General features: G+C 36.0%; 207 protein-coding genes, 2 pseudogenes and 3 riboswitches (1 of these 212 cut by a window edge). Of the genes and pseudogenes, 90 read left to right on the forward strand and 119 right to left on the reverse strand.

The window, feature by feature from the left end:
• The 9 genes from H6W53_RS14085 to H6W53_RS14125 all read right to left on the reverse strand — a co-directional run.
• The coding region (locus H6W53_RS14085) for a tyrosine-type recombinase/integrase (RefSeq protein ID WP_194304474.1) at positions 1–764 on the reverse strand (764 nt) is incomplete at its 3' end.
• A 254-nt stretch (positions 765–1018) separates the two neighbouring features.
• Positions 1019–1117, reverse strand: coding sequence for a single-stranded DNA-binding protein (locus tag H6W53_RS14090; RefSeq protein ID WP_228460372.1), 99 nt, complete (start codon positions 1115–1117; stop codon positions 1019–1021).
• A gap of 534 nt (positions 1118–1651) precedes the next feature.
• A complete protein-coding gene (locus H6W53_RS14095; protein ID WP_024564046.1) occupies positions 1652–2491 on the reverse strand; it encodes a toprim domain-containing protein in 840 nt (279 codons plus the stop codon).
• A gap of 115 nt (positions 2492–2606) precedes the next feature.
• Positions 2607–2843 (reverse strand): hypothetical protein, encoded by a 237-nt coding sequence (locus H6W53_RS14100; RefSeq protein ID WP_123903502.1) that lies wholly within the window; start codon positions 2841–2843, stop codon positions 2607–2609.
• 63 nt (positions 2844–2906) lie between these two features.
• A complete protein-coding gene (locus H6W53_RS14105; RefSeq protein ID WP_024564044.1) occupies positions 2907–4031 on the reverse strand; it encodes a hypothetical protein in 1125 nt (374 codons plus the stop codon).
• Positions 4032–4081: 50 nt separating this feature from the next.
• Complete coding sequence (locus tag H6W53_RS14110) at positions 4082–4309, reverse strand: hypothetical protein (protein ID WP_024564043.1); 228 nt, start codon at positions 4307–4309, stop codon at positions 4082–4084.
• 51 nt (positions 4310–4360) lie between these two features.
• Positions 4361–5071: a hypothetical protein gene (locus H6W53_RS14115; protein ID WP_024564042.1), complete on the reverse strand. Its 711-nt coding sequence runs from the start codon at positions 5069–5071 to the stop codon at positions 4361–4363.
• A 2-nt stretch (positions 5072–5073) separates the two neighbouring features.
• Positions 5074–5325 carry a DUF3853 family protein gene (locus tag H6W53_RS14120; RefSeq protein ID WP_024564041.1) on the reverse strand — a complete coding sequence of 84 codons (252 nt, stop codon included), beginning with the start codon at positions 5323–5325 and terminating at the stop codon, positions 5074–5076.
• Positions 5325–5609, reverse strand: coding sequence for a DUF3853 family protein (locus H6W53_RS14125; RefSeq protein ID WP_024564040.1), 285 nt, complete (start codon positions 5607–5609; stop codon positions 5325–5327). Before H6W53_RS14125 ends, H6W53_RS14120 begins: the two co-directional genes overlap by 1 nt.
• Before the next feature lie 134 nt (positions 5610–5743).
• Between H6W53_RS14125 and H6W53_RS14130 the strand changes: the two genes are divergently transcribed.
• The 5 genes from H6W53_RS14130 to H6W53_RS14150 all read left to right on the forward strand — a co-directional run bounded on the left by H6W53_RS14130 (position 5744) and on the right by H6W53_RS14150 (position 12031).
• Complete coding sequence (locus H6W53_RS14130; protein ID WP_133159943.1) at positions 5744–6193, forward strand: hypothetical protein; 450 nt, start codon at positions 5744–5746, stop codon at positions 6191–6193.
• Between the two features lie 2 nt (positions 6194–6195).
• Complete coding sequence (locus H6W53_RS14135) at positions 6196–6885, forward strand: hypothetical protein (RefSeq protein ID WP_024564038.1); 690 nt, start codon at positions 6196–6198, stop codon at positions 6883–6885.
• A gap of 14 nt (positions 6886–6899) precedes the next feature.
• A complete protein-coding gene (locus tag H6W53_RS14140) occupies positions 6900–8168 on the forward strand; it encodes a site-specific integrase (protein ID WP_024564037.1) in 1269 nt (422 codons plus the stop codon).
• Positions 8169–8283: 115 nt separating this feature from the next.
• Positions 8284–11307 (forward strand): Eco57I restriction-modification methylase domain-containing protein, encoded by a 3024-nt coding sequence (locus H6W53_RS14145; protein WP_228457803.1) that lies wholly within the window; start codon positions 8284–8286, stop codon positions 11305–11307.
• 61 nt (positions 11308–11368) lie between these two features.
• On the forward strand, positions 11369–12031 hold the full coding sequence (locus H6W53_RS14150) for a hypothetical protein (protein WP_139351752.1): 663 nt from the start codon (positions 11369–11371) through the stop codon (positions 12029–12031).
• A gap of 395 nt (positions 12032–12426) precedes the next feature.
• Here H6W53_RS14150 and H6W53_RS14155 read toward each other — a convergent pair whose 3' ends face one another.
• The 12 genes and pseudogenes from H6W53_RS14155 to H6W53_RS14210 form a co-directional block, all read right to left on the reverse strand.
• Entirely contained in the window at positions 12427–13368 is a 942-nt protein-coding gene (locus H6W53_RS14155) for a transporter (RefSeq protein WP_185207713.1), read from the reverse strand.
• Between the two features lie 7 nt (positions 13369–13375).
• A complete protein-coding gene (locus H6W53_RS14160; RefSeq protein ID WP_185207715.1) occupies positions 13376–14452 on the reverse strand; it encodes a cytochrome-c peroxidase in 1077 nt (358 codons plus the stop codon).
• Complete coding sequence (locus H6W53_RS14165) at positions 14445–15272, reverse strand: MbnP family protein (RefSeq protein ID WP_185207717.1); 828 nt, start codon at positions 15270–15272, stop codon at positions 14445–14447. Before H6W53_RS14165 ends, H6W53_RS14160 begins: the two co-directional genes overlap by 8 nt.
• Positions 15273–15313: 41 nt before the next feature.
• Positions 15314–16552, reverse strand: coding sequence for a T9SS type A sorting domain-containing protein (locus H6W53_RS14170; protein WP_185207719.1), 1239 nt, complete (start codon positions 16550–16552; stop codon positions 15314–15316).
• Between the two features lie 429 nt (positions 16553–16981).
• Positions 16982–17347 carry a hypothetical protein gene (locus H6W53_RS14175; RefSeq protein WP_123956515.1) on the reverse strand — a complete coding sequence of 122 codons (366 nt, stop codon included), beginning with the start codon at positions 17345–17347 and terminating at the stop codon, positions 16982–16984.
• Between the two features lie 444 nt (positions 17348–17791).
• Positions 17792–18451 (reverse strand): annotated as a pseudogene (locus H6W53_RS14180) (superoxide dismutase); the annotation flags it as partial.
• A 112-nt stretch (positions 18452–18563) separates the two neighbouring features.
• Complete coding sequence (locus H6W53_RS14185; RefSeq protein WP_185207721.1) at positions 18564–19244, reverse strand: SCO family protein; 681 nt, start codon at positions 19242–19244, stop codon at positions 18564–18566.
• Positions 19231–19506, reverse strand: coding sequence for a YHS domain-containing protein (locus H6W53_RS14190; RefSeq protein WP_185207723.1), 276 nt, complete (start codon positions 19504–19506; stop codon positions 19231–19233). The genes H6W53_RS14185 and H6W53_RS14190 overlap by 14 nt, the downstream gene beginning before the upstream one ends.
• A gap of 293 nt (positions 19507–19799) precedes the next feature.
• Positions 19800–20162 (reverse strand): hypothetical protein, encoded by a 363-nt coding sequence (locus H6W53_RS14195; RefSeq protein ID WP_185207725.1) that lies wholly within the window; start codon positions 20160–20162, stop codon positions 19800–19802.
• Positions 20163–20597: 435 nt separating this feature from the next.
• Complete coding sequence (locus H6W53_RS14200) at positions 20598–22550, reverse strand: heavy metal translocating P-type ATPase (RefSeq protein ID WP_185207727.1); 1953 nt, start codon at positions 22548–22550, stop codon at positions 20598–20600.
• 44 nt (positions 22551–22594) lie between these two features.
• Positions 22595–23014 carry a Fur family transcriptional regulator gene (locus H6W53_RS14205; RefSeq protein ID WP_087706550.1) on the reverse strand — a complete coding sequence of 140 codons (420 nt, stop codon included), beginning with the start codon at positions 23012–23014 and terminating at the stop codon, positions 22595–22597.
• A gap of 154 nt (positions 23015–23168) precedes the next feature.
• A complete protein-coding gene (locus H6W53_RS14210) occupies positions 23169–24461 on the reverse strand; it encodes a hypothetical protein (protein WP_185207729.1) in 1293 nt (430 codons plus the stop codon).
• Positions 24462–24940: 479 nt separating this feature from the next.
• Here H6W53_RS14210 and H6W53_RS14215 point away from each other — a divergent pair, with 479 nt between their 5' ends.
• Positions 24941–25924: a helix-turn-helix domain-containing protein gene (locus tag H6W53_RS14215; protein WP_185207731.1), complete on the forward strand. Its 984-nt coding sequence runs from the start codon at positions 24941–24943 to the stop codon at positions 25922–25924.
• Between the two features lie 42 nt (positions 25925–25966).
• Positions 25967–26374, forward strand: coding sequence for a type II 3-dehydroquinate dehydratase (locus tag H6W53_RS14220; protein WP_185207733.1), 408 nt, complete (start codon positions 25967–25969; stop codon positions 26372–26374).
• Between the two features lie 64 nt (positions 26375–26438).
• Here H6W53_RS14220 and pckA read toward each other — a convergent pair whose 3' ends face one another.
• The 11 genes from pckA to tnpA form a co-directional block, all read right to left on the reverse strand.
• On the reverse strand, positions 26439–28058 hold the full coding sequence (gene pckA, locus H6W53_RS14225) for a phosphoenolpyruvate carboxykinase (ATP) (RefSeq protein ID WP_185207735.1): 1620 nt from the start codon (positions 28056–28058) through the stop codon (positions 26439–26441).
• 130 nt (positions 28059–28188) lie between these two features.
• Positions 28189–29091, reverse strand: a complete 903-nt coding sequence (locus H6W53_RS14230; RefSeq protein WP_185207737.1) for a GYDIA family GHMP kinase — start codon at positions 29089–29091, stop codon at positions 28189–28191.
• A 14-nt stretch (positions 29092–29105) separates the two neighbouring features.
• The gene (gene fabD, locus H6W53_RS14235; RefSeq protein WP_185207739.1) at positions 29106–29981 is read right to left on the reverse strand and encodes an ACP S-malonyltransferase; all 876 of its coding nucleotides are present in this window, start codon (positions 29979–29981) and stop codon (positions 29106–29108) included.
• A 70-nt stretch (positions 29982–30051) separates the two neighbouring features.
• A complete protein-coding gene (locus tag H6W53_RS14240) occupies positions 30052–31992 on the reverse strand; it encodes a LysM peptidoglycan-binding domain-containing protein (protein ID WP_228457804.1) in 1941 nt (646 codons plus the stop codon).
• A 259-nt stretch (positions 31993–32251) separates the two neighbouring features.
• Positions 32252–33838, reverse strand: coding sequence for a bacillithiol biosynthesis cysteine-adding enzyme BshC (gene bshC / locus H6W53_RS14245; protein ID WP_185207741.1), 1587 nt, complete (start codon positions 33836–33838; stop codon positions 32252–32254).
• 13 nt (positions 33839–33851) lie between these two features.
• Positions 33852–35786, reverse strand: coding sequence for a putative porin (locus tag H6W53_RS14250; RefSeq protein ID WP_185207744.1), 1935 nt, complete (start codon positions 35784–35786; stop codon positions 33852–33854).
• Between the two features lie 98 nt (positions 35787–35884).
• The gene (locus tag H6W53_RS14255) at positions 35885–37357 is read right to left on the reverse strand and encodes a RagB/SusD family nutrient uptake outer membrane protein (RefSeq protein WP_185207746.1); all 1473 of its coding nucleotides are present in this window, start codon (positions 37355–37357) and stop codon (positions 35885–35887) included.
• 15 nt (positions 37358–37372) lie between these two features.
• Positions 37373–40174 carry a SusC/RagA family TonB-linked outer membrane protein gene (locus H6W53_RS14260; RefSeq protein WP_185207749.1) on the reverse strand — a complete coding sequence of 934 codons (2802 nt, stop codon included), beginning with the start codon at positions 40172–40174 and terminating at the stop codon, positions 37373–37375.
• Between the two features lie 475 nt (positions 40175–40649).
• Positions 40650–40922 (reverse strand): transposase, encoded by a 273-nt coding sequence (locus H6W53_RS14265; protein WP_317169754.1) that lies wholly within the window; start codon positions 40920–40922, stop codon positions 40650–40652.
• 10 nt (positions 40923–40932) lie between these two features.
• A complete protein-coding gene (locus H6W53_RS14270; protein WP_185207750.1) occupies positions 40933–41184 on the reverse strand; it encodes a hypothetical protein in 252 nt (83 codons plus the stop codon).
• A 66-nt stretch (positions 41185–41250) separates the two neighbouring features.
• A complete protein-coding gene (gene tnpA, locus H6W53_RS14275; protein ID WP_185207751.1) occupies positions 41251–41700 on the reverse strand; it encodes an IS200/IS605 family transposase in 450 nt (149 codons plus the stop codon).
• A 389-nt stretch (positions 41701–42089) separates the two neighbouring features.
• On the opposite strand from tnpA, the gene H6W53_RS14280 reads away from it, so the two are divergent.
• The 15 genes from H6W53_RS14280 to H6W53_RS14350 all read left to right on the forward strand — a co-directional run bounded on the left by H6W53_RS14280 (position 42090) and on the right by H6W53_RS14350 (position 52651).
• The gene (locus H6W53_RS14280) at positions 42090–42515 is read left to right on the forward strand and encodes an acyl-CoA thioesterase (RefSeq protein WP_185207752.1); all 426 of its coding nucleotides are present in this window, start codon (positions 42090–42092) and stop codon (positions 42513–42515) included.
• The gene (locus tag H6W53_RS14285) at positions 42515–43687 is read left to right on the forward strand and encodes a beta-ketoacyl synthase N-terminal-like domain-containing protein (protein ID WP_185207753.1); all 1173 of its coding nucleotides are present in this window, start codon (positions 42515–42517) and stop codon (positions 43685–43687) included. The genes H6W53_RS14280 and H6W53_RS14285 overlap by 1 nt, the downstream gene beginning before the upstream one ends.
• A 39-nt stretch (positions 43688–43726) precedes the next feature.
• On the forward strand, positions 43727–43963 hold the full coding sequence (locus tag H6W53_RS14290; RefSeq protein WP_072884292.1) for a hypothetical protein: 237 nt from the start codon (positions 43727–43729) through the stop codon (positions 43961–43963).
• Positions 43960–44244, forward strand: coding sequence for a type II toxin-antitoxin system RelE/ParE family toxin (locus tag H6W53_RS14295; RefSeq protein WP_185207754.1), 285 nt, complete (start codon positions 43960–43962; stop codon positions 44242–44244). Before H6W53_RS14290 ends, H6W53_RS14295 begins: the two co-directional genes overlap by 4 nt.
• Before the next feature lie 9 nt (positions 44245–44253).
• Positions 44254–44793, forward strand: coding sequence for a 3-oxoacyl-ACP synthase (locus tag H6W53_RS14300; RefSeq protein WP_185207755.1), 540 nt, complete (start codon positions 44254–44256; stop codon positions 44791–44793).
• 110 nt (positions 44794–44903) lie between these two features.
• Positions 44904–45161, forward strand: coding sequence for a phosphopantetheine-binding protein (locus H6W53_RS14305; protein WP_116099687.1), 258 nt, complete (start codon positions 44904–44906; stop codon positions 45159–45161).
• An 81-nt stretch (positions 45162–45242) separates the two neighbouring features.
• On the forward strand, positions 45243–46442 hold the full coding sequence (locus H6W53_RS14310) for a beta-ketoacyl-[acyl-carrier-protein] synthase family protein (RefSeq protein ID WP_185207756.1): 1200 nt from the start codon (positions 45243–45245) through the stop codon (positions 46440–46442).
• Complete coding sequence (locus tag H6W53_RS14315) at positions 46439–47500, forward strand: beta-ketoacyl synthase N-terminal-like domain-containing protein (protein ID WP_185207757.1); 1062 nt, start codon at positions 46439–46441, stop codon at positions 47498–47500. The genes H6W53_RS14310 and H6W53_RS14315 overlap by 4 nt, the downstream gene beginning before the upstream one ends.
• Before the next feature lie 270 nt (positions 47501–47770).
• Positions 47771–48514 (forward strand): polysaccharide deacetylase family protein, encoded by a 744-nt coding sequence (locus H6W53_RS14320; protein ID WP_185207758.1) that lies wholly within the window; start codon positions 47771–47773, stop codon positions 48512–48514.
• Positions 48515–48623: 109 nt separating this feature from the next.
• Positions 48624–49250, forward strand: a complete 627-nt coding sequence (locus H6W53_RS14325; RefSeq protein WP_185207759.1) for a LolA family protein — start codon at positions 48624–48626, stop codon at positions 49248–49250.
• A complete protein-coding gene (locus H6W53_RS14330; RefSeq protein WP_185207760.1) occupies positions 49216–49851 on the forward strand; it encodes a hypothetical protein in 636 nt (211 codons plus the stop codon). Before H6W53_RS14325 ends, H6W53_RS14330 begins: the two co-directional genes overlap by 35 nt.
• A gap of 6 nt (positions 49852–49857) precedes the next feature.
• The gene (locus H6W53_RS14335; RefSeq protein ID WP_185207761.1) at positions 49858–50469 is read left to right on the forward strand and encodes a porin family protein; all 612 of its coding nucleotides are present in this window, start codon (positions 49858–49860) and stop codon (positions 50467–50469) included.
• 132 nt (positions 50470–50601) lie between these two features.
• Entirely contained in the window at positions 50602–50982 is a 381-nt protein-coding gene (locus H6W53_RS14340; RefSeq protein WP_185207762.1) for a 3-hydroxyacyl-ACP dehydratase, read from the forward strand.
• Complete coding sequence (locus H6W53_RS14345) at positions 50979–51455, forward strand: hypothetical protein (protein WP_185207763.1); 477 nt, start codon at positions 50979–50981, stop codon at positions 51453–51455. Before H6W53_RS14340 ends, H6W53_RS14345 begins: the two co-directional genes overlap by 4 nt.
• A 23-nt stretch (positions 51456–51478) precedes the next feature.
• The gene (locus H6W53_RS14350; protein WP_185207764.1) at positions 51479–52651 is read left to right on the forward strand and encodes a DUF2062 domain-containing protein; all 1173 of its coding nucleotides are present in this window, start codon (positions 51479–51481) and stop codon (positions 52649–52651) included.
• 5 nt (positions 52652–52656) lie between these two features.
• Here the strand turns inward: H6W53_RS14350 and H6W53_RS14355 are convergent, their stop codons facing one another.
• The 7 genes from H6W53_RS14355 to hutH form a co-directional block, all read right to left on the reverse strand.
• A complete protein-coding gene (locus tag H6W53_RS14355; RefSeq protein ID WP_185208083.1) occupies positions 52657–54312 on the reverse strand; it encodes a C45 family autoproteolytic acyltransferase/hydolase in 1656 nt (551 codons plus the stop codon).
• A 106-nt stretch (positions 54313–54418) separates the two neighbouring features.
• On the reverse strand, positions 54419–55957 hold the full coding sequence (locus H6W53_RS14360) for a phytoene desaturase family protein (protein WP_185207766.1): 1539 nt from the start codon (positions 55955–55957) through the stop codon (positions 54419–54421).
• A 195-nt stretch (positions 55958–56152) separates the two neighbouring features.
• Entirely contained in the window at positions 56153–57037 is an 885-nt protein-coding gene (locus H6W53_RS14365; protein WP_185207768.1) for a lipid A biosynthesis acyltransferase, read from the reverse strand.
• 98 nt (positions 57038–57135) lie between these two features.
• Positions 57136–57390 (reverse strand): acyl carrier protein, encoded by a 255-nt coding sequence (locus tag H6W53_RS14370; RefSeq protein ID WP_108410540.1) that lies wholly within the window; start codon positions 57388–57390, stop codon positions 57136–57138.
• A 4-nt stretch (positions 57391–57394) separates the two neighbouring features.
• Positions 57395–58615 (reverse strand): beta-ketoacyl-[acyl-carrier-protein] synthase family protein, encoded by a 1221-nt coding sequence (locus tag H6W53_RS14375; protein WP_185207770.1) that lies wholly within the window; start codon positions 58613–58615, stop codon positions 57395–57397.
• Between the two features lie 74 nt (positions 58616–58689).
• Positions 58690–59421, reverse strand: a complete 732-nt coding sequence (gene fabG, locus H6W53_RS14380; RefSeq protein WP_076396267.1) for a 3-oxoacyl-ACP reductase FabG — start codon at positions 59419–59421, stop codon at positions 58690–58692.
• A gap of 75 nt (positions 59422–59496) precedes the next feature.
• Positions 59497–61017, reverse strand: a complete 1521-nt coding sequence (hutH, locus tag H6W53_RS14385; RefSeq protein ID WP_185207772.1) for a histidine ammonia-lyase — start codon at positions 61015–61017, stop codon at positions 59497–59499.
• Positions 61018–61113: 96 nt separating this feature from the next.
• Here hutH and H6W53_RS14390 point away from each other — a divergent pair, with 96 nt between their 5' ends.
• Positions 61114–62358, forward strand: a complete 1245-nt coding sequence (locus H6W53_RS14390) for an NAD(P)/FAD-dependent oxidoreductase (RefSeq protein ID WP_185207774.1) — start codon at positions 61114–61116, stop codon at positions 62356–62358.
• A 304-nt stretch (positions 62359–62662) separates the two neighbouring features.
• On the opposite strand, the gene H6W53_RS14395 is transcribed toward H6W53_RS14390, so the two are convergent.
• Genes H6W53_RS14395 through H6W53_RS14405 form a run of 3 tightly spaced genes read right to left on the reverse strand, consistent with a single transcriptional unit; the run spans position 62663 to position 65198 of the window.
• Complete coding sequence (locus H6W53_RS14395) at positions 62663–63262, reverse strand: hypothetical protein (protein WP_185207776.1); 600 nt, start codon at positions 63260–63262, stop codon at positions 62663–62665.
• A gap of 21 nt (positions 63263–63283) precedes the next feature.
• Positions 63284–63886 (reverse strand): hypothetical protein, encoded by a 603-nt coding sequence (locus H6W53_RS14400; protein WP_185207778.1) that lies wholly within the window; start codon positions 63884–63886, stop codon positions 63284–63286.
• A 19-nt stretch (positions 63887–63905) separates the two neighbouring features.
• Positions 63906–65198 carry a phenylacetate--CoA ligase family protein gene (locus H6W53_RS14405; protein ID WP_185207780.1) on the reverse strand — a complete coding sequence of 431 codons (1293 nt, stop codon included), beginning with the start codon at positions 65196–65198 and terminating at the stop codon, positions 63906–63908.
• 620 nt (positions 65199–65818) lie between these two features.
• On the opposite strand from H6W53_RS14405, the gene ileS reads away from it, so the two are divergent.
• From ileS to trpS, 7 genes are all read left to right on the forward strand, one after another.
• Complete coding sequence (ileS, locus tag H6W53_RS14410) at positions 65819–69208, forward strand: isoleucine--tRNA ligase (RefSeq protein WP_185207783.1); 3390 nt, start codon at positions 65819–65821, stop codon at positions 69206–69208.
• Positions 69209–69267: 59 nt separating this feature from the next.
• The gene (locus H6W53_RS14415; protein WP_002983772.1) at positions 69268–69648 is read left to right on the forward strand and encodes a TraR/DksA family transcriptional regulator; all 381 of its coding nucleotides are present in this window, start codon (positions 69268–69270) and stop codon (positions 69646–69648) included.
• Positions 69649–69729: 81 nt separating this feature from the next.
• On the forward strand, positions 69730–69975 hold the full coding sequence (locus H6W53_RS14420) for a DUF6576 domain-containing protein (RefSeq protein WP_087708319.1): 246 nt from the start codon (positions 69730–69732) through the stop codon (positions 69973–69975).
• Positions 69976–69992: 17 nt separating this feature from the next.
• Entirely contained in the window at positions 69993–70184 is a 192-nt protein-coding gene (locus H6W53_RS14425; RefSeq protein ID WP_076396253.1) for a DUF2683 family protein, read from the forward strand.
• Entirely contained in the window at positions 70184–70822 is a 639-nt protein-coding gene (locus H6W53_RS14430; RefSeq protein ID WP_185207784.1) for a lipoprotein signal peptidase, read from the forward strand. Before H6W53_RS14425 ends, H6W53_RS14430 begins: the two co-directional genes overlap by 1 nt.
• Positions 70823–70837: 15 nt before the next feature.
• On the forward strand, positions 70838–71482 hold the full coding sequence (locus H6W53_RS14435) for a vancomycin high temperature exclusion protein (protein WP_185207785.1): 645 nt from the start codon (positions 70838–70840) through the stop codon (positions 71480–71482).
• 323 nt (positions 71483–71805) lie between these two features.
• Positions 71806–72774: a tryptophan--tRNA ligase gene (gene trpS / locus H6W53_RS14440; RefSeq protein ID WP_185207786.1), complete on the forward strand. Its 969-nt coding sequence runs from the start codon at positions 71806–71808 to the stop codon at positions 72772–72774.
• Positions 72775–72827: 53 nt separating this feature from the next.
• On the opposite strand, the gene H6W53_RS14445 is transcribed toward trpS, so the two are convergent.
• The 5 genes from H6W53_RS14445 to H6W53_RS14465 all read right to left on the reverse strand — a co-directional run bounded on the left by H6W53_RS14445 (position 72828) and on the right by H6W53_RS14465 (position 77560).
• Complete coding sequence (locus H6W53_RS14445; RefSeq protein WP_185207787.1) at positions 72828–73523, reverse strand: YjjG family noncanonical pyrimidine nucleotidase; 696 nt, start codon at positions 73521–73523, stop codon at positions 72828–72830.
• A 202-nt stretch (positions 73524–73725) separates the two neighbouring features.
• The gene (locus H6W53_RS14450; protein WP_185207788.1) at positions 73726–74316 is read right to left on the reverse strand and encodes an RNA polymerase sigma factor; all 591 of its coding nucleotides are present in this window, start codon (positions 74314–74316) and stop codon (positions 73726–73728) included.
• Between the two features lie 195 nt (positions 74317–74511).
• A complete protein-coding gene (locus tag H6W53_RS14455) occupies positions 74512–75003 on the reverse strand; it encodes a hypothetical protein (RefSeq protein WP_185207789.1) in 492 nt (163 codons plus the stop codon).
• A gap of 85 nt (positions 75004–75088) precedes the next feature.
• Positions 75089–76369: a methionine adenosyltransferase gene (gene metK / locus H6W53_RS14460; protein ID WP_108408705.1), complete on the reverse strand. Its 1281-nt coding sequence runs from the start codon at positions 76367–76369 to the stop codon at positions 75089–75091.
• Positions 76370–76609: 240 nt separating this feature from the next.
• Complete coding sequence (locus H6W53_RS14465) at positions 76610–77560, reverse strand: LysR substrate-binding domain-containing protein (protein ID WP_076396233.1); 951 nt, start codon at positions 77558–77560, stop codon at positions 76610–76612.
• Positions 77561–77692: 132 nt separating this feature from the next.
• Between H6W53_RS14465 and H6W53_RS14470 the strand changes: the two genes are divergently transcribed.
• The 5 genes from H6W53_RS14470 (at position 77693) to H6W53_RS14490 (ending at position 81959) form a co-directional block, all read left to right on the forward strand.
• On the forward strand, positions 77693–79180 hold the full coding sequence (locus H6W53_RS14470) for a catalase (protein ID WP_185207790.1): 1488 nt from the start codon (positions 77693–77695) through the stop codon (positions 79178–79180).
• A 105-nt stretch (positions 79181–79285) separates the two neighbouring features.
• The gene (locus tag H6W53_RS14475; RefSeq protein WP_185207791.1) at positions 79286–80053 is read left to right on the forward strand and encodes an enoyl-CoA hydratase/isomerase family protein; all 768 of its coding nucleotides are present in this window, start codon (positions 79286–79288) and stop codon (positions 80051–80053) included.
• Between the two features lie 50 nt (positions 80054–80103).
• The gene (locus tag H6W53_RS14480) at positions 80104–80526 is read left to right on the forward strand and encodes a deoxycytidylate deaminase (RefSeq protein WP_108410954.1); all 423 of its coding nucleotides are present in this window, start codon (positions 80104–80106) and stop codon (positions 80524–80526) included.
• 6 nt (positions 80527–80532) lie between these two features.
• Positions 80533–81447: a site-specific tyrosine recombinase XerD gene (xerD, locus tag H6W53_RS14485; RefSeq protein WP_185207793.1), complete on the forward strand. Its 915-nt coding sequence runs from the start codon at positions 80533–80535 to the stop codon at positions 81445–81447.
• Positions 81444–81959, forward strand: a complete 516-nt coding sequence (locus H6W53_RS14490; protein ID WP_087708295.1) for an NUDIX hydrolase — start codon at positions 81444–81446, stop codon at positions 81957–81959. Before xerD ends, H6W53_RS14490 begins: the two co-directional genes overlap by 4 nt.
• Positions 81960–82536: 577 nt before the next feature.
• Here H6W53_RS14490 and H6W53_RS14495 read toward each other — a convergent pair.
• From H6W53_RS14495 to H6W53_RS14510, 4 genes are all read right to left on the reverse strand, one after another.
• The gene (locus H6W53_RS14495) at positions 82537–82995 is read right to left on the reverse strand and encodes a heme-binding domain-containing protein (RefSeq protein ID WP_185207795.1); all 459 of its coding nucleotides are present in this window, start codon (positions 82993–82995) and stop codon (positions 82537–82539) included.
• A 2-nt stretch (positions 82996–82997) separates the two neighbouring features.
• Positions 82998–84743, reverse strand: coding sequence for an Ig-like domain-containing domain (locus H6W53_RS14500; RefSeq protein ID WP_185207797.1), 1746 nt, complete (start codon positions 84741–84743; stop codon positions 82998–83000).
• A gap of 25 nt (positions 84744–84768) precedes the next feature.
• Positions 84769–86031 (reverse strand): serine hydrolase domain-containing protein, encoded by a 1263-nt coding sequence (locus H6W53_RS14505; protein ID WP_185207799.1) that lies wholly within the window; start codon positions 86029–86031, stop codon positions 84769–84771.
• Between the two features lie 152 nt (positions 86032–86183).
• Positions 86184–87113, reverse strand: a complete 930-nt coding sequence (locus H6W53_RS14510; RefSeq protein WP_185207801.1) for a 2-hydroxyacid dehydrogenase — start codon at positions 87111–87113, stop codon at positions 86184–86186.
• Positions 87114–87210: 97 nt separating this feature from the next.
• Here H6W53_RS14510 and H6W53_RS14515 point away from each other — a divergent pair, with 97 nt between their 5' ends.
• Positions 87211–87570 (forward strand): hypothetical protein, encoded by a 360-nt coding sequence (locus H6W53_RS14515; RefSeq protein WP_185207803.1) that lies wholly within the window; start codon positions 87211–87213, stop codon positions 87568–87570.
• Here the strand turns inward: H6W53_RS14515 and H6W53_RS14520 are convergent.
• The 7 genes from H6W53_RS14520 to H6W53_RS14550 all read right to left on the reverse strand — a co-directional run bounded on the left by H6W53_RS14520 (position 87560) and on the right by H6W53_RS14550 (position 95368).
• Complete coding sequence (locus H6W53_RS14520; protein ID WP_185207805.1) at positions 87560–88087, reverse strand: acyl-CoA thioesterase; 528 nt, start codon at positions 88085–88087, stop codon at positions 87560–87562. The two genes, H6W53_RS14515 and H6W53_RS14520, sit on opposite strands and share 11 nt — an antisense overlap.
• Complete coding sequence (locus H6W53_RS14525; protein ID WP_185207807.1) at positions 88075–88851, reverse strand: hypothetical protein; 777 nt, start codon at positions 88849–88851, stop codon at positions 88075–88077. The genes H6W53_RS14520 and H6W53_RS14525 overlap by 13 nt, the downstream gene beginning before the upstream one ends.
• Positions 88852–89037: 186 nt before the next feature.
• The gene (locus H6W53_RS14530; RefSeq protein WP_185207808.1) at positions 89038–89775 is read right to left on the reverse strand and encodes a hypothetical protein; all 738 of its coding nucleotides are present in this window, start codon (positions 89773–89775) and stop codon (positions 89038–89040) included.
• A complete protein-coding gene (locus H6W53_RS14535; protein WP_185207809.1) occupies positions 89765–90439 on the reverse strand; it encodes a hypothetical protein in 675 nt (224 codons plus the stop codon). Before H6W53_RS14535 ends, H6W53_RS14530 begins: the two co-directional genes overlap by 11 nt.
• Positions 90440–90445: 6 nt before the next feature.
• Positions 90446–91966: a hypothetical protein gene (locus tag H6W53_RS14540; protein WP_185207810.1), complete on the reverse strand. Its 1521-nt coding sequence runs from the start codon at positions 91964–91966 to the stop codon at positions 90446–90448.
• 194 nt (positions 91967–92160) lie between these two features.
• Positions 92161–94278 (reverse strand): TonB-dependent receptor, encoded by a 2118-nt coding sequence (locus H6W53_RS14545; protein WP_185207811.1) that lies wholly within the window; start codon positions 94276–94278, stop codon positions 92161–92163.
• Between the two features lie 104 nt (positions 94279–94382).
• A riboswitch (TPP riboswitch) is annotated at positions 94383–94471 on the reverse strand.
• Between the two features lie 126 nt (positions 94472–94597).
• The gene (locus tag H6W53_RS14550; protein ID WP_185207812.1) at positions 94598–95368 is read right to left on the reverse strand and encodes a WG repeat-containing protein; all 771 of its coding nucleotides are present in this window, start codon (positions 95366–95368) and stop codon (positions 94598–94600) included.
• A gap of 305 nt (positions 95369–95673) precedes the next feature.
• Between H6W53_RS14550 and H6W53_RS14555 the strand changes: the two genes are divergently transcribed.
• The 4 genes from H6W53_RS14555 to H6W53_RS14570 all read left to right on the forward strand — a co-directional run bounded on the left by H6W53_RS14555 (position 95674) and on the right by H6W53_RS14570 (position 103932).
• Positions 95674–98457 (forward strand): bifunctional aconitate hydratase 2/2-methylisocitrate dehydratase, encoded by a 2784-nt coding sequence (locus H6W53_RS14555; protein WP_185207813.1) that lies wholly within the window; start codon positions 95674–95676, stop codon positions 98455–98457.
• A gap of 312 nt (positions 98458–98769) precedes the next feature.
• The gene (locus H6W53_RS14560; protein WP_185207815.1) at positions 98770–101040 is read left to right on the forward strand and encodes an aconitate hydratase; all 2271 of its coding nucleotides are present in this window, start codon (positions 98770–98772) and stop codon (positions 101038–101040) included.
• Positions 101041–101150: 110 nt separating this feature from the next.
• Positions 101151–101645, forward strand: coding sequence for a hypothetical protein (locus tag H6W53_RS14565; RefSeq protein ID WP_185207817.1), 495 nt, complete (start codon positions 101151–101153; stop codon positions 101643–101645).
• A gap of 67 nt (positions 101646–101712) precedes the next feature.
• Positions 101713–103932 (forward strand): outer membrane beta-barrel protein, encoded by a 2220-nt coding sequence (locus H6W53_RS14570; RefSeq protein ID WP_185207818.1) that lies wholly within the window; start codon positions 101713–101715, stop codon positions 103930–103932.
• A gap of 327 nt (positions 103933–104259) precedes the next feature.
• Here H6W53_RS14570 and H6W53_RS14575 read toward each other — a convergent pair whose 3' ends face one another.
• The 14 genes from H6W53_RS14575 to H6W53_RS14640 all read right to left on the reverse strand — a co-directional run bounded on the left by H6W53_RS14575 (position 104260) and on the right by H6W53_RS14640 (position 115538).
• On the reverse strand, positions 104260–104970 hold the full coding sequence (locus tag H6W53_RS14575) for a HesA/MoeB/ThiF family protein (protein WP_185207819.1): 711 nt from the start codon (positions 104968–104970) through the stop codon (positions 104260–104262).
• Between the two features lie 156 nt (positions 104971–105126).
• Positions 105127–106245, reverse strand: a complete 1119-nt coding sequence (gene thiH / locus H6W53_RS14580; RefSeq protein ID WP_185207820.1) for a 2-iminoacetate synthase ThiH — start codon at positions 106243–106245, stop codon at positions 105127–105129.
• 11 nt (positions 106246–106256) lie between these two features.
• Positions 106257–107033: a thiazole synthase gene (locus H6W53_RS14585; RefSeq protein ID WP_185207821.1), complete on the reverse strand. Its 777-nt coding sequence runs from the start codon at positions 107031–107033 to the stop codon at positions 106257–106259.
• Positions 107034–107065: 32 nt separating this feature from the next.
• A complete protein-coding gene (locus H6W53_RS14590) occupies positions 107066–107686 on the reverse strand; it encodes a thiamine phosphate synthase (RefSeq protein ID WP_185207822.1) in 621 nt (206 codons plus the stop codon).
• A 125-nt stretch (positions 107687–107811) separates the two neighbouring features.
• On the reverse strand, positions 107812–108555 hold the full coding sequence (locus H6W53_RS14595; RefSeq protein WP_185207824.1) for a hydroxymethylpyrimidine/phosphomethylpyrimidine kinase: 744 nt from the start codon (positions 108553–108555) through the stop codon (positions 107812–107814).
• Positions 108531–109115 (reverse strand): thiamine phosphate synthase, encoded by a 585-nt coding sequence (locus tag H6W53_RS14600; protein WP_185207826.1) that lies wholly within the window; start codon positions 109113–109115, stop codon positions 108531–108533. The genes H6W53_RS14595 and H6W53_RS14600 overlap by 25 nt, the downstream gene beginning before the upstream one ends.
• The gene (gene thiC / locus H6W53_RS14605; RefSeq protein ID WP_185207828.1) at positions 109112–110923 is read right to left on the reverse strand and encodes a phosphomethylpyrimidine synthase ThiC; all 1812 of its coding nucleotides are present in this window, start codon (positions 110921–110923) and stop codon (positions 109112–109114) included. The genes H6W53_RS14600 and thiC overlap by 4 nt, the downstream gene beginning before the upstream one ends.
• Positions 110924–110935: 12 nt before the next feature.
• Entirely contained in the window at positions 110936–111142 is a 207-nt protein-coding gene (gene thiS / locus H6W53_RS14610; RefSeq protein WP_076394110.1) for a sulfur carrier protein ThiS, read from the reverse strand.
• 57 nt (positions 111143–111199) lie between these two features.
• Positions 111200–111300: riboswitch (TPP riboswitch) on the reverse strand.
• Between the two features lie 557 nt (positions 111301–111857).
• A complete protein-coding gene (locus tag H6W53_RS14615; RefSeq protein WP_185207830.1) occupies positions 111858–112235 on the reverse strand; it encodes a hypothetical protein in 378 nt (125 codons plus the stop codon).
• 16 nt (positions 112236–112251) lie between these two features.
• On the reverse strand, positions 112252–112839 hold the full coding sequence (locus H6W53_RS14620) for a glycoside hydrolase family 19 protein (RefSeq protein ID WP_185207832.1): 588 nt from the start codon (positions 112837–112839) through the stop codon (positions 112252–112254).
• 98 nt (positions 112840–112937) lie between these two features.
• Positions 112938–113615 carry an RluA family pseudouridine synthase gene (locus H6W53_RS14625; protein ID WP_185207834.1) on the reverse strand — a complete coding sequence of 226 codons (678 nt, stop codon included), beginning with the start codon at positions 113613–113615 and terminating at the stop codon, positions 112938–112940.
• 4 nt (positions 113616–113619) lie between these two features.
• The gene (locus H6W53_RS14630; protein WP_185207836.1) at positions 113620–113949 is read right to left on the reverse strand and encodes a hypothetical protein; all 330 of its coding nucleotides are present in this window, start codon (positions 113947–113949) and stop codon (positions 113620–113622) included.
• Positions 113949–114764: a 3-methyl-2-oxobutanoate hydroxymethyltransferase gene (gene panB, locus H6W53_RS14635; RefSeq protein ID WP_076393737.1), complete on the reverse strand. Its 816-nt coding sequence runs from the start codon at positions 114762–114764 to the stop codon at positions 113949–113951. The genes H6W53_RS14630 and panB overlap by 1 nt, the downstream gene beginning before the upstream one ends.
• 60 nt (positions 114765–114824) lie before the next feature.
• The gene (locus H6W53_RS14640) at positions 114825–115538 is read right to left on the reverse strand and encodes a Crp/Fnr family transcriptional regulator (protein ID WP_116096718.1); all 714 of its coding nucleotides are present in this window, start codon (positions 115536–115538) and stop codon (positions 114825–114827) included.
• Positions 115539–115627: 89 nt separating this feature from the next.
• Between H6W53_RS14640 and H6W53_RS14645 the strand changes: the two genes are divergently transcribed.
• The 9 genes from H6W53_RS14645 (at position 115628) to H6W53_RS14685 (ending at position 125663) form a co-directional block, all read left to right on the forward strand.
• Positions 115628–118003, forward strand: coding sequence for a heavy metal translocating P-type ATPase (locus tag H6W53_RS14645; protein WP_185207838.1), 2376 nt, complete (start codon positions 115628–115630; stop codon positions 118001–118003).
• 109 nt (positions 118004–118112) lie between these two features.
• Positions 118113–118337 (forward strand): cbb3-type cytochrome oxidase assembly protein CcoS, encoded by a 225-nt coding sequence (ccoS, locus tag H6W53_RS14650; RefSeq protein ID WP_087708245.1) that lies wholly within the window; start codon positions 118113–118115, stop codon positions 118335–118337.
• A gap of 5 nt (positions 118338–118342) precedes the next feature.
• Positions 118343–120601 (forward strand): cytochrome-c oxidase, cbb3-type subunit I, encoded by a 2259-nt coding sequence (gene ccoN, locus H6W53_RS14655; protein WP_087708243.1) that lies wholly within the window; start codon positions 118343–118345, stop codon positions 120599–120601.
• 20 nt (positions 120602–120621) lie between these two features.
• A complete protein-coding gene (locus H6W53_RS14660; protein WP_087708242.1) occupies positions 120622–120822 on the forward strand; it encodes a cbb3-type cytochrome oxidase subunit 3 in 201 nt (66 codons plus the stop codon).
• Between the two features lie 10 nt (positions 120823–120832).
• The gene (locus H6W53_RS14665; RefSeq protein WP_087708241.1) at positions 120833–121714 is read left to right on the forward strand and encodes a cbb3-type cytochrome c oxidase N-terminal domain-containing protein; all 882 of its coding nucleotides are present in this window, start codon (positions 120833–120835) and stop codon (positions 121712–121714) included.
• Between the two features lie 99 nt (positions 121715–121813).
• Complete coding sequence (ccoG, locus tag H6W53_RS14670; protein WP_185207840.1) at positions 121814–123268, forward strand: cytochrome c oxidase accessory protein CcoG; 1455 nt, start codon at positions 121814–121816, stop codon at positions 123266–123268.
• Between the two features lie 9 nt (positions 123269–123277).
• Positions 123278–123730 (forward strand): FixH family protein, encoded by a 453-nt coding sequence (locus tag H6W53_RS14675; protein ID WP_185207842.1) that lies wholly within the window; start codon positions 123278–123280, stop codon positions 123728–123730.
• The gene (locus tag H6W53_RS14680) at positions 123721–124488 is read left to right on the forward strand and encodes a sulfite exporter TauE/SafE family protein (RefSeq protein WP_185207844.1); all 768 of its coding nucleotides are present in this window, start codon (positions 123721–123723) and stop codon (positions 124486–124488) included. The genes H6W53_RS14675 and H6W53_RS14680 overlap by 10 nt, the downstream gene beginning before the upstream one ends.
• A 230-nt stretch (positions 124489–124718) precedes the next feature.
• On the forward strand, positions 124719–125663 hold the full coding sequence (locus H6W53_RS14685) for a T9SS type A sorting domain-containing protein (protein ID WP_185207846.1): 945 nt from the start codon (positions 124719–124721) through the stop codon (positions 125661–125663).
• Between the two features lie 92 nt (positions 125664–125755).
• Here H6W53_RS14685 and serS read toward each other — a convergent pair whose 3' ends face one another.
• The 11 genes from serS to H6W53_RS14740 form a co-directional block, all read right to left on the reverse strand.
• On the reverse strand, positions 125756–127024 hold the full coding sequence (gene serS, locus H6W53_RS14690) for a serine--tRNA ligase (protein ID WP_185207848.1): 1269 nt from the start codon (positions 127022–127024) through the stop codon (positions 125756–125758).
• 67 nt (positions 127025–127091) lie between these two features.
• Positions 127092–127595 (reverse strand): hypothetical protein, encoded by a 504-nt coding sequence (locus H6W53_RS14695; RefSeq protein ID WP_116096704.1) that lies wholly within the window; start codon positions 127593–127595, stop codon positions 127092–127094.
• A 38-nt stretch (positions 127596–127633) separates the two neighbouring features.
• The gene (locus tag H6W53_RS14700; protein ID WP_185207850.1) at positions 127634–128887 is read right to left on the reverse strand and encodes a polysaccharide biosynthesis C-terminal domain-containing protein; all 1254 of its coding nucleotides are present in this window, start codon (positions 128885–128887) and stop codon (positions 127634–127636) included.
• A 1-nt stretch (position 128888) separates the two neighbouring features.
• A complete protein-coding gene (locus H6W53_RS14705) occupies positions 128889–130019 on the reverse strand; it encodes a glycosyltransferase (RefSeq protein ID WP_185207852.1) in 1131 nt (376 codons plus the stop codon).
• 95 nt (positions 130020–130114) lie between these two features.
• Positions 130115–130603, reverse strand: a complete 489-nt coding sequence (locus H6W53_RS14710) for a hypothetical protein (RefSeq protein WP_185207854.1) — start codon at positions 130601–130603, stop codon at positions 130115–130117.
• A 121-nt stretch (positions 130604–130724) separates the two neighbouring features.
• Positions 130725–131510, reverse strand: a complete 786-nt coding sequence (locus H6W53_RS14715) for a (Fe-S)-binding protein (protein ID WP_185207856.1) — start codon at positions 131508–131510, stop codon at positions 130725–130727.
• 2 nt (positions 131511–131512) lie between these two features.
• The gene (locus tag H6W53_RS14720) at positions 131513–132043 is read right to left on the reverse strand and encodes a hypothetical protein (RefSeq protein ID WP_185207858.1); all 531 of its coding nucleotides are present in this window, start codon (positions 132041–132043) and stop codon (positions 131513–131515) included.
• 1 nt (position 132044) lies between these two features.
• Positions 132045–133433 carry an AAA family ATPase gene (locus H6W53_RS14725; RefSeq protein ID WP_185207860.1) on the reverse strand — a complete coding sequence of 463 codons (1389 nt, stop codon included), beginning with the start codon at positions 133431–133433 and terminating at the stop codon, positions 132045–132047.
• 58 nt (positions 133434–133491) lie between these two features.
• Complete coding sequence (locus tag H6W53_RS14730; RefSeq protein WP_185207862.1) at positions 133492–134829, reverse strand: 4Fe-4S dicluster domain-containing protein; 1338 nt, start codon at positions 134827–134829, stop codon at positions 133492–133494.
• Between the two features lie 11 nt (positions 134830–134840).
• On the reverse strand, positions 134841–135791 hold the full coding sequence (locus tag H6W53_RS14735; RefSeq protein WP_185207865.1) for an MlaD family protein: 951 nt from the start codon (positions 135789–135791) through the stop codon (positions 134841–134843).
• Positions 135792–135917: 126 nt separating this feature from the next.
• The gene (locus H6W53_RS14740; protein ID WP_185207867.1) at positions 135918–138065 is read right to left on the reverse strand and encodes a peptidylprolyl isomerase; all 2148 of its coding nucleotides are present in this window, start codon (positions 138063–138065) and stop codon (positions 135918–135920) included.
• Positions 138066–138324: 259 nt separating this feature from the next.
• Here H6W53_RS14740 and lon point away from each other — a divergent pair, with 259 nt between their 5' ends.
• The 3 genes from lon to H6W53_RS14755 all read left to right on the forward strand — a co-directional run bounded on the left by lon (position 138325) and on the right by H6W53_RS14755 (position 142817).
• Positions 138325–140730, forward strand: a complete 2406-nt coding sequence (lon, locus tag H6W53_RS14745) for an endopeptidase La (RefSeq protein ID WP_185207870.1) — start codon at positions 138325–138327, stop codon at positions 140728–140730.
• A 186-nt stretch (positions 140731–140916) separates the two neighbouring features.
• On the forward strand, positions 140917–142029 hold the full coding sequence (locus H6W53_RS14750) for an AI-2E family transporter (protein WP_185207872.1): 1113 nt from the start codon (positions 140917–140919) through the stop codon (positions 142027–142029).
• Between the two features lie 410 nt (positions 142030–142439).
• The gene (locus H6W53_RS14755; RefSeq protein WP_185207874.1) at positions 142440–142817 is read left to right on the forward strand and encodes a DoxX family protein; all 378 of its coding nucleotides are present in this window, start codon (positions 142440–142442) and stop codon (positions 142815–142817) included.
• 98 nt (positions 142818–142915) lie between these two features.
• Here H6W53_RS14755 and H6W53_RS14760 read toward each other — a convergent pair whose 3' ends face one another.
• The gene (locus H6W53_RS14760) at positions 142916–144274 is read right to left on the reverse strand and encodes an acyl-CoA dehydrogenase family protein (protein WP_185207876.1); all 1359 of its coding nucleotides are present in this window, start codon (positions 144272–144274) and stop codon (positions 142916–142918) included.
• Positions 144275–144480: 206 nt separating this feature from the next.
• Between H6W53_RS14760 and H6W53_RS14765 the strand changes: the two genes are divergently transcribed.
• Entirely contained in the window at positions 144481–145392 is a 912-nt protein-coding gene (locus tag H6W53_RS14765) for a DUF4349 domain-containing protein (protein WP_185207879.1), read from the forward strand.
• Positions 145393–145465: 73 nt separating this feature from the next.
• On the opposite strand, the gene H6W53_RS14770 is transcribed toward H6W53_RS14765, so the two are convergent.
• On the reverse strand, positions 145466–146896 hold the full coding sequence (locus H6W53_RS14770) for a glycoside hydrolase family 125 protein (protein WP_185207881.1): 1431 nt from the start codon (positions 146894–146896) through the stop codon (positions 145466–145468).
• A 202-nt stretch (positions 146897–147098) separates the two neighbouring features.
• On the opposite strand from H6W53_RS14770, the gene pgi reads away from it, so the two are divergent.
• From pgi to H6W53_RS14815, 9 genes are all read left to right on the forward strand, one after another.
• Positions 147099–148739: a glucose-6-phosphate isomerase gene (gene pgi, locus H6W53_RS14775; protein WP_185207883.1), complete on the forward strand. Its 1641-nt coding sequence runs from the start codon at positions 147099–147101 to the stop codon at positions 148737–148739.
• Positions 148740–148782: 43 nt separating this feature from the next.
• On the forward strand, positions 148783–149001 hold the full coding sequence (locus H6W53_RS14780) for a hypothetical protein (protein WP_087708215.1): 219 nt from the start codon (positions 148783–148785) through the stop codon (positions 148999–149001).
• Positions 148991–149281, forward strand: a complete 291-nt coding sequence (locus H6W53_RS14785) for a type II toxin-antitoxin system RelE/ParE family toxin (protein ID WP_116096680.1) — start codon at positions 148991–148993, stop codon at positions 149279–149281. The genes H6W53_RS14780 and H6W53_RS14785 overlap by 11 nt, the downstream gene beginning before the upstream one ends.
• A 29-nt stretch (positions 149282–149310) precedes the next feature.
• Positions 149311–150195 (forward strand): bifunctional 5,10-methylenetetrahydrofolate dehydrogenase/5,10-methenyltetrahydrofolate cyclohydrolase, encoded by an 885-nt coding sequence (locus tag H6W53_RS14790; RefSeq protein WP_087708212.1) that lies wholly within the window; start codon positions 149311–149313, stop codon positions 150193–150195.
• Positions 150196–150201: 6 nt separating this feature from the next.
• Entirely contained in the window at positions 150202–150831 is a 630-nt protein-coding gene (locus tag H6W53_RS14795; protein ID WP_185207885.1) for a 7-carboxy-7-deazaguanine synthase QueE, read from the forward strand.
• A gap of 42 nt (positions 150832–150873) precedes the next feature.
• Positions 150874–152244: an exopolysaccharide biosynthesis polyprenyl glycosylphosphotransferase gene (locus H6W53_RS14800; protein WP_185207886.1), complete on the forward strand. Its 1371-nt coding sequence runs from the start codon at positions 150874–150876 to the stop codon at positions 152242–152244.
• Positions 152245–152350: 106 nt separating this feature from the next.
• Positions 152351–153103, forward strand: coding sequence for an MlaE family ABC transporter permease (locus H6W53_RS14805; protein WP_087708206.1), 753 nt, complete (start codon positions 152351–152353; stop codon positions 153101–153103).
• The gene (locus tag H6W53_RS14810) at positions 153103–153918 is read left to right on the forward strand and encodes an ABC transporter ATP-binding protein (protein ID WP_185207887.1); all 816 of its coding nucleotides are present in this window, start codon (positions 153103–153105) and stop codon (positions 153916–153918) included. The genes H6W53_RS14805 and H6W53_RS14810 overlap by 1 nt, the downstream gene beginning before the upstream one ends.
• Positions 153902–154519: an outer membrane beta-barrel protein gene (locus H6W53_RS14815; protein ID WP_076393814.1), complete on the forward strand. Its 618-nt coding sequence runs from the start codon at positions 153902–153904 to the stop codon at positions 154517–154519. The genes H6W53_RS14810 and H6W53_RS14815 overlap by 17 nt, the downstream gene beginning before the upstream one ends.
• A 39-nt stretch (positions 154520–154558) precedes the next feature.
• Here the strand turns inward: H6W53_RS14815 and H6W53_RS14820 are convergent, their stop codons facing one another.
• Positions 154559–154876: a hypothetical protein gene (locus H6W53_RS14820; RefSeq protein WP_076393815.1), complete on the reverse strand. Its 318-nt coding sequence runs from the start codon at positions 154874–154876 to the stop codon at positions 154559–154561.
• 89 nt (positions 154877–154965) lie between these two features.
• Positions 154966–155772 (reverse strand): M48 family metallopeptidase, encoded by an 807-nt coding sequence (locus H6W53_RS14825; RefSeq protein ID WP_087708200.1) that lies wholly within the window; start codon positions 155770–155772, stop codon positions 154966–154968.
• A 106-nt stretch (positions 155773–155878) separates the two neighbouring features.
• On the opposite strand from H6W53_RS14825, the gene H6W53_RS14830 reads away from it, so the two are divergent.
• Complete coding sequence (locus tag H6W53_RS14830; protein ID WP_185207888.1) at positions 155879–156424, forward strand: DUF4251 domain-containing protein; 546 nt, start codon at positions 155879–155881, stop codon at positions 156422–156424.
• Between the two features lie 182 nt (positions 156425–156606).
• Here the strand turns inward: H6W53_RS14830 and meaB are convergent, their stop codons facing one another.
• Positions 156607–157638, reverse strand: coding sequence for a methylmalonyl Co-A mutase-associated GTPase MeaB (gene meaB / locus H6W53_RS14835; protein WP_410500769.1), 1032 nt, complete (start codon positions 157636–157638; stop codon positions 156607–156609).
• Positions 157639–158024: 386 nt separating this feature from the next.
• Between meaB and H6W53_RS14840 the strand changes: the two genes are divergently transcribed.
• Positions 158025–158315: a c-type cytochrome gene (locus H6W53_RS14840; RefSeq protein WP_116096806.1), complete on the forward strand. Its 291-nt coding sequence runs from the start codon at positions 158025–158027 to the stop codon at positions 158313–158315.
• A 21-nt stretch (positions 158316–158336) separates the two neighbouring features.
• Positions 158337–158627 (forward strand): cytochrome C, encoded by a 291-nt coding sequence (locus H6W53_RS14845; protein ID WP_087708196.1) that lies wholly within the window; start codon positions 158337–158339, stop codon positions 158625–158627.
• A 178-nt stretch (positions 158628–158805) separates the two neighbouring features.
• Here H6W53_RS14845 and H6W53_RS14850 read toward each other — a convergent pair whose 3' ends face one another.
• The 9 genes from H6W53_RS14850 to H6W53_RS14890 form a co-directional block, all read right to left on the reverse strand.
• On the reverse strand, positions 158806–159798 hold the full coding sequence (locus H6W53_RS14850) for an enolase C-terminal domain-like protein (protein WP_185207889.1): 993 nt from the start codon (positions 159796–159798) through the stop codon (positions 158806–158808).
• A gap of 63 nt (positions 159799–159861) precedes the next feature.
• On the reverse strand, positions 159862–162438 hold the full coding sequence (locus H6W53_RS14855; protein WP_185207890.1) for a T9SS-dependent M36 family metallopeptidase: 2577 nt from the start codon (positions 162436–162438) through the stop codon (positions 159862–159864).
• A 74-nt stretch (positions 162439–162512) separates the two neighbouring features.
• Positions 162513–163028, reverse strand: coding sequence for a tetratricopeptide repeat protein (locus H6W53_RS14860; protein WP_185207891.1), 516 nt, complete (start codon positions 163026–163028; stop codon positions 162513–162515).
• Positions 163015–163713 carry a peptide chain release factor H gene (prfH, locus tag H6W53_RS14865; RefSeq protein WP_185207893.1) on the reverse strand — a complete coding sequence of 233 codons (699 nt, stop codon included), beginning with the start codon at positions 163711–163713 and terminating at the stop codon, positions 163015–163017. The genes H6W53_RS14860 and prfH overlap by 14 nt, the downstream gene beginning before the upstream one ends.
• On the reverse strand, positions 163692–164279 hold the full coding sequence (locus H6W53_RS14870; protein WP_185207894.1) for a hypothetical protein: 588 nt from the start codon (positions 164277–164279) through the stop codon (positions 163692–163694). Before H6W53_RS14870 ends, prfH begins: the two co-directional genes overlap by 22 nt.
• A 6-nt stretch (positions 164280–164285) precedes the next feature.
• On the reverse strand, positions 164286–164831 hold the full coding sequence (locus H6W53_RS14875; RefSeq protein WP_185207895.1) for a hypothetical protein: 546 nt from the start codon (positions 164829–164831) through the stop codon (positions 164286–164288).
• Between the two features lie 87 nt (positions 164832–164918).
• Positions 164919–166310 (reverse strand): RtcB family protein, encoded by a 1392-nt coding sequence (locus H6W53_RS14880; protein WP_185207896.1) that lies wholly within the window; start codon positions 166308–166310, stop codon positions 164919–164921.
• A gap of 10 nt (positions 166311–166320) precedes the next feature.
• Entirely contained in the window at positions 166321–166809 is a 489-nt protein-coding gene (locus H6W53_RS14885) for a hypothetical protein (RefSeq protein ID WP_185207897.1), read from the reverse strand.
• A 35-nt stretch (positions 166810–166844) separates the two neighbouring features.
• Positions 166845–167582 (reverse strand): hypothetical protein, encoded by a 738-nt coding sequence (locus tag H6W53_RS14890; RefSeq protein ID WP_185207898.1) that lies wholly within the window; start codon positions 167580–167582, stop codon positions 166845–166847.
• A 710-nt stretch (positions 167583–168292) separates the two neighbouring features.
• Here H6W53_RS14890 and H6W53_RS14895 point away from each other — a divergent pair.
• Positions 168293–169243: a fasciclin domain-containing protein gene (locus H6W53_RS14895; RefSeq protein ID WP_185207899.1), complete on the forward strand. Its 951-nt coding sequence runs from the start codon at positions 168293–168295 to the stop codon at positions 169241–169243.
• Between the two features lie 79 nt (positions 169244–169322).
• Here the strand turns inward: H6W53_RS14895 and H6W53_RS14900 are convergent, their stop codons facing one another.
• Together H6W53_RS14900 and scpA are read right to left on the reverse strand one after the other, a co-directional pair.
• Positions 169323–169823 (reverse strand): hypothetical protein, encoded by a 501-nt coding sequence (locus H6W53_RS14900; RefSeq protein WP_185207900.1) that lies wholly within the window; start codon positions 169821–169823, stop codon positions 169323–169325.
• Between the two features lie 68 nt (positions 169824–169891).
• Positions 169892–172009, reverse strand: coding sequence for a methylmalonyl-CoA mutase (scpA, locus tag H6W53_RS14905; RefSeq protein ID WP_185207902.1), 2118 nt, complete (start codon positions 172007–172009; stop codon positions 169892–169894).
• A 213-nt stretch (positions 172010–172222) separates the two neighbouring features.
• Here scpA and H6W53_RS14910 point away from each other — a divergent pair, with 213 nt between their 5' ends.
• A complete protein-coding gene (locus H6W53_RS14910; protein WP_185207904.1) occupies positions 172223–172486 on the forward strand; it encodes a hypothetical protein in 264 nt (87 codons plus the stop codon).
• An 88-nt stretch (positions 172487–172574) separates the two neighbouring features.
• Here H6W53_RS14910 and H6W53_RS14915 read toward each other — a convergent pair whose 3' ends face one another.
• From H6W53_RS14915 to H6W53_RS14960, 10 genes are all read right to left on the reverse strand, one after another.
• Positions 172575–175541, reverse strand: a complete 2967-nt coding sequence (locus H6W53_RS14915; RefSeq protein WP_185207906.1) for a reprolysin-like metallopeptidase — start codon at positions 175539–175541, stop codon at positions 172575–172577.
• 106 nt (positions 175542–175647) lie between these two features.
• The gene (locus H6W53_RS14920; RefSeq protein ID WP_228457810.1) at positions 175648–177693 is read right to left on the reverse strand and encodes a prolyl oligopeptidase family serine peptidase; all 2046 of its coding nucleotides are present in this window, start codon (positions 177691–177693) and stop codon (positions 175648–175650) included.
• A gap of 137 nt (positions 177694–177830) precedes the next feature.
• Positions 177831–178496 (reverse strand): hypothetical protein, encoded by a 666-nt coding sequence (locus tag H6W53_RS14925; protein WP_185207910.1) that lies wholly within the window; start codon positions 178494–178496, stop codon positions 177831–177833.
• A 251-nt stretch (positions 178497–178747) separates the two neighbouring features.
• Positions 178748–179833, reverse strand: coding sequence for a peptide chain release factor 1 (gene prfA / locus H6W53_RS14930; protein ID WP_087708166.1), 1086 nt, complete (start codon positions 179831–179833; stop codon positions 178748–178750).
• Between the two features lie 1216 nt (positions 179834–181049).
• Positions 181050–182342, reverse strand: coding sequence for an APC family permease (locus tag H6W53_RS14935; RefSeq protein ID WP_185207912.1), 1293 nt, complete (start codon positions 182340–182342; stop codon positions 181050–181052).
• A 3-nt stretch (positions 182343–182345) separates the two neighbouring features.
• Positions 182346–184769, reverse strand: coding sequence for a TonB-dependent receptor plug domain-containing protein (locus tag H6W53_RS14940; protein WP_185207914.1), 2424 nt, complete (start codon positions 184767–184769; stop codon positions 182346–182348).
• A 94-nt stretch (positions 184770–184863) separates the two neighbouring features.
• Positions 184864–184967, reverse strand: a riboswitch (SAM riboswitch).
• Between the two features lie 384 nt (positions 184968–185351).
• Positions 185352–188189: an alpha-amylase family glycosyl hydrolase gene (locus H6W53_RS14945; RefSeq protein ID WP_185207916.1), complete on the reverse strand. Its 2838-nt coding sequence runs from the start codon at positions 188187–188189 to the stop codon at positions 185352–185354.
• A 235-nt stretch (positions 188190–188424) separates the two neighbouring features.
• Positions 188425–188715, reverse strand: a complete 291-nt coding sequence (locus H6W53_RS14950) for a hypothetical protein (RefSeq protein WP_185117444.1) — start codon at positions 188713–188715, stop codon at positions 188425–188427.
• Between the two features lie 100 nt (positions 188716–188815).
• Complete coding sequence (locus H6W53_RS14955) at positions 188816–189892, reverse strand: serine hydrolase domain-containing protein (protein WP_185207918.1); 1077 nt, start codon at positions 189890–189892, stop codon at positions 188816–188818.
• Positions 189893–189970: 78 nt separating this feature from the next.
• Positions 189971–191578 carry a fumarate hydratase gene (locus H6W53_RS14960; protein WP_185207920.1) on the reverse strand — a complete coding sequence of 536 codons (1608 nt, stop codon included), beginning with the start codon at positions 191576–191578 and terminating at the stop codon, positions 189971–189973.
• Between the two features lie 320 nt (positions 191579–191898).
• On the opposite strand from H6W53_RS14960, the gene fumC reads away from it, so the two are divergent.
• Positions 191899–193293, forward strand: coding sequence for a class II fumarate hydratase (gene fumC, locus H6W53_RS14965; protein ID WP_185207923.1), 1395 nt, complete (start codon positions 191899–191901; stop codon positions 193291–193293).
• Positions 193294–193380: 87 nt separating this feature from the next.
• On the opposite strand, the gene H6W53_RS14970 is transcribed toward fumC, so the two are convergent.
• Genes H6W53_RS14970 through H6W53_RS14980 form a run of 3 tightly spaced genes read right to left on the reverse strand, consistent with a single transcriptional unit; the run spans position 193381 to position 195615 of the window.
• Entirely contained in the window at positions 193381–194418 is a 1038-nt protein-coding gene (locus tag H6W53_RS14970; RefSeq protein WP_185207925.1) for an outer membrane beta-barrel protein, read from the reverse strand.
• A gap of 35 nt (positions 194419–194453) precedes the next feature.
• On the reverse strand, positions 194454–195068 hold the full coding sequence (locus H6W53_RS14975) for a hypothetical protein (protein WP_185207928.1): 615 nt from the start codon (positions 195066–195068) through the stop codon (positions 194454–194456).
• Entirely contained in the window at positions 195055–195615 is a 561-nt protein-coding gene (locus tag H6W53_RS14980) for an RNA polymerase sigma factor (RefSeq protein ID WP_185207930.1), read from the reverse strand. Before H6W53_RS14980 ends, H6W53_RS14975 begins: the two co-directional genes overlap by 14 nt.
• A 146-nt stretch (positions 195616–195761) precedes the next feature.
• Between H6W53_RS14980 and H6W53_RS14985 the strand changes: the two genes are divergently transcribed.
• The gene (locus H6W53_RS14985; protein WP_087708149.1) at positions 195762–195953 is read left to right on the forward strand and encodes a bacteriocin-like protein; all 192 of its coding nucleotides are present in this window, start codon (positions 195762–195764) and stop codon (positions 195951–195953) included.
• A gap of 67 nt (positions 195954–196020) precedes the next feature.
• On the opposite strand, the gene H6W53_RS14990 is transcribed toward H6W53_RS14985, so the two are convergent.
• The 5 genes from H6W53_RS14990 to H6W53_RS15010 all read right to left on the reverse strand — a co-directional run bounded on the left by H6W53_RS14990 (position 196021) and on the right by H6W53_RS15010 (position 202133).
• Positions 196021–197241 carry an aminotransferase class V-fold PLP-dependent enzyme gene (locus H6W53_RS14990; RefSeq protein ID WP_185207932.1) on the reverse strand — a complete coding sequence of 407 codons (1221 nt, stop codon included), beginning with the start codon at positions 197239–197241 and terminating at the stop codon, positions 196021–196023.
• A 390-nt stretch (positions 197242–197631) separates the two neighbouring features.
• On the reverse strand, positions 197632–198276 hold the full coding sequence (locus H6W53_RS14995) for a 50S ribosomal protein L25/general stress protein Ctc (RefSeq protein ID WP_087711722.1): 645 nt from the start codon (positions 198274–198276) through the stop codon (positions 197632–197634).
• 55 nt (positions 198277–198331) lie between these two features.
• Positions 198332–199270 (reverse strand): ribose-phosphate pyrophosphokinase, encoded by a 939-nt coding sequence (locus H6W53_RS15000; RefSeq protein WP_087711724.1) that lies wholly within the window; start codon positions 199268–199270, stop codon positions 198332–198334.
• 84 nt (positions 199271–199354) lie between these two features.
• Positions 199355–200881 carry a G-D-S-L family lipolytic protein gene (locus H6W53_RS15005; protein WP_185207935.1) on the reverse strand — a complete coding sequence of 509 codons (1527 nt, stop codon included), beginning with the start codon at positions 200879–200881 and terminating at the stop codon, positions 199355–199357.
• Positions 200882–200897: 16 nt separating this feature from the next.
• Positions 200898–202133: an OmpP1/FadL family transporter gene (locus tag H6W53_RS15010; protein ID WP_185207937.1), complete on the reverse strand. Its 1236-nt coding sequence runs from the start codon at positions 202131–202133 to the stop codon at positions 200898–200900.
• A gap of 273 nt (positions 202134–202406) precedes the next feature.
• On the opposite strand from H6W53_RS15010, the gene H6W53_RS15015 reads away from it, so the two are divergent.
• From H6W53_RS15015 to H6W53_RS15050, 7 genes and pseudogenes are all read left to right on the forward strand, one after another.
• Complete coding sequence (locus H6W53_RS15015) at positions 202407–203837, forward strand: stage 0 sporulation family protein (protein WP_185207939.1); 1431 nt, start codon at positions 202407–202409, stop codon at positions 203835–203837.
• Complete coding sequence (locus tag H6W53_RS15020; protein WP_116096617.1) at positions 203830–204294, forward strand: gliding motility lipoprotein GldH; 465 nt, start codon at positions 203830–203832, stop codon at positions 204292–204294. Before H6W53_RS15015 ends, H6W53_RS15020 begins: the two co-directional genes overlap by 8 nt.
• Before the next feature lie 6 nt (positions 204295–204300).
• Positions 204301–206679, forward strand: coding sequence for a penicillin-binding protein 1A (locus H6W53_RS15025; RefSeq protein ID WP_185207941.1), 2379 nt, complete (start codon positions 204301–204303; stop codon positions 206677–206679).
• A gap of 74 nt (positions 206680–206753) precedes the next feature.
• Positions 206754–208295: a protein adenylyltransferase SelO gene (locus H6W53_RS15030; protein WP_185207944.1), complete on the forward strand. Its 1542-nt coding sequence runs from the start codon at positions 206754–206756 to the stop codon at positions 208293–208295.
• 81 nt (positions 208296–208376) lie between these two features.
• Positions 208377–209216 (forward strand): T9SS type A sorting domain-containing protein, encoded by an 840-nt coding sequence (locus H6W53_RS15035; RefSeq protein WP_185207945.1) that lies wholly within the window; start codon positions 208377–208379, stop codon positions 209214–209216.
• Between the two features lie 1146 nt (positions 209217–210362).
• A pseudogene (locus tag H6W53_RS21725) lies at positions 210363–211104 on the forward strand (IS982 family transposase).
• A 169-nt stretch (positions 211105–211273) separates the two neighbouring features.
• Positions 211274–212548 carry a DUF6080 domain-containing protein gene (locus tag H6W53_RS15050; protein ID WP_185207948.1) on the forward strand — a complete coding sequence of 425 codons (1275 nt, stop codon included), beginning with the start codon at positions 211274–211276 and terminating at the stop codon, positions 212546–212548.
• Between the two features lie 100 nt (positions 212549–212648).
• Here the strand turns inward: H6W53_RS15050 and H6W53_RS15055 are convergent, their stop codons facing one another.
• Positions 212649–213188 (reverse strand): SPOR domain-containing protein, encoded by a 540-nt coding sequence (locus tag H6W53_RS15055; RefSeq protein WP_185207949.1) that lies wholly within the window; start codon positions 213186–213188, stop codon positions 212649–212651.
• A gap of 184 nt (positions 213189–213372) precedes the next feature.
• On the opposite strand from H6W53_RS15055, the gene H6W53_RS15060 reads away from it, so the two are divergent.
• The 13 genes from H6W53_RS15060 (at position 213373) to H6W53_RS15120 (ending at position 229454) form a co-directional block, all read left to right on the forward strand.
• Positions 213373–214737 (forward strand): c-type cytochrome, encoded by a 1365-nt coding sequence (locus H6W53_RS15060; protein WP_116096607.1) that lies wholly within the window; start codon positions 213373–213375, stop codon positions 214735–214737.
• Positions 214738–214760: 23 nt separating this feature from the next.
• Complete coding sequence (locus tag H6W53_RS15065) at positions 214761–217823, forward strand: TAT-variant-translocated molybdopterin oxidoreductase (protein ID WP_185207950.1); 3063 nt, start codon at positions 214761–214763, stop codon at positions 217821–217823.
• Positions 217824–217848: 25 nt separating this feature from the next.
• Entirely contained in the window at positions 217849–219246 is a 1398-nt protein-coding gene (gene nrfD / locus H6W53_RS15070; protein ID WP_027381049.1) for an NrfD/PsrC family molybdoenzyme membrane anchor subunit, read from the forward strand.
• A complete protein-coding gene (locus H6W53_RS15075) occupies positions 219233–219754 on the forward strand; it encodes a DUF3341 domain-containing protein (RefSeq protein ID WP_076393898.1) in 522 nt (173 codons plus the stop codon). Before nrfD ends, H6W53_RS15075 begins: the two co-directional genes overlap by 14 nt.
• On the forward strand, positions 219747–220463 hold the full coding sequence (locus tag H6W53_RS15080) for a c-type cytochrome (protein ID WP_185207951.1): 717 nt from the start codon (positions 219747–219749) through the stop codon (positions 220461–220463). Before H6W53_RS15075 ends, H6W53_RS15080 begins: the two co-directional genes overlap by 8 nt.
• 8 nt (positions 220464–220471) lie before the next feature.
• Positions 220472–221803 (forward strand): quinol:cytochrome C oxidoreductase, encoded by a 1332-nt coding sequence (locus H6W53_RS15085; protein ID WP_116096603.1) that lies wholly within the window; start codon positions 220472–220474, stop codon positions 221801–221803.
• 160 nt (positions 221804–221963) lie between these two features.
• A complete protein-coding gene (locus tag H6W53_RS15090; protein WP_185207953.1) occupies positions 221964–222977 on the forward strand; it encodes a hypothetical protein in 1014 nt (337 codons plus the stop codon).
• 50 nt (positions 222978–223027) lie between these two features.
• Entirely contained in the window at positions 223028–224236 is a 1209-nt protein-coding gene (locus tag H6W53_RS15095; RefSeq protein WP_185207955.1) for a hypothetical protein, read from the forward strand.
• 3 nt (positions 224237–224239) lie between these two features.
• On the forward strand, positions 224240–224776 hold the full coding sequence (locus H6W53_RS15100) for an adenine phosphoribosyltransferase (protein ID WP_076393908.1): 537 nt from the start codon (positions 224240–224242) through the stop codon (positions 224774–224776).
• A 240-nt stretch (positions 224777–225016) separates the two neighbouring features.
• The gene (locus tag H6W53_RS15105) at positions 225017–225712 is read left to right on the forward strand and encodes a tetratricopeptide repeat protein (protein WP_185207957.1); all 696 of its coding nucleotides are present in this window, start codon (positions 225017–225019) and stop codon (positions 225710–225712) included.
• A 3-nt stretch (positions 225713–225715) separates the two neighbouring features.
• A complete protein-coding gene (gene ribH, locus H6W53_RS15110) occupies positions 225716–226234 on the forward strand; it encodes a 6,7-dimethyl-8-ribityllumazine synthase (RefSeq protein ID WP_108411667.1) in 519 nt (172 codons plus the stop codon).
• Positions 226235–226436: 202 nt separating this feature from the next.
• Entirely contained in the window at positions 226437–228521 is a 2085-nt protein-coding gene (locus H6W53_RS15115) for an LTA synthase family protein (protein WP_185207959.1), read from the forward strand.
• 81 nt (positions 228522–228602) lie between these two features.
• Positions 228603–229454 carry a neutral zinc metallopeptidase gene (locus H6W53_RS15120; protein ID WP_076393916.1) on the forward strand — a complete coding sequence of 284 codons (852 nt, stop codon included), beginning with the start codon at positions 228603–228605 and terminating at the stop codon, positions 229452–229454.
• 58 nt (positions 229455–229512) lie between these two features.
• Here the strand turns inward: H6W53_RS15120 and H6W53_RS15125 are convergent, their stop codons facing one another.
• Positions 229513–230367, reverse strand: coding sequence for a GLPGLI family protein (locus H6W53_RS15125; protein ID WP_185207961.1), 855 nt, complete (start codon positions 230365–230367; stop codon positions 229513–229515).
• 273 nt (positions 230368–230640) lie between these two features.
• On the opposite strand from H6W53_RS15125, the gene H6W53_RS15130 reads away from it, so the two are divergent.
• Positions 230641–230686, forward strand: the start of a protein-coding gene (locus H6W53_RS15130) for a HesB/IscA family protein (RefSeq protein WP_076393920.1). It continues 284 nt past the right edge of the window; only the first 46 of its 330 coding nucleotides appear in the window; it begins with the start codon at positions 230641–230643; the stop codon falls past the right edge of the window.

Raw genomic sequence — 230686 nt, forward strand, 5'->3', positions numbered from 1 at the left:
ATACTTTCGTGACCGAGAAGATTTTTGATGCTCAAAATATCCATCCCATCTTCCAGAAGATGCGTCGCAAAACTGTGCCGAAGCGTATGGACACTCACTTCTTTCAGGATATTTGCCGTTTTTGATGCCTGCTTTACCGCCCACTGAACGCCGCGCTGGGAGTAACGGGAATCGAAATCGCCACCAGCACGCCCTCCACGAGGTTCTCCAAAGAGATAATCTTCCGGTTTTTCCGCTTCGATATACTTTTTGAGCCCACGAATCAGATGTTCGGAAAGTGGTAAATAGCGGTCTTTTTTGCCTTTTCCCTGAACCACTTTGAGTTGTTTTCGACCAAAATCTAAGTCGCACAAACGGAGATTTCGAACTTCCATACAGCGCAATCCGCAGCCGTAAAGAATGCCGATCAAAATTTTATGTTTTAAAAGTTTACAGCCGGACAACATCTGCCAAACCTCCTGTTTACTAAGCACTACAGGCAGTTTTTTCTCTCTTTTAATTTCCGGAAGACTCAAATAATCATAGCTCAAACCTTCCGATTTAAGCAGAAATCGAAGTCCGTAAACGGTGTGTTTAAAATACGACTGTGAAGGTGATTTTGATTTTTTCTGAAGGTAAAAAAGGTAATCGTGAATTTGCTCGGGATCCAATTCTGTAGGAATTTTTCCGAAATGTAGCGACACCGCAGCGACGTGTCTGGAGTAATTTTGAAAGGTACTTTGGCTTCTTCCCAATACAGAAACCGTACGTTCAAACCTATGCAAAAGCTCCGCAAATCCCGGAACTTCGCGCTTTGCCTGATTGATGATCTTGTTTTCTCTAAGCTCTTCTACACTCTTTTTTTTGTTGCCATTTTACTGATTTTTAATTAGTTTTACAAAGTAACTAAATATAGCGCTGAGAAAGCTACCGAATGTTTAGTTCAACATTGTATTGGCAAAATGCGGGATGAAGTCTTGAATTGAAAAGCCTAAATATTTAGCCGCATATGCTTTTCAATTCCACTTTTTTTAGTAATTTAGTCATTGGGTGCTACCGAAAAGTTTACGACCTGTTTATCGTTTTTCAAGGTGTTGATTTCTGCATTTTTGGTAATTCTACCTACGATTGTGTTCATAATCTTAAATTTTAAAATGTTAATATTTTGTTAATTTTTGTTTTGTCAAAGGTCAAATGTTGGGAGTGAATTGATTTGGTATCGAGGACACTCGGCATTTTTCTTTTTTTATATTAAGTTAGAAAACAGTATTTTTTGCTGGATTTTTATTGTTTTTCCGTTGATTTCAAAGAACGTCTATGGTTGATTTGATTCGTACAACTGAGGTTCCGGCTTTTTCTTTGCCCATGAACATAGGACGGCACCATCCATACAAAACCCGATTCGGTTCCGCTGGATAAAGGCAGAAAATTCCGAATCGGGCTTGAAATCTTTTTGTCCGAAGGATTTAGGAGTGTCTGGAAAAATTGTTGGAGCTTGTGGAAAGAATTTTTTTAGAAACCCAAAAAGATTTTTTTGTGTGGGTGGTGCCGTCCTACATTTGCAAACGTAAAAGCCCAACCGCAGTTGGGAAACTTAATCAATGGACGTGGTTGTTAATGGAAAACTAAAGGAAATTCATTGGAAAATGGTTTCTCCAATGATTTAAACTGATCAAATATTACAAAACCACTCGTTCAAGTCCTTAAAATTATGATAAATTAAAGAGCAATCCTCTACATTTTTGTATTGACTTTTAATTTTTAATTTAACCGATTTCCCATTCTTATCATTGTCTAGAAAAAGTGAAATTTTCTCATATTGTTTCAGTTTTTCTTCCACCTTGAAAAACATTGCAGTTGAATTTAAAGTCAAGTAATCACAGTTTGAATTATCTGATTTGTCTAAATTTCGGTAGGTCAGATAATCGAAAAAGCCCTCAAATATGAGAATCTCGTTCTTGAGATTGTTATCATTAACAATCAACGTCACATCCTTTTTTCCCAAACATATTTTTGACTGTGGATTGCGAATCTCAAAACCTCCGGACTTATTCTGAAATCCAATTCCGAAATATTTTCTTCCTTTCAATTCGTAGTGAATTTCCTTAACCCTATGCTTTTGCTCAAAAACTCTTCGGGACTTCAGATACTGAATTAATGCAGGATGCTGGATTTCTTTGATTTCTAAAATCTGATTGCATGTTTGACCAGTAGTTTCGTGATATTTTATTTCATTTTGAACTCTAAAATCCAATGTTGAAAGGCATTTCAATGCTTCTGAAACGGAACATTTCTTTATCTGTTGGACAATTGAAATCACATCGTAACTTTTTCCATTTCCAAAATCGAACGCCTTGTTTTTGACAAAATCGACCGCCAGACTTGGAATTTTTTCCTCCCGGTCCAACGCAAAATAAAACGCAGTTTTCGGATTTTCTTTGACCGGAAACAGCCCGAACGACTCCAAAACCGCCCGAATTCCGACGTTTTGCTTGACTTTTTCGCAATTCATTTTTTTTCTTTTAATGCAAATTACTTATCCACATTTCCCTTTTAAATAAAAAAGACTTTTAATTTATTTTTATATTACTTTTAGCAAACGGCATTCTTCTTTTGCCACAAAGGATTTAATGGTGTTTTTCGGTGAGTTCAATTCCGAAAACTAGTGAGTTCAATTCCGAAATTTGGGTGAGTGCAATTCCGAAATAAAGCCTGTTTTGGGGTGAGTGCAATTCCGAATCGATTTTTCCATTTATTCTGATAACCGTAGTTATCCACAAAACAGCTAGGTTATCCACAATTTTTGTGTTTTCTAAATCTTCGGGTGAGTGCAATTCCGAATTCGATGCTGTTATTTTGTTCATTTTTAACATTTCTTTAACTTTAGTGAGTGCAATTCCGAATTGGTGGTGAGTGCAATTCCGAAATCAGACAATCATCGGATAGCCATTAGGGAATATTTCTCCCATTTTTGTATTTCTATACAAATGCTTGATGTGTGCCTGAATTTCAATAAGAAATTTTTGACCTTTAAAGTCGGTCGATGCTATCTTTCTCATTCTGCAGTTCCTAATAAATTCCTTGAAGGCTCTTTCAATCAGTTCCCTTGTCTGCGGTATATTTTCGTATTGATGGAAAAACTGGACTGTTTCGGCTTCGTCTAATCTATATCGTTTTTTGAAATAGAGCAATCTTCGGTTAATTTTATGACTTTGGTTAAAATTCTCTTGGTTTGATTCTATAAGTTTTTTTGCTTCTTCAAATGGATGAGAAAATCCTTTGGTTAAGATAGGAACAATAAATATGGAATCCTTTTCATACCTGTATTGGAAAGAAAAACTATTGTATCTGTCGAGATTGATTTTGATGGGCTTTAGAAATTTGAAGCAGAAATCTTTGGTATTTTTATAATTTAACCCAAACTTTTTATTGAAATTACCCAGCTTCAGCATTGTTCCCGATTCGGGAATTTTTGAAAGCCAGATGGAGAAAATAATGTGTTTGTTGTTTCTGATATTATACACCAGATGATAGAGTACATAATTATATTCGGGAATAACCAATAATTTTTTCAGCCAGTAACTGCTAATTAGAAATGTGGTAAAACCTCTTTGGTCATAGGTTGGCGTAGAAATAAGTCCGCCAAATGTTTTGATTTCTTTCCCTTTTGAATTAAGCGATTTGTACCATCCCATCTTAAATTTGGCGAGAAACTCATAGGCATCCACAACCTGCTTTGTGGAACCACTCGGAGAAATTTTACTGTTCCGGATTTTGATGGAGGCGAAAATGTTATTTTCTGTTTCAAATTCTTCATCAAATAGGGAAAGTTGCTTCGGACGGTCTTCGGGACGAAACTGTTCATTGCCGATAATTGCAACGATATTGAAAATGACTCGAAGCGCATTGATTGGGATGTCCGCCGCTTGTTGGTCATCAAAAATAAAGTCGTCCACGAAATGGTTTCCCAGCCGAATCTTGTCGGGAACTTTTTCTCCCTTGTCCTCAAACTTCTTTCGGACATGGCGCAAATCTTTTTCAGATAAAGACATTTTCTATTCTTAATGTTCCTGATTTCTTATTTCCTGATTTCAGATGGTAATTATTTGGTTCGAACAGTTTTCTTTACTAGTTTTATTTTCTCACTTTTCAGTGTTTTGTCTCCATCAATGAGATTGTAGTGTTTGTAGGAATCAACACCAGTTGCTTTGAACACCCTTTTTTCGGCTTCTCCTATATTGGGGATCCTCACTTTCTGGATACCCAGATATTCGTAAGATATTTTATTGATGGTTACTTTTTGACCAGGTTTTAAGTCAGATATTTTCATTGTTTTAAGTTTTTACGATTTGTTAGAAATGAAATCGACTTTTTATTGATTTCATGATGTTTTCGGTCGTTTGATATTTGGAATGGAATCGACGGAAACTGTATCATCATTTTGACTATTCTTCAAATAGGGCAGGATACTTTTTAATGAGGATTTCCAGTTGGAAATGGGTCTTCCAGAACTATTCCGCCAGTCGTTTTCTAACCACGAATGATATTTTTCTTCAATTACAGAGTCCAAAAGAGGCTGATAATCCTCTAAAGTTGTTGCAAACTGAATAAATTCTTCCAATTCGGGAATAATTTTTGACTTGCTGCTTTTGGAAGTATCAGTAATGGAAACTTTATCACTAGATTTACTGATTTTGGGAACAACTTCCTTGGACGAATCGCTTCTCTTTAAAGTTTCATGTTTTTCAACAATTTCCAAACTTGGTACTTTTTCGATTTTTTCCTTCTCTATTTTCTCCAGTATGGGAATATCAGATAAGTAATTTAACAGAATTCTGTAATTACAAGGAAATCCACTTTTGGACTCAAATTCAACAAGACCCAACTCGCGAAGTTTATCTTTGGTCGGTTTTACGGTTTTTCTAGTTATTCCCAATGCATTACCGAGTGCAACATCGGAAATAACGACCTTATAACTATCGTTGTCCTTTCCTAATTTCAAAAGGTACAGATAGAGCGAAATTGCCGAAGAGCCAAGTCTTGCCTTGTGATTGAAGTCCCAAAATCGGTCGATAAGTTCCAAGTAATACATTTCTAACTGCTTGCAAAAAGTTCTATAGCCTTTTTCTTGTCGATGATGATGATGTTTCCTTTCTGAATGATGGCTTCATCCAAAATTCCTGAAGATTTAATCTTGGATGCTTTTGAAATGGAACAGCCCAGAATTTTTGCCAAACCTTTTAAACCGTATTCATACATATTTTCAGAATTTAAATTTTTAGATATCTCTAAAAATTCTTTTACGGTCAGATTGCAAAGAGGTGTTTGTGGGGTTATGTTTTCCATCAGCTGTTATCTTTAAAAAGTTCTAATGCTTTTTCCGAATCAATGATAATTTTTCTCCCATTTTGAATGATGGCTTCATCAAAAATTCCCTTACTTTTCAATTTTCCTGCATGATTTTTAGAGCATCCCAATATTCTTGCTAATCCAGAAAGACCGTAAACATACTTTTCATTAAATACCTTTTCTTGTGTGGGGTTTTCTGATGATTCTTGTTTTCTGGCATCTAAAATTTCCACAAATTCACCTATGGTCAATTGCCAAATTGGTCTATTATAATCTTCCATTTTGAAATTTTTATTGTAATTTGTTCTAAAAAAATACTTATTTGTATATATTTTACTATATTTGTATTGCAAATATAAAATAAATATTGAAATATATCTATATTTTAATCTCAAAAACAAAAAAAAAATTAAAGATGACTATAACTGAAAGATTGCAAAGTTACATGACCTACAAAGGGTTAAACCCCAATAAAATCACTGTTGAAGCTGGTTTGTCTGTTGGTTTAATTGGCAGAGCTATAAAAAACAACTCGGGACTCAACTCAGATACTATTGAAAAAATACTATACACTTATACCGATTTGAATCCAGAGTGGTTTATTTCGGAATCAGGTGAAATGCTAAAAACCAACAACCAAAACATTAATAATAATGGCTCAGGAAATAATGTAAACAGCAACATTAATGGAAATATTAGTGGAAATGTTACTATTTCGCATAGCGAGTTTTCTAATATGATAGAACTTCAAAAAGGCTATCAAGAAATACAAAAAGAACTAACAGAAAGATTGAAAACCAGTCAAGAGCAACTATCGGATAGCATGAGACAGGTTACTATACTTCTTGAAATTTTAAAAAAATAACTATGAAAAGGATTTTGATAATTAGTGCTATTTTATTTGGGGGAATCGTGATTGCTCAGCAGAAGAAAAATGCTTTGAATAATTGGAAAAGTAGAGATGCGGAAATCGCACAAAAGGTTTTTTCAAAATATCAGGAAAAAGAAAATAAGAAATTAGAAGATGAAAAAGCAGATTTAATAAAAATTCAAAAAAAGTTGAAAATTGAGATAATAAACGAAGGGGACATTGAGAAATACAATCAAAATATATGGCTTCGTATTGTAAAAGTGAATAATGGAAATTTAGAACAGATTGTTGATACGAGAGATAAGGATATTTCAGTTGTTACAAATACAATGGGAACGAACAATTGGAAAGATGAAGCAGGAGGGTTTAATTATACATCTTTCACTGACTTAATGAAGATTTCCCAGGAGCTTACAAGTAATAGAAATGAAACAGGAATATTAGCAAACTCATTAAAGCCCATTGAATCTTTTGAAACCCGCGAACCTGTTTTATATTTTTCTTTAAAAATCTACACACATAAAAACAGTTCAGAACAAACAACTTTACCAACCTTGTCCAAAACAATAAATATTTATGCTGACAACCAACTGATAAAGACTTTAAAATACTCTTTAGATGACTTTATAAAAGCAGAAGGAGTGTCAATACGGGACTTTAAATTGGGTTCTATTGAAAATCGATAATCAATTTTTCTAATATGAATATAAAGTATCACGCTCAATTTCTTCTTGACAGGGAAAAAGACAATCCTACTGCAAAACTGCGATATCGCATTAAGTGGGATGGCAATATTGTGGCTTTCAATTTGGGATATAGAGTAGAAATACAAAAATGGAGCAAGGAAACACAACGCTGTAAGGCCAATACAACTCACGGCGATAAGAAAATTTTCGCAAGCATTATCAACAGGAAAATTCAAGAATTTGAATCGGCTTGTCAAAGAACTTTTCAAAAATTTGAAGTTGATGTAATGTCTCCATGCTCAAAACAATTCCGTGAATCTTTTAATTGCGAAGTTGGGAGAACTTCGAAAACTGAAATTGTAGAAGAAAAGTCTTTTTTTGATGTTTTTGACCTATTTACTCAAGAAGAATCAAGAAACTCATATTGGAAAGATAAAACCTTGATGAAGATGAATACGCTAAAAAACAAGTTAACAGAATTTAATCCCAATTTAAAATTTGACAACTTGGATGAGGAGGGCTATAACAAGTTCCAACATTTTTTGGAATCAAAAAATCATAAAAACTCTACTATTCTGAAAGAGTTTAAGTCTTTAAAGTGGTTTTTAAAATGGGCAAAAAGAAAAGGATATCAAACAAATTCCTATTTCGAACTATTTCAACCAAAACTAAAGAACATTCCGAAAAAAGTTATTTTTCTTTCACAGGATGAATTGAAGAGATTTCGTGAATATGTAATTCCCGAAAACAAAAAACATCTTGAAAAAATTCGGGACGTTTTCTTATTTCAATGCTTTACCGGTCTGCGATATTCTGATGTTTTTAATTTACGGAAATCGGACGTCAAAGAAAAACACATTGAAATAAATTCTATAAAAACATCTGATAATCTCACAATCGACCTTAATGCGCATAGTCGTGAAATTTTGTTAAAATACAAAGATGAAGATTTTGTGCAAAATAGAGCTTTACCCGTTATTAGCAATCAAAAAATGAATGACTACCTAAAGGAGTTGGCAGAGTTAGTAGAAATTGATGAACCTATTACGCAGACTTATTATATGGGAAAAAAAAGAATTGACGAAGTGTTACCGAAATATTCTTTACTTGGAACTCACTGCGGTAGAAGAACATTTATTTGCAATGCATTATCACTTGGGATTCCTCCGCAAGTAGTAATGAAGTGGACTGGACATAGTGATTACAGCGCCATGAAACCCTATATAGATATTGCTGATGAAATAAAAGCAACCGCAATGGAGAAATTTGATTTAATAATTTAAATATTGGGACAAGGGGATTTGGTAATGTTTTTTAATCGGCAAGAATTATATTTTATTGTAACTTTGCAATAAGGTGAAAAATTCTGAACTACATAAACTTCTGATTAAGTTAAACTTGGAAAATACTGTTTTTTATAAAAATGAACAGGATGGCTCTTATGATTTTGATTTTCATCCGGATATCCTAAATAAAATTAAAAGAATTTCTCCCGATGCAGTCTATGTATTCAATAACCAACCTTTATTACTGTTTTTTGATTTAACCAATTCTGATGATTTAAATAAAGAATCTGAGATACATAAAAAAGTTTGGTCTTTTGATAATTCCCCAATCGTTTTTATATTAAAAGACAAAGATATTTCTATCTATAATGCTTTAAATTATATCAAAAATAAAGATGGTAGAGGCGGTTATCTCCAAGAGGTTGAAATATCTGATGAAGAAAGAGACGAGAAATTTTCTTTTTGGAGTTTGCAGTCGGGGGAAACTTGGGCTTGGTTTCAAGATGAATACTTGTCTAAAAAAAACGAAAACCAAACACGGGTTAATCAGAGACTATTTCAAAACATTAAAGATGTACGAAATTATTTAACTGATAAAACAAAATCAAATTTTCTTGATGAGAAATCTGCCAATTCTTTGATTCTAAGATTAATTTTTATTCGATATTTAATTGATAGAGGTATCAAGATTGATGAGGCGTATATTTCAGGCGAATCACTTAATGAAAAAAGAAAAAACTTTATTCTTTTAATTTCAGAACCTGAAAAACTCAATCAATTATTTGAAAGACTTAATGATAATTTCAATGGTGTTCTTTTCAAAGAGACAGATATAAAGTTAAATCAAATTCAAGCAAATTATTTAGCTGATGTTTTTAAAGGAGAGCTTGAGCAACAAGGCTCTTTATTTGAAGGCTCTTTCTTTGAGATTTTTGATTTTTCAATTATTCCTGTTGAAGTAATATCGGGTATTTATGAATCTTTGATTGATGATGAGACTAAAGATTTAGATTCAGCAGTTTATACTCCGTCTTTTTTAGTTGATTATATTTTATCAGATACTGTTGATAAATATCTGAATCAAAATAATGTTTCAGAATGTAAAATTTTTGAGGTTGCAGTTGGCTCGGGAATATTCTTAGTTCAATCTTTGAGAAGAATGATTGAAAAAGAAATTGAACTTAATGGAGATTCAAATAAAAATGAATTTAGTAACAAAATTAGAGAAATTGCTAAAAATAATCTGTTTGGAATTGATATAAATGAAGAGGCTCTAAAAGTTACTTGTTTCTCAATTTATATAGCATTATTGGATTATCAACAGCCAAAAGACATTGATAAGTATCCATTCCCTAATCTTTTAGGGACTAATCTTTTCAAAGCTAATTTCTTTGATAAGTCACATGATTTTACTAAAGTAATAAAAAATAATCCACCAAAATTTATATTGGGGAATCCACCATGGAAAAGCAAAAAAGAAGATGTAGTTCATGTTAAATGGTTAAAGGACAATAAAAAAACAGTTGGCAGATTTGAAATTGCTCAGTCATTTCTTTTGAGAGCTAAAGATTTTATGAGTGATGAAACACAATCGGCACTCATTGTTACTAGTACAATTTTCTATAATGTTTCACAAAAAACTAAAGGATTTAAAAAGGATTTCTTAACTACATTTTGTGTAGAAAAGTTTTTTGATTTATCCCCAGTAAGAAGATTAATTTTTGAGAAGAAAAATAGTCCTGCTAGTATCGTTTATTTTAGACTATCAAAAGATAATGATTGCCAAAAGAATATAATTAATCATCAATCAGTTAAATTTAATCGTTTTATCAAATATTTCAAAATGTTAGTTATTGAAAGGTTTGATCAAAAAGCGTTACCACAGAAATATTTTTTAGAAAATGATTGGATGTTTAAGGTTGCCTTATATGGAAGTTATTTGGATTTTAATTTCTTGAAAGTATTACCTCAAAAAAATATTGGGTCAATTATCAATAATAACACTATCTATAAAGGGGCTGGTATAGAAAGAGGGAAAGATCCGAATTTTTTTCCAGAATTAATTGGAATGAAAATTTTAGAAAACTCTCAGATTGAACAGGGCTACACTAATACCAAAAATTACAAATCTCTAAATAAAGAAGACGTTTATTTGTCGAGGGGGAGAGATAAAAATATTTTTTTGGGCAATAAAGTTTTATTTAAAGAACAGGCTCTTAATGAATCAGAACCACTAATTTCTTTTTCAAGTGAGGATTTTGTTTTTAGAAAAGGGGTGTTTTCTATCTCTTCAAAAACTGAAAATATTATATTATTATTATATTCTTTACTTAAATCTGATTTAAGTCAATACTTTCTTTTTCTAATTTCTGGTGCCTGGGGAGTAGCAACTAGACCCGCTATAAGATTTGATGAAGAATTACTAAGGATGCCATTGCTTGATTTTGATAAATCAGTATTAGAAAAATTGGTTAATAATGCTAAATCAATTATTGAATATTATGCCACTTTTTATGACAAATTTAATCTTGGAAAGCCTTCTGTAAATCATTTTTTGCTCCAAAAAAATAATCAAATAATTAATGACTCTTATGGTGTCAAAGACTACGAGAAGGATTTAATTGATTATGCTTTAAATGTCTCTCGTTATCAGTTTCAACAAAGCAAACAGCATCTTGTTACTAATTTTAATGATTCTGACCACCGTAACCAAAAACAAGTTTTAGAGAAATATGCCGATGTTTACATAAAAGAATTTGAGGAAATATATTATGATGAGTTTGTAAAAGTTGAGATTTTTACAATGAGACATTTCATTGCAATGAATTTCATTATTACAGACAAAAAGCCAAAAGAAAAAATATCATATCCTAAAAATACTGATGAAAAAGATGTTTTGGAGAAACTGGCAAATAATTTGACTATTGAAAGAATAACAGATACCAGCGACCCATCAAAAAATCTATATATTCAAAAGGATATAAAAGGATTTGAAAGTGATTCTTTTTATATTATAAAGCCAAATGAATATAAATGTTGGCATCGTGCAATGGCATGGTATGATGTTGCAGAATTTAAGCAGGCTATTCAAGAAGCAGAATTAAAACGTCTTAATAACATTTCTGCCAATGATTAGTAACGCCGATAATTTTAAAAAGAATAGAAATCGGGTTATAGAATCTCATGTTAGGAAAATAATGAGATATGTAATTGACTGCTATCATCTTATTTTAAAGGATGGAAAGAAATATGATTATGCTACAAGGGGGAAAATAAAGCAAGAAGATTTTTTAAGAAATGGACTTGTTGATGATTATATGAGGGAAAATATCAATCTTTTAAATGACAGCCCCATTAATGAATATTCAATAGAGAATTTTATCAATAAGGAATCTGCTGAATCATATTATGATGCTAAGGATGGTTTAATGCATGACGATAAAATAGATATTAAAATTGATTATCCTTATTTGAAATTAGATTTAGAAGATAAGTTGACTTATTTTGCAATAGAATGTAAAAGAATTAAAACTAATACAGATTCTATTGCTTACATAGGTGATACTATAAAGTTTTCACAGAGAAGCTATGTAAAAGGACGAATACCTTATGAAGGGCAAATCGGATTTATTGAAAACCCCAAAATATCCCATTCTTCAATTTTTCCAATAATAAATAAAAAGTTAAAATCTAATAAAAATTTGACTACTATTAAAGATTTGCAGTCTGAGATTCTTGCACCAAACTTTGAAGGTTCTTACAGGTCTCTACACCAAAAATCAAATGAAACAAAAGACAAGTTTTCAGTCTTTCACTTATTGTTCGATTACTCCAAAATCGTTCTAAATAATTATGACTAAATTAAGAAGGTTGAACTGAATTGATTTTGGTCCCTACTTCAAAAATCAGGGACAAATTCAAGGGATGTTCAATATTGTTTATAACGCTTTAATGTTTCTTAAATATTTGTAAATTATTTAAAATCAACGAAATGAATATTTATTGTGTTTTATTGAAGTATATTAATATTCCCCTACGGGCTACAAAAGAGATTCATTATTGAATCTCTTTTTTGCTTTCCATATTCATATCTTTACATAAAACTTTTGCAGGATATTGTTACTCTTACTTCAGGATAATTGGTAACAGCTTTGTAATGATTTATCATCTCATCCGTCATTGATATTCCAAATCTAAAAAAAGAAAAACCTCCATTATACAATGAAGGTTTTTAAGAAGAATGAATATCTTAAATCTAAATCCCAAAATTCACGAAAATGCTGAACCGGGATTTGGCTTCAATATCTCCTCCGGCAAGATTTGTGTAAGCAGGAAGCATTACTTCACTTCCCAAACTGAATTTTTTGTAGGAGGCTTCAAAACCTAATTTTCCGTACAAAGCACTTCCGGCGGTTTTAGGCATTACTTCTCCGAACTGTCTGTTCCAGTCGTAGACTTCCCCCTGCATTCCGAATTTCCCAGAAAGAATACTGTTTTCATTTTTCCAGAGTCTATAAAATCCTGTTGCCGCATAATTCCACTGGTTTCCGAAACGGTAATGTTTTTTATTTTCTGTTTTTAAAGTATAATCAGTGTTCAGCAATACCGCCAGTTTATCTTTCTGAAATTTATAGTTTAAAACCATCTGATAATCCCAGCTTCCTGTTCCGAGCTGAAAACTGGGATTTACTCCGGTGATTCCTTTTTCATCAAATTTTCCGATCGGAATTTTCACGCCGAAACCTCCATTCAGTTGATGGGAAGAATCTTTGGAATCGATGATCTGATAGATTCCCATTACATTCGCATCTCCGATTCCTTCAATTTTGATATCTCCCTGCAACGTTTTTTTGGTGTGAAACTGAAACGGAATACTTGCATATACACTTACATTTTTGGCAACCGGAATTTTTCCCCAAAGCTGAACCGTATTGAAATACTGATCCTGCGTAAGATCATTGACGAATAAATTTTCTTTGGCTCTGTAATGCTGTGCAAAATATTTAACGCCGATAAACTGAGGATTCAGTAAAGATTCAAATCCGGAAGAACCGTTTCCTGCGGCGCAGCCACATGCATCGCAATCATCAAAGACCATCGGACTAAATTCTTTACGAATAAATAAACTGTCATTGATTTCTTTTGCCTGACTAAAAAAGCATCCGGCTAAACCCAATGTTAAAAATATCTTCTTCATGATTTTATTATTCTGCAAATTTTGGATTCGTTATAAAAGTTTTATCGCTTAACGTTTTCAGAAATGCGATGATGTTCTGTTTTTCAGAAGCGGTCATAGGAATTCCGGTGTGTCCGTTTTGTTTCAGCAACGGATCGAGATTAGGCTGGTTTTCTACATTATCAGAATAAAAATTCATAACTGCTTCCAAACTATAAAGCCTTCCGTCGTGCATATAAGGTGCTGTATATTCTACATTTCTGAGGCTTGGAACCCGAAATTTCATATTGTCATTCCAGTCCAGCGTTACACGATATCTTCCTCTGTCGTCAAACTGCGGATTATAATACATTCCAGTATTCCGATAGCTTTCATCGGTAAATAAGTCTCCCGAATGACAAGATGCACATTTATTCTGAAACAGAGCCATTCCCTGATTTTCTTCTGCTGAAAATACTTCTGTTCCTTTTTTCATCCTGTCGTACTTTGAATCCGCGGAAATCATGGTTGCCATAAACTGCGAAATGGCTTTGAGAATTTTTTCACCGGTAATGTTTTCGTCACCGAATGCTGCTTTAAACATTTTCTTGTAATTTGCATCAGCATTTAATTTTCCTACCGCTTCAGGAAGCGAGCTGTCCATCTCAAAATCTGTGGTAATGGGAACCAGAGATCTTTCGTCCAGATTGTGACTGACTCCGTCCCAAGTGTAATTTTTCAGAAAAGCCATGTTCTGTATTGGTGGTGCATTTCGGATGCCTAATCGGTCATCAATTCCATGACTTACGGTGTGACCGTGATGGGTAAAAGCATATTCCTGAATATGGCAGAATCCGCATGAGATGGTATTATTTCTGGATAATTTTCCTTCGTAAAAAAGTTTTTTCCCCAATGCTACTCCATTCACCGTGACCGGATTTCCTGTAATATCAAAAGTGATGTCCGGAAAACCCGCAGGTTTGTCGAGACGATAAGCTTCATCTTTTGGCAAAGGCTCCAAAACCTCATCTTCCGTGCAGGAAGTCAGGGGAAATACCACAATAAAGAGAAAAATCCAAAGAGAGCAGAATTGCCCTCTTTTGGATTGTATGAAAAAATTAATCATTGTGAACGTGATCTACTTTAAACATTTTAGAAATATTATTGGTAACATTCACCAAATGCTGGTTTGATCCCATTGCCATGTCGTTAGAAGTATCCAATGTTAAAGCAGTCTGTCCGCTCAGATATTGGTTAAGATCCGCTAAAATGTGAACTGATGGTGTAATCTGTTTTGATACTCTTGCCGTTGAAGGAAAATCAAGGGTAATTTCACGGTAAAGATCTGCAGTGTTGTTTGCTGAAGTGTTCCCCATATTTCCACAGTGGTTCATGAATTCTGTAGTGGCTGAAGAAGTTCCGTATTTACCTTCCAGTTTTGTGAAGATGTATCCTGCCGCCCAAGACCAAGCCATTCCTGCGGTTTTTGCTTTCTGCCAGAAAACGCCCTGTCCGCTTTGTCCCAAAAGGTAAGCGGACTGACTGATTCCTAAACCGATTCTTACTTTTTTATAATTGTTTTTAGGAACTTCTTTCAGGTTGATGTAATTAATTCCGGCAACCGCTTCTGCCTGATCTACGATAAAGGCTCCGTTATCCGGATCATTATAATGGTATTTGAATTCTCCTCCGTTTTCATCAATTAAAGTGATGTTGCTGATTACATATTTCAAAGTAGAAAACTGGTGTTTTTGTCCGTTAACGGAAGTTTGTGTAGTCTGGTTTAAAACGATGTCTCCAAGATTATTGAATCCGTTTTCGAATTTTAGCTGTAAACTTCCCGGAGTCGTGTCCAGAACTTCTTCATCGTCATTATTGCTGCAAGATGAAACGGTAAGTAATGTAATTGCTACGAAGAGTAATGATAAGAATTTGTAAATTTTCATTTTGATTAAATTTAATTGTAAAAATTATTGTTGTTTAGTATTTATTTTTTGATAAATTTTAAAGTTTCATGTTCTTTTTTCCCAAAAAGATGAAGGAAGTATACTCCCGGTTCTAAACTCTGAACCGTAAGTACAGAATTGTTTTGAACGGAATTGTTTCCTGTAACATCTCTCCCTGAACCATCAAAAATTTTGATGCTTTCAATCTGATATTTCGCAGTTATATGAATGACCTCATCTGCCGGATTAGGATATATGGAACTGGAAACGGTATGCTTAATCTCATCCTGAGTAGAAAGTGTTCCGTTGAAGATAAATTTCTGGATGCGGTGGTTTCCCATGTCTGTAACATAAAGATCTCCGTTTGGCGCCACAAAAACTCCTCTTGGACTTTTGAACTGATCTGCTCCACTTCCATTGCCGTTTCCTCCTGCAATCACATTTCCACTGGTCTGTCCTTCTTTCCAGGAAAGGATTCTTCTTCCTGTGTATTCAGCAATAATCATTGTTCCGTCGTTCATCATAAAAATACCGTTGGGTGCTTTCATTTGATTATTAGCGGTTCCGGAGCCATTGCCTCCCGCAACTGTTACTGCATTTGTACTGCCTGAAGAAAATTTCTGTACCCTGTTGTTAATATAATCTGTTACATAAAGATTCTCATTGTTGTCTACATAGATGGTTCCGTTAACAGAAGGATTGGCTAACTGATCTGCATTTGCGCCATAAGTACCCGCAGCAGCCAAAGTTCCGGAAGAATCTCCTATTGCCCATTTCACAATTCTGCTGTTTCCTGCATCAACAATATAGAAGGTGTTTCCTCTGAGATAAAATCCACCGGGCTTGTTTAGTTGATTAAGTGCTGCTCCTTCTCCATTTCCTCCGGCAACAGTAATTCCTGTTACGGCATTGGGTTCCCACTTTTGAATTCTTGCATTAAACGAATCCAGAACATAGATATTCTTATTATCGTCTACCCAAACACAAGTAGGAGTATTAAGCTGATTGGAATTGCCTCCCGAACCATTTCCTCCGGCAACAGTAACTCCCTGATTTAATGCCGAATCCCATTTTACAATTCTATGGTTTTGGGTGTCTGTAATATATAGATTGCTGCTGCTATCAATAAAAACAGAGTAAGGAAAATTAAGCTGACTATTTGCACCGCCCGCTCCGTTTCCTCCGGCAACGGTAATCCCCTGAGTATTCCACGAATATTGCTGGGAGAAAATAAGATTGAAAAAAGAGAAAACTATTACAGATAATATTTTTTGAAACATATCTTTATAAAATTTCGATCCGGGATATTTTTGCTCCGGATATATATTAAACAAATAAGAGAATCGGCAAAATGCTCTAATGAACTGATCTGTAAAAATCAATTATGGAAACGAAACGATTTCTTAAACCCATTCTGTTATGAGCAGATCCCGATTCTCTTGAAGAAAAAAGTTTTGTTGATATTTTTGAGGAATTTTCTGAACACTATTTTACAGGATTTTATAAAAAACACAGTTTTTATTTTCAGCATTGCGTATCCTCTGAGATATAAGGAGACCAAAGCCCAACGATTACAGCCGTGGCATTACAGCTAAACGTTTAATTTATGCAATTGCTGAACATTGACATTGTAAAACAATATCAGAAAAACCTTTATAGATTGTCCGGAAAATTATTCTTCTGCATTTTCAGAAACAGAAGAGATTATGCTACACTAATGGAGGATGAAAAACCTGAAAATAGTGTAAATGATGATAAGAATCGGCTTTGAATGTACCGACAGTATTTTTCAGAATATTTGATTTAAGGATGAAGCTGTCGTCTAAACTTTCATTTACGATAAAGATATCTATGGAATTCAGACTTATTTTCTGACTGCTTTTATTTCCCTGCTCCTGAGTTTTTGAGAGTTCTTTTGAAAGGTAACATTTACCGTTACACATTAACTCTGGTTTCATTCTGTTCTCACAAAGTTCTTTAGTTATATAGTCGTAATTAACTGTATAATCTATAAATGGCAATATCGGACGTATTGTCATCTGAATAATCATGAAAATAGAAATGATATATTTCACGGAGCAAATTTAATAATACTTTTTGTTTTGTTATATGATATTAAACATAAAAAGGCAACTTACAAAAATTAATAAGCTGCCTTTTATGTAAATCAATTAATGTTCATCCTCAGCAGAACACAATCCTACAATTGTATGGAAAGTATCGTGCAGAGCAGTAAGAGATTTTGTAATATTTGCATCAGAATCTTTTTTCTTGATTTGTTTTTCAAGATCCTGACTGTCCTTAGAAAGTTTTGCAATGGCTTCCTTCACGCCTTTTTTGTTAAATTCAGCAGGAACAGCCGAAGTTTGCAATGCTTTTGCTTTTGCCGCCATTTCTGCTGCTCTTGTTTTGATAGGCTGAAGATTGCCTTCTTCCGCAGGATGGAAAGTCTGAGACATCACGGTATGAAAATCTTTCATAGCCTGCCAATCATCGAATTTCCCTTTTTTTGCTTTCGTTGCCTCTTCGTATCTTCTGCTGATTTCTTTCCAGTTGGTTACGTTCCAGATCGCGGTTAAATAATCTGCTCTTTTGTTCTGATATTTCAGGTAATATGCGTGTTCCCAAACATCGATCCCGAAAATAGGGGTTCCTTTTTCTTCTACAACGTCCATTAAAGGGTTATCCTGATTGGGTGTTGAGGAAACAAATAATTTTCCGCTCTTATCCACAGAAAGCCATGCCCATCCTGATCCGAAACGGTCGGCTCCTGCTTTTGCCATCTTTGCTTTAAAAGCATCCATGCTTCCGAATGCTTCATTGATTGCTTTTGCCAGTTTTTCAGAAGGTTGTGTATTTTTTTCAGGGGTTAAGACGGTCCAGAACAACTCGTGATTGTAATGTCCTCCTGCGTTATTTCTTACGGCAGCCGGTAATTTTGAAGCATTGGACATGATCTCGAACAGGGTCTGTTTTTCCTGCGGCGTTCCTGCGATTGCTTTATTCAGGTTCGCAACATACGCTGCTGCGTGTTTGGAATAATGAATTTCCATTGTCTGTGCGTCGATATTTCCTTCCAACGCATTGTAAGCATACGGCAACGGTGTCTGCTTAAACTGTGCAAACGCAAACTGCGCTGCAAAAACTGCACTCAGAGCAGCTACTTTCAAAATCTTCATACTATTTTATTTTTATGTGATTTATTTTGGCTGGGAGACAGATGATGGAAGCCTGAAGTTCTTTTACATACTCCATAAAACTTCCAGCCTCTAACTTCCATTTTCCAAACCTCTATTTCAATAATTTTTTAATATCCTCTATCAATATTTCTCTGTCGGGATGGTATTTTCCTGTCAGTTTCGGAGTTTTTCCTTCCGTATCTTCATAATTTAATCCCGAATAATACAAAATCGGCATATTGTCTTTATTGTATCGGCAACGGATGTTTCCTTCTTTATCTACAAGGGCAATCATTCCGCTATGATTAAGACTTTCGCTTTCATCTTCCTTATCTCCGACATAAATATTGAACTGATCTGCTAATTTACCAATATAATCTCTGTTTCCGGTTAAAAAATGCCAGTTCGGAGATTTTACGCCAATTCTTTGTGCGTGTTCTTTTAATGTCTGCGGAGTATCATTTTCCGGATCAATGCTTATAGAGATGATTCCGAAATCCGGATTGTTGATTTCATCTTCAATGGCTCTCATGTTGGTATTCATAACCGGACAAATCGTGGGACATTTGCTGAAGAAAAATTCGACCAGATAGACTTTTCCGAGCATATCTTTATTGGTAACCGTTTTGTTGTTCTGATCGGTCAATTTGAAATCGGGAACTTTCATTACAGTGTACAAATTCTTTTTGAAATACCCCATTCCGACACCTATTCCCAGAAAAAGCAAAGCGATAATCACAATCGGAACGATTACTTTGCTTTTGGAATTGCTGGTCTTTTTATTTTTTGGCATATTTCTCAGGATTCTTTTTGAATTCGTCTTTACAGTAAGCACTGCAAAAACCGTACGTTTTATTTTTATAGATTGCCGTATCTTTCATATCGGCTTCGGTGGGCATATTGCAGATGGGATCTACCGCATTGGCAAATTTCACTGTTTTTGTTCCGGAATTTGCAGTTGTTTTTGCTTTTTTATGCTTTACTTTAGGGGTTTCCTGTGCACATGCCATTAATGAAAAAGACAATAATGCTGTTAAAATAAGTTTTGATTTCATTTTTATTTACATTGAAATTATTAATGTTTGAATGGATTGATTTTTTAACTAAGCTTACTGATGAATTTCTTGCTTTATCCTTAATTAATCATAATGTCTTGTAACGCTAAGATCACAAAGATTTTTATGACGACAAATTACAGATAACTACAATAAATCTAATTTAACGCTAAGCTCGCAAGTTTTTTGTAAACTTAATTTTTATGGGTTCGCAAAGGCGTTAACACTCAGCAAGTGATAGCTATACTTTATTTTTAGTATCAATTCAGTTAAAGAATTAGCTGAAAATAATATTAAGCTAAAGGAGGATGGAATATTCTGGAAAAATATTCTGAAGTATGGAAATTGATGTAACGCAAGTCTGAGTTTTTGTTTAAAACACTCAACTGACTATTATCTGAAAAGGAAAGTATTTCATGGGAGATAAAAACATCAAGTCCTGAAATTTTTACTGTCTGGTTGGTATTGGACTGTTTTTCTGTTTTTGCCAGTTCTTTGGCAACGTAGCATTTTCCTTTGCAGGTGGATTGCGGAATGTTTCTGTTTTCACAAAGGTTTTTTACGATGTAGTCATAATTAACGGCATAATTAATCAAAGGCAAAACGGGACGTAATGCAATCGTAAAAATGATAAATATGGAAACGAAAAACTTCAATGCGATATTCTACTTTACAAATATACTAATGAAATTTTGTTTTTAAGATAGATTATGATGAAAGTCAGTTTTGGTAATGGTTTAATTGTACGCTTTATTTTCGTAGAGATTTTTTAGATCCCAAAGCTTCGGATAATAATTTAAAGCATTAAAATCTGCGGAAACTTTATATTTTCTCCCGCAGATTTTGCAGATAAAGCTGATTAATATTCTACCGCGAAAACCACCGATTTTCACAGATGAATACAAATACTTTATGATGAAACTAAAGAATCTGCGAAATCTGTAGGAGAAAATAAATTTTGGCTAAAGCCGGATTGAAAATTTATCCTTGCAAACGGGCTAAAGCCCGTTCCTATTGATGAGTAAACATATTTTAACAATATGTGCGCGATATAATAAAATTCTATCATCCTACTTCCCTCTTCCGGCTTATTAAAACTTCATCCGTTGAATTCTTACCGCATTTAAAATGGCAAGTAAAGCGACTCCGACGTCGGCGAAAACAGCTTCCCACATGGTTGCCAAACCTCCTGCCCCGAGAATAAGAACAACGGCTTTGATGGAAAATGCCAGAATGATATTTTGCCACACAATTTTTTTTGTCTGTTTTCCAATGTTGATTGCCATCGGGATTTTACTCGGCATATCATCCTGAATGACAACATCTGCTGTTTCAATTGTCGCATCACTTCCCAATCCGCCCATCGCAATTCCGACATCGCTTAACGCTACAACAGGAGCATCATTCACTCCGTCGCCTACAAAAGCAACGGTTTGATTTTTTGCTTTTATTTCCTTTACTTTATTCACTTTGTCTTCGGGAAGCAGATCTCCGTAAGCATTCTGAATGCCTAAAATATCGGCGACGTGTTTCACCACAGAGGATTTATCTCCGCTGAGCATTGTGGTTTTTACTCCTAAAGATTTTAATTTATTGATGGTTAATTGTGCATCAGTTTTAACAGAATCTGCAATTGTTAAATACCCTACAAATTTGTTGTCATATGCAACAGCGATTAAAGTGTACACGATATTTTCAGTCTGAATATCGTATTTGATGTCGAATTTATCCATCAGTTTGAAGTTTCCGACCAAAAGTTCTTTTCCGTCGATGGATGCTTTTAAACCATAACCTGCGATTTCTTCAACATTTTCCAACAGAATCGAATGATCGACTTCTCCCACATATTCATGAATAGCCGTTGCTACGGGATGTGAGCTTTTACTTTCCAGAGCATTAACGAGTTTTAAAATATCATCTGTATTACATTCATCATTAAAATTAACTTCCTGAACTTTGAATACGCCTTCCGTCATCGTTCCGGTTTTATCCATCACTACATTCTGAACGTTTGCCAAAATATCTAAGAAATTGCTTCCTTTAAATAAAATTCCGTTTCGGCTTCCTGCTCCGATTCCTCCGAAATATCCCAAAGGAATAGAAATCACTAACGCACACGGACAGGAGATCACAAGGAAAACCAAGGCTCTGTACAGCCACGCTCTGAACTGATACTCTTCTATAAAAAGATATGGTAGAAACGTGATTCCGATTGCAAGAAATACGACAATCGGGGTGTAGATTTTCGCAAATTTCCTGATGAATAATTCAGTAGGAGCTTTTTGAGCGGTTGCGTTCTGAACGAGTTCTAAAATTTTGCTCAGTTTGCTGTCTTTGTAAGCGGTTGTCACTTTTACTTCGCTTACTGTATTGAGATTGATCATTCCGGCTAAAACAGTTTCACCTTTTGTTTTGGTATCGGGTTTACTTTCTCCGGTTAAAGCAGAAGTGTTAAATGAGGCGGTTTCAGATAATAATTCTCCGTCTAATCCTAATTTCTCTCCAGATTTTAACTGAATAATAGCTCCGATATTTACTTTTTCAGCTTTTACAATTTGTGGTTTTCCGTCTTTTAAAACGGTCACCTCGTCGGGACGCTGATCGAGTAAAGATTTGATATTGCTTTTGGCTTTGGTTACTGCCATTGCCTGAAAAACTTCTCCAACGGAATAAAAAAGCATGACCGCAACTCCTTCCGGATATTCTCCGATGGCAAAAGCGCCCACGGTTGCGATTCCCATCAAGAAAAACTCGGAAAATATATCTCCGTTTTTTATGCTTTCAAACGCTTCTTTCAAAACCGGAATACCAACCGGAATATAGGCGATGAAGTACCAAACCAGACGAATCCAGCCGGAAAACCATTCAGCTTTGATGAAATGATCCAAAGCGATTCCTATTAATAACAATCCAAAAGAGATGATTGCAGGAAGAAACATCCTGAAAACAGACTGATCTCCCGTCTCATGAGAATGATCGTGGTCGTGACCTTCATGATGATGTTGGTGATCTTTTTTCGGTTTTGTGCTGCAGCATTCTTCCATAACTTAAATTTTTATTCAAAATTACAGTCAAAATGCGTGCAATGCTATTGCAAACTTTCCAGACAGTTTTCGCAGATTCCTTTAGCAAAAAGCCTTATTTCGTCGATCCTGAATTGGGTCTGAATGTTTTCGGGAAACGAAATATCTTCTTTACAGGTGGTCTGTTTGCAGATTTTACAGTAGAAATGAAGATGCCAGTCTTTGTGGGTATGTTCATCGCATCCATCGTGGCAGAGTTTGTATTTTGTTGTCGTATTTTCCTGAATGCTGTGTACGATTCCTTTTTCTTCAAATGTTTTCAGAGTGCGGTAAATGGTTGTCCGGTCTGCATTTTCAAAATGATTTTCAATTTCTGAAAGAGAAAGGGCGGCTTCCTGAGAACTCAAAAAATCGTACACCAAAATCCTCATGCTTGTAGGTTTGGTATTTTTATTTATTAATTTATTCTCAATGTCCTTTTTCATACGATTTTATTTAGCATATCCATTTCAAAGTTAGTGGTTTTAAAATTTGTTTCTGTGAATGTTCATTCGATTTTAATAAAAAAGCTAAACAGCAAAAAGAGCGGTTCATTACAAACCACTCTTGAAAAACACACTGCTTCAAAATACTGAAGTGTTAGTATAATCTTTGGATCGACAGATAAATTACTCTCATATTATCTGCTGTACTTGTTGTATTCATATTATCAACTGTTGGGAAATAATAGACTCTGTACCATTTATCATCTAAAGAAAGATCCATTGTAAGTACTTCCTGATGTCCTCCTTGCCCGCTTCCTTCTGTTCTTGGTATTGTAGATCCTAAAATATCATTATATCCTACTCCATAGTAAATTCCGTTATCCAGTTCCATGTACGCAGAAGGAGCAAGGGTAGCTCCTGAACCTGTAGGTGTGCTTGGAGCCAAAAGATAATTTGAGGCATTAAAACGGTCTACGTTGGTTAAGGCACTAAACCACAGTTTCACCGGAGATGAAGATGTATTTACCAGTCTTGGCCACATCGTTACGCTTCCGTTTCCTCCGTTGGAAGCTCCGTTAAACCATGCATCAAGTCTTATTTTTCCTCCGATAATCGGCAAATCTGTAACAAAAGCACTCATCCAGCCAGAGACATTTGCGGAAAATCCGGCTTTGTAAAATACGAGATCTCCGGGAGCCAGTCCGTCTCCTGCTCCAATTACGGCATTACATGTTTTGCCTCCGATATTTAAAGAAAATGTGGTTGTAATGGGACTTGTTACGGTAGGTGTTCCGGAAACGGTATAACTCAGCGTTCCTGAGCCGGAGTTAAAATTTCCTGCGGATAAAGTTGCGGTAAGTCCGTTTACAGGACCTATTGTCTGTGCAGCATAAATTCCTCCGTTTCCTCCGGTATAAGCGACATTCATTGTGCCGGTATAAGGAACTCCTGTTGTGTATGTACTTGGAGAGAGGGTAATTCCGTTACAGGTAATTGTTCCTACTGTTCCGGGGGCTAAAGATCCGTTGTTGAAGGTTCTCCATTCTGTTCCGTTCCAAAAAACATATCCGTTATAGACTAATCCTCCGGTTCCTAGATTGTAAACCAAAAGTCCTGTTGCCGGAGAAGGGATGGTTGTCTGGTCTGTCTGTGAAGTTAGTGCTGCTTTCGGACCCAAAAAGCCTTTCTTGCTTCCTGAAGCCAGTCCGTCCACATTCACGTCCAAAAGTGCAGAAGAATTTGGCGAGTTGGTTCCAATCCCAACATTACCGGAAGAGGTTACCACAAAATCATTTGCCTGTTGTGCAGCCGTAGGATTTCCTGTTGACGGATTGTCTTTTGCTCCGTCTACATGAAAAATACCTTTTGGATTGGATGTATTAATCCCCACTTGGGAATAAAAAAGATTAAAGGCCACGATGGTCATCGATAAAATAATTTTTCTCATAAGAATGTTTTTTTAAGGGATTTTGAAAAAGACTTTTTAAAAACTCATTTTCAGTTTTGCTTCATTTGTTGTTTTTAGAATTTATAGACTCTGATTGATCTGCTTATTTTTTATGCAGATTAAATATTCTTTATATACTGACTTTATGAAAATTCGGAATGACGTGTTTAATTAATATTCATTATCAATTTATTTTCTCTAATTTTGAACTCTATTGTTCTTTTTGTTTGTAATAAATAAAAAGATCTTCATCACCTTGTCACAAAAATGCCCTATTCTTAGAAGCATTGATCTTGTACATTTTTTAGTTAAAAATTGTTTTGCAAAGTTATTTCCTCTGATAAATCAAAAAAAGAGCTATGCAAATCATAATTCTGAAAATGATTTACAATGATTATATTTGCTTACATATCAATACTTTAAAAAAGTCATTTATTGAAAATGCCTGCTTAAACTTGTAAAAATGAAGTAAAATACAAATGAGTACAAAATTTGAACAAATTGAAAAACTGAAACAGGAACTCATGGACAGGTATGTGATTCTCATGCTTGCCATTTTAGCTTTTTATATTTTTATCTTTACATTTTATACTTATGATAATTTTCTTATCTGGTATTTGGGATCGGCATTATTTTTTCTGGGATACACTTATTTTCTGATGAGAGGAAGATTTAAACAATCTACAATTGTTCATCTTCATCTTTTAATTGCGCCTCTTTTCAATATTTATATTGTACTGGCATTTTGGGATTATTCTGTGGTAAGTTTTTGCTGGTATCTGCCAATTCCTATCGGAGCCTACATTTTCTTTACAAAAAAAGAGGTTTTTCTTTACACGCTTTATACCGTACTTATTATTTTAGCCTGTTATTTTATTACCGCAAATTTCAATCTGGAATTTCCTGAACGTACCCAGAAAACGGTTTTGTTCACAGATATTATCATCATTATTTCTAATATTTTAGTGGTTACGCTGCTTATTTATTATAAAGACAAAATAAGAAGGCTGGAAATTCTTTCGGAATTTGAGAAAACAGAAAAGATAATAATTGCAGAGGATAAAAAAACAGCGGATATCTCTGCCGAAAGTACTGCCGAAAACATAGAGAGTATGGAAAAACTTTTTTCCAGAATTGAAATTTCCATGAGCGAAAAAATGTTGTTTAAGGATATGAAATTCAATCTTTCTGCGTTGAGTGTTGCATTGGAAGTTAACAGCAGTTATATTTCAAAAGCAATCCGTTACAAAGGATATCCTAATTTTAACAGTTATCTGAATACGTGCAGGGTAAATTATGTGAAAAAACTATTCACCGAAATCGATTTTCAGAAAGCAACGTTAATGTATTTGTACACGGAAGCCGGTTTTTCGAACCAGTCGACTTTCAACCGTGCTTTTAAACAGATTGAAGGGATAACGCCTTCGGAATATTTCCAGAAACATCTTAAAAATACCATTTAATTGTGTTTTTAAAATGTGCTATCTTTGGATAAATTATTTTCAATGAAAATTCTTATCGTGAATGGTCCCAATCTAAATTTATTAGGAACCCGAGAGCCCGAAATTTACGGAACAGTTTCCATGGAGGATTATCTGGATCGTCTAAGAACCGATTTTCCTTCCCATCAACTGGAATATTATCAGTCTAATATCGAGGGTGAAATTATCAATCAGCTTCAGAAAGATGAATTTGATGCTCTAATTATTAATCCGGGAGCTTTTACGCATTATTCTTATGCTATTGCCGACTGTTTAAAGAATATCCGTAAACCAAAAGTTGAGGTTCACATCAGCAATATTTACAAAAGAGAAGAATTCCGCCAGAAATCTGTAACAGCAGCAAATACAGATGCTGTTTTATCCGGTTTCGGAATGGATGGTTACAGACTGGCTATTCTGAGCCTGAAATAAATTTCCGAGAAATTTTCAGGAATACAAATAAAAAATCCTCATCATGCGATGAGGATTTCTATTTTTAGTTGGTTGTCTGCTCTTGTAACTGAGGACCGGAAGGAATTAATTTTTTACCTTCTTCGGTGTTGCAATACTGCTCAAAGTTCTTAATATATCTTGAAGCTAAGTCTTTTGCTTTTTCTTCCCACTCAGAAGCATCATTATACGTATTTCTAGGATCTAAGATTCCTTCTGAAACATTTGGCAATGCGGTAGGAACTTCAAGATTCATGATCGGAATTCTTGTTTTCGGAGCATTTTCGATAGATCCGTCGATGATGGCATCGATAATGGCTCTTGTATCTTTCAGAGAAATTCTTTTTCCTGTTCCGTTCCATCCTGTGTTTACCAGATATGCTTTTGCGCCGTGTTCTTTCATTTTCCCGATTAATGTTTTAGAGTACATTGTTGGGTGCAATGTTAAGAAAGCTTCCCCGAATGCAGGAGAGAAAGACGGTTCCGGAGAGGTAATTCCTCTTTCAGTTCCCGCTAATTTCGATGTATACCCGCAAAGAAAGTGGTATTGTGCCTGATCTTCATCCAGAATAGAAACCGGAGGCAATACTCCGAAAGCATCTGCTGAAAGATAAACAATCTTTTTTGCGTGTCCTGCTTTGGAAGGCAGAACAATTTTATTGATATGATAAATAGGATAAGAAACTCTTGTGTTTTCTGTGATCGATCCGTCTGTATAATCTGAAACTCCGTTGTTTACCACCACGTTTTCCAAAAGCGCATCTCTTTTAATGGCTCTGAAAATATCCGGTTCTTTTTCTTCCGAAAGATCAATTACTTTTGCGTAGCAACCTCCTTCATAGTTGAAAACTCCGTTGTTATCCCAACCGTGTTCGTCGTCTCCGATCAGATATCTTTTCGGGTCTGCAGACAAAGTTGTTTTTCCCGTTCCTGAAAGTCCGAAGAAAAGAGCTACGTCTCCTTCTTCTCCTACGTTTGCAGAACAGTGCATTGAAGCCATTCCTTTCAGCGGAAGGTAATAGTTCATCATTGCGAACATTCCTTTTTTCATTTCTCCGCCGTACCATGTTCCTCCGATAATCTGAAGTTTTTCAGTAAGGTTAAACATCACGAAGTTTTCAGAATTCAGTTCCTGTGCTTCCCAGTTTGGATTCGTTGTTTTAGAACCATTGATTACTGTAAAATCCGGCTCACCAAAGTTTTCCAGCTCATAATGAGAAGGACGGATGAACATATTGGTAACGAAATGTGCCTGCCACGCTACTTCAACGATGAACCTCACTTTTAGTCTCGTATCTGCATTGGTTCCGCAGAAAGCATCTACTACATAAATTTTCTTTGCAGCAGCAAGTTGGTTCAGCACTAAATCTTTACAAGACGCAAAAATTTCCGGAGTAGTCGGCAAGTTTACTTTCCCGTCCCAGAAAATCGTTTCTCTTGTAACATCATCCTGAACTATGTACCTGTCTTTAGGAGAACGACCTGTGAAAATTCCTGTTTTTACTGATACTGCACCAGATTCCGTAAGCTCAGCTTTCTCAAAGCCCTGATTTTCAGGAGAAACTTCAGCCTGATACAATTCTTCGTAAGACGGATTGTACACTACTTCGTAATTTCCTTTAATCCCTAATTTTTCTAAATCTTGGATGATTTTAGCGTGTTTCATTTTACTTATATTTTCTATTTCTTTTTTGGGTATAACAAAATTAAATATTAATTAATTGTTAAAGGTGGTTAAATATAATGATATAAGTCAGAATGACAAATAAAAAATAAACCTTGTAAAAAATTGAAAATCAAGCAATTATTTCAGACCATTCGAAAATTGTGTGAAAACCTTTTCCCCAAAAATAGTCCTTAAAGCCGTCAAATTTTGAGCTCATTACAAAATCTCCTCCCCAAGCTCCCAAACTTTTAACAAAAACAGGGCAATCTGGAAAAAATTTAGCCTTAACTGTAGGAATTTCAAGAAAATCTGATATTTTTTGCTCATGAATCAACATTAGCTCAGAAAAATTTTCCAATTCGTTGCATAGTAAAATATTTCTTGTAATATCCGAAAATTCATCAACCCTTTTTTGGGACTTGGTTTTAGACTTGTAAAAACTGATTCCTTCACGGCTGTCCTGTTTCTGATTTAAGTGAATAAAAATCAATTCATCTTTAAAAGAAGGATTAAAATTTATCTTTTTATATTTAATTTCAGGAACACTTTGATACAGCACTGCCGATTTCTCTTTTGCCACAGCAATATCGTATCCGCTTCCGCCCAGACTTATCTTATTTAAATAAAACGGATCGATCTCCGCCCACTCCGCAAGATTAGTCATTAAAGTAGAGCTGCTTCCTAAACCGTAATCTGCCGGAAACTGAAGGTTCGTTTTTAAATGGTAAGTAAAGTTATTTTTGAATGTAATCGTAGAAAGTGACTGAACATTTTTTAATGTCTTTAAAATAAATGCAGCACTTGCCGGAATATTGGTTTCTAAAATCTGCCAGTTCTGATAATCGATGACAGCTTTCAGCCATAATTTGTTCTGATGATAGGCTTCCCAGAAAATGAGAGATTTTTCATCGTGAATTTCTTCAAAAGAAAACTCTTGTCCCAGCTTGGTAGGTACCGCTAAGACAAGAGCTCCGTCCATTGCGAAATATTCTGAAGTAAGCATCAGCTTTCCCGGTGAAAATATCTCGCCCATGATTTTTTTATTAATTAGATTGCTGAAGCTACATCTACAGAAGAATCAATTTTTTTGATGAGTCCCTGTAATGTTTTTCCCGGTCCTACTTCCACGAAGTTATTGGCACCGTCTTTAATCATATTCTGAACAGACTGCGTCCATTTTACAGGACCTGTAAGCTGTGCAATTAGGTTTTTCTTAATTTCTTCAGGATCAGAAACTGCGGTGGTGGTAATATTCTGGTATACCGGAATGGTTGCTTTTCTGAATTTTGTTTTTTCTATTGCCGCAGCCAATCTTTCCTGCGCCGGCTGCATCAATGGAGAGTGGAATGCTCCGTTTACCGGCAACAGTAAAGCTCTTTTTGCTCCTGCTTCTTTCAGCTTTGCACAAGCTTCTTCTACAGATGCTGTTTCGCCGGAAATAACCAACTGTCCGGGACAGTTATAATTTGCGGGAACAACAACTCCGCTGATTGCTGCACAGATTTCTTCCACTTTAGCATCTTCCAGTCCTAAAATAGCTGCCATAGAACTTGGATTGGCATCACAGGCTTCCTGCATTGCTTTTGCTCTTTCGGAAACCAGCTTCAGACCGTCGTCAAAAGATAAAACTCCATTGGCAACCAATGCTGAAAATTCCCCTAAAGAATGTCCTGCAACCATTTCAGCTCCAAGACCGTTTACTGCTTTCAGGGCAGCAACCGAGTGGATAAAAATTGAAGGCTGGGTAACCTCCGTTTTTTTAAGATCTTCATCCGTTCCTCTGAACATTATCGAAAGGATATCAAACCCTAAAATTTCGTTGGCAGATTCCATCAGATCTTTGATGTCTTTTCTAGAATCGTACAATTCTTTTCCCATTCCTACGAACTGAGAACCCTGCCCTGGAAATACAAGTGCTTTCATGTATTAATTTAAAATATTATGCAAATATAATTATAATGTTAACAATATTCTTTAAAACACAATCAAATGATTATGGAACCAATCTGATAACGCGGTACCCTGTGTTTACATAGGCTCCGTTTGCTTTGGACTTTACAAACTCAAATTTTGTGGCAAGCTGAGTCTGTACCCTATTCATCTGTTTGAAGATTTCTCCTTTTTTGTTTTCTCTGGTCAGCATATCATTCACAATATCAAAACCTACGATGGCAAATTTCGGAGGTGTTTTACAGTATTTATTTTTATAAGCGGCAAGAATTTCTTTTTCAAAACTTCCTTCTGTATTGATCTTTCTGTCCATTAAATAGACAAGATTTGCCTGACTAAGATCATCTACTTTTTTCTCGAAAACCGGAGCATAATGCATACTGAAAGCTTTTACTCCCTGAACTTCTTTGGATAAAGCGATTACTCTGTTGGCGAAAGCTTCACCTGCCGTATCACTATCACTTGCTAAAATCGCGATCACCGGAGCAGACTGTCCTGTCATCATATTTTTATCAAGCTGAATATCCGCTGATGAATTTACGATGGTGATATTTGGATTTCTGAGTGTTTTCTCAAGACCGGCTTTAATGTAATTGGCATTTTCTTTTTTAGAATCTGCAACTATATAGATTTTCTGATCCGAGAACGCAGATTTCACTTCTTCTACAATTTTATCGGCATAGGTCTGATCGTTGGTTTCCACAATAATCAGGTTGCTGTAGTTGTACAATTCCGGAGAGTTGGCAAATGGTGCAACAATCGGAATTTTCTGGTTTTTCGTGAAGTCCAGAACATCTACAACGTTCGACTTGAAGAAGGGACCGATAATTAAGTCTGTATTATCCGGATTTATCTGGGTTAATGAATTTCGGAACGAAGCTTCGTTTCCGGAATCCACAATTTTTATATCTAATTTCTGTCCATTTCTGGCATTTCTTTCAATGGCGAGTTTTGCTCCAGTAAGGAAATCTAAAGCCATTGTACGGTACTGTGTTTCTCCGGTACTGTAGCCAAAAGGAAGCATCATTACAACGCTTAACGCATCACCGTTTTTCTTTACATAGGCAGGATCCAGTTTTTTAATTTTTAAAACCATTCCTGTTTTTAGTCCTTTGGAAAGTTCAGGATTCAGCGCAATCAGTTCATCTATTGTAACTCCAAATTTATTCACAATCGAGAAAACGGTATCTCCCTGCTGAACGGTATACGTTACATAATCGTCTTCCGAAGAAACCGTGTTTGATGAAGATTTTTCATTCCCTGAATCTACTTTGGTTTTCGGATTTGAATTTTCTTCAAAAATATCAGCTCCGGAATTTTTTATTCCTGCTTTTTTTATTTTAATTGTTTCCCCCGGTTTTAATCCTTTTTCTTCCAATCCGGGATTAAGGGCAAACAATTCTTCTTTTGTAATATTGAACTGTCTTGAAATTCTGTAATAATTGTCTTTCTGTTGTACAATATATTCGTCTTCCGAAGCTTTTATAGTGTGAGTTTCGGCAACAGTTTCAACAGTTTTTTCTACCGGAGAAGTATGTACGGCAATACTCTGTTCTCCGCCATATTTTTTAATGCTTTCAAGAGGCAGGGTAACTTCATCTCCGATCTTCATGTGAGCATCCAATTCAGGATTCAGTTTTCTGAGGTCTGTTTCGGATATTCTGTATTGTTTTGTGATTCCGTAGATGGTTTGTTTTGGCTGAAGAATAATTTTTCCAAGCTGAGAATTATTTACAGGCTTTGAAGCAGCAGGTGTTTTTGATGAAGCAGGAGCTGCTTTATCATTTTTTACTGTAAGAACATCTCCAAGTGCCAATTTACCGTCCTTCACTTTAGGATTTAGTTTTAGCAATTCTTCTACAGTAAGTCCGTATTTTTTAGCAATGTTATAAGGAGTATCTCCTTTTACAACGGTGTGCGATTTCTGGGCAGACATACCCAAAACCATACATAAACTGGATAGAATAAAAAACCTCTTTATCATATTCGGTGATTATAAATGCAAAAATACTTCTTTAAAATTAAATGGCAATAATTATTGGTTTTGAAAAGACTTTCTGTTAACATTCAGAGTGTTACTTTGGGATAGAATTGAATTTCTTCGTTATGCTCCGAATAATAGATCTTTCGGTTTAAGAATTATTATCCTAAGAATTTCAGAACATCTTTTTTGTAGACGAAAGAGAAGAATTTTTCTGCATCATTTCATTTATTTTTAAAACGCAATAATAGATTCTTTATTCTTAATAAGCAATAATTATAAATTCTGATTTTTCTATTTCTATTTTTTCTAAACAAAAATCTAACCACTGATATCCATGATCTGCAAAAAATACGCTAAAATTATAAACTCTTTCCTGCCAATTCTTAGAAGGATTTACATCTAAAAACAGATTTTCCAGTCTTTCCAGCAATTCGCTTTTTTTAATCTTTTCTGCATGAAGAAGACGTTTTTTCATTCTTTTGAAGGATTTCAACTGTCTTACTTCTTCGGCTTTCACCATATTTCCGAAAGATTTTTCGGTGGTTTCGGCGATATTTTTAAGTTCGGCAAACTGACTGATGAGTGTATTTTCCTTTTGTTCCAACATTTCCAAAATGGAATTATCTTCCAGCATTTTATTGTTGATAACCGTCGTAAAGTTCTGGAAGAAATCTTCTACTTTCAGATTCAGTTTTTCTATTTTCCCCAATGTTTTTTCTTTTAAAAACAGTATAGAATTTCGGGGAATCAGGATCGGAAAAGGAACATTTATGTTTGAAAAGTAATCTTTGAGTTCCAGCCAATACATGATTTCTGCATTTCCTCCAATGTAAGCAAGGTTAGGAAGAATGGTTTCCTGATAAACTGGACGCATCAGAGCATTCGGGCTAAATTTTTCCGGAGAATTTTCAAGTTCATTTAAAATTTCTTCTTTGGTGAACTGAATATTTTTATCTACCACAAAGTATTTCTGACCGTCAAAATCTATTCTGTCTCTCGTGTCCGAAAGGTAGAATAAATTAATTTCTCGCGGATTTACCTGAACTTTCCCATATTTTCCGGTTAAGAAATCCACTTTTTCTTTTGAATTTTTATATAAGCTGAAATTCAGCAGTTCATCTTTGAAGGTTTCTTTGATCTGATTTTTAAGAGCTTTGGAATCACCATCCAAAATCAGTAAGCCAAAATCTGAAAACAGTCTGTTGACTAAGATCTGGATTGCCTGAGTTAATGTATGTCCGGTTTTATAAGCTTCTTTCAGCATTAAAATCAGTTCCGTCCCAAAAACATAGTCTTTGAATTCTCTTTCAAATTCAGATATGAAAAATGTATCGTTAATTTCTATTCTTCCAACCGGACCGCCTGATTTTTCGTTGATTTCGTAGAAATTGTTCTCGGTTTTAAAATGATTGATTTCCGCAAAGTCATGATCTTCGGAAGCCATCCAGTATACAGGAACAAAATTAAATTCAGGAAAATTTTCTTTTAAATAAGTACAGGTTTTAATGGTCTGTAAAATCTTGTATACAAAAAATACAGGTCCTGAAAAGAGATTTAACTGATGACCGGTTGTAATGGTGAAGGTATTGGAAAGTCTTAAATGATCTATATTTTCGTTCTGTTTAGAAGAAAGTTCAAGATGGGCAAGCTGCCTTTCTAAATTACCGGCTAAAATATTTCTCTGATCCGCCGTGAAAGAATTCTGTTTCTGCGCGATCTGTTTTTTAAAATGGTCTAAAGAAAATGTTTTTTCTTCAAATCCCTCAATTTCATGATTTAAAAAATCTTTGATTAACTGAGGAATGCTTTGGATATCCTGAAAAGATATTTTTTTTATAGTTTTCAACTTGATATATATTTTAGTTGAACAAATACCATACGATTCCCAGATTCAGCCTAAAATCGTAGACCGGATAACTTGGAAATGCATATGCTTTGTTGTTAGAAAGGAAAGTTCCGACCTGTTGTCCTTCAATAAAAAAGAACATTTTTTTAACTTTCAGATTGAAATAAACATCGGCAATCGGCTGTCCTCCGATAGAAAATGAATTGGAACCCGGCAAAATATATTCGTTAAGAATAGGGAAAAATTCCCGTGATGCAAATTTCGAAAAATAATACACTTTAATTCCGGTCTGAATTTCCGCCGCATTTTTAAAGGCTTTGGATTGGAAGAAGAAATTGGCACGACCTATAAAACTTGGTAACGGAAGCAAATCTTTATTGGTTAAAACATTCTGAAAGTGCAGTCTTGTATTTAAATGAAATTTACCGTAGCTAAAAGTCGCATCACCTCCGATCTGCGAAATATTAACGGGACTTCCGCTTTGCTGAGGCATGGCAATAGCATCAAAGTATGTATAATTATCTATTCTGAAATAGTTCGCGAACAATTCTGTTTTGAACCACTTTAAGCCAACACTTCCTCCGATTTCTGAAATGGTCTGGTTCTGGGCGTTCTGAAAATAATAGTTGTAATTATTATACACGGAAGTATTCAACAGATAATTGAAGGACGGATAAGCGCTTTGAAAGTTTACTTTTGCATTCACAAAGTAATCTTTTACCGGCTCAAATTTCAGATTGTTGGTTGTTTTTAAATAAGTTCCAAACTGACTTCCGTTAGAAAATTCCAAAAATGAATTTAACTGGATTTTATCAAAAAGTTTAATCTGTAGGTTTCCGACTGCCCCGATTCGGCTTTCTTTAATTTCTGTAGGAATCACTAAAATCGGAAGGGTAATTTCATTGGAGCCAAATTTCAGCATCTGGTAACGAAGACCGGCATCAAGTTTAAATTTCTCATTGTCCCAAACCAGACTTACCGTATTGCTGAAGTTATCTGAATATTTTTTTGAAGTAAGCGGAGCTCCTGTCACCAGTTCGTCCGAAGCGTCGTACCAGTAAGTTTCAGCGGCACTTTGGGCATAGTAGTATTTGTTTCCCTGATGAGAAATGGTATGTCTTATTTTAAAAGGAATTTTTTCTGATTTAAAAGGGGCAAACTGATGGGTTAAATAATATCTTCTATAGGAGTACTGGGAACTTGAAGAGGTAAGATTCACCTGCATATTCTGCCTGTTTCTTGAATTGCTGTCGCCGTTTTGAAATAAACTGTCGACTGCAATTCCACCATTTTCCTGATTGTTCACATTCTGATGGAGATAATGTGCAAACAATTCATAATTTCCGCTTTTTGAGACATAATGTCCTGTAAACAAAGTATTGTTATTGGATGCCAATGAATTTCTGTACATTCCCTGAGAACGCAATCCGCTGTATTCCAAAGAAAAATTAAATCTTTTCCCAATGTTTTGCGTGTAAGAAGATCGTAAAGCCGCTCCGTTTTTCATTGCATTATGATAAATGAAGGTTGCGGTCGGCGTTTTTACGTCATAGTAATTGATGTCATTAACGCCTAAAATCCAATATGATTTGTTGGTTGGTAATAGTGCTAAATTTTGTTCGGCATTCACTTCGTACGTAAGCGGATTAAATCCTGCACCTATGTTTGCGACCTGCGCTCTTCCAAAGTTATCTTTATTGTTATACTGAGAAAAAATATACGTTTTATCGAAAGTCATTACGGTATCAAAGACTTTCTTTTCAGAAAACTGCTTCTGATAGAGATAATCATTAATAGTCGGTTTAAATATTTTTAAAGAGTCTTTTTTCCCGGAATCGATAACGAGCGTGTCTTTATCTTTGGGAAGTTTATTGAAGTCTGTTTTGTTGACGACCTGAGCTTGAGCTGCCACGCTCAGGAAAAATATGATGGAAAATAGGTATTTCATTTATTTTTATTGTAAAGCAAAAATAAGAAATAATAGGGAATAAAAAACCCCGCTTGAATTGCGGGGTTGATAAAAAATATTCAATTTAGTTTTTGAAATTAGTAACCAGGGTTTTGCTGGAAAGATGGAGTAACATTAATAGTTGATTGTGGAATCGGCCATTGCCATCTTGTATCTGCTGGCTGAATTGTTTGAACAACTGAAGCAGTACCGGTACCATCGACATTTGGTCCTTCACCAGTCCTCTGCATAGGAAGCCCCAATCTTTTGAAGGTATAGTATCTGTCATTTTCAAATGCAAGTTCAAGTCTTCTTTGAAGCATTATTTCATTAAATAAAGCTGTTCCAGTTAAAGTTGCAGGAGTGTACGGACTATATCTCTGTGCTTTCAAATTGTTAAGCAAGGAATTAGCAAGAGTCTCATTTCCTAATCTATATGCAGCTTCTGCAACATTTAAATATACCTCTGCAGTTCTTAAATATTTAACTTCTACAACATTTAGAGGAGTAGCTCCACCAGTATTAAATGCCCATTTAATAACATGGTTTCTTTGAACTCCTTGATATGCACTAGTTCTAATATAAGCTGTCTTTCTGATATCAGTTGATGTATATAAATCATTTAAAGATTTTGGAACAACGTATTCAGATCTAACACTTCCACCTGTAGAAGTCGCTCCCTGCTGATAAGCTACACCAACGGTTACGTTTTCCTGTGTAGAATTCAAGACTTTAAAAAGAACCCCATCAACATTGTTTGAAGCCCAAATATTCGTAAAAGTTGATCTGGTTCCAACACTAGATGATAATGAAATACTTTGATTTCCAGCAGAAACAGCATTATTATAATCTCCTTTGTATAAATAAACTCTTGACAAAAGGCCATAAATTGCAGCTTTAGAAAACTTTGACTTATCAGACGGCGAGTCAGTTATATTATTAGCAGCAAAATTTAAGTCACTAATAATATTATCATAAACCTGAGCAACAGTTAGATTTCTAATGGTTGAGTTTTCAAGAGGGTTAAATTCTGTGATGTAAGGAATTCCCAATGAAGCATTAGCATCTGCAGATTGAGTAGGTATCTTACAATAAGCCCTAACCAAATCGAAGTGCGCTGCTGCTCTGATCGCTCTGGCGTTTGCTTCAATATTATTTCTAAAAGCACCCGCCGGAAGATTATTAATATAATATAGTGGCATATTTGCTCTTGAAATAACAAAATAAGCCTGAGTAAATAACCCAGTAACAGAGCCATTATTTGCTGAGAAACTCCAGTTATAAGCAGTAAAGTTTGACCCTCTACCTTGAGGGTTGTAAATTAAATTATCAGTTGTTAAATCAGGAACGATAATCTGGTTTCCAGTATCTACTGAAAAATATCCACTCCCCTTAATTGCTGAATAGGCACCGTTAATAGCCTGAGTGAAGTTGGCCTGACTACTTCCATCCATAGCTTTATCCAATGGAATCTGGCTAAATGATGTTTGATCTAATTCTCTTTCACATGAAGATAAAACACCTAGTGTGAAAACACTTAATATTGCTATTTTAATTAATTTATTTTTCATAATCTTTAACCAATTTTAAAATTGTAATTCAACACCGAAAGTTACAGTTTTTTGAGTAGGATAAGTGTATAATGTATACGATCCCGGAACATCAGTATTACCTTCACCCGAACCTATGGCAACCTCAGGATCTCCTTGGAATTTAGTCCATAGAACAAGATTTTGAGCCTGTGCGTAAACTCTAATTGAGTTTAAAGGAATTTTCTCTCCTAAGAAATTTTTATCAAAAGTATATCCTACATTTAAACTTCTAAATCTAATATAATCTGTTTTCTGCAAGAAATAATCTGTCATCCAAATACCATCTGGATTAGGTGCAGGAAGAACATTTGTATCTCCAGGATTTCTCCAATAATTTACAGCATCTACAGATTTGTTAGTGTTAAATTGTGATGGGTCTAATCTATTTAGAGCCTCATTATTTACAGCATAGCCACCAAATTTATAGGTGAAATCAGCAACAATACTGAAATTCTTGTATGAGAATGTAGCTCCAAATCCCCCAAAAAATTTAGGATAAGGCGACTTATCTTTAATATCCTGAATATCTGCCGTTGAATAAAAATTTGTCACCCTTCCTTCTGGCAAATCATAGAATGTCTCTCCCGCATTAGCAGTAGTTCTATTTGTAAAATATAAAGCTTCTCCATTATTAGGATTTACACCTGCATATCTTACCATTCTGAAATAATAAGGCATCTCTCCAACCTCCAGTTTATTATTGTTTCCAATATTCCTAGATGTTTCACCTTCTCTCAAAGCTAAGATTTTATTTTTGATATTAGAATAATTTCCTCTCAGCTGAATATTCCAATCTTGCTTTCTGATAATATCAGCAGAAAGATCAACTTCAATACCTTTATTTTCTAACTCTCCAGCATTTGAATAAGCTGTATAACTCCCTTGAACAGTAGCATTAGGAATTAGCTGTAAGAAATCGCTTCGCTTGTTAATAAAGTATTCAACTGATCCTCTAAATCTATCAAAATAATTAAAATCTAAACCAACGTTTGTGATTTTAACCTTCTCCCATTCCAATTGTCTACTTCCAATAGTTGTTGGAACAACCGTAGTTGCACTCGGCCCGTATAATCCAAATCCTACATAAGGTTGGTTTACATAGTCAGGAATAGCAGCATCATTACCCGCAATACCATAAGAACCTCTTAACTTTAACGCTCTTAAGTTTGGAATATCAATAAATGATTCTTTTGCGATGTTCCAAGCAGCACTTGCACTCCAAAATACGCCATATTGGTTATCCAAACCAAATCTCGAACTACCATCTCTTCTAATTGATCCACTTACCAAATATCTAGAATCATAATTGTAATCAGCTAATAACGCTAAGGCTGTTCTTCTGGTCTGTGTTCTTCCACCCGCAGTAGCAAATGGAGTAACCATATTACTTAAAATATCTAATCCCGGTGTTCTGTAATTTCTTCCAGTAGCAGTCATCGTATTAGTATCCTCTGTACTATATTCAAAAAATGCTGTTGCACTAACTTTATGTAAGCCAAACTTTTTATCAAAGTCTAGCCTTTGATTGGCTGTAAGATAGTATAAATCGTTATTTGACTGACTAACCTGACCATTTAATCCAAGAATAACATCAAGATATGAACCCGGTTCCAAAATAGATTTACCTTTTAGTTGCGCAAAAGTATTGAAAAGAGATGATCTGAATTTTAACCAATTGGTGAATTTATATTCTCCAAAAATATTAGCATTTATTCTAAGATTGCTATTATTTGATCTATTTCTCTGTAATGCCTCTAATACAGGGAAACCTGCACTTGTTGGATTATATGAACCATCCGGTAAAAATACAGCCTCATAAGGGTTTGCAGAATACATAAATCTAAATGGATTCTGAGCATTATTTAAATCTCTCTGATTTTGGGTCTGTTGATATTGTAAAGATGTATTGATTCCAATTCTTATTTTATCATTTAATTGGTTTTCAAAATTAAATCTTGCACTATATCTTTTTAAAGCATTTAGATATTGAATAATACCTGAATTACTATCATATCCTAAAGAATAGTAAAATAAACTTTTGTCGGTACCTCCATTTGCAGTAAAAAAATATGATTCTTCTGTAGAGTTTTTCAAAACATCTTTTTGCCAGTCGTGATTTTGAGCTGTTAATGTAGCAACCTCAGCATCTGTCCATGGAGTATTACCCACAAGAGGAGCTATTGCATTTTCATAAGCTAATTTCTGCCCAGCATCCATCATTTGGAAATTCATCTCCTTATCTGAAACCTTCCAAGAAGTTCCAAATCTAGACTCAAAGCTGTAGTTAGTTTTTCCTTTAGCTCCTCTTTTAGTTGTAACAACAATAACCCCCGCAGAAGCTCTTGATCCATATTGCGCAGTTGCAGCAGCATCTTTCAGAATTACTTGAGATTCTACATCACTTGGATTTAAAGCATTTAATTGAGCGAAAGTTGAATATTGACCATCAATAACAACTAAAGCACCAGTGTTAGAGAAGTTAGAAAAACCTCTAATTGTAATAGAGCCTGAACTACCAGGCTGTCCGCTAAGGGTTTGAGCAAAAACTCCAGGCGCTTTACCTTGCAACATATTTGTTAAAGATAAAGTATTTGACTGTTGTTTTAGCTCTTCACTACCAATAACAGACTGTGCTTGAGTAATCTCATCAGCTTTTTTTGTACGATAACCAGTCACTACTACTTCTTCAATATTTTTTTCTTTTGGAAGTGTATCTGATTTTGTTTTTTGTGCATAAGCAGTTTGGCCTAAAAAAAATAGTACTCCTGCACTTAAGACACGTAATTTCACATTCATATTAACAAATTTTAATATTTAAGAAAAACAAAAATGTTAATAAATTTTAACATTAACAACTTTTTAATGTTAAAAATTTAAAAAAAATAAAATCATTTATGTTAACCTTCATAGTTATTTCATTTTAAAAAATAAAAAAAACAAATAACAACTAAATAAACTAAAAAAAATATCACAAAATTATAAAAATCATTAAAAATAATTTAAACTACTTAAAGTTATTTAAATTCAATACAAATTTAAATCACAAATAAAGTAAATAAGTAAATATTCACAATCTCAATATATTATAGATTTTTTTATAATTCCTAAATCTTTTTCTTTTAAAAATTGATAATTGACTATAACGCATTAGGAAATTAGAGTCTGTTTAAATTTTGTTCAATAAAAGTTTTATAGCAGATAATTTGACCATGTTTTCCGATGTTTCCATTAATAACTCGTAATTTCTAGACAATCTCCTGTCATTATCAAACTATGCAAATGTACGTTCTACAATCCATCTTTTATGAACAGGCTTAAAGCCTGACTTTCTCCCGTCTGAACGCATGACAACCTTAATAAGATACCCAAATTTTTTCTTTACAGCCTCTATAATCTCTCCTCTGTAACCGCCATCAGCGAGAATAACTTTTACAGGACTTAAAAAGTAAGACAGGGTTCTCATTAATAATTCCACCGCTTTACCATCATAAACGTTGGCTACAGTTACCATTATTGCTAATAGAAATCCGTTTTTGTCTACCACTATATGCCGCTTAATTGACTTCGTCGAATCTTCGATTTCCTTTTACTTTTTTGTTCCCGTCAAATCCGTTTAATGAACGGTTATTTCCCCATTTTACATTTTGGCTGTCCATAACCCCTAAGCTTGGGGCTCTGTTTTGACCTTTGTTTAAACGTACTTTTTCTCGTAGTTGGGCTAGCAATAAATCAAAATCTTCAGCATCAGACCATTTATTATAATAGTAGTAAACCAACTGCCATTTGGGAAAATCATTAGGCATCATACGCCATTGGCAGCCTGTTTCTATGACATATAATAAACTACCCCGAGGCAAGCCTCGAGGTATTGGTCAATCCCATAGTTTGAGTTGTTCGCCGTGGATTTTTTTATATTCTTTTTCTTTTCCTTGATTTTCAATATACTTCCGTATAACATCTTTATTTCCATATTGACCAACAGTATTAACATAATAACCGCTCGTCCATAAATTCCCTCCCCATAAAATCCTTTTTATTTCTGGATGCTTTTTAAATAACTCTCGTGCGCTCAAACTTTTTATAATCGTTACTAAATTGGAAACTGACATGCTTGGAACACTTTGAACTAAAAAATGAACATGATCCGACTCATATCCAATCTCTACAAATTGAACTTCGTAACATTCTGAAATTCCAACACAAATGAATTGAAGACTCTCTCCTATCTCTTTTGTTAAAACTTCTCTCCTATATTTCATTGGAAAAACCAAATGGTATAAAAGCAAGCTCTTATTGTGTCTTTTGTAAATATGCTCATCCACAGATCAAATTTACACTTTTTCAAAATGTTATGAAAAACCCTGCGTTTTTCAAACTTTTCCGCTTTGACCCCGAGGCAAGCCTCGAAGTATTCTCTTCGAATAAAGCATTCCAAATCACCATAAGAGAATATTTTCTTTTTCGCTCTTTCAGATTCATCGTTTTCTTTATATATTGCCATTGGCTTTCTGTTAAATCTGTTGGGTACATTTTATTTTTTTTTCAAATATCCAACCTCGGAAAACCTTTAACAAAATTTTTTATTAAAATTTAAACAGGCTCTAAGAATTTAAACTATAATTAAGAAATCAATAGATTGATTTTATTTAAGAACGTGAAGCTTAAATCGCTTAACTTCTTAAAATAAAATCTTAATGTTTCAAATAGAAAAATGGCTAAAAGTCAAAATATATTAAGCTGTACAGAACAAGTCCGCGTAAGATTCAACGAAACAGATCCGTTGGGAATTGTGTGGCACGGACATTACATCGTGTATTTCGAGGACGGAAGAGAAGCTTTTGGAAGACAGCACGGTTTAACGTATCTTGATATTCAGAAAGCGGGATTTGTAACGCCCATTGTAAAAAGCACCTGCGAACATTTTCTGCCTTTAAAATATGGCGAAACCTTCAGAATTGTAACGACTTTCGTCAATTCAAATTCTGCGAAATTGATCTATAAATATGAGCTTTTTAACGAAGAAGATAAATTGGTCTGTTCAGGGGAAACCATTCAGGTTTTTCTGGATTCCGACAATAACTTATGCTTGTATAATCCTGAATTTTTTCAGGAATGGAAAGATAAAATGGGACTCTGATGAAGAAAGAAGTTTATATTACGGATTATAACTGCGTCACACCTTTGGGGTTTGATGTTTCTTCAAACTGGAATGCTCTTGTTGAAGGAAAATCCGGCGTAGGTTTACATAAAATCATCGAAAATCAGGAGCCTTTTTATGCTTCGATGATTGATTCTGAGAAATTAGATAACGAATTCAATAGATTCTTCGACTCCCCTCAGAAATCGGAGATTCGGCGTTTAGCCAATGACAACGTGAGCTTCACAAGACTTGAAAAAATGCTTTTGCTGAGTTTAAAGCCTTTGGTTGAAAGACACTCAATCTCAGAAGAAACCGCTTTTATTTTATCTACCACAAAAGGAAACATCAGCTTATTAAAAAATCAGGAAACATTACCCGAAAGCGTTTTTCTTTCCAATCTAGCACAAAAAATAGCTGATTTTTTCGGATTTCAAACAAACCCGATTGTGGTTTCTAATGCCTGTGTTTCGGGAGTAATGGCAATAAGTGTTGTCAAAAATATGATTCAGGCAGGAAAATATAAAAATGCTTTTGTTATTGCCGGAGACGAAATCTCAGAATTTGTGATTTCAGGTTTCAATTCTTTTCAGGCAATCGGAACCGAGATTTGTAAACCTTACGATAAAAATCGTGACGGAATCAATATCGGCGAAGCGGCAGCGGCAGTTTACATCACTTCAAAACAAGATGAAAACGAAAACTTTAGTTTTAAAATTCTGGGAGACTCTGCTATTAACGATGCAAACCATATTTCCGGACCTTCGAGAACAGGAGACGGATTGTTTGCAAGCATCAACAACGCCATGACAGAAGCCCAGGTTTCAGCAGAAAAAATCGATTTTATCTCTGCACATGGAACGGCAACCATTTATAATGACGAAATGGAAGCCATCGCTTTCAACAGAATGAATTTACAAAATACCCCTCTAAACAGTTTAAAAGCGTATTACGGGCACTGTTTGGGCGCATCGGGATTGCTGGAAAGTATTATTTCCATGGAAAGTGCCTTGAATAAAACTTTAATTCCGTCTAAAAACTTTAAAGTAACAGGAACTTCCCAACCTTTGAACATTATCAGAGAAAACCAATCCGCAGAAATTAAATATATTCTGAAAACAGCTTCCGGTTTTGGGGGATGTAATGCCGCGATTGTTTTGAAAAAATGCTGAAAATAATTTTGTAATTTTATAAAATTAAAGTTTTAGGAAATGGAATCCACAGTAGACATCAGAAAAAGAATTCACGAATTCATTGATATTGCCGATGAAAGAATTTTACGCATTTTCAAAGGAATTATTGATGCTGAAGAAGAGGAAAATAATTATTCTGTTCCAGACTCACACTACGATGTAATAAATGAAAGAAGAGAAAAATATATAAAAGGGGAAAGCAAATCTTACACTTGGGAGGAAGTTCAGGAAAAAGCTAAATCTGCTTTAAAATGATTTATGAATTAATTATACAGGAAGAAGCAGGTTTAGAAATTCTTGAAGCCTATATTTATTACGAAAATGCACAAAAAGGCTTGGGCGAAAAATTCATGAAGCAATTAAACAAATACTTTGTTAGAATTCAAAACTACCCAAAACATTTCGAGATTAAAAAAAATTACAGGGAAGCATTTGTACAGAAATTTCCTTATCTCATAATTTTTGATATTATTGATAACAAAATCATTATACTATCTGTTTTCAACACCCATCAAAATCCAACAAAAAAGCCTTAAACTTTATTCATGAAGAAAACAGACATCTGCACCATAGAACATTCAAAAATTACTCTCAACAACGAGGTTATTTTTGAAACCCCAACTGAAAATTTTTCAGACTTTGTGAAAGAAGCTTATAAAAGTTTAGCGCTGAATTATCCGAAATTTCATAAAATGGATCATTTAAGCAAACTCGCTTTTCTTGCTTCTGAAATAATTTTAAAAGATGAAGATCACAGCAGAACCGCATTGGTTTTCGCAAACAGATCATCAAGTTTAGACACGGATTTCAAATATCAGGAAAGCATCAATTCTCAGGAAAACTACTTTCCGAGTCCCGCGATTTTTGTGTATACTTTACCGAATATCTGCGTGGGCGAAATCAGCATCAGACACAAAATGCAGACCGAAAATGCGTTTTTTGTTTTGGATGAATTGGATGAAGAATTTTTAAACAATTATTCAGCACAGCTTTTACAGTCCGGAAAGGCAGATAAAGTATTGTGTGGCTGGGTAGAACTATATCAGGAAAGTTACAAAGCTTTTGTATATTTGCTGACATTATAAATTTGATAATTTGAAAATGTGCTGATTTGAACATGTAAAATCATATCAATAAGGCATAACATTTAATACATTTTCAAATTGTCTCATTAACATATTTTCAAATTAATTTTATGGAAAACTTAAGAGAAGAATTAAAACACAAAATCGTAGAAGTTCTTAATTTAGAAGACGTTGCAGTAGAAGAAATCAAAGATACAGATCCTCTTTTTGGCGGTGGTCTTGGTTTGGATTCTATTGATGCGTTAGAACTTATCGTTCTTTTGGATAAAGAATACGGAATAAAATTAGCCGATCCGAAAAAAGGAAAGGAGATTTTTACGTCCATCGAAACCATGGCAAAATTCATCGAAGAAAACAGAACAAAATAATTCAATCTAACAATGTATCAATTTAGCAATGTACCAATATTGTTATGCTGTTAAACTGATACATTGGTACATTACTAAAAGATGGGTCAAAAAATTGCCATAACAGGAATGGGCATCATTTCCGCCATTGGAAACAATGTGGAGGAAAATCTGAGTTCGCTGACTTCCGGAAAGCACGGGATTTCGGACATTACTTTGTTTGAAACACGCCATAAAGGAAATATCAAAACTGGCGAAATCAAATTGTCTAATGAAGAACTTGCCGCAAAACTTCAGCTTAAAGAAGATCATCATGCAACAAGAACCGCTCTGTTAGGAATGATGGCGGCAAAAGAAGCTGTGGAAAGTGCCGGAATTTCGGATATCAATGAATATAAAACGGGACTGATTTCTTCGACCAGCGTTGGCGGAATGGATGTTACCGAAAAATATTTCTACTCCTATGAAGACTTTCCTGAAAAGCAAAAATACATTGACTCTCACGATGCGGGAAATTCGTCTTTGTTAATCGCTGATTGTCTCGGATTAAAAGGTATGGTTTCCACCATCAGTACAGCGTGTTCATCGGCGGCAAACGCTATTATGATGGGCGCAAAACTCATTAAAAACGGTGTTTTAGACCGTATAGTTGTCGGCGGAACAGATTCTCTTTCAAAATTTACTTTGAACGGTTTCAATACGTTGATGATTCTTACGGATTCTTACAACACGCCTTTCGATAACGACAGAAAAGGTCTGAATCTGGGTGAAGCTGCCGCTTTCATCGTTTTGGAATCTGATGAAGTCGTAAAAAAAGAAAATAAAAAAGTTCTGGGTTATCTTTCAGGATACGGAAATGCCAATGATGCGCATCACCAAACTGCTTCTTCGGAAAACGGACAGGGAGCTTATTTAGCGATGGAAAAAGCATTAAAAGTTTCGGGCTTAGATAAAGAAAATATCGATTACATCAACGTTCACGGAACGGCAACGCCAAATAATGACTTATCGGAAGGAATTGCAATGATCCGGATTTTCGGTGAAAACAACGTTCCGGAATTCAGTTCTACAAAAGCGTTTACCGGTCATACACTCGCTGCGGCGGCGGGAATTGAAGCCGTGTATTCTCTTTTGGCGATTCAAAATAATATCATTTTCCCGAATCTGAACTTTAAAACAAAAATGGCAGAATTTGATTTAACGCCGGTAACGGAGCTTAAAGAGAAAAACATCAACCACGTTCTTTCCAATTCATTTGGTTTTGGAGGAAATTGTTCAACTTTAATTTTCTCAAAATCATGAGTGCCGTTTACATCAACAGTGCAGCCTGTATTTCAGCTCAGGACACTTTAAATGAAGATTTTTTCCGTAATCTCAAACCTGAAAATTCAGTTCAGGTTTTAAAAGCTATTGAACCTGTTTACAAAGAATTCATTCCTCCTGCAATGATCCGAAGAATGTCTAAAACGGTAAAAATGAGTTCCGTAGCTTCTCAATACGCTTTAAAAGAAGCAGGAATTGAAAATCCAGATGCGATTATCACAGGAACCGGAATGGGCTGTTCTCAGGATTCGGAAAAGTTTCTGAAAAATGTGCTGGATAATCATGAAGAGTTTCTGACTCCGACCTATTTTATTCAGTCTACTCACAATACGGTTGCAGGACAAATCGCTTTAGGTTTGCAATGTCACGCGTACAATTTCACGTATGTAAGCACTTCGTCGTCTCTGGAATTTTCGTTTTTAGATGGAAAATTACAGATCAATGACGGTGAAGCTGAAAACGTTCTGGTCGGTTCCACCGATGAACAGACCGAAAGAGTAATGGAACTGTACCAATTAAATAAAACCATTAAAAAAGAAGAAAATCTTCCGGTTGATTTTCTGAATTCTAAAACAGAAGGTGTTATTTGGGGAGAAGGTGCCAGTTTTTTTGTTTTAGGAAAAGATAAAACAGAAAGCTCTTATGCTCAATTAACAGATATTCAGATTACTAACAAATTAGATTTAGAAGAAACTCAGCAGTTTATTGAAGATTTTTTAGCTAAAAATAATTTGACGAATAAAGATATCGATGCGGTTATTTTAGGTTTCAGTGGAGATGTAAAATCGGATGTTTATTACAAAAATGCAATGGATCTGTTTGAAAATTCGGCTTTGCTGTATTATAAACATTTGAGTGGTGAATATAATACGGCAAGTGGTTTTTCGACGTTTATGGCTTGTCATATTCTTAAAAATCAAGAGATTCCGGAAGTGATGATGATTAATGATCTGAAGAAAGGAGAGATTAAAAATGTTCTGCTTTACAATCATTTAGGAGGAAATGATCACAGTCTGGTTTTGTTGGGGAAAGCTTAAAATTAAAATCTCATAGGTTTTTAAAACCTGTGAGGTTTGATTGAAAATAGGCTCCGTTCACAGGAGCATTTTATTTAGGCATAATTGTAATTTCGACGAAGAAGAAATCTCTTAATAATTTTAACTTCTAAACTAAAACTTAATGGTTAATTTTAGCGTAAACATTAAGAATATTAATTTGAGATTCTTCATTCCGCTTAGCTCCAATCAGAATGACAGCATTGATACAGATTGTGAATATTTTAAACCCAAAATTTAAAGACAATAAAGATGAAACACTATCTATTTATCTTATTTTATCTTTTCTGCAACGTTATTATTTTCGCGTTTCACGGAAGTTTTTGGGTGTATCTGTTCTGTTTTTTGCTGTTTTCTGCGCTTGTAATCTGGGGTTCTTTCGATATTGAACTGGGATATTTTGTCAACAGCATTACGCATAAAAGAACGAAAATCAGAGAAGTGGCACTGACTTTTGATGACGGTCCGACTGAATTCACTCCAAAATTTTTAGATCTTTTAAAAGAAAACGAGGTAAAAGCAACCTTTTTCTGTATCGGAAAACAGATTGAAAAATATCCTGAAACTTTTCAACGGATCATTGCGGAAGGTCATACCGTTGGAAATCATACTCTTTCACATTCTAACAATACCGGATTTTTATCGACTTCAAAAATGGTCGAGGAAATTGAGAAATGTGATGAAGTGATGCTTAAAATTGGAAATTTAACAACCAATTTGTACAGACCGCCTTTCGGAGTTACCAATCCGAATATTGCCAAAGCGATCAAAAAAACTGGGAAAAAAAGCATCGGATGGAACGTCCGTTCTCTTGATACGATGACAGAAGATGAGAAAAAAATCTACCAGAAAGTAACGAAAAATTTAAAAAAAGGAAGCATTGTACTTCTTCATGATACTTCACAAAAAACGTACAATGTTTTGGAGGATTTATTAGTATTTTTGAAGCAGAAAAATTATTCAACTTTTACAATTGATAAATTTGAAAGCCACTAAGTCCACAATGATTTTACCAGGAAGACAAGAATTATTAATAAATATTCTTTAATAGTGTCCTTTGTGAAACCCTTGTCATCCATGTGGTTAAATTTAAAGACGTTAAACAATGATTAAAAATATAGCTTTAAGCACTCTTTTATTAATTTCGACTTTTGTCTTTGCTCAAAACACGGCGATGTCGGGAGCGGAAGCGAAAGCGTTTGTAGCTAAAGTTTCATCTGAAACCAAAGAAATTAAAACATTACAGGCAGATTTTATCCAGACCAAAAAGATGGATTTTTTGGATAAAAACATTGTCACCTACGGAAGAATGTCTCTGAAAACGCCGAATATACTGAGCTGGAAGTACACAAAACCCTATCAATACAGTATTGTTTTTAAAGACAACAAAATATTGATTAATGATCAGGGTAAAAAATCTTCGGTGGATGCAAAAAGCAAAACATTTGAAAAAATCAACAAACTTATTGTAGGAAGTTCAAACGGACAGATGTTCAATGATCCTGAATTCTCTGTTTCTTACCTAAAGAACGCGACTTCAAACATTGCTAAATTTACTCCGAAATCGGCTCAGCTTTTAAAGTACATCAAGCAGATCGAGCTGCATTTTCCTAAAAATCAATCTACGGTTTCACAGGTTAATATGACGGAAGCTTCGGGAGACACCACGAATATTGTTTTCAAAAACACCAAGATCAATGCGCCTATTGCAGCTTCGGAATTTAGCTTATAGTCTGATTTTCATTCTGTTTACATCGTGTAAAACGTACACGCTAACTGATGTAAAACCGATTCCGTCTTCTGAAAAAGCGGTGGAAAATTTATATTTTTCATCCAAGGAAGATTATGTGTATAAATGTCAGATGGATATTTATAAAAATCATGTAAGCGGAATTTTAATTATCAAAAAAATCAGCGAAACGACCCATCGTGTGGTTCTGACTTCTGATTTTGGGAATAAACTGATTGATTTTGAGATTTCTGAGGATGATTTCAAGCTGAATTATGTTCTTCCTGATCTGGATAAAAAGATTGTGATTAATTTTTTAAGGAATGATTTTCAGCAGCTTCTGAAGCAGAAATATCCTGTAACAGAAAGTTTTGAAAACAAAAATTCTAAGATTTACCTTTCTAAAATGGATAAGAAGGGGTATTATTTGTTCTTCAACAAAGAAAATAATCTGTTAAAACAAATCGTTTACACGAAAAACAAAAAGGAAAAGATCGATTTTACATTTGATGCAAAGAAAAGTACGTTTGCAGACAGTCTTAATTTACAACATAAAGATTTTAAAATCAATATAAAATTATTCCAGATCACCGAAAACCAATAACCTTACATGAAAACAAAGATTTTTGCCTTGCTGATTCTGATCTCCGGATTTTTATCAGCTCAGGTTACTTTCAATCCCGGAATAAGAGTGGGAGTAAATTTTGCCAATCTTACGAACCGAAGCAATGAAACCTTTTATCTTCATGAAGATGAAAACCCGGAAAAAGTAATCCATACAAGTCTGAAAACGGTAACCGATTTCTACTTTGGATTACAGGGAAACATTAGATTTACAGAACGTTATGCTTTGCAACCGGAAGTAAACTATTCCAGACAGGGAACCAATTTACAGTACACTACAGAAAACGGAGTTCTTCCGGAAAAAAGACTGCATTATAATTTTATCGGGGTTCAGCTTACAAATAAAATTTATATTAAAAATTTCAGTGTTTTTGCCGGTCCGTTTCTGGATTTGGCTGTCGGCGAAAACAATTCCGGACTTGATCTTGGTTTTTCGGGAGGTCTTGGTTATGATATTTTTAAAAATCTGGGGGTTGAAGTAAGAATTAAAAAAGGTTTTGCATCGATGCTAGATCACGAAAATTCTTCTTTCCTGTTTTCCAATTCAAATATGGTTTTTCAGATTGGCGGTTATTACACGTTCCATTTTAAGAAATAGAATTGATGTTGATGACCAAAACCATTTTCTTTTCCTTTCAAAAAAACATATCTTCGCGAAGGTTTAAATATTAAATTTTTTGAAATTTTAAAATTCAGAAAAAGATTTCAAATAACTGAAACAGAATACATCATGCAGACAATACTTACAGACTTTTATACGTTACAATCCTCCGAAAAAACGGAAAACGGAAGTTTCACCGCTCAGATTTCCCTGAATAAAGATCACGATATTTTTAAGGGACATTTTCCGGGAAATCCTGTAACACCGGGAGTTTGTATGATGCAGATCGTGAAGGAACTTACGGAAGAATTTACCGGCTCTTCATTATTTTTAAAAACGGCATCGAATGTAAAGTTTATGGCAATCATCAATCCTTTTGAAACTCCGGATCTGAAAATTCAGCTTGATATTACTGAAAATGAAGGAGATGTAAAAGTAAAGAACACGACTTCTTTTGGCGAGACTATTGCATTAAAAATGTCGGTAAATTATCAAAAATTGACAAAATGAAATTAATTTTTTCGTTCATCACCGCTTTTATGCTTTTTTTTCAGTCGGGTCTTGAATCTCTGAGAGAAAGTTATGCCAAAGCAAGCAGCTCTAATGCTAATACAGAAGCGTTCATCAGTTTAGCCGAAAAAACTTCGGGATCGGATGCGGCAATTCAGGGATATAAAGCGGCAGCGCAGATTATGGAGGCAAAAATTTCCAAAAACAACAGAAAAGCTTTGGTAAAATCGGGAGCAACCAATCTTGAAGCGCTTATTAAAAGCAATCCGAATAATGCTGAATTAAGACTGATCCGCATGAGTGTTCAGGAAAACATTCCGAAAATTGTAGGTTACAGAGGAAGTCTTAAAGATGATAAGGTATTTCTCATTAATAATTACAGCAAACAGAATTCTGCTTTAAAAAGTTATATTAAAAAATTTGCAGCACAGTCTAAAACCATGACGGAGACTGAAAAGGCAAATTTTAAATAAAAAACTATTAATCAACCATTTACATGAATCTTTCTGAAGTACGAAATGCAATCTCTGAAAAGAAAATTTGTGTTTTAATTCCTAGTTATAATAATGAAAAAACTCTGAAAAGAGTAATCGACGGTGTTCTGGATTATACGGAAGACATTATTGTTGTAAATGACGGTTCTACGGATTCTACGAGAGAAATTTTAAGAAGTTATTCGCAGATCGAAGTTATTGATTTACCGGAGAATAAAGGAAAAGGAAATGGTTTAAAAATTGGCTTTAGAAAGACTAAAGAACTCGGTTATCATTACGCCATTACGATTGATTCCGACGGACAGCATTATCCGGATGATATTCCTGTTTTTGTGGAGGCTTTGCTGAATGAAAAGGAAGATGTTTTATTGATTGGGAACCGAAATATGTCTCAGGACGGAATTCCGAAGAAAAGCAGTTTCGGAAACCGTTTCTCTAATTTCTGGTTCTGGTTTGAAACGGGAATCAAGCTTGAAGACACACAATCCGGTTACCGATTATATCCTTTACACAAAATTCCCAAGAAATATTTTACGCCAAAGTTTGAATTTGAAATTGAAATCATTGTAAGGACAGCTTGGAGACACATTCCGGTTAAAAATGTTCCGGTGAAGGTTCTTTATGATCCTGCGGAAAGAGTTTCTCACTTCAGACCTTTTAAAGATTTTACGAGGATCAGTATTCTGAATACAATTCTGGTAACCATTACTTTGCTTTATATTATTCCGCGAAACTTCGTGAATAATTTCAAAAAAAAAAGCATTAAAAGATTCATAAAAGAAGATGTTCTGGAAAGTGACGGAAGCAACAGAATTAAAGCTTTTTCGATTGCTCTGGGCGTTTTTGTGGGCTTTTCTCCGTTCTGGGGATTTCATACGCTGATTGTTATTTCTCTTTCTGTACTATTCAAGCTGAATAAAGTGCTTGCTTTTTTTGCCTCCAATGTAAGTTTACCGCCTTTTATTCCCTTCATTATTGCCGCTTCGCTTTTTTTGGGTTCTCCTTTTGTACATGGAGACAGCAATATTTTCAGTCAGGAACTGAATTTCGATCTGGTAAAAAATAATCTGTTGCAGTATGTTATCGGAAGTTTCATTCTGGCGACTTCTGCCTCTGCGATTTTAGGTGTTGCAACTTTTCTTTTTCTGAATAAGGTGAGCCCTGATAAAAATTAAACCCGCTATTTCAGTTTTTTCACTGTTTTTCTCAGATATTTCTCCACATTTTCTTTATCCGGAACGGTGGTAATTTCTTTGGTTAAAGCCTTTTCAAATTCTGTTTTTGCTTTTGCATATTCTTTCTGACTATAATAATATTTTCCTGCCTGAAAATAAACGAGCCAGAAATCAGGATTTAAAGATTGATAATGATTAATAAATTCCTCTGAAAATACTTTCTCTTTATCATCAGTTGAATATTCAATTTGAGAGCTTAATTTTTTATATTCTTCGTAATTTTTAAATTCCTGAGAATCAATGAAAGGATCTTTTGGAATATTCAATTCAGACTTAGCAAACCCACTACTTTTCAATCTTTTATCTGAAAAAATTTCATTCAGATCATAACAGACAAATTCTCCCAACTGATAAGGATTTGCAGAAACCCACGCCAATTTTTTCTGAGGCGAAAAGATCACGGCGTGATGCGCCAAAAGCTGATTGATTGCTTTTTCGTTTCCAAATCCTATCTTCTCTCCTTTCAAGCCGGATTTGTCTCTTAAAATTGCTGCCATTTTTTCGGGATTGAGCTTTTTATTTTCAGCTAAAAGCTCCTGCAGTTTTTCATAACGGTACTCTGAATGACTTTCCGCAATATGTTTCAGATTTCTTTTATCATTTTTATAAGCCTCCGACTGGAAATGATTGGTGCAAAAAACACGGCTTGTATTTTTCACTTCATACACCCCAAAATTATCCGGAGAAACTTCAATAATCACTGCATTTTTATCATTCGCACTTCCCACTAAAATCGATTCCGAAACGAAGACTTTCCTCTTTTTCGCAATGGCAATTGCCTCATCAATGGTTGCAGCATATTGTAAAATTTCTCTTGTCACCAAAGAAATCGGTGTTTTTGCAGTCAGTGGAATTTTAGATTTTCCGGCGTTAATCGTAACGGTAATTCCTTCTTTGTTCATCCCTGAAACTACGCCGATCATTCCCGCCCATGTTACAGAAAGATAAGGGATTCCGTCTTCCGGCTGAACGAATTCTATGACCTTATTTTTAGCAAAATCATCTCCCACGTAAAAGTCGAAATTTCTTCCGATCAATAAATCTCCGTCCTCCGTATTTTCGTTCCAGACCGCAAGAGAAGTACAGCCCACCATCATTAAATCCTGCATGGCATGACCAATGTCGTGTGCTCCGTGGAGATACATACTTCGCAGAAACTTTGGCGCGATGAAATTGTATTTGTCCGAAGAATATTGAGACATTCCGTAGATTTCTGCCTGAAAATCTTCCATTACATTAAGATACATTTTCCGGTTGTACCATTTCAGGAAACCTCGCAGTAAATTTTGTTTAAACTTAGACGGAACAAATCCTTCAATTTTGGAAAAGAAAATTTCTTCCTGTTTCTGCATCAGATTTTGGGTTAAAGCTCCGTTATTATAACCTAATTGCAGAGGATTTCCTTTGATATACAATTCCCAGATCTGCTGCTTATTTTTTGTTAAATAATTCTGATTAAAACTGAAGGTAGAATCGTTTATTTTATTAACCTTCGGAACATCAAGCGAATATTGCTTTATATCGGGAATATGTTTAATGGATTTTCTTATTCCGCAAGATTTGAGGAAAAGGATAAGGTTTAGACTGAGAAAAATTAAGATTAGAGTTTTGTCATTTCGACGAAAGGAGAAATCTATTTTTTTACGTTTAGATTCTTCATTCCACTTCGTTTCGTTCCGGATGACAACAAACGGCACATCATTTTCACTATTTTTCACCTTTATTTTTATTAATCAATTGTGTTAATCTTTCATCAATCAGCTCTTTTCCGAGAATTTCTGCGCAGGTATTAAATGCGCCGATCGTACAGCCCAAAATTCCGTGCATATTGACGGACTGTCCCGTAAGAAAAAGATTTTCGATTTTCGTGCGTGGAGAAACCATAGTTTTCAGAGGATTTTCGGAACTTTTCATGTAACCGTACATATTTCCGTTAAAACTTCCGATATAATCGCGATAAGACAACGGTGAAGAAGTGTAAAAACACTTAATCGATTTTCTTAAATCAGGAAACTTCTTTTCTAAAGCATCGATCATTTTTTCAGCTTTTTCCAGCTTGAATTTTTCATACAATGCTCCTCTTTCATGTTTGTCTGCAACGGTATTGACGGTTTCCTTCCACTCCTCCACTTCCTGAAAATCCATGTAGGAAATGGCGGTAAGACTTTCTGCAAAACCAGGATTGTGTTTGGATTCTGTTGAAGAAAGCATATACGTTTCAGGCCATTTTTCTTTTTTATAACGGTGGGCATTCCAGACCATTTCTTCATTGGCAAAATGGTAGATATTATAATTAAAATTCTGAAAAGACTGCGGCTTCATCACCAGATAAACACTGAAACATGACGGAAGGGGTTCCCAGCTTAAAATTCTGTTGACAAATGATTTTTTAAGCCTTTCTTCGCCAAGAAGTTTCAGGGTTGTGCGAATTTCAATATTTGAGATGAATTTTTTCGCAAAATATTCTTTTCCTTTTGAGGTTTTTACTCCAGATAAAATATTGTTATCATTAAAAATAAATTCGGAAACTTCAGCGTGTTTGTGTACTTCTGCCCCATATTCACGAAGCCTGCGAATCAGCAGTTTTGAAATCTGGCTTCCTCCTTTTATGCATTTGTAAGCACTTTGAATATAAGAATTTACAGTGAGCGCATGAACGTAAAACGGAACGTTTTCAGAATCTCCTGCATATAAAAAATTAGAGCCCAATAAAACGGACTGGAGCTTTTTATTCGAGGTTAAAGATTCAATAAATCTTTTGGTATTTAAGTGAAGAATTTCCTCGTTATAATTGTCTTTTCCCACCAGATTGTATCTGGGAAACTGGCTGCAAACCCTCTGAATTTCTTCACAATAGTCTTCTAAATTGTCTTTTTCTTCGGGAAAGTATTCTGATAACTGTTCAACAAAATTTCTGTAGCCTTGTGCGTGAGGATATTCGGTTTCATCGTCTCCGAAAGTGATTTTGTCGTAGCCGTTCTCGTCCATCTTATGAAGCTGAAGTTCATCCATAATTCCCAGATAGGAAAAATACTGATGAAGGTTCTGCCCTTCGGAAAGCCCGCCTAAATAGTGAACTCCGGTATCAAAAATGAGTTTGTCGCGGGAAAAGGTCTGTAAATTTCCGCCGTACTGGTTGTTTTTCTCCAGAACGCATACCTTCAAGCCTTCCTTCGCCAGAACAAGCGCCGAAACAAGACCGCCCAATCCGCTGCCGATGACGAGTATGTCAAATTCTTTTTTCAAGGAGGAAAGTGTCTTTAATGATTTTGAATTTTAAAACGCAACGTCCACAAAGATTTTTCTTAATCGCTTCCTGTTTTTAAGTTCGCAAAGGCGTACTCAGCAAAGATAAAAGGAAACTTAGGACTTTATTTTAAATCTCTAAATCATTTAATGTTTGAGTTAAATATTAGTTTTCTGAAGGTAAAAGTAGGAAATTTAATTAATATCGTCCCAAAAATCAAAATAATTGAACCATTGGAGCGGATATTTTTTGATCATGGATTCGAGATTTTGGGTATAAGAGTTCAAAAGTCCCTGTGCATCGCGTTTTTTGATGTTTTGGGCAACTCTTGCGTACAAATGATAATGCAGATTTTTTTCTTTCATCACATATACATACACGACCGGAACGCCTAATCTGGAAGCAATGAGAAAAGGTCCTGCAGGAAATTTCGCTGTTTTACCCAGCAATTCGCCCTCTAAAAACTTAGATCCTTCGAAATATCGGTCTCCGGTAAAGCAAATGAGCTCATTTTTAGACAAGGCTTCATTGATGTCGAAAATATGGGACATATCGTCTTTCACGTAAATAAATTTTATGCTGCTCGCTTTTACGGAAACACTTTCAAGGTATTCTTTAATGACTGTAACTTCCTGATCTGTTGTTACTAAGTTGATCTGACAGTCGAAATCGATATCAGCAAAAAAATGTTCAGCAATTTCAAAATTTCCGATGTGCGCACTGATGAGAACGCCGCCTTTTTTTTCGGCTAAAAGATTTCTGAGGTTTTCGATGCCATCAAATTCGTAGGTATATTTATCGCGCAATCCTGCTGAAATAGCAGTTTTATCAATAAGCACGGTTCCGAAAGTGAAATAGCTTTTGAATAAAGAAATTTTTGTTTTCCAGAAATCATACTTCAGTCTTTCTGAAAAATAATAACGGTAGTATCTGTTGCTGTTTTTTTCGAATAAAAAATAATAGAATGCAACAAAGTAAAGCACTACATATGAACTTCTGATCCCGATATTTCTAATGCACCAGACGAAAATTTTGTAGCCCAGAATCGTCCCTTTAGATTTACCTTTCCATTTGTTCATATTTTTTGTTCTTAACGCAAAGTTCGCAAGAAATTTTTAACTACTACCTGTTTTTTAAGTTCGCAAGGGCGTTTTACTCAGCAAAGAAGCAAAATCGATTATACGCTTTTTTCAGTAATCTTGTTTTCGATCACGGTATAAAAGTCGTCAAAAGTCACTATATTTTTGAAGTCTGCTTCGCCTAATTTCACTCCGAAATTAGATTCGATAACTACCACAAGATCAATATAATCTAAGCTGTCCAAACCCAGCGTTTTTTTAAAGTTTGCATCATTGCTGATTTCATCGCCGTCTACTTCAAATTCGTTGACTAAAAAGTCATTGGCAATCGCAATAATCTTTTCCCTTTCCATGTTTTTAATTAAATTTTTTAACAATTAATGCGGAGTTGGTTCCCCCAAATCCGAAAGAATTCGACAAAAATACATCAATTTTTTGACTTTTTGTTTCAGCGATCAAATTTATCCTTTTCGCCTCATCATCAGGATTTTCCAGATTGATATTCGGGGCTACGAAATCGTTCTGCATCATAAGGATCGAGTAAATGACTTCACTCGCACCTGCCATCCAGCATTCATGACCGGTCATGGATTTCGTGGAACTTACCGGAACTTCACTTCCGAAAATTTCGTAAATGGCTTTTGCTTCATTGGCATCACCAATTGGTGTGGATGTCGCATGAGCATTAATATAATCGATATCTTTTGCCGATAATCCTGATTGTTTTAAAGCGCGATCCATTGCTAAAGCGGGTCCGTCTACATTTGGGGTGGAAATGTGTCCTCCATTGGAAGAAAATCCATACCCGACGATTTCTGCAATGATATTGGCTCCTCTTTTTTGGGCAGATTCTAAACTTTCAACAATTAAAGTTGCTGCTCCTCCACTCGGAATTAATCCGTCTCTGTCTTTATCAAAAGGTCTTGATGCTTTCGTGGGTTCATTTTCGCGTACTGAGAAAACGCCCAAACCGTCAAAGCTCGCCATTGAATATTTATTGGTTTCCTGTGCTCCTCCACAAATGATCATCTCCTGAAAACCGTTTTTAATCATCATATAAGCCAGTCCCAAAGAATGAGATCCGCTTGCACAGGCTGCACTGATGGTTAAATTGATTCCTCTCAGTTTAAAAATAGTCGAAAGGTTCATGGTAACGGTAGAGTTCATGGATTTAAAGATAGCTCCTGAACCCATTAACGTTGTATCTTTTTTCTCTCTCGCAATATCGATCGATTCTACCACCGCCTTGGAAACACTGTCGTTTCCATATAAAATTCCGACTTCGTTATTGTCTAAAAAATCCTGGTCTATATTTGCCTGTTGTAAAGCATCTAGCGTTGCGATATAGGCATATTCGCTTTCTTCGCCCATGCTTACGCGCTGTCTGCGGCTGAGAAGATTTTTGAGATCCGGCTTCGGAACCACGCCCGTTAATCCCGATCTGAAACCAAATTCTTTTCTTTCGTCTACTAAATGAATTCCGGATTTTCCCTGAAATAAAGATTCTTTCACCTCTTCCAAAGAAGTTCCGATGCAGGAATAAATTCCCATTCCGGTAATGACAACCCTATTTTCCATGTAATGTTCAAGGTTTTAGGTTTTAGGTTTTGGGTTGCAGCTCACAACTGCTCCCTTTTATCTGCCACCTGATTTTATGAGTAGATTCCTCCGTTAATATTGATGACTTCGCCAGTAATGTATGATGACTTTTTAGACGCTAAAAATGCGACTAAATCTGCCACTTCTTCTGCTTCTCCGAATCGGTTTGCAGGGATCATTGCTTTTAATTCGTCTTCATTGAATTCCTGCGTCATGTCTGTTTTTATGAATCCCGGTGCAACCGCGTTTACGGTGATGTTTCTTTTCGCCACTTCCTGAGCCAGCGCTTTTGTAGCTCCTACCAAAGCTCCTTTCGCCGCAGAATAATTGGTCTGTCCTGCCGTTCCTTTCACTCCGGAAACAGAAACCATATTGATGATTCTGCCGTATTTATTGCGTAGCAGTTTCTGGATAAAGAAATTCGTCACGTTGAAAAAGCCATTTAAACTGGTGTTAATCACCGCGTTCCAGTCTTCACTCGGCATCCACATGAACAATCCGTCTCTTGTAATTCCGGCATTATTTACGATCACCTCAACAACGGATTTAGGATTATTTTCCTGCCATTCTGTTAAAACTTTTTGGGTTTCTTCGGCATTTCCTACATCAAATTTCAAAATTTCTCCGGTAGATCCCAATTCTTCAACTTTAGCCAGCGTTTCTTTAGCTGCCGCTTCGTTTGAAGTGTAGTTGATTAAGATATGGTAGTTTTTTTCTTCAGCCAGTTTTATACAGATTGCTCTTCCAATTCCTCTTGAGCCTCCTGTGACGATTGCACATTTCATGTGTTGCTTATGTAGTTTTAGTTTTTTGTGTATATTTTCCTTTCCTTAAGTATGACAATTAATTTCCTTAAAAAATTACATTGCCTTTAAATATTTCTTCACTTCTTCCAGATAAGGATACATTACCATATCATCTGAAAATGCAGGAATAATCTTTCTTATTTCATCGTACAATTCTTTGGTTGCTGATGAAATTTTATCCTGAAAACCAAGATATTCTATTGCCTGAACAATGGTAATCGCTTCAATTGTCAAAACTTCAAAAGCATTTTCGATAACTTTTCTGCAGATCACCGCTGCATTGGTTCCCATACTAACAATATCCTGATTATCATTATTGTTAGGTATACTGTGAACATACATCGGGTTTGATAACATCTGGCTTTCTGCCGTTGTAGAAGTTGCTGTAAACTGAACACCCTGCATTCCGAAATTAAATCCTAATTTACCTAAATTAACAAACGGAGGCAAAATTTCGTTGATTTTAGAATTCAGTAAATAATTCAATTGTCTTTCTGCCAACATTGTTAATTTGGTGACCACAATTTTCAGCTTGTCCATTTCAAGGGAAATGTAATCGCCGTGGAAATTTCCGCCGTGGTAAACGTGCTGATCTTCCACATTGATGATCGGATTATCGTTCGCCGAATTGATCTCGTTTTCCAATACTTTTTCCGTATATTCCAACGTATCCAGAACAGGTCCCAAAATCTGAGGAACACATCGTAAAGAATAGTATTCCTGAACTTTTTCCTTGAAAACTTTTTCCTGCTCTTCAAAGTGAGTATATAAATGATCGGCTCTTTTTCTGATCAATTGACTGTCAGACAAATGAGCACGCATTTTTTCTGCAATTTTCTGCTGTCCTTCGTGAAGTTTGGTTCCGTTCAGCACTTCTGATAAATGATCGTCGTACGCCTGAACAATTTCGTTAATCGCACAAGATAATTTGATTGAAATATCAGTTAACTGATTCACTTTATGCGCATTAACGACTCCAATTCCGGACATCACGGATGTTCCGTTCATCAAAGCTAATCCTTCACGGATTTCTACCTGGATCGGCTGTAAGTTTTCAATTTCAAAAACTTCTTTTGTTGATTTTCTTTCTCCTTTATAGAAAACTTCTCCTTCCCCGATCAATACCAACGCAAGATGTGCCAACTGAACCAGATCTCCGCTTGCGCCAACTCCTCCATGTTCAAAAATAAGCGGCGTAATATCTCTGTTTATTAATTCTTTAAGTAAATTTACTACAGAATAATGAACGCCCGATTTTCCTAATGATAAGGTATTCAATCTTGCCAACATACAGGCTTTTGCTTCGTCTGCCGGAAGCGGATTCCCGATCCCCGAAGAATGGCTTCTGATTAAGTTATACTGAAGTTGATGGGTATCTTCATCGCTGATTTTGAACTGCGCCATGGGTCCGAAACCTGTGTTCACCCCATAAATTACTTTATTTTTTGAAAATTCTTTTAAAAACTGAAAACTTTCATCCACTCTGGCAAGAAGTGTTTCATCCAGTTCTATTTTCTCATTGTTGATGATGACTTTCTTAAAGTCGCTCAGTTCTAAAAAGTTATTTATTTTCATCAATCAAAAAGTAATAAGATAATTTTGTAATTATTAATTAATTGTCATTAATTTTGCGGCAAAGATAGAAGTTATTATTAAAATAAAAAATCAAAGATGAGTAAAGAATTTGTTGACGTTCTTGTAATCGGCGCCGGACCGTCCGGCTGCGTATCTTCTTCATATTTAAAGAAGAACAACGTCAACGTGAAAGTTGTTGAAAAAACAAAATTTCCGAGACTGGTTGTTGGAGAAAGCTTAATTCCGCGTGTGATGGATCATTTTGATGAAGCCGGACTGTTTCCTGCTCTTGATAAAATGGGCTTTGAGAAGAAACTGGGAGCACGTTTTTTAAGAGGCAACGAGGTCTGTATTTTTGATTTCAGCAATAAATTCGGGGAAGGATGGGACTGGACATGGCAGGTTCCGAGAGCGGATTTTGATAATGTTTTGGCTAAGGAAGTCATTAATAAAGGAATTGACCTTGAATTCGAAACGGAAGTAATCGGCATTGAATTCAACGGAACAGATTCTGTAACGACTGTAAAAAATAAGAACGGCGAAATAAAAGAAATTCATGCCAAATTTGTGATCGATTCCAGCGGGTACGGTAGGGTTTTACCGAGACTTTTAGATTTAGAAAAACCTTCAAAGCTTTCTCCCCATTCTGCAATTTTCTCTCATGTAAAAGATATTAACCGGGAAGAAGGTACGGAAGGAACGCTTATTTCTTTTGATGTTATCGAAACGGAAGTCTGGCTTTGGGTAATTCCTTTTTCCAACGGAAACACGAGCGTAGGAATTGTAGGACCAACTGATTTTATTGATAAACTCTCTGAAAACGGCGATACAACAGAGGCTTTGAGGAAAGCAATTTCCCTTTCGGATTATTATGTAAAACGTTTCGGGGATGTAGATTTTCTTTTTGAACCTCAACATCTGAAAGATTATTCGTGCTCGGTAAAAAAATTGTACGGTGACGGTTTTGCGCTTACAGGAAATGCTTCGGAATTCTTAGATCCGGTTTTCTCTTCAGGAATGGCTTTTGCCACAGAAGGCGGAATGACCGCTGCAAAATTAGCCTTAAGACAACTGAACGGCGAACAGGTAGACTGGCAAAAGGAATTTGCAGACTATATTTTATACGGAGTTGATGTTTTCACAACGTATGTAAAAGAATGGTACACCGGAAATCTTCAGGAATTATTTTTCCACCAGCCGGAAAATCCTGATGTGAAAAGGAAAATCTGTGCAGTTTTGGCGGGTTATGTCTGGAACAAGAAGAATACTTTTGTGAGAATTCATGATACGGCGATTAAAAATCTGGCGGAATTCATTAAGACAGAAAAGCAACAAGCATAAAAAAACCGCTTCTGAAATATGAAGCGGTTTTGTATTATTTTTATTTTACCTGAGTTCGGGATAAGAAATAAATTTAAATAATTGATTTATAGCATTAGATTAATTTATCGCAAAGAAAAACAAAAAATTTTTCTACTTATTTAAAGTTTGCAAGCTAAACAAAGGCACTTCGTTTATTTAAAAAACACAAAAAAGGTATTACTTTGATAAGTTTTACGCCTTTGTATATCTTAAAAGCTGAATCCTTGATAATTGAATCTCTTTGTTTATAATTGCGGTTAAGAAGACTTATCCTGAACTCAGATTATTTAATCTTTTTTTCAATCATATGAGCCAAAGTCTTTGCTGTTTTGGCGTATCCTTCCGAAATTCTGTCATTATTATTTGGAAGTCCCACAAAATTATCGCCGGGAGCATTCTTACTTTCGATTTCCAGTAAAACATGAGAAGGATTTTCTGTTTCTACAAATTTTAAAAGTGTACTCAGTTTTGAAGGCTGGTTCATAATTCCTCCGAACCATCCCGGATAAATCCAGACAGTTTCTACAATGAGAGTATATTTTGCAGATGAATTGTTCACAGAAGTTTTAATATCCGTATTTTTATTCATGGAAGCTAAAAATTTGTCTACAAACTGAGTATTTTTGGAATATTCCCAGTCTTTATTCCACTTTTCAAATTCTTCAGGACTTTTACCTGCTTTTTGGATCGCTTTTTCCTGTTTAGCAATGTAGCCGATCTCATCTACATTTTCTTTATAGAATGTTACATGGTTGTAATCCATGTTAAGGTTCAGTTCAGTTTGTCCTTTCAGGAAATCGAAATTTCCGGAAATCACTTTCATCTTTTGTGCATGTAGAACACAGGCTAAAAAAACCAGAAAGGATAGGAATGTTTTTTTCATCGTTTATTTAAATTTTAAAATCTATTTTTTGTTAACATAATGATCTACTTTTAACGCCAACATTGTAGACGTTTTTGCGTAACATTCTGCAATTCGATCATTATTATTTGGAATTCCAATCCCATTATCTCCGGTTGCTTTTATTCCTTCAATAACCATTAAAATATTACTTGGATTTTCTGACTCTACAAAAGTCATTGTAGAATTCATTTCAGCAGGGATACTTCCAATTCCTCCAAAAATACCTTGAGAGATCCATGTCGGCTCAACAATTAGAGTGTATTTTGTTCTTTTGAAACCAGTAGATGCTTCAATTTTGGTATTCTTATTCCATGAAGCTAAAAACTTATCCTGAAAAGTTTTAGATTTTGAAAATTCCCAGTCATTTTTCCATTTTTCTGCTTCTTTTTTTCCTGCCCTCTTTTCAATCTCCTGCATTCTCTCATTGATATATTGTTCTTCGGTAATTTTCTTTTTAGCAAAAGTAACACCTTCAAATTTGAAAACAACTTTAATGAATTTTTGATCTTTTAAAAAGTTATAATCTCCAGTAATGACTTTTACTCTTTGTGCCATCAAGCATGACGAGAAAGCCAGTAAAAGTAGAAATATCGTTTTTTTCATGGTTGTTTTTATTTATTTTTTATCTTAAATCCACAAATGTGATCGGCTTTCTGCTGTTCGGGTTAAATACCGTTTTAGATAAAATATCAAAATCTATCAGTTCAATTTTCGGACTCACTCTTAATTTTGCTCTGAAATGATCTCTTACTTCATTTACAAAACCCTCGGAATCGCTGTCTGTGCTTATTTTAATGATGATTTCATCCAATCCGATTTCGTTTGACTGAATAACAATCTGATAACAGAGAATTTTATTAAAATCATTTAAAATATCATTCATCGCAGGAGGATACAAAGTGGTTCCTTTATATTTGATCATCTGCTGTTTTCGTCCGATGACAGGACCCAACCTCATTGTATTTCTTCCACATTTACAAGGCTCATAATGTGCTTTTACAATATCTCCTGTTTTAAATCTTAACAACGGAATCGCTTCAACGCCCAAAGTAGTGATCGTTAATTCTCCGCTTTCGCCTTCTCTCGTGGGATTTCCTTCATCATCAAGTATTTCGGTGATAATTAATTCCGGATGGTGATGTCCGCCAATTTGTTCTTCACACTCTGTAAAAGCGGTGCTCATTTCCGTCGAAGCGTAGGTTGAGAAAAGTTTAATATCCCACTTTTCTTTAATTTTCTGTGAAAGAATATTATCCGTAAAATCCTGATTTTTGATGCTTTCTCCGATACAAACCGCTCCATAAACGCTGGAATTTTTATAATCTATCCCATGTTTTTCGGCATAATCGATCATTTTTAGCAAAAAAGACGGAACGGTGATTAAATATTTCGGCTTGTACCTGAAAATGGAATCCCATTGAAGTTCGGGAATCCCCGGTCCCATTCTTACCACACTCGCTCCCATTTTTCTGAGTCCTAAAAAGTAGGCAAGTCCCGCCATGAATCTTTTATCGATGGTGGTAATCATCTGTACTACATCCCCTTTTTTTATTCCTGCACACGCAAAAGAAATGGCTTCGTTGTAGGCTAATCTTTCAAGATCGTTATCTGATAATCCAAACGTTACAGGATCTCCCAACGTTCCTGATGTTGTGCTGTAATCTACAATTTTATCGGGTGTCACACAGAAAAAATCATCGTTATGCTGCTGAATATCGTTCTTCGTTGTGGTCGGAATTTTTTTCAGATCTTCCAAAGTCTGAATATCAGCAATATGGATATGGTTTTCTTTGAATAATCTTTGATAAAATGGTGAATGAGTTTCAAGATACGTTAAAAGCTCCTGAAGCTTCTGCTCCTGAAACTTTTTTATTTCCTGAATGTCTGATCTTTCGATGGATGGATAAAAGTCCAATGGTTTTTATTTTTAAAAGACAAATTTATTAGTTTATTTTAATTTGTAGTAGGTTTTGCTGATTATGCAGATTTATTTTCCTGCGGATTTCGATGATGACTTGTTTTTGTTATTAATCGTGAAAAGCATTTTGCGATAAGTGTTAACGCAAAGTTGCTGTTCTGCATTCTTTTATTTTAGAAAGCAAAGGCAAATAATTTGCTTCGCGAAACTTAGAAATATCGCTTTATCAGATCAACATTCGGATTAACTCTTTGCTCATCAGAAAAGAACAGTATCATTATAAATAAATTTTGCGTTTAAATTTATAACCGAAAATGTAAGTTTCGGTTAAAACCAATTTGAAATATTACTATTGAAGCGGGCTAAAGCCCGCCCTTATCGATACACATCCATGAGAAATCTGCGGTATTTGTAAAAACATTCGTGCTATTTGTGTTTTAAAATATCTTCAAAAGTTTATAATTAACCCCTGATTGTTCACAAAAAAATAATCTTTTCATTTATTTTTCTGAAACAGAAGTTTTTAATAGGAAATATCAAAATAAAACATATATTATAAACCGACAAATTTTAGTAAATTTGCCAACTTAATTAATCAACGATATTGATATATTACAATGAGCCAATTTAAAGAGTACAAAAACCTCAACCTTATTGACGTAGCCGAGAACATCGCAGAATTCTGGAAGCAGAATAAAACTTTCAATAAGAGTGTTGAGATTCGTGAGGGGCAACCTGAGTTTGTGTTTTATGAAGGTCCGCCTTCAGCAAACGGTATGCCCGGAATTCACCACGTAATGGCCAGAGCGTTGAAGGACATTTTCTGTCGTTATCAGACCCAGAACGGAAAGCAGGTTTTCCGTAAAGCGGGTTGGGATACGCACGGACTTCCGGTAGAGCTTGGTGTGGAAAAAGAATTAGGAATCACTAAAGAAGATATTGGCAGAAAAATTTCTATTGAAGATTACAACAAAGCATGTCGTGAAGCAGTAATGCGTTATACTGACGTATGGAATAACCTTACCGAGAAAATCGGATACTGGGTAGATCTTGATGATCCGTACATCACGTACAAATCAAAATACATGGAAACGGTTTGGTGGCTTCTGAAACAATTGTACAACAAAGATCTGCTGTATAAAGGTTACACGATTCAGCCGTATTCTCCAAAAGCAGGAACAGGACTTTCTTCTGCGGAGCTGAATATGCCGGGAACGTATCATGATGTTTCGGACACTACGATTGTGGCGCAGTTTAAAGTAAAGAAAGGATCTTCCGATCTGTTTAATGATATTGAAGGAGATGTAAACATTCTTGCATGGACGACAACACCATGGACTTTGCCTTCCAACACGGCTTTGGCTGTAGGAAGAGACATTGAATATGTTGTGGTTAAAACTTTTAATCAATATACTTTCCAGCCGGTAACTGTAGTTCTGGCAAAAGTTCTTCTGAATAAAAACTTCGGAAAAAAATATGCGGAAGGAACAGATGAAGATTTCGCGAACTACACTTCAGAAAGCAAGACCATTCCTTACCAGATTTTAAAAGAATTTACCGGAGAAAAATTAACAGGAACTCAATACGAACAGTTGGTTCCGTGGTTTACTCCAAACGACACTCCTGAAAAAGCTTTCAGAGTGATCTTGGGAGATTTTGTAACCACTGAAGACGGAACAGGTATTGTTCACATTGCGCCTACTTTTGGTGCGGATGATGCGAAAGCGGCAAAAGAAGCCGGAGTTCCGCCCATGTTGGTAAAAGATGAAAATGATAATCTTGTTCCGCTGGTAGATTTACAGGGAAGATTTATCAAAGGAGAGAATGTTCCTGAATTATTCTCAGGAAAATACATCAAGAACGAATATTACGATGAAGGAACTGCACCCGAAAAATCATGGGATGTAGAACTGGCAATTTTGCTGAAAACTGAAAACAAAGCCTTCAAAGTAGAAAAATATGTTCACAGCTATCCACATTGCTGGAGAACAGACAAGCCTGTATTGTATTATCCGCTGGATTCATGGTTTGTGAAAATGACGGCTGTAAAAGACCGTTTGGTAGATTTAAACAAAGAAATCAACTGGAAGCCGAAATCTACAGGAGAAGGACGTTTTGCAAACTGGCTTGAAAATGTAAACGACTGGAATCTTTCCCGTTCAAGATATTGGGGAATTCCTTTGCCAATCTGGAGAACAGAAGATCTCAAGGAGGAAAAGATCATCGGATCTGTAGAAGAATTATACAACGAGATTGAAAAATCTGTAGAAGCAGGATTGATGACTGAAAATCCGTTTAAGGATTTCATCATCGGAGATATGTCTGAGAATAATTATGCGTCTGTGGATCTGCATAAAAATATTGTAGACAAAATCGTTCTGGTTTCAGATTCAGGAAAAGCGATGAAGCGTGAGAGCGACCTGATCGACGTTTGGTTCGATTCCGGTTCAATGCCTTATGCGCAATTGCATTATCCTTTTGAAAATAAAGAATTAATTGATAATAATAAAGCGTTCCCTGCAGATTTCATTGCGGAAGGTGTTGATCAGACAAGAGGATGGTTCTATACGCTTCATGCAATCGGAACGGCGGTTTTTGATTCTGTTGCTTATAAAAATGTAATGAGTAACGGGCTTGTTTTGGACAAAAACGGGCTGAAAATGTCAAAATCCAAAGGAAATGCGGTAGATCCGTTTGAAACTTTAGCGGTTTACGGTCCGGATGCAACACGTTGGTACATGATTTCCAATGCGAATCCTTGGGAAAACCTGAAATTCGATATCGAAGGAATTGATGAAGTGAGAAGAAAATTCTTCGGAACATTGTACAATACGTATTCATTCTTTGCATTGTATGCGAATGTGGACGGATTTAATTATTCTGAAAAAGAAGTTGAGAACAGACCGGAAATCGACCGATGGATTCTTTCTGAGCTGAATTTGTTAATTAAAGAAGTTAAAGCATTCTACGAAGATTACGAACCGACAAGAGTGGCAAGAGCGATCAATACTTTTGTGAATGACAATTTATCCAACTGGTACGTAAGACTTTGCAGAAGACGTTTCTGGAAAGGAGATTATTCTGAAGATAAAATCTCGGCTTACCAGACTTTATATACGTGTCTTGAAACGGTTGCTAAATTATCTGCGCCAATCGCTCCGTTCTTTATGGATCAGTTGTATCAGGATTTAAATAAAGTAACCGGAAAAGAAACTGCGGAATCGATCCACTTAACGGATTTCCCTGTTGCTGATGAAAGTTTAATTGATGCAGATTTGGTTGAAAAAACACATTTAGCACAGACGATAACAAGTTTAGTTCTTTCCATCAGACGTGCAGAAAGTTTAAAAGTAAGACAACCTCTTCAAAGAGTGTTGATTCCTGTTTTGGATAAGAAAACGGAAGAACAGATTTCCGCGGTTGCAGACTTGATTAAGCAGGAAGTAAACGTTAAAGAATTACAGTTAATTAATGCTGAAGAAGCATCGCATTTAATTGTAAAACAGATCAAACCAAACTTTAAAGCTTTAGGTCCTAAATTAGGAAAAGACATGAAAACGGTGGGTGGAGAAATTACCAATTTCACCGCAGAACAGATCTCCACTTTGGAAAAAGAAGGAAAAATTGATGTGCAGGGTTACGAAATCACACCGGAAGATGTGGAAATCTCTACAAAAGACATTCCGGGATGGACGGTAACTTCCGACGGAAAAACCACTGTGGCATTAGATTTGACGCTAACAGATGAATTAAAATCTGAAGGTATCGCAAGAGAATTCATCAACAGAGTTCAGAACCTGCGAAAAGAGAAAGATTTCGATTTGACGGACAGAATTACGATCTCTTTGGAAGAAAACGCTCCTTTCATTGATGATATCAAGAAAAATGAAGAATATATTTCATCCGAAGTCTTGTCAAATAAAATAGAAATTGTATCTTCACTTTCAAATTTTAACGAAATCGAAATAGATGAGGTTAATTTTAAGATAAATGTTGAAAAAAATTAACTTATAGTTATTGTTTTTCAAATTCCATTTCATAATTTTATTAAAAAAGAGAAACGAACATGTCAGACGAAAGAGTAAGATACAGTGATGCTGATTTACAAGAGTTTAAAGCAATCATTAAGGAAAAAATAGAAAAGGCTGAAAAGGATTTACAACTGATCAGAGAAAGTTTTATCAACGACCAGAATAACGGTACGGATGACACTTCCCCTACTTTCAAAGCATTTGAGGAAGGCGCTGAAACGTTGAGTAAAGAACAGAATTCTATTTTGGCAGGAAGACAGGAGAAATTCGTACGTGACCTGAAGAACGCTTTGATAAGAATTGAAAACAAAACTTACGGTGTGTGCAGAGTAACGGGTAAACTTATTCCGAAGGAAAGACTGTTGGCGGTTCCTCATGCTACGCTGAGCATCGAAGCGAAAAATATGCAGAAATAACCACAAGGTTAGCTACAATAAATTTGGGTTTATATCGTATTTCGAGGAATACTTTATAAACCTAATTTTTAATATCTACCCATGAGCGAATTATTAATTTTAGGAATTATCGTTGCCGTTGTATTGGCATTTTTCAACAGAGACCGGATTAAAAACAGGTTCTTTCCGGATGAAAAGCGCAATTATACGATTGACGATCAGTTTAATTCTGATAAACGGGAAAGGGAAAAAGAGATCGACCGTCTTCTGAGCAAGATGGGAAAAAACGGAGTGAATGATCTGTCTGCAAAAGACAGAAAAAGACTCGATGAACTGTCTAAAAAGTAAAATTTAAATTTAAAAAAATGGAATCTATAATAGTCCACACCAAAAACGCAATGGAGCTTACTGCCCTGAAAAGTGTTTTGAAAGAAATGAACATTAAGTTCGAAAAATTCCATACCAAGAATACCCATCACAACGAGAAAACGGTAAAGAAGATCGTTGACAAAAGAAACGAAAAGATAGGAAAACCTTACAAACCAAAAGGATTATAATGAAGAAGATAGCATTTGTAACCTTGCTTATTTTATTAATAGATCAGGCTTCAAAAATTTATGTAAAAACGCATTTTAATCTTGATGACAGTATTTCTGTGTTTCCGGGGTTTAAATTAACGTTTGTAGAAAACCCGGGAATGGCTTACGGACTTCATTTCGGAGGCATTATCGGGAAATATTTTCTTGTATTAGTAAGAATTATCCTGATCGGCGGAATGATCTATTTGTTTAAAAAATGGTTACAGAAAGGAGAATCCAATTATCTTCTGATTCCGATGGCAATGATTTTTGCCGGAGCAATAGGAAATCTTATCGACGGAATGTTTTACGGACTTATTTTCGACAGCGGAACGGTTTACGATGAGAGCATCAACAGATGGATCGGGTATGGAGGAATTTCGAAATTCACCAGTTTCGGGGAAGGATATTCTACTTTCATGAAAGGCTGTGTAGTTGATATGCTGCATTTTCCGCTGGTAGACTGGAACGTTCCTGAAAGCTGGCCTTTAATCGGAGGAAAACATATAGAATTTTTTAAATATATTTTCAACGTAGCCGATTCGGCAATTACAGTGGGAGCTGCTTTATTATTGATTTTCAGAAAAAAAGCATTTCCGAACGGTCTGGAATTTTAAAAGAATATACTGTTGATGAAAAAATTAATTAAAAACATTTTTAAAATTTTCCTGCTTCTTTTTGTGGCAGGAATTATTTTTATTGCCTGGGCGAATTACAGCATTAAAAAATACAGCGAAGCCCATATTTCATACAATATCTCAGAAGTTCCTACAATGAAAACAGCACTGCTTCTGGGAACAGGAAAAACATTGAGCAACGGAAAACCGAATGCTTATTTTTATAACAGAATTCAGGCGGCAGCCGATTTGTATAAAAGCGGAAAGGCGAAATACATTATTGTAAGCGGTGATAACAGCCAGAAAAACTATAATGAACCTGAAGATATGCAAATGGCATTGATGGAATACGGAGTTCCAAAGGATAATATTTTTCTGGATTTTGCCGGTTTCAGAACACTGGATTCTGTTGTACGCGCGAAGGAGATTTTCGGGCAAAATCAATTAATTATTGTTTCACAGAAATTCCATAATGAAAGGGCGGTATTTTTAGCCCAAAAAAACGGCATGAAAGCATTTGGCTACAATGCTCCGGATATTAATAAATATGCCGGTCTGAAGACGAATCTTAGAGAATATCTGGCGAAAGCAAAAGCCTATCTGGATTTAATTTTGGGCGTAGAACCGAAATTTGGAGGAGATAAGATTTTGATTCCTTAATGTTTTTTTCTTGCAGATTTTTAACGCAAAGTTTTTAATTTGATAATAATTACTTTTCTAAGTGTGCAAAGAAGCATCAACAAGTTGATTTGATGAAGCTCCGTTTTCAAGCTTCGTGCAGCAAATTTATTTGCCTTTGCCTTCTAAAAATAATAGCTTTTGAATAAAATCTTTGCGTTTAAATTTTCCAAACACAAAATAACACTAATGCTTTCACGAATACCACAAACAATAAAACATAAACATCTCTGTAAATTCATGGAATCTGAGGGAGAATTAATTAAATTTGCAGTTCATTAATTTTTAAATATAAATTTTAAACAATGTCAAGAATTCTTACCGGCATTCAAGCCACCGGAACACCACACTTGGGAAACTTGTTGGGTGCAATTATTCCTGCGATAGAATTATCGAAACAGGAAGGAAACGAATCATTTTTATTCATCGCGAATCTACATTCTTTAACGCAGATTAAAAACGCGAAAGAACTGAAACAGAATACCTACGAGATTGCTGCGGCTTGGCTTGCTTGTGGATTAGATACCGAAAAAACATTTTTTTACAGACAGAGCGACATCCCTGAAACCTGTGAACTTTCTTGGCATTTATCATGTTTTTTTCCTTATCAGAGATTAACTTTGGCGCACTCATTCAAGGATAAAGCAGACCGTTTGCAGGATGTGAATGCAGGTTTGTTTACGTACCCTATTTTAATGGCTGCAGATATTTTATTATACGATGCGGAGATTGTTCCGGTAGGAAAAGACCAGCTTCAGCATTTGGAAATTGCGCGTGATGTGGCTTCCAGATTTAATAATCAGATGGGAGAAGTTTTTGTTTTGCCTCAATCTGAGCTTCAGGAAAACACAAAGTACGTTCCCGGAGTTGACGGACACAAAATGTCTAAATCGCGAGGAAACATCATCAATATTTTCCTGCCTGAAAAGGAACTGAAAAAGCAGGTAATGAGCATCGAATCGGATTCTAAAACTTTAGAAGAGCCTAAAGATCCGGAAACGGATAAAACTTTTGCCATCTATCAGTTAATTGCCACTCTGGAACAGACTGAGGAACTGAGAGCGAAATATTTAGCCGGAAACTTTGGTTATGGTCATGCGAAAAAAGAGCTTCTGGATCTTATTTTAACAAGATTTGAAAAAGAAAGAGAACTTTTTTCTTATTATATGAACAATCTTGATGAACTGGAAGCAAAACTTCAGGAAGGTGCAGCAAAAACGCGAGTGATTGCTACGGAAACGATGAAAAGAGTGAGAGAAAGTCTGGGACTTTAATGTTCTAAACTTTAAATAGAGTTTCGGCGGCACCTTCGGTGCCGCCGAAACTCTTATAAATACTCTTTAATCTGCAAAAGATGTGTAATTACTTTCAAGCCTTCTTCGGTTTTGTTTTCATTTAAAACATCAAAGAAAATCACATCCATACCAAAATTCTGCGCACCGACAACATCTGCAACCCAGTCATCGCCAATTAAAATACTGTTTTCTTTTGTGGCTTCTGAAAGGTTCAGAGAATATTCAAAAATTTCAGGACGTGGCTTTCTTACTCCGACTGTATCTGCGCTTGTGATGGTCTTAAAATATTTATCAATGCCGGATAAAATACATTTTCTCTCCGTCACTTCTTTAAATCCGTTTGAAATAATGTGCAAAGTATAATTTTTGGCTTTAAGATATTCCAAAATATATTCTGCACCTTCCACCAGTTCATTATAATTAAGAATTTTATCTAAGAAATGTTCCTCGAAATACATCGATAATTCCGGATCATCAACCTCAAAATTTTTAAAAGTATCATAAAAACGGTGTTTTCTGAGATATTCTTTATCAATAATTCCATCGCGGATATCTTCCCAGAGTTTTTCATTGATTTCATGATAAACGGAATGGAATTCTTCAAAATTGATGTTGTATTTCAAGCCGATTTCTTCTTTTTCAAAAAGATCTTTTATCGTTAAATACGCATTGCGGCGGTGATCCCAAAGTGTATTATCGAGATCAAAAAAAATGTGCTGAATTTTCATACAGCACAAAATTAATAATTTTAATTCTTGGATACCGGATAATTCTTGCCTTTGGCTTTCACTACCTCGACGCTCTTTGAAAAGTTGAGTAAAAACTCAATAGTTTGTTTCTTAGGTTTCAAAGCTTTCACTTTTAAGGGATCATTTTTTTTCATAGGCGAAAATGTTTTCCTTAAAAACGAGAATTTTGCGAAATTATTATCTAGCGTGTTAAGATAATATTATTTTCTTCCATGATTTTTCTCAGGTTGATTAAAGCGTACCGTACTCTTCCCAATGTAGTATTAATACTCATGTCGGTATGATCTGCAATTTCTTTAAAGCTTAACCCGTCAAAAAATCTTAATTTAATGACTTCCTGCTGATTTTCAGGCAGAAACTGAAGCATTCTTAGAAGATCTTCCTGAATCTGGTTGGTAACCAACTGATCTTCGATATTTTCGGAAGGCTCTCTCAAAAGATCAAAAACAGAATATTCTTCCGTTTCAAAAGTAGTTTCTGAAACTTTCATATTTTTAGATTTCAATCTGAAATGATCGATAATAAGATTATGAGCAATTCTTTTTGCCCAAAGAATGAATTTTCCTTCCTCGTTATAGCGTCCTTCCTTCAGCATAATGATAATTTTCATGAAGGTATCCTGAAATACATCATTTGCTAAATCTTCATCATTAATTTTGTAAAAAATGAATGTAAACAATTCTCTTTGATGGCGGTGTATAAGGGTAGACAACGCCTCTTCGTCTCCTTTTTGGTAAAGGGAAATTAGTAAACTATCCGATTTTGATTTCATAACTTCTTCTCAATAAATAATGCTGACTATAATTTTTCCAGATATTTTATCTGGCTTCAGCTGTAAATACAAAACAATTCTTCAGAGTAAAGTCGAATCAATAGGCGGATACAATTTTTCTATGGTGTAAATATAATAAATTTTTAATAACTGTTAACCATTTATTAATTTTTTACGAGAAAAATTTAAAAAAACCTATTTAAACATGTCATGAATGAATACAGTAGGGATATTTAGTGTAAAATTAACATTCACCCCTTTCAGTTCTTTACCATTTATTCCACTGTTTCCGATCGGAAAAGCATAACCTCCGGTAAGATCCAGAATCCCGAAAAGTGTAACGCCTACTTTTGGAGCAAAATATTTATTGGTTCCTTCTGCTCCCATAAGAAAATAATAGGAATGGTTGAAGTCTACATTCTTTTCAAAATTCAGCAAAACATCCGCAGAAATTTTGGGCATAATTGCAAATTGGGAATGCGCAGAACCCATCAAAGCAGAACCTCCCAAACGGTAAATAACATCATCATTTTTTAAGAAAAGCAGCTTCCCTCCTAATTCCCCGAAACTCTGGTTTTGGTAAGTATATCCTACACTTATCATTTTATGTACCGTTAACTGTGCTTTAGCAAATGTACTCAGGAAAAATACGGAAAGGATTGCGATTGCAGATCTGGCGTTTATCATTCTTCAAATTTTATTTAATGTAAAAATAAAAAAAACTGCCTTATCAAAAAGATAAAGCAGCCATTTATATTGTATCTGTTTAAAATTAAATTCCGAAAGAAGCTTTAATCTCTTCTACTTTGTCTAATTTTTCCCATGTAAAGAACTCAAGATTTTCCAGGGTAAGCTCATTTTTATGACCTTTATTGAAAGTTTTGCTGGCAATATAATGCTCTTTTCCCATGTGTCCGTAAGAAGCCGTTTCCTGATAGATCGGGTTTCTTAGCTTTAAATTCTGCTCGATTGCGTAAGGTCTCAAATCGAAGATGGTAGACACTTTTTTAGCAATTTCCCCGTCGTTAAGATCTACTTTTGCCGTTCCGTACGTGTTAATGTACAATCCGCAAGGCTCTGCAACCCCGATTGCGTAAGAAACCTGTACCAAAACTTCATCAGCAACTCCTGCAGCTACCAAATTTTTAGCAATGTGTCTTGTTGCATAAGCAGCACTTCTGTCTACTTTTGAAGGATCTTTTCCTGAGAATGCCCCACCACCGTGAGCTCCTTTTCCTCCGTACGTATCTACGATAATCTTTCTTCCTGTAAGACCTGTATCTCCGTGAGGACCACCGATTACGAATTTACCTGTCGGATTGATATGATATTTGATCTGATCGTTGAATAACGCTTTAATTTCTTCTGTCTGTAAAGCAACAACTCTTGGAATCAGGATATTTTTAATGTCTTCTCTGATTTTGTTCAGCATTTCTTCTTCAGATCCGAAATCGTCATGCTGTGTAGAAACTACGATAGAATCTATTCTGATTGGTTTGTGATCGTCAGAATACTCAATCGTAACCTGAGATTTTGCATCAGGACGAAGATATTTAATTTCTGAATTTTCTCTTCTGATTGCAGAAAGTTCCTTAAGAATTGTATGTGCAAGATCTAGAGCCAAAGGCATATAATTTGCCGTTTCGTTGGTTGCATATCCGAACATCATTCCCTGATCTCCTGCTCCCTGTGCGTTTGCTTTAGCTTCGAAAGACTCATCATTTACCGCTCTGTCTACTCCCTGATTGATATCCGGAGACTGCTCATGGATTGCAGAAATAACCCCGCAAGAATCTCCGTTGAACATATATTCTCCTTTTGTATACCCGATTCCGTTGATAACTTCTCTGGCAATTGTCTGTACATCAAGATAAGCATCCGATTTTACTTCACCCGCCAAAACCACCTGTCCTGTTGTTACAAGAGTTTCGCAAGCTACCTTTGAATTTTTGTCGTATGCTAAAAAGTGATCGATTAATGCGTCGGAAATCTGATCGGCAATTTTGTCCGGATGTCCTTCTGAAACGGATTCAGATGTAAATAAATAAGACATATTATTCTGTTTGTTTTTTAGATTAAAAAATATACGAAGAAAAATAAGAATAAATTGTCTAATGAAGGTCTAAAAAAGAATACTGTTTTAGCATATTTTTATAGAGGTTGCAATCAGGTCAAATTTTTCCTCGTTCGTAAACGTTGGCAAATTTAAGTACTATTTTTTAATACTCAAAATTTTTGTCTACTTATTATCTCTTCTTTAAATTAATGATTTGATGATATTTAACATAAAACACTATTGCGGTTTTATGCTTACAAATTCTTTCGGATTTTCGTGATAATTCAGTTTTTTCTCTAAAGAATTTCTGATAGAATGCGATAATTCATCAATAATTTTCTGCTTAAAGGTCGGTTTGTAGTAAATAATGCTGATTTCTCTGTACGGGAAAGGCTTCTTAAATCTGAAAACATTCTCCTTCTGTACATCAGAAAGCTGATTAAGAGCCAACTCCGGCAAAATACTGATTCCTCCTACTTTATCCACCATATGAACCAAAGTCTGGATATTAGAAGCGAGAAAATCTAAGTTTTTAGGCTTTAATGTATTTTCTTTTAAATGACAGATATTTTCGAATTGGTTTCTCAGACAGTTTCCTTCCTCAAGCAGCCACACTTTTTCTACATTCAGTTCTTCCGGAACTACATAAGAGTTTTTCTTGTTGGCTTCTTTCTCAGAACTGTAGATCATCAATTCTTCATTGAATAAGAAATCCTGATAAAATTCATCTGCCGCATCATAAGGTGTGGAAATAATTCCGGCATCCAACTCTCCTGCTTTCAAAGCTTTGATGATGTTGTCTGTCGTCATTTCCTTTACATTCATCTGAATTTTCGGGTTTTCTTCCAAAAATTTGAAGATTTCCGTAGGCAGGATAAAAGAAGAAACGGTAGGAATAATTCCGATGTTGATGGTTCCTCCTAAAATATTGTTTAAAAGATTGGCTTTATTTTTAAGTTCATTGACAGATTCTATAATCACCTTCGCCTGATCGATGATCTGAAGCCCAACATCTGTGGTACGGATCGGGTGCGTTGTTCTGTCGAAAACCTTCACATCCAGTTCATCCTCAAATTTCTGTATCATTGCACTTAGTGTAGGCTGCGTAATGAAGCATGCTTGAGCCGCTTTCCCAAAATGTTTGTACTTATCAACCGCGATAAGATACTCGAGTTGCTGAATGTTCATCTGATTAATATTATCTATTACAAAGATAAAATGTTTTTGCCATTTGCAATTAAAAATTCAAGTAAATTTGATATTTAGTACCTTTACATAAACAAATACAGTTAAAAAATCATTCACAAAAATCATAAATCTATGGATTCTAAAAAATTAACCTTAAGTAACGGCGCTCCCTATTACGAACATCAGGATTCACAAACAGTCGGTCCGAGAGGTCCGGTATTGCTGCAGGATTTTATTTTACAGGAAAATCTTGCTCATTTTGTAAGAGAAAGAATCCCGGAAAGAATTGTTCACGCAAAAGGAACAGGAGCTTACGGAACGTTTACGGTTACCCACGATATTACCCAATATACAAAGGCAAAATTATTTTCTAAAGTTGGCAATTCATGCAGAATGTTTGCCCGTTTTTCCACGGTAGGCGGAGAAAAAGGAAGCGCAGATACGGCAAGAGATCCAAGAGGTTTTGCCCTGAAATTTTATACAGAAGACGGGAACTGGGATCTTGTTGGAAACAACACGCCGGTATTTTTCATCAAGGATGCAAAAAAATTCCCGGATTTCATTCATACCCAAAAAAGAGTTCCGAAAACGAATCTGAAAAGCGCAACCATGATGTGGGATTTCTGGAGTCTGAATCCTGAATCTCTTCATCAGGTTCTGATCTTAATGTCGGACAGAGGTACACCTTACGGACACAGACATATGCACGGTTTTGGATCGCATACTTTCTCTATGATCAATGCTCAGAACGAAAGAGTCTGGGTGAAGTTTCACCTGAAATCCAAACAGGGAATTAAAAATTTCACCAATGATGAAGCGGTAAAAATGGCAGGAGAAAATCCAGATTTTGCACAGGAAGATCTTTGCAACGCAATTGAGGAAGGAAATTTCCCGAAATGGACAATGTACATTCAGGTAATGACAGAAGAACAGGCAAGAGACTTCAGATGGAATCCTTTTGATATTACCAAAGTATGGTTCCAGAGCGACTTCCCGTTAATTGAAGTCGGAGAAATGGAACTGAACGAAGTTCCGGTTAATTATTTTGCTCATGTTGAACAATCTATATTTTCACCAAGTAATTTAATCGATGGAATCAGCTTTTCACCGGATAAAATGCTTCAGGGAAGATTATTTTCTTATCCGGATGCGCACCGATACAGAGTGGGCGTAAATGCTCACCTGCTGGAAGTTAACCGATGTCCTTTTGCGGTTAACAACTATCAGAGAGACGGATTTATGGCAGATTCCAGCCATTATCAGGATAAGCCGAACTATCATCCGAACAGCTTTGATGATATTAAGCCGGATCCTGCCTACAAAAGTTTCGAATATGAACTAGACAGCGCTCATGTAGCAAGTTACAACAGAAATGAAAATGATGACGATCATTACACCCAACCCGGATTATTATATACAAAGGCAATGAATACGGAAGACAGACAAAACCTTGTAAATAACATCGTTGGAAGTATGAAAGGAATCACGGGACCGAAAAAAGATGAGATCATTAACAGACAGTTATGTCATTTTTTCAGAGCCAATATTGAGCTTGGAATGAAAGTGGCATCTCAACTGAATGTGGTTATTGATGCAAATATGATGAACCACACAAAATAAGTATCTTAAACAATAATTTCAATCAGAAGGAAAAAAAGTCAATATTTTTTCCTTTTTTTTATAAAAAATTCATAATTTGCACAGAATAATATTTTAAAGTGGAAAATGGGTTACGAAAATATATTATTAAATAAGGAAGATAAAATATCTATTATTACAATAAACAGACCTGAGAGTTTAAATGCACTTAATGCTAAAACAATCAGCGAATTAAGTTCAGCTTTGGACGAGTTAGATTCAGACCAATCCTGCAGAGTAGTTATTCTTACAGGAAGCGGTGAAAAATCTTTCGTTGCCGGAGCAGATATTAAAGAATTTAGTGATTTTGGACAGGAAAAGGCAGAAGAACTTGCCAAAAACGGACACAATACTTTATTCAACAAAATTGAAAATATGACCAAGCCGGTAATTGCAGCCGTAAACGGTTTTGCATTAGGCGGAGGTCTTGAGCTTGCCATGGCTTGCCACATCAGATACGCATCGGAAAATGCAAAACTGGGACTTCCGGAAGTAACTTTAGGATTAATTCCCGGTTACGGAGGAACCCAGAGATTACCGAAGCTTGTAGGAAAAGGCATTGCCAATGAAATGATCTTCTCTGCCAAAATGGTTCCTGCTGCAAAAGCAAAAGAAATCGGACTGGTAAATGAAGTGTATCCAATAGAAGAATTATTAAACAAAACAAAAGAATTAGCCAACGTTATTGCCCACAATTCACCAATGGCAATTTCCAAAGCAATTCAAGCTGTAAACTTATCGGACACGGATAAAGGTTTTGAAACTGAAATTAAATATTTCGGAGAGCTTTTTGAAATGGACGACAAAAAAGAAGGAGTTTCTGCTTTTCTTGAAAAAAGAAAGCCAAGCTTTTAGCCTTTTTTACCCTTAATACAAATTATTTCGAAACAAACAAATGCGGCGGTATGAATAAGTTTGACAAAGCTTATCTAAAAATGGCTCAGGAATGGGCAAAACTTTCCTACTGTAAACGAAAACAAGTAGGAGCTCTTATCGTAAAAGATAGGATGATTATTTCAGATGGTTATAATGGTACTCCTTCAGGATTTGAAAACTGCTGTGAGGACAATGACGGCAAAACACACTGGTACGTACTTCATGCAGAAGCCAATGCTATTTTAAAACTGGCAGCTTCCACGCAATCTGCAAAAGGCGCAACACTGTATTTAACGCTCTCACCCTGTAAAGAATGCAGTAAGCTCATTCTTCAGGCGGGAATCACCAGACTTGTCTACATCAATGAATATTCAGACGACGACGGGATCTCATTTTTAAGAAACCACGATATTGAAATAGAACAAATTTCGGAAAGTGAACTAAAAAAATAACACAACATGACTTGGGATGAAAAAATTAAGGATTTTGAGATCTTTCTTCGATTCGAGAGAAACTTTTCAGAAAACACTCTCGACGCCTATATTCGAGACATCAAAAAACTAAAAGAATACGCAGAAGAAGATCTGGGCAACGTCGGACCGGATACTATAGGCTACGAAAATCTGCAGGAATACATTTTCAATCTTTCCAAACAAAAATTCAGCGAAAGATCTCAGGCAAGATGGATCTCTTCCATTAAGGCATTCTTCAAATTTTTACTGGAGGATGAATACCGTGAAGACAATCCGGCTTCTCTGCTTGAAGGTCCTAAACTGGGACTTTACTTACCAGATACCTTAAGCCTGCCCGATATCAATAAGATTATCAGTGCGATTGAGGTAAATTCTGACCTTGGAAAGAGAAACCAGTGTATTATTGAAGTTTTGTACGGATGCGGACTTCGTGTTTCGGAACTTATTGATCTGAAAATTTCCAATATCAATTTTAAAGAGCAGTATATTAAGGTAAACGGAAAGGGAAACAAGATACGTTTCGTTCCTTTAGCGGATTATACGGCAGATCTTTTGGAAAATTATATTCAGGAAGTACGTTCTAAAAGTAAAATCAATAAGAAATATGAAGATACTTTATTTCTGAACAGCCGCGGAACATCGATGTCCAGAGTAATTGTATTTTTAATTATAAAAGAATTAACAGACAAGGCGGGTGTAAGCAAAAAAATATCACCGCATACATTCAGACATTCTTTTGCAACCCATTTGCTTCAGAATGGTGCAGATCTTCGTTATATTCAGGAAATGCTCGGACATTCCAGCATTACGACGACAGAGATCTACACCCACCTGAAAACAGAGGAGCTGCGTGATGTGATCTTGTCTTATCACCCGAGAAATATTAATGTAACTCAATGAAAATACTGAAATATTGCCCCAACTGCGGCAAAGAATCTTTACAGTGGGATGGAGAAAGAAAATGGAGCTGCCAAAACTGTGGTTTCACATTATACAATAACGTTGCCGGAGCGGTAGCTGTGGTAATAAGATATAATGATGAAATTTATCTTACAAGAAGAAACAGAGATCCTAAAAAGGGAAAACTCGATCTTGCAGGAGGTTTTGTAGATCCGAAGGAAAGTGCAGAAGAAACCTGTAAAAGAGAACTTTTTGAAGAGCTGCAGCTGGTTGTTGATATTTCAAATTTAAAGTACTTAACGAGCCTTCCAAACGTCTATCAGTACAAAGAGATTGATTATAATACCATTGATCTTTTTTATGAATACCGCGTTCCGGAAAAATTTGAAGTGAATCTTGAATTGTCTGAAATTTCAGAAGCAGTCTGGATTCCTTTAAAAGAACTGAATCTCGAGGATATCGCTTTTGATTCTCAGAAAAAGTTTTTTGAAGAGTACCTGAAGAATATTTAATATTCCTGAAATATATTTCTCCCGCAGATTTTACAGACATCTACTAAATATGTAAAATTTGCGGGAGATTTTTTATGCTTTTGCTTTGCATGATCAACATAAATTAAACTCAGTTCAGGATAAGAAATAAATTTAAAAAATTGATTTATAGCGTTGTATTATTTTATCGCAAAGAAAAACAAAAGATTTTTTTTAATTATTAAAAGTTGGTAAGCTAAACAAAGGCACTTCGTTTATTTAAAAAAGACAAAAATGGTATTACTTTGATAAGTTTTACGCCTTTGTATATCTTAAAAACTGAATTCCTGATAATTGAATTTCTTTGTTTAACCTTGCGGTTAAGAAGACTTATCTCGAACTCTGGTTAAATTAAAGATTCTTAAGTTGATTTTCGAAATCTGATTATTTTATCGCAAAGGAAAACGAAAAAGTATTCTCTGAAATGCTTTTAAAATAAACAATGCCGTAAAACTTATCAAAGCAATACAAAAGTGATTGATTTTTCGAATAGAACAATAATGAAAATCAAATAGTTAAACCATTTATCTTTTTAAATTCTTATGACGATTAAATACGATTAATAAGTTTTGGATTTCAGCATCTCATCAAAATACTGAATCAGCAAAGCTCTTTCTGCATCGGAAAGATTGGCTTCCTTATGATAAACAATATAACCCGGCATCGGCATCGTTTTATTCTGAATGGTCTGGATCGACTTACTCAGCATACTCTGCTTTAAATCTTTATTATAAGTATCCCAGATAGAAAAATTAAGATGTTCCCGTCCTTCATTGATATGGCTTTTCACAGACCATGAAATCGGCGCAATGTAGGCATATTTAGGATAAACCGTTTCGTTGGAATGACAATCGTAGCACGCTCCTTTCAATAATCCCTGAATTTTTGCAGGTGTTTTTTTAGCATCCACAAAATTCACTTTGTGATCCACCGGAGGATTTACTTTATCTGTTGAAATAAACTGAATTAAAGCAAATCCCAACAAAGTCCAGAAAAATATTTTCTTAAATGTTTTCATATTTATCTTGAAGGCGTTACCAAAGCATCATTTCCTTTCAGATCAACCTTATTAGCATCTTTCGACTGAGATTTCGGCTCTGCTTTCGGTGTGCTTATTTTTGACGGATCCAGAACTCTTGTATCTTTAAGATCCCAGTTTTCGTTGCTGTCCCAAAGCGGTCTTACGATGGCTGTTTTGTAGTAAATGTAGGAATCTTCCGCGAAAGTTTCGTTCTGGAAATCTGCTTCATCCCAAAAGCCGTTTTCGTTATTATCCACTAAAATCCTTACAATGTATTCTCCCGGTTTAAGAATATCAAATTTCACCTCGCTTCCTTTGGTATATTTCTGGAACAATACTTTATCTGAACTGTCTAAAAGTTGCAGCCAGTAACTTGATGCAGGAGCGTTCTGAAGGATGAATTTTAAGCTTCCGAAATTCTCAACTTTATCCACTTCAAAATCGAAACGTTTCGACTGATAATTTTTGGCAAAGAATGAAGAAACGGTTTCTTTCGGAATGGTAAGCTGATATTTTTTACCTGAAATAAAATCTGCTTTCACCAAAATCTGATACGGATTTTTCTCTGAGATTTTTGCGGTAAAAGGAACGGTGTTCAATGAGTCTCCTGCAACTCTGAAAATCCATTTATCCGTGTTTATTTTATCCACATAATAATTGGAAAGGATTTTAAAGTCTTCTTTCGGAGGAAGCATTGCACCGCCGTTATCGCTGTTGATGTCCATTGCGTTTTTCGCATTGTATCTGTAAAACAACGAGGCGTTGTAAAGGCTGTCTTTTTTTCCGACACCGGCATTGTACCCGAACTTTAAATTCTCGTTTGTAGTCTGTCCTACATCACTTTTCACGGCATCAAACCAGACTCTTACGGAATCGGACTTCGGAGCGTGGGTTAGCTTGTACTCTTTTATTTTCTCGTTTAAAGGTTTTACGGTTACTTCATTCGGTTTTCCTTCGAAAGTCATGAGAACTCCTCCCGGAGCTTCTTTCATTTCAAGATATTTCACCGGCTTTTTAGACGGATATAATTTAAGATTTAATCCTGAAACCGATTTTTCTACGACAACAGGATCTTTCTGAAATCCTACTTTCTCTTTTCCCGCATCGTAGATGGAATTTCCGTTTTCATCTTCAAATGCGATGATTTTATATTTTCCGGCAGCAAGATAATTCAGTTCAAAATAGCCATCATCATCAACTTTGGTAATGTAGTAAGGTTTTTGTCTGTAATTGATGGTGTCTTTTACCTGATACAATCCTACCACAAATTTATTCTCACTGGCTTTTTTAATGGATAAAGCATCTCTTACATCCCCGCTTACATAAAGATCATCAAGCTTATCTCCCGTCGAAAACGCGAAATTGTAATATCTCAGAATATTGGCTTCATTATTATCTGCAATAGAATTTCCGAAATTAAAATTGTACGTTGTATTTGCCTGTAAAGTATCTTTCCACTGGATCAGGATAAACTTGTTGGCAATATTAGAAGGAACAATTCTGGTGATATTTTTAATCGGCGGAGAAATATTCAGGTTTTTGTTGATGTCTTTTAACGTAATGTATTCGTCAAAATCTATTCGCAACTGCTTTATATCTCTCGGAACATTTACTCTTGAAGAATCTATATTTGAACTTAAAAATTTCGGAGCCAAGGAATCTTTTGCGCCTCCTACAGGCGAACCTACTCTTGCACAAGACTGCAAAAGAAAAGCGAAAACCAATAAAAAAAGAATTCTTTTCATGAAGATGTTTACGCAAAAATAAACATTATTCTCCATAAACTTCACCATGACCTTTCAATGTATCGCGATCATCGCTCATTACGCTGTGAAGTTTATCTTTCTGAGGCGGAAAATCTTCAAATAATCCCGATAAAGCCAAAGCGGTATACACTCTGTTGGAATATTTATTTCCGATGGCAATAATGGTAACTTTAGATTTCAGAAGATGCGCAAAAACAGAATTGGTTCCGTGCCACCAACCGTTGTGATACGTGAGTTTTTCCCCGTTATCAAAAATTTTCATCCTGAAGCCGAAACCGTAATTGTTCATGCCGAATTTTTCATTGCTGTAAGGCGTGAAAACCTGCTCCATCAATTCAGGCTTTAAAAAATCCTTCGAAAACATTGCTTTTGAAAATCTGTATAAATCTCTAGGAGTGGTATAAACATTTTTATCTCCGTAAATTAAATCCAGCCTGTCCAAAGGATACAGTTTATTGCCTCCGTAATAAAAAGACTGTGATGCCGTAGGAATATCTTTTTCCTGAAAAATATAGGAGTTTTTCATTTTCAGAGGATCAAAAACCATTTCTTTCATTGCCTGAGGAAAAGGAACTTTCGTTACTTTTTCAATGATTAAAGCCAACATGGCAAAATTCGTGTTGCAGTACATAAATCCGGTATCTGTTTCTCTCGCCAGATCCGGTTTATATTTAATAATCATATTCAAAATATCCTCATTGGTAAGGAACGTTTTTGAAAGTTCTGCGGGAGCCGGCTGAATTTTAGTAATGAAGTATTCGTATTTCGGAAGACCGCTTCTTTGGTCGAGTAACGTTTTAACGGTAACATTCGGATAAGGAAAACCCGGAAAATATTGGGTAAGATGATCGGATAAATTCACTTTTCCTGCTTCCACCAACTTCAGCATTGCCATTGCGGTCAACGTTTTTGAAACGGAAGCCACATGAAGCGGTGTATTTTTATCAATCGGGTTCTGATTTCCTTCTCTGGCAAAGCCTCTGTAATTTTCGTAGATGATATTATCTCCTTTCGCGACTAAAATTCCCCCGCTCAAATCGCCGTTTTCCCAAACTTTCTGATAATAGCTGTTGATATAATTTGCCAGTGAAGCCTTATTGGCAACCTGATTTTCCGCGGGCGTAAAAACTTTGTTTACATCTACATTTCCGTAATTGGGAAGATTGGTCGTGTTTTCAGCAACACTGTCCTGATTTTCAGATTTTTTTTTGCAGGAAAAAAGGAATAAAAAGGCAGATAATATAAGGATAAAATTACGCTTCGTCATGAGTTTCGAAAATGAGCGGCAATTTAATAAAACTCGAAATAATTCGTATCCCCTGAATAGAAATTATGAATTATTTAACATAAATAAAAATGAAAAATAATTCATAAAATGGTATCGTCAAAATTCATTTCTAATATTACTGAATTTCAAGGCTAAGCAAACTGTGTCACAATTTTATCGACAATCACCTGCGCCAGTTTTTCCTTGCTCTGAACCGTCCATCCTGCAATATGCGGAGTCACAATTACTTTGTCGGATTCCAGAAGGTACTGAAGGTCTTCATTTTTTGTTTCCAGATTTTCGAAAGAGGATTTTTCGTATTCCAAAACGTCAAGACAGGCTCCTTTTACTTTACCCGCTTTTATTGCCTCAACTAAACTTTTCGTTTCAACATTCTTTCCTCTTGCTGTGTTTACAAAATAGAAATTGTTTTTCATCTCAGAGATAAACGAACCATCCACCAGATAATGGGTCTGTTCCGTTAGAGGAATGTGTAAGCTTACAACTTCAGCTCTTTCCTTTAATTCTTCCAGAGAAACCTGTGTTGCAAATTCATCCGAAAGATCCGGCAGAATATCATGAAAAATCACGGTACAGCCAAACCCAGAAAGTCTTTTTGCTGTGGCTTTTCCCATATTTCCGTAACCGATAAGTCCCACTGTTTTTCCCAACAGTTCGTCGCCTCTGTTTTCTTCACGAAGCCAGATGCCATTTTTCACTTCCTGCGATGCGATGAAAAGCCTGTTCATTAAAATCAGCAACATCCCGACAACGTGTTCTGCCACAGAATCCCTGTTTCCTTCCGGAGAATTAATCAGTTGAATTCCCAGTTTCTCAGCAACCGGAATGTCTATATTTTCCATTCCCGCTCCTACTCTTGCAATGAATTTCAGATTTTTAGCTTTTTCTAAAAAATTCTTATCCAAAGGAATTCTGCTTCGGATGATAATTCCGTCGTACTTTTCAATTTTAGCACAAACCTCATCATAAGAAGAGCTGAAATCTTCTTCCAGAATAAAGTTTTTAGCCAAAAGCTGTTCGGTAATTAAGGGGTGGTTTTTATCGAGGAGTAAAATTCTCATGGAAGACATAATTCTTTATATTTGCTGATGCAAAGGTAAGATTCAAAGTTTTAGAAACCGCTTTTGTGAAATAGAATTTTTCAATTTTTCCATCAAAATGAAATTATATAAAGTCATTTTCAGTTTCTCCATTTTGCTGTTTTTGGGTTACCTAATTTTTTTAGCGGTAAAATTTTCTTCAATTCATGAAACGATTCCAATTCACTATTCTTCTGAAGGTGCAGATGGTTTTGGGAGTAAAATTTTTCTGTGGTTTGAAGCAGCAATTAATGCCATCATTTTAATTTTTATTGGTTTAATCTTACTCTTTCCTGAAAAAATGTTCAGAAAAACGGATGAATATTTAGAATCATCATTGGAAGCAGCAATAAAAAACCGACAAATATTTCTGTCGGTTCTATCTGTATTGATAACTCTAGTATTTTGCGGATTGTCTTTGAAAGAAATTATGCCATAGTATCTTCCTGGAAAAGCTTTTTAAGCTCAATAGATTCAGAGGGTTTCATTCTTCCGGACAGAATCAGAGAAAGTTCTTTTCTTCTCAGTGCTGCTGCATATCGTTCTTTTTCAAGATCTGTTTCAGGTTCCATATCTGGAATCGGGATCGGTCTGTTGAACTCATCTACCGCTACGAAGGTATAAATTCCTTTGTTGGTCTGAATTTTTTTATGATTGATCGGATCATCCAGCCAAACATCTACATAGATTTCCATTGAGGTGGAAAAAGCTCTGGAAACTTTGGATTCCATCACAACAATTCCTCCTTCCGGAATCGGATGATCGAATGAAACGTGATTTACGGATGCCGTTACGACTCTTCTTTCGCAATGTCTTGTTGCGGAAATCGAAGCACATCGGTCCATTCTTGCCAATAATTCTCCACCAAAAAGGTTTCTCAATTGGTTGGTGTCATTCGGAAGTACAATATTCGTCATCACCGTCAGAGATTCTGACGCCTTTTTTATTTTTGCCATTTCGTTGTCTTAGTGTTGTTTTGAGTTGCCGGAACTTTTGCCGCATTTTGCACTGCAGGCTTAACCGCTTTTGGAACCACAGAATCTTTCTTTAAAGAATCTGCAACCGGAGCAGGATTCATTATTTTTGGCTGAGCTTTTACAGTATCCTGAATTCTGTGTGTTTTTGTCTGTACAGAGATATTGGCTTTGTCAAAAGATTTCTCTCCGAAAAGAAGTTCCTGCTGCGTGTAAGCTACGTATACGATTCCTAAAATCGGGATGATAACCAGAAAAGCCCAAAGAATAGATTTATTAAACTGATAATCTTTTTCGGTATTCAAAGAAGTTTCTGACTGAGTGTTTTTATTGCTGATATCGGAAATCTTAATTTCTTCAAGACCATAAAAATCCGGATGATCCGACTGCAGCCTGTTTCCTTTGAAATGCGTTTTGCCGTCTTCTACAAAAAGGACTCCTAAACCCTGAATTTCAAGCGTCTGATCTGCCTGCAGTTTTTTCTTCCAAAAATCGGTCTGAATCTGAAGATCTGTTTTTGAAGCTTCCAAAGTCATCTGTTTCTGCCCCGCAATAAAAGATGCCAAATCATCAGACTTTACTTCATAATCGGGAGTGTAGACGATTTTGCTTGCAGGAGGAAGAATGCTCCCATTTTCGGAATTGATAATGGCTTTGGAATTTTCCAAAGAAAAAACGCCAAAATCCGGAACAATAACGGTCCCGAATTGTTTCAAATATTCTAAAATGTAAGCTGAAATATTCATTTGGCAGCAAATTTATGACTTTTTGAGTAAAAAATAGATTAAAATATTTCATGCTTAACTGTAACCAAATTTATTTTTAACCAATCATATAATTCATCTAATGAATAAGGATTAGATTTTCATATGTATGACTTATTCTTCTGGTAATAATTTGTTGTAGACTGTAGATATTTCTATTTTAATTTCTTAGATATGCCCCATTGAATTTTCTACATACTTTGCCACATAATTTAGTATTAATGTTCTCTTTTTTGTTTTTCTGTTGTAAACTATATTAACTAAAAAATCATCAGGATACCATGCAACAAAAAGAATATCATAATCTTTCGGATTTTTTCTCCAAACATTTCTTATATATTCATCTACTCTAGAAATATTATCCTTTGATTTTGGTTTATAATCACATAACTCGAAAATACTTCTCCTATCATATGTTTTAATTTTCTTATCTAGTTCTTTTGATAAGATTGCGTTTTTTTTATCGTCTTTAATATTTCCATTACTTTGAATCAGCTTAAAATAATCTTCACTTTCTTTTGAGATAAAGAACAAATACGATTTTGAAGAGATTGTTTCCGGATACAACTTTTTGGAGTTATGATATAATTTTGGCGTTAATAAAATATGAGAATCATCAATTAATTGATAACTTCCAGATATTGATTTGTATATATCTAAACCACAGGTTGAGCCAGAATCACGTGAGTCAAATTTACCATCAGTATCAAAACTTAAATAATATAAATAATTTGTCTTTTGATCTTTTTTTAGAGGATATTTAATCAATCTATATTGATAAATATTAACAGAATCTAATCCAATTATTCTGTCAATGTAAAAATTCTCATTGAGAGGGAATTTTTGTGCATTTAAAACAACTGGAAACAAAAATGCAAATGTTACTACTATTAAACTATTTTTCACTATTGGCTTTTAATACTTTTATTACCATTTCACCTTCGTAATTACTGTCAATTAACCAAAAAGATTTTTGCGTAGTGGAAACATCATCTATTTTATATTGCTTAACAAATAACCAATCATATTTACTTTTTAAAAAAATATTAGGATGATGATAACTTATTGGTAACAAATAGAAATTATCTAAATTTTCTAAATCAATATTGGATTTTTCTTTTAATTTAATTATTATATCATTGTAATTAAAGCCATAGCTTGGATTGTTATCAAATTCTTCAATATAAATAATGTTTCCATTCTTATCATACAAAATTTTTTTTCCTATTTGGATATTATTAAAATAAGTTGATTTTTGTACTAAAAGACCGTTATCATCGTAATTATAGATTGTATAAAAGTTTTTCTTTTTACTACATGATTTTTTGACTTCATATCCTTTCAACATTTTTCTTTCAGTAACAATAGAATCATTTTTTTCATAAAAATATCTCCCATCACTTGTCTTATTTTTTTCAAATCGGCTGATATTAAAATAACGTGTGCTATCTTTTATAGTTTCGAGTGACAAAGCAGAAACGGACGGTGCTTCAGAAATCTTTAGCTTTTGTGGAGTACAGGAAATAATTCCTGCACACCATAAAATTATCGCTATTACACTATTTTTCATTGTTTTTTATTTAGGGTCTTTTTCTATACTTGGTATATTCGGGTTTGCTATTTTCCATTGCCATCTCCAAAGGATGTTTTTGATGTCTGTCGAAGTAACAGCGCCAGATGTTATTGCTCTGTATGACATATAATTATCTGTGTCTTTTTTCTCAAAAGTACATAAAATTTTTGGAGTTGGAATGGGGTTTTCATCAATATGAATATGATAAATTCCTAATCCATGCAAAACTTCATGAGCCAAAGTCGTATCATCTGCTCTTTTGGGACTATTCAAGCTATTGAAAAGCATTACCGTATTTTCTCCTATATCTTTTACTTCTCCTTCCGTGGCTTGGCTTTTAAGAATAGAAGATGAACGATACGTACGAAAAGAATCTTCTTTGAAGGCAAAAGCCGTAAATATGTTGTCTGCCATTTCTTTTTCATCAGCATTGTACTTTATCGTTTTGAAGTTGTTTTTCAGAACATCTTTGTTTTTTGAAATGCATAACTTTTTTACATAATCCTGACAGTCGGTATAATCAATTGAGTGAAATATTCCTCCATCCGTCCATTCAACAATAGGGTTTGTATTTTTCAAAATGTATTTTCCATATTTATTTTTTCCTGAACTGTCTTGTACGATTTTGAAGTTTTCATTATCTGTTAAATCCAATAATGGCATTTCAACAATATGAGGTACAATCAAGCATTGATACATTGCTTTTCTTAGCGTATTGATTTCTTCAGGTTCTATTATTCCTATATTTTCTTTATCTCTTATCTTCGTTTTTATATTCACCAAAGCAAAATTTACTGTTTTTCTAGCTTTTTCATCATTTTGCAAAACGGTAATTTTCCCGGCTAGAGATCTTTTGTATTTCTTATCTTGAGGATAGGCATAGATTTTAATCTCTTTGTTGGCATTTAAATCTTTTTTGCAGGTGATGGTAATTTCTGATGTTTTAGATTGCCTAATGCCTCGGTCTGCAGATTTGTCGGCAAGTATTTTTGGTGTAACTTCAAAAAGATTGGTGTCATAATCAAATTCTAATACCGAGTTTCTTGCAATCTCTACAATAGCGCATAAAGCAATACTAAACTGAGGTTGTACAATATCTTTCGAAAGTTTCATTTTCTCAACTGTTTCTTTTGAAAACATAGAAAGATAAGGAACTTGGTAGTTTTTTTCTTCCCTTTCTTTTTGGCTTTTTCTTGATGGTAAATTAATGGGATATTCTTCGTACATATCCAAAAAACGATTGATTGCTTCATCAGGTTCTAAATTTGTTATTCCATCTTTATATCCGCTTTTGATAAAAGATTTGTACATTCCTCCGTAAGACAGACCATTGTCTTTCTTTCGATACCAATCGAAACCGAAACTTCCGTCGTAAGTTTTATACACTGTACGAAATTCTACTACAGCATGAGAAAATGGTTTTTCCTCTTTCTTGTCATCAAAAAAATTGTCCTTCTTGATTGTTTTTAGATCGTTAATTGAAAGTGCTTTTACAAAGGCAAATTCGTTGTAAATACTGTTCATTTTATGTTTTTTGTTATTGCTATTACAAAGAAACTTTAATATAGCGACAAAACTTGACGTATATTTACTGGCTGTACACTTTTTATACAATTAAAATCTTACTCAGAAGCAAGTTTACTAACAAAAAAGACTGCCGAAGCAGTCTTAAATCTAACTTTACATTCTATAATTAATCTTAAATATAGCCTGAATGTTTACTGAATTTTCCAGCTGATCCCAAACATAAAATTCGTTCCTGCCTGAGAAAAATAATATGGAGAGCCGTCATAAACTGCTCCGTTGTTCACATACTTTTTATTGAATAAATTATTAACCAAAAGCTTCAGAGCAATCTCATTATTTTTAATTTTAAACTGATACTGCGCATTAAAATCGGTTAAAAAATAATCTTTAAGCTGTAAATTTTCATCTTCCGAATTATCCAGATATTGTTTTCCGACATACTGATTCATCAATGCAAACTGGAAATTCTGCGTTGGATTGAATTTCAAACCTAAATTGGCAATCACATCCGGAGAAAAAGAAATCTGCGTATTTCCGAGATCTTTAACACCAGCTTCTGTTTCCACTTTAAAATCTAAATTTCTGTTGTTGCTGAAACTCACATTTCCGGAAAGCTCCCACTGTTTAGAAAGCTTTGCCAAAGCTCCAAGCTCAATTCCGCTTCTGTAACTTTTCCCCGAATTTGTTCTGATGAAAGCCCCCACATTATTCAGTTCGCCATTTAAAACCAACTGATTCACATAGTACATATAATATAAGTTCGCGGTAAAAGACACTTTTCCGAACTGCTTCTCTACTCCGGCTTCGAAATCGTGTAGCTTTTCAGCCTTCACTTCATTGTTTGCCAAAAGATCGTCTCTGTTCGGTTCGCGGTGCGCATGAGCATAGGAAACGAAAATTTTTCCTGATGAAATTTTATAATTGATTCCCGCTTTTGGATTAAAGAACAGCCAGTTTTTATTTAAATCAGCCCCTTCTCCATCTCCTGCCATGATGATTTTTGTATCATAATCTACATTTCTCAATTGCAGGTCTCCGAAAAATTCAAAATCATTCATTCTTACCAATGCTTTGGTAAAACCTGAAACTTCGTTTTTCACAGAGCGGTTTCTGTAATATTCATGTTCATCAATCTCGGGAAAAAAAACGCCCGTTACATTTCCGAAATGTCTTCCGTAGTATTGATTGGCAACGGCTCCGAAGTTCACATCTACAGCTCCCAATTTTCCGTAAAGCGTGGAAACAACTCCGTAAAAATCGTTATCCAGCCATTTTTTTCTGATGAAATCCGTTCTCGTTAAGGTTTGAGAACCGTTGATGAAATTAGGAAGATTATATTTCGAAAATTTAGCGTCCTGCTTATAGTTTTCATAATATCCTTTTCCTTTGGTGTAATGTACCGTTGTTTCCAGATTCCATCTTTCATTGAATTTCTGTTCCCAAAGCAACTGATAATGGTTTTGTCGGTAATTATCCGTTTCATTATCATAAAATCCGACGATGTTTTCCCAATTTGAGTCGTAAATCGCTCCCGAATAATTAAATTTAGGATCGGCTTCCCATGTTTTCCGGTCGATTCCGTTCCACGCCTGATACGTTTTTTCTTTTCCTCCAAAAGCCATCAGACGAATTCTCGTATTTCCTTCCTCATACAAAGCGGTCAGATTGTAAGAATTTAATTTTGAAAAAGCGCGGTCTATATATCCGTCAGAATTGATGTGGGTATATCTTCCCATTACAGAAAGACGGTTTCCCCAGAATTTTCCGGAACCTATTTCCGCAGAATATTTATAGGTGTTGAAAGATCCGTAACTGTCGTCTGTTTTAAAATAAAACTTCTCTTCAGGATCTTTGGAAAGTACATTGATGCTTGCTCCAAAAGCTGCAGAACCATTATTGGAAGTTCCCACCCCTCTCTGAATTAAAATCTGTGATGCTGAACTCGTAAGATCCGGAACATTCACGAAAAATGTCCCCTGACTTTCGGAATCGTTGTACGGAACGCCGTTCATCATGACATTGATGGCACTTCCCGCAACACCACGAATCCGGAATCCTGTATACCCCACTCCGTTTCCGGCATCTGAAGTTGAAATGATGGAAGTCTGGTTCTTCAGTAAAATCGGGAGATCCTGTCCTAAATTTCTGCTGTCCAAATCTTTCTGGACATTGATGATTTCTTTGGCAACAGGAAGTCTTTTGGTAAAGTTAACGGCTTCAATTTCCCTTACTTTCAGGGAATCGGAATTCTGCGCCTGTAAAAAAGCGAAAGAGCCAACGGTAAGCCCTAAAAAAAATAATCCTTTCATTCTATAAATCTTTAAAATTTAATGAATAAAAGGGGCGGATTATGATGAGTAATTTGTAATCGGTAATAAGTAATATGATGAGGATTACTCATTGCTCATTACCTATTGCTCATTTTTAATTTCCCTAAACGGCATTACCCGTTCCAGGTTCATTGGGTATAATCTCAGCTTGCTACAGCACCCCTTTATTTCAGCCGCGAAATTACGAAAAATTTACCAACTGTGGGAAATTACGTTTTTCCAACCTATTTTTTCACCAAGATCATTTTAATTAAGATTTGTGCTATTGGTGAAAGATTCTTGAAATTCGTGTTTAAATCTAATAAGTCTTATTCTGTGAATCTACATAGTAATAATTCTTACTGTCTTTTGAAACCTCGAACATTTTACCAAGCTTCCAGCTAAAATTTCGTTTAATATCAGAATATTCAAACGGAATAATCACCTTTCCATTCACATCCACCACTCCGAAAACATTATTTTTTGAAGCAATAATCATCGGATTGGCAACATCATCACCTTCTAAAATAAAAAGATAGTCGTATTGAGGATAAATTTTAAACTGCTTGTAATCATAAGGATTTTCAAATGTCGCTTTTTCGATGATTCCGAAAAAACCATTCATCGTATAAACCTGAAAAAGCTGCTGAACATATTCTTTGTGAGGACATTTTGCCAAATCGGACTGTTTATACTGATACACTCTTTTGCCTGTTCTGTCGACACGGTAAGAAATTTCATCTTTTTCTACCGTCGCATAATCCGCAGTCCCGAATTTTCTGAGTTTTACATTAGGAGAATTTAAAAGATTACAGTCTTCGTAGAAAAATACGGCAATATGATATTCCGGCTGAATGATGAATTTTCCTTTCTGATTCACATATCCGAATTTGCCGTCCTGTTTTTTCGGAATTAAAAGTGGAAGCTCTTCATTGATGATGGGAAAATTGCTATTAAGTTTTGCCTTTTCTGGTAATTTTTTAACCACAGTTTTAGAACCTGTCTTCGAAGGCAATTTCTTCACTGTTTTAGCCTGAGAAAAAACAAAAACCGAAATAAAAAGGAATAAAACCGAAGCTGCATTTTTCATAATCATCAATTGTTTGCAAAAATATCGCCAAAAATAGAAAATATAAAATACATATTTATAAAGAATCTAAATAATTTAAACTTGAAAAAATTGTAAAATTCCGTAAATTTGGGCACGTTTTCAGGCATTTATTATGACAGATGTCTTAAAGAAGTCATTTTTAATACACTATCTAAAAATTTCAGCTTCTTGCTTAGATCAAATAAACAAAAAAATAATAACTCTGCCGGAAAACATATAATGATAATCTTCCTTTGAATAAGACTGATTATCATCCGATTAAGATTGAAAAGATTTCTATTATTATGAATATTTATCAGGATTACATCCAAGAGATTGAAGAAAGAAAAACTCAGGGGCTTCATCCAAAGCCGATTGACAGTGCAGAATTATTAAGCGAGATCATTGCACAGATTAAAGATACAGCAAACCAATACAGGGCTGATTCTCTTAAATTTTTTATTTACAACACGTTACCCGGAACCACGAGTGCAGCCGGTGTAAAAGCTAAATTTTTAAAAGAAATTATTCTTGGTGAATCTGTAGTAGAAGAAATCTCTCCGGTTTTTGCTTTCGAATTGTTATCCCACATGAAAGGTGGAAAATCTATCGAAGTATTGCTGGATCTGGCTTTAGGCAACGATGAAAATATTGCAAAACAGGCTGCAGAAGTACTGAAAACGCAGGTTTTCCTTTATGAAGCAGATACAACCCGTCTGAAAGAAGCCTTCAATATCGGGAACGAAATTGCAAAAGAAATTCTGGAAAGCTATGCAAAAGCAGAATTCTTCACAAAACTTCCTGAAGTTGCTGAAGAAATTAAAGTGGTTACTTTCATCGCAGGGGAAGGAGACATTTCTACCGACTTACTTTCTCCGGGTAATCAGGCACACTCAAGATCAGACCGCGAATTACACGGTAAATGCATGATTACGCCTCAGGCGCAGGAAGAAATTAAAGCCTTACAGGCAAAACATCCGGATGCAAGCGTAATGCTTATCGCTGAAAAAGGAACAATGGGAGTTGGTTCTTCGCGTATGTCCGGTGTAAACAACGTTGCACTCTGGACAGGAAAACAGGCAAGTCCTTATATTCCTTTCGTAAATATTGCTCCTATCGTTGGAGGTACCAACGGAATTTCACCAATCTTCCTTACAACAGTAGACGTAACCGGAGGTATCGGAATCGATCTTAAAAACTGGGTAAAGAAAGTAGACGAAAACGGAAAAGCTGTTCTTAACGAAGAAGGCGAACCTATTCTTGAGCAGACTTATTCTGTTGCAACGGGAACGGTTTTAACCATCAATACCAAAGAGAAAAAATTATACAACGGAGATCAGGAGCTTATCGATCTTACAAAATCTTTCACACCGCAGAAAATGGAATTCATTAAAGCGGGTGGATCTTACGCTATCGTGTTCGGTAAAAAATTACAGACATTTGCTGCTGAAGTTTTAGGCATCGAAGCTCCGGTTGTTTTTGCACCTTCTAAAGAAATTTCTAACGAAGGACAGGGGCTTACTGCGGTTGAAAAAATCTTCAACAGAAATGCAGTAGGGAAAACTCCGGGTAAAATCTTACACGCAGGATCTGATGTACGTGTGAAAGTAAACATCGTAGGTTCTCAGGATACTACAGGTTTAATGACTGCTCAGGAACTTGAATCTATGGCTGCAACGGTAATTTCTCCGATAGTAGACGGAGCTTACCAGTCCGGATGTCACACCGCTTCAGTTTGGGATAAAAAAGCACAGGCGAATATTCCTAAATTAATGAAATTCATGAACGAATTCGGTTTGATCACAGCGCGTGACCCGAAAGGTGAATATCACGCGATGACAGACGTTATTCACAAAGTTCTTAACGATATTACTGTAGACGAATGGGCAATCATCATCGGAGGAGATTCTCACACGAGAATGTCTAAAGGAGTTGCTTTCGGAGCAGATTCAGGAACTGTTGCCCTTGCTTTGGCGACAGGAGAAGCGTCAATGCCAATTCCGGAATCTGTAAAAGTAACATTTAAGGGAACCATGAAAGAACATATGGATTTCCGTGATGTGGTTCATGCAACTCAGGCTCAGATGCTGAAACAGTTCGGAGGAGAGAACGTATTCCAGGGAAGAATTATTGAGGTTCACATCGGAACACTTCCTGCCGATCAGGCGTTTACCTTCACAGACTGGACGGCTGAAATGAAAGCAAAAGCTTCCATTAATATTTCTGAAGATGCTACTTTAATCGAGTCTCTGGAAATTGCAAAAAGCAGAATCCAGATTATGATTGATAAAGGAATGGATAACCACAATCAGGTTCTTCAGGGATTAATAGACAAGGCTAATAAAAGAATTGAGGAAATCAGATCTGGTGAAAAACCTGCTCTGACTCCGGATTCCAATGCTAAATATTACGCTGAAGTTGTTGTAGATCTTGATGCCATCGTAGAACCGATGATCGCCGATCCGGATGTAAACAATGAAGATGTTTCTAAAAGATATACGCACGATACCATCAGAGATTTAACGTATTACGGTGGTGAGAAAAAAGTAGATCTTGGTTTCGTAGGATCTTGTATGGTTCACAAAGGAGATTTAAAGATTGTTTCTCAGATGCTTAAAAACATTGAAAAACAAAACGGTACGGTAGAATTTAAAGCTCCGCTTGTGGTTGCTGCTCCTACCTATAACATCATTGATGAATTAAAAGCGGAAGGCGACTGGGAATTTTTAGAGAAATATTCAGGTTTTGAGTTTGACGATAATGCTCCTAAAGGCGAAGCTCGTGTTGAATACAAAAACATGATGTATCTTGAAAGACCGGGATGTAACCTTTGTATGGGGAATCAGGAAAAAGCAGCGAAAGGAGATACGGTTTTAGCCACTTCTACCCGTCTTTTCCAGGGAAGAGTGGTTGAAGATTCTGAACGTAAAAAAGGAGAATCTCTATTAGCTTCAACTCCGGTGGTTGTACTTTCTGCGATCATGGGAAGAATTCCAAGCATCGATGAGTATAAAACAGCGGTTGAAGGGATCGACCTTACTACTTTTGTTCCTTCTATTAAAGAACTGACAAGTACAAGCGCTCACTAAAAAGCTTACAGATAAGCCGTAAAGGCTGTTTTAACAATTTATAGAATTGAAAGATTTTACTCGTAAAGATGTAGAATCTTTCAATTTTTTATTTAGAATCTTTCCATTTAAAGATCTGCAAAAATTATTTTAACTTAGATCAATCACAAAAATTTTATTTTTTCTTAACTTGAAGGTTGGAAATTTCAGAATTATTTATCATTTTTTATCCTTTTTAAAAGCATACAGGAATAGAATTTGATAATTTAATGATGTTAATTTATTTAATAGCAAAGAGCAAATAATTAAAACAGAAGAAAAATAAATTCAGATATGACTTTTGATATTGATATGATCAAAAAAGTGTACGAGCGTTACCCGGAAAGAATTGCTGCGGCAAGAAAAGTAGTGGGAAAACCTCTTACCCTTTCAGAAAAAATCCTTTATACCCACCTTTGGGAAGGAAACGCAACACAGGCACACGAAAGAGGAAATTCTTATGTAGATTTCGCACCGGACAGAGTAGCGATGCAGGATGCAACGGCACAAATGGCGCTGCTTCAGTTTATGCAGGCAGGAAAAGCGAAAGTGGCTGTTCCTTCAACCGCTCACGCCGATCACCTTATTCAGGCAAGAGTAGGTGCAGAAGCAGATTTACAGGAAGGTATCAACAAAAACTCGGAAGTTTTCAATTTCCTGAGTTCGGTTTGTGATAAGTACGGAATCGGTTTCTGGAAACCGGGAGCCGGAATTATCCATCAGGTTGTACTGGAAAACTATGCTTTCCCGGGAGGAATGATGATCGGAACGGACTCTCATACCGTAAACGCAGGAGGTTTAGGAATGGTTGCCATCGGAGTTGGTGGTGCAGATGCAGTTGACGTAATGGCGGGAATGGCTTGGGAACTTAAAATGCCAAAATTAATCGGGGTAAAATTGACCGGGAAAATGTCCGGCTGGACTTCAGCAAAAGACGTGATCTTAAAAGTAGCAGGAATTCTTACCGTAAAAGGAGGAACAGGCTGCATCGTAGAATACTTCGGAGAAGGAGCACAATCTCTTTCAGCGACAGGTAAAGGAACCATATGTAACATGGGAGCGGAAATCGGAGCAACGACTTCTACTTTCGGATATGATGATTCCATGAGAAGATACCTTTCGTCTACCGGAAGACAGGATGTTGTAGATGCGGCAGATCAGATTGCAGAACATTTAACAGGAGATCCTGAAGTGTATGCAAATCCTGAACAGTATTTTGATCAGTTAATTGAAATTAATCTTTCTGAACTGACTCCTCACTTAAACGGACCTTTCACTCCGGATCTGGCAACGCCTGTTTCTGAATTCAGAGCAAAAGCAGAAGCCAACGGATGGCCTTTAGAAGTAGAATGGGCACTGATTGGTTCTTGTACCAATTCGTCCTACGAAGATTTATCAAGAGCAGCTTCTATCGTGGAAGATGCCGTTGCTAAAGGGGTAAAACCAAAAGCTATTTTAGGAATTAATCCGGGTTCTGAGCAGGTGAAATTTACCGCAGAAAGAGACGGCTTCCTGAATTCATTCAGAAAGTTTGAAAATGCAAGAATCTTTACAAACGCCTGCGGTCCTTGTATCGGACAATGGGACAGAGAAGGCGCTGAAAAAGGAGAAAAGAATTCGATCATTCACTCTTTCAACAGAAACTTTGCAAAAAGAGCAGACGGAAATCCAAATACCCACGCTTTCGTAGCTTCTCCGGAAATGGTAGCTGCTGTGGCAATTTCGGGCAGACTGGATTTTAATCCGATTACCGATACTTTAACCAACGAATCCGGAGAGCAGATTAAATTAGACGAGCCTAAAGGTTTTGAATTACCGGAAAAAGGATTCGCTGTGGATGACAATGGTTATCAGGCGCCTTCTGAAGACGGATCTTCTGTTCAGGTAAATGTAAGCCCAACTTCAGACAGACTTCAGTTACTGGAAGAATTTCCGGCTTGGGACGGGAAAAATATTACAGGAGCAAGACTTTTAATAAAGGCTTTCGGAAAATGTACCACCGACCACATTTCTATGGCAGGACCATGGCTGAAATACAGAGGTCACCTTGATAATATTTCAAATAATATGTTGATCGGCGCTGTTAATGCGTTCAACATGGAAACCAATAAAGTTAAAAATCAGCTGACAGGAGAATACGGAGAAGTTCCTGCTGTACAGAGAGATTATAAAGTCGCAGGAATTCCATCCATTGTTGTGGGAGACCAAAACTATGGGGAAGGTTCTTCAAGAGAACACGCAGCGATGGAACCGAGACATTTGGGCGTAAAAGCTGTTTTAGTAAAATCTTTTGCAAGAATTCATGAAACCAACCTAAAAAAACAGGGAATGTTGGGAATTACTTTTGCCAATGAAGCAGATTACGATAAAATTCTGGAAGATGATGTGATCAACTTCCTGGATCTTGATCAGTTTGCTCCGGGAAAACAATTGACTTTAGAATTCATCCATTCAGATGGCACTAAAGACATTGTGATGGCAAACCATACCTACAACGATCAGCAAATTGACTGGTTTAAGGCAGGTTCTGCTTTGAATCTGATCAAACAACAGGAAAAAAATTAATTGTTAGATTTAATTAATCATAAAAAAGCAACTTCAGATTGAAGTTGCTTTTTGTTTTATATTGATTTCGCTTATTTTTAGGCTTTAAAAACTAAGAGTAAAACTGAACTATGAAAAAACTTTTACTGCTTTTATCGTTTCTTCCTCTACTCTCTTTCGCGCAGGAAAACAACGAAGTAAAAATTAATGCCTTTGGAATATTTAAATCAAGAATTGATATTGGATATGAACGAATTATTAATTACAATGCCGGAATAGGAAGTTATTTTATATACCAATGGAAAGAAAAATATATGGTTATGCCATATTATAGATTTTACACAGACAATGAAGGTATTGCAAAAGATTTTTTTATTGAAGCATTAGCTATTTACAACAGAAACAAATATTCTCCGCTTGACGATAATGGTCAGACTTTAAATAATGAGAAATGGGGATCATCTTTAGGAATCGGAGCCGGAGTGGGAGAAAAATATGTATTTATATCAAATCTCTTTGTGGAAGCTGGTCTGGAAGCCGGAATTGTTAAAAATTTATCTGCTTCAGACAGAGATCAGTACGGCGGATTATTCCGCCTCTTTATTTCAGCAGGGTATAGATTTTAAATTTAAGTGAATAAAAATGTAACAAAAGTACTTTTTTCATTGTCTAATAGAATATCAGAAAGACATTATGAAAAAAGCAATTATTGCGTTATCACTTTTGGGCAGCATCTTTTCTTTTGCCCAGGAAAAAACGAATAACCAGGTAACCAAAGAAAAACAAATTGAAGGAGTAACCATTACCAAAACTAAAAAAGCCGTTGAACAAAAAGCCGACCGTACGATTTTTGATTTTTCGGAACAGCCGCAGCTTAATAACGGAAACGTTCTGGAAGGCATCAAAAAACTTCCCGGATTGGTTTCTACCGATATCGCAGGAATGATGTATCAGGGAAAAGTTCTGGATGTTTATTTAAACGGAAGACCTTTGAACATTACTTCCAATGAGCTAAATTCTTTTCTTGAAGGAATGCCCGCCAATTCAGTAGACCGAATTGAAGTGATTACACAGCCCGGTGCAGAATTTCCTGCCACTTCAGGAGGCGCTATCATGAATATTATAACGAATAAGAATGCGAATAAATATTTAACGGCAACGTATTCCGGAAATTATTCTTTCACGAATTATGATAAATTCAGAAGCAGAACAAGCAATTCTTTAAATCTGAATGCGAGAAATAAAATTTTCGGATGGCAACTGAATGTCGGGCAGAATTACCGTGAAAGTATGCTGAACAGCAATCAGGACAATCTGATGTTAAGCAATACGGACAGAGTGGGAAGAGGATATTTTGCAAAATCCGGGCTTACTTTTGATCTCAGACAGGACAGATTGCTTTTAAATTATGATATTTACCATAACAACAATGATAATTATACAGCCAGCAACGGACTTGCAGATCTTCCGTATTATCTGAATCCAAACATTATCAGAGAAGGAAATTTTTCATCCTTTGATGCAGCTCACACCGATAATTTGAGACAGGAAGCTGTGGTAACCTATCAGAAACGTTTCACAGAAAAATCTCAGAAGCTGGATTTCCAGTTTGGTTTTACAAAATCCGACAGTAAATTCATTCAGGATAATATTTTTACAGATGTGGTTTATACCAATCCTGTTGAAAATAGTCCCAGAATTCCTTTTTCTAATAAACTGAACAACAAATCGGATATGGAAATCGCCAATTTTAAGGTAGATTATTCTCAGCCTTTAAAGATTTTGGACGGTGGAAAAGTAAGTTTGGGAGGATTGTATGAGCATCAGAATTTTGATACGGAAAGCAAAGGAATCACGAATTTAGAATACACCAGACAAACAACAGCAACTTATCTGGAATTTCAGGCTAAGCTGAAAAAGTTTGATTTTATTTTGGGAACGCGTGCTGAAAATTATGATATTTCCGGTGTTACAAGATATTACAACAATAAAAATCTTATTGAGGCAGATCTTCTTCCTTTTAACAAGTTTAAATTGTTCCCGAACGCAAGTGTTCAGTACAATCTGATGAATCAGGTATACGTAGCAGCGAATTACAATAAAAAGATCAATTTGCCGAGTATTTCTGCCTTAAACCCAAACAACACCACATTTCAGGGACCGAATACACAGGTAACAGGAAACCCAAATCTTCAGCCAACGATTTTTGACAATTATGAAATAAAAATTTCAGCTTTCGATTATGCATTTATCGGATACAGTGTAAGTTCAGCGAAAAATCAGGTAGCGCAAATCATCAGAAAAGACGGAAAAAATCTGTTCAACGAGCAGATTAATATTTCTGAAATGAAAATCCACAATTTCAATGTCGGATTACCGGTTCCTTTCATGATTTTCAGCAAACCATTGAGCGAAATTATGAAGTTTAATTTCAATCCGGATAAGATCAACTTCATGTACATTTACGCAGGTTATCAGAAGCATGATATTGACAATCTGAACAATAAAGGATTCTGGATTCTGAATCTGATGACGCAGATCATTTTGCCGAAAGAGATCAAATTAACAGCCAATTACAGTTATCTCACTCCAAAAGCAGGATATTTTTATTTCACCGCAGAAAAACCATTCAACAATTCTGTGGATCTTACGCTTACGAAGAAATTTATGGACAATCGTTTGACGGTTTCTGTTTTTGCCAATGATATTTTCAACGGACAATTGATGCAGGTTCGCTCGAATCCGCCTTCCGGAGAAACGGTAATGCTGAGAACGAAATACGACTCAAGAAATTTCGGATTATCAGTTAATTACAAAATCCCGACAAAGAATAAATTGGCAAAAGAAGATGCAAACATTCTGAATCAGACGAAGAAAGATGAAAATGGCGGTGTGATGCAGCAGGGACAGTAGTTTTTTGTTTAAACACAAATCGCACGAATTTTTTGCACAAATTTCACGAATAATTTTGATTTATAATGATTAAGCAAAATTGAAACTAATAAGTATTTATTTTATCAATAGGAGCGGACTTTAGTCCGCTTTTTTATATCCCGAAAGAAAGGCTTTAGCCAAAACTTAGAATATTTGTGCAATTTGTGCAAAACATTTGTGTCATTAGTGTTTAACCGATACGAGCGGACTTTAGTCCGCTTTTTTTACTCCCAAAGAAAGGCTTTAGCCAAAACTTACAACATTTGTGCGATTCGTGCAAAAACATTCGTGCAATTTGTGTTCAAGTTAAAAATCAACAGTCTGAAAACGCCAGTTCAACGTATCAATCAACGTTAACTGATTCAACGGCAATGGTAAATTTGTGATTATTTTTAAAGCCAAATTCGCCATCATGCTTCCTACAATTCCGGATAATGCTCCTAAAACGCCCAAACTGTCACAATCCGGAAGAGACTCATCAAAAGGCGGTTCCGGAAAAATATCTCTTAAATTTTTGCTGCCATTATAATTAAAAATCGCAACCTGCCCTGAAAAACCGAGAATACTTCCATACACCAAAGGCTTTTTGAATTGTACACAAACATCATTAACTAAATATCTCGTTTTAAAATTATCGGAACCATCAATAATGATATCAAATCCGGAAATCAATTCTTCGGCGTTTGATTCATCTATTTTTTGTTCAATTCCAACGAATTTAATTTGATGATTTAGATTTCTGATAAATATTCCGGCGCTTTTTACTTTAGAAATTCCGACCGTGCTTTCATTGTGAATAATTTGTCGGTTTAAATTATGGAGTTCCACCTCATCAAAGTCTAAGACACCCAAAGTTCCTACTCCTGCAGCAGCCAAATATTGAATAACTGGGCTTCCTAAACCTCCGGCTCCAATCACCAAAACTTTAGAATTCATTATTTTTCTTTGACCCTCCAATCCGATTTCTTCAATGAAGATCTGTCGGCTGTATCTTGCGAAGATATCTTCTTTTTTCATTGATTATTTTTATTTGAACCATTAAGATTTTATTAAGGAGTTTAGAAAGATTAAGTATTTGCAAGCAAATAAAAATAAGCTGAATTACTAAAAAAATATTTTTAAATATTTTCTTAATTAAACTTAACTCCTTAATAAAATCTTAATGGTTCTAATTTAAGTTCCGCTATAAACCACATCCCAATCTTTCATTACAGGATCGTAGCCTGCTTTTTTAATGATGTTTTTGATTTCCTCCACGCTTCTTTCATCACTGGTTTCGAATTGTTCCAACGACTCTTTATCCACCGCATAACCTCCCGGATTGGTTTTAGAAGCGGCACTCATCGCTGTTGCCCCCAATGAAATAATGTTATTTCTGAATTTTTCGTTTTCCCTTGTGGAAATAGAAATCTCCAAATCTTCATTCCAGATTCGGTAAGCGCAGATGAGCTGTAATAAATCTCTGTCGGACATGATGAAATTCGGTTCAATAATTCCTTCCGCAGGTCGGAGGCGCGGAAATGAAACTGAATATCTGCTTTTCCAATATTGTTTTTGAAGATAATCGATGTGTAAGGCATTGAAAAAACTGTCAACACGCCAATCTTCCAGCCCCAGTAAAACGCCGAGTCCTGTTTTATGAATTCCTGCCTTTCCAATTCTGTCGGGCGTTTCCAGTCGGAAGTCGAAATTCGACTTTTTTCCTTTCGGATGATATTCTTTGTAAACTTCCTGATGATAGGTTTCCTGATAAACCAAAACTGCATGTACTCCCGCTTCATGAACCCGTCGGTATTCTTCTTCAGATAAAGGCTGAACTTCAATCGAAATATTGGCAAAATGAGGTTTTAAAAGTTGTATGGCATTCAGAAAATAATCGATTCCGACGGTTTTATTGGCTTCACCGCTTACCAGCAAAACATGATTCACGCCCATTGATTTTAAAACGGAGGCTTCAATCAGAATTTCAGTATCAGAAAGTGTTTTTCTTTTAATGGAATTATCCAGACTAAAACCACAGTAGGTACAGATATTCTGACATTCATTGCTAAGATACAACGGCGCATACAACTGAATGGTTTTCCCGAAACGCTTTTGGGTAAGCTGTTGAGTCATTTTTGCCATTACTTCCAGTTTTTGAGAAGCAACAGGCGATAGAAAATTCAAAAAATCTTCGATGGTTTTATTTTTTTTCTGAAGACTTTTTTCAACATCAGTTAACGTTACTTTTCCAAGCTTCGTTTTCACCTCATCCCATTGGTATTTTTCAAAAAAATCTTTAAAACTCTTCATTTCATTTAATTTTAATCAAATAAAAAGGCAGTCAGCGGACTTGAAGCTTCTGCGTGATGTGAAATTGCGCCCAAACCGGATTCAAAAGCTCTTCTTCCGGCAATCACACCCTCTTTGAATGCCAATGCCATATTTACTGGATTCTTCGCCACCGCAATTGCCGTATTTACCAAAACTGCGTCCGCTCCCATTTCCATTGCTTTTGCCGCATCGGAAGGCGCACCAATTCCCGCATCCACCACAACCGGAACATTACTTTGGGTGATAATGATTTCTAAAAAATCCAATGTTTTTAGTCCTTTATTGGTTCCGATTGGCGCTCCTAAAGGCATTACGACGGCTGTTCCTGCATCTTCAAGACGTTTGCACAGGACAGGATCTGCATGAATATAAGGCATCACGACAAACCCTAATTTTGCCAGTTCCTCTGTTGCATACAATGTTTCAATAGGATCGGGTAACAGATATTTCGGATCGGGATGAATTTCCAGTTTCACCCAGTTGGTTTCCAGTGCTTCTCTTGCCAACTGTGCCGCCAACACGGCTTCTTTGGCAGTTCTTGCTCCTGAAGTATTGGGTAAAAGGTGAGATTTTGTCGGTTTTAATGCGCTTAAAATATCGTCTTCCGAAGAATTTGCATCGATTCTTTTCAAAGCCATGGTTACCAATTCGCTTTCTGAGGCGATGATAGAATTCGTCATTTCCGACAGGCTTCCGAATTTTCCTGTTCCTAAGAATAATCTCGATTCAAAGATTCTGTCGGCTATTTTTAAAGGTTGATTTTTCATATTTACTTTTTACTTTAAGATGTTTGTAATTGTTAATTGGATTCTAAAATGCTTCTGAATTCATTAATTACAGAAGGCTGACTGGTAATCTGCCCGGAAACAGCAACTCCATAAATTCCGATTTCCTGTAATCGTTTGATGTCTTCCAAAACAACTCCGCCAATGGCAAAAATTTTAGGAATCTCAATAGATTTTTCTTTTAAGCTATTGATGATTTCATGATAACCTTCAAATCCTAATATCGGACTTAATTGTTCTTTGGTAGAAGTAAATCTCAACGGACCTAATCCGATGTAATCACAATGCTCTACCATTCTCTGAAGAACATCTGAAAAAGTATTGGCAGTTCCCCCAATAATTTTATTTTCTCCCAAAATGTATCTCGCCTTTTCTACTGACATATCTTTAAGTCCCAAATGAACACCATCCGCATCAACGTCTTTTGCGATCTGAACATGATCGTTAACGATGCAAATAGTATGATGATCTGCACATAATTTTTTTGAAATTTCACAGAGTCTTATGAAATCTTTTTCGGGTGCATTTTTCCAGCGAACCTGAATCCATTTTGCACCATAATCAAGAGCTTTTCGGATGTTTAACTCCTGATCTTCTAATTTTGAACCCTGAGAGATGTATTGTAATTTTTCCATTTTCTTTTTAATGTAATTTTCTTTTCAGCGCGAAGACGCAAGGTTAGTTTTAAAAATTTTCTGCATATTTTTCGTTCGTAACGGCATTTCATTCAGCAAATGATAGAGATTTTTAATGATACATTTTAAGAATGAAAACCTAGTAAAGTTGGATTATTTGTTAAAAATTTTTCGATGTATAATTTTCCTTTTCGACAGACATTTTCTAAGTTCTCTCCTTTTGCTAAATGACTTGCAATTGCGGAAGAAAGTACGCAGCCTGAACCGTGTTTCGGGTAAAATACAGAAGTTGTATTGTTGGGTTCGATTGAAATTTTTTTCCCATTTTCCCATAAAATATCTGTTCCGATTTTATCTTCACGATGTCCGCCTTTTATTAAAACCGAGCATGAATTTTCCATACTTTCAAAAAGGTGACTTTTTTTCAAAACCTTATATTCATGATAGTTGGGTGTGATTAAATCAATTTGGTCTAAAACATTTTTTACATCTGAAATGGTATTCAAATCAAAAAAGGAAAATTCCGATGTGCTTTTTAAAACCGGATCCCAGACAATTTTTACTTCAGGATTAATGGATTTAAGTTTTTCTACAATCTGAGCTAAAAATTTGGCATCTTTTACCACTCCGATTTTCACCGCTTCAACTTTATATTTTTTCATCAAAACATCGGTAGCTGATAAAATTTCATCTATCGGCTGCCATTGAAGCGTATAAAATTCGGACTCTGTTTGTAAAGTCATTGCTGTACAGACAGCCAATCCCTGAACTTTTAACTGTTCAAATGTTTTAATATCCGCCAACACACCGGCTCCTCCGCTTGGATCGAAGCCGGCAATGCTCATTACGAAAGGACGTTCTTCCTGCATTTTCTGAAAATATCTAAAGGATTATTACTCTCCCAAATTGCACCCAACAAAGCCACTCCGTCTACTCTGCTGTTGAAAACTCCACTAACATTATTTTCATGAATCCCTCCCAAAGCAATCAGTTTTACGTTTGGATGATTTCGTTTTTGAATCTCATTCAAAATATTCGAATTTTCTCCGTATCCTTTTTTTGAAATACTCGGAAAAACCGGACTGATAAAAGCATATTCCCAATCGTCAGATAATTCATTAAAAGTTTTAATATCATGAACAGAAGTGGAAATCGTTTGATCTGCGAAAGGTTTAAACAAATCATTCTGTCTGTCGGTTTCTCTGAAATGAAATCTTGAAATATTAAAACGTTCAGCTAAATCGTGATGACTGTGCAAAACCAATTGGTGATGAAATTCAGAATGTATGTTTTGGATAAAATCCGTCATTTCTTCTGAATGGATAAAAGGTTTTCTGACATGAAGTAAATCCAGCCCTTCCTGAAATAAGGCATTGATGATTTCAGTTTCATTCTGAACCAATCCTTCAGAAGTGATAACGATGATCATATATAGATTTCCTTTCCTTTTTCGATGAATTCCTGCGATTTATCCAGCATTCCCTGTTCGGCAGATTCCCGAATTTCCTGGGTAATTTTCATGGAACAGAATTTAGGTCCGCACATCGAACAGAAATGGGCTACTTTTGCTCCGTCTGCCGGAAGTGTTTCATCGTGATAAGATCTCGCCGTTTCCGGATCTAAAGAAAGATTGAACTGATCTTCCCATCTGAATTCGAATCTCGCTTTACTCAAAGCATTGTCTCTGTATTGTGCTCCGGGATGTCCTTTTGCCAAATCCGCAGCATGAGCCGCCAATTTATACGTAATCACTCCCACTTTTACATCTTCTTTGTTCGGAAGTCCCAAATGTTCTTTCGGCGTAACGTAACACAACATGGCACAACCAAACCAACCGATCATTGCCGCTCCGATTCCTGAAGTGATGTGGTCGTAACCCGGTGCAATATCTGTTGTTAAAGGTCCTAAAGTGTAAAACGGAGCTTCATCACAAACTTCCAATTGCTTTTCCATATTTTCTTTAATCATATGCATCGGAACGTGACCGGGACCTTCGATCATCACCTGAACATTGTGTTTCCATGCGATTTTCGTTAATTCACCTAAGGTTTCAAGCTCTGCAAACTGCGCTTCGTCATTGGCATCGGCAATTGAACCTGGACGAAGACCATCACCCAAAGAAAAGGCAACGTCATATTTTTTCATGATTTCGCAGATTTCCTCGAAATGTGTGTATAAGAAGTTTTCTTTGTGATGAAATAAGCACCACTTTGCCATAATTGAACCTCCTCTGGAAACAATTCCTGTCACCCGTTTTGCTGTTAAATGAATGTATCTCAGTAAAACTCCTGCGTGGATCGTGAAGTAAGAAACGCCCTGTTCTGCCTGTTCGATCAAGGTATCTTTAAAAATCTCCCACGTTAAATCTTCTGCAACGCCTTTTACTTTTTCCAATGCCTGATAAATCGGAACGGTACCAATGGGAACCGGACTGTTTCTGATGATCCACTCTCTGGTTTCGTGGATGTTTTTTCCGGTTGATAAGTCCATGATGGTGTCTGCGCCCCATCGACAAGCCCAGACTGCTTTTTCCACTTCTTCTTCAATGCTTGATGAAACAGCACTGTTTCCAATATTCGCATTAATTTTAACTAAAAAATTCCGTCCGATAATCATCGGTTCGCTTTCGGGGTGATTAATGTTGTTGGGAATGATGGCTCTTCCCGCTGCAATTTCGTCTCTTACAAATTCAGGTGTGATTTTATTTTTCGGCGTTTTTGCACCAAAACTGTTTCCCGGATGCTGGAAAGCCATGTCTTTTGAAACGGAATCCAATTGCTCAATTCTCTGGTTTTCCCTGATGGCAATATATTCCATTTCAGGAGTGATGATACCCTGTTTTGCGTAATACAACTGGGTGACTTCTTTTCCTTCTTTGGCTACTTTAGGTTTATGATTATATGAAAAGCGCAGTTGATCTAATTTTGAATCTGCAAGGCGGGCTTTTCCGTATTCTGAAGTAATTCCGTCGAGAATTTCTACGTCATTTCTGTCTAAAATCCATTGCTCGCGGATTCTTGGAAGTCCTTTTTCGATATTAATTTCAAAATTTTCGTCGGTGTAAGGTCCTGATGTATCATAAATGGTAACAGGAGGATTTTCATCCATTTTTCCGTTGCTGAGTTTTGTCGGACTAAGCTGTATTTCGCGCATCGCTACATGGATCGGGTGAATTTTCCCTTCAACATAGATTTTTTTTGAGTTCGGAAATGGTGAACGTGTGATGTTATGAGCCATAAAAATATTTTTTTAACCACCCTGAGTGGCTGTGATAATTAAAACTGAATCTTTGTCGTTGAGGAATGTTTCTGCCCAGAATGACTGCGGAATGATACGGTTGTTGAGTGCTACAGCAATTCCTTTTTTCTTTTCAGGTAATTCCATAGCAATAAGTGCTTCCAGATTTTCGGGAAGTTTTTCGAACTTTTTTGTCGTGTGATTGATTGTGAGCTCCATTCCTAAATTTTTAAAAACACTTTAGGAATGCCCATTATTGTACAGTAGAATGTACAGCAAAGTCATCTCACTTTTCCCTACGCTAGTATGATCTAGAAATCAGGTTCAAAGGGTAAATTCTCAGCCCGTCTTTTCAACGGACACCCCTAAAGTATGGGACGAAGTTAGACATTTTTTTGAAATGGGCAAAATTTGTGAGGGAGGGAGGTTGGAAGTTTTTGATTTTGCTAATGACAAAGATGTTTTAATTTTAATGCAAAAAATTCTTATTGAGGATTCTTAATTTAGTAAGCAGAGGCAAATATATTTGCTATGCGAAGCTTGAAAATATTCTTTTATATCTTGCTGATTTTGCGGATGATACAGATGTTTTGATTTTAACGCAAAGAGTTCTTATTAAGACTTCTTAGTTTAGTAAGCAGAGGCAAATAAATTTGCTGCGCGAAGCGTGAAGATTTTCTTTTATGTTTCGCGGATTTTGCTGATTTTGCGGATGTTTTTTGATTTAATTCAAATACTGAAAACAAAAGACCGCAATTTAGCCTCGATTGAGCGGCGTGTCTGAGCTCTTTTCTGGGTTTCGGCGGCGGCTTCGCCGCCGCCGAAACCCAGAAAAAGCGAGTAGCGAAAGCGGGAAATAGCTCCTAAAAATAAAAAAGACCATCTCCGGATCAAGATAGTCTTTGGTGTTTAAGAAAATATATTATAAAGAAAATTAACAGCCACACATTCCTTTTTTAGAATAGAAATAGGCTTTTTTTCTGTAAATGATTTTTATTGAATAGATTTTATTTTCAATACAGGATTCTCCGTCTTTTACTGATTTCGTTTCGCGGATGTAAATTTTATAGGTTTTGTTTCCGAACGCTTCAGGATATTCTTTTGTTCCTTTGATGGAAGGAAAAATTTCATCTTTTCCGTTAAAATTGAATAATGCTCCTTCATCTTCAGATAAGTTGGCAACCGGATTATTTTTTCCGTCGATATAGCAACCCGCATGCATTTTAGGATCTTTCAGATCGTGAAGAACCGGCTTCTGCGCAGAGAAATTAGTAATCAGGAAAAAGATGATTAAGAATAATATTTTTTTCATGGCCAAACATTTTTAGTTAAAGGAAATAACTTAACCCTGCTTTATAGCGGTTCAGTCTGTCGGGCAAGCCGTTGTATCCTCCATTAATGGTTTTTGTGATTTTTTTGAAAACAACCAGATTATTTCCGGTATCAATGCTTTTGGTAATGTCAATCTGATCTGCCAAAGCATTTAGCTTTCTGCTGTTCCAGAACCAACCCGCACTTTCTGCTGCGTTTTTGAGTTGGACAGCATTACATTTCGTAACATTTTTACCTCCTAAAAATGTAGGATTTGTTACAAAATCAGTTCCCAAAGCTAAGGACACCGACTTATAATTTGCTCTTCCGGTAATCTGAATAAGCCCTCTTCCTTTAAATTTTACACCATCTCCTTTCTGAGTGTTTCCTAAATCTGCTCTCCCTTCATAAGCGCTTCCGCTCGCGAGTTCTTCGGTGTAAAACAATCCGCCGCTTTCGTGACTGACCTGTGCAAGAAAGTTAAGCATTCGTGAAGGCGTGTTGATGGAAAATTTATCACATGTTGCTGTAACGTACGGTAAGAATTGCGAAGCATATGCAGTTTTTGAGCAGGTAGCTTCTTTAAGTTGTCCCAATGTAAGCATGATTATTGTTCTTTAGATTGATAGTGTAAAACTATTTTTAAAAAACAATAATCATTACAGTAAAATCCCTGTTTTTGGGTAAGTGTTTTTACGGAAATTTACTCTTCGCAAGCTCTCCAAACGGCATCATTTTGCGGAACAGGAGCCGTAATTTCTATTTTTTCCTTTGTAACAGGATGGATGAATTCCAGTTTTCTGGCGTGAAGATTAATTCCGCCATCGGGATTGGAACGCGGCGAACCATATTTCAGATCGCCTTTAATGGGAACTCCTGTTTTTGACAACTGCGCCCTGATCTGATGATGTCTTCCGGTTTCAAGATCAATTTCCAATAAAAGATAATTGTCTAACGTTTTGATGACGTTATAGGTAAGAATGGCTTCTTTTGCGCCTTCGGTTGCTTTTGGAAAAACAATGGCTTTGTTATTTTTTTCGTTTTTCTTTAAATAGTGAACCAGTCTCTGCGTTTTGGGAATCATCTCTTTTGCGACAACTGCCCAATATGTTTTTTTCACTTCACGGTTTTTCACCATCTGCGTGAGACGGGAAAGTGCTTTGGAAGTTTTAGCATAAATAACAAGACCTGAAGTCGGTCTGTCGATGCGATGAACCAAACCAAGGAACACATTTCCCGGTTTGTTATCTCTTTTTTTTATAAAATCTTTAATTAATTCCAGTAAAGAATCATCGCCGGTTTTGTCGCCCTGTACAAGCTGTCCGACTTTTTTATTGATTACGAGAAGATGGTTGTCTTCATAAACAATTTGTTCCTCCATTTTTCTACTGACGGTAATTTGATCTGTTGGCAAAAGAAATAATTACCCCTGCCAAAAGACCGATGGTTTTCATTCCTGTAAGATTCGATTCGTAAGGTAAAAATGCTCCGATAATGCAAAGTGCAGCAGCGGCATACATCGGATAAACAAATTTCCTGTTCAGCAGTAAAGGAGCCTGTAAAATGAAGCTCACTCCTACGATGATGTAAAATATTCTTCCGGAAAGAAGTTGGTTAATATCAGGAGAAAATATCTTAAACCATCCCACCGCAAGACAAACCACGGCTAGAATAGAAATAACCCCCTGAATGGTCTGAAGTTTCTGATGATCCATTAATAGCTTTCGTTTTGGTTAGGAAATTCCTGAGTTTTCACATCTTTCACGTATTGCGCAACCGCTCCGGTAATTTCTGTATACAAATCCAAATATCTTCTTAAAAATTTCGGGCTGAATCCTTTGTTCATTCCCACCATATCATGATACACCAAAACCTGTCCGTCGCAATGCGCACCGGCTCCGATTCCGATGGTTGGAATAGAAATAGATTCGGTTACTTTTTTAGCTAAATCTGCCGGTATTTTTTCTAAAACTACTGCAAAACATCCTAATTCTTCCAAAAGTTGTGCATCTGCAATTAATTTTTCAGCTTCTGCCTCTTCTTTGGCTCTTACTTTATATGTTCCGAATTTGTAGATCGATTGTGGTGTTAATCCTAAATGTCCCATTACAGGAATTCCTGCATTGATAATCTTTTTAATTGATTTTGAAATTTCTTTTCCGCCTTCAATTTTCACCGCATGAGCTCCTCCTTCTTTCATCATCCTTACAGCAGATTCCAAAGCTTTTTCAGGATTACTCTGATATGTTCCAAAAGGTAAATCGGCAACCACCAAAGCTCTGTCGGTTCCTCTGACTACACTTTGAGAATGGTAAATCATCTGATCCAAAGTAATTGGCAATGTGGTTTCAAAACCCGCCATTACGTTTGCCGCAGAATCTCCGATCAAAACCGCATCAATTCCTCCCGCATCCACCATTTTCGCAGTGGTATAATCGTATGCCGTAAGCATCGTTATTTTTTCCTTGTCGAATTTCATTTTACGCAAGGTTTCAGTTGTAACTTTTTTAATTTCAGAATGAACAGACATAATGTATCTATTTTTTAAAAGTTAAAAGTCGGCATTTAGCCGACTTCAAGTTTGTATGATTTATAAAACTACGTGACCTAGTTTCATTAATTTGTCGTGGTTGAGAATTTTGATGTTTCTTCCGTCTACTTCGATGAGATGGTCTCCTTTGAATTCGGAGATCAGACGGATTGCACTTTCGGTTGCGGTTCCGATGATATTGGCGATTTCTTCTCTTGTTAAAGAAATTTTAATAAATCCTTCCGGATCAACTCCTAATTTCTGTTCTAATAACAGAAGAATTTCCGCGAGTCTTTCTCTTACGGTTTTCTGAGCAAGGAAAGTAATGGTATTGGAAGACTCTCCCAGTTCGTAAGCGATTTTCTGAAGCATCACAAAGGAAAGCTGGGAATCTACCTCCAACAGATACATAAAAATATCCGCCGGTAAAAAAGTAGCTTCAATATCCGTCATTGCTTCTGCTTTCGCCTGAAAATTTTCACCGCAAAGCAAAGAACGGTAACCGATGATGTCGCCTTCTTTAATGAATCTCAGAATCTGATCTTTCCCGAAAGCTCCTGATTTTGATAATTTCGCAGCTCCTTTTTCCAGAACGAACACACCTTTCGGCGTTTCCCCGTCTTCGAAAATGGTTTCGTGTTTTTGAAAACTTAGTTTCTTTTTAGCGTTAATGTATTTTTCAAAATCAGCACTGGAAAGCCTTTCCCTGAATGATTTATCATTAAAAACTCTTGCGAACCTCTCCTCGATTGCAATTTGTTGTTCCTGCGACATTTTATATGACATTTATCACAAAAATAGAACTTTTTAACTCGATAAACAAAAAAAATTGTTATAATTTTGTAGTTCAATAATTTATGAAGGTGAGCGAGAACTGTTTTCATTGTGGTCAAGGGATCGAAAAAGAAAGAATTTTGTTTGATGAAAAGACTTTCTGCTGCAACGGTTGCAAATCTGTTTATGAAATTCTGAATACGAACAACTTAAGTAATTTTTATGAATTAAATAAACGTGCAGGAATCCGTCCGGACGAAAGCTCTTCACAGTTTGAATATCTCGACACTCCTGAAATTTTTGAAAAGGTAACAGATTTTTCTGAAGGAAGCACAAGTTTAGTCACTTTTAAAATTCCTGTAATCCACTGTTCTTCCTGTATATGGCTTTTGGAAAGTCTTCATACATTAAACAAAAACATCAAATATTCTCAGGTTAACTTCACCAGAAAGACCTTACAGATTTCCTTCAATCATAACGATTTAAAATTAAGCGAATTAGCTAATTTTTTAACAAATTTAGGCTACAAACCGGTCATCAGTCTGGAAACCGCAGATAAAAACGTTGAAAATTTAGACAAATCATTACTTGTAAAATTTGCCATTGCGGCTTTTGCCTTTGGAAACGGGATGTTCCTTGCTTTTCCTGAGTATGTAGGCGGAGAAGATTACTGGATGGAGCATTACAAAGGTCTTTTCAGAGCTTTGATGTGTCTTTTGTCTATCCCGGTTGTTGTATATTCTGCTTCAGATTATTATAAATCGGCTTGGTACGGTCTGAAAAATAAAATCGTGAATATTGATGTTCCGATTGTTTTGGGAATTATTGTGCTTTTCGGGCGAAGTTTATATGAAGTTGCCACGAATTACGGTCCCGGATATTTTGATACTTTGTGCGGACTTTTGTTCTTCATGCTTTTGGGTAAAATCTTTCAGAAAAGAACGTACAACGCGCTTTCATACGACAGAGATTACAAATCTTTCTATCCGATTGCCGTTACAAAAGTTGATTTTGAAGGAAAACAGGAAAATATTCTGCTTTCTGAGGTTAAAGTCGGCGACCGGATTTTGGTAAGAAATCAGGAGATTATTCCGGTAGATGCTATTCTGATTAATGGTGAAGGTAATATTGACAACAGTTTCATTACCGGAGAAAGCGAAAGCATCAGCAAACAGCCGGGAGATAAAATTTTCGCCGGAGGAAAACAGATCGGATCATCATTGGAACTTGAAGTGATTAAGAATGTTGACCAAAGTTATCTTACCCAGCTTTGGAATAAAGAAGCCTTCAAAAAACATGAAACCGGACTTGATACGTTAACGAATAACATCAGTAAATATTTCACTTTCATTATTTTAGGAATCGCACTACTTTCGGCAATCTACTGGTACACTGTAGATCTGGAGAAAATGTTTCAGGTGATCTCTGCGATTCTTATCATCGCTTGTCCGTGTGCGTTGGCGTTGTCTGCTCCGTTTACATTCGGGCACATTATGAGGATTCTGGGAAGAAATAAATTTTACGTAAAAGACACTTTAACAATTGAGAAAATTGCCAAATTAGACACGATTGTTTTTGATAAAACCGGAACTATCACGCACAGAAAAAAATCAAATATCAAATTTGAGGGTGCTGAAATAAAAGAGTTTGACCTATTGAATATCAAAACGTTACTAAAAAATTCTAATCACCCGCTTTCAAAATCCTTATACGAATTCATAGAGGTAAAAGATGAATATTTCCCGGTTGAAAATTTTCAGGAAATTTCAGGAAAGGGTTATGAAGCAAGTGTACGTGGAAATGTATATAAAATCGGTTCTGCAAGATATAACAATCAGGAATCAAAAAATCTTGAAACCGCAGTTTACATCAGTAAAAACAACGAATTTTTAGGAAAATTCATCTTTAAAAATGAATACCGCGAGAACTTAAAAGATTTGTTTAAAAAACTTACCCATTACAAAGTTTTCATTCTGAGTGGAGACAATTCTTCGGAGGAAAATCAATTAAAGGAATTGATTCCGAATTACAAAGGAATGGCTTTCAACCAAAATCCCGAAGACAAGCTGAATTATATTCAAAACCTTCAGAACCAGAACATGAAAGTTGCGATGCTTGGAGACGGACTGAATGATGCCGGAGCTTTAAAACAAAGCAATGTAGGAATTGCGATTGCAGATGATTCCAACAGTTTTACTCCTTCTTCGGATGTAATTATGAATGGAGAAAAAGTGGTAAACTTAGACAAATATCTGAATGTATGCAAAGGTTCTATGACAATTGTGAAAATGACATTTATAATTAGTTTTCTTTACAATGTTGTGGGTTTAAGTTATGCCGTTACAGGACATATGCATCCACTTTTTGCGGCTTTAATTATGCCTGCGAGTTCTATTACGGTAGTTTCATTCACTACACTTTCGACCTGGATTCTGGGAAGAAAATACTTTAAAAAAGGGGCTTAGAAAGACTTATTTAGATTCGTTTTAAATTAGCCAAAAGCCGTATTTCGTGATGAAAGTCATTATTTTTCACTAAATTTGAAACCCGAAAATACGTTAATTTTGTTGTCTAATGGATATTCTATATTTAATGATCCTGTGCAGCGTTTCTTTGGCTGCAGTTTTCCTGGTCGTGTTTATAGTGTATGCCAGAAAAGGACAGTTTGAAGATGATGAGTCTCCGGCTGTACGAATACTCTTCGATTCCGATGAGATCAAGGAAAAAGAAGAATCTGGCAACAAAGAGGGCGATGATGAAAAAGGAGAAAAGAAAAAAATTGAAGAAAAAAGTGAATAGTTGATATGGAAACACAAAAGTTTAGTTATGACAACAGTATTGTTCGGGCATTCCTCTATGCGACCGTTGCTTTCGGGATCATAGGATTTCTGTTCGGACTTACGGCGGCATTAATGCTTTTCTATCCTGAGCTTCCGGAATTCTTTTTTGGAACAGACGATACAACCATTAATAGTTTAGGTGGAAGTATCCAGGGATTGATTAATACTCATGGAGCGTTCGGGTTCGGAAGAATCAGAATGTTGCACACAACCACTGTAATCTTTGCATTCGTAATGAATATCGTTTATGTGGGAGTTTATTACTCTTTACAGCGATTACTGAAAACAAGAATGTACAGTGATACATTGTCCTGGATCCATTTCTGGACATGGCAGATTATGATTCTTGTAACGTACGTTACGTTCTTTATGGGAATCAACACTTCTAAGGAATATGCGGAACACGAATGGCCGATTGATATTTTGATCGCATTCTCATGGATCATCTTCGGAGCCAATATGTTCTTAACGATTGCGAAAAGAAGAGTAAGACATCTTTATGTAGCGATCTGGTTCTACATCGGTACATGGATCGCAGTAGCAATGTTGCACATCTTCAATAACCTTGAAGTACCTTTGTCTTTCACAGGATGGAAATCTTACTCAGCTTATGCAGGGGTAAAAGATGCCATCGTACAATGGTGGTATGGTCACAATGCGGTAGCTTTCGTATTGACGACTCCTGTTCTTGGTTTGATGTATTACTTCTTACCAAAAGCTGCAGACAGACCGGTTTTCTCGTATAAACTGTCTATCATTCACTTCTGGTCATTAATTTTCGTTTATATCTGGGCTGGTCCTCACCACCTTCAGTATACAGCATTACCAGCTTGGGCACAGGCGGTAGGAACCGGTTTCTCTATCATGCTTATTGCTCCGTCTTGGGGAGGTATGCTTAACGGTCTTCTTACCTTAAGAGGAGCTTGGGATAAAGTAAGAGAAAATCCTATTCTTAAGTTCTTTGTTGTAGCAGTAACGTGCTACGGTATGGCAACTTTCGAGGGACCACTTTTGGCAACAAAAAACATTAACAAAATCGGTCACTTTACAGACTGGGTTATTGGTCACGTACACGTTGGAGCACTTGGATGGAACGGCTTTATGGCGTTTGGTGTAATCTATTATCTTGTACCGATATTGTGGAGAACAAAAATATATTCTACCAAACTGGCAAATCTTCATTTCTGGTTGGGAACATTAGGAATTATTTTCTATGCGGTTCCAATGTATATCTCAGGATTTACACAAGGATTGATGTGGAAACAGTTCAACCCGGACGGAACTTTGGTTTGGAAAAACTGGCTGGATACAGTAACGGCTATTGTTCCTTACTATAAAATGAGATTTGTGGGAGGTATTCTTTATCTTTCCGGAGCTCTTGTAATGGTGGTAAACTTAGTGGCTACTGTAAGAAAAGGATCATTCCAGAAAGATGTACCTGCTGAAGCACCTGCATTGGCAAACATCAGCGGAAAACGTAAAGAAGGAGAAGGAACTCACCTTTGGTTAGAAAGAACTCCTGTATTATTAGGTATTTTATCTTTATTAACGATTTCAATCGGTAGTATGGTGGAAATTATTCCTACTCTGTCTCTTAAGAAGAGCGTACCTACTATCTCGGCAGTAAAACCATATTCTCCACTGGAATTAGAAGGTAGAGATATTTATATCAGAGAAGGATGTAATGCTTGTCACTCGCAAATGGTAAGACCATTCAGAGATGAGATCGTAAGATTTAACGGTAAAAACGGACAGTACTCTAAAGCAGGGGAATTCGTATACGACAGACCTTTCCTTTGGGGATCTAAAAGAACCGGACCGGATTTGCACAGAGAGGGTGGTAAAAACCCAAGTTCTTGGCACTACAAACACATGTATAATCCAAGATCTACATCTGCAGGTTCTATCATGCCTCGTTACCCTTGGTTAATTGCAACAGATTTAGACAGATCTAAAATGGTTGACAAAATGAAATTGATGAAGAGTGCTTTCGAAGTACCTTACACAAAAGCTGAAATAGATTCTGCCAACTCTTGGGCAAACAATCAGGCTTCAAAAATCGTAAGAGATATTATGTCTGAAGCACCGGATTTGAAGGAAGCTTATGCGAAGAGACCTAAAGGAGAATTAGAGAAAAAAGAAGTTGTAGCACTTATCTCTTATCTTCAAAGATTAGGAACGGATATTAAGACAACTGAAATCAAAACAGCAAGTAATAACTAACATATTAAAAGGTTCACATCATGATCCCTCAGAATTTTAAAGACATCTTATCCAATACCGAAAACGCTGGCTTTTACCAGACTTTGGCTTTGATTTTCTTTATGCTGTTCTTCATTGCTTTGGTAATCTACGTTTTTAGCAAGCCTAAAAAATATTACAAAGAGGAAGAAGAAGCGCCTTTGCAGGATGACAGTGATGACGATTTTAATTTAAAAAATTAAACTACTTATTATGAAACAAAGAACACCGGTTGTTATAAACATTTTAATAATAATTGGACTTTTAATAGTTTTTTATTATCTGTTTGTACAAAGCTATGATTTCCTATCTTCTCCTTATTTCTGGGGAACTGTAGTAATCGGAGGTATTTTAGCTTATATCCACAGTGCAATCGGAGATTTAATTGAGAACAATAAATTCAAAAAATTATCTCCTGAAGAAAAGGCAGCTTATTTAGCTGAAAAGAAAGTACCTTACTTTACAAGATTATATAATGCAGCATTCAAGAAGCAATCTGCAGCAGAAGAAAAAGATATCCTTATCGACCACGGTTTCGACGGAATCATGGAGCTGGATAACCAATTGCCAAAATGGTGGGTAGGTTTATTCTATTTTGGGACTGCTTTTTGTATTGTATATGTAGCAGCATTCTCTTTTACAGATTTCGCACATCCGTTGAGCGAATATGAAAAGGAATACAAAGAACAGTTGGCAGCGATTGAAAAGTATAACAGCGAACAACCTCCGGTAACAATTGAAACAGCTAAATATTCTGCTGATAATATTGCTGAAGGAAAAGAATTGTTCAAAACAAACTGTGCATCTTGTCACAAGGAAGACGGTAGTGGAGGAATTGGTCCAAACCTTACGGATAATTTCTGGATCAACCAGCCTGAGAAAACGTTATTCAAAAACGTATTCAATATGGACTGGAATGGTTCTCCTAACAATCCTGCGATGAGAGCATTTGGTAAGAACGGAGAAGTTTCGGGTGCTGAAATTGAAAAGATTGCAGCGTATGTATATCACATCAATCAGGAATTGCCTCCGATAACACCGGCTCAAGGTGGTGCAGCTCCTCAGGGAACAGAGGCACATTGGGAAAAAGAATAATTTAACTTAAATAAATTAGAACATATGAAAAACATAGTTTGTTATTAAATTAAAAAATAGTAACGAATTATGTTTTTCTTTTTTTAAAAACTATCATAAATGTCAGACATAGAAGAAACAGAAGTACGCGGCGGACAGGGACAAGTTCTGGACCCTGAAACTTATAGAGATTCTATCGGGACAATGGAACGATCCGGTAAGAGGAAATGGGTTTTTCCCAGAAAACCAAAAGGAAAATATACCAACTACCGAAGCATTGTAAGTTATGTTTTACTATTGATTTATTTTGCAGTGCCATTCATCAAAATTAATGGTAATCCTCTTATTTTATTTAATGTAATTGACAGGGAGTTCTTCATCTTTGGACAGCCTTTTTATCCACAGGATTTTTTTATCCTTACACTTGGCGCAATTACTTCTTTAATATTCATCATCATTTTTACGATGGCTTTCGGGAGAATTTTCTGCGGATGGATTTGTCCTCAGACAATTTTTTTAGAATTTATCTTCCGTAAAATAGATTATCTTATTGAGGGAGACAGAAACAAGCAGATGAAGCTTGACAGACAGGAATGGAACAGCGAAAAGATCCTTAAAAGAAGTCTAAAATGGACGATCTTTCTTGTGATTTCGTTAATTATCACTCACTTCATGTTCATGTATATCGTAGGATATGAAGAAGTATTCAGAATAGTTTCTGAAGGACCTTTTGCCAATCCTACCAACTTCATTGTTATGATTCTTTTAACCGCAGCATTTTACTTTGTATTTGCATGGTTCAGAGAACAGGTTTGTACATTGGTTTGTCCTTACGGTAGATTACAGGGGGTTCTAATAGATAAAGATACCATTAATGTTTTCTACGATTTTAAAAGAGGTGAAAACAGAGCAAAATGGAGAAAAGGAGAAGACAGAAAAGCAGCCGGAAAAGGTGATTGTATCGATTGTCATCAATGTGTGGTGGTTTGTCCTACCGGAATAGACATAAGAGACGGACAACAGCTTGAGTGTGTAAACTGTACAGCCTGTATTGATGCCTGTGATGAAGTTATGGAAAAGGTAGGTCTTCCGAAAGGATTGATAAGATACGCCACCGAAAACGAGATCGAGAAGCAGACCGAGTTTAAATTTACAGGAAGAATGAAAGGTTTTGCAGTGGTTCTTTTACTGCTTACAGGATTTTTAGGCTATCTTCTTACAAGCAGAGCCGAAATGGAAGCCAAATTCATTAAACCTGCAGGAAGCACGTTCTTTGTGAGAGACGGAAAAATTACCAATACGTACAATTATACTTTTTTAAATAAAACCAACGAGAAAAAAATTGTAACCATCAAGATTATCGAGCCGAAACATGGAGAGGTGATCTACAGCGAATCGAGTAAAATTTCTGTAGACAGAGACAAAATTACCAAAGGAACCATCAACATCAGTTTTCCGGAAAATGAAATGACGCTTTCCAAGCAGAACATCACAATCGGAGTTTATGATATGAAGGGGAAACTGGTAGATTCATACAAAACATATTTTGAAGGACCATTCAAATTACAATTTTAATTTTTAGAAATGAAAAACTTTAATTGGGGACACGGTGTAATTATCGCTTTAGCATCATTTATGATCTTTATTTTATCCATGATGTTTCTTTTTCCGAACGGACAAAAGAATTCTGAAATGGTAACCGATAATTACTATGAAGAAGAACTGAAATATCAGGACGTTATTGACGCTAAAAAAAGAGCAGATGAACTGAAGGAAAAACCTGTTTACAACCAGAATCAAGCAGGAATCAGAATCACTTTTCCGAAAGACTACAATAATTCTAATACCAAAGTAAAATTTGTACTGAACAGAACCGACGATCAGAACCTGGATGTTCATAAAACGGTACAGTTGGATGCCAATCAGTCTTTTTTAATTCCTGCACAGGTTCTGAAACTGGGGAATTATACCCTTCGTTTGAGCTGGACAAAAGATAAAACAGACTACAGAATGGATTATGATGTGATATGGAAATAGCACTTGTAATATCGGCAATCGGGTTGGGTTTTGCATCAGGATTCCACTGTATCGGAATGTGCGGACCTATTGCATTGTCGATGGGATTAACAAAAAAACAGGCAACCAATTTCTACCTTCAGAATCTCACTTATCAATTCGGAAGAATTTTCACTTATTCCCTTTTGGGAGCAATTCTTGGAATTATTGGGGAAGGTTTTGAAATGGCGGGTTTCCAGAAATATCTTACAATTGCTGTGGGAATTCTGCTTATTGTAATGGCTGTTTTTTCTTTTGGAGGAAAAGATTTTGCTTCTAAAGTTCCGTTTTTTTCAAAATTTTTATTCAAAGTAAAATCGAATTTGGGAAGACTGCTTCAAAAGGCAGATTACCGTTCAAGATTTACGACAGGTCTTCTGAATGGTTTTTTACCCTGCGGAATGGTTTATATGGCTTTAACTGCAAGTTTAGCAAGCGGAGGAATATGGCAGGGCGCTTTTTATATGGCTTTATTCGGTTTGGGAACACTTCCGTTTATGTTCGCGGTAGTTTTGGTCGGAAATCTCATGAATCAGACTTTTAGAGTGAAAGTTTTAAAAGTGATTCCGATTGTCATGATTATTTTGGGCGGACTTTTTATTGTCCGGGGAATGGAACTGGGAATTCCCTATATTTCTCCAAAAGCAGAAGCGATGACGATCTCAAAACACAATCAGGGAGACTGCCATTTGCCGGGAGATCACAGTACGCATGATCATGGTAAAGTAAATTGTCATTAGTAGTAATGCTAAATTTAAAAGATTTAACCCTCTGAAGTATATCCGGAGGGTTTTTTAATTATAATTCGGAATGATCAAACCAGACATTAACATTATATAAATCACACAAATAACAATTTATTAACGCAAAAATTCGATTAAAATTTAATACAGTTACCAATATTATCTTTTAAATTCAATTTTATTATACAATCAATTTCGTATCTTTATTGTAACTAAAAATTTAATATATGTATATAAAGCTACCTTTTCCCTCATTTCAGAAAATTCAAAAACATCAAACACTAAGCTACCTTAGTAAAATTGCATGTCATGCGTTTACGGTTGGTGCTATTTTATTTTTTTCAGCAACGAAAGCCCAAACTTCAGTAACTGTTCCTAATTTGACTTCAACAGCAGCTTTTACAGGACCTTTTGCTAACTCTACCAGAACTTATCAACTGATTATTGATGACTCTCAGCTTACTGCCTTATCAGGAAAGTATCTTACTTCGATATCACTTAGAATTCCTGCAAGTGCAGCCTCTGCATGGCCTGCCTCAAATACCACCTATCCGGATTATCAGATTTATCTTAGTGACGGCGTAGAACCGGCTAACAGACAGCTTAATTTTGCAGCTAACGTTGTGGGAACGCAGACACAAGTCCGCTCGGGAAGTCTTTTAATACCATCCGGCGCCGTTACGAACAATGGAAGTTTCAGTTTTGATATAAATTTCAATACTCCTTATTTATATACAGGTACTAACCTTGTAATAGAAATACGTCATACCGGAAGCAACGGAACAACAACTTCTGTTGATGCAGTAGGAACAGGTGTTTCGGGATATGGTACACTTTTTACCGCTTGCTGGTCGAGCTCAACCTCTGTACTGCAAGGAAACTTTTCTTATGTGAAAATTAATTCCGGAAGTGTGTTGGGGGTGAAGTCTGTTGAAATAGATGGAGACACCTCTGTTTATCCTAATCCTGTAAAAGATCTGTTATATGTAAAATCAGCTAACGACATAGTGGAATTAAATATTTTCAATATGGTTGGGCAAAAAGTCTATTCACAAAAGAATTCAGTTAAAAATCCACAGCTGAATGCATCAGGTTTAGCCAAAGGAAATTATATTTTACAAATGATTGACAAAAACGGAAACTCAACGTCAACACGATTCACTAAAGATTAATCATGAATTCATTTCAAATGAAATCGTTTAGATAAACCAAATAAAAACCACTGAAAAACAGTGGTTTTTATTGTATATAGACAAAATTTTATTTAGCTGATCAAATCAAACTTCGCATATTCAGCGACTTTCTTCGGAAGTTTAATTCCTTCCTCTGTCTGATTATTTTCCAGCAAAGCAGCCATAATTCTTGGCAATGCCATTGCGGAACCGTTCAGGGTGTGAACCAACTGAGATTTTCCATCTGCTTTATAACGGCATTTCAGTCTGTTTGCCTGGAAGGTTTCAAAATTGGAAACGGAACTTACTTCAAGCCATTTTTCCTGAGCTGCACTCCAAACTTCGAAATCATACGTCATGGCTGAAGCAAAACCTGTGTCTCCTCCACAAAGCCTTAAAACACGGTATGGCAATTCAAGATCACTTAAAATTTCTTTGATGTGTTCTACCATTTCTTCTAATACTGCATAAGAATTTTCCGGTTTTTCAATTCTTACGATCTCTACTTTTTCAAACTGGTGAAGACGGTTCAAACCTCTTACATGCGCTCCGTAACTTCCCGCTTCTCTTCTGTAGCATTGTGAGAAGGCTGTATTTTTGACCGGGAGATCTTTTTCTTCAAATAAAACATCGCGATAGAGATTCGTTACCGGAACTTCTGCGGTAGGAATCAGATATAAATCATCTAATCCGATATGATACATCTGTCCTTCTTTATCCGGCAATTGTCCCGTTCCGTATCCTGAAGCTTCGTTTACAACGTGAGGAGGATTTACTTCCATATATCCTTTCTCAACATTTTTATCTAAAAAATACTGAACCAAAGCTCTCTGCAATCTTGCGCCTTTTCCTAAATATACCGGAAAACCTGCTCCGGCAATTTTTACGCCCAATTCAAAATCGATAAGATTGTATTTTTTTGCCAGTTCCCAGTGAGGAATTGCTCCCTCACCCAGACCTTCCACATCGTGAGACTGATAGATAATTTCGTTATCATCTGCAGAAGCACCATTTTTTACTTTTTCATGAGGAATATTCGGCAATTGATACAAAATATCCAGTAATGCTTTTTCTTTTACATCTAACTGAGCTTTCAATTCCGACGTCGACTCTTTGTACTGTGCTGTTTTAGATTTTGCGGATTCTGCTTCTTCTTTTTTTCCTTCTTTCATTAAAAGTCCGATTTCTTTGGAGATTTTATTGATTTCGGAAAGTTGGGAATCCAATTCAAACTGAATTTTCTTTCTTTCTTCGTCGGTAGCAATAGCCTCGTCTACCAACTCAAGATTCTTGAATTGTCTTTTTTTAAGACCTTCTAAAACGCGCTCTTTATTATCGCGCAAAAAATTGACTTGTAACATTTTATTTAGATGTTAGTTATTAGAATGTTGAACATCAGAATGTCAACAGTTTTGCAAATGTATAAAATTATTTTACGATCGTAACAACATTCGGGGAACCCGGTGTTTTTGTAAATCTTAAAGTATCGTTGTAATAGACTTTCGAGACCTCAAAAACCGAAGGCGTCATGCGATACTGAATTCTGAGCCTTTCATTAATGGTATCAAGAATCGTACTGTTAAGTCTCTTCACCAGTGAAACCGTAATTACCGACTGATAGGTTTTATTGTTCGGATCCAGCGTATCCAGCCCTACTCTTTTGGCTCCTGCAATATATTCAATAAAAAGTGTGGAATCTGCAGTAGCACGCAAAGTACTGCTTACCGGAGAAACGTCTTTGGTTCCGTTAACATCATTTAGTGAATACGTATAATAAGTCTGATCTTTTTTTGCATGAAACAGATCTCGTCCTGCCCCATTCTTCATATAGATGTTCAAAATCTGATCGATTTTCTGCAAATCTTCATCATCCGTTCTGCAGCTCAGAAAGGCACAAAAAATAACCAGAAATCCAAAAACAATATTTCTCATTTCCAACAAAGATAAAAACTTATTTTTATTTGACAGTTCTATTTCTTTAGGACTTTATTTAAAAGCAAATTAATTTCAGCTTTCGAAAGAATAAAATCCTGAAAACGAAAGTCCGTCATCTGATAAAATCTCCAAAACAGAATACCGGAAGAAATGCAGTATGACACAGAGGTAATAATACACGCACCACGAATTCCCCATTTAGGAATGATGTAAAATGAAGATCCTATTGTAAAAATAAGTCCTATTAAAGATTTTACATTTAAAATTCTTAATTTATTGATACCCGCAAAATAATGACCAATAATATTGCTTACCGCAATTGCCAGAATCCCTGGAGAGAGAAAAAGGATAATTTCTTTGGTCTGACTGAAATCTTTTCCAAAAATCATGGAATATAACTGCCCAGGAATAAGCAACATGGCTAAAATAAATGATAATGTAACTAAAAAACTAATTTTTAAAGAAACTTTGGTCTTTTCTATAGCTTCGTCTGCATTACTGTTATTTAAAACATCCGAATAAAGAACTACCGATAAACTTCTGCTTACCGTCCATATTGCTTCAGAAAATGCTATTCCAACAGAGAAAATTCCCACGCTTACTACTCCTTTGAAATATTCGAGAAAGTAAAAGGATAGTCTGTTATTTAAAAATTGTAAGAAAGCGCTAAGCTGAGTTTTCCAACCATAATTGAATAATTTCCCGCCAATTTTTTTAGAGAATGAAATTCGTTTTAAGTCGCAAGTTTTAAAAACTTGAAAACTACTTCCTAACAACAGAATGCCAAAACTCCCTATTTGTGCCAAAAAATAAGCATCTACTGAGGTTATTTTAATCAGATAAACTAAAATCAGAATAAAAATAATATGTACAATCTGCTGTAATGCCGTATATATATTGAACATTCTGATATTTTGCTGACCTACAAATAAATTTACATTTGCAGCCAAAATGGATGATAAGACAGAGAGCATAATCAGATACCCAAAATATGCCGAAGCATTGTTAAATCTAAAGATTAAAGGAACTAAAATTCCAACTAAAACCGACCATAAATAAGCAAACGGTAAAATTTCCTCTGTTTTAAACTTTGAAGCGAAATAGCTCATGCTGCTCCCTACAAAAATATTCGCAAAAAAACTGATGACCGTAAGATCTGCGATTACTAAAGAAATGAAGCCTTTTCCTTCACTCCCCCACATATTTGTAGAGTAAATGACTAATCCGAAATTTAATATCAAAATTAAAAACCGTGATGCAAAGGTTTTAAGAATCGTATTTTGCTTCATCTTATTTTATTGAAGTTTTGATGAAGTTTAAGAATAAACTTTTAATAATATTCCAGTTATATTTTTTTTCATAAGCCAATCTTGCATTTTTTGCATGAAGCGAATATAATTCAGGATTATTAATATAAGTAAGAATCCTATTCGCAATAGCATCAGAATCTTCAGGATTAACCAGAAAACCAAATTCTGAAACATTCAGATGTTTGCGTATGGCTTTAAGATCTGTATAAATTACAGGCTTTCCCGAGGCCAAATAATAAAATATTTTTATTGGCAGACAATGATGATTTTCAGAATTCATCGTTCGAAGATCAAAACAAATATCGGCTTCGGAATACGCTTCTGTAAAAGTTTCGAATGAAGCAGATTTCTCTATTTTAATATGTTCAAACTGATATTTTTTAAGCTGCTCTGAGAAGTACTGTGCATCTTTTTCTTTTCTTGAACCTCCAATTAAAAGAATTGAAATCTCAAGTTCAGGTTTTTTCTTTCTTAAACAATCCACAGCGAGGAAAAAATTTCCCATGCCTTTTTCTTCTGAAAACTGACCGGTATAACAAAGTGTGATTTTACTGGGATCTAGTTTTTTAATATTCTGATGGATGTAAATTTCATCCGGATAATAAGGCAAAATAATTGCTTTTTTAAAAGGAAAAAAATAAGCCAGAGGAAATTTTTTGGCATCCTCTCCAAAAATAAAATAAGTACTTAAAAATCCTGCATATAACTGAATTAAAAAGAATTTAAAACCGTGGAGGATATTTAAAGGAAATGAAAAATTTTCTACCATCCTCATCGATGGATACCACTCAGTTATATCATATGCAATACTGATTTTTTTGCCTTTTTGGAACTTTTTAGCTGTAATCACCGCCAAAGGCTCAGAACAAATAATACAATCCGGCTGAAAAGAATCGCAAACTTTCTCAAAAGCTTTTCTCTTCTCTTCTATACTTTTTTCTAAGATGGAATAAGACTCTATTTCAATACCATCGATAATCCCTTTAAATTCTGAAGAAAGACTGCAAATTTTAACCTGATTTCCGTCATTAAGCAAAGCTTTTGCCTGATGATAGAAAATTCTGTCATCATCATAACGGTGAGCGGTTGTTAAAAATAGTATTTTATACATCCTTTTTTCAATCAGGCTCCAAAAGTTATCAAATATACACAAAGCAAAAAAAGTGGAGGAGCTCCACTTTCTATTTTATTAATGCTAATGAATTTTTATTTAATTCCAGCCGCCCAACTTCTATCGAATGGCAAAAGAAAATTCCCTATAAATTCGAGATAGGTATTTTTAGAAAAATCAAAAACTTGAATGTCTTTAGAAATTTCTCCGTTTCTTACTTTTGATTTAAAATCATTCAGCTTTAAAGTTTTTACTTCACCGTTTTCTATAAAACTCGCTTTCATTCTGTCGAATAATCCCAATTGATATTCTTCATCAATTTCTCTAATTACTTTCCCAAGCGCATCAATACTGCATCCGGAAGCCATTTCTTTCTCTTCATCCACACAGATGATGATAAACTGATTTTTTTCAATCTTAAAAGATGAGGAAAGCGGTTTTCCGTGTGCTGCCCAAGTTGCCAGAAAATCAAAAAGTTTCTCTGTGATCTGTTTGGCTTCTTTTGTTTCAAAAGGTCTTGAGGCAGGATATATTATTACTCTGTAGTCGTTTGCTTCTACGATATTAGATTCTTCAATCTTCATTTTGATCAATTTAAAAGGTAAAATTACAATTTTTTCTTCACACCATAATCCGGCAAGGTGGAATTCTCACCAAACAAAAAACTCAGGAAAAATCCTGAGTCTTATATTTTTAGAAATATTCTTACAAATCTTCAGCTTCCGCCAAAAGTTCTACAATATCTTTCACGGCAACTTCATCATTTTTATTGAAATGTTTTACACCGTCCGTCATCATCGTATTACAGAAAGGACATCCTGTTGCGATTACTTTAGGCTCGAAAGACAGAGCTTCTTCAGTTCTTTCGATATTGATGTCTTTTTTTCCTTTTTCAGGTTCTTTAAACATTTGTGCTCCTCCTGCTCCACAGCAAAGACCATTGGTCTTGCAACGCTTCATTTCTACCAGTTCGGCATCCAGTTTTTCCAGTAAAAGTCTCGGCGCTTCATATTCTTCATTAGCTCTTCCCAGATAACAAGGATCATGGAAAGTAATCTTTTTACCGCTGAATGTGCCGCCTTCAATTTTCAAACGCCCTTCTTCCATTAATTTTTTAAGGAATTGAGTGTGATGCATTACTTCATAATTTCCGCCTAAATTCGGATATTCATTTTTCAGCGTATTGAAGCAGTGCGGACAAGCGGTAACGATTCTTTTTACTTCATAAGCATTCAGAATTTCGATATTCGTTAACGCCATCATCTGGAAAACAAATTCGTTTCCTGCACGTTTTGCGGGATCTCCTGTACAGCTTTCTTCCTGCCCAAGTACAGCGAATTCCACGCCTATTTTATTTAAAATTTTGCAAAATGCTTTCGTGATTTTTTTAGCGCGGTCGTCGAAACTTCCGGCACAACCTACCCAAAATAAAACTTCAGGCGATTTTCCTTCGGCAGCATATTCTGCCATTGTTTTTATATTGAAATCCATAATTAATTACTAAATGTCATTTCATTTCCTATATATAAATTTGGACAACCAGTTTCCGTAAGTAACCTACTTATTCTTACTTGTTCAGCAACTTGAATACTCTGTGTAAAAATTGGCACATTAGGTTTCAAACAAATTATACCAAAAACATTTAATATGTCAAGAGAGGGAAATCTTAACTTTATTTTTTGAATAGTTGAAATTATTTGTTCTAATGCATCATCTTTTTTTGAATCAGATTTCCAAGCACTGGAAAAATCCGTTAAAGATTTTATTTCAATAAAACATGCAATGCGATTATCACTTAACATGAAATCACATTTTCTACCATCACTAGAATTATATACACAACCATCAATTTGTATAAAATCTATTTTCTTCTTTGTAGGATTATTTACCTTAAAATCATAGTTACTAAAATCTGAAATTCTACATGGAATCCCTACTCCCCCATCATCACAAATATAGAAAACATCATCTATAATTGTTGACAAGCAACCAGAAAAATTTGATTTATTAAAAATACTTTTCATACTACTCAACTGAAGCAATAGCTATTTTTCTAAAATCGTTTATAATATCTTCTGATACTTGATCTATTAAATTACTCTCAATTAGACCACTTTTCTCATTGAATATTGACTTAATCTTTCCATTTACAATTTGATATCCAGAGAAATCTTTTGGATTTATCCAAGATCTTTTAGAAATTATATCATCAATTTTAGAAAAGTTTTTTCTTCCATTTTCGTTACCTTTTATAAAAGCAAATAATAAATTATTTAATGACGAAAGAAAAAATGGACTATGAGTTGTATAAAAATGCATAGTTCCTTTATCAACTTTACCAAAATCTTCAGATCTCCCACTTTCTAATAATTTTAATAGATCATATTGGGCTCTTGGAAAAAGATTAGTTTCTGGTTCTTCTATAACAAATGAATAGTTAGCTTCTCTACTTTGTCTTATTTTCATATATTCAATCGGAAGAATTATTGGGACAATGCTTTGAAAACCAGAAGCACTTTCCGACAATTTCATATTTTTCCTTTTAGAAAAATAAATTCTATCCTCTCCGTTAATATATTTATACAAGGTACCTTCTTTTAAAAAGCTTAAATCAAATTCCTTTATTTCAAATGAGGCATTTGCATAAATACTAGCAAAATTGATCAAATGCTTAGGAATAGGAACTTCTAAATTTTGAAATGAAATTGCCGCTTGTTTAAGAAGATTAATTATAACTCTTTCAGCAGGTATATACAGTGGTGACTTAAAAAAATATTCTCTTTTTGTTTCATTTGCACGTTCTATGATCCTTAAAATTTCTCTTTCTGATAAATCTAAATCATAATTGAAATTATCAGAAAATTCTCTGTATAAATTTGAAAATTCTTCACCTGTTTTTTGTTTATCTTTTTGACTTAACCGTTCCCAGAAAATCCAAAATTTATATGAAAAATCAAAATTATCTGAAATATTTGATAATCTTTTAAATTCTTTTTTACAGCTAATAAAATCATTATTTTCAAAATATTCATTTATTTTAGAAAGATCAAATTTATCTGTAAAAATCATTTTATTTTTTTTGATTTCAAGCTTATGTGTTGTGCTTTCAAAAATGATTTCTGTTTTACTGTTTAAACAATCAATGATTGAATAATCTGCTAAAGTCTCTATAAATTTCTCAAAACTTGGCTCTCTAAATAGCTCAAGATCTTCCTTATTCTTTGTAATTGAAAAATATGAATTCCTTCTATCATTAAAATTATGATAAAGTCTAGGTGAGTTACAAATCGTATATAATTTTGCTATAGTGCTTTTCCCACTCGCTTGAGGTCCAATAAAAACGTTTACACTTTTTAAATTTAAATCAGCATTTTCTATTGGTCCAAAGTTTTTAACAATTAATTTTGAGTTCATTATTGTCTCTATAAATGTTTAGATCTACAACTTTTATTTATCTTTTATACAAAGAGATTTAATCATTTGCCCAGTTTAAACGGTCTGCCTGATTGTATTGCCACGGTGCAGCATTGTTTTCTACATTTGTCATCATCAGGTTTAATTCCTGAGGTGCAGCAGACTGTTCCATTACTAAGAATCTTCTCATTTCGAAGATGATAGAAAGCGGATCTAACAATACAGGACAAGCTTCTGTACATGCGTTACAGGTTGTACAAGCCCATAATTCTTCTTTGGTAATGTAGTCGTTCAAAAGTTTTTTTCCGTCGTCTACAAATTTTCCGTTTTTATCAATGTTTTTGCCGACTTCTTCAAGACGGTCTCTTGTCTTCATTAAAATGGCTCTCGGAGACAATTTTTTGCCGGTAATATTTGCCGGACAAACTGCAGTACAACGACCGCATTCTGTACATGAATAAGCATTTAACAACTGAACCTGATTAAGATCGAAAATATCTTCTGCTCCGAATTTTGCAGGCGTTTCTGCTTGTCCTTCTGCCGGAGCTGCGTAAGGATCTGCATTCGGATCCATCATTAATTTTATTTCTTTCGTTACCGATTCAAGATTATTGAATTTTCCTTTCTCTTCAAGATTTGCATACCAAGTGCTCGGAAAAGCAAGAATGATGTGTAAATGTTTTGAATAATAAAGATAATTCATAAAGAATAAAATCCCTACAAAATGGAACCACCAAGCTGCTCTTTCAACACCGAATAAGAATCCGTTATCAAAACTGAAAATCTGAAGAAACGGAACGAAAATCATTTCGCTGATCGGGAAAGAACCTACTTTTACAAAATGATCGTAACCATTTGACTGGAGAATAAAGTCTGAAGCATTCATGGTGAAAAATGCCATCATTAAAGCAAATTCGATAATCAGAATCCAGTTTGCATCTTCTTTTGGCCAGCCTAAAAGTTCTTTCATCGTTAATCTTTTTACTCCGTAAAAATTTCTACGGATAAAAAATACAACAACGCCAATTACCACTAAAAGTGCCAAAACTTCTAAAGTAGCGGTAAAGAAACCATAAACGGTATTTCCTAAAATGGTTGATAAAAATCTGTGTGTTCCAAAGATTCCATCCACCACAATTTCGATAAGTTCGATATTGATGATGATAAAGCCTACATACACAAAAAGGTGTAAAATTCCGGCTATAGGACGTTTTGTCATCTTACTCTGCCCCATTGCAACAGTTGCCATTGTTGCCCATCTTTCTCCTCTTCTGTCGCTTCGATTGATCTCACGTCCTAATCTGATGTTTCTATATATCTTCTGCAGACTTTTTACAAAAAGTCCAAAACCTGCAATTAATAAAATCAGAAAAATAATATTAGGGATATAATGCATGGTTTAAAAAATTAGTCTTTATTATTTTTTCCGAAAACGGAGAAGTTAACATATTTTTTTGGGTGCGCTTTCAAATCTTCGATCAAAGAATTCAGATTATTGGAAGCGGCATTCAGGTTATTGTAAAGCTGATCGTCTTTCATAATTTTCCCTAAACTTCCTTCTCCTCTGTCGATTCCTGAAACCACATTATTTAACTGTCCTACTGTTGCATCTAAATTAGCGATGGTAGCATTCAGTTTTTTAGTATCGATGCTTTCTGCTAGATTTCCGTATTTATCCAAAGTAACTTTTCCGCTCTGCATCGTAAGACTTGCATCATCCAATACTTTCTGAAGTTTAGGATCATTGTGACCCACTAAGGAATTTACGCTTCCTGCCGTAGTCTGTAAAGCGGCAACTGTTTTGTTAAGATTAGCCAGTAATAATTTAATTTCCTGTCTGTTTTGCGCATCTACAAGCTGATTGGCATTCGTCATCAGAGAGTCTACTCTGTGTAAGACAACCTGTAATTGATCTTTTACAGGACCTACCTGTGAAGAAAGGCTTCCTAAAGTTCCTAATTTAAATGCCCCTCTTAAAGTATCTCCGTCTTTTGCCGTCGGACCTCCGTACATCAGGTTAATTCTCATTTCTTTTCCTCCCATTAAACTCGGTTCAAAAATTTCCAATGTTGAATTTTTTGAGAACTCAAAATTATTATCAACCGTAATTTTTACAAGAAAATCGATTTTACCGTTCTTAGATGTATGAGGAATGATTTTATCAACCTGTCCTACCTTTAATCCATTAATGGAAACAGGGGAAGATTGTGCCAATCCCTCGACGTTATCATATTGTGCGTAAAATATATTATCGGTAGTAAAAAGGCTTCTGCCTTTCATAAATTGAAAAAGCACTACAAAGCCTACAATGGCCAATAGTGCGATCACACCAGCTTTTAATTCTTTACTGAACTTCACTTGCTAAATTTTTTCTAATGAGCAAATATACTACATTTAAATGAATGTTTTTCTCTATTGCTCTGCGTTACACACAAAAAAAGCGGCAAAAACTTTGCCGCTTTTTATCTATCTGAAAAATTATTTTTATTGTTGCTGAGAACCTAGCTTGTTCCAGATCTCGATTCTGTAATCTTCGATATCCGAATTGTCCTGTAAGCTCTTTAACCAAGCCTGTCCGAACATTCCGCCGTTTCTCTGGGTAACAGATTCTGTAAACTGTTTAAGATCTCCGGGCTGCTTGTTAGTGATTTCGTTCTTTTTAACAAGAACATACACTCCTGTTCCTCCTTCAACCGGCTTAGAAAGCTGTCCTTTCTTCACTCCGAATGCAGCTCCGGCAACTTTTGGCTCCATAGAACCTGCTACTGAAGGATTTAATAAGTTAACCTGTGCAGATTGTTTTGTAGTTCCGAATTGTTTAGCGATCTGATCTAAATTTCCAGCTTTCCCGATTTTCTCTGAAATCTGTTTTGCAGCCAGTTTATTTTTAACCACTACTTCAATCTGATCTCTTACAGATTCAGGATCTGCAGTTCCTTTTTCCTGCTTCCCGTTTAAGTAAACTACAATTTTATCTCCTGTTCCGTCTACTGTAAATAATTCAGTATCTCCTTTTTCTCTTTTCTTATCAAAAGCCCATGCAAGGATTTCCGGATCTTTGTCTGTTCCTAATCCCTGAAGCTGTCCGTCGAATCTCTTCGCCTGTTTAGGATTAGAGAACTGATAGTTTGCTTTTTTAGCAATATTCACGAAATCGTTGAAAGATTTCCCCTGAACCTGCTGAACGAATCTGCTTGCTTTTTTGTTTACTTCTGCTTCCGTAGCATCAGAAGGTTTAATTGCTTTTACCAAGTTTGCCACTTTGTAAGCCATTGCTCCCGGTTTTTTATCTTCAATATTGATGATATGATACCCGAACTGTGTTTCTACAACACCTGTCGCACCTTTAGGGTTTTCAGACAGATATTTTAAGAACTCAGGAACGAAAGGCGTTTCAGGAGTTGTCCATCCTAAGCTCCCGCCTTGTGCAGCAGAACTTGGATCGTTTGATAATTTAAGGAATTCTGTAAATTTCCCCGGATTTGCTTTTACAATTGCTCCGATAGAATCTGCTAACTTTTTAGCCTGTTCTTTGGATCTTGTAACACCTTCACCTGCAGGACTTCCTTTAAAAGCAATTAAAATATGTCTTGATAATGTAGAATCTGAAGTCTTTTTATCTAAAAGTTTAGAAACTACATAGAAATTCTGCTCTTTGTACGGACCAAAAGTCTGACCGATTGCAGCAGTCGGAAGCTGTGCCTGAATCGTCTGAGGCAATTGGTTTGGCTTCAGATACTGCGGATTGAAAGGCATATCAGAATTCGCCATGATAAACATAGAGTCATTCTTTGTATTCTGGAAGTTTTCAGAACCTCCGCTTGCATCGCTTCCTACAGAGAATAATTTATTAATTTCTTTCTGAGCCGCCGCATCATCTGCAGGACTTGGCTGAGAAGGGAAATAAACGATTCCTATATTTCTGCTTTCTTCCGCTTTGAACATTATCGGATGCTGCTTGATATAATTTGCTAAATCTTCAGTGGTAACTTTAATGTTGTTTTTTTGAAGATAAGCTGCATAATCTACTTTTACGAAATCGATATCAGCTAACTGATCTCTTTCTCTCATCAACTCTTCCGCTTCTTTTTTACCTGTAGTGATTCCTGTAGAAACATTAGCAAATACCTGTCTCGCCATCAATCTGTATTCGATTGATTTTCTGGTTTTCAACCACTGGTTGTAACCTTCTGGCGAAGCAGCTTTCATATCTTCGATTTGTTTTTTAAGCTCCTGCGTCTTGAAATTACCTTTTTCATCAAAAAACTGCTTCTGCTGTGCAAACATCTGATCGTACTGGATCTGGTTCCAGAAGTAATCGTCCGTCATTTCGAAGCCCATTTTCTCGAATTGCTGTTTAATCAGCTTCGATTGCACAAGCAATTGCCAAGCCTGCTCTTCAAGACCATTTTTTGGTTGACCTTGCTGTTCAGCCTGTTGTTGCAGTACGAAAAGTTGATCGTTAAACTCTTCACGGGTAATTTTCTCACCATTCACTTTTCCTAAAACATCAGGATTTTTACCAAAAACCTTATCAATACTGTCGGGGTTTACAAGGAACGCCAAAAGCGCCAGTGCAATTACTCCCATCAAAAGCCAAGGTCTACTCCTAATTTGTCCTAAAATTGCCATTATATAAATTATAGTTTTTTATCAGTTTGCGAAAATACACATTTTTAAGAAATTACGGAAATACAAGACCTTTATTTTAATTTTTAAAATTTAATTTTTATAAAAAAGGAAATTTTGACCGTATTTTTTAGTAAAAAACAAATGGCATAAGTCTTGTGCATTTTAAGCACACATAATATGGACAGTCTTTTTAAAACATATTATGAAATTTCACGTTAACGAATTAAAACGATAATGACAATTTGTCATTCGATTTACTATGACAGAATTTGAAGATATTAGTTTAGAAGATATGATAAGCGACGGATTTGATATTGTAGCTCAGGAAATCAACATTGATGATCTTGCGGAAACAGAACAAAATTCGGAGCAAAAGATATTCCCAATCCTTCCTGTAAGAAATATGGTGATGTTCCCCAACGTTGTGATCCCGATTACTGCCGGAAGAAAAGCCTCCATCCAATTACTGGAAGAATCGCAGAAAAATGGTGATTTTATTGGAATCGTAAGCCAGAAAAATTCAGATCTTGAGCAGCCTTCCGAAAAAGATTTATACCAGACCGGAACTTTAGCAAAGATTATTAAAATCATCAAACTTCCGGAAGGAAATATTACGGCTATTACCAAAGGTTTTCACCGTTTTAAAATAAAGAAAGTTGTTGAAAAACAGCCTTATTTTAAGGCAGAAATATCAAAATTAAAGGATTCTAAGCCTAAAAACAAGGAAGAATACGAAGCTTTACTGGAAAATGTAAAAGATCTTGCCCTGAAAATCATTGAGCTGGATCCTAACATTCCGAATGCTGCGAATTTTGCCATCAAAAACATCAACAACAATGATGATCTTCTGAATTTCATCTGCACCAACGCGAATTTCCCTTCTTCTGATAAGCAGAAATTGCTGGAAGAAAAGAACCTGATGGAAAGAGCCAACAAGTGCTACGAAATGATGCATGAAGATTTCAGAAAGCTGGAACTGAGAAACCAGATCCATCAGAAAACTTCGAAGGATCTTGATAAACAGCAGAGAGAATATTTCCTGAACCAGCAGATCAGAACGATTCAGGAAGAATTGGGAGGCGGTACAGAAGGTGATGTAGAGGATCTTATTAAAAAGGCGAGAGAAAAAAAATGGAGCGATGAAGTAGAAGAACATTTCCAGAAGGAAATCAACCGTTTGCAGCGTCAGAATCCTAATTCGCCGGATTACAATGTTCAGAGAAATTACTTGGATTTCTTTACGGATCTTCCTTGGGAAACATACACCAAAGATGTTTTTGATATTGCCAAAGCGGAGAAAATTTTAGATAAAGCCCATTTCGGTTTAGAAGATATCAAGAAAAGAATTCTGGAACATATGGCTGTTTTAAAGCTTAAAAACAACATGAAATCCCCTATTCTTTTGCTTGTGGGACCTCCCGGAGTCGGTAAAACTTCACTGGGAAAATCTGTTGCTGATGCACTGGGAAGAAAATATGTAAGACTTTCTTTGGGTGGTCTTCACGATGAAAGTGAAATCCGTGGTCACAGAAAAACCTACATTGGTGCAATGGCGGGAAGAATTCTTCAGTCTATTAAGAAATCCGGAACTTCCAATCCTGTAATTGTTTTGGATGAAATGGATAAAATCGGACAGGGATTGCATGGTGATCCAAGTTCGGCACTTTTAGAAGTTCTTGATCCTGAACAAAATAAGTCTTTCTACGATAATTTCTTAGAAATGGGATATGATCTGTCTAAAGTAATGTTCATTGCAACGGCAAATTCATTATCTACCATTCAGACTCCTTTGTTAGACAGGACTGAAATCATTCAGATTGCAGGCTATACTTTAGAGGAAAAAATTGAAATCGCCAAAAGACATTTAATTAAAAAACAGCAGGAAGAAAACGGTTTGGATGCTAAATCTTTTAAACTCGGAAATGCTGAATTAAAACATATTATCGAAGCGCACACTTCGGAAAGCGGCGTAAGATCTCTGGAAAAAAGAATTGCAGGAATCGCGCGTTGGGTAGCTTTGCAGACGGCTTTAGTTAAAGATTACGATCCTAAAATCTCGATCGAAAAAGTGGATGAAATTTTAGGTGTTCCGAGACCGAAAAGCTTATCTGAAATTACAGGAGTTCCGGGAGTTGTTACAGGTCTCGCATGGACGAGTGTGGGCGGAGATATTTTATTCATTGAAAGCATTTTAAGCAACGGAAAAGGATCATTATCCATGACCGGAAATTTAGGAACCGTGATGAAAGAATCTGCGACCATTGCGCTGGAATATATTAAAGCGAAACATGATGAACTGGGAATTTCTCAGGATGACATCGAAAAGAAAAACATCCACGTTCACGTTCCGGAAGGTGCAACGCCAAAAGACGGACCTTCTGCGGGAATTGCGATGCTGACTTCTATGGTTTCTTCATTTAAAAATAAAAAAGTAAGACCTCATCTTGCCATGACCGGAGAGATTACTTTAAGAGGAAAAGTTCTTCCGGTGGGAGGAATTAAAGAAAAACTTCTGGCAGCTACAAGAGCGGGAATTAAAGAGGTTATTCTTTGTGAAGCCAACAGAAAAGATGTGGAAGAAATTAAAAAGGATTATCTGAAAAACCTGAATGTACATTATGTAAACAGAATGGAAGAGGTAATCGAAATTGCACTGGAAAAATAATTCAGACTTATCATTTAAATAAAAAACACGTCTCAGATTTGAGATGTGTTTTTTATTGTTTTTTTACTAAAGGTAAACAGCCTTATTAAATGGCATACATTTTTCTAATGAGTTGAAAAAGATTTAAAGGTTAAAGCACGTAACTCAAACGGTTTTTATTATTTTTATAGAACAGATTTTCACACCATGAATTTACTTCGACTTCCTTTTCTTGTAAAACTCACGCTGGTTATTATTTCCATCATTGGATTGGGATATCTTCTTGCTTTGGGACAGAGTATTTTAGCTCCTTTCTTTCTGGCATTTTTAATGGCAATGCTTTTTCTGCCGGTTTCCAATTTTCTGGAGAAAAGATTACGATTTACAAGATCGATGTCTACCATTGCTTCAGTATTAATAATGCTGTTTATTTTAACGGGATTAATTTACTTTTTCGGATCACAGCTTTCGGATTTCAGCAAAGATATACCCCATCTTAAAAGACAGTTCACCTCGGTTGCGGAAGACATTCAGCACTGGGTTTCCAGAACTTTTCACGTAAAAATAGATGAGCAGCTTAACTATATTGATCAGGGACTGAATAAACTTCTTTCTTCATCCGGCGTTATTTTGGGCTTTACTTTTGGGATTTTTTCCTCGAGTTTAGGATTTTTTGTGTTTTTTATTCTGTTTTTTATCTTCATTTTGAATTACAGAAGAGTTTTAAATAACTTTATTATTACCGTTTTTAATGAAAAACATAAAGCCAGCGTTCAGGAAGTGGTAGGCGAAGTAAGAGTGATGACCAAAAAGTACATTATCGGATTGTGTCTTCAGATTTTAATCGTTTCCGTTCTTACTTCTATTGTTCTTACGATTCTGGGAGTAAAATACGCCATTCTTTTAGGAGTTCTTACGGGCTTGTTAAATGTAATTCCGTATCTGGGAATCTGCATCAGTCTTTTCATTTCATGTTTTATCGCTTTCGCAACCTCTACTCCATCTACCTGCATCTATGTGGCAATCGGCTATATTGCGGTTCATGCTGTAGACGGAAATATTGTTCTGCCATTTGTGGTGGGCTCCAAAGTAAAAATCAATGCTTTATTTTCATTTATAGGAATTCTTATCGGGGAACATCTTTGGGGAATTGCGGGGATGTTTCTGTGCATTCCGGCTATCGCCATCATTAAAATAATTTTCGAAAGAGTTCAGGGACTTCAGCCTTGGGGAAAATTGCTGGGTGAAGAAGAAAAGCCCGATAAAAAGAAGAAAACCTATAAAATCTCCAAGAACATCACTTTAAAAGAAATGGATTGATAATCAACAATTAACTATAAAAAGAAAGCCTTCAAAATTGAAGGCTTTTATTTTTACAATGCACAAAGAGGCTGTAATCCGTTTGGACAAAGTGCTGTACAATAAATATACTCTCCGCTGTCCGGACAATATCCTACAGGATCGCCAGGATTTCCCGGATCTCCTCCTCCGCCTAAACAAGGATCTCCCGGCGGAATTTTACAAGGGCATCCAACAGGTTCGATATCGCATTTTTCTGCACCACCGCCTCCTTTAATTTCTCTTAAATCTGCACGATTTAGTTTTATTTGTTATGTACTACAATATATTAAATCTATAAATATTTCTCAAAACCGAGAATTTATTTAAGTTTTATTTCCTTTTTAATCAGCCGATTATATTTTTATTTAACTTTAATAAAAAATCATAACATGAAAATCGTAAAATTTATCCTTTCCCTTCTTTTCGGATTGATGTTCATTAATGCCGGATTAAACAAATTCTTCAATTATATGCCGATGGAAAAACCGACTCCCGAACAAATGAAACTTTTTGCCGCATTTGGAGAAATCAGTTGGCTGATGCCACTGGTAGGAGTTGTAGAAGTCATTGGCAGATTACTTTTCATCTTTCCTAAAACGAGAGCTTTGGGTGCTATCGTTATATTGCCGGTGATGGTAGGAATTATTGCCCATATCTTCACATTGGATAAAACTCCCGCAACCATGGCTATTACAGGAATTATGTTTCTGATTAATCTCTGGATGATCATCGATAATAAAGAAAAATATAAGCATTTGGTAAGCTGATGTAAAAGAGAATGGTGGATAGTGAATTTTGCTACACAAGTGAATTTTAAAATTGACAAGCAATGCGAATTGACCATTCACCATTCTCTTTTACATCATCATACAAATGCACTGAAACCTGTAATTGATCTTCCTACAATCAAGGAATTGATTTCTTTTGTGCCTTCGTAAGAATAAATAGCTTCTGCATCAGCTACGAATCTTGCCACATCATATTCGAGCAGAATTCCGTTTCCGCCCATCACTTCACGCGCTCTGGAAACAATATCTCTGGTTCTCATGGTACAGAAAACTTTGGCTAAAGAAGCGTGCTCATCTTTTAAAATTCCTTCATCCTGCATTTCGGAAAGCCTGAAAACCATCGTCTGCATTGCTGTAAGATTGGAAAGCATCTCTACCAGATGTCCCTGAATCATCTGAAAAGAAGCAATCGGTTTCCCGAACTGTTCTCTTTTTCTGGTGTAATCCAACGCACTTTCATACGCTCCTCTTGCGCATCCTGTCGCCATCCATGCTACTCCGGCTCTCGTCATTCGTAAAACTTTTGCGGTGTCTTTAAAAGAATTGGCATTCTGCAGCCTGTTTTCTTCTGTCACCAAACAATCTTTCAGCGTAATCAAACCATTCTGAACAATTCTCAACGCCATTTTTCCTTTGATTTTCTCAACGGAATACCCCGGATTGTCTTTTTCAACAATAAATCCTTTCACTTCTCCATCATCTAAATCTCTTGCCCAGATAATAATTAAATCTGCAAACGTTGCATTTCCGATCCATTTTTTCTGTCCGTTCAGAATCCAGCCTTCAGGTGTTTTTTTGCAGGTTACCGTTAATCCTCCCGCTGCTCCGGAACCTACTTCGGGTTCTGTTAATCCAAAGGCTCCGATTTTTTCAAACTTCTGCATCTGTGGAAGCCATTTCTGTTTTTGCTCTTCGGAACCGCAGATATAAATGGAACCCATCGACAAACCCGACTGAACTCCGAAAAAAGTAGCAATAGAAGCATCAATTCTAGCCATTTCCATCGCAATAACACCTTCCATTAGAAAAGGCATTCCGGGACAACCGTAACCTTCGTAAGTCACTCCGCAGATATTCAGTTTTTGAAATTTTGGAATCAGTTCGTGAGGAAATTCATCACGCAGCCAGTAGTGATTAACAAGCGGTTTTACTTCTTTTTCCATAAACGCTCTCACTTTTAACTGAATTTCCCGCTGTTCAGGACTTAATGTGTGATAGATGTCATAGAAATCGCCGTCAATATCAGGAAGTTCTTTTTTCTTTTTGTGAGGATCGAGCATATTCATCATTCCGTTAAGCTGTTTATCGTCTAATTTGGAGAAATTTTCCATCAGCTTGGGAAGATTTACTTTTTGAGAAATAGCACTCAACTGATCAAAATCTATGGATCTGAATAATTCTATGGCGTTTCGGATTTTGGAAAAAGTATTTGACATAATAATTTGTTGTGTTTGATTTGTAAAAGAACAGCAAAAATTACTCCGAAAATGAGGTAGCTGAATAGCCCACTATTTACAAAACAATGAATTACAACCACTTAAAACAGAATTTCTCTTTACAGAATTTTTACGTTCCATTTTCAAATATTACAAATGATTCTGTCTGAACTTTGGGATAAGCAAAACATTAAAAATCTATATCTATGAAAACGAAGTACATCAGACTAAGCATCGCAACAGCACTTTTACTGGGAATTTATTCATGCAAAAAAGGAGAAGTTTCTTCCGAAAATCTTGAAAAATATGCATCTGCTGATTCGGCAATAGCAATATCTTCGGACAGTGTTTCTTCTGTGGCAACCATGAAAGTAAAAGACAAGCAGTTCATTAAAACCGCAGACGTGAATATGGAAGTAAAAGATGTCTATGACGCGACCATATCCATTGAAAAATCCGTTCAGGAATTGGGAGGCTTCGTAACGCACAGCGACCTGAAAAGCAATGTGGTTTCTGAGGAAACCTACAATACATCGGATGAACAGGCAATGCTGATAAAAAAATATCAGTCCGAAAATGCCATGCAGGTAAGAGTTCCTACAGAAAAATTGGGCGAACTGCTCACTTTAATTAACAATAAAAAACTGTTCCTGAATGCAAGATCGATTAATGCGGAAGATGTAACGGCAAATATTAAATATTCTGCTCTGGAAGCTCAGCGAAACAAAAAAACAACCAACAATATTGCTCAGATGAAGGTAAATAAAGACAAAGTAACCATGAGCGATGAAAATATGAAAGAAGGAAACAGCCAGCAACTGGAAAGCATAAATATGACCGATATGTTGAAATACAGCACTGTTGATATTTACATTAAAGAACCCAAAATAAGAGTCGCAGAAATTGCTGTTACCAACACACAAAGCATAGACGATAAGTACAAATTTGATTTTCTGTACAGCGCAAAATCAGCTTTCGTGGAAGGATATTATCTGATCCAGAAAATTGTAGTAGGACTCATTACAGTCTGGCCAATTGTATTAATAGGAATTGCAGTTGTTTATTTTGTAAGAAAAAGAAAACCTGCTAAAAAACAGCCTACCACAGAAATTGAGTAATTCTAACTTCGGTTATCTATATATATTTTAAATTTTACAATAAACCTTCGGTAAATCCGGAGGTTTTTTATGTTTAAAACTTTCTTTTCAGGATTTCCGGTTTTGTTTTATAGAGATGAAGAATTAATTCTCCGAATAATGTATTTGCCCACGCAAACCATGATCTTGTAAAATCTTTCGGATTATCTACATCAAAAGATTCGTGGATAAATCCGGTTCCGGCATGAGTGGCTTTCAGCATTTTTAAGCAGGAAACAATTTCTTCGTTATCATCCGTTGTCAAAGCCTGCATAATCAAACCCAAAGGCCAGATTTTATGCTCTCCGATGTGCGGTCCGCCAATTCCTTTTGCAAATTTACCTTCGCTGAACCACGGATTCGCCTTGCTCAGAGAAAATTTTCGGGTATTTTCATAGATTTCGTCTTCTTTGGATCTGTAACCTAAATACGGAATGGATAATAAATTCGGGACATTGGCATCATCCATAAATAAAGCATTTCCGAAACCATCGATTTCCAAAGCATAAATTTTCCCAGCTTCCGGATGATTTAAAACTGCATATTTCTGAATGGCTTCATCCACTTCTTTAGCTAAATTTTTAAACTGAGCGGCGGTATTTTCATCATTAAAAAATTCTGAAAAAATTTCCGCAGTCTCCCTCAAAGAAACCACCGCAAACATATTGGAAGAAATTAAAAACGGATAAAAAGTCGCATCATCAGAAGGTCTGAACATCGAATGAATCAGTCCCACTTTCTTTGTAGGATTTCCATAACCTCCGGCAAATTGTGTGTCCAGAGGATTTCCGTTAGATCGCTGAAATTTATATGGTCCTTTTGAATCTTTTCGCTGCTGTTCTTTAAAAGTCTGCAAAATTAAAAGCATCGCTTTTTTCCAGTCGGAATCAAAAACGGAAGAATCTCCTGTTATTTTCCAATAATTGTAAGATAATCTCATGACATAGCAAAGTGAATCGATCTCCCATTTTCTTTCATGAATTCCGGGTTTCATTTGCGTTGAATCGTCCTTCCATTCGCTTATTTTGCTTGAATTATCAAAAAACGCGTTCGCATAAGGATCAAGAAGAACGCATTCAACCTGCTTATTAATGACGCCTTTCAGAAGATTTTTCAGTTTTTCATCTTCATTGGCAAGACTTAAATACGGATAAACCTGCGCGGAAGAATCCCGAAGCCACATCGCATCAATATCTCCTGTGATCACATACGTGTAAGGTTTATTGTTTTTCTGGTAAAATTTTACCGTGGTATCTAAAGTATTCGGAAAACAGTTTTCAAACATCCAAGCCAATTCTTCATCAGCAATTGATTTTTTGATGGTCTTAATGGTTTTCTCAACAGCTTCTGAAGTAAATTTTCTTTCGCTCAAGGGCGGTCTTTTAGAGACGTAATCGTTTGCAAACAAAAACCTTGCAGAAACAGGCAAAGCAAAAAATCCTACTCCCAAAGATGACTTTTTAATAAAATTTCTTCTGTTCAGCATGATGTCATGAAATATTATGCCTAAAAATAAGCATTTTAAATTTTAAAAAATTCATTTGTTACTCAACATACATTTGATTTTTAATCATCCATTAATACGATTGAACTAAAATTCCGTAAATTTGCAAATCAATAATTTTACATGAGGATTTGGAATTCAACAATCCTGAATCCGAAGTCACAAAACCTTAATTTCTAAAGATATGCTATCAAAAATAAATCCTACTCAAACCAATAGCTGGAAAGCACTTGACGAACAATTTGCGAATAATGATTTCGATTTAAGAAGCCTTTTCCAGTATAATCCGAATCGTTTCAATGAATTTTCAATCAAAAGACCTAATTTTTTGTTTGATTATTCTAAAAATTTAATCGATTCCAAAACAAAAAATCTACTTTTAAATCTTGCAGAAGAATGCGAATTGAAAGATGCGATTTCCAAAATGTTTTCGGGAGATAAAATTAACGAAACGGAAGGAAGAGCAGTTTTGCACACTGCTTTGAGGGATTTTTCAGATAAAGAAATTCTGGTTGACGGCGAAAATATCAAGCCTCAGATCAAAAGAGTACTGGATCATATGAAATCTTTTTCCGAAAGCATTATTTCGGGAGATCACAAAGGTTTTACCGGAAAAGAAATTACAGATGTGGTAAACATCGGAATCGGAGGTTCAGACTTGGGTCCTGTGATGGTCGTTTCAGCTTTGAAGCATTTTAAAACAAGGTTAAACGTTCATTTTGTTTCCAATGTAGACGGAAATCATCTGGCGGAAACTGTGAAAACTTTAAATCCTGAAACCACTTTATTTATCATTGCTTCCAAGACATTTACCACTCAGGAAACAATGACGAATGCCAATTCAGCCAAAGACTGGTTCTTAAAAGCGGGAAAACAGGAAGATGTGGCAAAACATTTTGTCGCTTTATCTACTAACGTACAGGCAGTTAAAGACTTCGGAATTGCAGAGGAAAACATATTCGAGTTCTGGGATTGGGTTGGTGGAAGATATTCGCTTTGGAGTGCAATCGGCTTAAGTATCGTTCTTGCAGTGGGTTATGAAAATTTTGAACAATTATTAAGAGGAGCTTACGATACAGACCAACATTTCCAGACGGCAGATTTTGGAGAAAATATTCCTGTTTTAATGGGGCTGATCGGAATATGGTACAGAAACTTCTATGCAGCAACCACTCATGCAATCCTTCCATACTCGCAATATTTAGACCGTTTTCCTGCTTATTTCCAGCAGGGTGATATGGAAAGTAACGGAAAATGTGTGGACAGAAACGGGGAATTTGTAGAATATGAGACAGGACCGATCATTTGGGGAGAGCCGGGAACAAACGGACAGCACGCTTTCTATCAGTTGATTCACCAAGGAACAGAATTGATTCCCGCGGATTTTATTGCGTATGCGAAAAGTCCGAATAAAGTTTCTGACCATCAGGATAAATTGTTGGCTAACTTTTTCGCTCAGACTGAAGCACTTGCCTTCGGAAAAACGGAAGAAGAAGTTGAGGAAGAATTAAGAAATTCAGGAAAATCTGATGAGGAAATTGATTTCTTGTTAAACTATAAAGTCTTCCACGGAAACACACCAACTAACTCAATATTATTCAACGAATTAACTCCTTTTTCATTAGGACAGTTAATTGCGTTATATGAGCATAAAATTTTCGTTCAGGGTGTGATTTGGAATATTTTCAGTTTTGACCAGTTCGGTGTGGAATTAGGAAAAGTTTTAGCGAATAAAATTTTACCAGAACTTGAAAGCAATGAAACAGTTAGTGCTCATGATTCTTCAACCAACGGATTGATTAATTATTATAAAGCAAACAAATAAATTATTGCTGATTTTCGTTAATTTTGATAAAAAATACAAAGATATGAGTACCATTACCATCCATCTTAAAAATAAAGAAGAAGAAACTTTAATGGAAAATCTTTTGAAAAAGATGAAAATCAGCTTTGAAAAAAATGAGGATGATTTTGAGCTGACGGATGAAATGAAAAGGGTAATTGATGAAGCCTTAAAGCAAGACAGATCACAATCGGTAGATGCATTCGAATCGTTAAAGAGAATTTCCGAAAAGTATGGCATTTAAAATTTTGGTTTCTCCAATTGCAAACAATAATATTGATGACGCCATTAAATATTATAAAATGCAATCTCAATCTGCAGCTAAGAGTTTTAAGAAAAAATTATTGGACGCTTATAAATCTTTGCAAATAAATCCTTTTTTCGCAGTAAAATATAAAGATGTAAGAGCAATTCCTTTAAAGAAACTGCCTTATTTAGTTTTATTTGATGTAGATGAAAAAGAAAAAATCGTAAATATTCTCTCCGTTTTCTGCACCCACCAAAATCCGGAAAAATATCCATAAAAAATCTAATAAAAAGTAATAAAGTAAAAATGGCACAAATTCTTGACGGATTAAAAGTATCCAAAGAAATAAAACAGGAAATCAAAGCTGAAGTAGAAAAAATTCTTGCCAACAAGAGAAGAGCGCCGCATTTGGTAGCGATTCTTGTAGGAAACAACGGGGCGAGTAAGGCTTACGTAAATGCAAAGGTGAAAGATTGTGAAGAGGTTGGATTTCAGTCGAGCTTAATTAAATTTCCAAGCACGGTTTCAGAATCAGAATTATTGGAAAAGATCGATGAATTAAATAAGTCGAAAGCAGTAGACGGATTTATCGTTCAGTTGCCTTTACCAAAGCAGATTGATCAGGAAAAAATCATCAACGCAATTGATCCGAGAAAAGATGTTGACGGTTTCCACCCTGAAAATTTCGGGAAAATGGCATTGGAAATGGATACGTTTTTACCGGCAACACCGTTTGGAATTTTAACCTTACTGGAAAGATACAATATTGAAACAAAAGGTAAAGACTGTGTCATCATCGGAAGAAGTAAAATTGTAGGAAGACCTATGAGTATTTTAATGGGAAGAAAAGATTTCCCGGGAAATTCTACGGTAACGTTAACGCACTCTTACACTAAAGACATCGAAGAATATACTAAAAAAGCAGACATCGTAATTACCGCTTTAGGCGATCCTCATTTCTTAAAAGGTGAAATGATTAAAGACGGAGCTGTAATTGTGGACGTTGGTATTACAAGAGTAGACGACGATTCTCCGAAAGGATACTATTTGGCAGGTGATGTAGATTTCGATAGCTGTGCAGCAAAAGCAAGCTGGATCACGCCGGTTCCGGGAGGAGTAGGACCTATGACAAGAGCGATGCTGATGAAAAACACCATCATTGCTTATAAAACTTCGGTCTATAACGACTAATTTAAAATGAATTTAACAGAAGAAATATTATTAAAAGAAGGTAAAATGCTCCCTGTAATGGAGCATTTTTACACTCTTCAGGGAGAAGGAGCGCACACCGGAAAAGCAGCCTATTTCATCAGATTAGGCGGTTGCGATGTCGGATGCCATTGGTGTGATGTAAAAGAAAGCTGGGATCCTAATCTGCACCCGTTAATGAATGCAGAAGAGATTGCCGAAAACGCAGCTAAACACTGTAAAACGATTGTTTTGACGGGCGGTGAACCTTTAATGTGGAATCTTGATATTTTAACCGGAAAGTTAAAAGAATTAGGCTGTTCTATTCATATCGAAACTTCGGGAGCTTATCCGATGAGCGGACAAATCGACTGGATTACGCTTTCGCCAAAGAAAACAGGCCTTCCGAAAGAAGAAATTTATACCAAAGCGCATGAGCTTAAAGTGATCGTTTTCAATAACAATGATTTTAAATTTGCAGAGGAACAGGCCGCAAAAGTTTCGGAAAACTGTACTTTGTATCTTCAGAGCGAATGGAGCAAAAGAGATGAAATGTATCCTAAGATTACTGACTTTATTTTAGAAAATCCGGAGTGGAGAGCTTCAGTTCAGACCCATAAGTACCTGAATATCCCATAAAAAATATGTAACTTAGCCTTTCGTATCCGTAATTGCCTATAGATGCAGAGAATTCGATACTCCAGATACCTGAAATCGATCATCGTTTTGCTTGACCTTATGGTTATTGCATCTATTTTTATATTCTTTTTCCTGAGCAGAAATGAAAGCTTAAAATACAATCAGGAAACATGGTATCAGAATTTATTTTCTCTGGCTTTATTATTTCTGTTCTGGATGCTTCTCAGCGGCAGAACAAAGATTTATAATATTCCGAGAAACCTTACTTATACCTTATTTTTAGAAAGGCTTTTAATTCATTTTTTGCTGTTTATTCTCGGCGTTTTACTCATCGGAAAAGTCAGTTATAATGTATTTTTCAATTCGGATATTTACTGGCTTTCGTTTTACCTGTTCTTCTTTATTTTCCTTGCGAAATCTTTAATCTATTTTGGAATTAAATACTTCAGAAGTCTCGGAATCAACCACAGGAATGTCATGTTCCTGAGCGAAAACAGCTCTACAGAAGTTTTAAAGAATATTTTAAAGGAGAGAAGAGATTACGGGTATAAAATTTTCGACTATCAAAATGCAGAAATCAATGCTGAGGAACTGATTGATTTCTGGAAGACAAACGGAATTCATACCTTATTTATTCCGACCGAAAATATATACAACGAAAAACAGGAAAGAGAGATTTTCAGATTAGCAGAAGCCAACAAAGTGCATATTTCCCTGATTCCGAGTATTGTTCAGAATAATTTTTTTCTGTATGATATTGGGTATATTCAGACACAGCCTGTCCTCAATCAGGCAAAATATCCTTTAGATTATCATTCTAATTTCCTACTGAAAAGAACTTTCGATGTTATTTTTTCAGTAATTGTTTTAGTGGGAATCTGTTCTTGGCTTTTTCCGATCATTGCAATATTAATCCGTTCATCTTCCAAAGGTCCGGTTTTTTTCATTCAGGAAAGATATGGTTTCCACGAAGAAGTTTTCAGATGCATTAAATTCAGAACAATGATTGTAAATGAAGAATCTTCTACTAAAACCACTTCGGAAAATGATTCCAGAATTACCAAAATCGGGAAGTTTTTACGAAAAACCAGTCTTGATGAAATGCCACAGTTTCTGAATGTTTTGAAAGGTGAAATGTCCATTGTAGGACCGCGACCGCATATGTTGGCTGTAGACGATTATTACAAACCTAAAATCGGAAGATACAGTTTAAGGAGCCTTGTAAGTCCCGGAATAACAGGTCTTGCACAGGTAAACGGACTTCGCGGCGATGCCGGAGATGTGGAAGTGGAAATGAACAAAAGGGTTTTGGCAGATGCGTTCTATGTAAGAAACTGGAGTTTTGTTCTGGATCTTGTCATTATTTTAAAAACGATTTTATTGGTGGTAGGCGGAGATAAAAATGCAAAATAACATTTTTTGGTCTACATTATGATATACTAAATTTAATATTAAAACGGAGCTTCAGTCTTGGTCTTAAGTTTAATTTAATTCAATAAAAAAAGTCTAATTTAGCAGAATGTTAAAAAAGTTTTTTACAGCAGTCGGAGAATACATTCTTCTTCTTGGTAAATCTATTCAGAAGCCTCAGAAAATGAGGGTTTTCTGGAAGCTGTTCATGAGAGAAATCAACGATCTGGGCGTCAACTCTTTTGGATTGGTGATTTTTACTTCAATATTCGTGGGAGCTGTTGTTGCAATACAGATGTTCAACAATTTCGATGCTTCTTCGTTTCCGATTCCTCCTTCTTTCGTAGGATATGCTACGAAAGCAGTTCTGGTACTGGAATTTTCCCCAACAATTATCAGTCTTATCCTTGCAGGAAAAGTAGGTTCTTATATTGCATCAAGTATTGGAACAATGAGGGTTTCCGAGCAGATCGACGCTTTGGACATTATGGGGGTAAACTCTCCCAACTTCCTGATTTTCCCTAAAATTATTGCCTGCGTTATATTCAATCCTTTGCTTATTGCCATCAGTATTGTTTTTGGTATCGGAGGTGGATATGTTGCCGGGATTTTAACAGGAAACTGGACAACCAATGATTATGTGGTGGGTATCCAAATGTATATGCCTAATCTTTTCATTTATTATGCATTTACCAAAACCATTGTTTTCGCCTTCATCATTGCAACGGTTCCGTCTTATTTCGGATATAATGTAAAAGGAGGATCATTGGAAGTAGGTAGAGCAAGTACGCAGGCGGTAGTCTGGACGATGGTGTTTATTATCCTTTCGGAATTATTATTAACCCAATTAATTTTAAGCTGATGATTGAGGTAAAAGATCTTAAAAAGAGTTTTGATCAGGTAGAAGTACTGAAAGGGATTTCAACTACGTTTGATAAAGGAAAAGTAAATTTAATTATCGGACAGAGTGGTTCTGGAAAAACGGTATTTCTGAAAAGTTTACTGAATGTGTATCAGCCGACATCGGGAGAAATTTTATTCGACGGAAGGGACATCAATACGATGACCAGAGAAGAAAAGCAGCATCTTCGTTCAGAAATCGGAACTGTATTTCAGGGAAGTGCTTTATTCGACTCATTAACGGTGGAAGAAAATATTATGTTTCCGCTAGATATGTTCACGAATTTAACTTTCAGAGAAAAGAAAAAAAGGGTTTTTGATGTTATCGGAAGAGTGCATCTGGATAAAGCCAACCGAAAATTTCCATCTGAAATTTCCGGAGGGATGCAGAAACGTGTGGCAATTGCAAGAGCTATAGTCAACAATCCGAAATATCTTTTCTGTGATGAGCCGAACTCCGGACTGGATCCTTATACATCGAACGTCATCGATGATCTTTTGCTTGAAATTACCAAAGAATATAACACAACAACAATTATCAATACCCACGATATGAATTCGGTAATGACGATTGGGGAAAAAATTGTCTATCTGAGACTGGGAATTAAAGAATGGGAAGGAAATAAAGACGTCCTGATTACGGCGGGCAATAAAAACCTTATTGATTTCGTTTATTCATCAGAGTTATTTAAAGAACTGAGAGAATATCTGCTTGAGAATAATAAAACTATTGATAATACCATTACAAAAATAGAAGATAATGAAAAAGGCACTTAGTATCGCATTAATAGGTTTTTCTATGTTTGCTTCTGCACAAATTTCCCTTGCAGGAAAAGCAAATTTAATTTTTCCTACGGGATCTCCTTCATGGAAAAACATTAAAGGAACAGTAAACCAGGCAATTGAAGGAGAAGGTAAAAATAATGTAGGCTTCAATATTGGTCTTTCTTTAAAAGCGAATCTTCCTGCATCGTTCTTTCTAATGCCGGAATTGTATTATACGACTTTTAAAAGTGATTTTACAGATCCTGCATCCAATACCACTTTCGATATTAAAAACAACCGTCTGGACTTACCTGTATTAATCGGACATAAAGTTTTAGGTGACTTTTTAGGGGTGTATGTAGGTCCTGTTGCAAGTTATAATTTAAGCAAAGAAGATACTTTTAACGATTTTCAGGAAAATGCAAAAGACAATTTTACAGTAGGCTATCAATTCGGGGCACAGCTTGAAATTAAAAAGTTTCTTGTCAATGCCAAATATGAAGGAGCTTTCAGTAAAGATTCCAGAAACTTTATTAATAAAGTTTCCGGTCAGGAAATCAGATACGATAACAGACCTAACTTATTTATGGTAGGTGTAGGATATAAATTTTAACTGTCGAAAATAACAACTGATAAAAAAATCCTCAAATCATTAGATTTGAGGATTTTGATTTTCACGACTGCGAAGTTCTGCTTCACGTCTTGCAATTTCTGCAGCCTGCTGTTCAAGATCTTCCTTATCTTTCTGCAACTGCTTAAATTCTTTTCTTTTCTGCTCGGCTTTTATGGCACTTCCTTTACTTACATATCCTACCATTCCGCCGATAATTAAACCGATTCCAATCCCTCCTAAGATTCCCATAATGTGAGACATCTGAAGATCGTTAATGGTAAAATTATTAGACGTTAGATAAAACAGCAGAATAGATAAGGCTAAAAGAACAAGCCCGATAATGGTTAAATTTTTCATAGTGCTGTGTTTAAGTGTTTAATTAAAAAGCCCCATCAAATCTATTAAAATTCAACAAGGCTTTTACTCAAGATTAAAATTCTTTATGATTACATTCTTCCTCCTGCAGCCTTATAATATTCTAAAGCTTTAGGCAAGTTTTTATTAATATCTGATATTCTTGTTTCAGGATTCGGGTGTGTGGAAAGGAATTCCGGCTGTCTTGCTCCGGTAGATGCAGCTTCCATTCTGTTCCAGAAAGGGATTGCTTCTCTTGGATCGTAACCTGCCATTCCCATTAGATATAATCCCATCTGATCTGCTTCAGACTCCTGATTTCTTCCGTATTTCAATAAAGCAACCTGAGATCCAATTGGGTAAACCTGCTGGAAAACACTTGCCCACTGAGAATTGGAAATAGATCCTCCCAGAATCTGTCCGCCATATTGTGCGATCATAGCCTGAGAAATTCTTTCGTTTCCGTGTCCTGCCAATGCGTGAGAAACTTCATGTCCCATTACTACAGCTAAACCATTTTCATTTTTTGTAACCGGTAAAATTCCTGTATAAACAGCAACTTTTCCGCCCGGCATACACCATGCATTAAGTTCGTTGCTCTGAAGAAGATTAAACTCCCAATTGTAGTTCGCAAGATCCGCAGAACGCCCGATTTGCTGATAATATCTTTCGGCAGCAGATTTTATTCTGGAACCTACGCTTACCACTCTTTTCGCATCTGCAGTTCCGGAAATCACTTTAGATTTTCCTAATGTTGTTTTGTATTCCTGAGCAGACATGGTCATAATTTCCGAGTTATTTGCAAGCTGCAGCGAAGATCTTCCCGTAATCGGGTTCGTTGTACAGGCAGCAACCGACAGAGCCAAAGCTCCTATTCCAAAAATGTGTTTTATTTTCATAGTGCGAGTGTATAAGTTCAACCTTTACAATTTTTGTTCCAAAATAATTTTAAACAATATATTTGCATATAATTTGCTATATAAATTTAACAATTATTTTAGTATTATGAAAAAGTATATTTCGATTATATTTGTTTTTGGATTTCTGATGATCTTCCAAAACTGCTCTTCTCAAACCGCTACGGATCCTTCCGCTGTAACAGCACTTGTGAATTCCGAAGACTTCTCGTTTCATGCAGAAAGAGCCACGCCCACCAATTACGACGTTATTAATGTGATGGGTTCTCTTCCCAACGCTACAGCGTCGAGAATTCTTGATCTTTCGGGAAGCAATTATTCTATTGATCTGAGAAAAGATAAGCTTGAGGTTGTATTGCCTTATTTCGGAAGAGTTTTTAATCCTACTTACGGAAATACGACCCAAAACAGTTACAGATTTACTTCAAAAGATTTTACGGTGACAAAGTCTCAGGGAAAAAAGGGAAAATGGATCGTGAAAATTAAAGTGCATGACCAAAGTTCCGTTGATGAAATCAATATGGAGGTTTTCAAAAACGGAAAGGCTTTTACTTCCATCAGAAGCAACGACAGACAACCGATTTCTTATGACGGATATATTACGAAAAATGAAGAGGAGAAAGAAAAGCTTTAATTGAAATTTGATTGTCCGTTTATTAACCTAAAGCTTCAACAGGCTCAGCTTGACATCGCTAGAAATCAAGCGTTTAGTATTAGAGGTGTCACACTGAGCTTGTCGAAGTGCCTGTTATAAATAATTAACTTTCATATCAGTAGAAAGTAATAGGTTGTTTAACGGATATTCAAAAATTAAAATTATTCTTTAAACAAAAATTTATCTACAAATAGTTTTGCTTCGGTACTTGGATTTGAAATCATGGCTGAAGCATTTTTTTTGTGCAGAAGATATGCTTCTTCCACGGAATTATTTTTTTTCATCACAGAAAGAATATATTCCTGAACCCAATATTCAAAACGTTTTTCTGCCTGTTGGATTCTTACCTCTTCGAAACGGTTGGTTTTCTTTTTAAGATTAATAAAATCATTAATTTTTTCAAAAACATCATTCAGACCTTCATTGCTTAAAGCAGACCCCAGTAAAACAGGAACTTTCCAGTCTTTTTCTTTTGGTGGAATAAAATCTAGGGCTCTTTTCAGTTCCAGTCTTGTATTTTTGGCTTTCTGAAGGTTGTCCTGATCGACTTTATTGATGAAAATAACATCCACCATTTCCATGATTCCGCGTTTGATGCCCTGAAGTTCGTCTCCGCCGCCAATGATTTTTAAGAATAAAAAGACATCCGTAATATCGGCAACCAAAACTTCAGACTGTCCTACTCCAACGGTTTCTATTAAAATATAATCGTAACCTGCTGCTTCGCAGATCATCATGGTTTCGAAAGTTGTATTCGCCACTCCGCCCAGAAATCCGGAACTCGGGGAAGGTCGGATAAATGCATTTTCTTCTTTGGCAAGTTCTTCCATGCGGGTTTTATCGCCCAAAATGCTTCCTTTATTGATGGCTGAACTCGGATCGATGGCTAAAACTGCCACTTTTTTGCCATTGGCAATGGCAAGTCTTCCGAAATTTTCAATGAAAGTTGATTTTCCGGCTCCCGGAACGCCCGTCACTCCTACTCTGGTTGAGTTTCCGGTAAAAGACATGATCTGTTTGAGGAGTTCTTCTGCCTGTATTCTGTGTTCGGCTTTTTTACTTTCAACTAATGTTATGGCTTTTGCGATCAGGCGTTTGTTTCCCGATCTTATTCCTTCTATTAGTTCTTCTGTAGAAAATTTCATTGTTTCAAAAATAAGGATTAAAGAGTGAATGGTCAATAGTGAATTCATTTCATTTGTCAATTTTTTTAATGCTGAAAATTGACTTTTTTCTTACAAAACCTGCAGTTGGAATTTGAAGGAAAATTCTATGAATTGATGACTGGACAACTAGCCCCGATTGACGCGACATCCTTTTTTTGTAAGGGAAAAAGTAATGGCAAAAAAAGATATAGCAGAAAGCGGGATTAAGCTTCTAAAACTGTAATGATAAAATTGTTTTTAATCACCATTCAAATGTAGTGAGAATTTTCGCTCATTTTAAAAATTCACAATTTACAAGTGAAACGGATTTCACGATTCACACTACTATTATTTGTATTTCTTCTAAATTATGTGCAATTTCATCAATGGAAACGGTAATTTCCTACATTTGTTTGAATAAACAGTTAAAAAACATGAAAAAACTTATCGCTGTAGCATCATTTGCTGCCGTTTTACTGGCATCCTGCACTCCAAAAGCTTCAACAGCAACTGCTCCTGTAGCTTCCACTTCTACAGCAGAACAAATTGCACAAGGAAAAACAATTTTCGAAAACTCTTGCGGAAGATGTCACAAATTACCGGATCCGGCTTCCCACACTTCTGTTCAGTGGGTTGGAATTATGAATTCTATGGCTCCGAAAGCAAAACTGACCGATGAGCAGCATCAGTGGGTGTACGATTATATCGTATCTGTAAAAAAATAAATCACAACAAAAAATAGTAATATGAAAAAATTGATTTTAGGTATGACGTTAGCTTCTGCAGCAGTCGCTGTATCGTGCGGACCAAAAAGTGTAGCGGTAACCGGACCAAAATATACCTCATCCGAACAATTGGCACAGGGAAAAACCATCTTCGAAAATTCCTGCAACAGATGCCACAAATTGCCGGATCCTGCAAAACACGACGATCAGGGCTGGATAAAAACATTAAGCAGAATGGCTCCGAAAGCGAAATTATCGGAAGATCAGCATCAAATGGTTTATGATTATCTGATTTCAGCAAACAAAAAATAGGCTTCTTTTGAAGTCTATTTTTGTTTTTGGTTCTTCTTTATATTTTTAACACAAAAAGCGCAAAGTTTTTTGATTTCTAATCTGTTTATTTTTCGTTCGCAATGGCGTTTCACTCTGCGAATGAAAGCACTGAGTGAAAAAACTGATAAGCAAATCGGATTGACGATTTATCGTTCACTTATTTAATCATAATTCCTAAACCTGGTTTTGAAGATAAACTAATTTTTCCGTTTTTAACGAAACTTCCTGTCGCATAGTCATTTGAAATTAAATTCGCTCCGTCCAAATCGGCATAATCTACCATTCCTGTTAAATTACAGGCTGCGGAAATTCCCACGGTAGATTCCGTCATACAGCCAATCATAATTTTGTAATTCAATGCTCTTGCTTTTCTGATCATTTCTAAAGCAGGGGTTAATCCGCCACATTTCATTAATTTGATGTTGATGCTTTTATAATAGGGAATTAATTTGTCTAAAGAATCCAAATTCTGACAATCTTCATCTGCCATCCAGTTTGCAAAAGATTTTTTTTCTAAAATTCTATAATTGTCAATTGGTCTTGGCTGTTCCAGATAAGAAAACTTCTGAACCTCATCATTTTCCTGAAGCCAGATACAATCTTCATCCGTAAAACTTGCATTGGAATCAAGAGCGATATGTCTGTTAAGTTTTAATAATTTTTCAAAGTTGTTTTTATTTAAACCTTTGCATTTCACTTTGAATTTATTCCATGAACTTTTTTCGATTTTTTCAATCTGGTGATTTATTTCACCGACAGAAATGGTGATGGAACTTTCAACTAAATGATCTGATGGAAGGTTATTTAATTCAATAAAGCTTTTATTTTCCAGTTTGCCGAAAAGATCCCAATAAGCGCAATCTAATGCGGAAAGTAAAAACGGATGCAGATTTAAATTCAACAAATATTTAAAAAATTCTTCCGGATGAATAATTTTACAGTTTTGAATCTGAGACTGAATTTCTTTTAACTGTAAAACAAATCTCTGAAGATCAATCTTATAATAATCGATCGCCACACATTCTCCGTAACCTTTGCAATTCTGATGAGATAATTCTATGAGCAAAGCTTCTCTTTTATCATAGTTCCCGTAAGCAATTGAAAATGTTTCTTTTAAATATAATGGTCTGCGTTCAAATCTTAATTCCATTATTAAATGTACAAAAAAGGAAGCCTAAATGACTTCCTTCTTAAAATTATTTGATTGAATAATTTATCTAACAATCAGTTTTTCTGTCTGAGTTTTTTCACCCTGTCTGATGTTTACCATATACACTCCTTTTTGTAATCCTCTGGTTGAAAATGCCTTTTTGGAAGTGTTTTCACGCGTATCGGAGAATACTAATTTTCCTGACATATCGAAAAGTTTTACCTTAACATCTTCCTTGGATTTATCAATATTTCCTACAAAGAATTCATCATAGGTAGGATTTGGAAAAACGACATATTTTGTTTCTGCATTTCCGGCTTCCTGTGTTGCCAGTACAATATCACATTCTGCAGGATAGGTAAAACTTTCTACCTGATCTGTTCCTACGGTTTTGCTTCCGGCAGAAGCTGCTGTTCCCAAGCCTCTTTTAGCAAAGGCTTTCCAGATCATACATTTGTCTGCTCCTCCTGTTTTAACCTGATCTGCCTGAAGAATGGCATCTCTTCCGTCAATAAATGTAGGACTGCAGGCCTGAAGTTTCAGCCCGTCCATTACCAATTGTAAAATTCTGGCATTTCCTGAATTCGGATTGGCTAAAACATCACTGTTATACCCATATTTCTCTACATATTTCCACGTAAGATCCCAAAGCATGGAAGTCCATACAAATCCTATAGAGTGAGGATTTCCAGTCATAGAATTAGTATTGTTATACGTATATCCGTTTACTGTAAAGTCCGGTGAATATTTTGCAGGTCTGATTCCGTTTCCTGTTGTTGCCTGTTCTGCAACATAGGTTGCCATTCCTCTCGCAAGAGAAGATGTATCTCCCGGTCTGGTCGTAAGCATCAATGCAAAGTAGTCTGACCATCCTTCTCCCATCTGTTCGGTAGAGTTGGTAGAAGACAGACAACTGTAGCCCTGTCCCGTCAGTCTGTTGGAAATTCCATGACCGTATTCATGAATAACAACACCATTATCTAAACTTGAATGTTTAAATCCGTTAAAATCATTAATCAAAGTTGCGTTGATGGTATTTCCTCCGGAAACCTGTGCTACTAAAAATTCGCCTTCAGTTTTCCCCATATTAATTGAAGGGATAGTAACCTGATCTCCATAGGTTCCGGCTCCCATTGTTGCGGGTGTATCTGTACTTGGTCTGTAAACAATAACACCTACTGCACCTGCATTCTGAGCGTTTAGAACTTTAAGGCTGTATTCGCAGGTAGTACTGGTTACAACAGCAATTTTTCCTGTAAGACTTCCTGCTGCGGGTTGTGTACATGCATCCGCCGGCGAAGAAACTGCGAGATCTCCTGTTACGGATTGACCTTCAAACAACAAAGGTCCAAAAGATGCTGCACCTGTTAAAACTTTTGGACGACTTGCGACGGCAGAGGGAGAATTATACTGATAACGTGAAATAGGATCTGCGCTTGTCTGTGCTCTTGACCAAAGATACATCTGCATTCTTGGCGCAAGAAGGTAAGTGGTTCCGCTGATTACCGTTTCATATCCTGAACTGAAATTGGCGTTATTCAGTCCGCTTCCGTCGAACGCTTCTGCATTTACTGCATCTCCGCTAATTCCTCCGTTTCCAAAATTATTTGTTTGAAAATTTCTTGCCGATTCTGTGAATCCAAATTTATAAAATACATCATGAATCTTATTATTTAAATAAAAAAGATTGGTAATGGCTGCATCTTTATGCGTAAAAGGATTGATGTATCTTCCTTCTGCATATGTGAAATCAAAATTTCTTGAAGCTCCGCCGTCCGGAGAATATCCCGGTGTATTTGCATTTGCCTGATCCGAGTATGCGTACACATTATTTCCTCTTGTATTGGTATAGCTTGCTGTACCTGTAGAATGCCATCCTTCTGGTGACGCCGTGAGATCCCAAGGATTGTTTACAACAGAGCGGGATCCGAAACTTGGTGCTTCTACTGGTAGAGGAAAAACATTATAAGAGGCATTAGACGGAACCAATAATGAAGTCGTTTTCTGAGAATCTGAACTTTCCGTTGTAAATTTTACAGGTTCTGAATAAGAATTCTCTTCACCGCTTTCGTTATGATCAAAATTACAGCTTACCGTAAGATTGTCTTTAGTAAGTATTTCTCCGGTGGAAGCATCTGCAATTACGTGCCATACATCTGAAGATTTCTTATCTGAAACAAAAATCTCTTTTGCCAGTACCAATACATTATTTTTGTCAAAATAAACGTCCGGCAGGTATTCTGTTTTTAATATTTCCTGCAGGTTTAAGTTTTGCTTCAGTGTTTCTTCGGGAATTCTTTCTTTTGAACTTCCCTGATTTCCGATAACAATCTCTTTTTTGAAATCATTTTTTTCAGAGATTATTTTTTCATCTTTTATCAGAACTTTACCTAAAGCATTGTACACACGAAGACCGTTGTAAGTCTGCTGTACATTTACAATATTTACTCCAAGACTTTTGGAATTATCTTCATTGAGAATAATAAATCCGAGCTTATTATCAAAACTATTTTTCTGAGTAAGCTGTGCATTTTTTTTATAGTAATCCTGAATCAGTGATTTAGAATTTTGCGCATTTACTGTACTGTAAGCGAACATCACCGCTACAGAGAGTGGTATATAAAATATATTTTTATTCATGTGATTGATTTTAAGCAAATCTAAGATTTTTTATGAATGGCTGTCAAAAAAATATATTATGTTAAAAAGGAGACTTATTTCGTCTCCTTCGCTTTTTTCATCTTCTTTTTCTTCGGCATTTTCGATTTGATGAATTTCTTTCGGTCTTTCACCACATTCAGGCTGTATTCTGTAAAACAGTATTTTGCAGATTCATCCAGAAATTTCAAAGAATTGGCAAAACTTCCTCTTTTTTCGGAAAGTAAAGCTCTGTAAAACCATAATGTACACCGGTCAATTCCTTTGATTTTTAAAGAATAATCAATCAGTTTTTCTGCTTCGTGATAATCTTCATTATCCAGAAGACATTTAATATAATATTGCGGTGTATTAAGATTCGTTACGTCACACTGCATGGCTTCTTCAAAGTACAGCTTTGCCTTTTCATAATCGGATAACATTTCGCTGTATATTCTTCCCATCAGACAAAGACTGTCTGCGTCTTCAGGATCATAAGACAACGCATAGTTTAATGCTTCGAGACACTCCGGCAAACTGTACGGATAATTGTCTAAAGCCTCAAAATAGTATTTATTTTTAGTTAAGGTCATTGTTATAGTTTTTTAATTCATTTTTGAGCTGACTTCTCTGTTTTTTAAACGATTTGTCTTCATAATTCTTTTTAAAGTCGGTTCCGGAAAATGTACGGATCGGATTTCCACGCTGAACATTCAGATGATTGTTCCATGTTTCCTGCATTCTTTTTTGAAGCTGAATGATATTCTGTTCCAATACTTTTCCTTTTAATCTTGTGATGGAAAGTTTTTTATTTTCCAACTGTGAACGCGAATCCTGAACGAAAACACTTTGTCCTGTCGGAATGTGTGTTGCGCGAACTGCCGTATTCACTTTGTTTACATTTTGTCCGCCGCTTCCCTGACTTCTGGTTGTCTGAAACTGAATGTCCTTTTCATTAAAATTGATTTTCTCCAATCCTTCCAGTTCAAAAACGCCGATAAACCAATTGCTTCTTTTATGCAGTTTCCGGAAGGTGCTTTTCCCAATCCAGCAAATGCTTCCTAACCAATTATCTAAAAATTCATTAAGATTTTTTGACTGTAAAAGCAAAGTCACCGATTTCAAAGTAAGGTTTTCATCGCCATTTTCACGGTGAATAATTTCGTAATCTAAATTGTTATCTTTTGCCTCTTGAAGAAAATGTTTCAGAACTTTTGCCACCACCCATTGGCATTCTAAAGGTCCTCTTCCTGAGGTTATTTGTATGAGTTTTTCCATTTTTGTAAAATTTTTAAAATTGCCTCTCTGTTTTTGGCCTCTTTAATAAATGTCGGTAATCTTTCTACCATTCGCATTCTGTAAGGTAATCTTGTTCTTAAATCTGATGAAACATAATTTTCCATTTCCAACAGATGCTCTCTGTTTCTCGCCCAGAATAATTTCCTTTTAAAATCTGCCTGAAAATAATACGGACAACCGAAAACAGGATCGTGAATTAAACCTTCTTCTTTGGGAAAAGAATTCAGATACTTTTCAGTTTTTGGCTGAATTTGAAATTGAGAATCACATGCATCACATTTTACATTACTGATTTTAGGCTTTTCTTTTAAATTGCCTTGCTCATAACGAATGGGATGTGCACAAATCGGGCAGTAAAGATTGACAAAAGCTTTGTACACCAAAAGATCTAATGCATTCTTCTGTAAATCGCAATGTCTGCACTTCAGAATTGCCTGTTTATAATTGTGTTCATTTTCCACGACAGCATCTTCACCGCAATCCGGACAGACTACGAGAAGGTTTTCGTAATATCTGAAATGTTCCTGTTTGTATGTTTTTTTCATCTCAATCTATTTTGGCATTTCACTTAATTTCGGATGACCGATAGGATCAATCTTTTTTTCCAGTAAATCTTTTGCAGCCATAACTGCCCAACATTTATCGCTGGAATGAATGTTTCTGTAGAACGTGAGCAAAACTTCAGGCTTTACGACGGTAAATCCGTTAGCTTCAACAGTTTCAAGATCATTTCTTTCAAAGAAATCGATTGTGATCCTGTGGAATTTTCCGTTTTCCAGCTCAACTGTTTTCTCATATCTTCGGAAATTCTCTTCGCTCTGAAGATGATCGTACCTTGTCCAGACTTTCTGAAAACGTTGCTGTTGAAGGATTATCACAACTTCTGCTACATTCTCTTTTTTTACAAATACATCAATATCCTTATGGTCGTGCGCGTGTTTGTATTCCGTATGCCCGATTTCAGACATAAAATGCCACGCCCAACCTCCTGAAATAATAATTTTATCTTTTAATTTTTCTAAAATTTCGAGTCCGCTTTGAATCCTAAATTCCGGCCAGACTTCACCGTATCTTTTTATATTATGTGGTGCTCCCATTTCTTTTGTTTTTTGTTGTCGGTTGATGGTTGTCAGTTGATGGCGTTAAAAATTCTAACAACCATCAACCAAAAACTAACAACCATTTTACTTATCCATCCTTACAATTCTCGGTTGGAAAGTTCCCAGAATATCCACCAGTTCGCTTTGCGCGTTCATCACTTCGTTGATGTCTTTGTACGCCATTGGTGCTTCTTCTGCATTTCCGCCCATTAAGATGACATTCTTTAATTTTAATTCTTTTTTAATATCATTTTGAGTAAAAAGGCTTCTGCATTCGCCTCTTGAATGGGCTCTTCCGGCTCCGTGAGAAGCGGAATTCAGAGAATCCGGATTTCCTTTTCCACGGACGATAAATCCTTTTGCCGTCATGGAACCGGGAATCATTCCCAATTCGTTTTCATTTGCGGGAGTTGCTCCTTTTCGGTGAACGATTACTTCTTTTCCGTTGTGGATTTCTTTCCATGCAAAATTGTGATGGTTTTCGATCTTTGCTTTTACTCTTCCTCCGACTGCTTTTACAAGTCTTCTGTGAATATCGTCATGACAGGCAGAAGCGTAATCTCCCGCCAGATTCATTGCGGTCCAATATTCTAATCCGAGATGAGTATTCAGATCCAGCCACGCAAATTGTTGAGCTTCTTTCGGCAACGGACACTGTTCTGCCGCAACTCTGGAATAATACTGGGCGATTTCTGCTCCCAATCCACGCGAACCACTGTGCGAAAGAATTCCGAGGTATTTTCCTTTCGGAAGCCCGATCTGTTCGTCTTCTTCCGTAATTTCCACTTCTCCGAATTCCACAAAGTGATTTCCGCCGCCGGAGGTTCCCATCTGTTTGATGGCTTTTCCTTTTAATCTTCTTAAAATCGGAATGAGATCAAACGTATCTCTGTCGAAAATTTCGTGGTCGATGTGAGATTTGTGTATTTCGTACATTCCGAATTTGGTATGTTCAGCAAGCGCTTTTTCGTATTTATCTCTTGCGCCTTCAAGATATGAAATGGGCGTATCCAAAATACTGAGACTCATTCGGCAACCAATATCCATCCCGACTCCGTAAGGAATTACAGCATTTTCTACCGCGAGAACGCCTCCGATCGGAAGTCCGTATCCGCTGTGCGCATCGGGCATCAATGCTCCCTGTGTTGAAATTGGAAGCTTGAGCGCGGTGTATAATTGATTTTTGGCTTCATCTGAAATATTGTTTCCGAAAATGTTGAATGTCGCCCTATGTGTATTGAGCATCCTCTTTTCAGTTTTCTTGGATGAAAGCAAAGCTTCTGCAATCTGTCCGAAGGTTAAATCTTTTTCAAAGTTTTCGGGATTCACCAGAATATCTTTTAGAATAGATTTGACGTGATGGATGTTTTTTGTGGCAAAGTTCCTTTTCATCACTTCCAAAGCGATGTTGACACTCTGGTTGTTTGGATAGCCTAATTTTAATATATCTTTTCCTTTAAGTTTTAAATTTCCCATTGTTTTTGTTTTAATTGTCTTCCCAAATGACAAGGCATTTTTTTTCCTGCCAGAATTTTTCTAAGGTCATATTGGGATTTCCTGTTACTTTAATGGTAAGAGGACTAAGTCTTACACTGAGTTTGTGTGATCTGGTTCCATAGGTTCCTATGTCTACCATCTCGTTGCCCAAAAGCGTAAGATTTTTGTTTTTTAAATATTGATAAATTGCAGGAAGCTGTAAATCTGTTCCTCCCGTCATTTCTGCATGTGGATTCCGTAAGGCTTTGGCTGTATGAATAAGCTCCTGTAAATCATTCGGATGATTTTCAAAATGTTCTTCATAACTTTTGTAATAGATGGTTTCCAAAGCATCTTCCTGTGCTACAAATTCATTGCTTATAAAATATCCGATCTGCCAGTTTTCGCCATATTTACGGTTCCAATCCTGCTGTCTTTTCTGCTGCTGTTTTATATTTCCTGCTTTTCCTATTTTTCTTTCTGCAACTTTCCAGGTCATGCTTACTTTTGTTGTTTAATGATTTATCTGAAAAATTAAAATTCTCCGTCTGTAAATATTTCTGCGAGATCTTCTGCGGAGATCTTATAATTAAAATATTTTCTCACGTTAGTTTTCCTTTTGTATTTATCCCTCCATTTATTGGGTTTCCCATAAATGGTTTTTTGAATAATTCCTATTACTTTGTGCTGATTTAAATAGGAGTCTAATGCATTATACTCTCTTTCCAAATCCTCATCTAAAGGTTTATAGTGGGTAATGATATTCGGTTTTACTCTCAATACAAATCTCCACGGCTCAATGAATTCATAATATTCTTTAATCAGTCTATTATTATGAGCGTAATATTCTCTTTTTACAAAATACTGCCTTTCGCGTTCCGTTAAACCAAATGTCGGATTGTTCCATTCCCAGAGAAGAACGTTTGCGGTTTTCTGTTCTTTTTCCACGTAAATTCTTCGTCCTAATTTTCTTTTCTTTTTTAGAAATTTTCGGGTGTCGGAGTACATTTCCGTATTGATTTTCTTTAAAAAATTTTCGAAAAAATCGCCGTCTTTAGAACGTTTTACATCATCTCTTACAACAAAGAATCTTACAAATCCTTTCTGATAAGGTTTTTCCAGCGGAATGAGCGGAGTATTTCTTCTTAATTTCCAGACTTCTTTATGACGTTTATATTTTTTAAGTATTTGTTTTTCTACATCTTTTCTTATGATTCTTTTTCTGCTCCTAAGAGTTCTTATCCGGGAATGCAGAAGGTTATCTTTTTCCATTAATTTAGCATTAGAAGTGAGGTTCAGAAATTTTATTTTCTAAACTTCATATTACATTTCGCCAGGCAAAATATTGGCTGACCTTATCTAAACCTCATAGGTTTTAAAAACCTATGAGGTTTCTATGAGGTTTCTTCAATGGATTTTTCTAGCCCAGATTGCAGCGGCATCCTTTTTTGTTGCGACCGGAGCGAAGCGCAGGTCGTAACTAAAAAGATACAGCGGAAAGCTGGAAATAGCTTCAGATAAAAAATGATCTGCTATCTGAAAAAATCCTAATTTCAAAAAAAGATTTTCGGGGAAACTGTTTTGAGTTTGAAATATTGCGCAATAAAAAACCCGAAATCTCTACGACTTCGGGTGATATTTCATTGTACTGTTATTCTAAGAGTGTACCAAACCACGAAGCCTCGCCTTTGCAAAAGGCAATCCTACTGTTGAAAGCTGATTGGATATGAACATTGCTTCGTTGTTTTTAAATGGTTAAACTTTATTTTACATTGCAAATATATACATTTTTCTGAATATCAAAATTATTTTTTAGTTTTTTTATTAAATCTGTAATTCTTTTTTAATCGAAACTCCTTTTTTCACCTATCTCTTTTTATGATCTAAAAGATAAACTGATAAAAAAGTAAATTTATTTTACTAAAATAAATAAAAAGGTATAATATTTGCCTATAAGATTTTACATCTTAACAAATAATATTATGAGAAATTTCATTAAACCTCTACTCTTTTCAGGAGTTGCTATGCTTAGTATTATCTCCTGCGATGACAATGACGACAACATGATGACTGAGAAAACAACTTATGAACTGGTTTCTTCAGACAGTAACTTAAGCAGTTTAAAAGCTGCCATTGACAAAGCAGGTCTTTCTGCTACTCTAAACCAAAGCGGAACGTTTACACTATTCGCCCCAACAAATGCCGCTTTTGCAACTTTTTTACAAACAAATGGATATGCAAGTCTTAATGACGTTCCTACGGCGGCATTAAAAACTTTGCTGATGAACCACGTTTTGAATTCTGAAGTAAAAGCCGCAGCAATTTCTACCGGCTATGTTTCTACTCTTGCTATGGGATCTGCTTCTTCCACAAGACCGATCAGTATGTTTATCAATACGAATGGCGGTGTAAAAATTAATGGGGTATCGAATGTTGTTGCCACAGATATTGATGCCAACAACGGAGTAATTCATAAAGTAGATGCGGTAATCGGTTTGCCAACTATTGTTACTCATGCAACGGCAAATCCTCAGTTTACGTCTTTGGTTTCTGCTCTTACAAGAAGTGATATGCCGAATTTTGTTGGAATTTTAAGCGGAACTGCCAATTCTCCGTTTACGGTTTTCGCACCTACCAACACAGCATTTTCTTCTTTGCTAACAGAAATCGGAGCGGCTAATCTTGCAGCCATTCCAAAAACGACTTTGGAAAATACTTTGAAATACCACGTAGTTACAGGCGCCAATGTAGGATCTAATAATCTCACAAACAATATGATGGTTCCAACTTTCCAGGGCGGAAGTTTTAAGATTACCACAACAGGCGGTGCAAAAATTACAGATAACAACAACAGAGTTTCTAATATTATTGTAACCGACGTACAATGCAGCAACGGAATTATCCATGCAATTGATAAAGTTTTGCTACCCTAATTGTTTTTTTTTCATATAATATTTAGCAAAATAGGCTGCCTCATTTCTGAAGCAGCCTATTTATTGTATTTTTTAGCTCTTAATCTTTAGATCCCAGATCATCCATCGGATCATCCATTCCTTTAATGATGTTCGAATGGTAAACTCTTTCTGATCCTAAGAAGTAAATATTGTGCCTTGCTTTTGCTATAATTCCGTTATACTCTTCTTCGGTCATTCCTTCAGGAATATCTGTTTTTTCTTCCTCAGGTTTTCTGTATACCTGCAAAGCTCCGTTCTTATTCAGCACTGAATTTGCGGAAACCGCCTGTTCGAGATTATCGGCATAAACAATTACATTATTTTTTCCGATGCTGTGCTTTCTGTAAGCATTAAGCATATCATTGTCATGCGCAAAGGTATATTCAAAAAATCCTTTGGTCTGCTCATCTTCCTGATAATTGTCGGTTGACAGTCCGCTTTCAAGGTTTGATCTGGAAATAATGATATTTGCTTCATCAAAGCCGTTTTCTTTTAAATCTTTTTTAATTTCTTCTGTATCTACCGTTACAGGAAATACGGAAACTACTGTATAAGCCATAATATTTTGTTTTTTGATTATGGAATACAGTACAAAAGCTGTGCAACTTATCGGATGAAAAGGTTAATTTAATTTAAAAATTTATCCAGAATATCTACTGCACACTTCGGAAGGTTGGTTCCCGGACCGAAAATAAAATCCGCTCCGTTCGCATACAGAAATTCATAATCCTGCTGCGGAATTACGCCTCCTACAACAATGGTAATATCATCTGCTCCGAGTTTTTTAAGTTCTTCAACCACCTGCGGAACCAAAGTTTTATGACCTGCCGCCAAAGAAGAAACTCCTAAAATATGAATGTCATTTTCTACCGCCTGTTTTGCCACTTCTTCCGGAGTCTGGAATAATGGTGCCACATCCACATCAAATCCCATATCTGCAAATGCTGTTGCGACTACTTTTGCTCCTCTGTCGTGCCCGTCCTGTCCCATTTTGGCAACCATTAATCGTGGACGGCGCCCTTCTTCCTCCTCAAATTTCTGAGTAAGATGTAAGGCTTTTTCAAAATATTCGTTTTTCCCTGCGTTCATGGCATAAACTCCTGAAATTGTTCTGATGTTGGCTTTGTATCTCCCGAAGCTTTCTTCCATCGCATCGCTCATTTCGCCCAGCGTTACTCTCCTTCTCGCCGCTTCAATACATAAGGCTAAAAGATTTCCTTTTCCTGATTTGGCACTTTCACGGATTTCATTTAAAATCTCATTCACCGCGTCAGAATTTCTTTCTGCCTTTATGTTATTTAATCTTTCAATTTGCTTTCTGCGGACTTCCGTATTGTCGATGTCTAAAATTTCAATGGCATCCTGCTTTAATTCTGATCTGAAAGAATTAACCCCGATGATAAATTCTTCCCCGCTATCAATTTTTGCCTGTTTTCTCGCTGCCGCTTCTTCAATCCTCATCTTTGGAATTCCGGCTTCAATGGCCTTAGTCATTCCGCCTTCCTGCTCTACCTCATCGATATACTTCATCGCTTCTTCTATCATCTGCTGCGTAAGACTTTCCACTAAATTGCTTCCGCCCATAGGATCTACGACATCGCAGATTCCGCTTTCCTGCTGAAGAATAATCTGTGTATTTCTTGCAATTTTTGCTGAATAATCTGTAGGAAGTGCAATGGCTTCGTCCAAAGCATTGGTATGAAGAGACTGCGTTCCGCCCAACGCTGAAGATAATGCTTCAATCGCGGTTCTGGTGATATTATTGAAAGGTTCCTGTTCCGTTAAAGACCATCCTGAAGTCTGTGAGTGGGTTCTTAAAGCTAAAGATTTCGGATTCTGAGGGTTAAACTGTTTTAATAATTCAGCCCAGATATATCTTGCCGCTCTCATCTTTGCAATTTCCATGAAGTGATTCATCCCGATTGCCCAAAAAAATGATAATCTTGGTGCAAAATCATCAACATTCATTCCTGCTTTTATTCCTGTTCTTACATATTCCAATCCATCGGCAAGCGTGTAAGCCATTTCCAGAACCGGAGTTGCTCCTGCTTCCTGCATATGATAACCGGAAATTGAGATGGAATTAAACTTCGGAATATTCTGAGAAGTATATTCAAAAATATCGGCGATGATCTTCATGGAAGGTGCAGGCGGATAAATGTAGGTATTTCTCACCATGAATTCCTTCAGAATATCATTCTGAATGGTTCCTGAAAGCAAATCCTGAGAAACGCCCTGCTCTTCTGCCGCCACAATATAGAATGAAAGAATCGGCAGAACCGCTCCGTTCATCGTCATGGAAACCGAAATCTGATCCAAAGGGATTTCATTGAATAAAATTTTCATATCCTCCACAGAATCAATTGCTACTCCCGCCTTTCCAACATCGCCCACAACTCTCGCGTGATCGGAATCATATCCTCTGTGTGTTGCCAGATCGAAGGCTACCGAAAGACCTTTTTGTCCCGCCGCCAGATTTCTTCTGTAAAAAGCATTGGATTCTTCTGCTGTGGAAAAACCCGCATACTGACGGATCGTCCATGGTTTCTGAACATACATTGTGGAATACGGACCTCTTAAATAAGGAGCAATTCCCGGAGAAGTCTGCGTTAATTCCTGATTTTTAACGTCTTCTGCCGTATAAGAAGATTTTAACTGTAAGCCGTCTTTCTCAAAAGGATAGACCTCTGTTTTCTTTTCGGTAATAGTGAATTGAGGAGTTTTATTCTGAACTGCCCTTCTCATAATTTCAGATTTAATAGATGGCTAAAATTACACATTTTTGAGGGAATATTTTTTAAATAAAAAAAGCGAAACTGCAAAACTGCAAAATTGCTTTTTATGTACTCACTAATCGTAATTTTTTAATGTCAATTAAAGAAATAAGTACAAACTACAAACAACTGCTAAAACCTTCTTCTGAAATTTAATGAAGGGGAAAAACATTTCCCTTCTGCAATGGCGGTTTTTATATCTGTACGTTATATTCTTCCAACTGTAAATTACATTCTTGCAACTGAAAGAAGTATTTTAGCGCCTGTAATTTATATTCTTGCGCCTGTATTTTATATTCTCGCGTCTGTAAGTTATATTCTTCCTACTGTAAATTACATTCTTGCAACTGAAAGAAGTGTTTTAGCGCCTGTAAGTTATATTTTTATATCTGTAAACCATATTGAGATATACAGAAGTATGGTTTTCATTAAATTCTATATTATTTAATACACTTTTTTACATTTTCGGGAATGTTAGATAAAAAAATAATCCGGATAAAGTTTATCCGGATTATTTTGAATCTATGTTAAGAATATTACTTCTTGATTAACTTAGTGCTGTAAGATTTCTCCCCATTTTTAATCGCAATTACATATACCCCTTTTACTAAACTGGATACATTAATAATCTGATTGCTAAGATCTCCCTGAAGTACCAATCTTCCATCGGCACTGTAGATTTTGTAATCTGCTTTACCTTTGATATTCTTCACCCCAACAAAGTCTTCTGCCGGATTCGGATATATAGAGATATCGGATTCTGCATTATTTTTAACCTCATCCGTAGCAAGAACTGTATCGGTAATCTTCACTCTGAAGTCCATTGTTCCTCCTGCTGGACTTACAGAACCACAAGCTGAAGTAAGAGGAGTATTAAAATTACCCGCAACTCTCATTAAAGTCGTTTTATCTCCTGAATAAGCAGTTGTAGGAACTGTAAAGCTAGCAGAAACCGCTCTTACACCGGAAGCATTAGGCGTACCACTGTTTGAAAGAACTTTTTCTGAAGCTTCGAATACACCATTTCTGTTATAATCGATCCAGACATTTAGTCCCATCGGATTACTAACATAATCTGAAGTAGACAAACCATATACTGCTACAGAATATGCTGTTCCTTTCACAAGATTAATTACATTGGCAGGAACCTCAGTAATATCTTTATAAGATCTGAAAGTAGCATCCACATAATTAACATTTGACAACTGAACACGCCCTATTGCTCCAAAGTAAGGAAGCGGACTGTTCAGTACACAATAATCATATCCTGTTCTAAGACCTTTTGTTTTGAAAGTATAAACTCCTGATAAAGTTCCGGGAACATTATTTACCACAGCAGAAACTCTTACTTCATAGCTGGTTTCATCTTCAAGGCCCGTTAAAGAAATTGAATTAACACTGCTTGAAGCTGTCATCCAGGTTGTATCGCCTACTTTTCTGTAGTTTACTGAATATGTTGCTCCGGGTACTGCATTCCATCCTACAATAGCTGATGTTCTCAGTACGTCCAGATCTCTTGTTTTCAAACCTGTAGGCGCATTCGTAGTAGAAGTCGGCGCAGCCGCCACTGTAATTTGTGGAGAAACCGCATAAAATACATTTCCAATTGCAGAAATTCTTAATTTAACAGCACCAGTTAAACTAGCAGGCATTTGCCCTGTATAACTTCCAGTATTTGGTGTTGATGCAACCAAATCTGTCCATGTAGTTCCATTATCCGTTGTATAATCAATCTTTACATTTGATACATTATATGGTGCAGCATTTGTATTTACCGCATCCCATAAGATTGTATTTGAAGCGTTGTTGTAAAGTACTGTAGCATCAGTAATTCCATTAAATTTAAATGGCCCGTCGTTACCCACTGTAACTGTTGTTTCTGAAGAAGAAACCATTGGTCTTACCGGGTTTTCGTCTCTTACAGTAACTGCGTATTTTAAAACTCGGGGAATATAAGATACTGTTTCCCAATCAGTTTTATTAATTAAATTACCTGCCATTACAGTAGATAATTTAGGGAAATATCTTCTTCCGCTGGTTGTTCCAAAGTATGATCTTGTTAATGCTCCCACCGGATTGAATCCCCATCCGCTGTCTCCGGAAATAGAATTGGTTGTTCCTACAGTATCATACTGCTCCCAATTGTATTTAAACACATCATTCTGTGCATCAGTAGCTGAAGCTTCCAAATAATAAGCTGTTCCTTTAGGAATGGTGTAAGCTGTAAGAGGTGCAATAACCGGAGCGGTGTTTGTAGTGATCGTCTGTTCCGTACCACAAGCACTTTTGCTATCAAGATTTGTTAGAATCTGATCAATTGATGAATAGTGAAAATACGCATCAGAATTCAATTGAACGTTATCTGGGGTAATTCCCGCATATGCCATAATAGTTGTTCCTCCTCCGGGTTCAACATTTACAGCCGTTCCTTCTGTAATATTAGAAAACGTATGGTTTCCTCCAAGCTGATGTCCCATTTCGTGTGCAACATAATCGATATCAAACGTATCTCCTACAGGATTTGTATTCTGAGTAAATGCTGATCCTTTTGCTAAAGTAGTGCTTGTTGCAGGATTTGTACAAATACATCCTATACAGCCTGCATTCCCATTTCCTCCTGCCGCATTGAAAACGTGACCGATGTCATAATTTGCATTCCCAACTTGGGAAGTTAGGGTTTGCTGTAAATTTAAATTTAAATTACCGGTATAAGGATCTGTCGTTGGATCTGTATAAATAATTCCCGGTAAATTCTGGACAAGTAATTTTATACCAAATTCTTTTTCGAAAACACCATTCACACGGGTCATTGTTGCATTCATTTGGGTTACTGTATTTGTAATTCCTCCTGAAGGGTCAAACAGTTTTGTATATTCTCCCGTTGTAGAAAGCGCCAAACGATACGTTCTGTATTTTGTAATAGAAGGTCTGTTTGTAATTCCTACACTAGAAAGATTTTTTTTTCCGTTTTCTAAAAGAGATTTAATATCCTTGATATTTTTTTCTTCTGTACCACATTCAAACCCTTGGTCGCTCTGTGTTCTCTTGGATTTATAAAAAACGCCGTATGTTTTTTTATCCTTAGTAATAGGTTCTATAAACTGAAATACACCATCTTTAATAATCATTGTCTGGATTTCAGTAGGCGATGTACTAAATCTAAGATATTTTGAAGGATCATCCACTCCTACACCTACGTAAGATCCAAGCCCGTAGGTATCTGCCATAGATTTTTCCATAACAGGATTGCTATATACCGCAAACTTTTCAACTTTACCCTCTACAGTCGGTAAAGAAATAATAACAGGTTTTGCTCCATTTCCTGTCTCAACAGCATCTTTCAAAAGGTTTCTAAGTGTTGGTAAGTCTACTTTGTAAGCATACTTCACTTCAACTTCTTTTCTAATTTCAGAAACTTTCTGAGAAGATGGCTCCCATCTTTGTGCATAAGAAGAGGTAGCAATACCCGCTAAAGCACAAACCAGTAAAATTCTTTTTTTCATAATAGCCAATTAATATTTTTAAATATTCTAAACAAATATAACTTGAATGGAAAATTACAAAAAAAATGGCTAACATTTAATATATCAGCCATTTTTAACATTTTGATTATTTTTTCAGGTTTTTAATCCCCATTTCATACAAGGCAAAAGAAATCAGATCTGCATTTTCTCCGATTACCTGTTCTGTAGATCTTCCGGCTCCGTGACCTGCGTTTTTCTCAATTCTTAGTAAAATCGGGTTGTTACAAGCCTGTTTTTCCTGTAATTCTGCACCAAATTTAAAAGAATGCGCCGGAACTACTCTGTCGTCGTGATCACTGGTGATAATCATGGTTGATGGATAGCACGTTCCCGCTTTTACATTATGAACCGGAGAATAAGATTTTAAATAGTCAAACATTTCTTTGTTGTCTTCCGCAGTTCCGTAATCGTAAGACCAGCCTGCTCCTGCGGTGAATTTATTATACCTCAACATATCCAGAACACCTACTCCGGGAAACGCTACTTTAGCTAAATCAGGACGCATCGTCATGGTAGCTCCTACCAGCAAACCACCATTTGATCTTCCTGAAAGTGCCATAAACTGTTTGGAAGTATAGCCTTTGCTCTGTAAATATTCTCCTGCCGCAATGAAATCTTCAAAAACATTTTTCTTCTGCATCTTCGTTCCTGCATCATGCCATTTTTTACCGTATTCTCCGCCACCGCGAATGTTCGGAACGGCATAGATTCCGCCGTTTTCCATCCAGATTGCATTTACAACAGAGAAAGCGGGCTGTAAGCTGATGTTGAATCCACCGTAAGAATAAAGGATCGTAGGATTTTTACCGTTAAGTTTTGTTCCTTTTTTGTAATTGATCATCATCGGAATTTTAGTTCCGTCTTTTGAAGTGTAGAAAACCTGTTCTGAAACATAATCTTCCGGATTGAATTTCACTTTTGGCTTCTGATACACTTCTGATTTTCCTGAATCAGCGTTAAATTTATACGTTGTTCCGGGAGTAATGTAATTGGTAAATGAAAAATACAGCTCTTTTTCTGTTTCCTTGCCTCCAAATCCGGAAACATTTCCTTTTCCGGGAAGGGAAATTTCACGAATCAGTTTTCCGGTTCTGTCATATTGTTTTACCTGATCAATGGCATCAATCATGTAAGTTGCGAAGAAATATCCTCCTCCTGTTGTAATTCCTAAAACATTTTCGGTCTGAGGAATAACATCTTTCCATGTTTCAGGAGCCGGATTTTTGATGGAAGTTTTTACCAGACGCATATTCGGAGCATCTTTATCCGTAAAAATATAAAGATCATCGCCCTGAGTATCAACAATGCTTACATTGATATCAAAACCTTTATTAATCTGAACAAAATCGCCGCCGTTTTTCATATCTTTAATATACAGTTCATTTCCGTTGGTTGCGTTGGCTGCGGAAATAATCAGATATCTTTGATCTTCGGAAACTCCCGCTCCTAAATATCTTCTTGGTGTTTTTTCTCCGCCAAAAATCAACTGATCATCGGATTGTTTGGTTCCCAGTTTATGAAAATACACTTTGTGTTTATCCGTCATTCCGGAAAGTACGGTTCCTTCTTTTGGTTTGTCGTAACTGGAATAATAGAAGCCTTCATCACCCTGCCATGAAATTCCGCTGAATTTTACATCAACCAAAGTTTCATCAATCTGTTTTTTTGTTACAGCATCGATGATGATGATTTTGTTCCAATCGCTTCCTCCTTCCGAAATAGAATACGCAGCCAGATTTCCTTTTTTGTTGAAAGAAAGCTGTGAAAGTGAAGTGGTTCCTTTTTCTGAAAATTTATTAGGATCCAGAAAAACTTCGGTTGCTTTTGTTTTGTTATTGGTTCTGTATAAAACCGACTGCGCCTGCAATCCGTCATTTTTATAATAATACGTATATTCTCCTTCTTTGAAAGGTGCCGAAATTTTTTCATAATTCCAGATGTCTCTCAACTGGTTTTTAATTTCATCTCTGAAGGAAATTTTCGAAAGGTAATCCTGACTGTGTTTTACCTCATCATCTACCCACTTTCTGGTGGCTTCCGAATCGTTCTCCAAATCACGGAAGGGATCTGCAACGGCAGTTCCGAAATACGTATCGGTTTGGTTTCCTTTTAATGCTTTTGGATAATTCATTTTTTGTGAATAAAATGTTGCCGAAAAAAGAACTCCGGCTGTTAATAAAATGGGTGTGATTTTCATATTAAGCTATTTTGCCAAAAATAAGGAATCTGTTTTAAATAAAAAAAGCTGTCCTAAAACAGCCTTAATTTTTAATTGAAATTTCTCAGATAAAATTCATTTAGCTTCCAGTTTAATTCCTGTGGACCTCCGTTCCAGTAGTAAATGGCGTCATCAACCTTAATCTGATAAAGGTTGAATTTCTGTTCTGTGGAAACGATTTTGTCTGCTTTTTTTAACTGATTGGTAACATCAATAAGGTATTTCTTCATTTCTCCTGCACCTATTTTTTTAATATCCCCGATATTAAGCATCAGATTATGAGAAGGCACTTTAAAACTTGCTTCGTATGTAACTTCAGAGAATCCGTTTCCTTTAAATCTTTCATCATTTACGGTTTTAATTTCTTTTATCCTGTATTTCGCCTCGGCAAAATTCTGCATTAAAGCGCTGAAATAATTTTTAATTTCAACGGAGCACGCAGATGCCACATTTACAGAAAGACCGGAAAGAAAAAGTTGGGTATAATCATCAATCTTTTCGTTGTAGGTGTCTTTAAGTTTCATTTTGTGGGTACTTTCTTTTCCCAGAAAATTAATAAGATAACTGTTGAGTTCTTTTACAGATTCATCATCATATTTTACAAAAGAATTAAAATAAAGATTAAAAACATTTTCAGGCTTTAGAATATTTTGGGATTTTAAGCTTTGAAAGCAAAAGAGAAGTATTGCCAGAAAGGCAATGTGAAGTTTTTTCATAAGTACGGTACATTTTTCAATTTTAGTGTATAAAAAAACTCCTGAATGATCAAGAGTTGATGTAAAAGTACATTAATTATACCATGAAACCCTTTTTTTCCTAAATTATTTTTAAACAAGCATTTACAAAACAACATAATCAATTGATTTAAAAATATTTAAACACTGCATAATTTAAACAATGAATTAAGCTCAAAATAAAAGTCTCCGAAATACTCCGGAGACTTACAAAAGATTTTATGGTAAAGATTTTATAAACTTTCTTCTTCGCCTTTCATTTTTTCGGCGTTTTCTGCCATGATAACGGCATCGATCATCTCAGAAATATCTCCGTTCATGTATGCATCTAAGTTATACATGGATTTGTTGATTCTGTGATCGGTAACTCTTCCCTGAGGATAATTGTATGTTTTGATCTTTGCAGAACGGTCTCCCGTAGAAACCATTGTCTTTCTCTGTGCTGCAATATCTCCCTGAACTTCCTGCAATTTGATGTCGTACAATTTTGCACGAAGCATTTCCATCGCCAGTTCACGGTTGGCTAACTGCGAACGAGCCTGCTGACAAACCACCACCAATCCTGAAGGTTTGTGCGTAAGCTGAACTTTGGTTTCCACCTTGTTAACGTTCTGCCCTCCTGCTCCACCGGAACGTGAAGTCTGCATTTCGATATCTGCCGGATTAATTTCCACATCCACTTCTTCAGCTTCCGGAAGAACTGCAATGGTAATCGCAGAAGTGTGAACTCGTCCCTGAGATTCTGTTTCAGGAACACGCTGTACACGGTGAACTCCGGATTCGAATTTCATGATTCCGTACACACCTTCACCTTCCACTTTCATGATGAGTTCTTTATATCCTTTAGCCGCTTCGTTGGAATCTGTAACCTCATGTCTCCATCCTTTCGTCTTGAAGTACATGGAATACATTCTGTAAATATCTTCCACGAAAATGGCTGCTTCATCACCTCCAGTTCCGGCACGAAGTTCCACGATAACGTTTTTGTCATCAGCAGGATCTTTAGGAATTAATAAAACTTTTAATTCTTCTTCCAGTCCCGGAATTTTTTCCAGTGCTTCGTTTTTTTCAATTTTTGCCAGTTCCACGAAATCTTTATCAGATCCGTCGGCAATAATTTCGTCGGATTCTTCAATCGTATCCAACGCTCCTTTATATTGATCGTAAACTTTTACAATTTTCCCCAAATCGCTATATTCTTTGTTCAAAGAAGAATATCTTTTTTGGTCTGAAATAACATCAGGCTGTATAATAAGGTCTGCCACCTCATTATATCTCTGTTTTATAGCTTCTAATTTTGGAATTAATGATTTAGACATTATGAAAATTTTGTGGGTGCAAAGATACGGATTATTAATTCAATTTTAAAACTAATAGTTTGTCATCCTGAATGAAGCATATGCATATTGAAGAATCTTTTTTTAACTCAATGTTTGCAACAGTTTTTGAATTAACCGCTTTTTTAAGCGCAAAGTTCGCAGGGTTTTTCTTTTAAATGTTTGTAATTATTTTCGGTCGCAAGGGCGTTTCACTCAGCAAGTGATAAGAACGCTTAAATGATTCTTTATGAATGATACCTTTTTTAAGTTAAAATGTCTCAAAATGATTTCAAAAATATAATTCTGCTATCATTTGCTGAGTGAAACGCCTTTGCGAGCGGATTTTTTTCAATGCTGGTTCCATTATCATTGCGAACCCTGCGTTAAAAACAACATGTAATTGTAATGATTGAACACCAAAATTTAAAAGTTCAAATAATATTATTAATGGTTCAATTTTTAGCGCAATGTTCGCAGGGTTTTTCTTTTAAAATGATTGCAATTGCTTTTCGGTCGCAACGGCGTTTCACTCAGCGAATGATAAAAATGTTATAAATGATTTCTTACGTAATAACTTCTTGAAATTAAAGTACCTCAAATGATTTCAAAAATATAATTCTGCTACCACTTGCTGAGTGAAACGCCCTTGCGAACATTTTTTTTCAAAGCTAATTCAATTATCCTTGCGAACTCTGCGTTAAAAACAATACGTAATTGTAATGATTTCTTACGTAATAACTTCTTGAAATTAAAGTCCCTCAAATGATTTCAAAAATATAATTCTGCTACCACTTGTTGAGTGAAACGCCCTTGCGAGCGGATTTTTTTCAATGCTGGTTCCATTATCCTTGCGAACTCTGCGTTAAAAACAACATGTAATTGTAATGATTGAACACCAAAATTTAAAAGTTCAAATAATATTCTTAATGGTTCAATTTTTAGCGCAATGTTCGCAGGGTTTTTCTTTTAAAATGATTGCAATTGCTTTTCGGTCGCAACGGCGTTTCACTCAGCGAATGATAAAAATGTTATAAATGATTTCTTAACGTAATAACTTCTTGAAATTAAAGTGCCTCAAATGATTTTAAAAATATAATTCTGCTATCATTTGCTGAGTGAAACGCCCTTGCGAACGGATTCTTTTCAAAGCTAGTCTAATTATCCTTGCGAACTCTGCGTTAAAAACAATTTTTGACTGTTTTACGATTAATGTAAATTAGCGTGATAATTTCTTATCAATTAAATACAAAACAATTCCCACCGCAACAATTCCTAAGCCGATGATGCTTTCTTTAGGATTATGAATCAACGTGAAATAAAGAATGTAGATGCTGAATAACAAAAAAACCGTCGGAAAAATATAAAAAAGATTGGATTTAAATATTTTCCGATCTTCCTTTTTTATAAAATACACCGTTGAAATTGCCAGACTGGCAAATAACTGCAGAATAAAAGCGGTATAAACAAAAATCTCTTTAAAACTTCCCGTTAAAATAATCAACGTTGCAATCACGGCATGGGCAAAAATCGCACGGACAGGAATTCCTTTTTTATTGCCGACCGATAGAGATTTCCAGAGTCTGTTTTCTTTTGCAAAAGCCTGCGTCAAACGGGAACCTACCCACAAATAACCGCTGATTGTAGCGACTAACTGTAAAGCAATAAAAATATTAACTATTTTACCGAAAGTATTTCCCAGCATATTATTGGCAGCTTCCCCCATCACATCTTCTTTTCCCGCCAATTGATTTACCGGAGCGTGTTTCAGCATGATAAAATTAACCAAGAGATAACAAACGGTTACGAAAACAGTTCCTACAATGAGTGATTTTGGTAGGTTTTTCTGAACATCTTTTATTTCTCCGGCAATGTAGGAAGCAGAATTCCAACCGGTGTAAGAATACGTTACAAAAACCAAAGACGTTGCAAAAGCCGGAAGCATGATTTCCTTTTGCCATGAATCATCTAATTTCAGGCTGTTCCCAATTGTTTCTGAGTCTGAAATTCCGATTCCTATGATAATGAGAACAATGATGAACGCAATTTTTATCAATGTAAAAAAATTATGAAATCTGCTTGAAGCCTGTAAGCTGAATGACAAAAAAACGGAAACCAGAAAGATAATTCCGATGGCAAAGCTGTTTCCAAAAGAAACATCGAAAGCAGAAAGGTATTTCGACATCGCCAAAGCTGCCAATGCAACGGGAGATGAAAAACCGATGATGAGGGAAATCCAGCTCACGAGATAGCCTAAAAGCGGGTGATAGGTTTCTTTCAGATAAATAAAATCTCCGCCGTTCCCTTTGAAATGCGACCCTAATTCGGCATAGCAAAAGGCTCCGAACAAAGCAAGAATTCCTCCAATGAAACAAAGGAGGAATATGCTGTAAGCATTCGTAATGTCGGTAAGCTGAAAACCGAGTGTCGTAAAAATTCCGGTTCCGATCATATTCGAAACAACAATTGCCACTGCGGTTTTCCAGCCGATCTGATGTGAAGTTGAATTCATTAATTAAAATGTAAAATTAAGCTTTCCGAAGAAGTAATTTCCGAGAGTTCCCATCTGCACCGGAGCATATTTGAAAACCCCAAAATACGAATTTTCATAAATCTGCAGATCCGGAAAGACATCAAATACATTATTGGCTCCGACGGTTAAGTTAATATTTTTTGTGAAATCATATCCTACACTCACATCGGTGACTATTTTGGGATTAAATTCCTGAACTCCTCCAAACGGATATCCGTCGCGGATTACTTTCCCGAAGTAAGTATTTCTCACCAGAAAATTAAATTTTCCGACTCCGTAATTCAGTCCTAAAGAAGCTTTGGTTTTGGGAGACAGACTTTCGATGATATTGATCTGATCCGGTCCGAAAAATTCATTCTGCGGTGTCTGAAGATTAGCCGGGAAATGAAAATCTGTAATTTTTGTTTCGGTATAATTTCCGGCAAGATTGATATTTAAATTTCCTCCTCCTATTTTCCAGTCGTAGGCAACTACCAGATCTACTCCTTTGGTTTCCGTATCAACGGCATTGGCAAAAAATCTTCCGCTTTCCACACCATAAACCGCCAGTCGATCGTCTGTAATATTACTTGTAATCACAATTCGGTCTTTTACTTTAATTAAATATCCGTCTAAAGTGATTGACAGCTTATTGATCGGCTTTAAAGTAAATCCAACGCTTCCGTTCACCGAAGTTTCCTGTTTTAATCTGTCGAAGCCAAGTGCTTTTGCAGCTTCGCTGTCGTTGTTAAAAATTCCTTTGGTAACAATTGAATTTCCTGTAGTGGAAATATCTGCATAAGAATTATTAAAATACTGCTGCTGAAGAGACGGCGCTCTGAAGCCGGTTCCCACCGCAGCACGGATTGAATAATTTTTTGCGAATTCGTACCTCACTGCTAATTTTCCGTTCATTGTACTTCCAAAATCTGAATAATTCTCGAACCTTCCGGCAAGGTCTACATTTAATTTTTTATCCAGATCATAAGAAACATCGGCATAAACCGCTGTAGAATGTCTGGATTTTGAAAGTGCATTCTGTGGTGAAAATCCAATAAACGACTGCGCTCCTCCTGCTCCGGAGATATTATCCGGATTGGTAGTCGCCGTCACAGGATTTCCGAAAACATCATATCTCATATAGGAAGTCTGATCTCCTGCTTTGATGTCGTACTGCTCAAACCTGAATTCTCCACCGAATGCGATATTGAAGTTCCTGATGTTTTTTGAAACATCAAGATTAATTGTATTCTGAAGAAAACTGTGTGCTCCCGCATAAAAATCTGTTGGTGACTTGGCTCCTAAAGATGCATTGACGGTGTTGCTTACATCATAATTGAATGTATTGCTTCCGAATGTATTGCTAAAATCAAAAAACCAGTCATTTTTATTATATTTTGCTCCGATTGCATAGGAAATGTCATAGATTTTCGAGCCTAAAGTCGGCTGAAAACCGTTCGGATAAATAGAATAGACATTGTTTGAAGTTTCACTCGGCAATCTTCTGAAACCGTAACCCTGTCCTTCTTTGATACTGAAACCTCCAAAGGAATATATTTTAAACTGATCGTTCAAAGGATATTCGGAATTGAAAAATAACTGTGCCTGCTTTATTTTTGCATCACCGATCTGGAAGTTAAAATCGTCCCGGGTTAAACCATTGGCAAGAATTTTCTGATCATCTAACGCTTTTGCAGCATCAAAATCCGGAGCAAAATCATACGCGAAATTATCACCGTAAATATCAAGATTATGATTCTGCGTTCTTGTTGTTTTTCCTCTTTGGTTTAATTGCAGGGATAAACTGATATAGCCGTCTTTTTTCCCTAAAGAAGTTCCGTAGTTGGCTGCTGCCTGATAGGTTTCGCCATCATTTCTTCCGGAAATTCCGTAATTAAGGCTGGCTGTTCCGCCAAGATTCTTTTTGAGGATAATATTAATAACTCCTGCAATGGCATCGGAGCCGTATTGTGCTGCTGCACCATCTCTCAGAACTTCAATTCTGTCGATGGCGATTACCGGAATGGTGCTTAAGTCTGTTCCTACAGAGCCGTTTCCGACTGTATTCTGATAATTAACTAAAGAAGTAGTATGTCTTCTTTTTCCGTTAACGAGAACCAGAACCTGATCAGGTCCCATTCCTCTCAAAGTAACAGGATCGATATGTTCTGTACCGTCTGAAGCCGACTGCCGGACTGAGTTGAAAGACGGGATAACATAATTCAGTAAATCCTGAACGGTAATTTGCGGTGAAGACTGCTGTATTTTTTCGATGTTGATGATGTCTACCGGAACCGGTGTTTCCAGTTTTGTGCGTTTTGCATTTCGGTTTCCTACAATTACGACATCTTCTATCTGCTGTTCTTTTTCCTGTGCCGATAAAAATCCTATTGCTAAAAGGAGTACGCTTACGCTGAGTTTTTTCATTCTATTCAGTGCTTTAAAAAAATTAATTTAAAATGGTTTGCCGAAACAAACATAAAGACCTTCAAGAAGCTGGAATTCATACGGAATACAGAATCACTTATCTTCCCCCAATCGGGTTGGAATTAGCACCTTTTCATCAGAAAATGTCGGTTGCTAAGGTTTCTCAGGGCCAAATCCCTCCACCTTTCTTGATAAATCTACTGCAAAAGTAGACTAATAATTTTTAATCTGCAAACCAATTTAGAATTTGAATTTTTCAGAGCTGCCAAAATTGTGAATAAGATGTGGATAACGCGTGAATTATGTATTAGGAACATATTAATTTCATGTTGGTATGCAAAAATTAATTGTAGATAAACAATTTTTCAATTGTGAGTAAAATATGAATAACCTATTGGTAAAGTATGAATATGATATGGAAAACCTTCTATTTTAGTGTGGAAAAAATTGTGAATAAAGTATTGAAAAGCCGTTAGTATCGTATTAACAAACTCTGTTTTCACTGCGGATAAAATATGAATAAACAAAAAAAGAGACCGCTTTCGCGATCTCTCCATATAAACTTTTGAAGTTATCCACAGGTTATTTCACAATCATTTTCTGGATTGAAACTCCCGTATCTGATTTTAAATGAACCAAATACGTTCCTGCAGGATAATTTGTTTTTAATTCGTACGTTCCGTTTTCATTATTCAATTTAAATGAATCCATTTTTTTACCGCTCATATCGTAGATAAAGACTTCCCCATTCTTCGCTTTGTGGTAAATTAATTTAGCCACACCATTTTTCACAGGGTTATCCGCAATCTGTAAAGAAAGCTTATTTTCGGCATTCATGTCTGTTGTGGATAAAATTCCCACATAATTACCGAAAATTCTGAATTCTCCCGGCTGAAGAGTAATCGGAGCCGTTGTAGAAGTTACATTAGAAACAGAGTTATCCATTAGATTCTGCCACTGACCTACATACGGAAAATACGGAACCACACTTTGAGCTGCCGTTGTGTAATTTGCTAACACCACTACATTTTTCACTCCGTTCGTAATTGCGTTGTCGTAAACGTAAATTCTCGTAATTAATCCATTCGGATCGTTTGCCAGATTATTGGATTCTACAGTATATGTTTTTGACTTGAAAACCGGATAGATATTTCTGAAATTGATAATCTTCGCCCAGGTATCATAAACCGCTTTTCTGTTCACATCTGTATCATATCCTAAAGTAAATGCAATCGGCTTTTCATCGGTTCTGCAACCGTTATTAATGGTTCCGTTTGTACATCTGTTGATACTGAATTCGTATCCAAGTTCTCCGAACTGCCAGATCATTTTCGGACCGGGAATAGTGAAGAACGTCGCTCCGAAAGCTTTCATTCTGTCTAAAGCTGTATTAAGGTTTTTAACATCATAGCTTCCGTTTACCGCACCATAAGCAAGATTTTTAAACATTAATCTTTCTTCATCATGACTTTCTCCGTAACCTACCGCTCTCATTTCAGAGAATCCATGCAGCGTATGATTCATTCTGTCGAAATTACTGTTTTCTTTATAGCCCATTGTATTCTGGTTATAAGATCCGTTCTGGTTATTCCACATCATTACTCCTTTTCCTTCTGCAACTCTGTAGTTTGCCCACTGCTGCTCTTCGGCATCAGTTCCCAAATGTTCAAAAATCATGTAAGAATTCGGATCAAGAGCCCATTGTTTGTCTGCATAGTATTTCAGGATATCTACTCTGTCCTGCTGATAAGCGTTTGTACAGGTTTCGTCGTTTTCAGAACAGCTTTGCGTGAACCCTTTGGTTAAATCCCAACGGAAACCATCTACATGATATTCCGTTAACCATTGCTGAAGGCATCTTTCAACGTAATATTTCGTTGAAGTACTTGTATGGTTAAAATCATTGAATACATTATAAGAATGTTTAGGAACCTGATTGAAGTAAGGATTATTGGCAGCAATATCTCCGTAACCATCTCCATCCGGATCAACATTCCAAAGTCTTGCGAGCGGAGAACGACCTGTTGCATGATTGAAGGCAATATCCAGAATTACAGCAATTCCGTTCTGGTGACACAAATCTACAAATTCTTTGAATTTTTCCGGTGTTCCGTACGCTTTGTCTAATGCATAATGGAAAGACGTGTTGTATCCCCAAGAAAGATTTCCTTCGAATTCCATGATAGGAAGCAATTCGATCGCATTAATATTCAGATTTTTCAGGTATGAAATCTTACTAATTAAAGACTGCCAGTTTTTTTCCTGCGTAAAGTCTCTTAACAACAATTCATACACGACAAGATTTTCTTTTGCCGGACGCTGAAAATTCGTAATCTGCCAGTTATATGGAGTCTGCCCTGTTTTAAACATAGAAACCTCAAAGCCTTGTCCGGCAGGAAACGCCGGTAAATTCGGATAAGTCGTAGAAGAAATGTACTGATCGTCATAAGAAGAAAGAATCTGTGGAGAGTAAGGATCTGCCACTTTTCTTAAATCATTGATTCTGTACTGGAAAGTATACAATTGCTGAGGTGTTAATCCGCTTAGTTCAATCCAGTATAAATCCGGATTCGCAGTATCTCTTTTCATTAAATAAGCATCGTTCACCGCCCAGTTATTAAAACTTCCGATCACATGAACGAAATTTTTAGACGGAGCATACAAAGCCAGCCCCACTTTTGTGTTATCTGTAGGATGATAATTAATCCCTTGTCTTATCCATGATGGAATCGCCTCAGAAACCACATTTCTTGGAACCTGAAGAATAAAGGTAGAACTCTTTGAATTCCCTCCCTGCGTTGCGATCAATTCCATATTGGCATCACCAGTTACCGTGTAATTGTAAGAATAAGAAGTTGAAGCCGTAGAAGTCGAATTTACAACAGTCCCATTAGCTTTAAGCTGAAAAGTTGCATTCACATTGGTGGTAGCCGTGATGTTAATGGAATTTCCCGTCGGAACAGACGTTAAGCTGTTTGCAGCAGGATTTGTCATCGTTAAATTCAGAATTCCTACGTTGACAAAAATATCCGGAGTTGTCTGATGCGCACCGGTTTTATCTTTCAGCAAAAAACCAAATCTTCCGATCCCTGTTCTTGCATAAAAAGTTGTGGGCGTAAAAGATAATGAATAAGTGTCTGTCGCAGCATTATAACTTAATCGATTAATTTCACTGGAATTATTCCAGCTTCCGTTCGTAGGGCAGTCCTGACTATTCTGATAGTTCGTATCTAAAGACCAAGTCCAGATATAAATGGCATTGTTTGAAACTCCCCATGCCGTTTCGTCAATCTGATTTCCGGGCACGGTTAATGTTATTGCATCCGTTTCATTAAACGGATTAGGGGTAATTGTATAGCTTATCTGACCAAAGACATTGGCTAAGATAAACAACAATATACCGGAATAGAATTTTTTCATATAATTCATCCTTTTAAGGTTAATTCAATACTAAAGTAATTTATTTTTCGAATAAAAAATCAACTTTTGTTGAAAAACAAAACTTTGCACTTATTAAATAATATGCTTTGAATAACACTTAACTGTTTGAATGATAGAAATAAAAAAAACCGCTTAAAGAATAAGCGGTTTATATATGTTGTTTTGCTTTGATATTGCTTTCTCAGAATTCAGGTGAGAAAACAATGACAATCAATTAATGATGTCCGTGCCCGTGACTATCGTGCAAGAAAGGTCCGTTTCCTTTAGGATTGCTGTAGATTACTTCTACTCCTTCCTGCTCGTTTAGCTGCTTGCTTCTGATATCTTCCGGATTGAAAGGTTTAATTTTTCCGAAATATTCTTTCAAACCTTCTGTCAACCACATTGGAATTACCAACCCGAAGAACATAAAGATACACCAAAATCCTACAAGGAACATTGTAATGAAGAAAATTGTCCAAAGGAATTGGTAAAACGGCCAAAATGCTGATAAAATCGTTATCATTTTCTTAAAGATTTTAGGCAAAAATAGGACTTTTTATTTTTTTATACAAAAGATATACGTCCTATTTTATTATTTATTTTGATTTTAAACTATTATACCTTTACTTCACGCTGCTAATTTGACTATTTAAAACTAATTGAGCAATATCTTTTGTAATCTGTGTTGGGGAATGGCAGTCGCAATTGCTGAATCCTAATACATATATATCTGCATCGGGAATATATACTCCCATAGATTTGAATCCGAAAATACTGCCTCCATGCTCTCTTGTAGGAGTTCCGTTGATCTCTTTTAAATGCCATCCATATCCATAGGTAAACTCTTCTCCGCTGTTTAGTTTATTTTTTGTATAAAGTTTTTTAGTATGTATTTCATCAAGAATAGTATATCGATTAATAGCATCTTGCCATTTCAGCATATCTTCAACGGTTGACATTAAAGATCCGGAAGCGAATGGAACACTGTAGTTGATAATTGTCTTGTTTACAAACCCATCTTTCTTTTCATGATATCCATAAGCTCTGTTTTTGATTATCTTTCTGTCTGTAGCATAAAAAGAGTTGTTCATCCCAATTTTTTCAAAAATATTTTTCTTCACGAAATCTTCATATGTTTCTCCGGAAACTAACTCAATTAAATATCCAAGCAATACATAACCGGAATTATTATAATCAAACTTTTCTCCGGGACTAAAATCAACAGGTTCATTTTTAAAAAAATCAATCATCATTTTGGGAGTCATTTCCTTTTGTGCGATTTCTGAGATTGATTTCATTTTCGTAAAATCTTTGACTCCAGAAGTATGGGTAAGCAAATGATGAATGGTGATAGACTTTCCATTCGGATAATCGGGAATATACTTAGAAATAGGATCTTTTATATTTAATTTATCTTTGGATTCTAAAAGTAAAATAGAAAAAGCTGTAAATTGCTTGGTCATAGAACCTATCTGGAATACATTTTGGACAGTCATATCCGTATTCAGTTCCAAATTAGACTTACCAAATGCTTTCTCATAGATAATTTTTCCTTTTTTAGAAACAAGGAAAACACCACCGGGAGCATCTGAATCTTTAAACTCTTTTTGTATCAAACTGTCAATCTTAGCATCCGTCTGAGCAAAAGATATACTGAAAACAGTTGTACTAAATATAAATGTAAGTAAAAAATTTTTCATAATACTATTTTGTATTGCAAAGATAACTTTAAATAAAGTACCATGCAATACAAAGTAGTAATTATTTATAAACTAATTTTAGTGCGCAAGATCTGCAAAGAAATCATTTCCTTTATCATCCGTAATGATGAACGCCGGGAAATCTTTTACTTCAATTTTTCTTACGGCTTCCATTCCTAATTCCGGAAAATCTACCACCTCAACAGAAAGAATATTATCTTTCGCTAAAATAGCAGCCGGTCCTCCGATGGAACCTAAATAAAAACCTCCGTATTTGTTGCAGGCATTGGTAACGTCTTTTGTTCTGTTTCCTTTTGCCAGCATAATCATACTTCCGCCATGGCTCTGGAATTCATTTACATAAACATCCATTCTTCCCGCCGTCGTTGGTCCGAAACTTCCTGAAGCCATTCCTTCCGGAGTTTTTGCAGGTCCTGCATAATAAATCGGGTGATTTTTGAAATATTCAGGCATTGGCTGTCCTGCATCCAGTAATTCTTTGATCTTTGCGTGGGCAATATCTCTGGCTACAATTAAAGTACCGTTCAGCTTCAGTCTCGTTTTGATCGGATATTTTGAAAGTTCTGCTAAAATATCAGACATCGGCTGATTCAGGTTGATTTCTACTGCTTCTTCCAGATGTGGCGGTGTTGCCGGTAAAAATCTCTTCGGATCCTGCTCCAGTTGTTCTAAGAAAATTCCGTCTTTCGTAATTTTTCCTTTGATATTTCGGTCTGCTGAACAGGAAACTCCCATTCCAACCGGACAGGAAGCGGCGTGACGAGGCAATCTGATAACTCTCACATCGTGTGTTAAATATTTTCCGCCAAACTGTGCTCCGATAGCACTTTCCTGACAGATTTTCTGAACTTTTGCTTCCCACTCCAAGTCTCTGAACGCCTGTCCTGCTTCATTTCCTTCTGTCGGAAGATTGTCGTAATATTTTGCTGATGCTTTTTTAACAGCCGCTAAATTGGCTTCCGCAGAAGTTCCACCAATTACCAAAGCCAAATGATAAGGCGGACAAGCAGCCGTTCCCAAATCTGAAATTTTCTCTTTAATGAATTCTTCCAAAGATTTTTCGTTCAGCAAAGATTTTGTCTTTTGATACAAGAAGGTCTTATTTGCCGAACCTCCTCCTTTTGTTAAAAATAAGAATTCGTAATAATCTCCTTTTTTAGCGTAAATATCAATCTGCGCCGGAAGATTGGAGCCTGAGTTTTTCTCATCAAACATCGTTAAAGGAACCACCTGAGAATATCTTAAATTTCTTTTTTGGTACGTATTGTAGATTCCTTTGCTTAAATATTCTCCATCATCAACGCCTGTGTAAACATTTTCTCCCTTTTTACCCATTACAATTGCTGTTCCGGTATCCTGACACGAAGGTAAAGCTCCTTCCACAGCAACCGCTGCATTCTGTAATAAATTATAAGCCACAAATCGGTCGTTGTCCGTAGCTTCTGGATCATCAATAATTCTTCTCAAGCTTTCGAGATGCGAAGAACGAAGCATGAAAGAAACATCCGCCATTGCTTCTTCCGCCAAAAGCTCAAGCCCTTTCGGATCAATGGTTAAAATTTCTCTGTCTCCTAATGTTTCAACTTTTACATAGTCTGAAGTCAATTTTTTGTATACCGTATCATCCTTTAGAATCGGATACGGATCCTGATATCTGAAATCCATTTTACTTTTTTCTTTGGGTGCAAAAATACGGCTTACTCAAAAAAGCATGAGTAAAATCAGTAACTTAGATTGATATTTATAATGATTATAAATTGCGGGGGTTTTCTTTTCTCATTAACTTTATACGAAGATATTTTAACCACAAAAGACGCAAAAGCTTTTAAACACTTTAGTTATTTTAAGTTTAATAAATAATGCTTTAGAAGAACACATTAGTTTTAAAAATCTTCGATTTTCATTTTGTAAAATTTGATTTTTATAAAATTTAATAAATCTCTGTGCTTTTGGGGTTAAATCAAAACTAAACAAATTTCAATCACATGAATTACAGAATAGAAAAAGACACCATGGGCGAAGTGCAGGTTCCTGCAGATAAGTTTTGGGGAGCCCAAACGGAACGTTCAAGAAATAATTTTAAGATCGGTCCGGAAGGTTCCATGCCACATGAAATCATCGAAGCTTTTGCTTATCTTAAAAAAGCGGCGGCATTTACCAATACAGATTTAGGAGTTCTTCCTGCAGAAAAGAGAGATATGATCGCGAAAGTCTGTGACGAAATTTTAGAAGGAAAACTTAACGATCAGTTTCCTTTGGTCATCTGGCAGACCGGTTCGGGAACACAGTCGAATATGAATGTAAATGAAGTGATTTCCAATAAAGCACACGTTAACAATGGTGGAAATTTAGGTGAAAAATCGGAAATTCATGCGAATGACGATGTGAATAAGTCGCAATCATCCAACGATACTTATCCAACGGCGATGCACATCGCGGCTTATAAAAAAGTGGTGGAAACCACCATTCCGGCTGTCGAAAAATTAAGAGACACTTTAAAAGAAAAATCAGAAGCGTTTAAAGATATTGTAAAAATCGGAAGAACACATTTGATGGACGCAACGCCTTTAACTTTAGGTCAGGAATTTTCAGGGTATGTCGCTCAGTTAAATTACGGTTTAAAAGCATTAAAAAATACGTTACCTCATCTTTCTGAGCTGGCTTTAGGCGGAACTGCGGTGGGAACCGGCTTAAATACCCCTCAAGGTTATAATGTCAAAGTGGCGGAATATATTTCGAAATTTACGAATCTTCCTTTTGTAACCGCAGAAAACAAATTTGAAGCTTTGGCGGCTCATGATGCGATTGTAGAATCTCACGGAGCTTTAAAACAACTTTCGGTTTCTTTATTTAAAATTGCTCAGGATATCCGATTATTAGCTTCCGGACCTCGTTCGGGAATTGGAGAAATTCATATTCCGGAAAATGAGCCGGGATCATCTATTATGCCGGGAAAAGTGAATCCTACCCAAAATGAAGCAATGACAATGGTTTGCGCTCAGGTGTTAGGAAATGACACGACTATTTCTTTTGCAGGAACGCAGGGAAATTATGAACTGAATGTTTTCAAACCTGTAATGGCTTATAATTTTTTACAGTCTGCCCAACTGATTGCCGATGCCTGTATTTCCTTTAACGATCACTGTGCGATCGGAATTGAACCGAACTATGAAAGAATTAAAGAACTGGTTGATAAATCTCTGATGCTGGTAACAGCTTTGAACACGCACATCGGTTATGAAAATGCTGCAAAAATTGCCAAAACCGCCCATAAAAACGGAACCACATTAAAAGAAGAAGCGGTGAATCTGGGACTTTTAACCGCCGAACAATTTGACGAGTGGGTAAAACCTGAAGATATGGTAGGAAGCCTGAAATAAACTAAGAATTAAATTGTTAAATATTGTAAAAAACCGCAGGACAAATTTGTCCTGCGGTTTCCTGTTATATATAAATGTTACGTGTTTTTACCATTTGTAAGCTAGACCTATAACCAGAGCTTTGTCATTTTCAAATTGATTATCATTGAAAAAATTACCGAAATCTTTCTTCACGAAAATGCTGAAATCGCTGTACGAAACGGTAAACTGCGCTCCATAAATGAAAGGATTTACCTGATAATTTCCTCTTTCTCTCTGGCTGATTTCTTCGCCTTTAATAATATTGTTTGTCGACATTCTTACTCCTCCATAAACATTTGCGCCTACTTTAAAGCCTTTCTGATAATCTCTGTACTGGATATCCATTCCTGCACTTTTCAGTTTAGAAAAATTGTACTGCAAACCTAAAGGAACGATGACATAGCCTGTTCGCAATTTGCTTTTGCTTAAATTTTTATCATACGCTGAAAGATAGACATCCGAATTCATGTCTTTAGCAAAAAAACGGTTATTATCAATATTTAAGGTTCTCCATGAAAATCCAAGCCCGGAAATTAATCCCCAATGACTGGTTCTGCTGAACTGATAATTGAATTTCAGCCCAAATTCAAGATTTCCCGCGTATCCTAAATTTTTATCCAGATCATTATCTGCTTTATTATTGGTGAGAATCATGGCTCCGTAAGAAAAATAGGCGGTGAAGTTCTTGGTCGGACGGAATTTCTTTAGAAGTTTTTCTTTAATTTCTTCGTTGGAAGTTACATCAGAATTCAGAAGAGAATATCTTACCTGCTTTTGAATCACAGAATCCATATCAAAACCGAGCTCTTCAATTCGCTGATCAATTTTTTCCGAAAAGCGGTCGGCAACAAGAGCCTTTTGTTTATCAAATTCAGCTTTATCCAGATTCTTAGCCTGAAGAATCAGCAGTTCTGCTTCCATCAGCTTTTTTTCTTCCTGAATAATTGAATCAATTTTTCGGGCATATTCATCTACTTTTTCTTTTACTATCGGGCTTACTTCCGTATCTTCTTTAGGCTGAAGATTTAAGGTAAGATTTTTCTGAGAATAGGCTGTACCGGATAAAAGGCACAATAGTCCCATCATGATCATTTTTTTAATCATAGTATTATTTTTTTTAGTTGTTAAAATTTGAAGTGTTATTTTCCGTTCAGATCAATAGTTGCCACGTTGCTTTCTTTGGTTTTTTCGATAACGTCTTTATGTTCTACCGAGAACAGTAATGTAGAAGGATCAACATATCTTTTTCTTTTCCCCTGAGTTTTTGCAGAATCTGACTTTGCCATGATTTTTTCAGGCTCGATTTTAGAAATAGTGCCGATAATTTCCGGAGCATTTTCTTTTGTTAAAGGCATATGTTTTTGCTCAATCATGATCTGCGACTCTACCGCTTCATTCTTTTTCTCACTCGGAATATTTTCTATAGCAACAGATTCTGTTTGTCTCGGCTTTACAATTTCAGGAGATGGTACTGTTAGTTTCTGCTTTTTATTTTGAATAACCGGCTTTTTAACCTCAGCAACAATTTCAGATTTTTCAGTTTCCTTATTTTCTTTATTAAAAAACAAAACTGCTCCCAAACTGAACGTTAAAACCAGACAAGCCGCCACCAAATACCAATTTATTTTTGTTTTTGAGTTTTTTCGTTCCGACTGGGTTTCAATTTCAGACCACAAATTTCTAGAAGGAGCAATTTCTCTTTCTGAAATCTGCTTTTTGATATGATGTTCTATATTATTTTTAGTAGTGTTCATTTTTCAGTGCTTTTTGTTGTTGAAAGTAAATTTTTCTCATTTTTTCTTTTGCCCGAAACAGTTGTGTCTTACTTACGGCAACAGAAATCTGCAAAGTATCTGCAATTTCCTGATGCGAATAATCTTCGAAAACATAGAGGTTAAAAACCATCCTGTAAGCATCCGGAAGCTGATCCAGAAGTTCCTGCGCATTGAAATCAAAAGCAATATCCTCTTCATAAATTTCTTCCAGATAAGACTGGTTGATGTCGTCCAGATAAAAAACGGTTTTGCGGCTTTTAATAAAGTTCAGACATTCGTTCACCACAATTCTTCTTGCCCAGCCTTCAAAACTTCCGTCATTTCTAAAGGTCTCAATACTTTTAAAAATTTTACAGAACGCTTTAATAACACAGTCTTCTGCCTGATACAAATCGGTAACGTAACTTCTGCCGATGCTCAGAAATTTCTTTACATTCTGATCATAAAAAACTTTCTGCGCTGCCGGTTCCTGCCTTTTGAGACGGCTCAGCAAATCATCTTTTTTATTTCCAAACAGAAGCTTCATAATTATTTGTTTCTATTAGTAAGACAATTAAAAACGGAAAAGGTTACACCGAAGGAAATTATTTTTTGAAATTTATTAAAAAATATCATTTTAAATATTTTTCATATCTTAGGGACTTATTACGAAATACTATAAAACAAAACATTATGAAAAATCTAAAAAAAATCCAAAGAGAAAATTTAAAGCAGGTTTTAGGCGGTCATACCTGTCCTGCGAATACGTATCATATCACATATAACGGATATCATGCGTGCTGTCTTCAGATTCCGAGCGGAAATCCGTGTCTTTCTACAAAATGTCTGGTTCCGATGGAAATGTGCGATTCTGAAGTCAATTAAGACTACATACAAAAATAAAACGGTCAGAAATTTCTCTGACCGTTTTGTATTATAAAAAAATCTAAGTCTAACTTAGCATTCTCTGTGCTTTTTTTACGCCTTCTATCAAAGCATCAATTTCACTGAATGTATTGTACACCGCAAAACTGGCTCTTACGGTTCCTGCAATATTGAAGAAATCCATAATCGGCTGTGTACAATGATGTCCCGTTCTTACAGCAATTCCTAATTTATCCAGAATCATTCCCACATCGGAAGCAATTCCGACACCTTCAAGATTGAAAGAAACCACTCCCGTTCTGTTGGCTTTTTCACCATAAATTTTAATGCCTTCCAAATCCAGAAGCTGTCTCTGCGCATATTCCAGCAAAGCATTTTCATGGTTCTGAATATTTTCCTGCCCTACTTTCAGAATAAAATCTACGGCAGCTCCCAAAGCAATGTTCCCACCTACATTGGGTGTCCCTGCTTCATATTTAAAAGGAAGACCTGCGTAAGTGGTTCCATCAAAAGAACAGGTGGCAATCATTTCTCCGCCTCCGTGAAATGGAGGCAGATCTTCAAGAATTTCCTGTTTTCCGTACAGAATCCCGGTTCCCATTGGAGCATACATTTTGTGTCCTGAGAAAACAAAAAAGTCACAGTCCATTTTCTGAACATCAAGAGTAAAATGAGGCGCAGACTGAGCTCCGTCGATAACGATGTAAGCATTGGTGCTCTTTCTTGTTTTGGCTATGATTTCTTCAATCGGATTGATAATTCCTAAAGCATTGGAAACCTGATTAACGGAAACAACTTTTGTTTTTTCATTTAAAAATTTTTCAAACTGATCGAGTTGAAGAATTCCGTTTTCATCCATAGGAATGACTTTCAGCTTCGCTCCGGTTCTTTCACAAAGCATCTGCCATGGGACAATATTGGAGTGATGTTCCAGATAAGAGATGATAATTTCATCGTCTTTTTTTAATTTTTGGGTTAAAATATAGGCGATCAAATTGATTCCTTCGGTAGTTCCTTTGGTAAAAATTACCTCAAAATCATGTTCAGCATTGATAAATTTCTGGATTTTTCTTCTGGAAAGTTCCATTTCTTCAGTTGCCAACTGACTTAATGTATGAATTCCACGATGAACATTCGCGTTGATTTCCGTATAGTATTTGTTCCAGACCTCCAAAACGGAATCCGGTTTTTGAGAGGTTGCCGCATTATCCAGATAAACCAATGGTTTACCGTTCACTTTCTGATCCAATATAGAAAACTGACTTCTGATTTCCTGAATGTCAAACATTTATTAAATTTTTAATTAAACTGTTCTTATTTAGAACTTTTCAAATTTACGGCTTTTTTTCGGATTGTGGCTGAGAGTTGATTGTTGTTGATTGATAGAAAAATTCGATGTAAAATATTCTTTTTTGCTTTTAACGCTAAGATCGTTGAGAATTTTTATTTTATTAGACATTTTTGGTTCGCAAGGGCGTCTCACTCAGCGAGTGATAGCAATGAAAATGATTTAAATAAATTTTGATTTCTATATTTTTTATTAATTGATGTTTTTAGTTTTACAAAGACGTTTCACTAATAAAAGATTAACCAAGATTTGAACTCATCATATTTATCTTTTAGTCATAAAAAAACCTGCCAAAATTTGACAGGTTTTATATTTTTAAATAAGAAATTCTTATTCTGCTGCTGCTTCTGTAGCTTCAGGAGCTGCTCCTTCTTCAGTTGCAACTTCTTCTTCATCTTCATCATCCATTGCTGCTGCACCTCCTTTCATTGCATTTCTAGACATCTTAACAGCTACTACAACTGCGTTGTCTGGGTGCATGAAAGAGTATCCTTCAGTTTTGATACCTCCAACATAAAGTTTGTTACCAATTCTTAACGGAGTAACATCTACAACGATCTCATCCGGTAAGTTTGCAGGGATTGCCTTTACTTTCAGTTTTCTGAAAGACTGACGAAGAACACCACCAGCTACAACACCTTTAGAACGACCAGTGATTCTTACAGGAACTTCCATGATAACTGGCTTATCATCAGATAACTGATAGAAATCTGCGTGAAGAATTTTGTCTGTAATCGGGTGAAACTGAATATCCTGAAGAACAGCCGGAATTGTTTGACCATCAACCTCAATAGATACCGTGTGTGCTTCAGGAGTGTATACTAACCCTTTGAAAGATTTCTCAGTAGCAGAGAAATTCAAAGGAGCTTCACCTCCGTAAACAACACAAGGAACTAATTCAGCATCACGTAAAGCTTTTGTAGACTTTTTGCCCACGCTTTCTCTTTTTGTACCTTGAATTGTAATAGATTTCATTTATAAAAATTTAAAAAATTGTTTCAAATTAAATTTGCAAACCTCTAAATATCAGTTAAATAACAAACTTACTGCTAATCGACTGATGCTCGTGAACCATCTTCATAACGTCCGCAAATAATGGGGCGCAAGATAGCACTTTTATTTTAGATGACAAATTATTTTTAACAGGAATTGAGTCAGTTACAATAACTTCCAATAATTTTGAGTTCTCAATATTTTCGTAAGCCTTTCCTGAAAGCACTCCGTGCGTTGCCATTGCTCTTACAGATTTCGCCCCTTTCTCCATTAAGATGTCTGCCGCTTTACAAAGTGTTCCGGCGGTATCAATCATGTCATCAATAAGGATAACATTCTTCCCGTCCACATCTCCGATAAGGAACATTTCTTCTACAACGTTTGCTTTTTTTCTTTCCTTATAAGCAATTACTACATCTGCACCCAAGTGACCTGCATAGTTTTTCGCTCTTTTTGCACCTCCCATATCCGGAGAGGCAATCGTAAGATTTTCCAGATTGAGATCTCTGATATAATCTACGAAAATAGTAGAAGCATACAGATGATCTACCGGAATTTCGAAGAATCCCTGAATCTGATCTGCGTGGAGATCCATTGTCATGATTCTTGTAGCTCCTGCTGCCGTTAAAAGGTTTGCCACCAACTTAGCACCGATTGGCGCTCTGGGCTGGTCTTTTCTGTCCTGCCTTGCAAGTCCGAAATATGGAAGCACTACGGTAATACTCTTAGCAGAAGCTCTTTTGGCAGCATCAATCATCAGAAGAAGCTCTAATAAATTGTCTGCCGGCGGAAACGTAGATCCAATCAGGAAAACTCTTCCCCCTCTTACGGATTCGTCTAAAACAGGTTCGAATTCTCCGTCGCTGAATGTCTGAAAGTTGATTTTTCCTAATTCTTTCCCATAATTTTGGGCAATTTTCTCTGCCAAGTCCTTACTCGTCCTTGTAGAAAATAGATAACTTAACTGATCGGCCATTTTTACTTTTTAAAGATTTTGCAAATTTAAAAAAAAACCACAAGAATTGCTCCTGTGGTTTCTAAGTTTTTATTTATCCAATTATTATGGGAATTTTACGCCGGAATAATTATTTGGATTTACCTGTGGTAAGGTAGATTTATATTTAGCATTGATAGCTTTAATAAATTCATTGGCAATAATAGCATAGCCTCTTCCTGTAAGGTGAACCCCATCCAGAGAGAAAGCCCCGCCTGTTACGAATTTTGCTGTATATCTTATTCCATCATACAAAATTCCGGATTGAGAATTAAGCTCTACCATTTTAGCATTTGCATCTACAAATGCAAGTCCTTTAGCATCTGCAATAGACTTAATTGAAGTATTATAGGCAGTCATAGCTGTTGTGACATTTGCCGCTTCAGTTTTTGAAAGCACGTGCTGGTTTTCTAATGGATAAGAAATACCATATACATTAATTGCAGCAGGAGCATTCGGATTCGTAGATCCGATTACCGCTCTGGTCGTAAGAAGGATATAATCTTCTGCAGTTGCCTGTCTCGCCTGTCCGTAGATCTGTCCGAAAGCAGCAGCTGTAGCCGCTCCTAAAGACGGCGTAAGTGCCGCAGTAAGCTGTGCTGATAAATTTGTTAAAGAAACATCTCTGATCAAAACAGGATTTGAGGCAGTAGAAGATAAAAGGTTGATCCTGTCTCCTGCACCAAAGGCTGTAAGCGCCTGTTTAAGCGGACCGTACAAACTTGTGTTAAGTGTATTAAGATTGGCACCTAAAGCAGCCGGAGTTAACGGATTGTAAGGAACCGTTGTAAAGAAAGGAATAGCGGTTACGCTTGGAATATTAGCAATTACTCCTTTCGCACCGTTCGCTGTAAGCGCTGTTACATAAGAATTGATGCTGGACGCTACCACGTTAGGATCAGAAATATCATTAGATCCATACGTTGCGGGATTAATATTTCCTGTCTGAACTACAGCAGGTGTGTATGTTGTAACGCCGCCTGTGGTTGTAGAATTTGTTCCTCCACTGGTTGCGTAGCTTAAAATATCGTTATTTCCGATCCATAGAGAGAAGAAAGTAGGATTTTGAGCTACTGCCGCCGCTACAGGACTTACCCCTGTAGAAAATCTTGCATAAAACGGATTAAGAGATCCATAGCTCGCAATACCCAAATGGAAAGATTTCGCTCCCGGAATCCCTAAATTCTGATAAGGTGCACCTGAAGAAATGTTATCTAACGCCGCTGCAGGAGCAGATGGCACCGGTGTAAGTGACCCATTTACTACACTAAGAACCAGTTTACCTGAAAATCCCGGAAGATTATTAAATCCACCAACGTTATTTGGCATTAAAGGCTGTTTAAAATCTCCTCCTCCTGCAAGTTTCATCTGCATTGCAATCATTGAAGGATAAGATTCATTTTGTCCATCCAAATAAAGAGCTCCGTCTCTATACCCTGAAGTAAGAGAGTTTCCTAAAGATACGTATTTGGAAAAATTGGCTTCTCCGGAAGTTACTACCACATCCTTTACATCAGTATCGAAGTCTGTATCACAACTTACATTTAACAACAACGCTGAAATAGCGAATGTAGAAATTAATATTTTTTTCATAATTCTTGATTAAAAATTAAAATGCGTTATAAGACAAACCTAAACCAAAGTAAAATGCCTGTGCTTTAGCCTGCCCGTAAAGGTTATAAAATGCATTGTTTATATTTCTTGACTTCTGGAAGTTGTAAGCTCCTGAAAGGTCTACTCCTAATTTATTGAGTTTAAATCCAATCCCTCCGGTAATTACATTAGCGTCAAAAGATGGTGTTTCCGGACTGAAGTGTGCGTCGTCATAAGGTGATTCATCATGATAATATCCTAATCTTCCTGCAACTTTATCTGTAATCATATATTGCGTTCCGATTCTGAAAGCTTTAGAATTGTGGAAGTTTTTAGGCGTTACATTTTTGGTAGGATCATCAGCCTGATTTCCTGCCAATGCGTTTTCAAAATCTAATGTAAGTTTATTATACTTCTCCCATCCGTAGTAATTGAAATCTCCGGACACCTGCCATTTCGGTGTTATTTTATAGGTAACCCCAATTGTATATTCATCCACCAAAGGAAGAACAGCCTTAAAATTATCCTGTCCGTTAGCGTCTAATCTTACTGAAGAATATAATGCCTTAGAAATATTAAATGTAGCTTTTCCTTTGTCTGCATTCATATAAACCGGAGATCTGTAAGCAATACTTACATCCAGTTTTTCTTCAGGTCTGAAATAGAAACCTAAACCAAAACCGTGTCCTGAAGCCTTATCATCTTTTAGATTTAAATTTCCTCCTAATTGAGTAACTGCTTTCGTCCAGTCTACACTTCCTTTAGCATAGATATAGCTCGCTCCGAAAGAAACCCAAGGTGATAATTTCACAGAAACCATCGGCTGAAAATAAAACGCCTTCAGTTCTATATTCTCTACAATTTCTTTTCCAGCCCAGTTATCCGGCCATTCTACCGTACTTCCGTAAGGCGTTGAAAAATTAAAACCTAAAGAAAGATTATCTAACACTTTGTAAGCTACCGCAGCATAAATAGGAGTTCCCATAGGATTATCCGTAGAATAAGATTCCAAAGTAGTAAGATTCTGATAGGTTACTTTAGAACTTATCCCGAATCCGCCCGCAGCAACACTAAGTTTTGAAGGAATGAAAGACATTCCCGCAGGGTTAAAGAACGTAACACTCGCATCTTCAGCATGTGCACTGGTATGCGCCATTGCCAATTGTTTCACCCCTTGCAGAGAAACTCTGAAGCCTCCTGCATAAGATAATACACCTGCCAATAAAGCTGTTGATATCAATATTTTTTTCATAGACTATTATTATATAATCCAAATATAAAATTATTTTAGATACATCTGTTAATAAATCATAAAATTTTAAACATCAACACAAAAGAAAACTATGTTTAAAATAGCACTTTAAGTAAACTCTTTTGTAAATACATCACAGTTAAACATTTAATCAAAATTAAATCATCCGGATACGATTTTGTTTAGTTTTAAACAAAGCTATTCCCGATAATTTGATTATTTTAGACCTTATAAAGATAAAAATCATAAATTTGCAAATTAAATATATTATATATGAGTTGTGGATGTAAAACATCCGGCGATTCTGCACATTCTTGCGGACCCAAGAAGACCGCGAATGGCTGTGAAAATGTAAATACCTGTGGTAATAGTTATAAATTAAGTGTTTTTGACTGGCTTTCTAACATCAACAATCCCGCACCGAACCGATGTGATTTTGTAGAAGTTAGATTTAAAAATGACAGAAAATCGTTTTATAAAAACGTAAACAATATCCCTTTACATATAGGTAGTGTAGTAACAGTAGAATCGAGTCCCGGACACGATGTAGGTGTGGTAAGTCTCACCGGAGAATTGGTAAAGATTCAGATGAAAAAGAAAAAATGTTCTGAAGAATCAGCACTAAAAATATACAGACAGGCGAATCAGAAAGATCTGGAAGTCTGGCAGGAAGCAAGAAAAAAAGAGGACAGCGTAAAAATAGACGCCCGAAAAATAGCACACAGATTAGGTCTTGAAATGAAGATCACCGATGTGGAATATCAGGGAGACGCCTCTAAAGTCACTTTTTATTATACGGCAGATAACCGTGTAGATTTCAGACAGTTGATTAAAGAATACGCCGGAGCTTTCCGTACAAAAATCGATATGAAACAGATCGGTTTCAGACAGGAAGCCGCAAAAGTAGGCGGAATCGGATCTTGCGGAAGAGAGCTTTGCTGTTCGACTTGGTTAACGGATTTCAGATCTGTAAACACCAATGTGGCAAGATATCAGCAACTTAGTATCAATCCTCAGAAACTTGCCGGGCAATGTGGTAAACTTAAATGTTGTCTTAATTATGAATTAGACAGTTATCTGGATGCTTTAAGCAATTTTCCGTCTTCTTCCACCACTCTGGATACCGAGAAAGGAAGAGCTTTCTGCATTAAAATCGACGTTTTCAAAAAGAAAATGTGGTTTGCTTATGTAGAAAATTCAATTGCATGGTACGATTTCGATATTGATTTAGTTAAAAAACTGATCTCCAAAAACAAACGCGGAGAAAAAACACTTCCACTGGAAGAGCTGAAACAGCCGGAAACGCCTTTTGCAAGCATCGACCTGATTCAGGAGAACAACGTAGACCGTTTCGAAAAGAAAAACAGAGGCAACAGAAATAAAAACCAAAACAGACCGAATAACAACAATCAGAACAGCCAGAATCAGCAGGGTCAGAAGAAAAACAACAACCGACCTGAGAGACAGGAACGTCCTGAAAGAAATGAAAAATCTGTTGAAAAGCCTCAAAGACAGGAAAAACAGCAACAAAATCCAAAAGCCAATTCTAATAATAATCAACCGAGAACGCAAAAGCCTCAACAGCCTAAACCTCAGTTGGAAAAAGTAGATGCTTCTTCTGGTGCTGAAACCGAGAAAAAAACCAACCCGAATAAAAAGAAATTTAAAAAGAAGTTTCCTCCAAAAAAAGATAACAATGCGTAAAATTTTAGGATTATTTACTCTTATTCTTTTCTTTAGCTGTAATTCTTCCTCCGAAGGAGAAGTTTTTATGAATTCTGTTGATAACAAATGGAATAAGAAAAGTGAACAAAAATTTAATCTTGAAATTTCAGATCCTCAAAATCCGAAAAATATTATATTTGTTGTAAGAAATAATAACAATTATCCTTACAGCAATATAAGGTTTATTGTGAATTTCACCGACCTTCAAAGTAAGAAAAAACAGACCGATACATTGAATTATGTATTGGCAAAACCTAACGGAGAATGGCTCGGAACAGGATTCGGAGATACAAAGGAAACTTTGTTTCAATATAAACTGAATTATAAATTTCCCGCAAAAGGAAAATATGAAATCGGTCTTACTCAGGCGATGAGAAACGACAACCTTCCGGGAATTGAAGACATTGGAGTAAAAATAGAAACGGCTAAACCGTAATCATCAATGGAAGTGAACAAACAAAATACTGGGAACAAAGGGAAAACCTTCCCTCTTCCTCCTAAAAAGAAAGACACTGCCTGGAAAAGGTGGGTTAAATTTATCTGGATCGGATTCTTTGCTTTGGTTTTAGGAATTTCAGGGCTATTCTTTGCCGTATCGCAAGGTTTCGTAGGAGAAATGCCGGATGTAAAAGAGCTTGAAAATCCGGATATTTATGTTGCCTCACAAATCTACTCTTCAGACGGAGTTCTTTTGGGTAAATTTGAAAAAGAGAAAACACAGCCTATCATTTATAAAGATCTCCCGCCTTACTTAATCTATGCTTTACAGGCAAAAGAGGACGAACGTTTTAAAGAACACTCAGGAATTGATTTACAATCAGTTGTAAGAGCGGTAGCTTATGGAGGTAAAAGAGGCGGTGGATCCACAATAACCCAACAGCTTGCAAAATTACTTTTCACCGGAAATGCTTCTCAAAACAGAATTGAAAGAGCATTCCAGAAATTAAAAGAATGGGTTGTTGCCGTAAGTCTTGAAAAAAGATATACGAAAGAAGAAATCATAACACTGTATTTCAATAAGTTTGATTTCTTATTTAATGCTAACGGAATTGAAATGGCTTCGAAGATTTATTTTAATAAAAAAACTTCTGAGCTTACTTTACCGGAGGCAGCAACATTTGTTGCCATGCTTGAAAATCCAAGAAAAAATAATCCATACAGAAATCCTGAAAGAGCAAAAACAAGAAGAGATGTTGTTTTGGATCAAATGCTGAAAACAGGATATATCGATCAGGCAACCTTTGATAAAGCTACAGCAACGCCAATTACAGTTGATTTTCATCCTATAAGTAATATTACAGAAGGCTATTCCGCATATTATAAGTTTTATCTGAAAAAAGAAATCGACAAATATCTTGACGATTACGAAAAAGAAACCGGTAAAAAATTAAATCTTTATAAAGACGGTTTAAAAATATATGTAACTCTTGATTCCAGAATGCAGAAATATGCAGAAGATGCAATCAGAGAGCATTTAACGGATCTTCAGAAAAGATTTGACGCCGAACAGAGAGGAAGAAAAAACTGGCCATTTTATTACCTGAATGATAAACAGGTGAATGATCTGATGCTTCAGGCAATGAGAAGAACAGGACGCTACAAACTTCTTAAAGCAGACGGAATGCCGGAAGATTCTATTTTAATGGAATTTAAAAAACCTGTTAAAACCTCAAGATTTACATGGGCTGGAGAAGAAGAAGTAGAAATGTCTCCTTGGGATTCTATCAGATGGCACAAGAAAGTTGCTCAGGCAGGATTGATGTCTGTGATTCCGGGAACTGGAGAAATTAAAGCATGGGTTGGAGGAATCGATTGGCAGCATTTCCAATATGACCACATTAAGCAGGGTAAAAGACAGGTAGGTTCAACATTTAAGCCTTTCGTTTATGCAACTGCGATTATGAAACTAGGTTTAACCCCTTGTTCTACGATATCTAATGCAAGCTTTAACAAAGGAACTTATCACGTTCCGGGAAGAGGCGGAATGCTTACTTTAAAAGATGCATTGGCGCACTCACAAAACCCTGTTGCGCTTCGTCTTGCCGAAATGACGGGAACACAAAGTGTAATTCAGACGGCAAGAGATTTGGGAGTAACAGAAGAAATCTCAACAAGCTTACCAATGGCTTTAGGAGCTTCGGATATTACCATCTACGAAATGGTAGGAGCTTACAGTACGTTTGCTAACTACGGTAACTACAACAAACCGGAAATGATCTGGAGAATTGAAGATGCCAACAGCCGCGTAATTAAGGAAGTAAATGTAGAACCTAAAGAAGTGATGAATCCGCTGTACGCTTATACCATGATTGAACTGATGAAAGGTGTAGCACAATACGGAACGGCTTCCGGAGAACTGGGAAGAAAAGGAATTTCAAAAGATATCGAAATTGCAGGTAAAACAGGAACAACCCAGAACAACTCAGACGGTTGGTTTATGGGAATTGTACCGAAACTGGCAACCGGAGCATGGGTTGGATGGGAAGACAGAGCCACCCACTTCTACGGAACAGGAGAAGGACAGGGAGCTAAAATGGCATTACCGATCTGGGCAATCTACATGAAGAAAGTCTGGGCAGATAAAAGCTTAAAAATTTCTCCGGATGATAAATTCGTGAAACCTTCGGAGTGGAAAGACGGCTGTTCAAATCTTAAAGGATTAGGCGCAGGTTACGGAGATGATGGCGGATTACAGACGCTTGATGAGATCAAAAATCCGAAACCGGCAGATCCAAGCGGACCAAAAACATCCGGTAAAAAAGAAGAAAATGTAAACGAAAACCTAAATACAGGGGAAGATATAGACTTCAATAATAAATAAATTCTTTTTTAGAAATATACAAGACCTTTCAATCATTTGGAAGGTCTTTTCTTTTTAATTAATACCTTTGAATTATGAATCTTGAAAACATACAACAACCCTTTATAAAAAAGTTTCCCGGAGATTTTTCCGGCAATACCCTACAGAGAAATACTCCGAAGGTTTTATTTTCCACTGTTCAGCCGGTTGGTTTTGATCATCCAGAGTTAATTGCTTTTAACGAAAAACTTTCAGAAGAAATCGGACTTGGAGTGCTTGAAGAAAAAGATCTTAATTTTTTGGCAGCAACACATCTTCCCGAAAATATCAAAACCTACTCCACTGCTTATGCAGGACATCAGTTCGGAAACTGGGCTGGACAATTAGGCGACGGAAGAGCCATTCTTGCCGGAGAAATTGAAAACAATTCAGGAAAGAAAAACGAAATACAGTGGAAAGGAGCCGGAGCAACGCCTTATTCCAGACACGCAGATGGAAGAGCCGTATTAAGGTCGTCTGTTCGTGAATATCTGATGAGCGAAGCGATGTTTCATTTAGGAGTTCCTACAACCAGAGCATTGAGTTTAGCATTTACCGGAGAAGACGTCGTAAGAGATATCATGTACAGCGGAAATCCGGAACTGGAAAAAGGAGCTGTGGTCATCAGAATTGCAGAAAGCTTCCTACGTTTCGGTCATTTTGAATTGATGTCTGCCCAACAGGAATACAAAACATTGCAGGAACTTGCAGATTATACCATTCATCATTATTTCAAAGAAATTTCTTCGGAAGGAATTCAGAAGTACAAAGATTTCTTCGAAAATGTTTGCAGGAGAACTGCCGATCTTATGGTAGAATGGTATCGTGTAGGATTTGTTCATGGGGTAATGAACACAGATAATATGTCGATTTTAGGTTTAACGATCGATTACGGACCTTATTCGATGATGGATGAATACGATTTAAATTTCACCCCGAATACCACCGATCTTCCCGGAAGAAGATATGCCTTCGGAAAACAGGGACAGATTTCCCAATGGAACCTATGGCAACTGGCAAACGCACTTCATCCTTTAATTAAAGATGAAAAGTTTCTGGAAGATGTTTTAAATGATTACGGAAGCTATTTCTGGGAATCGCACGACAGAATGCTGTGCAGAAAATTCGGCTTTGATCAGTTACTAACAAGCGATGAAAAATTCTTTACCACATGGCAAAGTCTGATGCAGGATCTTCAATTAGATTATACCTTATTTTTCAACGAACTCGAAAAATATGATGACCAGAAAGATCTCAGACAGCAATTTGAACACGTTTCTTACACATTTTTAAATGATGAGAATCTTTCAAAACTAGAAGATTTTATGAAAGCTTATCAGTCAAGACTAGAAAAAAATATTATTTCAAGAGAAAAATCTTTGGAAATAATGCATAAAACCAACCCTAAATTTATTCTTAGGAATTATCTGCTGTACCAATGTATTGAAGAAATTAATAACGGTAAAACCGATTTGCTTACAAAACTGACCCACGCTTTAGAAAATCCTTATCACACCATTTATCCGGAATTTTCAGCAAAAAGACCTTCAGATTATGATGATGTATCGGGATGTTCAACGCTTTCGTGCAGTTCGTAATTTTAAATAGAAAAACCATTTAAAATGTTAAATTTTTATCAAATAATAATTTTATATGTATATTTGATAAAAATTTTGATCATGAAAAAAACTTTACTTTTATCTTTTTTACTTTTTGGTATTATAATAAATTCACAAACACTTTTATCAGAATCATTTGAAGGAACGACATTCCCTCCAACTGGGTGGACAAGATCAAACACGAATAGCTCAAGACCATGGGATTTTACAAATGTAAATTTCACTTCTGGCTCCGCATTAGAAACAACTTTTAAAATTACAGGTACTAAATCTGCTTGTATAAACTGGATTGCATCATCTAACACCGCCAATCTAACAAGTCCTGCCTTTAGCCTAGCAACGGCCTCAAATCCTGCACTGAAATTTAATGTAAAAGTTGGTTGGTCTTATATGATCAATCAAAATGCCGGTAATTTATTGGTACAAGTTTCTACAAATGGAAGCACTTGGACTACTATTTGGAATGAGGACACAGAGCCGGGGTTTACAGATGATGGGGATGCAGATCCAGATACAGATTTGTACAATACAGTTGCTGTACAAAAAAGTTTATCTTCATATATTGGACAATCAAATGTTCAAATAAGATTTCAGTATACAGGTAACGATGCAGATGCTGTATCAATTGACGATGTACAAGTATTGGCTGCTGTTCTTTCAACTAATGAAGTAGAAACCAAACCTAAAGCTTATCTTTACCCCAACCCCACAAAAGGCGAGATTTTTATCAAGACGGATAAAAAAATAAAACTTTTAAGCGTGTACGATCTTTCTGGAAAACAAATTCTTATTTTAAATCCTGAAAGAGCAGATCTTAGCGATTTGAAAAAAGGCAACTATTTTATTGCTATTGATTTTTTAGATGGAACTTCTGTTGCAAAAAAAATTATAAAAGAATAACATCATAAAATGTAATACACAGAATCCGCCTCACAACAAAATCTGAGGCGGATTTTTAATACGCAAAATTTCCTGTTGTTTTAGAAAAAGAAAAAAGTTATTTTTTCAGACAATCTTCTTTCTCAAATTATAGGATAAGCATACAACCCAAACTCCAATTCTACTTTTTTTCCAGACCACTGAGCATAAATCGCTTAAAACCACTGCTTCAAATAATAGTTTTGCTACACTTCCTTCTTCTGTATAATCCTTCTAATTGGAGACATCTTTTGCGTTTTTTCGCATGATAATATGACAGTTACCTGGGGACAACTTCTTTTGGTGCTCAATGTTCTTAGGTGCATTTTCTCCATTCTTTGTCCCACTGGACAGAAGCAAAAATCTTCTTCAAGTTTGTAATATCTAAAATATTATATTTTGCCTGATAACGATATCTCGATTTTTGTCGAAGATTTTTTTATTTTACAAAACGAAATCATATCCTTCTTTTTCAGCAATTTACAATTCTCTTGACGTACCTAACCTTATATCGACAGTAGTTTATTCTATCTCAGCTATTATTTTAATCTTAAAATTTTTAAAATCCCTGTTATATAAGGACTAAACTCATTGGGCTTCTGATAAATCTTATAATTTGCAATAAATTGATCCTCCACTGAAATTAGTGCATCATGAACGATTTTAGGCTGCTTGTTCTATATAACCACATTTTTTTGATTTTAATTGAATCCGTAAAATTTTGTTTTATGCGCGCGAAAGTAGTATTCTCATCAGTCTTACTGTAAGAACTTTTTGCTTTTAAAAACGTTTACTGAAATTTTTCTCAAAATTATTTTAATATAATTCAGCTCGGCTTTCTTATCGAAATCGATTTCCTGTCTTTGCCTTTAAATTTAACGTGAATTCGGAGAAAAACATGAGGTGCTTAATGTCTAAAATTAATATTTTAGAATTGCACAAATACTAAAACACCTCATGAAAAACAAAGATATGCTTTTTGACGAAAATCTATTGATAAAAATCTTCATCAAAGCTGATGACCTGTGTAAAGAAATTGAAAGCGAAGTGTTTTCAAAAATCTTCGAAGACAAGACAATTTATGGTGGCTATCAGAAGCCTTGCTGTAAAATGAGCGAGAGTGAAATAATGACCCTTGTGATTTATTACCATTACTCAGGATACAAATGTTTTGAATATTTCTACTGTCAGTTTGTCGCCAATGAGTTAAGCTCTTATTTTCCAAAGCTTTTAAGCTATAACCGTTTTACCGAAGTCCTGTCCTGTGTTTCCCTTCCTCTGTTTATTTTTGCCAAAGTCCTGTGTTCCCTTAGTCTGCAAACGGGAATAAGTTTCATTGATTCAAAAAAGATCGTTGTCTGTCATAACCGCCGCATCCATCAGCATAAAGTATTCAAAGGCAGGGCGGCACGGGGCAAGTCCTCTACCGGATGGTTCTATGGTTTTAAAGTCCATCTGGTTATTAATGAAAAAGGGGAAATACTGGATTTTGATCTCTCCCGGAAATGTAGCGGATAATAACCACAGCCTTCTGAAACGCATTTTAGGGAAAGTAAAAGGTCTTTGTTTTGGGGATAAAGGTTACAATACTGCTTTATGGGAAGATTTCTTTCAGCAGGGACTGAAAATTATTACCAAATCAAAAAGCAAAGCCAAAGCAAAGCTGATGCTGCTCAATGAGCGTTATATGCTTCTCAAACGTCCTTTAATAGAAAGTGTGAACGATATTTTTACTTCCGTCTTTGATCTGGAGCATTCCAGACACCGAAATCCAGATAATGCTTTAACCCCTATGATCTCTGCCATATGCGCCTATTGTTTTTATTCGGAAAAACCATCGGTAAATTTCCCGAACTGGATAAATGCATAGATGGCAAGGACAACTAAATATAATTCAATATTTTAGCGTCGAGTTCACGTTAAGTTATAAACAAATATTACATTATCAAACACACTCAACACTCAAATAGTACATAAAACATTTGCCTCAGTTATGAAAACGAATTGTTTTATTTTACTTTTGCAGAAAGTTTTTGCAGGTGTCAAAATTCAAAACAAAATTTATCCATTTTTTCAAATTGCTTTTTCCGTCGACGGGAATTGAACTTATTGTTTTTCTTTTCTTTCTCGTTGCATACGGATATATGGGATCACACATTGCCATTCATCATAAAATTATTTTTGACGGAAGAATTCCTTGGGATGCGTATTTCAGCTTCGATAATAAATCTATTGTGATGACCGGCGGAAGTTTTGAAAGACACCCTCTCTCCTATTATTTTTTCAACTGGATCCGGGAACTGGCTTTACTTTTCTCCAACGGAAAAATGGATGGAAATTTCCGTTTCGCTTTAGCCTGGCTGAGTAATCTTGCCGTAAGTTTAAGCGTTCTTCAGGTGTTTAAATATCTTAAAAACATTATTGGACTTCCATTAATTTTAAGCCTCTTACTAATTCTGTTTTTCGGAGCCTTTTCAACGAATATACTTCTTTCTTTCACTCCGGAAAATTTTACTTACACTTTATTTTTCCTGACTCTCTTTCATCATTATTCAGCTATAAAATTAAAGAAAGAGGAGAAAATTCCGGCTTTAGCGTTAGCTTTTTCAGGAGTTACGATCGGAGGTTTAACGGTAACGAATATTGTAAAAGTATTCATTCCGGTAGCTTTTGAGAAAGGACTTTTTAAGGATTGGAAAAAATTTGGGAATGCGGTTTTCAGAGGACTTTTTACCTGCGTCTGTTTTGTTTTATTATACTTAAACCGAATCGATTTTAAATATCAGAATATATTCAGCAAAACCAATGAACAGTACGAAAAATTCTCCAATGTAAATTCTACTCCTACATGGGATATGATCCTTTCGTACTTTTTCGGGGGAAATATACTTTTTTCAAATTTTCTGATCCGCGATAAGCATAATATGAGCGGTTACCACTACAAAGGGATCATAATGACCGTTTATTCATCATGGATTCCTTATATTTTTATTGTCGTTTTACTCACCTTGATTTGTTGGAGTTATTTTAAAAATTTCAGAAACAAACTCGTTCAGGTTTTAATGATTTCATTCCTGTTTGATGTTATCATTCACTGCGTTATGAGATTCGGACTTCACACTTCATACATCTACGGAGGTCATTTTGTTTTTGTGTATCCACTGTTATTAGGATGGCTATTTCATTACTACAGGCAATCACCAAAAATTCTATCTTTTTTAACGGTAATCTTCGTCATTTTATTTGCTTATATCATCACAAATAATTATTTAAGGATGAATGAATTCTTTTGGTTTTTAAATAAATTTTATTAAAATTTTACTTTTTATTTTGAAAAATTAAAATTCAAAATCAATAAAAAAAAGCTGAGAAATAATTTTTCCCAGCTTTTTACTTTATGCTAAATAATTTTTACTATTTTGCTTCCGCACAGAAAATTCTGTACTGTACTGCAAGTGCAGATTTAAAATATTCTCTCACTTTAGAAAGATCAGAAGCCGCACTTTGTTTTGTGAAATAACTCCCCGCTAAAATTTTATAATTCGGTCTTAAAGAAGCATCCGTTTCCACTTTCAGGTTAGGAAATCTTTTTCTGAAATAAGCCTTTACCTCATTGGCTTCCTCATTACTTTTTACTGTTGTAATCTGAATTTTATACCCTAAAATTCTTGGATTTTTTCTGCATATCTCAGCGTTGGTAAGTTCCCTGTTCGGAACATAAATTTTAGTTGGTTTTGAAGGGCTGTAATCTTCGTCATCTTCCCTTGAAGAAGTTGCCAAAGTTGTTTTGGAACACTTATCCTCTATGCTTTCCAGAGCCGCATTCACCTTAGAATCCATCGTCATGGTAAGTTCTGTTCCCGCCAAAGTATCTTTCCTTACAACTTGTTGTGCATCAACACTATAAAATGCAAGCACAGAAAGCATCGAAATTATTTTGATTAAATTTTTCATTTAAACTTGTTTGCGCAAATTTATACAAATTAAAAAATTATACCAAATTCAGTTATTTAGAATAATTACAAATTAAACGGAAATGACATTTTCCCCTTTCCATATACCGTTAAATTCCTGTTAAAAATATTATTTTTGCGGGATTGATTGAATGTTCAATATTTACTAACATAAGATAATTTAAATGATTAGTTGGAGAAAGCATTATAGACAGACGTTGATCGCAATAGGCTTATTGCTATCGACCAGTGCTTCAATTTACGGGCAGGACGGCGATCCTAAGAATGGTGAGAAGCTTTTCAAAGCGAATTGTACTGCATGTCACGCACTAGACAAGAAACTTGTAGGTCCTGCTCTTGGAGGAGTAGTTGAAAGACTGAAAAAAGATCAAAATCTAGACATTGACTGGTTTCAAAAATGGATAACCAACAATGAAAAACTTAGAGCTTCCGGAGACAAGTATGCCAACGAAGTATACGAAGCCAACGGAAAAGCGGCAATGCAGGTTTTTGAAGGGAAACTTTCAGAAAAAGATATCAACGATATCTTGGCATACACCTCAAATCCTCCGGCTGAAGAGCCTAAAAAGGATGATGCAAAAGCAACAGCAGCAACAACTGATCAGGCTGCTCCTGCAAACAACACTACAACAAGCGTAGTAATCATTTCACTTTTAGCAATCGCAGCGCTATTGGTTTGGATCCTGGTAAAATTAAGACAATTGGTAAAATTGGGTCAGTCAGACGACTTAGCCGGTCTTAACGAAACAAGGGTAAAATCTTTCAGCGAAATCTATGCAAAATATCACTATGTAGGAAAGGGATTAATCGCAATCCTTGCACTTCTGGCAACTTACGGAATCTGGAACTGGATCATGTGGATCGGGGTTTACAAAGGATATAAGCCGGAACAGCCTATTTATTTCTCCCATAAAATCCACGCTGGAGAACAGAAAATCGACTGTCAGTTGTGTCACTCCAGTGCCAAATACGGTAAAGTATCTGAAATCCCTTCGATGAACGTTTGTATGAACTGCCACAGAACAATTTCTGAATACAACGCAGATCACTACATGGAGCCAGGAAAAGATAAGGCTTTCTATGACGGAGAGATCAAGAAAATCTATGCCGCTACAGGTTGGGATCCTGAAAAACAACAGTACACAGGAAAAACTCAGCCGGTTGAATGGACAAGAATCCACAACATGCCAGACTTTGTATACTTCAACCACGCACAGCACGTTGTAGCAGGTGAACAGGCGATCATCAATTCTTTCAACAAAAAGAACCCTAACAACAAAATTGATGTTGTATGTAAAGCTTGTCACGGAAAAATCGATACAATGAATGTTGTTCAGATGGCTAACGACTTTACAATGGGATGGTGTATCGAGTGTCACAGAACTACAGAAGTTGACATGAACAACGGTTATAATAAAGAATACTTCAAGAATCTACACGACAAGTTGAAAAAACAGTACCCTAAAGATGGTGGTAAGATTACGGTAGATGCTATTGGAGGTCTTGAGTGTGGTAAATGTCATTATTAATAACTAAAAATTAGAAGTATCAAATGGCTTCAAACAAAATACAATTCAGAAGTATTCACGAACTTAAAGATCCAGCTTTAAACAATAAGCTGGCTCAGAAAGAGTTCCAGGAAGAAATTCCGGTAGAAGATTTCCTTGATGATGCGGAAAAAAACGGTTCTGCTACTTCAAGAAGAGATTTCTTAAAACTATTAGGTTTCTCTACTGCAGCAGTAACACTGGCTGCCTGTGAAGCTCCGGTAATCAAAACGATTCCTTATGTGGTAAAGCCGCATGAAATCATTCCGGGGATTCCAAACTATTACGCTTCAACGTATTTCGACGGTTTCGATTTCGCAAGCGTATTGGTAAAAACAAGAGAAGGAAGACCTATCAAAATTGAACCAAACCCAGTAGCAGGAGATTTAGGTAAAACGAATGCAAGAGCTCAGGCAAGTGTACTTTCTCTTTATGATAATGATAAAGTAAAGCAGCCTAAATTTGAAGGAAAAGACGAAACTTTCGACAAAGTAGACAGCTTCGTTATCAAAGGACTGGATGAGGCTAAAGCAGCAGGTAAAAGAATTGTTTTACTATCTCATTCTTTTGCATCCCCTACTTTCAAAAAATTATTTGCTGAATTTAAAGCTAAATATCCTACAGCAGAATTAGTAACCTATGATGCTTATCCTTATGCTGCAGCATTAGACGCAGCTCAGGAAGTTTTCGGAACAAGAGCATTACCAGTTTACGACCTTAAAGGAACTGAATTGGTGGTTGCATTCCAGGCTGATTTCTTAGGAGACTACAACGCGGGAGGTTTAGAATCTTCTTACGCAGTGGCAAGAACTCCGGGAAAAAATATGTTGAGACACATTCAGGTTGAATCCAATATGTCTTTGACGGGAGCAAACGCAGATTCAAGAATCAGACTGAAACCAAGCCAGGTAAACAAAACTTTAGTTGAAGTTTACAACGCAATCGTTGGTGGTGGTACTTCTGACAAAGCTGCATCTGAAATCGCAAAAGAATTATTGGCAAAAGGAAGCAAAGCAGTTGTTTTCGCTGATGGTTCTAAAGGAGCTCAGGTTTTAGCGCACTTAATTAACCAAAAATTAGGATCAGTAGCTTTCACAGGGAAAGCAAACTTCTTAAAAGATTTTGACAAAGCAAGATTCGAGGAATTCCTTGGATGGGTGAACGGAGGACAGGTTGGAGTATTGATCGCTAACAATGTAGATCCTATTTACTCTTACCACAAAGGAGAAGATTTCAAAAAATCATTATCTAAAGTTCCTTACGTAATTGCTGTTGCAGATAAGAAAAATGAAATGTACAAAGCAGCGAAAGCTGTAATTCCTGTAGCCAACTGGCTGGAATCTTGGGGAGATATCGAACCACAGACAGGAGTATATTCATTAATGCAGCCTACGATCCAGAAAATCTACAAATCAAGACAGATTGAAGAATCTTTATTGGTTTGGAAAAACGGTAAAAACAATGCTGCTAATAATTATTATGATTATTTAAAAGCAAATGCTACTTCTATCTTAGGAGCAACTTCTTTCAACAAAGCTTTATATAACGGTATCAATGCTTCTTCAAATGCGACAACATTATCGTACGCAGGAGGAAACGGAGCACAGGCTATTGCTGAATTAGGAGGTTTCAAAGCTTCAGATCTAGAATTGGTATTGTATACGAAGACAGCAATGGGAGACGGAACTCAGGCAAACAATCCTTGGTTGCAGGAATTACCGGATCCAATTACAAGAATGTCTTGGGATAACTACTTAACAATGTCTCCGAAAGACGCAGAAAGATTGGGTATTGATAACGATCTTAACGCAAGAATGCAGTTAGATGGTTCTCTTGTAAACCTTACTGTAAACGGAGTAACAATAAAAGATGTTCCTGTATTCGTACAACCGGGACAAGCAGACGGATCAGTAGGTCTTGCGCTTGGATACGGCAAGAAAAACTCAGGAGCAACAGCAGATACCGGTGTAAATGCTTATCCTCTATTTGATGGTTCTAACTTAGTTGTTTCTAATGTTAAAATCGAAAAAACAGGAGAAGATCATGAATTCGCAGGTATCCAGCTTCAGAATACATTAATGGGACGTTACGAAATTGCTAAAGAAGTTCCTTTGGCAGATTTCTTAAATGTAGCTTTTGATGATGAACACGACGGATGGAACAAACCTTTGGAGTATCACACCATCAGCGGAGCTCTTCCGGCAAGGAAAATTGACCTTTGGGATGCTTTTGATGACACCGATGGTCCTCACTTCAACTTATCGATTGACCTGAATTCTTGTACTGGTTGTGGAGCATGTATCATTGCTTGTCAGGCAGAAAACAACGTTCCTGTTGTAGGAAAAGAAGAAATGAGAATGTCGAGAGATATGTACTGGTTAAGAATTGACCGTTACTATTCATCAAGACAGAAGGTAGAAGTTTATGAAGGATTAAAAGAAGGAATGGCAGTTCCTGAATTATACGGAACAGCGTTCAACAAAGAAGGTGGTGCATTGAATCACCCGGCTGACAATCCGGATGTAATCTTCCAGCCTGTAATGTGTCAGCACTGTAACCACGCACCTTGTGAAACAGTATGTCCGGTAGCTGCAACTTCACACGGTAAGCAGGGACAAAACCACATGGCTTATAACAGATGTATCGGTACAAGATATTGTGCAAACAACTGTCCTTATAAAGTAAGACGTTTCAACTGGTTTACTTATAACCTGAATGACAAGTTCGATTTCAACATGAATAACGATCTTGGAAGAATGGTTCTGAACCCGGATGTTGTGGTAAGAACGAGAGGGGTTATGGAGAAATGTTCTATGTGTATCCAAATGACTCAGACTACTATTCTTGAAGCTAAAAAAGAGAATAGAATCGTGAAGGACGGAGAGTTCCAGACAGCTTGTTCTAAAGCTTGTTCTACAGGTTCAATCAAGTTCGGAGATATGAATGACAAAGAATCTGAAGTGAGAAAGCAATATGCTTCAAACAGAAGATATTATTTACTAGAGGAGATCGGAACAAAACCAAATGTGTTCTATCACACTAAAGTAAGAAACAGAGTAGAAAAATAAAGTTTAAATAATAAATAGGTAAAAAATGTCAGGACATTACGAAGCTCCGATAAGGGAACCTCTAATTATTGGTCACAAAACTTATCACGATATCACGGAAGATATTGCACGACCTATCGAAGAAAGAGCAGGTAAATTATGGTGGATTTCATTATATGCAGCCTTAGTTCTATTCATCTATGGATTCGGATGTATCGCTTACACTATCGGAACAGGTATTGGAGCATGGGGACTAAACAGAACTATTAACTGGGGATGGGATATTACTAACTTCGTATGGTGGGTTGGTATCGGTCACGCCGGAACCCTAATCTCAGCGGTATTATTATTATTTAGACAGAGATGGAGAATGTCTGTAAACAGATCTGCAGAGGCGATGACGATCTTTGCGGTTGTACAGGCGGCAATCTTCCCGGTTATCCACATGGGTAGAGTTTGGGTAGGTTATTGGGTATTCCCTTTACCAAACCAGTTCGGTTCTCTTTGGGGGAACTTCAACTCTCCTCTACTTTGGGACGTATTTGCGATCTCTACGTATTTCTCGGTATCAACAGTATTCTGGTTCATGGGATTGATCCCTGACTTTGCAATGATCAGAGACAGAGCGAAGACACCTTGGACTAAGAAAATTTATACATTCCTTGCATTCGGTTGGGGTGGTAAAGCAAAACACTGGCAAAGATTCGAAGAACTATCTTTGGTTCTTGCAGGTTTAGCAACTCCTCTTGTATTCTCTGTACACACTACCGTATCTTTTGACTTCGCAACTTCGGTTATTAAAGGATGGCACTCCACAATTTACCCTCCTTACTTCGTTGCCGGTGCGATCTTCTCAGGATTCGCAATGGTACAGACGTTATTGTTAGTTGCAAGAAAAGTATGTCACCTTGAAGATTACATTACTATGTATCATATCGAAATTATGAACATCGTAATCATCTTAACAGGTGGTATGGTAACTGTAGCTTACGCAACTGAATATTTTATCGGATGGTACTCAGGATCAAGATTTGAAGATTTCACATATCTTTCTCCTGGTGCTGCTGTTGGACCTTACTGGTGGGCTTTCTGGTCACTAATTATCTGTAACCTTGTTGTTCCTGCTTCTTTCTGGTTCAAGAGACTAAGAACGAATATTATCTGGACATTCATTGTTGCGTTAATTATCAACATCGGTATGTGGTTTGAGCGTTTCGACATCATCGTTATCAACCTTTCAAGAGATTACTTGCCTGGTTCTTGGACGATGTTTAAGCCAACAATCATTGATGTGGGAGTATATTTAGGAACAATCGGGTTCTTCTCTGTATTATTCTTATTATACGCAAGAACATTCCCTGTAATTGCACAGGCTGAATTAAAATCGATTTTGAAAATCTCAGGTGAAACTTATAAAGCAAAAGAAGGAGATGAGCACCACTAAAATTGTATACGGACTTTATGCGGACGACGACGATTTAATGAACGGCGTTAAAGCATTCAACGATAAAGGAATCAAAATAAACGAAGTGTATACTCCGTTTCCGGTTCACGGACTAGATAAAGCTTTAGGGTTAAAGAAAACAAGAATTTCTGATGCCGCTTTTATCTACGCTTGTTATGGAGTTACAATCGGTGCTACTCTTACATGGTATGTAATGAACCACGACTGGCCTCAGAACATTGGGGGTAAACCAGCTTTCGACTGGGCTCACAATATGCCGGCTTTCGTAGTACCTATGTTCGAACTTATGGTATTCTGCGCAGCACACATGATGTCATTAACTTTCTTGGTAAGAAACAAAATGTATCCCGGAGCTCCTGCACAAAACCCGGATCCAAGAACAACGGATGATAAATTCTTAATGGAATTTGTAACTGAAGATGTAGAATCTGTAAAGCAGTTGCTTATTGAAACTGGAGTTGAAGAAATAACTGTTAAAGATGCTTAAAATGAAAAAGAATGTATTAAAAATTACAGCAGTTTTAGGTTTAATAACAGTTTTACTTAACTCTTGCGGACCAAAAGAGAACACTCCGCTGGTCTATTTCCCGGATATGTATTTTCCGGTAGCATACGATCCATTGATGAAAGCTCAGGATGCTTATTCAGATCATGAAAATGAAATTCCTGCTTTTGTTAAAAATAATTTTGCAACAGGTCTTTCTCCTGTAGAAGGATCCGTAGCTCAAAATAAAGATGGTGTTTTCGAAGAAGGATTACTTCCAAAAACACCGGATGAATACAATGCTGGTTATGATGTTTCAAAAACAGTAACAGGATCTCCTTTAAACCCAGCAAACGCTGCAAAAGATCTTGAAAGAGGAAAAAGCCTTTTCGAGAAAACCTGTTCAGCTTGTCACGGTGTAGGAGGAGACGGACAAGGGCCAATCGTTCAGTCCGGAGCATTCTCTGGTGTACCCAACTATGCAGACAGAGATATTACTGTAGGATCTGTTCATTATGTAATAACCAACGGTAGAAACGCAATGGGATCTTATGCAGGACAACTTAGCGCTGGAGACAGATGGAGAGTTGCCATGTATGTAATGGATGCTTTCAAAAAAGGAGCTGCAGCACCTGCGGCGGCTACAGCAACAGCCGCGACAGCGGCTGCCCCTGCGAAATCTGAAACGATGACTACCGAAACTAAAAAATAAGAAAAGAAATGTATAGTTTTTCACCAAAATTAAAATCAACTTCTATAATCCTTCTTGTTGTAGGTTTAGTTCTTTTTGCTGTTGGTTTCTTTATGAATAAAGGAATTACTACTGAAAAAATAGAACATATGATGGAGGCGGTTCATGCTTCTGGTCATACAGCTCCTACGCATTCTAGTGAAATGGTAGGACCTCAGGATCATGCAGCTCACCTTGAGCATGCTACTCTTCAGGTTCACAACCAGCCTTTAGCGGCAATACATTTTGTAGCTGTATTTTTCTTTGGAGTAAGCTGCTGCGTATTATTCTTCTATTCTATTCAGCACGCTGCACACGCAGGTTGGCCAATTATCATTACAAGAGTAATGGAAGCTATTGCTTCTTATATTCCTTACGGTGGTGCTATTCTAATCATTCTAATGATTTTAAACATCACACACCAAGGTCACCTTTTCCATTGGATGGATCCGGAATTAACAGACCCAAATTCTGCTCATTTCGATGTGATCTTATTTGAAAAAAGAATTTTCTTAAATATCCCTTTCTATGCAGTAAGAACTTTCATCTATGTAATAGGTGCTTCTTTCTTCGCTTGGAAACTGAAAGCTCAGTCTAAAAAAGTAGACGAAACAAAATCAAGAGTAGAATATCAAATGCTTTACAGATGGGCAGTAGGATATATTGCATTCTTCGGTTTTGCTTCTGCAGCTTGGGCTTGGGACTGGTTGATGTCTATTGATCCTCACTGGTATTCTACCATGTATATCTGGTATTCAATGGTAAGCTGCCTTTCAAGTGGTATTGCGGTAATTATTCTTTTAAGTGTTTATTTAAAGAAAAACGGATTCCTTCCACAGTTCAATGATAACCACTTACACGATTTAGGAGTATTCCTTTTCGCGACAAGTATGCTTTGGACGTATACATGGTTTGCACAGTTCATGTTATACTGGTACGCAAACATTCCGGAAGAGGTTAACTATTTCTTCGGAAGATTCCAGCACTACTCTCCTACTTTCTTGCCAATGCTTATTGTAAACTTCTTATTACCGTTATTGGTATTGGTGAGCAGCAGCATCAAGAGAAACTACAAAGTGGTTACAACAATGGCAGTAGTCGTAATTTGTGGTCACATCTTAGATTACTTCAACATGGTAATGCCGGGAACAGTAGGACCATACTGGAAAACTCCTGAAGTATTTATCTTAATCTTAGGAGCAATCTTATTCGTAGTTGGATTATTTATGTTCACTGTGCTTTCAGCATTATCTAAACTTAAACTGATCCCTACAGGTAACCCTTACCTTCACGAATCTGAAATTTATGAATATCCTTTCTAAGGAATTTGTAACAAGATAAAAACGAAAAAGACTGATTGTAATGATCAGTCTTTTTTTTGCTTTTTTGTGCAGAAATAAAAAAAACAATGCAACCTTTTTCAGTTTTCGTTGTCATATAATCAAAGAATGATTTAACTAAAAAACATTAATTGTATCAATCATGAAAAAAAATCTCCTGTTATTATTTTTAACAATTCTCGTAAACTTCGTCAATGCACAAAGCATCACTTTCGTTTCAGAAAAAACCAATAAGCCCCTTCCTAAGGTTTCTGTGTTTGGCAAAGACGGGAGCATTTTAGCTTATTCGGATATCGACGGAAAAATCGACAGGCAGTCCATAAAACCGGATCAGGAAAAGTTTCAGCTCATCTACGATAATATGTCTGTTGCTACTTTGTCCTATGCAGATTTCGACAAAGAAATTATTAAAGTAGATGACAGGGTAAAAGATATCGAACGTGTTGTCATAAAAAATAACAAACCCGCAAAATACATTTTCGTAAAAGGAAACTTTAACACATACGTTACCGTAAACAATAAACTAAACTGCTACACAGACGGAATCATTACTTACATTTTTGATAATAAAACAAAAAAACTGAAAAGCGCCAATGTAGAACAGTACAGAGCATTCAGGATTGAAGACAAAAATGTTGATAAAAAACTGACAGCTTCTTTTGATTATGGTAAAATGATGAATGTTTCTGAAATGAAAGATGTCGGAAATATTCAGGAATACAAAAAAAAGAACGCCGTCATTAAAGAGCTGAAAGGAGACCGAAAAGATCAGATCGAAATTGCTCACAGTGCTTTACAGGAAAAAGAAGTCAACTTTTTAGGATACCGTTTCTACGATGTAAAGGTTATCTCTAATGCTTCTTACGAGAAAGAAAGTAATAAAACCTTAAGAGATCTTTTGGAATTTAACGACATTCGGTTCATCAAACTAAAGCATAAGAGTGAACCGGACTACAATCAGTTGATTTATTACAGCAATTTTTATCCTGCAGAAATAGAATTCAGAGACGATAATGATATCGAAAGTGTAAATCTGAATACCAATAAAAGCAGCTATACTACAAAATACTGGGAAGATTCATCTTTTCCGAATATGCAGACCGTTTTCAGCTCATTTTTCAAAGATCAGCTGAAAGAACAACAAAATAAAAAATAAAACACTCTATTAATAAAGGTTTTATTATTTTTGTGGTAAACCGAAAAAAAATGAAAAAGTTGTCTTTTCTACTAGTTTTCAGCATGTTGCTTTTCACAGCATGCAAGCAAGATCATGTAGATGCTACCAATACTAAAACTTTGCAGTCGAGTATCAACGATATGACGGCAAGTTTGCCTACCATTAAACAGATTAAATTTAACGAGGCACTCTACATCCTGAAAACTTTCGGAGTAGACGCAGATGGCGATTTTGCCGAACTGAAAGCCTTAGGACAAATGATTGATGGAAAAAAAGTTCCCGAAATCATGGCAATGGCAGATCAGGTAGCCCAGAAAAACGGAATCGAATGGGCAAGTACAGCACCTCCTTCGTTAGGAGCATTAGGAGAAATGAATATCTTTGGAAACGAAACAGCTAAAGAAAGCGACCCGAATGACGTAAAAGCCAATTCATTAAGCATTACCACAAGACCGACTGGAGATGACGGAACAGGTGCGCCTACTGCACTTCAGATCGTTCCGAGATTGGTAGACAATGCCGGAAATCCGGTATCTTTTACAGGAGCAGGTCTGGAAGCAACGCTGGAAGTTTTCAGCAATGGCGTAAAACTTTCTACGGCGAAAAACTTAATGCAGGATAATAACTTCAAAGGGTTTAATTTAAAATTCTCTTCAATTCCTGCAGCTCAGGTTGTTGATAATAAAATCGACATCACGGTTTCTGTAAAAACCACTGCGAAAACTTTCAAAATGACAAAAATCGGATTAGACGTAAATCCTCTTTTACTGAAAGTTCCGGCTGCACCGAAAGTAGATTCAACAGCAGTTATTCAGGATCCCGCTGTAATCGATCCGAATAATCCGAATGCAACACTTCCATCCACAACAGATCCGAATGCAGCCACACCTACAACTCCTGCAGCGCCAAAACAGCCGGCTTCAGATCCGAAAAGTACCGTTTCAGGATTTTTAAATAACGTAAGCGCTCAAAACTTAAAAGCAGCCTACAACTCTGCAAGCAATCCGAGCTGGGGAAGCTATGAATCATTCTCGAACCCGACTTCAGGATTTGGTTCAGTGAAAAATGTAAGCGTAAAAAACATCACCACCAATGCTTCCAATGCAACTTCTGCAAGTGTGAGTGCAACGTATGATGTAACGGATAAAAGTGGAAAAACAACTTCACTGAGAGCAACTTTCGGACTTAAAAATGTAAACGGAGACTGGAAAATTTCCAGCTACAAAATCAATCCATAAAAAATGGCATCGCAGCAGCTCATCACGAAACTGGAAGAAACCATTGAAAATATACCTGATTTTCCGATTCCGGGAATTCAGTTTAAGGACATCTCTCCTATTTTCCTGAACCCGAAACTGTATGAAGAGGTGATTGCAGATCTGGTACAATTCAGCAAAGGAAAAGTTGATGCAGTATGCGGAATTGAAAGCAGAGGTTATCTTTTCGGGATTGCCATCGCTGTTGCATTAGAAGTTCCTTTTATTTTAATCCGAAAAGCAGGAAAACTTCCGCCACCCGTCATTTCAGAAAAATATGATCTCGAATACGGAAGTGCTGTGATTGAAACCCGAGAAGGACAGTTAAAATCCGGACAAAGAGTTCTCATTCATGATGATCTTTTAGCAACCGGAGGAACGACCGAAGCCGCTGCAAAATTGGTTGAAAAACAAGGTGCAACCGTTTCTCAGTTCAGTTTCCTAATCGGATTAAAAGATTTAAAAGGCGAAGAAAAACTGAAGAAATTTAATGCAGAAATTTATCATATTTTAGAATATTAAACTGAATTAAATTAGATGCTTCGACAAGCTCAGCATGACAACGCTAATAATTTAACGTTACATCAATACATATAGTATTAGAGATGTCATGCTGAGCTTGTCGAAGCATCTTTTTAGTAAATTCACGATTCATAATTAACAATTCTACTTGATTAATTCAAATAAAATCAACAATACGCACAAAGTATTTTGTAAATCATTCAGAAACAATTAAATTTGCATTTCAATTTTTAATAATTTATGGCAAAAATTACAAACGAGCAGGAAGGTAAAGAAACTGTTGAGTTTTTTAAAGATCTTGACAGAGAGGCTTTAAACACAGAAAGGTTCCTTGAAAAATATTCAAAACCTTTGGGAATTGTTTTCGGACTACTTATTTTAGGAGTTCTGGGCTTCTTCGGTTACAAACAATTTGTTGTAGCTCCTAAAAATGCAGAAGCTGTAAAAAGTTTCCTGGCTGCTCAGAAAAATCTTGCTGACGGTAAAGATAAAGAAGCTTTAGGCGGAAAATCTGCTGCAAATCCGGGTTTCTTAGGAACTTATAACGAATATTCTGCAACCAACGTAGGAAAGCTTTCCGCTTACAACGCTGGATTGATAAAATTCAAAGAAGGAAAATTTCAGGAAGCTTATGATCTTTTAGACAGTTTTTCATCCGACAACAAAACGTTGATGGCAATGAAATACGGAGCAATGGCAGATGCAAAATCTGGTCTTAACAAAAATGATGAAGCACTTCAGTTATTAGACAAAGCCGCTTCAGCTTCAGACGATCCTTACACAACATATTATTTTACAAGAAAAGCAGGTATTGTAGCTTTGGGATTAAAGAAAAATGCAGAAGCGAAAAAGTATTTTGCAACAATCGATGAAAAATATCAGGACTACGACAACGGAATGTCTGATTCTTATATTGAAATGACTAAATATTACTAAACAATGGCAACAGTTAATCTTTCTGATTACAAGCCACTTAACATAACCAATGCCGATGATTTTTCTATCGGCATTGTTTTTTCTGAGTGGAATGATTTTGTAACCTACAATCTTCGTGATGCAGCTCTGGAAATCCTTCAAAAAGAAGGAGTAAAATCTGAAAAAATTTCTCTTTTTCCGGTTCCGGGAGCGTTTGAGTTAAGCTACGCAAGTATGCAGCTTTGTAAAGAACGAACCTTTGATGCAGTAATTGCGATCGGATGTGTGATCCGTGGCGAAACACCACATTTCGACTATGTTTGCTCCGCAGTTGCACAGGGAATTAAAGATTGTAATATTTTAACGGATACTCCGACGATTTTCTGTGTTTTAACAGACGATACAAAAGAACAGTCGATTGCGAGAAGCGGCGGCGATCTTGGGAACAAAGGAGTTGAAGCGGCTGTTACGGCTCTGCAAATGATTGATTTTAAAAAGAATCTTTCCGGCAGAAAAGGAAATATCGGATTTGGAAATTCGTAATTTTCAAAATAAAAAATATTTGAAAGAACTATTGAAGAATAGTTCTTTTTTTGTCCCCGAACTGTTACCTCCTGAATATTATATTGTTAAAATAATTTTAAATATTTATAAACTTTCTAATTATTGTGGTATTTTTAAAAAAAATACGCTCAAATAATATTCAATACTTATTTTTGTAAGAATTCATATTCAAATCATAACAATGTTTGTTCAGAAAACAAAACCATTCCTTTATTTAGGAATCTTTTACCTTATCATTTCTTTAATCATAAGGATTGTATTTTTCTTTCATCCCATTACCACAGCCAGTTTTGGAGTGTTTGAAATTTTAAAAATAATTTTGGTGGGTGTTCTCAATGATGCTTTGGTTTTTGTTTTAGCCAGCACCTTTTTAGCCCTCTATTTTTTATTTCTCTCCAATTCAAAATATCAGAAACCTTACGGACAGATCATTTTGGGAATTTTAGTCCTGTTTTTTCTGTACATTCTTCTGATTCCGAACAATATTTTCAAACAATACGGCGGCTCTGTTGCAGAAATTGCTCTGGCTTTTATCGGGTTAAAAATTATCTGCTTCGCATTAATGCTTTTCCTTCCGAAACAACGTTTGAAAATACGGAATGTACTCTATTTCATAACGCTTTTTCTGTACGTTCTACTCATCGTATTCAACGCAGTAAGTGAATATTTCTTTTATAATGAATTCGGATTGAGGTACAATTTCATCGCGGTGGATTATCTTATCTACACAAATGAAGTGATTGGAAACATCATGGAAAGTTATCCTGTTGTTCCTCTTTTCTCAGCAATTTTTATCGTAACACTTTCCATTACATTCTTCATTTTTAAGAAAACCAAAAAAGAACTTTCAGATCTTCCGAATCTGAAACAGAAATTTATTTTACTGGGATCGTTTATTCTTCTGGTGGGAGTAAGCTTGTTCGGATTAAATTTCACAACAAAAATGAAAGGAAACAGCGTTTTTGAAGAAGAGATTCAGGCAAACGGTCTTCCGAAATTCTACTGGGCATTTACCCACAACGAGCTGGATTATTTCCAGTTTTATCCAGAAATCAATCAGAGTCAGGCAGAAAAAAACTTTTTAAGCCAGTTTGCTCCACCTGTCCTGAAAAGAAATATTGTTTCTGCAGAACCGGAACTGAAAAAAAATGTCGTCTTAATTTCTATTGAAAGTTTATCTGCAGACTTTTTAGCACATTATGGAAATACGCAGAAAATCACTCCTTTTTTAGACAGTTTAGCCGATAAATCGCTAATGTTTACCGATCTTTACGCTACCGGAAACAGAACCGTTCGTGGTCTGGAAGCATTAACGCTCTGTATTCCGCCTACAGCCGGAGAAAGCATTATTAAAAGAGAGAACAACAAAAATAAATTTACCACAGGAAGTGTTTTCAAATCAAAAGGATATGAGGTGAAATTTTTGTACGGTGGATACAGCTATTTCGATAATATGCAAGATTTCTACGCCGGAAACGGGTATGACATTGTCGACAGAAATAATTTCAAGCCGGAAGAAATCACGTTTGCAAACGTTTGGGGCGTTGCCGATGAAGACATGGCAAAAAAAGCCATCCAAACAATGAATGCCGAAGCAAAATCCGGAAAGCCGTTCTTCAATCATTGGATGACGGTTTCAAACCACAGACCTTTTACCTATCCTGAAGGAAAAATTGATATCCCAGGAAATGCAAAATCTCGTGAAGGCGGTGTAAAATACACAGATTATGCCCTGAAAAAATTCTTCGAGATGGCTAAAAAACAGGACTGGTATAAAAATACAATCTTCGTTATCATTGCAGATCACTGCGCTTCCAGTGCAGGAGACACAGAACTTCCGATGGATAAATACAGAATTCCGGCAATGGTTTTCTCGGAAGGATTTATCCAGCCGCAGAAATTTACCCAAACCATGTCTCAGATCGATGTGATGCCGACTGTTTTCGGTCTGCTGAATTTCAGTTATCAGTCGAAATTTTTAGGGCAGGACGTTTTCAGCAAAGAATTTCAGCCGAAAGCTTATGTAGCAACGTATCAGGATTTAGGATTTGTAAAAGATAATTATTTAACGGTTATTTCTCCTTTAAGAAAAATTAAGCAATATGCTTTGGTTCAGCAGAAAAACAATCTTGCTCCGGAATTTAATATTTATTTTGATGAAAACCCATTAAAAGAAAAGGAACAGAATAAGCCGATGATGGATGCAACGATTTCAGCATATCAGTCGACTTCTTTCTGGCTGAAAAAAAATCAGCTGAATCGATAAATATTTTGAAAATATCATAATCCGCACAAAAATTGTATGGTTTAAATTTTTAAATTTACCAACAAATAAAAAATACAAACTATGAGATGGACGGACGACAGAGGCGGTAATGTGGAAGACAGACGCGGACTTGGCGGCGGAGCCGTTGTAGGAGGCGGACTGGGAACGCTTATTATTGCTGCAATTATATTCTTTTTGGGAGGTGATCCTTCCTCGATTCTTTCTTCGGGAGCGGGTTCCGGATCTCCGAGAACGGAACAGAGAGAACTGACTGCGGAAGACAAAAAAATCGGAGAAATGGTAGACATGATGGGAAAATGGAACATCACGACATGGGATCAGGTTTTTCAGGAAAACGGAATGCAGTATACTCCACCGAAAATTATTCTTTTTTCGGAAACCACACAATCCGGCTGCGGAGTGGCACAGTCTGCAATGGGACCGTTTTACTGTCCGGCAGATCAGTCTGTTTACATGGACATGAGCTTTTTTAATGAACTTCAGCAAAGATTCGGAGCTAAAGTAACGGAATTTACGGTAGCCTATGTTTTGGCGCATGAAGTGGGACATCATGTTCAGACGCTTTTAGGAACAACGCAAAAAGTAGATCAGCTAAGAAGAAGCGGAAAATATTCTGAAGCAGAAATGAACAGGGTTTCTGTAGCCACAGAACTTCAGGCAGATTTTTATGCCGGAGTATGGGCAAGAAGAACGGATGCTGAAAAGCACATTCTTGAACCCGGAGATATTCAGTCGGCTATTGAAGCGGCTGAAGCGGTAGGTGATGATAATATCCAGAGAAGATCACAGGGATACGTTAATCAGGAAAGTTTTACGCACGGATCATCTGCGCAGCGTAAAGAATGGTTTATGAAAGGATACAATACCGGAGACATCCGACAGGGAGATACTTTCAACCAGCTTTTGAAATAATTATTTAAATCAGCCAAATAAAAATTAACCCTGAAGAACCAATCTTCAGGGTTAATTTTTATTGTAATTCTATCGGGTTGCTGTTTCTTTTTGCTTCCTCTTTTACTCTTTCTTCCATCCTTTTTCTGAAATCTCCGGAATTTCCTCCTCCGAATCCACCGCCGCCACGGTTTCCACCACCGCCGTCAATTCTCATCGGCGCACCAATTCCGCCGCCTTGTGTCATAAATGACATCGGGTCTTCCATAAACTTTTTCTGCTGTTTTACATAATCGCCTCTTTTCACTTTAATGGTATTTCCGAATTGGCTCATTGTAGGAAAATCTGCGATTTTATAATTTTTCATTAAGTCGAAAGAATATTCTCCTTTATCGTCTTCTACTTTCACAATAAGTCCCGGAAGTCCGCCGAATTTGTAAGGTCCGTCCTGATAAGGCAGATCTGTGGTAAACCATGCCGTCCATTTTCTGCCTCCAAAATCCGTTTCTGCTTTCTGAACTTTATAATCTCCGATTTTTGTGGTTTCCGAAGCAATTTTCCAGTTGATCGGGCGGTCTTCCTCGTAAGTATAAATATCTCTTCCGATTCGGTCTTTGAACGTCATTTTCTGGCTTTTCTTATCTTTTTCAACAGAATAATTGATGTTGGATCGTAAAGCTTCCATCTGATCCCTGTTGAAACCTCTTGCTCCTCCACTTTGCATGGCAGCCTGAATTACAGAATCTCTTTTAATTCTGTTTTCGGAATAAAAAACAGATTTTTCCGGAGAAATGTCCAGATACGCATTTTCTGTTTTCGTATCTGTTTTATTGGACGCATCGGGTTTCATCGTAACCTGATATACAAATCTGTTGGTCTGTGCAAAAGCCGTCTGCGTGAACAAAGCCAAAGCAAGAATGCCTAATTTTTTCATTTATAGTATATTTTTATTGTAAACTGTAATTTTAAAGACTACACAAAAAAAGGGTGAAATCTTTGTTTTATTTATAGATTTAAAATCCCGATCAAAGTTAAATCAAAAACAGGCTTTACGACGTCTATTAAAAAAATTTAAATATTTTTAACACAAAATTTATCGCAGAAATCCATGTATTAAGAACAGAATCATTAAAATAGACATCTTCGATTTGAGATTGCGGAAATTAGTTCGTATTTTTGCATCATTAAATCATTCTAAATAAATACAATGATAAAAGTATCAGATCAAGCAAAAGCAAAAGCCATTCAGCTGA

It is taken from the genome of Chryseobacterium sp. C3 (genome assembly GCF_014218905.1).
Lineage (GTDB): Bacteria > Bacteroidota > Bacteroidia > Flavobacteriales > Weeksellaceae > Chryseobacterium > Chryseobacterium mucoviscidosis.

What these genes read in the sequence shown, in the direction of transcription:
- fabD (WP_185207739.1), bottom strand. Translation starts at nt 29,981, where the DNA reads ATGAAAGCACTTGTATTTCCAGGGCAGGGTTCTCAGTTCGTAGGAATG.
- H6W53_RS14565 (WP_185207817.1), top strand. Translation starts at nt 101,151, where the DNA reads ATGAAAAAACTTTTACTGCTTTTATCGTTTCTTCCTCTACTCTCTTTC.
- H6W53_RS14555 (WP_185207813.1), top strand. Translation starts at nt 95,674, where the DNA reads ATGAATATTTATCAGGATTACATCCAAGAGATTGAAGAAAGAAAAACT.
- H6W53_RS14240 (WP_228457804.1), bottom strand. Translation starts at nt 31,992, where the DNA reads ATGATAAAGAGGTTTTTTATTCTATCCAGTTTATGTATGGTTTTGGGT.
- H6W53_RS14790 (WP_087708212.1), top strand. Translation starts at nt 149,311, where the DNA reads ATGGCACAAATTCTTGACGGATTAAAAGTATCCAAAGAAATAAAACAG.
- H6W53_RS14425 (WP_076396253.1), top strand. Translation starts at nt 69,993, where the DNA reads ATGGAATCTATAATAGTCCACACCAAAAACGCAATGGAGCTTACTGCC.
- H6W53_RS14285 (WP_185207753.1), top strand. Translation starts at nt 42,515, where the DNA reads ATGAAGAAAGAAGTTTATATTACGGATTATAACTGCGTCACACCTTTG.
- H6W53_RS14335 (WP_185207761.1), top strand. Translation starts at nt 49,858, where the DNA reads ATGAAAACAAAGATTTTTGCCTTGCTGATTCTGATCTCCGGATTTTTA.
- H6W53_RS15025 (WP_185207941.1), top strand. Translation starts at nt 204,301, where the DNA reads ATGGAAGTGAACAAACAAAATACTGGGAACAAAGGGAAAACCTTCCCT.
- H6W53_RS14675 (WP_185207842.1), top strand. Translation starts at nt 123,278, where the DNA reads ATGAAAAACTTTAATTGGGGACACGGTGTAATTATCGCTTTAGCATCA.
- H6W53_RS14850 (WP_185207889.1), bottom strand. Translation starts at nt 159,798, where the DNA reads ATGGAATTAAGATTTGAACGCAGACCATTATATTTAAAAGAAACATTT.
- H6W53_RS14315 (WP_185207757.1), top strand. Translation starts at nt 46,439, where the DNA reads ATGAGTGCCGTTTACATCAACAGTGCAGCCTGTATTTCAGCTCAGGAC.
- H6W53_RS14255 (WP_185207746.1), bottom strand. Translation starts at nt 37,357, where the DNA reads ATGAAAAATAAATTAATTAAAATAGCAATATTAAGTGTTTTCACACTA.
- panB (WP_076393737.1), bottom strand. Translation starts at nt 114,764, where the DNA reads ATGTCTGTTCATTCTGAAATTAAAAAAGTTACAACTGAAACCTTGCGT.
- H6W53_RS14290 (WP_072884292.1), top strand. Translation starts at nt 43,727, where the DNA reads ATGGAATCCACAGTAGACATCAGAAAAAGAATTCACGAATTCATTGAT.
- H6W53_RS14805 (WP_087708206.1), top strand. Translation starts at nt 152,351, where the DNA reads ATGTTAAAAAAGTTTTTTACAGCAGTCGGAGAATACATTCTTCTTCTT.
- H6W53_RS14585 (WP_185207821.1), bottom strand. Translation starts at nt 107,033, where the DNA reads ATGAAAAATCAACCTTTAAAAATAGCCGACAGAATCTTTGAATCGAGA.
- H6W53_RS15060 (WP_116096607.1), top strand. Translation starts at nt 213,373, where the DNA reads ATGATTAGTTGGAGAAAGCATTATAGACAGACGTTGATCGCAATAGGC.
- H6W53_RS14260 (WP_185207749.1), bottom strand. Translation starts at nt 40,174, where the DNA reads ATGAATGTGAAATTACGTGTCTTAAGTGCAGGAGTACTATTTTTTTTA.
- H6W53_RS14470 (WP_185207790.1), top strand. Translation starts at nt 77,693, where the DNA reads ATGGATTCTAAAAAATTAACCTTAAGTAACGGCGCTCCCTATTACGAA.
- H6W53_RS14295 (WP_185207754.1), top strand. Translation starts at nt 43,960, where the DNA reads ATGATTTATGAATTAATTATACAGGAAGAAGCAGGTTTAGAAATTCTT.
- H6W53_RS14170 (WP_185207719.1), bottom strand. Translation starts at nt 16,552, where the DNA reads ATGTTTCAAAAAATATTATCTGTAATAGTTTTCTCTTTTTTCAATCTT.
- H6W53_RS14765 (WP_185207879.1), top strand. Translation starts at nt 144,481, where the DNA reads ATGAAAACGAAGTACATCAGACTAAGCATCGCAACAGCACTTTTACTG.
- H6W53_RS14220 (WP_185207733.1), top strand. Translation starts at nt 25,967, where the DNA reads ATGAAAATTCTTATCGTGAATGGTCCCAATCTAAATTTATTAGGAACC.
- metK (WP_108408705.1), bottom strand. Translation starts at nt 76,369, where the DNA reads ATGTCTTATTTATTTACATCTGAATCCGTTTCAGAAGGACATCCGGAC.
- H6W53_RS14975 (WP_185207928.1), bottom strand. Translation starts at nt 195,068, where the DNA reads ATGAACACTACTAAAAATAATATAGAACATCATATCAAAAAGCAGATT.
- H6W53_RS15085 (WP_116096603.1), top strand. Translation starts at nt 220,472, where the DNA reads ATGTATAGTTTTTCACCAAAATTAAAATCAACTTCTATAATCCTTCTT.
- thiH (WP_185207820.1), bottom strand. Translation starts at nt 106,245, where the DNA reads ATGAAGAGTTTTAAAGATTTTTTTGAAAAATACCAATGGGATGAGGTG.
- H6W53_RS14695 (WP_116096704.1), bottom strand. Translation starts at nt 127,595, where the DNA reads ATGAGAAATATTGTTTTTGGATTTCTGGTTATTTTTTGTGCCTTTCTG.
- H6W53_RS15000 (WP_087711724.1), bottom strand. Translation starts at nt 199,270, where the DNA reads ATGGCCGATCAGTTAAGTTATCTATTTTCTACAAGGACGAGTAAGGAC.
- H6W53_RS14365 (WP_185207768.1), bottom strand. Translation starts at nt 57,037, where the DNA reads ATGAACAAATGGAAAGGTAAATCTAAAGGGACGATTCTGGGCTACAAA.
- H6W53_RS14155 (WP_185207713.1), bottom strand. Translation starts at nt 13,368, where the DNA reads ATGAAGAAGATATTTTTAACATTGGGTTTAGCCGGATGCTTTTTTAGT.
- H6W53_RS14885 (WP_185207897.1), bottom strand. Translation starts at nt 166,809, where the DNA reads ATGACCTGGAAAGTTGCAGAAAGAAAAATAGGAAAAGCAGGAAATATA.
- H6W53_RS14430 (WP_185207784.1), top strand. Translation starts at nt 70,184, where the DNA reads ATGAAGAAGATAGCATTTGTAACCTTGCTTATTTTATTAATAGATCAG.
- ileS (WP_185207783.1), top strand. Translation starts at nt 65,819, where the DNA reads ATGAGCCAATTTAAAGAGTACAAAAACCTCAACCTTATTGACGTAGCC.
- H6W53_RS14150 (WP_139351752.1), top strand. Translation starts at nt 11,369, where the DNA reads ATGAGATATGTAATTGACTGCTATCATCTTATTTTAAAGGATGGAAAG.
- H6W53_RS15075 (WP_076393898.1), top strand. Translation starts at nt 219,233, where the DNA reads ATGAGCACCACTAAAATTGTATACGGACTTTATGCGGACGACGACGAT.
- H6W53_RS15095 (WP_185207955.1), top strand. Translation starts at nt 223,028, where the DNA reads ATGAAAAAGTTGTCTTTTCTACTAGTTTTCAGCATGTTGCTTTTCACA.
- H6W53_RS14135 (WP_024564038.1), top strand. Translation starts at nt 6,196, where the DNA reads ATGAAAAGGATTTTGATAATTAGTGCTATTTTATTTGGGGGAATCGTG.
- H6W53_RS14120 (WP_024564041.1), bottom strand. Translation starts at nt 5,325, where the DNA reads ATGGAAAACATAACCCCACAAACACCTCTTTGCAATCTGACCGTAAAA.
- thiC (WP_185207828.1), bottom strand. Translation starts at nt 110,923, where the DNA reads ATGGCTCATAACATCACACGTTCACCATTTCCGAACTCAAAAAAAATC.
- H6W53_RS14660 (WP_087708242.1), top strand. Translation starts at nt 120,622, where the DNA reads ATGATCCCTCAGAATTTTAAAGACATCTTATCCAATACCGAAAACGCT.
- H6W53_RS14570 (WP_185207818.1), top strand. Translation starts at nt 101,713, where the DNA reads ATGAAAAAAGCAATTATTGCGTTATCACTTTTGGGCAGCATCTTTTCT.
- H6W53_RS15100 (WP_076393908.1), top strand. Translation starts at nt 224,240, where the DNA reads ATGGCATCGCAGCAGCTCATCACGAAACTGGAAGAAACCATTGAAAAT.
- xerD (WP_185207793.1), top strand. Translation starts at nt 80,533, where the DNA reads ATGACTTGGGATGAAAAAATTAAGGATTTTGAGATCTTTCTTCGATTC.
- H6W53_RS14505 (WP_185207799.1), bottom strand. Translation starts at nt 86,031, where the DNA reads ATGACGAAGCGTAATTTTATCCTTATATTATCTGCCTTTTTATTCCTT.
- H6W53_RS14800 (WP_185207886.1), top strand. Translation starts at nt 150,874, where the DNA reads ATGCAGAGAATTCGATACTCCAGATACCTGAAATCGATCATCGTTTTG.
- H6W53_RS14185 (WP_185207721.1), bottom strand. Translation starts at nt 19,244, where the DNA reads ATGCCAAAAAATAAAAAGACCAGCAATTCCAAAAGCAAAGTAATCGTT.
- H6W53_RS14755 (WP_185207874.1), top strand. Translation starts at nt 142,440, where the DNA reads ATGAAAATCGTAAAATTTATCCTTTCCCTTCTTTTCGGATTGATGTTC.
- H6W53_RS14915 (WP_185207906.1), bottom strand. Translation starts at nt 175,541, where the DNA reads ATGAAAAAAAGAATTTTACTGGTTTGTGCTTTAGCGGGTATTGCTACC.
- H6W53_RS14900 (WP_185207900.1), bottom strand. Translation starts at nt 169,823, where the DNA reads ATGGCTTATACAGTAGTTTCCGTATTTCCTGTAACGGTAGATACAGAA.
- H6W53_RS14830 (WP_185207888.1), top strand. Translation starts at nt 155,879, where the DNA reads ATGAAAAAGTATATTTCGATTATATTTGTTTTTGGATTTCTGATGATC.
- H6W53_RS14680 (WP_185207844.1), top strand. Translation starts at nt 123,721, where the DNA reads ATGGAAATAGCACTTGTAATATCGGCAATCGGGTTGGGTTTTGCATCA.
- H6W53_RS14450 (WP_185207788.1), bottom strand. Translation starts at nt 74,316, where the DNA reads ATGAAATCAAAATCGGATAGTTTACTAATTTCCCTTTACCAAAAAGGA.
- H6W53_RS14205 (WP_087706550.1), bottom strand. Translation starts at nt 23,014, where the DNA reads ATGAAAAAGGACATTGAGAATAAATTAATAAATAAAAATACCAAACCT.
- H6W53_RS14740 (WP_185207867.1), bottom strand. Translation starts at nt 138,065, where the DNA reads ATGGCAATTTTAGGACAAATTAGGAGTAGACCTTGGCTTTTGATGGGA.
- H6W53_RS14810 (WP_185207887.1), top strand. Translation starts at nt 153,103, where the DNA reads ATGATTGAGGTAAAAGATCTTAAAAAGAGTTTTGATCAGGTAGAAGTA.
- H6W53_RS14475 (WP_185207791.1), top strand. Translation starts at nt 79,286, where the DNA reads ATGGGTTACGAAAATATATTATTAAATAAGGAAGATAAAATATCTATT.
- H6W53_RS15080 (WP_185207951.1), top strand. Translation starts at nt 219,747, where the DNA reads ATGCTTAAAATGAAAAAGAATGTATTAAAAATTACAGCAGTTTTAGGT.
- H6W53_RS14860 (WP_185207891.1), bottom strand. Translation starts at nt 163,028, where the DNA reads ATGACCTTAACTAAAAATAAATACTATTTTGAGGCTTTAGACAATTAT.
- serS (WP_185207848.1), bottom strand. Translation starts at nt 127,024, where the DNA reads ATGTTACAAGTCAATTTTTTGCGCGATAATAAAGAGCGCGTTTTAGAA.
- H6W53_RS14825 (WP_087708200.1), bottom strand. Translation starts at nt 155,772, where the DNA reads ATGAAAATAAAACACATTTTTGGAATAGGAGCTTTGGCTCTGTCGGTT.
- H6W53_RS14200 (WP_185207727.1), bottom strand. Translation starts at nt 22,550, where the DNA reads ATGGAAGAATGCTGCAGCACAAAACCGAAAAAAGATCACCAACATCAT.
- H6W53_RS14320 (WP_185207758.1), top strand. Translation starts at nt 47,771, where the DNA reads ATGAAACACTATCTATTTATCTTATTTTATCTTTTCTGCAACGTTATT.
- H6W53_RS14575 (WP_185207819.1), bottom strand. Translation starts at nt 104,970, where the DNA reads ATGAAAAAAGAAGATATCTTCGCAAGATACAGCCGACAGATCTTCATT.
- H6W53_RS14940 (WP_185207914.1), bottom strand. Translation starts at nt 184,769, where the DNA reads ATGAAAAAACTCAGCGTAAGCGTACTCCTTTTAGCAATAGGATTTTTA.
- H6W53_RS14920 (WP_228457810.1), bottom strand. Translation starts at nt 177,693, where the DNA reads ATGAATTATCCAAAAGCATTAAAAGGAAACCAAACCGATACGTATTTC.
- H6W53_RS14280 (WP_185207752.1), top strand. Translation starts at nt 42,090, where the DNA reads ATGGCTAAAAGTCAAAATATATTAAGCTGTACAGAACAAGTCCGCGTA.
- ccoN (WP_087708243.1), top strand. Translation starts at nt 118,343, where the DNA reads ATGGAAACACAAAAGTTTAGTTATGACAACAGTATTGTTCGGGCATTC.
- H6W53_RS14640 (WP_116096718.1), bottom strand. Translation starts at nt 115,538, where the DNA reads ATGTCGCAGGAACAACAAATTGCAATCGAGGAGAGGTTCGCAAGAGTT.
- H6W53_RS14855 (WP_185207890.1), bottom strand. Translation starts at nt 162,438, where the DNA reads ATGAATAAAAATATATTTTATATACCACTCTCTGTAGCGGTGATGTTC.
- H6W53_RS14445 (WP_185207787.1), bottom strand. Translation starts at nt 73,523, where the DNA reads ATGAAAATTCAGCACATTTTTTTTGATCTCGATAATACACTTTGGGAT.
- H6W53_RS15010 (WP_185207937.1), bottom strand. Translation starts at nt 202,133, where the DNA reads ATGAAAAAAATATTGATATCAACAGCTTTATTGGCAGGTGTATTATCT.
- H6W53_RS14840 (WP_116096806.1), top strand. Translation starts at nt 158,025, where the DNA reads ATGAAAAAACTTATCGCTGTAGCATCATTTGCTGCCGTTTTACTGGCA.
- H6W53_RS14130 (WP_133159943.1), top strand. Translation starts at nt 5,744, where the DNA reads ATGACTATAACTGAAAGATTGCAAAGTTACATGACCTACAAAGGGTTA.
- H6W53_RS14875 (WP_185207895.1), bottom strand. Translation starts at nt 164,831, where the DNA reads ATGGGAGCACCACATAATATAAAAAGATACGGTGAAGTCTGGCCGGAA.
- H6W53_RS15120 (WP_076393916.1), top strand. Translation starts at nt 228,603, where the DNA reads ATGAGATGGACGGACGACAGAGGCGGTAATGTGGAAGACAGACGCGGA.
- H6W53_RS14105 (WP_024564044.1), bottom strand. Translation starts at nt 4,031, where the DNA reads ATGTCTTTATCTGAAAAAGATTTGCGCCATGTCCGAAAGAAGTTTGAG.
- H6W53_RS15115 (WP_185207959.1), top strand. Translation starts at nt 226,437, where the DNA reads ATGTTTGTTCAGAAAACAAAACCATTCCTTTATTTAGGAATCTTTTAC.
- pckA (WP_185207735.1), bottom strand. Translation starts at nt 28,058, where the DNA reads ATGAAACACGCTAAAATCATCCAAGATTTAGAAAAATTAGGGATTAAA.
- H6W53_RS14685 (WP_185207846.1), top strand. Translation starts at nt 124,719, where the DNA reads ATGTATATAAAGCTACCTTTTCCCTCATTTCAGAAAATTCAAAAACAT.
- H6W53_RS14845 (WP_087708196.1), top strand. Translation starts at nt 158,337, where the DNA reads ATGAAAAAATTGATTTTAGGTATGACGTTAGCTTCTGCAGCAGTCGCT.
- H6W53_RS14960 (WP_185207920.1), bottom strand. Translation starts at nt 191,578, where the DNA reads ATGGATTTCAGATATCAGGATCCGTATCCGATTCTAAAGGATGATACG.
- scpA (WP_185207902.1), bottom strand. Translation starts at nt 172,009, where the DNA reads ATGAGAAGGGCAGTTCAGAATAAAACTCCTCAATTCACTATTACCGAA.
- H6W53_RS14720 (WP_185207858.1), bottom strand. Translation starts at nt 132,043, where the DNA reads ATGAAAAGTATTTTTAATAAATCAAATTTTTCTGGTTGCTTGTCAACA.
- H6W53_RS14415 (WP_002983772.1), top strand. Translation starts at nt 69,268, where the DNA reads ATGTCAGACGAAAGAGTAAGATACAGTGATGCTGATTTACAAGAGTTT.
- H6W53_RS14525 (WP_185207807.1), bottom strand. Translation starts at nt 88,851, where the DNA reads ATGAATATTTCAGCTTACATTTTAGAATATTTGAAACAATTCGGGACC.
- H6W53_RS14540 (WP_185207810.1), bottom strand. Translation starts at nt 91,966, where the DNA reads ATGAACAGTATTTACAACGAATTTGCCTTTGTAAAAGCACTTTCAATT.
- H6W53_RS14465 (WP_076396233.1), bottom strand. Translation starts at nt 77,560, where the DNA reads ATGAACATTCAGCAACTCGAGTATCTTATCGCGGTTGATAAGTACAAA.
- H6W53_RS15005 (WP_185207935.1), bottom strand. Translation starts at nt 200,881, where the DNA reads ATGAAAAAAATATTAATTTCTACATTCGCTATTTCAGCGTTGTTGTTA.
- H6W53_RS14815 (WP_076393814.1), top strand. Translation starts at nt 153,902, where the DNA reads ATGAAAAAGGCACTTAGTATCGCATTAATAGGTTTTTCTATGTTTGCT.
- thiS (WP_076394110.1), bottom strand. Translation starts at nt 111,142, where the DNA reads ATGGAGCTCACAATCAATCACACGACAAAAAAGTTCGAAAAACTTCCC.
- H6W53_RS14370 (WP_108410540.1), bottom strand. Translation starts at nt 57,390, where the DNA reads ATGGAAAGGGAAAAGATTATTGCGATTGCCAATGACTTTTTAGTCAAC.
- H6W53_RS15065 (WP_185207950.1), top strand. Translation starts at nt 214,761, where the DNA reads ATGGCTTCAAACAAAATACAATTCAGAAGTATTCACGAACTTAAAGAT.
- H6W53_RS15035 (WP_185207945.1), top strand. Translation starts at nt 208,377, where the DNA reads ATGAAAAAAACTTTACTTTTATCTTTTTTACTTTTTGGTATTATAATA.
- H6W53_RS14935 (WP_185207912.1), bottom strand. Translation starts at nt 182,342, where the DNA reads ATGAATTCAACTTCACATCAGATCGGCTGGAAAACCGCAGTGGCAATT.
- H6W53_RS14270 (WP_185207750.1), bottom strand. Translation starts at nt 41,184, where the DNA reads ATGATGCCTAATGATTTTCCCAAATGGCAGTTGGTTTACTACTATTAT.
- H6W53_RS14230 (WP_185207737.1), bottom strand. Translation starts at nt 29,091, where the DNA reads ATGGGCGAGATATTTTCACCGGGAAAGCTGATGCTTACTTCAGAATAT.
- H6W53_RS14955 (WP_185207918.1), bottom strand. Translation starts at nt 189,892, where the DNA reads ATGAAAAATTTTTTACTTACATTTATATTTAGTACAACTGTTTTCAGT.
- pgi (WP_185207883.1), top strand. Translation starts at nt 147,099, where the DNA reads ATGCTATCAAAAATAAATCCTACTCAAACCAATAGCTGGAAAGCACTT.
- H6W53_RS14345 (WP_185207763.1), top strand. Translation starts at nt 50,979, where the DNA reads ATGAAATTAATTTTTTCGTTCATCACCGCTTTTATGCTTTTTTTTCAG.
- H6W53_RS14725 (WP_185207860.1), bottom strand. Translation starts at nt 133,433, where the DNA reads ATGAACTCAAAATTAATTGTTAAAAACTTTGGACCAATAGAAAATGCT.
- H6W53_RS14250 (WP_185207744.1), bottom strand. Translation starts at nt 35,786, where the DNA reads ATGAAATACCTATTTTCCATCATATTTTTCCTGAGCGTGGCAGCTCAA.
- H6W53_RS14390 (WP_185207774.1), top strand. Translation starts at nt 61,114, where the DNA reads ATGAGTAAAGAATTTGTTGACGTTCTTGTAATCGGCGCCGGACCGTCC.
- H6W53_RS14545 (WP_185207811.1), bottom strand. Translation starts at nt 94,278, where the DNA reads ATGAAAGGATTATTTTTTTTAGGGCTTACCGTTGGCTCTTTCGCTTTT.
- H6W53_RS14715 (WP_185207856.1), bottom strand. Translation starts at nt 131,510, where the DNA reads ATGGATTTCAATATAAAAACAATGGCAGAATATGCTGCCGAAGGAAAA.
- H6W53_RS14495 (WP_185207795.1), bottom strand. Translation starts at nt 82,995, where the DNA reads ATGAAAACATTTAAGAAAATATTTTTCTGGACTTTGTTGGGATTTGCT.
- H6W53_RS15055 (WP_185207949.1), bottom strand. Translation starts at nt 213,188, where the DNA reads ATGAAAAATTTAATCAAAATAATTTCGATGCTTTCTGTGCTTGCATTT.
- H6W53_RS14665 (WP_087708241.1), top strand. Translation starts at nt 120,833, where the DNA reads ATGAAACAAAGAACACCGGTTGTTATAAACATTTTAATAATAATTGGA.
- H6W53_RS14125 (WP_024564040.1), bottom strand. Translation starts at nt 5,609, where the DNA reads ATGGAAGATTATAATAGACCAATTTGGCAATTGACCATAGGTGAATTT.
- H6W53_RS14480 (WP_108410954.1), top strand. Translation starts at nt 80,104, where the DNA reads ATGAATAAGTTTGACAAAGCTTATCTAAAAATGGCTCAGGAATGGGCA.
- H6W53_RS14910 (WP_185207904.1), top strand. Translation starts at nt 172,223, where the DNA reads ATGGCGGTTTTTATATCTGTACGTTATATTCTTCCAACTGTAAATTAC.
- H6W53_RS14435 (WP_185207785.1), top strand. Translation starts at nt 70,838, where the DNA reads ATGAAAAAATTAATTAAAAACATTTTTAAAATTTTCCTGCTTCTTTTT.
- H6W53_RS14110 (WP_024564043.1), bottom strand. Translation starts at nt 4,309, where the DNA reads ATGAAAATATCTGACTTAAAACCTGGTCAAAAAGTAACCATCAATAAA.
- ccoG (WP_185207840.1), top strand. Translation starts at nt 121,814, where the DNA reads ATGTCAGACATAGAAGAAACAGAAGTACGCGGCGGACAGGGACAAGTT.
- H6W53_RS14895 (WP_185207899.1), top strand. Translation starts at nt 168,293, where the DNA reads ATGAGAAATTTCATTAAACCTCTACTCTTTTCAGGAGTTGCTATGCTT.
- H6W53_RS14620 (WP_185207832.1), bottom strand. Translation starts at nt 112,839, where the DNA reads ATGCTTACATTGGGACAACTTAAAGAAGCTACCTGCTCAAAAACTGCA.
- prfA (WP_087708166.1), bottom strand. Translation starts at nt 179,833, where the DNA reads ATGTCTAAATCATTAATTCCAAAATTAGAAGCTATAAAACAGAGATAT.
- H6W53_RS14400 (WP_185207778.1), bottom strand. Translation starts at nt 63,886, where the DNA reads ATGAAAAAAACGATATTTCTACTTTTACTGGCTTTCTCGTCATGCTTG.
- ribH (WP_108411667.1), top strand. Translation starts at nt 225,716, where the DNA reads ATGGCAACAGTTAATCTTTCTGATTACAAGCCACTTAACATAACCAAT.
- H6W53_RS14160 (WP_185207715.1), bottom strand. Translation starts at nt 14,452, where the DNA reads ATGATTAATTTTTTCATACAATCCAAAAGAGGGCAATTCTGCTCTCTT.
- H6W53_RS14995 (WP_087711722.1), bottom strand. Translation starts at nt 198,276, where the DNA reads ATGAAATCTATTACAATTCAAGGTACAAAAAGAGAAAGCGTGGGCAAA.
- H6W53_RS14375 (WP_185207770.1), bottom strand. Translation starts at nt 58,615, where the DNA reads ATGGAAAATAGGGTTGTCATTACCGGAATGGGAATTTATTCCTGCATC.
- H6W53_RS15030 (WP_185207944.1), top strand. Translation starts at nt 206,754, where the DNA reads ATGAATCTTGAAAACATACAACAACCCTTTATAAAAAAGTTTCCCGGA.
- prfH (WP_185207893.1), bottom strand. Translation starts at nt 163,713, where the DNA reads ATGGAAAAACTCATACAAATAACCTCAGGAAGAGGACCTTTAGAATGC.
- H6W53_RS14820 (WP_076393815.1), bottom strand. Translation starts at nt 154,876, where the DNA reads ATGAAAAATTTAACCATTATCGGGCTTGTTCTTTTAGCCTTATCTATT.
- H6W53_RS15105 (WP_185207957.1), top strand. Translation starts at nt 225,017, where the DNA reads ATGGCAAAAATTACAAACGAGCAGGAAGGTAAAGAAACTGTTGAGTTT.
- H6W53_RS14985 (WP_087708149.1), top strand. Translation starts at nt 195,762, where the DNA reads ATGAAAAATCTAAAAAAAATCCAAAGAGAAAATTTAAAGCAGGTTTTA.
- H6W53_RS15090 (WP_185207953.1), top strand. Translation starts at nt 221,964, where the DNA reads ATGAAAAAAAATCTCCTGTTATTATTTTTAACAATTCTCGTAAACTTC.
- H6W53_RS14140 (WP_024564037.1), top strand. Translation starts at nt 6,900, where the DNA reads ATGAATATAAAGTATCACGCTCAATTTCTTCTTGACAGGGAAAAAGAC.
- H6W53_RS14785 (WP_116096680.1), top strand. Translation starts at nt 148,991, where the DNA reads ATGGCATTTAAAATTTTGGTTTCTCCAATTGCAAACAATAATATTGAT.
- H6W53_RS14560 (WP_185207815.1), top strand. Translation starts at nt 98,770, where the DNA reads ATGACTTTTGATATTGATATGATCAAAAAAGTGTACGAGCGTTACCCG.
- H6W53_RS14705 (WP_185207852.1), bottom strand. Translation starts at nt 130,019, where the DNA reads ATGTATAAAATACTATTTTTAACAACCGCTCACCGTTATGATGATGAC.
- H6W53_RS14100 (WP_123903502.1), bottom strand. Translation starts at nt 2,843, where the DNA reads ATGAACAAAATAACAGCATCGAATTCGGAATTGCACTCACCCGAAGAT.
- H6W53_RS14710 (WP_185207854.1), bottom strand. Translation starts at nt 130,603, where the DNA reads ATGAAGATTGAAGAATCTAATATCGTAGAAGCAAACGACTACAGAGTA.
- H6W53_RS14325 (WP_185207759.1), top strand. Translation starts at nt 48,624, where the DNA reads ATGATTAAAAATATAGCTTTAAGCACTCTTTTATTAATTTCGACTTTT.
- H6W53_RS14945 (WP_185207916.1), bottom strand. Translation starts at nt 188,189, where the DNA reads ATGAAAAAATTCTATTCCGGTATATTGTTGTTTATCTTAGCCAATGTC.
- H6W53_RS14890 (WP_185207898.1), bottom strand. Translation starts at nt 167,582, where the DNA reads ATGGAAAAAGATAACCTTCTGCATTCCCGGATAAGAACTCTTAGGAGC.
- H6W53_RS14950 (WP_185117444.1), bottom strand. Translation starts at nt 188,715, where the DNA reads ATGATAACGATTTTATCAGCATTTTGGCCGTTTTACCAATTCCTTTGG.
- H6W53_RS14700 (WP_185207850.1), bottom strand. Translation starts at nt 128,887, where the DNA reads ATGAAGCAAAATACGATTCTTAAAACCTTTGCATCACGGTTTTTAATT.
- H6W53_RS14455 (WP_185207789.1), bottom strand. Translation starts at nt 75,003, where the DNA reads ATGATAAACGCCAGATCTGCAATCGCAATCCTTTCCGTATTTTTCCTG.
- H6W53_RS14190 (WP_185207723.1), bottom strand. Translation starts at nt 19,506, where the DNA reads ATGAAATCAAAACTTATTTTAACAGCATTATTGTCTTTTTCATTAATG.
- H6W53_RS14970 (WP_185207925.1), bottom strand. Translation starts at nt 194,418, where the DNA reads ATGATTAAAAAAATGATCATGATGGGACTATTGTGCCTTTTATCCGGT.
- H6W53_RS14165 (WP_185207717.1), bottom strand. Translation starts at nt 15,272, where the DNA reads ATGAAAATTTACAAATTCTTATCATTACTCTTCGTAGCAATTACATTA.
- H6W53_RS14625 (WP_185207834.1), bottom strand. Translation starts at nt 113,615, where the DNA reads ATGGAGGAACAAATTGTTTATGAAGACAACCATCTTCTCGTAATCAAT.
- H6W53_RS15020 (WP_116096617.1), top strand. Translation starts at nt 203,830, where the DNA reads ATGCGTAAAATTTTAGGATTATTTACTCTTATTCTTTTCTTTAGCTGT.
- H6W53_RS14090 (WP_228460372.1), bottom strand. Translation starts at nt 1,117, where the DNA reads ATGAACACAATCGTAGGTAGAATTACCAAAAATGCAGAAATCAACACC.
- H6W53_RS14770 (WP_185207881.1), bottom strand. Translation starts at nt 146,896, where the DNA reads ATGCTGAACAGAAGAAATTTTATTAAAAAGTCATCTTTGGGAGTAGGA.
- lon (WP_185207870.1), top strand. Translation starts at nt 138,325, where the DNA reads ATGACAGAATTTGAAGATATTAGTTTAGAAGATATGATAAGCGACGGA.
- H6W53_RS14095 (WP_024564046.1), bottom strand. Translation starts at nt 2,491, where the DNA reads ATGAATTGCGAAAAAGTCAAGCAAAACGTCGGAATTCGGGCGGTTTTG.
- hutH (WP_185207772.1), bottom strand. Translation starts at nt 61,017, where the DNA reads ATGAAAATAAATAACTTTTTAGAACTGAGCGACTTTAAGAAAGTCATC.
- H6W53_RS14340 (WP_185207762.1), top strand. Translation starts at nt 50,602, where the DNA reads ATGCAGACAATACTTACAGACTTTTATACGTTACAATCCTCCGAAAAA.
- H6W53_RS14490 (WP_087708295.1), top strand. Translation starts at nt 81,444, where the DNA reads ATGAAAATACTGAAATATTGCCCCAACTGCGGCAAAGAATCTTTACAG.
- H6W53_RS14330 (WP_185207760.1), top strand. Translation starts at nt 49,216, where the DNA reads ATGCGCCTATTGCAGCTTCGGAATTTAGCTTATAGTCTGATTTTCATT.
- H6W53_RS14870 (WP_185207894.1), bottom strand. Translation starts at nt 164,279, where the DNA reads ATGAAAAAAACATACAAACAGGAACATTTCAGATATTACGAAAACCTT.
- trpS (WP_185207786.1), top strand. Translation starts at nt 71,806, where the DNA reads ATGTCAAGAATTCTTACCGGCATTCAAGCCACCGGAACACCACACTTG.
- H6W53_RS14590 (WP_185207822.1), bottom strand. Translation starts at nt 107,686, where the DNA reads ATGGAAAAATTACAATACATCTCTCAGGGTTCAAAATTAGAAGATCAG.
- H6W53_RS14115 (WP_024564042.1), bottom strand. Translation starts at nt 5,071, where the DNA reads ATGTATTACTTGGAACTTATCGACCGATTTTGGGACTTCAATCACAAG.
- H6W53_RS14600 (WP_185207826.1), bottom strand. Translation starts at nt 109,115, where the DNA reads ATGATCATCGTTATCACTTCTGAAGGATTGGTTCAGAATGAAACTGAA.
- fumC (WP_185207923.1), top strand. Translation starts at nt 191,899, where the DNA reads ATGAATTACAGAATAGAAAAAGACACCATGGGCGAAGTGCAGGTTCCT.
- H6W53_RS14210 (WP_185207729.1), bottom strand. Translation starts at nt 24,461, where the DNA reads ATGAGAAAAATTATTTTATCGATGACCATCGTGGCCTTTAATCTTTTT.
- H6W53_RS14395 (WP_185207776.1), bottom strand. Translation starts at nt 63,262, where the DNA reads ATGAAAAAAACATTCCTATCCTTTCTGGTTTTTTTAGCCTGTGTTCTA.
- H6W53_RS14925 (WP_185207910.1), bottom strand. Translation starts at nt 178,496, where the DNA reads ATGAAAAAACTTCACATTGCCTTTCTGGCAATACTTCTCTTTTGCTTT.
- fabG (WP_076396267.1), bottom strand. Translation starts at nt 59,421, where the DNA reads ATGAAATGTGCAATCGTCACAGGAGGCTCAAGAGGAATTGGAAGAGCA.
- H6W53_RS14515 (WP_185207803.1), top strand. Translation starts at nt 87,211, where the DNA reads ATGAAATTATATAAAGTCATTTTCAGTTTCTCCATTTTGCTGTTTTTG.
- H6W53_RS14880 (WP_185207896.1), bottom strand. Translation starts at nt 166,310, where the DNA reads ATGGGAAATTTAAAACTTAAAGGAAAAGATATATTAAAATTAGGCTAT.
- H6W53_RS14630 (WP_185207836.1), bottom strand. Translation starts at nt 113,949, where the DNA reads ATGGATCATCAGAAACTTCAGACCATTCAGGGGGTTATTTCTATTCTA.
- H6W53_RS14305 (WP_116099687.1), top strand. Translation starts at nt 44,904, where the DNA reads ATGGAAAACTTAAGAGAAGAATTAAAACACAAAATCGTAGAAGTTCTT.
- H6W53_RS14980 (WP_185207930.1), bottom strand. Translation starts at nt 195,615, where the DNA reads ATGAAGCTTCTGTTTGGAAATAAAAAAGATGATTTGCTGAGCCGTCTC.
- H6W53_RS14750 (WP_185207872.1), top strand. Translation starts at nt 140,917, where the DNA reads ATGAATTTACTTCGACTTCCTTTTCTTGTAAAACTCACGCTGGTTATT.
- H6W53_RS14595 (WP_185207824.1), bottom strand. Translation starts at nt 108,555, where the DNA reads ATGCAGGAAGAACGTCCTTTCGTAATGAGCATTGCCGGCTTCGATCCA.
- H6W53_RS14500 (WP_185207797.1), bottom strand. Translation starts at nt 84,743, where the DNA reads ATGAAAAGAATTCTTTTTTTATTGGTTTTCGCTTTTCTTTTGCAGTCT.
- H6W53_RS14310 (WP_185207756.1), top strand. Translation starts at nt 45,243, where the DNA reads ATGGGTCAAAAAATTGCCATAACAGGAATGGGCATCATTTCCGCCATT.
- H6W53_RS15125 (WP_185207961.1), bottom strand. Translation starts at nt 230,367, where the DNA reads ATGAAAAAATTAGGCATTCTTGCTTTGGCTTTGTTCACGCAGACGGCT.
- nrfD (WP_027381049.1), top strand. Translation starts at nt 217,849, where the DNA reads ATGTCAGGACATTACGAAGCTCCGATAAGGGAACCTCTAATTATTGGT.
- H6W53_RS14420 (WP_087708319.1), top strand. Translation starts at nt 69,730, where the DNA reads ATGAGCGAATTATTAATTTTAGGAATTATCGTTGCCGTTGTATTGGCA.
- H6W53_RS14780 (WP_087708215.1), top strand. Translation starts at nt 148,783, where the DNA reads ATGAGTACCATTACCATCCATCTTAAAAATAAAGAAGAAGAAACTTTA.
- H6W53_RS14300 (WP_185207755.1), top strand. Translation starts at nt 44,254, where the DNA reads ATGAAGAAAACAGACATCTGCACCATAGAACATTCAAAAATTACTCTC.
- H6W53_RS14350 (WP_185207764.1), top strand. Translation starts at nt 51,479, where the DNA reads ATGAATCTTTCTGAAGTACGAAATGCAATCTCTGAAAAGAAAATTTGT.
- H6W53_RS14510 (WP_185207801.1), bottom strand. Translation starts at nt 87,113, where the DNA reads ATGAGAATTTTACTCCTCGATAAAAACCACCCCTTAATTACCGAACAG.
- H6W53_RS14795 (WP_185207885.1), top strand. Translation starts at nt 150,202, where the DNA reads ATGAATTTAACAGAAGAAATATTATTAAAAGAAGGTAAAATGCTCCCT.
- H6W53_RS14615 (WP_185207830.1), bottom strand. Translation starts at nt 112,235, where the DNA reads ATGAAAAAAATATTATTCTTAATCATCTTTTTCCTGATTACTAATTTC.
- meaB (WP_410500769.1), bottom strand. Translation starts at nt 157,638, where the DNA reads ATGAATTCACTATTGACCATTCACTCTTTAATCCTTATTTTTGAAACA.
- H6W53_RS14550 (WP_185207812.1), bottom strand. Translation starts at nt 95,368, where the DNA reads ATGAAAAATGCAGCTTCGGTTTTATTCCTTTTTATTTCGGTTTTTGTT.
- ccoS (WP_087708245.1), top strand. Translation starts at nt 118,113, where the DNA reads ATGGATATTCTATATTTAATGATCCTGTGCAGCGTTTCTTTGGCTGCA.
- H6W53_RS14730 (WP_185207862.1), bottom strand. Translation starts at nt 134,829, where the DNA reads ATGCATTATATCCCTAATATTATTTTTCTGATTTTATTAATTGCAGGT.
- H6W53_RS14215 (WP_185207731.1), top strand. Translation starts at nt 24,941, where the DNA reads ATGAGTACAAAATTTGAACAAATTGAAAAACTGAAACAGGAACTCATG.
- H6W53_RS14990 (WP_185207932.1), bottom strand. Translation starts at nt 197,241, where the DNA reads ATGTTTGACATTCAGGAAATCAGAAGTCAGTTTTCTATATTGGATCAG.
- H6W53_RS14520 (WP_185207805.1), bottom strand. Translation starts at nt 88,087, where the DNA reads ATGGCAAAAATAAAAAAGGCGTCAGAATCTCTGACGGTGATGACGAAT.
- H6W53_RS15015 (WP_185207939.1), top strand. Translation starts at nt 202,407, where the DNA reads ATGAGTTGTGGATGTAAAACATCCGGCGATTCTGCACATTCTTGCGGA.
- H6W53_RS14535 (WP_185207809.1), bottom strand. Translation starts at nt 90,439, where the DNA reads ATGAAAAATAGTGTAATAGCGATAATTTTATGGTGTGCAGGAATTATT.
- H6W53_RS14760 (WP_185207876.1), bottom strand. Translation starts at nt 144,274, where the DNA reads ATGTCAAATACTTTTTCCAAAATCCGAAACGCCATAGAATTATTCAGA.